215 protein-coding genes, 2 tRNA genes and 2 pseudogenes (1 of these 219 cut by a window edge) are annotated in these 222,970 nt (G+C 71.8%); 75 read left to right on the top strand and 144 right to left on the bottom strand.

Annotation, left to right across the window (positions count from 1 at the left end):
- Nucleotides 1–384: the 5' portion of a gamma carbonic anhydrase family protein gene (locus ACYVJ0_RS01095; RefSeq protein WP_460815427.1), read on the bottom strand. 156 nt of this gene lie to the left of the window's left edge; the window shows 384 of its 540 coding nt (coding positions 1–384); the start codon lies at nt 382–384; its stop codon lies beyond the left edge, outside the window.
- Nucleotides 385–547: 163 nt separating this feature from the next.
- Here ACYVJ0_RS01095 and ACYVJ0_RS01090 point away from each other — a divergent pair, with 163 nt between their 5' ends.
- Nucleotides 548–1,030: a Dps family protein gene (locus ACYVJ0_RS01090; protein WP_460815426.1), complete on the top strand. Its 483-nt coding sequence runs from the start codon at nt 548–550 to the stop codon at nt 1,028–1,030.
- A 49-nt stretch (nt 1,031–1,079) separates the two neighbouring features.
- Here ACYVJ0_RS01090 and ACYVJ0_RS01085 read toward each other — a convergent pair whose 3' ends face one another.
- Genes ACYVJ0_RS01085 through ACYVJ0_RS01070 form a run of 4 tightly spaced genes read right to left on the bottom strand, consistent with a single transcriptional unit; the run spans nt 1,080 to nt 5,330 of the window.
- The gene (locus ACYVJ0_RS01085) at nt 1,080–2,588 is read right to left on the bottom strand and encodes an amidohydrolase family protein (protein ID WP_460815424.1); all 1,509 of its coding nucleotides are present in this window, start codon (nt 2,586–2,588) and stop codon (nt 1,080–1,082) included.
- A gap of 8 nt (nt 2,589–2,596) precedes the next feature.
- Complete coding sequence (locus tag ACYVJ0_RS01080; RefSeq protein ID WP_460815423.1) at nt 2,597–3,616, bottom strand: Fpg/Nei family DNA glycosylase; 1,020 nt, start codon at nt 3,614–3,616, stop codon at nt 2,597–2,599.
- Nucleotides 3,617–3,618: 2 nt separating this feature from the next.
- The gene (locus tag ACYVJ0_RS01075) at nt 3,619–4,110 is read right to left on the bottom strand and encodes a ribose-5-phosphate isomerase (RefSeq protein WP_449853212.1); all 492 of its coding nucleotides are present in this window, start codon (nt 4,108–4,110) and stop codon (nt 3,619–3,621) included.
- A gap of 23 nt (nt 4,111–4,133) precedes the next feature.
- Nucleotides 4,134–5,330: a ferrochelatase gene (locus ACYVJ0_RS01070; RefSeq protein ID WP_460815421.1), complete on the bottom strand. Its 1,197-nt coding sequence runs from the start codon at nt 5,328–5,330 to the stop codon at nt 4,134–4,136.
- A gap of 176 nt (nt 5,331–5,506) precedes the next feature.
- Between ACYVJ0_RS01070 and pepN the strand changes: the two genes are divergently transcribed.
- The 3 genes from pepN to ACYVJ0_RS01055 are packed head-to-tail and all read left to right on the top strand — an operon-like array spanning nt 5,507 to nt 9,606.
- Nucleotides 5,507–8,056, top strand: a complete 2,550-nt coding sequence (gene pepN / locus ACYVJ0_RS01065) for an aminopeptidase N (protein WP_460815419.1) — start codon at nt 5,507–5,509, stop codon at nt 8,054–8,056.
- A gap of 30 nt (nt 8,057–8,086) precedes the next feature.
- Nucleotides 8,087–9,202 carry a mechanosensitive ion channel family protein gene (locus ACYVJ0_RS01060; protein ID WP_460815417.1) on the top strand — a complete coding sequence of 372 codons (1,116 nt, stop codon included), beginning with the start codon at nt 8,087–8,089 and terminating at the stop codon, nt 9,200–9,202.
- A complete protein-coding gene (locus ACYVJ0_RS01055; RefSeq protein ID WP_460815415.1) occupies nt 9,199–9,606 on the top strand; it encodes a globin in 408 nt (135 codons plus the stop codon). Before ACYVJ0_RS01060 ends, ACYVJ0_RS01055 begins: the two co-directional genes overlap by 4 nt.
- Nucleotides 9,607–9,609: 3 nt before the next feature.
- Here the strand turns inward: ACYVJ0_RS01055 and ACYVJ0_RS01050 are convergent, their stop codons facing one another.
- On the bottom strand, nt 9,610–10,269 hold the full coding sequence (locus ACYVJ0_RS01050; RefSeq protein WP_449853217.1) for a hypothetical protein: 660 nt from the start codon (nt 10,267–10,269) through the stop codon (nt 9,610–9,612).
- Nucleotides 10,270–10,322: 53 nt separating this feature from the next.
- Between ACYVJ0_RS01050 and ACYVJ0_RS01045 the strand changes: the two genes are divergently transcribed.
- Entirely contained in the window at nt 10,323–11,165 is an 843-nt protein-coding gene (locus tag ACYVJ0_RS01045; RefSeq protein WP_449853304.1) for an acyl-CoA thioesterase, read from the top strand.
- A 21-nt stretch (nt 11,166–11,186) separates the two neighbouring features.
- Here ACYVJ0_RS01045 and sufU read toward each other — a convergent pair whose 3' ends face one another.
- From sufU to ACYVJ0_RS01030, 3 genes are read right to left on the bottom strand one after another with little or no spacing between them, the layout of a single operon-like run.
- Nucleotides 11,187–11,630 carry a Fe-S cluster assembly sulfur transfer protein SufU gene (sufU, locus tag ACYVJ0_RS01040; protein ID WP_460815413.1) on the bottom strand — a complete coding sequence of 148 codons (444 nt, stop codon included), beginning with the start codon at nt 11,628–11,630 and terminating at the stop codon, nt 11,187–11,189.
- Nucleotides 11,627–12,901 (bottom strand): aminotransferase class V-fold PLP-dependent enzyme, encoded by a 1,275-nt coding sequence (locus ACYVJ0_RS01035; protein ID WP_460815411.1) that lies wholly within the window; start codon nt 12,899–12,901, stop codon nt 11,627–11,629. The genes sufU and ACYVJ0_RS01035 overlap by 4 nt, the downstream gene beginning before the upstream one ends.
- Nucleotides 12,902–12,938: 37 nt before the next feature.
- Nucleotides 12,939–13,406 carry an acyl-CoA thioesterase gene (locus ACYVJ0_RS01030; protein WP_460815410.1) on the bottom strand — a complete coding sequence of 156 codons (468 nt, stop codon included), beginning with the start codon at nt 13,404–13,406 and terminating at the stop codon, nt 12,939–12,941.
- Between the two features lie 365 nt (nt 13,407–13,771).
- On the opposite strand from ACYVJ0_RS01030, the gene ACYVJ0_RS01025 reads away from it, so the two are divergent.
- The 3 genes from ACYVJ0_RS01025 to ACYVJ0_RS01015 all read left to right on the top strand — a co-directional run bounded on the left by ACYVJ0_RS01025 (nt 13,772) and on the right by ACYVJ0_RS01015 (nt 17,073).
- Nucleotides 13,772–15,067: a quaternary amine ABC transporter ATP-binding protein gene (locus ACYVJ0_RS01025; RefSeq protein WP_449853221.1), complete on the top strand. Its 1,296-nt coding sequence runs from the start codon at nt 13,772–13,774 to the stop codon at nt 15,065–15,067.
- Nucleotides 15,067–16,023: an ABC transporter permease gene (locus ACYVJ0_RS01020; RefSeq protein WP_460815408.1), complete on the top strand. Its 957-nt coding sequence runs from the start codon at nt 15,067–15,069 to the stop codon at nt 16,021–16,023. The genes ACYVJ0_RS01025 and ACYVJ0_RS01020 overlap by 1 nt, the downstream gene beginning before the upstream one ends.
- A 129-nt stretch (nt 16,024–16,152) precedes the next feature.
- A complete protein-coding gene (locus ACYVJ0_RS01015; RefSeq protein WP_460815407.1) occupies nt 16,153–17,073 on the top strand; it encodes a glycine betaine ABC transporter substrate-binding protein in 921 nt (306 codons plus the stop codon).
- Nucleotides 17,074–17,139: 66 nt separating this feature from the next.
- On the opposite strand, the gene ettA is transcribed toward ACYVJ0_RS01015, so the two are convergent.
- The 4 genes from ettA to msrA form a co-directional block, all read right to left on the bottom strand.
- The gene (gene ettA, locus ACYVJ0_RS01010) at nt 17,140–18,822 is read right to left on the bottom strand and encodes an energy-dependent translational throttle protein EttA (protein WP_460815406.1); all 1,683 of its coding nucleotides are present in this window, start codon (nt 18,820–18,822) and stop codon (nt 17,140–17,142) included.
- 84 nt (nt 18,823–18,906) lie between these two features.
- Complete coding sequence (locus ACYVJ0_RS01005; RefSeq protein ID WP_460815404.1) at nt 18,907–19,404, bottom strand: DUF6993 domain-containing protein; 498 nt, start codon at nt 19,402–19,404, stop codon at nt 18,907–18,909.
- 31 nt (nt 19,405–19,435) lie between these two features.
- Complete coding sequence (locus tag ACYVJ0_RS01000; RefSeq protein WP_449853226.1) at nt 19,436–19,951, bottom strand: single-stranded DNA-binding protein; 516 nt, start codon at nt 19,949–19,951, stop codon at nt 19,436–19,438.
- A gap of 131 nt (nt 19,952–20,082) precedes the next feature.
- On the bottom strand, nt 20,083–20,625 hold the full coding sequence (msrA, locus tag ACYVJ0_RS00995; RefSeq protein ID WP_460815402.1) for a peptide-methionine (S)-S-oxide reductase MsrA: 543 nt from the start codon (nt 20,623–20,625) through the stop codon (nt 20,083–20,085).
- A 108-nt stretch (nt 20,626–20,733) separates the two neighbouring features.
- On the opposite strand from msrA, the gene ACYVJ0_RS00990 reads away from it, so the two are divergent.
- The 7 genes from ACYVJ0_RS00990 to ACYVJ0_RS00960 all read left to right on the top strand — a co-directional run bounded on the left by ACYVJ0_RS00990 (nt 20,734) and on the right by ACYVJ0_RS00960 (nt 23,201).
- A complete protein-coding gene (locus ACYVJ0_RS00990; protein WP_449853228.1) occupies nt 20,734–21,000 on the top strand; it encodes a hypothetical protein in 267 nt (88 codons plus the stop codon).
- A gap of 74 nt (nt 21,001–21,074) precedes the next feature.
- Nucleotides 21,075–21,146: transfer RNA gene (locus ACYVJ0_RS00985), tRNA-Arg, on the top strand.
- 71 nt (nt 21,147–21,217) lie between these two features.
- The gene (gene orn / locus ACYVJ0_RS00980; protein WP_460815400.1) at nt 21,218–21,844 is read left to right on the top strand and encodes an oligoribonuclease; all 627 of its coding nucleotides are present in this window, start codon (nt 21,218–21,220) and stop codon (nt 21,842–21,844) included.
- Nucleotides 21,845–21,890: 46 nt separating this feature from the next.
- Nucleotides 21,891–21,963: transfer RNA gene (locus tag ACYVJ0_RS00975), tRNA-His, on the top strand.
- 91 nt (nt 21,964–22,054) lie between these two features.
- Nucleotides 22,055–22,432: a metallopeptidase family protein gene (locus ACYVJ0_RS00970; protein ID WP_460815398.1), complete on the top strand. Its 378-nt coding sequence runs from the start codon at nt 22,055–22,057 to the stop codon at nt 22,430–22,432.
- Entirely contained in the window at nt 22,429–22,722 is a 294-nt protein-coding gene (gene clpS, locus ACYVJ0_RS00965) for an ATP-dependent Clp protease adapter ClpS (protein WP_460815396.1), read from the top strand. The genes ACYVJ0_RS00970 and clpS overlap by 4 nt, the downstream gene beginning before the upstream one ends.
- A complete protein-coding gene (locus ACYVJ0_RS00960) occupies nt 22,719–23,201 on the top strand; it encodes a DUF2017 family protein (RefSeq protein ID WP_460815394.1) in 483 nt (160 codons plus the stop codon). Before clpS ends, ACYVJ0_RS00960 begins: the two co-directional genes overlap by 4 nt.
- Before the next feature lies 1 nt (nt 23,202).
- On the opposite strand, the gene ACYVJ0_RS00955 is transcribed toward ACYVJ0_RS00960, so the two are convergent.
- From ACYVJ0_RS00955 to ACYVJ0_RS00910, 10 genes are all read right to left on the bottom strand, one after another.
- Nucleotides 23,203–23,793: a nucleoside/nucleotide kinase family protein gene (locus tag ACYVJ0_RS00955; protein ID WP_460815392.1), complete on the bottom strand. Its 591-nt coding sequence runs from the start codon at nt 23,791–23,793 to the stop codon at nt 23,203–23,205.
- Nucleotides 23,777–24,097: a hypothetical protein gene (locus tag ACYVJ0_RS00950; RefSeq protein ID WP_449853234.1), complete on the bottom strand. Its 321-nt coding sequence runs from the start codon at nt 24,095–24,097 to the stop codon at nt 23,777–23,779. Before ACYVJ0_RS00950 ends, ACYVJ0_RS00955 begins: the two co-directional genes overlap by 17 nt.
- Nucleotides 24,098–24,158: 61 nt before the next feature.
- Nucleotides 24,159–25,418, bottom strand: a complete 1,260-nt coding sequence (locus ACYVJ0_RS00945) for a DNA polymerase IV (RefSeq protein ID WP_460815390.1) — start codon at nt 25,416–25,418, stop codon at nt 24,159–24,161.
- Nucleotides 25,419–25,473: 55 nt separating this feature from the next.
- Complete coding sequence (gene gatB / locus ACYVJ0_RS00940) at nt 25,474–26,988, bottom strand: Asp-tRNA(Asn)/Glu-tRNA(Gln) amidotransferase subunit GatB (protein WP_460815389.1); 1,515 nt, start codon at nt 26,986–26,988, stop codon at nt 25,474–25,476.
- 10 nt (nt 26,989–26,998) lie between these two features.
- The gene (locus tag ACYVJ0_RS00935) at nt 26,999–27,736 is read right to left on the bottom strand and encodes a tyrosine-protein phosphatase (RefSeq protein WP_460815388.1); all 738 of its coding nucleotides are present in this window, start codon (nt 27,734–27,736) and stop codon (nt 26,999–27,001) included.
- Nucleotides 27,733–28,527 carry an ABC transporter ATP-binding protein gene (locus tag ACYVJ0_RS00930; protein ID WP_449853238.1) on the bottom strand — a complete coding sequence of 265 codons (795 nt, stop codon included), beginning with the start codon at nt 28,525–28,527 and terminating at the stop codon, nt 27,733–27,735. Before ACYVJ0_RS00930 ends, ACYVJ0_RS00935 begins: the two co-directional genes overlap by 4 nt.
- Nucleotides 28,524–29,333: an ABC transporter ATP-binding protein gene (locus ACYVJ0_RS00925; protein WP_449853239.1), complete on the bottom strand. Its 810-nt coding sequence runs from the start codon at nt 29,331–29,333 to the stop codon at nt 28,524–28,526. The genes ACYVJ0_RS00930 and ACYVJ0_RS00925 overlap by 4 nt, the downstream gene beginning before the upstream one ends.
- Nucleotides 29,330–30,205 (bottom strand): ABC transporter permease, encoded by an 876-nt coding sequence (locus ACYVJ0_RS00920; RefSeq protein ID WP_460815385.1) that lies wholly within the window; start codon nt 30,203–30,205, stop codon nt 29,330–29,332. Before ACYVJ0_RS00920 ends, ACYVJ0_RS00925 begins: the two co-directional genes overlap by 4 nt.
- Complete coding sequence (locus ACYVJ0_RS00915) at nt 30,202–31,239, bottom strand: ABC transporter permease (protein WP_449853241.1); 1,038 nt, start codon at nt 31,237–31,239, stop codon at nt 30,202–30,204. The genes ACYVJ0_RS00920 and ACYVJ0_RS00915 overlap by 4 nt, the downstream gene beginning before the upstream one ends.
- Nucleotides 31,236–32,756, bottom strand: a complete 1,521-nt coding sequence (locus tag ACYVJ0_RS00910; RefSeq protein ID WP_460815383.1) for an ABC transporter substrate-binding protein — start codon at nt 32,754–32,756, stop codon at nt 31,236–31,238. The genes ACYVJ0_RS00915 and ACYVJ0_RS00910 overlap by 4 nt, the downstream gene beginning before the upstream one ends.
- Nucleotides 32,757–32,874: 118 nt before the next feature.
- On the opposite strand from ACYVJ0_RS00910, the gene ACYVJ0_RS00905 reads away from it, so the two are divergent.
- Complete coding sequence (locus tag ACYVJ0_RS00905) at nt 32,875–33,675, top strand: GntR family transcriptional regulator (protein ID WP_449853243.1); 801 nt, start codon at nt 32,875–32,877, stop codon at nt 33,673–33,675.
- Nucleotides 33,676–33,716: 41 nt separating this feature from the next.
- Here the strand turns inward: ACYVJ0_RS00905 and gatA are convergent, their stop codons facing one another.
- The 15 genes from gatA to ACYVJ0_RS00830 form a co-directional block, all read right to left on the bottom strand.
- Nucleotides 33,717–35,219: an Asp-tRNA(Asn)/Glu-tRNA(Gln) amidotransferase subunit GatA gene (gene gatA / locus ACYVJ0_RS00900; RefSeq protein WP_460815380.1), complete on the bottom strand. Its 1,503-nt coding sequence runs from the start codon at nt 35,217–35,219 to the stop codon at nt 33,717–33,719.
- Nucleotides 35,219–35,518, bottom strand: a complete 300-nt coding sequence (gatC, locus tag ACYVJ0_RS00895) for an Asp-tRNA(Asn)/Glu-tRNA(Gln) amidotransferase subunit GatC (protein WP_460815379.1) — start codon at nt 35,516–35,518, stop codon at nt 35,219–35,221. The genes gatA and gatC overlap by 1 nt, the downstream gene beginning before the upstream one ends.
- A 19-nt stretch (nt 35,519–35,537) precedes the next feature.
- A complete protein-coding gene (locus ACYVJ0_RS00890) occupies nt 35,538–35,933 on the bottom strand; it encodes a hypothetical protein (RefSeq protein ID WP_460815377.1) in 396 nt (131 codons plus the stop codon).
- Nucleotides 35,930–36,310, bottom strand: coding sequence for a YbaB/EbfC family nucleoid-associated protein (locus tag ACYVJ0_RS00885; RefSeq protein WP_460815375.1), 381 nt, complete (start codon nt 36,308–36,310; stop codon nt 35,930–35,932). Before ACYVJ0_RS00885 ends, ACYVJ0_RS00890 begins: the two co-directional genes overlap by 4 nt.
- Nucleotides 36,311–36,374: 64 nt before the next feature.
- Nucleotides 36,375–36,998, bottom strand: coding sequence for a hypothetical protein (locus ACYVJ0_RS00880; protein ID WP_460815374.1), 624 nt, complete (start codon nt 36,996–36,998; stop codon nt 36,375–36,377).
- A 22-nt stretch (nt 36,999–37,020) separates the two neighbouring features.
- The gene (locus ACYVJ0_RS00875) at nt 37,021–37,827 is read right to left on the bottom strand and encodes a hypothetical protein (RefSeq protein ID WP_460815372.1); all 807 of its coding nucleotides are present in this window, start codon (nt 37,825–37,827) and stop codon (nt 37,021–37,023) included.
- Nucleotides 37,828–37,869: 42 nt separating this feature from the next.
- The gene (locus ACYVJ0_RS00870; RefSeq protein ID WP_449853250.1) at nt 37,870–38,355 is read right to left on the bottom strand and encodes a hypothetical protein; all 486 of its coding nucleotides are present in this window, start codon (nt 38,353–38,355) and stop codon (nt 37,870–37,872) included.
- 109 nt (nt 38,356–38,464) lie between these two features.
- Nucleotides 38,465–40,159 carry a long-chain-fatty-acid--CoA ligase gene (locus ACYVJ0_RS00865; protein WP_460815371.1) on the bottom strand — a complete coding sequence of 565 codons (1,695 nt, stop codon included), beginning with the start codon at nt 40,157–40,159 and terminating at the stop codon, nt 38,465–38,467.
- Between the two features lie 91 nt (nt 40,160–40,250).
- Nucleotides 40,251–41,792: a sodium/proline symporter PutP gene (gene putP, locus ACYVJ0_RS00860; protein ID WP_460815369.1), complete on the bottom strand. Its 1,542-nt coding sequence runs from the start codon at nt 41,790–41,792 to the stop codon at nt 40,251–40,253.
- Between the two features lie 172 nt (nt 41,793–41,964).
- Nucleotides 41,965–42,954: an aldo/keto reductase gene (locus tag ACYVJ0_RS00855; protein ID WP_460815368.1), complete on the bottom strand. Its 990-nt coding sequence runs from the start codon at nt 42,952–42,954 to the stop codon at nt 41,965–41,967.
- Between the two features lie 9 nt (nt 42,955–42,963).
- The gene (gene ligA / locus ACYVJ0_RS00850) at nt 42,964–45,339 is read right to left on the bottom strand and encodes an NAD-dependent DNA ligase LigA (RefSeq protein ID WP_460815366.1); all 2,376 of its coding nucleotides are present in this window, start codon (nt 45,337–45,339) and stop codon (nt 42,964–42,966) included.
- 62 nt (nt 45,340–45,401) lie between these two features.
- Complete coding sequence (mnmA, locus tag ACYVJ0_RS00845; protein ID WP_460815365.1) at nt 45,402–46,505, bottom strand: tRNA 2-thiouridine(34) synthase MnmA; 1,104 nt, start codon at nt 46,503–46,505, stop codon at nt 45,402–45,404.
- Nucleotides 46,506–46,574: 69 nt separating this feature from the next.
- The gene (locus tag ACYVJ0_RS00840; protein WP_460815363.1) at nt 46,575–47,738 is read right to left on the bottom strand and encodes a cysteine desulfurase family protein; all 1,164 of its coding nucleotides are present in this window, start codon (nt 47,736–47,738) and stop codon (nt 46,575–46,577) included.
- A gap of 4 nt (nt 47,739–47,742) precedes the next feature.
- On the bottom strand, nt 47,743–48,708 hold the full coding sequence (locus ACYVJ0_RS00835) for a tetratricopeptide repeat protein (RefSeq protein WP_460815361.1): 966 nt from the start codon (nt 48,706–48,708) through the stop codon (nt 47,743–47,745).
- Between the two features lie 31 nt (nt 48,709–48,739).
- Entirely contained in the window at nt 48,740–50,554 is a 1,815-nt protein-coding gene (locus ACYVJ0_RS00830) for a glycosyl transferase (RefSeq protein WP_460815359.1), read from the bottom strand.
- 191 nt (nt 50,555–50,745) lie between these two features.
- Between ACYVJ0_RS00830 and ACYVJ0_RS00825 the strand changes: the two genes are divergently transcribed.
- Nucleotides 50,746–51,795, top strand: coding sequence for an AI-2E family transporter (locus ACYVJ0_RS00825; protein WP_449853260.1), 1,050 nt, complete (start codon nt 50,746–50,748; stop codon nt 51,793–51,795).
- A 9-nt stretch (nt 51,796–51,804) separates the two neighbouring features.
- Here ACYVJ0_RS00825 and ACYVJ0_RS00820 read toward each other — a convergent pair whose 3' ends face one another.
- The 9 genes from ACYVJ0_RS00820 to rpsB form a co-directional block, all read right to left on the bottom strand.
- Nucleotides 51,805–52,548, bottom strand: coding sequence for an alpha/beta hydrolase (locus ACYVJ0_RS00820; protein WP_460815357.1), 744 nt, complete (start codon nt 52,546–52,548; stop codon nt 51,805–51,807).
- Entirely contained in the window at nt 52,545–52,850 is a 306-nt protein-coding gene (locus tag ACYVJ0_RS00815) for a hypothetical protein (protein WP_460815356.1), read from the bottom strand. The genes ACYVJ0_RS00820 and ACYVJ0_RS00815 overlap by 4 nt, the downstream gene beginning before the upstream one ends.
- Nucleotides 52,851–52,853: 3 nt before the next feature.
- Nucleotides 52,854–53,543, bottom strand: coding sequence for an aggregation-promoting factor C-terminal-like domain-containing protein (locus ACYVJ0_RS00810; RefSeq protein WP_460815355.1), 690 nt, complete (start codon nt 53,541–53,543; stop codon nt 52,854–52,856).
- A gap of 52 nt (nt 53,544–53,595) precedes the next feature.
- Nucleotides 53,596–54,474 carry a DivIVA domain-containing protein gene (locus tag ACYVJ0_RS00805; protein WP_460815353.1) on the bottom strand — a complete coding sequence of 293 codons (879 nt, stop codon included), beginning with the start codon at nt 54,472–54,474 and terminating at the stop codon, nt 53,596–53,598.
- A gap of 57 nt (nt 54,475–54,531) precedes the next feature.
- Nucleotides 54,532–55,581, bottom strand: a complete 1,050-nt coding sequence (locus tag ACYVJ0_RS00800; RefSeq protein ID WP_460815351.1) for a phosphatidate cytidylyltransferase — start codon at nt 55,579–55,581, stop codon at nt 54,532–54,534.
- 9 nt (nt 55,582–55,590) lie between these two features.
- Nucleotides 55,591–56,145: a ribosome recycling factor gene (gene frr, locus ACYVJ0_RS00795; RefSeq protein WP_449853265.1), complete on the bottom strand. Its 555-nt coding sequence runs from the start codon at nt 56,143–56,145 to the stop codon at nt 55,591–55,593.
- Between the two features lie 93 nt (nt 56,146–56,238).
- The gene (gene pyrH / locus ACYVJ0_RS00790) at nt 56,239–56,955 is read right to left on the bottom strand and encodes a UMP kinase (protein ID WP_460815350.1); all 717 of its coding nucleotides are present in this window, start codon (nt 56,953–56,955) and stop codon (nt 56,239–56,241) included.
- 144 nt (nt 56,956–57,099) lie between these two features.
- Nucleotides 57,100–57,927: a translation elongation factor Ts gene (tsf, locus tag ACYVJ0_RS00785; RefSeq protein ID WP_460815348.1), complete on the bottom strand. Its 828-nt coding sequence runs from the start codon at nt 57,925–57,927 to the stop codon at nt 57,100–57,102.
- A 70-nt stretch (nt 57,928–57,997) separates the two neighbouring features.
- The gene (gene rpsB / locus ACYVJ0_RS00780) at nt 57,998–58,828 is read right to left on the bottom strand and encodes a 30S ribosomal protein S2 (RefSeq protein ID WP_460815346.1); all 831 of its coding nucleotides are present in this window, start codon (nt 58,826–58,828) and stop codon (nt 57,998–58,000) included.
- A gap of 293 nt (nt 58,829–59,121) precedes the next feature.
- Here rpsB and ACYVJ0_RS00775 point away from each other — a divergent pair, with 293 nt between their 5' ends.
- Nucleotides 59,122–59,712: a murein hydrolase activator EnvC family protein gene (locus ACYVJ0_RS00775; RefSeq protein WP_460815344.1), complete on the top strand. Its 591-nt coding sequence runs from the start codon at nt 59,122–59,124 to the stop codon at nt 59,710–59,712.
- A gap of 33 nt (nt 59,713–59,745) precedes the next feature.
- Here ACYVJ0_RS00775 and ACYVJ0_RS00770 read toward each other — a convergent pair whose 3' ends face one another.
- The 10 genes from ACYVJ0_RS00770 to rplS form a co-directional block, all read right to left on the bottom strand.
- Nucleotides 59,746–60,648 (bottom strand): tyrosine recombinase XerC, encoded by a 903-nt coding sequence (locus tag ACYVJ0_RS00770; protein ID WP_449853270.1) that lies wholly within the window; start codon nt 60,646–60,648, stop codon nt 59,746–59,748.
- Nucleotides 60,649–60,717: 69 nt separating this feature from the next.
- Complete coding sequence (locus ACYVJ0_RS00765) at nt 60,718–61,011, bottom strand: hypothetical protein (protein WP_460815343.1); 294 nt, start codon at nt 61,009–61,011, stop codon at nt 60,718–60,720.
- Entirely contained in the window at nt 61,008–61,304 is a 297-nt protein-coding gene (locus ACYVJ0_RS00760) for a hypothetical protein (RefSeq protein WP_460815341.1), read from the bottom strand. The genes ACYVJ0_RS00765 and ACYVJ0_RS00760 overlap by 4 nt, the downstream gene beginning before the upstream one ends.
- Before the next feature lie 155 nt (nt 61,305–61,459).
- Nucleotides 61,460–62,647: a DNA-processing protein DprA gene (gene dprA / locus ACYVJ0_RS00755; RefSeq protein ID WP_460815340.1), complete on the bottom strand. Its 1,188-nt coding sequence runs from the start codon at nt 62,645–62,647 to the stop codon at nt 61,460–61,462.
- On the bottom strand, nt 62,644–64,161 hold the full coding sequence (locus ACYVJ0_RS00750; RefSeq protein WP_460815338.1) for a YifB family Mg chelatase-like AAA ATPase: 1,518 nt from the start codon (nt 64,159–64,161) through the stop codon (nt 62,644–62,646). Before ACYVJ0_RS00750 ends, dprA begins: the two co-directional genes overlap by 4 nt.
- A complete protein-coding gene (locus ACYVJ0_RS00745; RefSeq protein ID WP_449853275.1) occupies nt 64,158–64,520 on the bottom strand; it encodes a YraN family protein in 363 nt (120 codons plus the stop codon). Before ACYVJ0_RS00745 ends, ACYVJ0_RS00750 begins: the two co-directional genes overlap by 4 nt.
- A gap of 122 nt (nt 64,521–64,642) precedes the next feature.
- Complete coding sequence (locus ACYVJ0_RS00740) at nt 64,643–64,969, bottom strand: DUF2469 domain-containing protein (protein ID WP_449853276.1); 327 nt, start codon at nt 64,967–64,969, stop codon at nt 64,643–64,645.
- A gap of 87 nt (nt 64,970–65,056) precedes the next feature.
- Nucleotides 65,057–65,716: a ribonuclease HII gene (locus ACYVJ0_RS00735; protein ID WP_449853277.1), complete on the bottom strand. Its 660-nt coding sequence runs from the start codon at nt 65,714–65,716 to the stop codon at nt 65,057–65,059.
- Nucleotides 65,713–66,447: a signal peptidase I gene (gene lepB, locus ACYVJ0_RS00730; RefSeq protein WP_460815336.1), complete on the bottom strand. Its 735-nt coding sequence runs from the start codon at nt 66,445–66,447 to the stop codon at nt 65,713–65,715. Before lepB ends, ACYVJ0_RS00735 begins: the two co-directional genes overlap by 4 nt.
- A gap of 196 nt (nt 66,448–66,643) precedes the next feature.
- Nucleotides 66,644–66,994 (bottom strand): 50S ribosomal protein L19, encoded by a 351-nt coding sequence (rplS, locus tag ACYVJ0_RS00725; protein ID WP_449853279.1) that lies wholly within the window; start codon nt 66,992–66,994, stop codon nt 66,644–66,646.
- A 228-nt stretch (nt 66,995–67,222) separates the two neighbouring features.
- Between rplS and map the strand changes: the two genes are divergently transcribed.
- Together map and nirB are read left to right on the top strand one after the other, a co-directional pair.
- Nucleotides 67,223–67,996, top strand: a complete 774-nt coding sequence (gene map / locus ACYVJ0_RS00720) for a type I methionyl aminopeptidase (RefSeq protein ID WP_460815334.1) — start codon at nt 67,223–67,225, stop codon at nt 67,994–67,996.
- Between the two features lie 104 nt (nt 67,997–68,100).
- Nucleotides 68,101–70,502, top strand: a pseudogene (gene nirB / locus ACYVJ0_RS00715) (nitrite reductase large subunit NirB); the annotation flags it as partial.
- A gap of 91 nt (nt 70,503–70,593) precedes the next feature.
- On the opposite strand, the gene trmD reads toward nirB, so the two are convergent.
- The 4 genes from trmD to rpsP are packed head-to-tail and all read right to left on the bottom strand — an operon-like array spanning nt 70,594 to nt 72,520.
- Entirely contained in the window at nt 70,594–71,283 is a 690-nt protein-coding gene (gene trmD / locus ACYVJ0_RS00710; protein ID WP_449853281.1) for a tRNA (guanosine(37)-N1)-methyltransferase TrmD, read from the bottom strand.
- Between the two features lies 1 nt (nt 71,284).
- On the bottom strand, nt 71,285–71,866 hold the full coding sequence (gene rimM / locus ACYVJ0_RS00705) for a ribosome maturation factor RimM (RefSeq protein WP_460815332.1): 582 nt from the start codon (nt 71,864–71,866) through the stop codon (nt 71,285–71,287).
- A 1-nt stretch (nt 71,867) separates the two neighbouring features.
- The gene (locus tag ACYVJ0_RS00700; protein ID WP_449853283.1) at nt 71,868–72,098 is read right to left on the bottom strand and encodes an RNA-binding protein; all 231 of its coding nucleotides are present in this window, start codon (nt 72,096–72,098) and stop codon (nt 71,868–71,870) included.
- 5 nt (nt 72,099–72,103) lie between these two features.
- Nucleotides 72,104–72,520 (bottom strand): 30S ribosomal protein S16, encoded by a 417-nt coding sequence (rpsP, locus tag ACYVJ0_RS00695; protein WP_460815330.1) that lies wholly within the window; start codon nt 72,518–72,520, stop codon nt 72,104–72,106.
- A gap of 303 nt (nt 72,521–72,823) precedes the next feature.
- Here rpsP and ACYVJ0_RS00690 point away from each other — a divergent pair, with 303 nt between their 5' ends.
- Genes ACYVJ0_RS00690 through ACYVJ0_RS00670 form a run of 5 tightly spaced genes read left to right on the top strand, consistent with a single transcriptional unit; the run spans nt 72,824 to nt 77,723 of the window.
- Nucleotides 72,824–73,837 (top strand): iron-siderophore ABC transporter substrate-binding protein, encoded by a 1,014-nt coding sequence (locus ACYVJ0_RS00690; RefSeq protein ID WP_460815328.1) that lies wholly within the window; start codon nt 72,824–72,826, stop codon nt 73,835–73,837.
- A 10-nt stretch (nt 73,838–73,847) separates the two neighbouring features.
- The gene (locus ACYVJ0_RS00685) at nt 73,848–74,903 is read left to right on the top strand and encodes a FecCD family ABC transporter permease (RefSeq protein ID WP_460815326.1); all 1,056 of its coding nucleotides are present in this window, start codon (nt 73,848–73,850) and stop codon (nt 74,901–74,903) included.
- Entirely contained in the window at nt 74,903–75,955 is a 1,053-nt protein-coding gene (locus ACYVJ0_RS00680; protein WP_460815325.1) for a FecCD family ABC transporter permease, read from the top strand. The genes ACYVJ0_RS00685 and ACYVJ0_RS00680 overlap by 1 nt, the downstream gene beginning before the upstream one ends.
- Nucleotides 75,952–76,806 carry an ABC transporter ATP-binding protein gene (locus ACYVJ0_RS00675; protein ID WP_460815323.1) on the top strand — a complete coding sequence of 285 codons (855 nt, stop codon included), beginning with the start codon at nt 75,952–75,954 and terminating at the stop codon, nt 76,804–76,806. Before ACYVJ0_RS00680 ends, ACYVJ0_RS00675 begins: the two co-directional genes overlap by 4 nt.
- Nucleotides 76,803–77,723, top strand: coding sequence for a siderophore-interacting protein (locus ACYVJ0_RS00670; RefSeq protein WP_460815322.1), 921 nt, complete (start codon nt 76,803–76,805; stop codon nt 77,721–77,723). Before ACYVJ0_RS00675 ends, ACYVJ0_RS00670 begins: the two co-directional genes overlap by 4 nt.
- Before the next feature lie 25 nt (nt 77,724–77,748).
- Here the strand turns inward: ACYVJ0_RS00670 and ACYVJ0_RS00665 are convergent, their stop codons facing one another.
- Nucleotides 77,749–78,744, bottom strand: a complete 996-nt coding sequence (locus ACYVJ0_RS00665) for a sugar-binding transcriptional regulator (RefSeq protein ID WP_460815320.1) — start codon at nt 78,742–78,744, stop codon at nt 77,749–77,751.
- Between the two features lie 108 nt (nt 78,745–78,852).
- Between ACYVJ0_RS00665 and ACYVJ0_RS00660 the strand changes: the two genes are divergently transcribed.
- The 3 genes from ACYVJ0_RS00660 (at nt 78,853) to glpK (ending at nt 82,904) form a co-directional block, all read left to right on the top strand.
- On the top strand, nt 78,853–80,535 hold the full coding sequence (locus tag ACYVJ0_RS00660; RefSeq protein ID WP_460815618.1) for a glycerol-3-phosphate dehydrogenase/oxidase: 1,683 nt from the start codon (nt 78,853–78,855) through the stop codon (nt 80,533–80,535).
- A 78-nt stretch (nt 80,536–80,613) separates the two neighbouring features.
- Entirely contained in the window at nt 80,614–81,363 is a 750-nt protein-coding gene (locus tag ACYVJ0_RS00655) for an MIP/aquaporin family protein (RefSeq protein ID WP_460815319.1), read from the top strand.
- 26 nt (nt 81,364–81,389) lie between these two features.
- Entirely contained in the window at nt 81,390–82,904 is a 1,515-nt protein-coding gene (gene glpK, locus ACYVJ0_RS00650; protein ID WP_460815318.1) for a glycerol kinase GlpK, read from the top strand.
- A gap of 54 nt (nt 82,905–82,958) precedes the next feature.
- Here glpK and ACYVJ0_RS00645 read toward each other — a convergent pair whose 3' ends face one another.
- The 11 genes from ACYVJ0_RS00645 to ACYVJ0_RS00595 all read right to left on the bottom strand — a co-directional run bounded on the left by ACYVJ0_RS00645 (nt 82,959) and on the right by ACYVJ0_RS00595 (nt 95,180).
- Nucleotides 82,959–83,177: a hypothetical protein gene (locus ACYVJ0_RS00645; protein WP_460815316.1), complete on the bottom strand. Its 219-nt coding sequence runs from the start codon at nt 83,175–83,177 to the stop codon at nt 82,959–82,961.
- A gap of 76 nt (nt 83,178–83,253) precedes the next feature.
- Nucleotides 83,254–84,828 (bottom strand): alpha/beta hydrolase, encoded by a 1,575-nt coding sequence (locus tag ACYVJ0_RS00640; protein WP_460815315.1) that lies wholly within the window; start codon nt 84,826–84,828, stop codon nt 83,254–83,256.
- A gap of 166 nt (nt 84,829–84,994) precedes the next feature.
- A complete protein-coding gene (locus ACYVJ0_RS00635; protein ID WP_344000239.1) occupies nt 84,995–85,636 on the bottom strand; it encodes a bifunctional 4-hydroxy-2-oxoglutarate aldolase/2-dehydro-3-deoxy-phosphogluconate aldolase in 642 nt (213 codons plus the stop codon).
- Nucleotides 85,637–85,644: 8 nt separating this feature from the next.
- The gene (locus ACYVJ0_RS00630) at nt 85,645–86,520 is read right to left on the bottom strand and encodes a sugar kinase (protein ID WP_460815313.1); all 876 of its coding nucleotides are present in this window, start codon (nt 86,518–86,520) and stop codon (nt 85,645–85,647) included.
- Nucleotides 86,510–87,289, bottom strand: coding sequence for an IclR family transcriptional regulator (locus tag ACYVJ0_RS00625; protein WP_460815311.1), 780 nt, complete (start codon nt 87,287–87,289; stop codon nt 86,510–86,512). The genes ACYVJ0_RS00630 and ACYVJ0_RS00625 overlap by 11 nt, the downstream gene beginning before the upstream one ends.
- A gap of 68 nt (nt 87,290–87,357) precedes the next feature.
- Nucleotides 87,358–88,194 (bottom strand): 5-dehydro-4-deoxy-D-glucuronate isomerase, encoded by an 837-nt coding sequence (gene kduI, locus ACYVJ0_RS00620; RefSeq protein ID WP_460815309.1) that lies wholly within the window; start codon nt 88,192–88,194, stop codon nt 87,358–87,360.
- Complete coding sequence (locus tag ACYVJ0_RS00615) at nt 88,194–89,279, bottom strand: glycoside hydrolase family 88 protein (protein WP_460815308.1); 1,086 nt, start codon at nt 89,277–89,279, stop codon at nt 88,194–88,196. Before ACYVJ0_RS00615 ends, kduI (ACYVJ0_RS00620) begins: the two co-directional genes overlap by 1 nt.
- On the bottom strand, nt 89,269–92,037 hold the full coding sequence (locus ACYVJ0_RS00610) for a hypothetical protein (protein WP_460815306.1): 2,769 nt from the start codon (nt 92,035–92,037) through the stop codon (nt 89,269–89,271). Before ACYVJ0_RS00610 ends, ACYVJ0_RS00615 begins: the two co-directional genes overlap by 11 nt.
- Before the next feature lie 31 nt (nt 92,038–92,068).
- The gene (locus ACYVJ0_RS00605) at nt 92,069–92,953 is read right to left on the bottom strand and encodes a carbohydrate ABC transporter permease (protein WP_344000228.1); all 885 of its coding nucleotides are present in this window, start codon (nt 92,951–92,953) and stop codon (nt 92,069–92,071) included.
- Entirely contained in the window at nt 92,950–93,870 is a 921-nt protein-coding gene (locus ACYVJ0_RS00600; RefSeq protein WP_344000226.1) for a carbohydrate ABC transporter permease, read from the bottom strand. The genes ACYVJ0_RS00605 and ACYVJ0_RS00600 overlap by 4 nt, the downstream gene beginning before the upstream one ends.
- Nucleotides 93,867–95,180 carry an ABC transporter substrate-binding protein gene (locus ACYVJ0_RS00595; protein WP_460815304.1) on the bottom strand — a complete coding sequence of 438 codons (1,314 nt, stop codon included), beginning with the start codon at nt 95,178–95,180 and terminating at the stop codon, nt 93,867–93,869. The genes ACYVJ0_RS00600 and ACYVJ0_RS00595 overlap by 4 nt, the downstream gene beginning before the upstream one ends.
- A 131-nt stretch (nt 95,181–95,311) precedes the next feature.
- On the opposite strand from ACYVJ0_RS00595, the gene kduI (ACYVJ0_RS00590) reads away from it, so the two are divergent.
- Together kduI (ACYVJ0_RS00590) and fabG are read left to right on the top strand one after the other, a co-directional pair.
- On the top strand, nt 95,312–96,130 hold the full coding sequence (gene kduI, locus ACYVJ0_RS00590; protein WP_460815302.1) for a 5-dehydro-4-deoxy-D-glucuronate isomerase: 819 nt from the start codon (nt 95,312–95,314) through the stop codon (nt 96,128–96,130).
- Nucleotides 96,127–96,888: a 3-oxoacyl-ACP reductase FabG gene (gene fabG / locus ACYVJ0_RS00585; protein WP_449855249.1), complete on the top strand. Its 762-nt coding sequence runs from the start codon at nt 96,127–96,129 to the stop codon at nt 96,886–96,888. Before kduI (ACYVJ0_RS00590) ends, fabG begins: the two co-directional genes overlap by 4 nt.
- A 44-nt stretch (nt 96,889–96,932) precedes the next feature.
- On the opposite strand, the gene ACYVJ0_RS00580 is transcribed toward fabG, so the two are convergent.
- Together ACYVJ0_RS00580 and ACYVJ0_RS00575 are read right to left on the bottom strand one after the other, a co-directional pair.
- Complete coding sequence (locus ACYVJ0_RS00580; RefSeq protein ID WP_449855250.1) at nt 96,933–97,208, bottom strand: hypothetical protein; 276 nt, start codon at nt 97,206–97,208, stop codon at nt 96,933–96,935.
- A gap of 1 nt (nt 97,209) precedes the next feature.
- Nucleotides 97,210–98,619: a PspC domain-containing protein gene (locus ACYVJ0_RS00575; RefSeq protein ID WP_460815300.1), complete on the bottom strand. Its 1,410-nt coding sequence runs from the start codon at nt 98,617–98,619 to the stop codon at nt 97,210–97,212.
- Between the two features lie 136 nt (nt 98,620–98,755).
- On the opposite strand from ACYVJ0_RS00575, the gene ACYVJ0_RS00570 reads away from it, so the two are divergent.
- The 5 genes from ACYVJ0_RS00570 (at nt 98,756) to ACYVJ0_RS00550 (ending at nt 102,641) form a co-directional block, all read left to right on the top strand.
- Nucleotides 98,756–99,946 carry an ATP-binding protein gene (locus ACYVJ0_RS00570; RefSeq protein WP_449855252.1) on the top strand — a complete coding sequence of 397 codons (1,191 nt, stop codon included), beginning with the start codon at nt 98,756–98,758 and terminating at the stop codon, nt 99,944–99,946.
- Nucleotides 99,939–100,613, top strand: coding sequence for a LuxR C-terminal-related transcriptional regulator (locus tag ACYVJ0_RS00565; RefSeq protein WP_449855253.1), 675 nt, complete (start codon nt 99,939–99,941; stop codon nt 100,611–100,613). Before ACYVJ0_RS00570 ends, ACYVJ0_RS00565 begins: the two co-directional genes overlap by 8 nt.
- Before the next feature lie 46 nt (nt 100,614–100,659).
- Nucleotides 100,660–101,106 carry a hypothetical protein gene (locus ACYVJ0_RS00560; protein WP_449855254.1) on the top strand — a complete coding sequence of 149 codons (447 nt, stop codon included), beginning with the start codon at nt 100,660–100,662 and terminating at the stop codon, nt 101,104–101,106.
- A gap of 57 nt (nt 101,107–101,163) precedes the next feature.
- On the top strand, nt 101,164–101,364 hold the full coding sequence (locus tag ACYVJ0_RS00555; protein WP_449855255.1) for a hypothetical protein: 201 nt from the start codon (nt 101,164–101,166) through the stop codon (nt 101,362–101,364).
- A 227-nt stretch (nt 101,365–101,591) separates the two neighbouring features.
- Complete coding sequence (locus ACYVJ0_RS00550; RefSeq protein WP_449854270.1) at nt 101,592–102,641, top strand: hypothetical protein; 1,050 nt, start codon at nt 101,592–101,594, stop codon at nt 102,639–102,641.
- 92 nt (nt 102,642–102,733) lie between these two features.
- Here ACYVJ0_RS00550 and ffh read toward each other — a convergent pair whose 3' ends face one another.
- Entirely contained in the window at nt 102,734–104,287 is a 1,554-nt protein-coding gene (gene ffh / locus ACYVJ0_RS00545) for a signal recognition particle protein (RefSeq protein WP_460815297.1), read from the bottom strand.
- 48 nt (nt 104,288–104,335) lie between these two features.
- Nucleotides 104,336–104,773: an ATP-binding cassette domain-containing protein gene (locus ACYVJ0_RS00540; protein WP_460815295.1), complete on the bottom strand. Its 438-nt coding sequence runs from the start codon at nt 104,771–104,773 to the stop codon at nt 104,336–104,338.
- A 37-nt stretch (nt 104,774–104,810) separates the two neighbouring features.
- Here ACYVJ0_RS00540 and ACYVJ0_RS00535 point away from each other — a divergent pair, with 37 nt between their 5' ends.
- The 5 genes from ACYVJ0_RS00535 to aztD all read left to right on the top strand — a co-directional run bounded on the left by ACYVJ0_RS00535 (nt 104,811) and on the right by aztD (nt 108,660).
- On the top strand, nt 104,811–105,278 hold the full coding sequence (locus ACYVJ0_RS00535) for a metal ABC transporter permease (RefSeq protein ID WP_460815294.1): 468 nt from the start codon (nt 104,811–104,813) through the stop codon (nt 105,276–105,278).
- 23 nt (nt 105,279–105,301) lie between these two features.
- Nucleotides 105,302–106,537, top strand: coding sequence for an ABC transporter (locus ACYVJ0_RS00530; protein ID WP_460815292.1), 1,236 nt, complete (start codon nt 105,302–105,304; stop codon nt 106,535–106,537).
- 94 nt (nt 106,538–106,631) lie between these two features.
- Nucleotides 106,632–106,955 (top strand): metal ABC transporter solute-binding protein, Zn/Mn family, encoded by a 324-nt coding sequence (locus tag ACYVJ0_RS00525; protein WP_460815290.1) that lies wholly within the window; start codon nt 106,632–106,634, stop codon nt 106,953–106,955.
- The gene (locus ACYVJ0_RS00520; protein ID WP_460815289.1) at nt 106,952–107,452 is read left to right on the top strand and encodes a metal ABC transporter solute-binding protein, Zn/Mn family; all 501 of its coding nucleotides are present in this window, start codon (nt 106,952–106,954) and stop codon (nt 107,450–107,452) included. Before ACYVJ0_RS00525 ends, ACYVJ0_RS00520 begins: the two co-directional genes overlap by 4 nt.
- Before the next feature lie 23 nt (nt 107,453–107,475).
- Nucleotides 107,476–108,660: a zinc metallochaperone AztD gene (aztD, locus tag ACYVJ0_RS00515; RefSeq protein WP_460815287.1), complete on the top strand. Its 1,185-nt coding sequence runs from the start codon at nt 107,476–107,478 to the stop codon at nt 108,658–108,660.
- Between the two features lie 427 nt (nt 108,661–109,087).
- Here aztD and ACYVJ0_RS00510 read toward each other — a convergent pair whose 3' ends face one another.
- Nucleotides 109,088–109,453: a hypothetical protein gene (locus ACYVJ0_RS00510; protein WP_449854274.1), complete on the bottom strand. Its 366-nt coding sequence runs from the start codon at nt 109,451–109,453 to the stop codon at nt 109,088–109,090.
- Between the two features lie 209 nt (nt 109,454–109,662).
- Here ACYVJ0_RS00510 and ACYVJ0_RS00505 point away from each other — a divergent pair, with 209 nt between their 5' ends.
- Both ACYVJ0_RS00505 and ACYVJ0_RS00500 read left to right on the top strand, forming a co-directional pair.
- Nucleotides 109,663–110,214, top strand: coding sequence for a hypothetical protein (locus ACYVJ0_RS00505; RefSeq protein WP_449854275.1), 552 nt, complete (start codon nt 109,663–109,665; stop codon nt 110,212–110,214).
- Nucleotides 110,215–110,246: 32 nt separating this feature from the next.
- The gene (locus ACYVJ0_RS00500; RefSeq protein ID WP_449854276.1) at nt 110,247–110,381 is read left to right on the top strand and encodes a hypothetical protein; all 135 of its coding nucleotides are present in this window, start codon (nt 110,247–110,249) and stop codon (nt 110,379–110,381) included.
- Nucleotides 110,382–110,468: 87 nt separating this feature from the next.
- Here the strand turns inward: ACYVJ0_RS00500 and ACYVJ0_RS00495 are convergent, their stop codons facing one another.
- Entirely contained in the window at nt 110,469–111,026 is a 558-nt protein-coding gene (locus tag ACYVJ0_RS00495; protein WP_449854277.1) for a TetR/AcrR family transcriptional regulator, read from the bottom strand.
- A gap of 83 nt (nt 111,027–111,109) precedes the next feature.
- On the opposite strand from ACYVJ0_RS00495, the gene lipB reads away from it, so the two are divergent.
- From lipB to ACYVJ0_RS00465, 6 genes are all read left to right on the top strand, one after another.
- Complete coding sequence (lipB, locus tag ACYVJ0_RS00490; RefSeq protein WP_449854278.1) at nt 111,110–111,754, top strand: lipoyl(octanoyl) transferase LipB; 645 nt, start codon at nt 111,110–111,112, stop codon at nt 111,752–111,754.
- Nucleotides 111,751–112,767: a lipoyl synthase gene (gene lipA / locus ACYVJ0_RS00485; RefSeq protein ID WP_449854279.1), complete on the top strand. Its 1,017-nt coding sequence runs from the start codon at nt 111,751–111,753 to the stop codon at nt 112,765–112,767. Before lipB ends, lipA begins: the two co-directional genes overlap by 4 nt.
- A 99-nt stretch (nt 112,768–112,866) precedes the next feature.
- Nucleotides 112,867–114,492, top strand: a complete 1,626-nt coding sequence (locus ACYVJ0_RS00480) for an ABC transporter substrate-binding protein (RefSeq protein ID WP_460815284.1) — start codon at nt 112,867–112,869, stop codon at nt 114,490–114,492.
- Nucleotides 114,489–115,493, top strand: a complete 1,005-nt coding sequence (locus tag ACYVJ0_RS00475; protein ID WP_449854281.1) for an ABC transporter permease — start codon at nt 114,489–114,491, stop codon at nt 115,491–115,493. The genes ACYVJ0_RS00480 and ACYVJ0_RS00475 overlap by 4 nt, the downstream gene beginning before the upstream one ends.
- A complete protein-coding gene (locus tag ACYVJ0_RS00470; protein ID WP_460815282.1) occupies nt 115,490–116,317 on the top strand; it encodes an ABC transporter permease in 828 nt (275 codons plus the stop codon). Before ACYVJ0_RS00475 ends, ACYVJ0_RS00470 begins: the two co-directional genes overlap by 4 nt.
- Nucleotides 116,314–117,840, top strand: coding sequence for an ABC transporter ATP-binding protein (locus ACYVJ0_RS00465; RefSeq protein WP_460815280.1), 1,527 nt, complete (start codon nt 116,314–116,316; stop codon nt 117,838–117,840). The genes ACYVJ0_RS00470 and ACYVJ0_RS00465 overlap by 4 nt, the downstream gene beginning before the upstream one ends.
- Nucleotides 117,841–117,859: 19 nt before the next feature.
- Here ACYVJ0_RS00465 and ACYVJ0_RS00460 read toward each other — a convergent pair whose 3' ends face one another.
- The 3 genes from ACYVJ0_RS00460 to glgC all read right to left on the bottom strand — a co-directional run bounded on the left by ACYVJ0_RS00460 (nt 117,860) and on the right by glgC (nt 120,563).
- Nucleotides 117,860–118,360: a DUF2004 domain-containing protein gene (locus ACYVJ0_RS00460; protein ID WP_449854284.1), complete on the bottom strand. Its 501-nt coding sequence runs from the start codon at nt 118,358–118,360 to the stop codon at nt 117,860–117,862.
- Nucleotides 118,361–118,423: 63 nt separating this feature from the next.
- A complete protein-coding gene (gene ftsY / locus ACYVJ0_RS00455; RefSeq protein ID WP_449854285.1) occupies nt 118,424–119,293 on the bottom strand; it encodes a signal recognition particle-docking protein FtsY in 870 nt (289 codons plus the stop codon).
- A 22-nt stretch (nt 119,294–119,315) separates the two neighbouring features.
- Nucleotides 119,316–120,563, bottom strand: coding sequence for a glucose-1-phosphate adenylyltransferase (gene glgC / locus ACYVJ0_RS00450; RefSeq protein ID WP_460815278.1), 1,248 nt, complete (start codon nt 120,561–120,563; stop codon nt 119,316–119,318).
- A gap of 130 nt (nt 120,564–120,693) precedes the next feature.
- On the opposite strand from glgC, the gene glgA reads away from it, so the two are divergent.
- On the top strand, nt 120,694–121,902 hold the full coding sequence (glgA, locus tag ACYVJ0_RS00445) for a glycogen synthase (RefSeq protein ID WP_460815277.1): 1,209 nt from the start codon (nt 120,694–120,696) through the stop codon (nt 121,900–121,902).
- 1 nt (nt 121,903) lies between these two features.
- Here the strand turns inward: glgA and ACYVJ0_RS00440 are convergent, their stop codons facing one another.
- Genes ACYVJ0_RS00440 through smc form a run of 3 tightly spaced genes read right to left on the bottom strand, consistent with a single transcriptional unit; the run spans nt 121,904 to nt 127,716 of the window.
- Nucleotides 121,904–122,848, bottom strand: a complete 945-nt coding sequence (locus tag ACYVJ0_RS00440; RefSeq protein ID WP_460815275.1) for a diacylglycerol/lipid kinase family protein — start codon at nt 122,846–122,848, stop codon at nt 121,904–121,906.
- 49 nt (nt 122,849–122,897) lie between these two features.
- On the bottom strand, nt 122,898–124,049 hold the full coding sequence (locus tag ACYVJ0_RS00435) for a class I SAM-dependent methyltransferase (protein WP_460815273.1): 1,152 nt from the start codon (nt 124,047–124,049) through the stop codon (nt 122,898–122,900).
- 10 nt (nt 124,050–124,059) lie between these two features.
- The gene (smc, locus tag ACYVJ0_RS00430; protein ID WP_460815272.1) at nt 124,060–127,716 is read right to left on the bottom strand and encodes a chromosome segregation protein SMC; all 3,657 of its coding nucleotides are present in this window, start codon (nt 127,714–127,716) and stop codon (nt 124,060–124,062) included.
- Nucleotides 127,717–128,320: 604 nt separating this feature from the next.
- Here smc and ACYVJ0_RS00425 point away from each other — a divergent pair.
- The 3 genes from ACYVJ0_RS00425 to cofD are packed head-to-tail and all read left to right on the top strand — an operon-like array spanning nt 128,321 to nt 130,720.
- The gene (locus ACYVJ0_RS00425) at nt 128,321–128,614 is read left to right on the top strand and encodes a hypothetical protein (RefSeq protein ID WP_460815270.1); all 294 of its coding nucleotides are present in this window, start codon (nt 128,321–128,323) and stop codon (nt 128,612–128,614) included.
- 29 nt (nt 128,615–128,643) lie between these two features.
- On the top strand, nt 128,644–129,723 hold the full coding sequence (locus ACYVJ0_RS00420) for a GNAT family N-acetyltransferase (RefSeq protein WP_449854292.1): 1,080 nt from the start codon (nt 128,644–128,646) through the stop codon (nt 129,721–129,723).
- 22 nt (nt 129,724–129,745) lie between these two features.
- Nucleotides 129,746–130,720 carry a 2-phospho-L-lactate transferase gene (gene cofD / locus ACYVJ0_RS00415; RefSeq protein ID WP_460815269.1) on the top strand — a complete coding sequence of 325 codons (975 nt, stop codon included), beginning with the start codon at nt 129,746–129,748 and terminating at the stop codon, nt 130,718–130,720.
- Nucleotide 130,721: 1 nt separating this feature from the next.
- Here cofD and mutM read toward each other — a convergent pair whose 3' ends face one another.
- Genes mutM through ACYVJ0_RS00385 form a run of 6 tightly spaced genes read right to left on the bottom strand, consistent with a single transcriptional unit; the run spans nt 130,722 to nt 135,870 of the window.
- Complete coding sequence (gene mutM / locus ACYVJ0_RS00410; protein WP_460815267.1) at nt 130,722–131,627, bottom strand: bifunctional DNA-formamidopyrimidine glycosylase/DNA-(apurinic or apyrimidinic site) lyase; 906 nt, start codon at nt 131,625–131,627, stop codon at nt 130,722–130,724.
- The gene (gene rnc / locus ACYVJ0_RS00405; protein ID WP_449854295.1) at nt 131,620–132,318 is read right to left on the bottom strand and encodes a ribonuclease III; all 699 of its coding nucleotides are present in this window, start codon (nt 132,316–132,318) and stop codon (nt 131,620–131,622) included. Before rnc ends, mutM begins: the two co-directional genes overlap by 8 nt.
- A 10-nt stretch (nt 132,319–132,328) precedes the next feature.
- Nucleotides 132,329–132,538 (bottom strand): 50S ribosomal protein L32, encoded by a 210-nt coding sequence (rpmF, locus tag ACYVJ0_RS00400; protein ID WP_248149085.1) that lies wholly within the window; start codon nt 132,536–132,538, stop codon nt 132,329–132,331.
- 32 nt (nt 132,539–132,570) lie between these two features.
- Nucleotides 132,571–133,092 (bottom strand): YceD family protein, encoded by a 522-nt coding sequence (locus ACYVJ0_RS00395; RefSeq protein WP_460815616.1) that lies wholly within the window; start codon nt 133,090–133,092, stop codon nt 132,571–132,573.
- Nucleotides 133,093–133,142: 50 nt separating this feature from the next.
- Nucleotides 133,143–133,643 carry a pantetheine-phosphate adenylyltransferase gene (gene coaD / locus ACYVJ0_RS00390; protein ID WP_460815265.1) on the bottom strand — a complete coding sequence of 167 codons (501 nt, stop codon included), beginning with the start codon at nt 133,641–133,643 and terminating at the stop codon, nt 133,143–133,145.
- A gap of 55 nt (nt 133,644–133,698) precedes the next feature.
- Nucleotides 133,699–135,870 carry an ATP-dependent DNA helicase RecG gene (locus ACYVJ0_RS00385; RefSeq protein ID WP_460815264.1) on the bottom strand — a complete coding sequence of 724 codons (2,172 nt, stop codon included), beginning with the start codon at nt 135,868–135,870 and terminating at the stop codon, nt 133,699–133,701.
- Between the two features lie 80 nt (nt 135,871–135,950).
- Here ACYVJ0_RS00385 and rsmD point away from each other — a divergent pair, with 80 nt between their 5' ends.
- The gene (rsmD, locus tag ACYVJ0_RS00380) at nt 135,951–136,514 is read left to right on the top strand and encodes a 16S rRNA (guanine(966)-N(2))-methyltransferase RsmD (protein WP_449854298.1); all 564 of its coding nucleotides are present in this window, start codon (nt 135,951–135,953) and stop codon (nt 136,512–136,514) included.
- Nucleotides 136,515–136,524: 10 nt separating this feature from the next.
- On the opposite strand, the gene ACYVJ0_RS00375 is transcribed toward rsmD, so the two are convergent.
- The 5 genes from ACYVJ0_RS00375 to ACYVJ0_RS00355 form a co-directional block, all read right to left on the bottom strand.
- The gene (locus tag ACYVJ0_RS00375; RefSeq protein WP_460815262.1) at nt 136,525–137,499 is read right to left on the bottom strand and encodes an NAD(P)-dependent alcohol dehydrogenase; all 975 of its coding nucleotides are present in this window, start codon (nt 137,497–137,499) and stop codon (nt 136,525–136,527) included.
- Between the two features lie 19 nt (nt 137,500–137,518).
- A complete protein-coding gene (locus ACYVJ0_RS00370; protein ID WP_449854300.1) occupies nt 137,519–137,740 on the bottom strand; it encodes a helix-turn-helix transcriptional regulator in 222 nt (73 codons plus the stop codon).
- Nucleotides 137,734–138,174 carry a hypothetical protein gene (locus ACYVJ0_RS00365; protein WP_460815260.1) on the bottom strand — a complete coding sequence of 147 codons (441 nt, stop codon included), beginning with the start codon at nt 138,172–138,174 and terminating at the stop codon, nt 137,734–137,736. Before ACYVJ0_RS00365 ends, ACYVJ0_RS00370 begins: the two co-directional genes overlap by 7 nt.
- An 86-nt stretch (nt 138,175–138,260) precedes the next feature.
- Nucleotides 138,261–139,736 carry an MFS transporter gene (locus tag ACYVJ0_RS00360; RefSeq protein ID WP_449854302.1) on the bottom strand — a complete coding sequence of 492 codons (1,476 nt, stop codon included), beginning with the start codon at nt 139,734–139,736 and terminating at the stop codon, nt 138,261–138,263.
- Entirely contained in the window at nt 139,733–140,665 is a 933-nt protein-coding gene (locus ACYVJ0_RS00355; RefSeq protein WP_460815258.1) for a heme o synthase, read from the bottom strand. The genes ACYVJ0_RS00360 and ACYVJ0_RS00355 overlap by 4 nt, the downstream gene beginning before the upstream one ends.
- Nucleotides 140,666–140,940: 275 nt before the next feature.
- Here ACYVJ0_RS00355 and tkt point away from each other — a divergent pair, with 275 nt between their 5' ends.
- The 6 genes from tkt to pgl are packed head-to-tail and all read left to right on the top strand — an operon-like array spanning nt 140,941 to nt 149,003.
- Nucleotides 140,941–143,016, top strand: coding sequence for a transketolase (tkt, locus tag ACYVJ0_RS00350; RefSeq protein ID WP_460815257.1), 2,076 nt, complete (start codon nt 140,941–140,943; stop codon nt 143,014–143,016).
- Entirely contained in the window at nt 143,013–144,125 is a 1,113-nt protein-coding gene (gene tal / locus ACYVJ0_RS00345; protein WP_460815256.1) for a transaldolase, read from the top strand. Before tkt ends, tal begins: the two co-directional genes overlap by 4 nt.
- A complete protein-coding gene (locus tag ACYVJ0_RS00340) occupies nt 144,122–145,720 on the top strand; it encodes a glucose-6-phosphate isomerase (RefSeq protein ID WP_449854306.1) in 1,599 nt (532 codons plus the stop codon). Before tal ends, ACYVJ0_RS00340 begins: the two co-directional genes overlap by 4 nt.
- A 12-nt stretch (nt 145,721–145,732) precedes the next feature.
- A complete protein-coding gene (zwf, locus tag ACYVJ0_RS00335; protein ID WP_460815254.1) occupies nt 145,733–147,280 on the top strand; it encodes a glucose-6-phosphate dehydrogenase in 1,548 nt (515 codons plus the stop codon).
- The gene (locus ACYVJ0_RS00330; RefSeq protein WP_460815252.1) at nt 147,277–148,227 is read left to right on the top strand and encodes a glucose-6-phosphate dehydrogenase assembly protein OpcA; all 951 of its coding nucleotides are present in this window, start codon (nt 147,277–147,279) and stop codon (nt 148,225–148,227) included. The genes zwf and ACYVJ0_RS00330 overlap by 4 nt, the downstream gene beginning before the upstream one ends.
- Nucleotides 148,224–149,003, top strand: coding sequence for a 6-phosphogluconolactonase (gene pgl / locus ACYVJ0_RS00325; protein WP_460815250.1), 780 nt, complete (start codon nt 148,224–148,226; stop codon nt 149,001–149,003). The genes ACYVJ0_RS00330 and pgl overlap by 4 nt, the downstream gene beginning before the upstream one ends.
- Nucleotides 149,004–149,181: 178 nt before the next feature.
- Here pgl and ACYVJ0_RS00320 read toward each other — a convergent pair whose 3' ends face one another.
- The 11 genes from ACYVJ0_RS00320 to ACYVJ0_RS00270 all read right to left on the bottom strand — a co-directional run bounded on the left by ACYVJ0_RS00320 (nt 149,182) and on the right by ACYVJ0_RS00270 (nt 161,262).
- Nucleotides 149,182–149,535, bottom strand: coding sequence for an RNA polymerase-binding protein RbpA (locus ACYVJ0_RS00320; RefSeq protein ID WP_460815248.1), 354 nt, complete (start codon nt 149,533–149,535; stop codon nt 149,182–149,184).
- 1 nt (nt 149,536) lies between these two features.
- A complete protein-coding gene (gene secG / locus ACYVJ0_RS00315; protein WP_449854311.1) occupies nt 149,537–149,785 on the bottom strand; it encodes a preprotein translocase subunit SecG in 249 nt (82 codons plus the stop codon).
- A 9-nt stretch (nt 149,786–149,794) separates the two neighbouring features.
- A complete protein-coding gene (gene tpiA, locus ACYVJ0_RS00310; RefSeq protein WP_460815246.1) occupies nt 149,795–150,583 on the bottom strand; it encodes a triose-phosphate isomerase in 789 nt (262 codons plus the stop codon).
- A complete protein-coding gene (locus ACYVJ0_RS00305) occupies nt 150,574–151,788 on the bottom strand; it encodes a phosphoglycerate kinase (RefSeq protein ID WP_460815244.1) in 1,215 nt (404 codons plus the stop codon). Before ACYVJ0_RS00305 ends, tpiA begins: the two co-directional genes overlap by 10 nt.
- A gap of 87 nt (nt 151,789–151,875) precedes the next feature.
- Complete coding sequence (gene gap, locus ACYVJ0_RS00300) at nt 151,876–152,883, bottom strand: type I glyceraldehyde-3-phosphate dehydrogenase (RefSeq protein WP_449854314.1); 1,008 nt, start codon at nt 152,881–152,883, stop codon at nt 151,876–151,878.
- A gap of 98 nt (nt 152,884–152,981) precedes the next feature.
- Nucleotides 152,982–153,608, bottom strand: coding sequence for a superoxide dismutase (locus ACYVJ0_RS00295; RefSeq protein WP_449854315.1), 627 nt, complete (start codon nt 153,606–153,608; stop codon nt 152,982–152,984).
- A 153-nt stretch (nt 153,609–153,761) separates the two neighbouring features.
- Nucleotides 153,762–154,757, bottom strand: coding sequence for a DNA-binding protein WhiA (whiA, locus tag ACYVJ0_RS00290; RefSeq protein ID WP_460815241.1), 996 nt, complete (start codon nt 154,755–154,757; stop codon nt 153,762–153,764).
- A 187-nt stretch (nt 154,758–154,944) separates the two neighbouring features.
- Nucleotides 154,945–155,829 carry an RNase adapter RapZ gene (gene rapZ / locus ACYVJ0_RS00285; protein ID WP_449854317.1) on the bottom strand — a complete coding sequence of 295 codons (885 nt, stop codon included), beginning with the start codon at nt 155,827–155,829 and terminating at the stop codon, nt 154,945–154,947.
- A gap of 9 nt (nt 155,830–155,838) precedes the next feature.
- Entirely contained in the window at nt 155,839–157,842 is a 2,004-nt protein-coding gene (gene uvrC, locus ACYVJ0_RS00280) for an excinuclease ABC subunit UvrC (RefSeq protein WP_460815238.1), read from the bottom strand.
- Nucleotides 157,843–157,845: 3 nt separating this feature from the next.
- Nucleotides 157,846–160,740, bottom strand: coding sequence for an excinuclease ABC subunit UvrA (gene uvrA, locus ACYVJ0_RS00275; protein WP_460815236.1), 2,895 nt, complete (start codon nt 160,738–160,740; stop codon nt 157,846–157,848).
- A 66-nt stretch (nt 160,741–160,806) separates the two neighbouring features.
- Complete coding sequence (locus ACYVJ0_RS00270; protein ID WP_460815234.1) at nt 160,807–161,262, bottom strand: MarR family winged helix-turn-helix transcriptional regulator; 456 nt, start codon at nt 161,260–161,262, stop codon at nt 160,807–160,809.
- A gap of 39 nt (nt 161,263–161,301) precedes the next feature.
- Here ACYVJ0_RS00270 and ACYVJ0_RS00265 point away from each other — a divergent pair, with 39 nt between their 5' ends.
- Together ACYVJ0_RS00265 and ACYVJ0_RS00260 are read left to right on the top strand one after the other, a co-directional pair.
- Entirely contained in the window at nt 161,302–161,496 is a 195-nt protein-coding gene (locus ACYVJ0_RS00265) for a hypothetical protein (RefSeq protein WP_449854322.1), read from the top strand.
- A gap of 121 nt (nt 161,497–161,617) precedes the next feature.
- Nucleotides 161,618–163,783 carry a catalase gene (locus ACYVJ0_RS00260; RefSeq protein ID WP_460815232.1) on the top strand — a complete coding sequence of 722 codons (2,166 nt, stop codon included), beginning with the start codon at nt 161,618–161,620 and terminating at the stop codon, nt 163,781–163,783.
- A 27-nt stretch (nt 163,784–163,810) separates the two neighbouring features.
- Here the strand turns inward: ACYVJ0_RS00260 and uvrB are convergent, their stop codons facing one another.
- Nucleotides 163,811–165,892, bottom strand: a complete 2,082-nt coding sequence (gene uvrB / locus ACYVJ0_RS00255; protein ID WP_460815230.1) for an excinuclease ABC subunit UvrB — start codon at nt 165,890–165,892, stop codon at nt 163,811–163,813.
- A gap of 166 nt (nt 165,893–166,058) precedes the next feature.
- Nucleotides 166,059–166,655 carry a dephospho-CoA kinase gene (gene coaE / locus ACYVJ0_RS00250; RefSeq protein ID WP_460815228.1) on the bottom strand — a complete coding sequence of 199 codons (597 nt, stop codon included), beginning with the start codon at nt 166,653–166,655 and terminating at the stop codon, nt 166,059–166,061.
- 110 nt (nt 166,656–166,765) lie between these two features.
- On the opposite strand from coaE, the gene ACYVJ0_RS00245 reads away from it, so the two are divergent.
- Nucleotides 166,766–167,122: a VOC family protein gene (locus tag ACYVJ0_RS00245; RefSeq protein WP_460815226.1), complete on the top strand. Its 357-nt coding sequence runs from the start codon at nt 166,766–166,768 to the stop codon at nt 167,120–167,122.
- A gap of 25 nt (nt 167,123–167,147) precedes the next feature.
- Here ACYVJ0_RS00245 and ACYVJ0_RS00240 read toward each other — a convergent pair whose 3' ends face one another.
- The 16 genes from ACYVJ0_RS00240 to ACYVJ0_RS00165 all read right to left on the bottom strand — a co-directional run bounded on the left by ACYVJ0_RS00240 (nt 167,148) and on the right by ACYVJ0_RS00165 (nt 190,650).
- Entirely contained in the window at nt 167,148–167,729 is a 582-nt protein-coding gene (locus ACYVJ0_RS00240; RefSeq protein ID WP_460815224.1) for a CoA-binding protein, read from the bottom strand.
- Nucleotides 167,726–169,060: an O-acetylhomoserine aminocarboxypropyltransferase/cysteine synthase family protein gene (locus ACYVJ0_RS00235; RefSeq protein ID WP_460815222.1), complete on the bottom strand. Its 1,335-nt coding sequence runs from the start codon at nt 169,058–169,060 to the stop codon at nt 167,726–167,728. The genes ACYVJ0_RS00240 and ACYVJ0_RS00235 overlap by 4 nt, the downstream gene beginning before the upstream one ends.
- Nucleotides 169,053–171,065 carry an acetate--CoA ligase gene (acs, locus tag ACYVJ0_RS00230; RefSeq protein WP_460815220.1) on the bottom strand — a complete coding sequence of 671 codons (2,013 nt, stop codon included), beginning with the start codon at nt 171,063–171,065 and terminating at the stop codon, nt 169,053–169,055. The genes ACYVJ0_RS00235 and acs overlap by 8 nt, the downstream gene beginning before the upstream one ends.
- Nucleotides 171,062–171,916, bottom strand: coding sequence for an ABC transporter permease (locus ACYVJ0_RS00225; protein WP_460815218.1), 855 nt, complete (start codon nt 171,914–171,916; stop codon nt 171,062–171,064). The genes acs and ACYVJ0_RS00225 overlap by 4 nt, the downstream gene beginning before the upstream one ends.
- Nucleotides 171,913–172,947, bottom strand: a complete 1,035-nt coding sequence (locus ACYVJ0_RS00220; protein WP_460815217.1) for an aliphatic sulfonate ABC transporter substrate-binding protein — start codon at nt 172,945–172,947, stop codon at nt 171,913–171,915. Before ACYVJ0_RS00220 ends, ACYVJ0_RS00225 begins: the two co-directional genes overlap by 4 nt.
- Nucleotides 172,944–173,969, bottom strand: coding sequence for an ABC transporter ATP-binding protein (locus ACYVJ0_RS00215; RefSeq protein ID WP_460815215.1), 1,026 nt, complete (start codon nt 173,967–173,969; stop codon nt 172,944–172,946). Before ACYVJ0_RS00215 ends, ACYVJ0_RS00220 begins: the two co-directional genes overlap by 4 nt.
- A 137-nt stretch (nt 173,970–174,106) precedes the next feature.
- Nucleotides 174,107–174,631: a putative glycolipid-binding domain-containing protein gene (locus ACYVJ0_RS00210; RefSeq protein ID WP_460815214.1), complete on the bottom strand. Its 525-nt coding sequence runs from the start codon at nt 174,629–174,631 to the stop codon at nt 174,107–174,109.
- A 56-nt stretch (nt 174,632–174,687) separates the two neighbouring features.
- Nucleotides 174,688–176,232: an HNH endonuclease signature motif containing protein gene (locus tag ACYVJ0_RS00205; protein ID WP_460815212.1), complete on the bottom strand. Its 1,545-nt coding sequence runs from the start codon at nt 176,230–176,232 to the stop codon at nt 174,688–174,690.
- A 222-nt stretch (nt 176,233–176,454) separates the two neighbouring features.
- Entirely contained in the window at nt 176,455–177,918 is a 1,464-nt protein-coding gene (rpsA, locus tag ACYVJ0_RS00200; RefSeq protein ID WP_460815211.1) for a 30S ribosomal protein S1, read from the bottom strand.
- A 298-nt stretch (nt 177,919–178,216) separates the two neighbouring features.
- Entirely contained in the window at nt 178,217–180,172 is a 1,956-nt protein-coding gene (locus tag ACYVJ0_RS00195; protein WP_460815209.1) for an ATP-binding protein, read from the bottom strand.
- 126 nt (nt 180,173–180,298) lie between these two features.
- Nucleotides 180,299–182,254: an ATP-binding protein gene (locus ACYVJ0_RS00190; RefSeq protein ID WP_460815208.1), complete on the bottom strand. Its 1,956-nt coding sequence runs from the start codon at nt 182,252–182,254 to the stop codon at nt 180,299–180,301.
- Nucleotides 182,244–183,494, bottom strand: coding sequence for a hypothetical protein (locus ACYVJ0_RS00185; protein ID WP_460815206.1), 1,251 nt, complete (start codon nt 183,492–183,494; stop codon nt 182,244–182,246). The genes ACYVJ0_RS00190 and ACYVJ0_RS00185 overlap by 11 nt, the downstream gene beginning before the upstream one ends.
- Nucleotides 183,487–186,684 carry a type I restriction endonuclease subunit R gene (locus ACYVJ0_RS00180; RefSeq protein WP_460815204.1) on the bottom strand — a complete coding sequence of 1,066 codons (3,198 nt, stop codon included), beginning with the start codon at nt 186,682–186,684 and terminating at the stop codon, nt 183,487–183,489. Before ACYVJ0_RS00180 ends, ACYVJ0_RS00185 begins: the two co-directional genes overlap by 8 nt.
- Nucleotides 186,681–187,922, bottom strand: a complete 1,242-nt coding sequence (locus ACYVJ0_RS00175; RefSeq protein ID WP_460815202.1) for a restriction endonuclease subunit S — start codon at nt 187,920–187,922, stop codon at nt 186,681–186,683. Before ACYVJ0_RS00175 ends, ACYVJ0_RS00180 begins: the two co-directional genes overlap by 4 nt.
- Nucleotides 187,919–189,487, bottom strand: coding sequence for a type I restriction-modification system subunit M (locus ACYVJ0_RS00170; protein WP_460815200.1), 1,569 nt, complete (start codon nt 189,485–189,487; stop codon nt 187,919–187,921). The genes ACYVJ0_RS00175 and ACYVJ0_RS00170 overlap by 4 nt, the downstream gene beginning before the upstream one ends.
- Nucleotides 189,488–189,606: 119 nt before the next feature.
- Nucleotides 189,607–190,650 carry a restriction endonuclease gene (locus tag ACYVJ0_RS00165; RefSeq protein WP_460815198.1) on the bottom strand — a complete coding sequence of 348 codons (1,044 nt, stop codon included), beginning with the start codon at nt 190,648–190,650 and terminating at the stop codon, nt 189,607–189,609.
- A gap of 199 nt (nt 190,651–190,849) precedes the next feature.
- Here ACYVJ0_RS00165 and ACYVJ0_RS00160 point away from each other — a divergent pair, with 199 nt between their 5' ends.
- Complete coding sequence (locus ACYVJ0_RS00160) at nt 190,850–192,706, top strand: hypothetical protein (RefSeq protein WP_460815196.1); 1,857 nt, start codon at nt 190,850–190,852, stop codon at nt 192,704–192,706.
- Between the two features lie 39 nt (nt 192,707–192,745).
- Nucleotides 192,746–193,144: a DoxX family protein gene (locus tag ACYVJ0_RS00155; protein ID WP_460815195.1), complete on the top strand. Its 399-nt coding sequence runs from the start codon at nt 192,746–192,748 to the stop codon at nt 193,142–193,144.
- Nucleotides 193,145–193,150: 6 nt separating this feature from the next.
- Here the strand turns inward: ACYVJ0_RS00155 and ACYVJ0_RS00150 are convergent, their stop codons facing one another.
- The 7 genes from ACYVJ0_RS00150 to ACYVJ0_RS00120 form a co-directional block, all read right to left on the bottom strand.
- On the bottom strand, nt 193,151–194,848 hold the full coding sequence (locus tag ACYVJ0_RS00150; protein ID WP_460815193.1) for an alpha-amylase family glycosyl hydrolase: 1,698 nt from the start codon (nt 194,846–194,848) through the stop codon (nt 193,151–193,153).
- Entirely contained in the window at nt 194,845–196,125 is a 1,281-nt protein-coding gene (locus tag ACYVJ0_RS00145) for a glycoside hydrolase family 36 protein (RefSeq protein ID WP_460815191.1), read from the bottom strand. The genes ACYVJ0_RS00150 and ACYVJ0_RS00145 overlap by 4 nt, the downstream gene beginning before the upstream one ends.
- Nucleotides 196,122–197,219, bottom strand: a complete 1,098-nt coding sequence (locus ACYVJ0_RS00140) for a Gfo/Idh/MocA family protein (RefSeq protein WP_460815190.1) — start codon at nt 197,217–197,219, stop codon at nt 196,122–196,124. Before ACYVJ0_RS00140 ends, ACYVJ0_RS00145 begins: the two co-directional genes overlap by 4 nt.
- Complete coding sequence (locus ACYVJ0_RS00135; protein ID WP_460815188.1) at nt 197,216–198,274, bottom strand: zinc-dependent alcohol dehydrogenase; 1,059 nt, start codon at nt 198,272–198,274, stop codon at nt 197,216–197,218. The genes ACYVJ0_RS00140 and ACYVJ0_RS00135 overlap by 4 nt, the downstream gene beginning before the upstream one ends.
- Nucleotides 198,275–198,353: 79 nt before the next feature.
- Nucleotides 198,354–199,271 carry a carbohydrate ABC transporter permease gene (locus ACYVJ0_RS00130; RefSeq protein ID WP_460815186.1) on the bottom strand — a complete coding sequence of 306 codons (918 nt, stop codon included), beginning with the start codon at nt 199,269–199,271 and terminating at the stop codon, nt 198,354–198,356.
- Complete coding sequence (locus ACYVJ0_RS00125; protein WP_460815185.1) at nt 199,268–200,290, bottom strand: carbohydrate ABC transporter permease; 1,023 nt, start codon at nt 200,288–200,290, stop codon at nt 199,268–199,270. The genes ACYVJ0_RS00130 and ACYVJ0_RS00125 overlap by 4 nt, the downstream gene beginning before the upstream one ends.
- The gene (locus tag ACYVJ0_RS00120; RefSeq protein WP_460815183.1) at nt 200,287–201,639 is read right to left on the bottom strand and encodes an ABC transporter substrate-binding protein; all 1,353 of its coding nucleotides are present in this window, start codon (nt 201,637–201,639) and stop codon (nt 200,287–200,289) included. Before ACYVJ0_RS00120 ends, ACYVJ0_RS00125 begins: the two co-directional genes overlap by 4 nt.
- A 244-nt stretch (nt 201,640–201,883) precedes the next feature.
- Here ACYVJ0_RS00120 and ACYVJ0_RS00115 point away from each other — a divergent pair, with 244 nt between their 5' ends.
- From ACYVJ0_RS00115 to ACYVJ0_RS00085, 7 genes are all read left to right on the top strand, one after another.
- Entirely contained in the window at nt 201,884–203,032 is a 1,149-nt protein-coding gene (locus ACYVJ0_RS00115; RefSeq protein ID WP_460815182.1) for an ROK family transcriptional regulator, read from the top strand.
- A gap of 210 nt (nt 203,033–203,242) precedes the next feature.
- Complete coding sequence (locus tag ACYVJ0_RS00110; protein ID WP_460815180.1) at nt 203,243–203,446, top strand: hypothetical protein; 204 nt, start codon at nt 203,243–203,245, stop codon at nt 203,444–203,446.
- A gap of 192 nt (nt 203,447–203,638) precedes the next feature.
- Nucleotides 203,639–204,838 carry a hypothetical protein gene (locus tag ACYVJ0_RS00105; protein ID WP_460815179.1) on the top strand — a complete coding sequence of 400 codons (1,200 nt, stop codon included), beginning with the start codon at nt 203,639–203,641 and terminating at the stop codon, nt 204,836–204,838.
- 23 nt (nt 204,839–204,861) lie between these two features.
- Nucleotides 204,862–205,125, top strand: coding sequence for a type II toxin-antitoxin system Phd/YefM family antitoxin (locus tag ACYVJ0_RS00100; RefSeq protein ID WP_460815177.1), 264 nt, complete (start codon nt 204,862–204,864; stop codon nt 205,123–205,125).
- A gap of 9 nt (nt 205,126–205,134) precedes the next feature.
- Nucleotides 205,135–205,524, top strand: a complete 390-nt coding sequence (locus ACYVJ0_RS00095; RefSeq protein ID WP_460815175.1) for a type II toxin-antitoxin system VapC family toxin — start codon at nt 205,135–205,137, stop codon at nt 205,522–205,524.
- Nucleotides 205,525–205,581: 57 nt separating this feature from the next.
- A complete protein-coding gene (locus ACYVJ0_RS00090; protein ID WP_460815174.1) occupies nt 205,582–206,055 on the top strand; it encodes a nucleotidyltransferase domain-containing protein in 474 nt (157 codons plus the stop codon).
- Nucleotides 206,055–206,411, top strand: coding sequence for a HepT-like ribonuclease domain-containing protein (locus tag ACYVJ0_RS00085; RefSeq protein ID WP_460815614.1), 357 nt, complete (start codon nt 206,055–206,057; stop codon nt 206,409–206,411). The genes ACYVJ0_RS00090 and ACYVJ0_RS00085 overlap by 1 nt, the downstream gene beginning before the upstream one ends.
- A 43-nt stretch (nt 206,412–206,454) precedes the next feature.
- On the opposite strand, the gene ACYVJ0_RS00080 is transcribed toward ACYVJ0_RS00085, so the two are convergent.
- Nucleotides 206,455–208,392 carry a glycogen debranching N-terminal domain-containing protein gene (locus ACYVJ0_RS00080; protein WP_460815172.1) on the bottom strand — a complete coding sequence of 646 codons (1,938 nt, stop codon included), beginning with the start codon at nt 208,390–208,392 and terminating at the stop codon, nt 206,455–206,457.
- A 185-nt stretch (nt 208,393–208,577) separates the two neighbouring features.
- On the opposite strand from ACYVJ0_RS00080, the gene ACYVJ0_RS00075 reads away from it, so the two are divergent.
- Nucleotides 208,578–209,483 carry a DUF72 domain-containing protein gene (locus tag ACYVJ0_RS00075; protein WP_460815170.1) on the top strand — a complete coding sequence of 302 codons (906 nt, stop codon included), beginning with the start codon at nt 208,578–208,580 and terminating at the stop codon, nt 209,481–209,483.
- On the opposite strand, the gene ACYVJ0_RS00070 is transcribed toward ACYVJ0_RS00075, so the two are convergent.
- From ACYVJ0_RS00070 to ACYVJ0_RS00020, 11 genes are all read right to left on the bottom strand, one after another.
- Nucleotides 209,468–209,920, bottom strand: coding sequence for a hypothetical protein (locus ACYVJ0_RS00070; RefSeq protein ID WP_460815168.1), 453 nt, complete (start codon nt 209,918–209,920; stop codon nt 209,468–209,470). The genes ACYVJ0_RS00075 and ACYVJ0_RS00070 overlap by 16 nt on opposite strands.
- Nucleotides 209,921–210,082: 162 nt before the next feature.
- Complete coding sequence (locus ACYVJ0_RS00065; RefSeq protein ID WP_460815166.1) at nt 210,083–211,186, bottom strand: NAD(P)-dependent alcohol dehydrogenase; 1,104 nt, start codon at nt 211,184–211,186, stop codon at nt 210,083–210,085.
- A 118-nt stretch (nt 211,187–211,304) separates the two neighbouring features.
- Nucleotides 211,305–212,069, bottom strand: a complete 765-nt coding sequence (locus ACYVJ0_RS00060) for an amino acid ABC transporter ATP-binding protein (protein ID WP_460815164.1) — start codon at nt 212,067–212,069, stop codon at nt 211,305–211,307.
- The gene (locus ACYVJ0_RS00055; RefSeq protein ID WP_449853338.1) at nt 212,066–212,920 is read right to left on the bottom strand and encodes an amino acid ABC transporter permease; all 855 of its coding nucleotides are present in this window, start codon (nt 212,918–212,920) and stop codon (nt 212,066–212,068) included. Before ACYVJ0_RS00055 ends, ACYVJ0_RS00060 begins: the two co-directional genes overlap by 4 nt.
- Before the next feature lie 16 nt (nt 212,921–212,936).
- A complete protein-coding gene (locus ACYVJ0_RS00050; RefSeq protein WP_460815162.1) occupies nt 212,937–213,827 on the bottom strand; it encodes an ABC transporter substrate-binding protein in 891 nt (296 codons plus the stop codon).
- A gap of 126 nt (nt 213,828–213,953) precedes the next feature.
- Entirely contained in the window at nt 213,954–214,979 is a 1,026-nt protein-coding gene (gene ilvC, locus ACYVJ0_RS00045; RefSeq protein WP_449853340.1) for a ketol-acid reductoisomerase, read from the bottom strand.
- A gap of 39 nt (nt 214,980–215,018) precedes the next feature.
- Complete coding sequence (gene ilvN / locus ACYVJ0_RS00040) at nt 215,019–215,528, bottom strand: acetolactate synthase small subunit (protein WP_449853341.1); 510 nt, start codon at nt 215,526–215,528, stop codon at nt 215,019–215,021.
- Between the two features lies 1 nt (nt 215,529).
- Complete coding sequence (locus tag ACYVJ0_RS00035) at nt 215,530–217,323, bottom strand: acetolactate synthase large subunit (RefSeq protein WP_460815160.1); 1,794 nt, start codon at nt 217,321–217,323, stop codon at nt 215,530–215,532.
- Between the two features lie 47 nt (nt 217,324–217,370).
- Nucleotides 217,371–219,083 (bottom strand): dihydroxy-acid dehydratase, encoded by a 1,713-nt coding sequence (gene ilvD, locus ACYVJ0_RS00030; RefSeq protein WP_460815158.1) that lies wholly within the window; start codon nt 219,081–219,083, stop codon nt 217,371–217,373.
- Nucleotides 219,084–219,160: 77 nt separating this feature from the next.
- Entirely contained in the window at nt 219,161–219,952 is a 792-nt protein-coding gene (otsB, locus tag ACYVJ0_RS00025; protein ID WP_460815156.1) for a trehalose-phosphatase, read from the bottom strand.
- Nucleotides 219,949–221,427, bottom strand: coding sequence for an alpha,alpha-trehalose-phosphate synthase (UDP-forming) (locus tag ACYVJ0_RS00020; RefSeq protein WP_460815155.1), 1,479 nt, complete (start codon nt 221,425–221,427; stop codon nt 219,949–219,951). Before ACYVJ0_RS00020 ends, otsB begins: the two co-directional genes overlap by 4 nt.
- Before the next feature lie 131 nt (nt 221,428–221,558).
- Between ACYVJ0_RS00020 and ACYVJ0_RS00015 the strand changes: the two genes are divergently transcribed.
- From ACYVJ0_RS00015 to ACYVJ0_RS00005, 3 genes and pseudogenes are all read left to right on the top strand, one after another.
- Nucleotides 221,559–221,816 carry a hypothetical protein gene (locus tag ACYVJ0_RS00015; RefSeq protein ID WP_460815154.1) on the top strand — a complete coding sequence of 86 codons (258 nt, stop codon included), beginning with the start codon at nt 221,559–221,561 and terminating at the stop codon, nt 221,814–221,816.
- Nucleotides 221,817–221,888: 72 nt separating this feature from the next.
- A complete protein-coding gene (locus tag ACYVJ0_RS00010) occupies nt 221,889–222,416 on the top strand; it encodes a hypothetical protein (protein ID WP_460815152.1) in 528 nt (175 codons plus the stop codon).
- 155 nt (nt 222,417–222,571) lie between these two features.
- Nucleotides 222,572–222,970, top strand: a pseudogene (locus tag ACYVJ0_RS00005) (hypothetical protein); the annotation flags it as partial.

Below are 222,970 nucleotides of genomic sequence, written 5' to 3'. Positions count from 1 at the left end.
GAGCACGACGGCGCCGGCCGCGATGAGACACTGCGGGCCGACGACCGCTCCCGACAGCACGACCGATCCCATCCCGACGAGCGAGCCGTCGCCGATCTCGCACCCGTGCACGACGGCGTTGTGGCCGATCGAGACATCCTCTCCGATCCGCGCGGGATGATCCCGATCCACGTGGATCGCGACGCTGTCCTGCACGTTGCTGCGGGCACCGATCCGGATCTCGTTGACGTCGCCCCGCAACACGGCGTTGTACCAGACGCTCGTCGACTCCCCCAGCCCCACGTCGCCGATCACCCTCGCGCCGTCCGCGACGAAGGCCGACGGATCGACGGCCGGCTCGGCACCAGGCAGGGACAGGACGGACGCGGTCGCGGCGATGCTCATGCGCCCATCGTGCCACGGCCGGCGGGCCGCGTTTCGGCCAGGTCAGCGACCCGTTAGCCCAGCCTCAGCTTGCTTGCGGAATGCCTGCGGGTGGGGCACCGTTGAGGTCATCGGATGGCGCATTCACGCCACTTCCGCGAGGTGACCAACGGGAGGAACCACCATGAGCAAGCAGACCATCGCGGCCACCGCCGCCGACCCCACCGTCGCCGCCGCCGCCTCGCAGTTCCTGTCGCCCGTCGTGCTGGGCCTGCAGGCCCTCGTGGTGAACGGCAAGCAGGCGCACTGGCACGTGCGCGGCGCCAACTTCGTGGGCGTGCACGAGTTCCTCGACACGCTCGTCACCCACGCGGGTGGCTGGGCCGACGAGGCCGCCGAGCGCATCATCGCCCTGGGCCTGCCGATCGACGCGCGCCTCGACACGATCGCCGAGAAGGCGCCGGCCACGCACGTGGGCGCCGGCTTCGAGCAGTCCGACCAGCTCATCGCGAAGGTCGTGGCCGATATCGACGCCGTCATCGCCGACCTCGACGCCGCGATCGACGGCCTCGACGAGATCGACCTCACGAGCCAGGACGTCGCGATCGGCATCAAGGCCGGTCTCGAGAAGGACCGCTGGTTCCTCGTCGCGCACGTCGCGGAGTAAGCCGCCGCCTCCGATGCCCCGGGCCGATCGGCCCGGGGCATCGTCGCGTTCAGGCCAGGTGCGTGAGGCGCCCGCCGAGCAGCGTCGCGTGGACGGGCATGGCGCGCAGCGCGACGCGGTCCGCGGCGACGGGATCGTGCGCGACGATCGCGAGATCGGCCGGCGATCCGGGCTCGATCGTCTGCGGGTCGATCGATCCGCCCGCCGTCGAGGCCGCGAGCGCCGTGCGCGCGTCGATCCCCTGCTCCGGCCGCCAGGGCTCCCGGTCGTCGTCGGTGCGGAACACCGCGGCCGACATCGCGACCCAGGGGTCCAGCGGCGCCACGGGCGCGTCGGAGCCGAACAGCAGCCGCACCCCCGCGTCGCGGAACGCCCGCAGCGGGTAGGGGCTCGCCGCATGGGCGCCCCAGTAGCGCTCGGTGAGGTCCCTGTCGTCCATCGCGTGCTGCGGCTGTACGCTGGCCGCCACCCCCAGGTGCGCGAAGCGCTGCACGTCGGCGGCCGACACGAGCTGCGCGTGCTCGATGCGCCCCGGCACGCCGGCGCGCGCGAACGCGTCGAGGGCCGCGGCGTTGGTGCGGTCGCCGATGGCGTGGATCGTCGTCGCGATGCCCGCGGCGGCGGCGCGGATCACGAGCCGCGCCATCTCCTCCGGCGATGCGTTGGGGCCGCCGTGGTTGTGCGGATCGTCGGCGTACGCGTCGGTCGTCCATGCCGTGCGCGTGCCGAGCGAGCCGTCGGCGAGCACCTTGAGCATGCCCATCCGCACGAGGCCCGCCTCGTCCAGCGCGTCCCCCGAGCGCAGCCCCGCCGCGATCGCCTCGGCCAGGTGATCGGGGTACACGGCGGCGTGCACGCGCAGCCCGTCCCAGCCCGCCGCGGCCCGCCGCCGCCAGGCCGTCAGCTCGTCGCCGAACTCGAGGTCCCACACGCCGACCACGCCGCGCGCCGCGGCGTCGCGCGCGGCCCGCCGGATGAGCCGGTCGCCCGCGTGGTCGGAGAGCTCGTTGACCGCGACGATCGTGGCGAACGCCGGCCCCTCGCGCAGCACACCGGACGGGTCCGGCGCGATCCCCTCCCGGCGGAACGCGGCGGTGTTCATCCACACCGAGTGCGAGTCGGCGCCGAGCAGGTACGTCGGCACGTCGCCCGTGGCCCCGTCGAGCACGTCGAGACTCGCCGGCTCCGGCCACAGCCCCTCGCGCCAGTGCTGCAGCACGCGGCGCCCGTCATCTCCCGGCTCCTGCCGCGCCGCGAAGTCGGCGGCCTCCGCCGCCGTGCGCGCGTGCGCGACCGAGGGGCGCGAACGCGACAGCGCCCACTGGCGCAGGTGCACGTGGTGGTCCCACAGGCCGGGCACGAGCCACGCGCCGCCCGCGTCGAGCACGACGCCGTCGCGCCGCGCGTTGCCGGCGGGGGCGATGTCGAGGATGCGCCCGTCGCGCAGGAAGACGTCGTACGGCGCGTCGGGCTCCACGAGCGCGAGCGGCATGAGCTCGCGCCCCTCCCCCGCGATCCGCGCGTTCGCGATCACGTCGACGGTGGATCCGACGTCCATCCCGCTCCTCACCTCTGGCAGTTCGGGCACCAGTACAGCTTGCGCGCCTGCATCTCCTCGAGCGCGATCTCCGTGCCGCACACGCGGCACGGCAGCCCGGCGCGGTGGTAGACCCAATGGCGGTCGTCGCGGCTGGCCATGGCCTTGCGCCACGCCTCGCCCTCGAGCCCGTCCATCGTCATCATCTGCCCGGTCTCCACGCCGATGCGCAGCAGCGCGTCCCAGTCGCGCCACAGCCCGCGCACGATCTCCTCGGGGATCGCGCGGCCCGGCGTATGCGGATCGAGGCGCGCGCGGAAGAGCATCTCGGCGCGGTAGACGTTGCCGATCCCGCTCACCACCGCCTGATCCATGAGCAGCTGACCGATCGCCACGTTGCGCGCCCGCACGGCGCGGACGAAGCGCTCCTCGTTCTCGGTGGGGTCGCCCACGAGCGGATCCGGTCCCAGACGCGCGATCACGGCCTCCACCTGCTCGGCCGTCTCGACCGCGCACGCCGTGGGGCCGCGGAGGTCGGCGCACGTGCTCTCGGTCAGCAGCCGCAGGCGCACCTGCCCGACGATCGGCGGCGGCCACTCGGCGTCCGGCGCCTCGAGCCCGTCGGGCTCGTCGAGGCCCTTCGTCTGCTCGGACATGCGCACGTGCACGCGCGTGCGCCGGGGCGCCCCGATCGACGTGAGCGAGTTCTCGCCGGCGTCGTCGAAGACCGGCTCGTCGCCGAGCACCGTGCCGCGCTGGTTGGTCTGCCCCATCCGGCCGTTGGCGGAGGCGATGGTGGGGTCGACGAGGATCTCGCCCGCGAAGTCCCACGCCCCGTACAGGCCGAGGTGCACGCGCAGCCAGGCGCCCGAGTCGAACTCGAGGAACATCTGCTTGCCCACCGCCTGCGCGCGCGTGGGCGTGCGGCCCGAGAGCATCGCCGCGCCCTCGGCGAAGCGGCCCTGCGGGCTCGTGGCCTGCACGGGGCGGCCCACGAAGTTGCGCGCGAACTGGCGGGCGATGCGGTGGACGGAGTGGCCCTCTGGCATGCCTACGCGCCCGCGCGCGGATCGGGCTCGAGCGTGCCGTCGGTCTCGAACGCCGCGATCTGGCCGATCCGGCGCGCGTGCCGCTCCTCGCCCGAGAACGGCGTCTCGACGAAGCGGTCGATGAAGCGCGCGACCTCCTCGAACGTGTGCTGGCGCGCGCCGATCGCGATGACGTTGGCGTCGTTGTGCTCGCGCGCGAGCTCGGCGGTCGCGATGCTCCACACGAGCGCGGCGCGCACGCCCCTCACCTTGTTCGCGGCGATCTGCTCGCCGTTGCCCGATCCGCCGAACACGACGCCGAGCGCCTCGACGCCGGCCTCCTGGTCGGCGACGACGGCCTGCGCCGCGCGGATGCAGAACGACGGGTAGTCGTCGAGCGGGTCGTAGGAGACGGGCCCGTGGTCGATCACCTCGTGGCCCGCACCCGCCAGGTGGTGCTGCAGCTGCGTGGAGAACTCGAGGCCGGCGTGGTCGGTCGCGATGTGGATCCGCATGCTGACGATTCTCCCCTATCCGCTCAGGGCGCGAGACCCGCGGCGGCCGGGCGCACGCCGAGCCGGGCGTTGATGCCGTCGCCCGGGCGGGCCACGTCGTACCAGGGGCCGAGATCCGTCACGTGCGGGCGCTCGGCGGCCGGCGTGCCGTGCAGCCGCTCCTCGATGAGGTCGACCAGGCCCGCGACGAACGCCGGATGCGTGCCGGGCGTGCGCGTGCGCACGGCCTTCAGCCCCGCGGCCTCGGCCGACGCGATCGCCTCGTTGTCGAGGTCCCACATGACCTCCATGTGGTCGCTCACGAAGCCCAGCGGCACGATCGCGATCGCCCGCACGCCCTCGGCCGGCAGCTCGGCGATGCGGTCGTTCACGTCCGGCTCGAGCCACGGCTGCGACGGCGGGCCCGAGCGCGACTGGTAGACGAGGTCCCAGCCGATCGTGCCGGCGGCGGGCACCTCCTCCGCCAGGCGCGACATGAGGTGCGCGGCCACGGCGCGGTGCTGCGCCGCGTACGCGCCGCCCTCGGGCCACTCCACGTCACGCGGGCCGGACCGGTCCGCGTCGGCGGTCGGGATCGAGTGGGTCGAGAAGAGCACGCGCACGGCCTCGGGCGCCACGCCGTCGGCGAGGAAGCCCTCCACGGCCGCGCGCACGCCCTCGAAGAAGGGCTCCACGAAGCCGGGGTGGTCGAAGAAGAGGCGCACCTTGTCGATCGTGACGGGGTCGTCGCCCTCGCCCAGGTCCGTGTCGATGAGCACGCGCGCGAAGTCCTCGCGGTACTGGCGGTCGCTGGAGTACGAGCTGTACGCGCTCGTTGCGACCGCGAGCAGCGTGCGGTGCCCGTCGGCGGCCGCCGCGCGCACGGCGTCGTCGAGGTACGGCTCCCAGTTGCGGTTGCCCCAGTACACGGGCAGGCCGAGGCCCCGGCGGTCGATCTCCGCCTCGAGCGCCGCCTTGAGCTCGCGGTTCTGCGCGTTGATGGGGCTCACGCCGCCGAAGTGGCGGTAGTGCGTCGCCACCTCCTCGAGCCGCTCGTCCGGGATGCCGCGCCCGCGCGTCACGTTGCGCAGGAACGGGATCACGTCGTCCTGCCCCTCGGGGCCGCCGAAGCTCGCCAGCAGCACCGCGTCGTACGCCACCGGCTCCTCGATGTGCGGCGCGCCGCTCGACGCGGCGGCGGATGCGAACGGAACGGTGACCTCGGTCTCGGCGGTGCTCACCCCTTCATTTTCGCACCCGCGTAGAAGAGCGGTCCCCAGCCGGCATGCAGGATCGGCATATCGGATCCTCGTTCGCGGTTTCCCGCGCCCGCCGGGCGCGAGCACGTAGGCTTGACCAGTCGCCGCGCCCGCCGGCGCGGCTCCCCCGATCGTTTCCACCACCAGGGAGTTGCGCAGTGCCTGGAGAGAACCTCACCCGCATTGAGGCGCAGGAGCGTCGCGCCGTCGTCGACACGCAGTCCTACGCGGTCACGCTCGACCTCACCAAGGGCGACGAGGTGTTCGGCTCGCGCAGCGTCGTGCGCTTCGCCGCGACGCCCGGGGCCTCCACCTTCATCGACCTCATCGCGCGCGAGGTGCGCGAGGTCACGCTCAACGGCGTGCAGCTCGAACCGTCCGAGGTCTTCGCGGACGCGCGGATCCGGCTCGACGGCCTGGAGGCCGAGAACGAGCTCGTCGTCGACGCCGACTGCGAGTACACGCACACGGGAGAGGGCCTGCACCGCTTCGTCGACCCCGTCGACGGCGAGGTCTACCTCTACACCCAGTTCGAGGTGCCCGACTCGCGGCGCGTCTTCGCCGTGTTCGAGCAGCCCGACCTGAAGGCCACGTTCCAGTTCACCGTCACGGCGCCGGCCACGTGGCAGGTCGTGTCGAACCAGCCGACGCCCGAGCCGATCCTGCACGACGACAACGAGACCGCCACGTGGGGCTTCGAGCCCACGCCGCGGATCTCGTCGTACATCACCGCGCTGATCGCCGGCCCGTACGAGGTCGTGCGCTCGGAGCTGACGAACGCCGAGGGCCGCGTCGTCCCGCTCGGCGTGTTCGCGCGCAAGAGCCTGTGGCAGCACGTCGACGCCGACTACATCTTCGAGAAGACGCGGCAGGGCTTCGCGTACTACGAGGAGAAGTTCGGCTTCCCCTACCCGTTCGCGAAGTACGACCAGCTCTTCGTGCCGGAGTTCAACGCCGGGGCGATGGAGAACGCGGGCGCGGTCACCTTCACCGAGACGTACGTCTTCCGCAGCAAGGTCACCGACGCCGTCAAGGAGCGCCGCGTCGTGACGATCCTGCACGAGCTGGCGCACATGTGGTTCGGCGACCTCGTGACCATGAAGTGGTGGAACGACCTGTGGCTGAACGAGTCGTTCGCCGAGTGGGCGTCGACGATCGCCACGGCCGAGGCCACCGAGTGGACCGAGGCGTGGACCACGTTCAACGCCATGGAGAAGACCTGGGCCTACCGGCAGGACCAGCTGCCGTCGACGCACCCGATCGTCGCGGAGATCAACGACCTCGAGGACGTGCAGGTCAACTTCGACGGCATCACGTACGCTAAGGGCGGCTCGGTGCTCAAGCAGCTGGCCGCCTGGGTGGGCATCGACGCGTTCTTCGCCGGGGTGGGTGCCTACTTCCGCAAGCACGCATACTCGAACACCGAGCTGTCGGATCTGCTCGTGGAGCTGGAGCGCACGAGCGGCCGCGACCTGTCGACGTGGTCGAAGAAGTGGCTCGAGACCGCCGGCGTCAACACGCTCTCCCCCGCGATCGACGAGGACGTGGACGGCCGGGTCACGCGGTTCCGCGTGCTGCAGACGGCGCCCGCCGACTACGCGACGATCCGTCCGCACCGCCTGGGGATCGGCTTCTACGACCTGCAGGACGGCGCGCTCGTGCGCACGCACCGCGTCGAGGTCGACGTGGACGGCGACGTCACGGAGATCGCGGAGCTCAAGGGCCGCGCCCGCCCGGACCTCGTGCTGCTGAACGACGACGACCTCGCGTACGCGAAGATCCGCCTCGACGAGCGCAGCCTCGCCACGGCGATCGACCACCTCTCCGACATCGCCGACCCGCTCGCGCGCTCGCTCGTGTGGGGTGCCGCGTGGGATCAGACCCGCGACGCCGAGACGGCCGCGAGCGACTACGTCGACCTCGTGCTGCGCAACATCGGCGCCGAGACCGAGTCGACCACCATCCGCACCACGCTCGCGCAGCTGCAGCTGGCCGCTAACTCGTACGTCGCGCCCGACCGCCGCGACGAGACCCGCGCCAAGGTGGCCGACGGCCTCTGGCGGCTGCTGCAGGAGGCGGCGCCCGGCAGCGACCTGCAGCTGCAGCTCGCGACCGCCTTCGCCTCGGCCGCGTCGACCCCCGCGCAGTGGGACAACGTGCGCCGGCTGCGCGAGGGCGAGGTCGCGCTCGAGGGCCTGCAGATCGACGAGGACCTCGCGTGGCAGCTGCTCATCTCGCTGGCCGCCGGCGGCGTGGCCGACGAGGACGCGATCGCCGCGGCGCTCGAGGCCGACAACACGGCCAAGGGCGGCGAGTTCGCCGCGCAGGCGCGTGCGGCGCTGCCGACGCCCGAGGCGAAGCAGGCGGCCTGGGCCGCGCTCGTGGAGGACGACTCGCTGCCGAACACCGTGGTGCGGTCGGCGGCCACCGGATTCGTCCACCCCGCCACCCGCGACCGGCTCGAGGCGTTCGTGCCCCGGTACTTCGACATGCTGCTGCCCGTCTGGGAGGGCCGCACGTACCAGATCGCGTCGTACCTCATCGAGCTGCTGTACCCGGCGCCGCTGGCGAACGTCGAGCTGCGCGACGCGACGAGGGCCTGGCTCGCGGCCCACACCGACGCGCCTGCCGCCCTTCGTCGCCTCGTGCACGAGTGCCTCGCCGGCGTGGAGCGGGCGCTCACGGCGCAGTCGCGCGACGCGGAGTGACGCGAGCGGGTCAGGGAGGGAGCGCGAGGGATGCGTGTCTTCGACACCGGCGATGAGCCGCAGATCACCCCGGAGTTCTGGAGCGGCGTGCTCGAGACGCTGCGGGCCGTCGGCCTCGACGCGCTGTGGGTGGCCGTCACCCTCATCGTGTGCGTCGCCATCGCGTGGGCGCTGCGGCTGATCATCCGGCGCGTCGTGCACCGGATCGTGGAGGGCGCCAAGTCCAAGGCGGACGTCGCCGACACCCGCGCGATCGAGCGCTCCCCGCTCGCGTCGGTGCGGATCGTGCAGCGCTCGCGCACCCTCGGGTCGATCCTCACGAACATCGTGAACGTCGCGATGGTCGTCATCGCGGCGCTGCTCGTCATCGCGATCGTCGCCCCCGACCTGCTCGGCTCGCTCACGCTGCTGAGCGCCGCCGTCGGCGCGGGTCTCGGCTTCGGGGCGCAGAACATCGTCAAGGACGTGCTCAACGGGATCTTCGTCGTCGCCGAGGATCAGATCGGGATCGGCGACGTCGTGGACGTGGGGCTCGCCTCCGGCGTCGTCGAGTACGTGAGCGTGCGCGTCACGCACGTGCGCGACGTCAACGGCACCCTCTGGTACGTGCGCAACGGCGAGATCCTGCGCATCGGCAACATGTCGCAGGGGTGGTCGCGCGTCGTGCTCGACGTCAGCCTGCCCGCCGACGTGGACGTCGACGACATCGAGCACACGCTCGGCGGCGTCGCCTCCGCGCTCGCGCACGACCCCGCCTGGCGCACGCGCGTCATCGGCGATCCGGAGGTCTGGGGCCTGGAGTCCGTCGACGGCGAGACGCTCGTGATGCGGCTGGTCGTGAAGGCCAAGCCGAGCACGAAGGAGGACGTCGCCGCCGAGCTGCGCAAGCGACTGCACGCCGAGCTGCGGGCGCACGGCGTCGAGCTGCCCGGCGTGGCGAGCGTCGCGCTCACCGGCGCCGAGGGAGCCATGCGGGTGCGCGGCCTGAGCCCGCCGACACGTCCGCAGCACCTCCCCGCGCGCCCCACGTGGCACCCGCGGGGCGCGACCTCGACGTCGGCGCCGCAGGAGCGCCGCCCCGCCGCCAAGGCACCGGACGAGTCCGCCGACGGATCCGCCGACGGATCCGCTGAGGAGGAGAAGTGACCGACGAGCTCAGCTTCTACGAGCAGGTGGGCGGGCGCGAGACCTTCGCCCGGCTGGCCGACGCGTTCTATCGCGGCGTCGCGGACGACCCCGTGCTGCGTCCCATGTACCCCGAGGAGGACCTCGGTCCCGCCCGGGAGCGCCTGCTGCTGTTCCTCGAGCAGTACTGGGGCGGGCCCACCACGTACAGCGAGCAGCGCGGGCACCCGCGCCTGCGCATGCGCCACGCGGCGTTCCACGTCAACCCGGACGCGCGCGACCGCTGGCTCGCGCACATGCGCGCCGCCGTCGACGAACTCGAGCTCCCACCGCTGCACGAGGCCACGCTGTGGGACTACCTGCAGCGCGCCGCGCACGCCATGGTGAACACGTTCGAGCCAACGCCGGGCGCCGCCGGGGCCTGAGTGTCAGCGCCCGGTCGGGCGCACCTGCGTCATGCCCGAGACGGCGGGTCCCCTGCTGAGCACGTGACCGCGGCGCAGGGTGACGCGGGTCCACCGGCCCGCGGCCATCACGCGCGCCCGCTCCTCGCCACCCACGAACCCGAACGCGAACGCCGCGAAGGCGACGCCCAGCGGCAGGCCCCCGAGCTCCTCGTCCGGCGCGCCCCAGACGGCGCCGCGCACGGCGCGCACCGCGTCCTCGCCCGGGTTCTGCGGCAGCCGCTCGGCGACCGCGGCGATGCCCCACTGCGCGCGGCTCGCGAGCGTGGCCGCCGCGATCTCGCCGCGCGCCTCCCAGCCGGCGCGGGGTGGCGCGATGCCGGCCCAGGCCGGGGCGATGGCGGTCTCCGGCAGCGCGAGCGCCGTGGGGTCGTCCGTGGCCGCGAGCTCGGCGACGACGAGATCGCACTCGAGCTCGGGATCGGCGGCGAGCACGCGCATCGCGAGCACGGTCGGCGTGCGGTCCAGCAGCCCGTGCGGCGCGAGCGCGGCGCTCGTCATCGCCAGCACGCCCCCGGCGCCCTGCAGCCGTACGCCCTCGGCGCCGGCCTGCGCCGCGCGGCCCGCGAAGGTCAGGGCGTCGCGCGCGGAGTCGGCATCGGCCAGCAGGAGTCGGGGGGCCATCCGACCTAGACTACTTTCTCGTGACCCTCGAGCTCCCCACCGATCCTGTCGAGATGCTGCGGGGGGTGCTGGCGCTCGACGACACCGGGGCGCGCACCTCGAACGACATCTTCGTCGGCGCCTCCCACCCGATGCCGAGCGGCCGCGTATTCGGGGGGCAGGTGCTCGCGCAGGCCGTCATGGCCGCGACGCGCACGCTGCCGCCGGAGCGGCACCCGCACTCGCTGCACGGGTACTTCCTGCGCCCCGGCGACGTGCGCGGTCCCATCACCTTCGCGGTCGATCGGGTGCACGACGGCCGATCCTTCTCGCGGCGCCGCATCCAGGCCTACCAGGAGGGCGTGCCGATCTTCTCAGGCATCGCCTCGTTCCAGGACGACGACCCGGGCTTCGAGCACCATCTGCCCATGCCCGACGTGCCCGCGCCCGAGGACCTGCCCGATCCCACCCAGCTGCACGTCGATCACCCGCAGTCGGGGCTGCTGCTGCGCGCCAACCCGATCGAGGTGCGCCACACCACCGGCGACATCTGGCTGCACGTGGACGAGCCCTCGCCGTACCAGGCCGTGTGGACGCGCGTGCGCGGACCGCTCGGCGACGACCCCGCCCTGCACCGCGCCGCGCTGGCGTACCTGAGCGACTTCACGATCCAGGAGCCCGTGATGCGCGCCGGCGGCGTGGCATGGAGCGACCCGGGGGTGAAGACCGCCAGCCTCGATCACGCCATCTGGTGGCATCGCTTCGCCCGCGTCGACGAGTGGCTGCTGTACGTGCAGGAGTCGCCGAGCTCGCAGGGCGGCCGTGGACTGTCGCTCGGGCGCCTCTACACGCGCGACGGCGTGCTCGTGGCCACGGTGGCGCAGGAGATCATGCTGCGCGTGCCCGACAGGGCCTGAGCCGCCCCTCGCGCGTGTGCGTCAGGCGGCGCGCGACTCGGTGAGGCACGCCTCGAGCGCGACCCAGCCGAGCATGGCGCACTTCACGCGCATGACGTACTTGGCCACGCCCTGGAAGGCGGCGGCGTCGCCGAGCGCCTCGGTCGGCTCGACCGCGCCGCGCGAGCGCAGCATCTCGCGGAACTCGCCGATGCGGGCGAACGCCTCGTCGCGGTCGGCGTGCTCGAGCAGCTCCGACATGATCGAGGCCGACGCCATCGAGATGCTGCAGCCCTGGCCCTCCCAGGCCAGCCGGTCGATCCGTCCCTCGTCGTCGAGCGTGATGCCGAGGGTGATCTCGTCGCCGCACGACGGGTTCAGCTCGTGGTGCGTGTGCGCCAGCCCGCTCGGGTCGCCCTTGCCGTACGGGTCGCGCGAGTGATCCATGATCAGCTCGCGGTACAGGCCCTCCAGCTCGCCGCTCATCGGTCCGCTCCGAAAAAGGCGCGGACCTCGCCGAGGGCGACCCGGAAGCGCTCGACGTCGTCCGCCGTGGTGTAGACCGAGGCGCTCGCGCGCGTCGTCGCCGCCACGCCGAGCCGGCGGTGCAGCGGCTGCGCGCAGTGGTGGCCCGTGCGCACCGTGACGCCGCGGTCGTCGAGGAACTGCCCGACGTCGTGCGCGTGAACGCCGTCGACGATCACGCTCACGAGCGCGGCGCGGGGCGCACCCGCCGCCGGGCCCACGAGCCGCACGCCGGGCACGGACTCCGCCGCCTCGACGAGCAGGCCCGCCATCTCGGCCTCGTGCGCCGCCACGGCGTCCATGCCGATCCCGGCCAGGTAGTCCACCGCGGCGCGCAGGCCCACGGCCTGCGAGACCGGCTGCGTGCCGGCCTCCAGCCGGTGCGGTGCCGGCAGGAACTGCGCCTCGTCCATCGTCACCGTCGTGATCATCGAGCCGCCCGTGCGGGCGGGCGGCAGGGCGTCGAGCAGCTCGGCGCGGCCGTACAGCACGCCGATGCCGGTGGGGCCGAGCATCTTGTGGGACGAGAACGCGGCGAAGTCGACGCCGAGGGCACCGAGATCGGCCGGCAGGTGCGGCACCGACTGGCACGCGTCGAGCACGGTGTAGGCGCCGACCGCGCGCGCGGCCTCGACGACGTCGGCGACGGGGGCGATCTGACCCGTCACGTTCGACACGTGCGCGAAGGCGACGACGCGGGTGCGCGCGGTCAGCTGCGCCCGGAGCGCGTCGATCGTCCACAGCCCGGCGTCGTCGACCGGCACGTGACGCAGCGTGGCGCCCGTGCGGGCCGCCAGCCGCTGCCACGGGATGAGGTTGGCGTGGTGCTCCGCCTCGGTGACGAGGATCTCGTCGCCGGCGCGCAGCGCGAAGCGCTCGTCGCCGAGCCCGAGGGACGCATCGGACATGCCGAGCGCGATCGTGTTCAGGGCGTCGGTGGCCCCCGCCTGCCACGCGATCTCGCGCTCGCCGGCCCGGACGAACGCGGCGACGCGCTCGCGCGCATCCTCGAACGCGGCCGTGGCCTCGCCGGTGGCCATGCTCGATCCGCGGTGCACGGCCGCGTAGTCCGCGCGCACGAACACCGCCTCGGCGTCGATGACCGACGCGGGGCGCTGCGACGTCGCGCCGGAGTCCAGGTACGCGGTGTCCGGATGCGCGGCGAAATAGGGGAAGTCCGCGCGCGCGGAGGCGCCGACGCGGGCGAGGGAACGAGCAGACTGCAGAGTCACCCCTCCAGTCTCTCGCAGTTCGCCTCAACGGGCGCCGTCAGCCCTCGTCCGGCGCCTCGAGGTAGGGCTCCCACGCCGCGCGCATGGCGTCGGGCATGCGCACGGGCCGGCCCGTGTCGGGCGAGACGAGCACGACCGTGACGCTCGCCCGGCCGAACAGCGTCTCCCCCGCCGGGCCGCCCCACACCTCGTACCTCAGCTCGGCCGAGGCCCCGCCCAGCCGGCCGAACCAGATCCGCACGTCGAGCGGTTCCTGCTGGTACGGGATCGGCGCGAGGTACTCGGCCTGCTGCGTCGCGATGAGCGGGTAGAACGGGCCCTCGTCGCCCACGCGCAGCTCGGCGTCGAACACCGCCAGCGGCGTCGCCTTGGCGGGATCCTCGTGGATCCAGAACGCGCGGAAGCGCGCCTCCTCGAGCAGCTTGACGAAGCTGGCGTTGTTGACGTGCTGGAAGGCGTCGAGGTCGCCCCAGCGCAGATGCACGGGCACATGCAGGCGGGTCATCCGGCCATTCTCGCAGGCGGCGGCGGTCACGGTCGGGTAACGATGACGATCGGCTGAGAACCGCGGAATGACGGGCATCTAGGGACGACCGCAAGCGTCATAGGTACACCGGCGCGTCGCGACTGAGTAGACAATTCCCGGCGGATCGATAGACTCTTCGGCGCGCCGGTCGGGCATGCGTACCGCATCCCGACCCTCTGGGAACCGCCCGTCGGTTCCCGCTCGAACCAGGCCCGCGAACGCCGCGCTGCGGCGGGCGTATGGCCGGCGATCCACCACCGTCACACCCGAGACGACCGTGGAACCCGTCTGCCCGGACCGTTACCGATCACCGGCCACCCGCGCACGGCCGGCAGAGGAGAACGTTGACCGACAGCGACATCGCACTGCGCGCCGAGGGCCTCTACAAGGTCTTCGGCCGTCGTCCCCAGGAAGCCGTGGAGCGCCTGCGCTCCGGCACCCCGCGCGAGCAGCTCGGCGGCGGCACGACCGCCGCCGTCATCGACGCCTCGTTCGAGGTGCGCCGCGGCGAGATCTTCGTCGTCATGGGGCTGTCCGGATCGGGCAAGTCCACGCTGATCCGCATGCTCAACGGCCTGCACGACGCGACCGCCGGCACCATCCGGATCGGCGACGACGAGCTCACGGGCGTCTCGCCCTCGCGGTTGCGGCAGATCCGCCGCGAGCGGGTGTCGATGGTCTTCCAGCACTTCGCCCTGCTCCCCCACCGCACGGTCGCCGACAACGTCGCCTACCCCCTCGAGCTGCGCGGCGTCGCCCGCGACGAGCGCCTCGCGAAAGCGCGCGAGATCCTCGGCCTCGTCGGCCTCGCCGGCTGGGGCGACAAGCTCCCCTCCGAGCTGTCGGGCGGCATGAAGCAGCGCGTCGGCATCGCTCGCGCCCTCGCTGCCGACAGCGACATCCTGCTCATGGACGAGGCGTTCAGCGCGCTCGACCCGCTCATCCGCCGCGAGATGCAGGATCAGCTGCTCGAGCTGCAGGCGAGCCTCGGCAAGACGATCATCTTCATCACGCACGACCTCAACGAGGCGATGTACCTGGGCGACCGGATCGCGGTCATGCGCGACGGACGGATCGTGCAGATCGGCACGCCCGAGGACATCCTCACCGACCCGGCGAACGACTACGTCGAGCAGTTCGTGCAGGACGTCGACCGCGCCCGCGTGCTCACGGCCTCGGCCGTGATGGAGCGCCCGCGCCCCGTCGTGGCCGAGTCCGCCGGCCCCCGCACCGCGCTGCGCACGATGCGCGACGCCCAGGCGGCCGCGGCCTACGTCGTCGATCGCGACCGTCGCCTCGTCGGCACGGTCGAGGACCGCGACGCCATCAAGCTGCTCCGCCGGGGCGAGAGCTCGCTGGCCGGCATCATCAAGCACGACGCCGTGACCGTCGACGAGGACGCCGTGCTCATGGACCTGTTCGTCCCGGCCGTCGAGTCCAAGCTGCCCGTCGCCGTGACGAACGCGGCGGGCCGCCTGCTCGGCGTCATCCCGCGCGTCACGCTGCTGGCCGCGCTCGGCCCCGGCCCCGGCGCGACCGAGGAGATCACCCTGCCGCACCCGCCCGTGCCCACCACCGTCATCGACGAGCTGCTCGCCGAGACCGCGGCGCAGGCCGACAAGATCGAGGAGGTGCGCTGATGGACGGCTTCCGCATTCCCGTCGGCCAGTGGATCGCGACCGGCGTCGACTGGATCAAGGACAACCTCGAGTGGCTGCTCGACCTGATCTCGCTCGTCGTGCGCTGGCTCGTCGAGAACCTGACCGACGCGCTCGTCGCGACGCCGTTCGTCGTCACCGTTCTCGTCGCGGCGCTGCTGAGCTGGCTCGTCCGCTCGTGGCAGATGGGCGTCGGCACGCTCGTCACCTTCACCCTCATCGCCGCGATGGACGTGTGGGAACCGGCGATGCAGACGCTCGCGCTCGTGCTGATCGCGGCCCTCGTGGCCGTGCTCATCTCGATCCCCGTCGGCATCTGGTCCGCGCGGAACGCCACGGTGCGCGCCGTCGTGAAGCCGGTCCTCGACTTCATGCAGACGATGCCGGCGTACGTCTACCTGATCCCGGCGATCGTGTTCTTCAGCATCGGCGTCGTCCCCGGCGTCATCGCGACCATGATCTTCGCGCTGCCCCCGGGGGTGCGCATGACCGAGCTCGGCATCCGCGGCGTCGACGCCGAGACCGTCGAGGCCGGCCAGGCCTTCGGCGCCACGCCCGGCCAGATCCTGCGCGGCGTGCAGCTGCCGCTCGCGGTGCCCACCATCATGGCGGGCGTGAACCAGGTCATCATGCTGGCCCTCTCGATGGCCGTCATCGCGGGCATCGCCGGAGCCGACGGCCTCGGGAAGAACGTCGTCGAGGCCATCTCGACGATCAACATCGCCAAGGGCGTCGAGAACGGCCTGGGCGTCGTGTTCCTCGCGGTGTTCCTCGACCGCGTCACCGCTGCGCTCGGCAACCCGGCCGACTACCGCGGCTCGCTCCTGGGCATGCTGCGCCGCCGGCGCGCCACGCGGCGCGCCACCACGACGACCGCCGACGAGATCGCGCGCGAGAAGGCCTCGCCCAGCCGCACGCCGATTCCGACCGGCGCCTGACGGGCCCGACGGCCGCGTCCGAGCGGCGCGTCTGCGCATCGCTCCCCTTCCGCACCGACGCGTGCGGTCCCTCCGACCGACTGATCCCCTCCCCAGTCCGCGCCGACCGGCGCGGCACGAAAGGACACCATGAAGAAGCGACACCTGACCGGCATTCTCGCGATGGGCGCCGTGGGCGCGCTCGCCCTCACCTCGTGCGCCAGCGGCGGCGGCAACGCCGGCGGCGACGGCGGCGACGCCGAGGGCGGCGACCTCGGCACGATCACGCTCGGCTACATCCCCTCGTGGACCGACGGCCTGAGCACCGCGTACCTGCTCGAGGACCAGCTGACCAAGCTCGGCTACACCGTCGAGATGCAGACGCTGACCGAGGCCGGCCCGCTGTACGCCGGCCTGGCCCAGGGCGACGTGGACATCTACCCGTCGGCGTGGCCCGAGCTCACGCACGCCTCCTACATGGAGGAGTACGGCGACGACATCGAGGACCTCGGTGCCTACTACGAGGGCGCGCAGCTCACGATCGCGGTGCCGTCGTACATGGACGACATCAACTCGATCGAGGACCTCCAGGGCAACGCCGACCGCTTCGACGGCAAGATCATCGGCATCGAGCCGGGCGCGGGCCTCACGAAGCAGACGCAGGAGGTCATGATGCCCGAGTACGGGCTCGACGAGGAGTACGAGCTCGTCACCTCGTCGACCGCGGCCATGCTCACGGAGCTCGGCAACGCGATGGACAACGAAGAGGACATCGTCGTCACGCTGTGGCGCCCGTTCTGGGCGTACGGCTCATACGACGTGAAGGACCTCGAGGACCCCAAGGACGGCATGGGCGGCAACGAGGCCCTGCACTTCCTCGGCACCTCCGGCTTCGCCGAGGAGTTCCCCGAGGCGGCCGAGCTCATCGCGGGCATCCAGCTCGACGACGAGCAGTACGCGTCGCTCGAGGACCTCGTCGTCAACGAGTACGGCGAGGGCCAGGAGGCCGAGGCCATCGACGCGTGGCTCGAGGAGAACCCCGACGCGTTCGAGACGATCGTCACCGAGTGATCGGCTGACGCCGCGCGCGAAAGGCGCCCCCTGGATCGGATGCAGGGGGCGCCTCTGCGTACCGGCTCAGTCGCGCGTGAGCTTGCGGTAGGTCGTGCGGTGCGGGCGTGCCGCGTCCGGGCCGAGGCGCGCGACCTTGTTCTCCTCGTACGCCTCGAAGTTGCCCTCGAACCAGTGCCAGTTCGCCGGGTTCTCCTCGGTGCCCTCGTAGGCGAGGATGTGCGTGGCCACGCGGTCGAGGAACCACCGGTCGTGGGTGATGACCACGGCGCAGCCGGGGAACTCGAGCAGCGCGTTCTCAAGCGACTGCAGGGTCTCGACATCGAGGTCGTTGGTCGGCTCGTCGAGCAGCAGCAGGTTGCCGCCCTCCTTGAGCGTGAGCGCGAGGTTCAGGCGGTTGCGCTCGCCACCGGAGAGCACGCCGGCCTTCTTCTGCTGGTCGGGGCCCTTGAAGCCGAACTTCGACACGTAGGCGCGCGACGGGATCTCGGTCTTGCCGACCGTGATGATATCGAGCCCGTCCGAGACGACCTCCCAGAGGCTCTTCTCGGGATCGATGTTCGAGCGCGTCTGGTCGACGTAGCTGATCTTGACCGTCTCGCCGATCTTCAGGTCGCCGCCGTCGAGCGGCTCGAGGCCGACGATCGTCTTGAACAGCGTCGTCTTGCCGACGCCGTTCGGGCCGATGACGCCGACGATGCCGTTCGGCGGCAGGCTGAAGCTCAGCCCGTCGATGAGCGTGCGGTCGCCGAAGCCCTTCTGCAGGTTCTTCGCCTCGATCACGATCGAGCCCAGGCGCGGACCCGCGGGGATCTGGATCTCCTCGAAGTCGAGCTTGCGCGTGCGCTCGGCCTCGGCAGCCATCTCCTCGTAGCGGGCCAGACGCGCCTTCGACTTGGCCTGGCGCCCCTTCGTGTTGGAGCGCACCCACTCGAGCTCCTCCTTGAGGCGCTTCTGGAGCTTGGCGTCCTTCTTGCCCTGGACGTCGAGCCGCTCGGCCTTCTTCTCGAGGTACGTCGAGTAGTTGCCCTCGTACGGGTACAGGCGCCCGCGGTCGACCTCGGCGATCCACTCGGCGACGTGGTCGAGGAAGTACCGGTCGTGGGTGACGGCGATGACGGCGCCGGCGTACTTCTGGAGGTGCTGCTCGAGCCACAGCACGCTCTCGGCGTCGAGGTGGTTGGTGGGCTCGTCGAGCAGCAGCAGGTCGGGCTTCTCGAGCAGCAGCTTGCACAGCGCCACCCGGCGCTTCTCGCCACCGGAGAGGTTCGAGATCTCGGCGTCGCCCGGGGGTGTGCGCAGGGCGTCCATGGCCTGCTCGAGCTGGGCGTCGAGGTCCCAGGCGTCGGCGGCGTCGATGGCCTCCTGCAGCTTGCCCATCTCCTCGAGCAGCGCGTCGAAGTCGGCGTCCGGATCGGCCATCAGGGCCGAGATCTCGTTGAAGCGGTCGACCTTGTCCTTGATCTCGCGCACGCCGTCCTGGACGTTCTCGAGCACGGTCTTCGACTCGTCGAGCTCGGGCTCCTGCATGAGGATGCCCACCGAGAAGCCCGGGGAGAGCGTGGCCTCGCCGTTCGACGGGGTGTCGAGGCCCGCCATGATCTTCAGGATCGTCGACTTTCCGGCCCCGTTCGGGCCGACCATGCCGATCTTCGCCCCCGGGAGGAACGACATCGTCACGTCGTCGAGGATCAGCTTGTCGCCCACCTTCTTGCGGGCCCGGACCATCTGGTAGATATATTCCGCCATAGCGTGACCCAGTCTAGGGGTCGCCGCCCGCGCGCACACCGCATCCGGTTGCACCACCGGTGGGCCGGCGCTTCGGCGAGGGCGCTACCAGTCGATCGGCCGCGTCTCGCCGAGCAGGCAGACGCGATCCGCACCGAGCGTCTCCTGCACGCTCGTCACCGGCTCCCCCGTCTCCGGGCCGACCTGGCCGATGAGGCACTCGTCTGCCCACCGCACGGAGAACAGGATCGACTCGGCCGGATTTCCGACGGTCGACTCGTCGCGCGTCACCTGCATCGCCGAGGTGTCGAAACCGGCCGCCGCGAGCGCGTCGATGTACGCGCGCCCCTCGGCGCGCCGCTCGGACTGCCACACCTCGTCGACGATCCGGGCGAACAGCGGCAGGTTGTCCTCGGCCGAGCCGTCCGGGACGAGCACGGGATCGGCCTCGGGCGGGGCCGTCGGCGCGGCGGTGCCGGGCGCCGGGCTCGTGGTCGCGGTGGGCGCCGGCTCGGGCTCGGGCGCGCAGGCCGCCAGCGTCAGGGCGCCGCTCACGAGCACGACCGCGGCGAGGCCGCGCAGGACGACGCTCGGGGTGCTCACCCTGCCGAGTGTAGGCCGGGACCGACGCGCGTCAGAACGGCACGGTCTCCTCCTCGCGCGCCGCCTCGACCGCATCGCCCGCGGTGCCCGCGGCCGGAACCGCCCACTCGTCCGCGGAGGCGCCCCGGCTCTCACCGGAGCCGTCCGCGGCGCGGCCGGCGGCGTCGGCCGTCGCGGTCTCGGCCTGCGGCCTCGACACCCGCGAGAACGCGCTCGTCCCGAACAGCAGGTCGTGGCCCAGCGAGTCCGCGTCGATCTCGGCCTCCATGCCGTGGCGCTCCTCGCTCTCCCACCGGCGCAGCCGCAGCCGGCCGGAGACCACGATCCGCTCGCCCTTGCGCAGCGACGCGTACGCGTTCGCGCCGAGGTGGCGGTAGGCGCACACCGTGTACCAGTTGGTGTGACCATCCACCCATTCCCCCGTGCTCGCGTCGCGACGCCGGTGGCTGCTCGCCACGCGGAAGCGGGTGATCACCGCGCCGTTCGGCGTGGTCACCTGGGTGGGATCGGTCGCGATGTTGCCCGTGATCGTGATGATGTCGCTCATGTCTGTGTCCTCTCGCTGATGGGATCCCGGCGGATCCGTCTTCAGCGTGACGACACGAGCGCGGCGGCGGGGGACGAAAGGCGCGAATGTGGATGGCGGCCCTCATCCGGCCGCCTGTGAGCGAACCGCGCTCAGCGGATGTACTGCGAGAACGACGCGCGCACCTTGTTGACCTTCGGCACGGCCACGGCCAGGCAGTAGCCCTGCGTGGGGTTCTTCGCGAAGAAGTCCTGGTGGTAGTCCTCGGCCTCGTAGAACGCGCCCAGCGGCTCGATCGTCGTCACGACGGTGCCCTCCGTGGTGCCGAGCGGGGCGTCCCACAGCTGCGTCGCGCGCTCGCGCGCCGTCTCGAACAGCGCGCGCTGCGCGTCGTCGGCGGAGAACATCGCCGAGCGGTACTGCGTGCCCTGATCCGCGCCCTGGTGGTTGAGCTGGCGCGGGTCGTGCATCGTGAAGAACGCGTCGAGGATCACCTCTGCAGGGATCCGCTCGGGGTCGAACGTGACCGCGACGGCCTCCGCGTGGCCGGTGGCGCCCGTGCACACGAGCTCGTACGACGGGTTCGCCACCGTGCCGCCCGTGTACCCCGAGACGACGCTCTCCACCCCGTCGAGGGCGCGGTAGGCCGCGTCGAGGCACCAGAAACATCCACCGGCGAGCACGAAGGTCTGCATCCCTCCAGCGTAGTCAGTGCGCGGCACGACGGCGCCGGAGCGGATGTCACAGCGCCGGCACGGATGTCGCAGCCCCCTCGTATCGTGGCGCGCGGAGAGGAGATGACCATGACCGACCTGCAGACCGCACCGCGCGTGCCCTACGCGACTCCCCCGCTCCGCGACCCGCGCGAGCGCCTCGTGCGCGCCGCCGCCGACCTGTGGCGCGTGGTGGAGCGCGGCGACCGCGTGATCGGCCACGTGCGCGTCGTCGACGATCCGCTGGGCCTGCGCTTCCGCGCCGAGCGCCTGCACCGCGCCACGGCCGTCTTCATCGACTTCGGCACGTTCTGGACCGCCGACGAGGCCGTCGCCGCGCTCCGCCACTCCCGCTGATCCGCTCCCCCTGAGCGGCACCGCATGCCGGCAGCGGGCGCGCGAACAGGAAGGCTCGCTACTCTGGATGGCGACCCCCAGTAGCTCAGCGGAAGAGCATCGACCTTCTAAGTCGCCGGTCGCACGTTCGAATCGTGCCTGGGGGACCCCGATCCCTCCTCCCCCGGTTCCACGGCTCCCGGCGGCCGCGTCGGTGCCCGCGGATAGGGTGGAACCCATGGTGGGAGCTTCCGAGAACGACCGGCTCGTCTGGATCGACTGCGAGATGACCGGCCTCGACCTCGCGGTCGACGAGCTGGTGGAGATCGCGATCGTCGTGACCGACTTCAATCTGCGGATCCTCGATCCGGGGTTCCAGGTGGTGATCCGCCCGAGCGAGGCCGCGTTCAAGAACATGGGCGACTTCGTCACGCGCATGCACAAGTCCAGCGGGCTGTACGAGGAGCTCGACGGCGGCGTCTCCCTCGAGGAGGCGCAGCGCCTGTCGCTCGAGTACATCAAGCGCTTCGTGCCTCAGGAGCGCAAGGCCCCGCTCGCGGGCAACACCATCGGCACCGACCGCATGTTCCTCGCGAAGTACATGCCCCAGGTGGACGGGTACCTGCACTACCGCAACGTCGACGTGTCGAGCGTCAAGGAGCTCTCGCGCCGCTGGTACCCGCGCGCCTACATCCACGCCCCGGCGAAGGACGGCGGGCACCGCGCCCTCGCCGACATCCTCGAGTCGATCCGCGAGCTCGAGTACTACCGCCGCGCGGTGTTCGTGCCCGAGCCCGGACCCACGAGCGACGGCGCGCGCGCGATCGCCTCGGCCGTCGTTTCGTCATTCGGCGGGGATGTGTGAGAGAATGGAGCGGTTGTCCCCGCGCCGTCCGCGGAGGGGGACCACGGTGGCTATAGCTCAGTTGGTAGAGCGCCTGGTTGTGGTCCAGGAGGTCGCCGGTTCAAGCCCGGTTAGCCACCCGATTGAGCGAGGAGCAGGACCGAACCGAAGGTTCGTGTCATGCGACGAGCGATTGAGGGTCGTACGTCGCCTCGCGACGGAGGACCCCACATGATCGATCCCGCGTCGACGCCCTCGCCACTCGCGCTCGGCGCCGAGGAGTTCGAGGCGCTCGTCGTCGAGGAGCTCGACCTGCTCCCCGACGACATGGTCGACGGCCTCGACAACGTCGTGTTCGTCGTCGAGGACCGCCCGGAGGACGGCGGGCTCGACCTGCTCGGCCTGTACGACGGCCTGGCGCTCACCGAGCGCGACCGCTACGGCATGGGCGAGCTGCCCGATCGGATCACCGTCTACCGCGAGCCGCATCTCGCCCGATGCGAGACGATGGAGGAGCTGCGCGACGAGATCCACACGACCCTCGTGCACGAGATCGCGCACTTCTACGGCATCGACGACGACCGACTTCACGAACTGGGCTGGGCATGAGCACCGCACTCCCCGAGCTGGACGAGCAGGTCGACCTGCACGCGGCCACGAGCGGCCCCTGGCAGACCGTCGTGTGGGACGACCCTGTCAACCTCATGAGCTACGTCGTGCGGGTGTTCCGCGAGTACTTCGGCTACAGCACGGAGCACGCCACGCGCCTCATGCTCGCGGTGCATCACGAGGGCCACGCCGTCGTCGCCGAGGGCGCCAGGGAGCAGATGGAGCTGCACGCGCGCGCGATGCACGACTACGGCCTGTGGGCCACCGTGCGGGAAGGGGGTCGCTCATGAGCGACCGGATGATCATGCTCACGCTCACGCGGATCGAGGCCGCGCACCTCGCCGATCTCGTGGGGCAGTTCACGGACCTCGTGAACGCCACCCCGACCGCGCCCGACGCCGCCCTGGACCGGCTCACGCCCGACGCGTATCCCGAGAACCCCGAGGCCTCGCGGGAGTTCCGCAGCCTGACGCGCGGCGACCTGCTGCACCGGCGCGCGCACGACGCGGCGATCGTGCGCCGCGCGCTCGAGGCCATCGAGCCGACCGACGGCACCGACGCCGACTTCTCCCCCGCCGACATCGCGATCCCGGGCGAGGACGTCGACGCGTGGCTGCGCACCCTCACCGCCGTGCGGCTCGTGATCGCGAACCGGCTGGGCATCGTCTCCGACGACGACCGTGATCCCGCCGATCCGCGCTTCGCCGTGTACGACTGGCTCGGCTACCGTCTCGACGGCCTCGTGCAGGCCGCCGACGGCCTCGACTGACTCAGGGCAGGTCGAACGCCAGGTCGGCGAGCTCGTGCGGCCGATGCGCGGCGATGTGCTCCTCCTCCTGACGCGCCCAGCGCTCCCAGTGCGGTGCGTAGCCGTCGCCGTCGCGCTCGAGCGCCCGCGCGCGCCGCGAGGGCTCGGGCGCGTCGACCCAGACCGCGAGGTCGACCAGGACGAGACTCAGGGGCGTGAGGGCGCCGCAGCCTTCGACGATGAGCGGGCGATCCGGTGGCACGAGCCCGGCGTCGCGCATGCTCCGCGGGCGGTCCTGCGCCCAGTCCCACCGGCGGTACAGACCGAGAAGGCCGCGGGTGTGCGGCTCGAGGACGCCCGTCACGAGCATGCGCGACGCGGCCGCGAGGCCGTCCCATCCCGGGTAGAAGTCGTCCATCGCCACGACGCGCGGCGCGCGCTCAAGCGGCCAGCGCCCCGCGAGCAGCGCCGCCATGGTGGTCTTGCCCGAGCCGCTGCGGCCGTCGATCAGCACGCGCGGCCGCTCAGAGTCCAGAGCGGCGACCGCGGCGAGGACCTCGCCGAGCGCCGCCTCGAGCGCCGCGCCGAACGGGTCGCTACTTCTTGAGGGCACGGATGATCTTGCGCAGCGCCCCGCCCGCCACCCAGACGAACGGGATGCCGACCGCGAGCAGCGCGATGAGATTCGGCTCGAAGCGCAGCTCGCCGTCGCGGCGCACGTACGCGCCGACGGGCGCCGTGAAGCCGCCGCCCCCTCCGCCGCCGTTGCCCGCCTCGTCCGAGCCGCCGCCGAAGCCCGACCACGTGGCGGCGACCGGGATGATCTTCTCGCCGTCGACGTCCTGCTGCTCTCCGTACGACGCGTTCACGCCGAGCTGAGACGAGATCCTGCCGAGTTCGATCGCGATGTTGGGCATGAGGCCACGTTACCCGCCTTCGCCCCGCGCGACGAGACCCGATCGCGATGCGTCCGCCCCGTCAGTCCGAGTCCTCCGGCGGCCGCGGATGGGCGGGCAGCCGCGGGTTCCGCTCGCGCCCGAGGAACGCCGCACGCGTGAGCGCGCCCGATCCGAACCGGGCCACAGCCTCGTCCAGCGCGCCCTCCGCGCGGCGCCAGTCCTCGTCGTCGTCCCACAGCGCCGGCGTCGAGCCTCCTGCGGGCTGCAGCCGCTCCGCCCGCACCCCGATCAGGCGGACCGGTGCGCGCAGCTCGACGGCCGCGAACAGGTCGCGCGCGGCCGTGCCGATGCGCTGCCCCAGGTCGGTCGGCTCGGGGAGCGTGAGCGATCGCGTGAGGGTCGAGAAGTCCGAGAACCGCACCTTGATGGCCACGCCCGCGGCCTCCCATCCGGCGCGGCGCAGGCGCACGGCCACGCGATCCGCCAGCCGCAGCAGCTCGGCGCGCAGGAAGTCCGGATCGGCCACGTCCTCCATGAACGTCTCCTCGTGGCCGACGCTCTTCTCCGCCCGCTCGGTCTCCACCTCGCGCACGTCGATGCCGCGGGACAGCTCCGAGATCCGCTGCGCGGCCGCCTGGCCCACCGCCCTCGCCAGCACCGCCACGGGCGTGCGCCGGATGTCGCCGATCGTGCGGATGCCGCGGCCCTCCAGCGTCTCGGCCATCTTCGGTCCCACGCCCCACATCGCGCGCACCGACCGCGGCTCGAGGAAGTCGAGCGTGTCGGACGCTGCGACGACGAGCAGCCCGTCGGGCTTGGACAGCGTCGACGCCATCTTGGCCACGTGCTTGCTGGCCGCCACGCCGATGCTGCACGTGATGCCGACCTCGTCCTGCACGCGCGCGCGGATCATCCGGGCGATCTGCGCGGGGCTCCCCCACAGCCGACGGGCGCCGCGCACGTCGAGGAACGCCTCGTCGATCGACAGCGGCTCGACCAGCGGCGTGATGCTGCGGAAGATCTCCATGACCTGCGCGGAGATCGCGCGGTAGCGCTCGAAGTGCGGCAGCACGATCGTCGCCTGCGGGCACAGCCGCAGCGCCTGGCTCACGGGCATGGCCGAGCGCACGCCGTAGCGGCGCGCCTCGTACGACGCGCTCGAGACGACGGAGCGGCCCTCCGGCGCCCCGATGATGATCGGCTTGCCCCGCAGCGACGGATCGTCGAGCACTTCGACGGCCGCGTAGAACGCGTCCATGTCGACGTGCAGGATGCCGGTGCCGGAGTCGTCGGCACCGGGAGGCGAGACCAGCCGCCCCGATCCGTCCGCACGCCCCATGCGTCCATTCTCCCGCGGGCCGCCGACAGTGCGCGCCGGCCCGCGGGAGATCGGGCTACTGCGCGGCGCGCTCCAGGATCAGCTCGCGCACGCGGGCGGCATCGGCCTGGCCCTTCATCGCCTTCATGACGGCCCCGATGATGGCGCCGGCGGCCTGCACCTTGCCGCCCTTGATCTTCTCGAGCACGTCGGGCTGGGCGGCGAGGGCCTCGTCGATCGCCGCGATGAGCGCGCCGTCGTCCGAGACCACCGCGAGGCCACGGGCATCCACCACCTCCTGCGGCGTGCCCTCCCCCGCGATGACGCCCTCGAGCACCTGACGAGCGAGCTTGTCGGTGAGGGTGCCGGCGTCGATCAGCCGCTGCAGCGCCGCCACGTCGGCGGGCGAGACGAGCTCGGCGGGCTCGCGTCCCTCGGCGTTCGCGATGCGCGTGATCTCGCCCGTCCACCACTTGCGCGCCGCCTGCGGGGCGGCGCCGGCCGCGACCGTCGCCTCGACCTCGGCCAGGAGCCCGCCGTTGGCGACGTCCTGGAACTCCAGGTCGGTGAAGCCCCATTCGGCCTTCAGTCGGCGGCGCCGGGCCGCCGGGGGCTCGGGCAGTGCGGCGCGCAGCTCCTCGATCAGCTCGGCCGTCGGCTCGACGGGCAGCAGATCGGGCTCCGGGAAGTAGCGGTAGTCGTCGGCGTCCGACTTGGGGCGTCCGGGCGAGGTGACGCCCGTGTCCTCGTGCCAGTGCCGCGTCTCCTGCACGATGCGGCCGCCGTCCGCGAGGATCGCGGCCTGGCGCTGGATCTCGTAGCGCACGGCGCGCTCGACCGAGCGCATCGAGTTGACGTTCTTCGTCTCGGTGCGCGTACCGAGCTTCTCGGCGCCGCGGGCGCGCAGCGACACGTTGGCGTCGCAGCGGATGTTGCCGCGCTCCATGCGCGCCTCGCTGATGCCGAGCCCTATCGCGATGTCGCGGATGGTCGCGAGGTACGCCTTCGCCAGCTCGGGTGCGCGGTGCTCGGCGTCGAGGATCGGCTTCGTGACGATCTCGACGAGCGGCACGCCAGCGCGGTTGTAGTCGACGAGCGAGTGCTCGGCGCCCTGGATGCGGCCGGTCGATCCGCCGACGTGCGTGAGCTTGCCGGCGTCCTCCTCCATGTGCGCGCGCTCGATCGGGATCGTGTACGTCGTGCCGTCCGACAGCTCGACCTCCACCGAGCCCTCGAAGGCGATCGGCTCGTCGTACTGGCTGATCTGGTAGTTCTTGCCGAGGTCGGGGTAGAAGTAGTTCTTCCGCGCGAAGCGGCTCGACGGCGCGATCGAGCAGCCCAGCGCCAGCCCGAGGCTGATCGACTTGCGCACCGCCTCGCCGTTGACGACGGGCAGCGAGCCGGGCAGCCCCATGTCGACAGGCGCGACGAGCGTGTTCGGGCCCGCGTCGTGGTTCTCGGTGTGGGCGGGGTTGCCCGCCGACGAGAACATCTTGGTCCGCGTGTTGAGCTCGACGTGCACCTCGAGACCGATCACCGGCTCGTACAGCTCGAGCGCCTTGTCGAAGTCCATGAGTTCCGCGTGGGCCATGGGTTCAATCCTAGGTCGTCGCCGCGGTGTCCCCGATCCGCGGAACCGCCCCGGCCGGCGCGAGGAACGCGGCGGTGAGCGCCGCGACGGCATCCGACGCCGCGTGCTCGCGCAGCAGCGCCTCGGCCCCGCCGTGGCGCGCGTCGATCCGCTCGAGGGCGCCCCGCAGCAGCTCGGGCGGCGACGACACCGCCCGGTGCGCCGCGCCGCCAGGCAGCCGCGACAGGTCGGTGCCCGCGAAGAGGTCGCGGAGGTATGCCGCCCCCAGCACCTGCTCCGAGCGGGCGAAGTCGGCCAGCACGTCGGTGCGCGCGACACCGAGCGCCTCGAGGATGAGCGCCGTGACGACGCCGGTTCGGTCCTTCCCGGCCGTGCAGTGCACGAGCACCGGCCCGGGCGCGCTCGCGACCGTCTCGACCGCCGCCACGACGTCGGCGAGATGGCGGTCGATCATCACGTCGTACAGCTCCGCGAGGGTCTGGAAGCGGATGCTCGCCAGGCGGCCGCCGAAGACCGGCGCCTCCCGCACGTCGATCCCCGCCCGCTCCCAGACCGCGGGACTCAGCTCGCGCTCCCGGGGATCGCGCAGGTCGATCACGGTGGCGACGCCGAGGGAGCGCACGAGCTCGGCGATGCGGGTATCATCGCGCAGGGGCGCGGCCGAGCGATACAGGCGCCCCGGCGCGACGACGCCCTCCCGCGCCGGCAGCCCCCCGACGTCGCGGAGGTTGTGCAGCACGGCGCTCATGCCATGCCCCGGGTTCCGAGCACGGGCCGCCGCGGCAGGCGGGGAATGCTGTCGATCAGGCCGCGCGTGTACGGATGCTGCGGGCGCTCGAGGATCGCCTCGGTGTCGCCCTGCTCGACCACGCGCCCGCGGTGCATCACTGCGGTGTCCGCGCACAGCCGGTGCACGATGCCGAAGTCGTGCGACACGACGACGAGCGTGACGCCCTCGTGCTCCGCGAGCCGCCGCAGCAGCCGGATGACGTTGCGCCGCACCGAGACGTCCAGCGCCGACACCGGCTCGTCGGCGACGATCACCTCGGGGCGCGGCCCGATCGCCCGCGCGATCGCCACGCGCTGGCGCTGACCGCCCGAGAGCTCGTGGGGCCAGCGCCGCGCGAGCTCCGGTTCGAGCTCCACGGCCGCGAGCACCTCCGCCACCCGCGGCCGGGAGTCGACGCGCGGCTCGAGGATGCGCAGCGGCTCGGCGACGATGTCGCCCACCCGCATCCGGGGGTTGAGCGAGGCGAAGGGGTCCTGGAGCACGAGCTGCACGCGGCGGCGGAACCGCCGGGCGCCCGCCCCGCCGCGGGGCCCGGACGGTACCGGCTCGCCGCGGTACGCGACGGTGCCGGCGGTCGGCGTGAGCAGGCCGAGCAGCACGCGCGTGAGCGTGGTCTTGCCGGAGCCCGACTCGCCCACGATGCCGAGGCTGCGCCCCTGCTCGACGGCGAGCGAGACGCCCTCGAGCGCCGCGGCCGACCGGCGGGCGTAGCGATGGCTCACCTCGTGCAGGCGGAACAGCTCGGTCATGCGGCCACCTCCGCCTTCTCCTCGTGCGCGGGCTGCCAGCTCGTCTCGTACGCCGCGTCGACGAGCATCGCGGTATACGCGTCGGCCGGCGCGTCGATGAGCTGCCGCGGCGTGCCCTCCTCGACGATCCGTCCGCGCCGCATCACGACGATCCGATCGCACGTCTGCATGGCGACCGCCATGTCGTGCGTCACGAGGAGCAGGCCGCTTCCCGCCGCCGCGCACCGCTCCTCGAGCAGCCGGAGCACGCGGGCCTGCACCGTGACGTCGAGGGCCGTCGTTGGCTCATCGGCCACCACGAGCGACGGCCCCGCCGCCATGGCGCCCGCGATCACCACGCGCTGCCGCTGGCCGCCCGAGAGCTCGTGCGGGTAGCGGTGCACGATCGCCTCGGGCTCGGGAAGGCCCACCTCCGCCGCCAGGCGGTGCGACTCGCGCAGCCGCTCGGCGCGCGAGAGGCGTCGCCGCGCCATCAGTCCGCTGACGAGCTGGCGCCCCACCGTCTGCAGCGGATCGAGGGCCGTCGCCGGTTCCTGGAACACCATGCCGATGCGCGCGCCACGGAGGGCGGACAGCCGCCGCTCGTCCGCGCCGACGATCTCCTCGCCCTCGAACACGATGCTGCCGGCCACGGTGGCCGCGGACGGCAGGAGCCCGCTGAGGGCGAAGCACGTGAGTGACTTGCCGCTGCCGGATTCCCCGATGAGCCCCACGCGCTCCCCGGGTGCGACGGCGAACGAGACACCGTCGACGAGGCGCCGCCCGCCGATCTCGATCGTGAGGCCGGTGATGTCGAGAAGGCTCACAGCGTGGCTCCCTTGGGTTCGGGGCGCGCCGCCGCCGCGTCCTCGGCCGGCGTCGCGCGCGATCGCGGGTCGAGGACGTCGCGCAGGGCGTCGCCGAGCAGGTTGAATCCGAGCACCACGATCACGATCACCACCGCCGGGGCGATGAGGTACTCGGGGCGGACGACGATCTGCGACTGCAGATCGGCAAGCGAGCGCCCCCAGCTGGGCGTGGGCGGCGGCGTGCCGAAGCCGAGGTAGCTCAGCCCGGCCTCCGCCAGCGCGGCCGCCGCCATGATCTGCGTTGTGCGCACGATGAGGGTCGGCCCTACCGCCGGCAGCGCGTGCCGGGTCACGATGCGCCAGGTGCCGGCGCCGGCGGCGGTGGCGAGCAGCACGTGGTCGCTCAGCAGCGCACGGCGCAGCTCGGGCAGCACGGTCCGCGCGACGACGACCGACGCCGCCAGGCCGATCGAGATCGCGGCGACCCACGTCGACGCCCCGAATCCGGTGACGAGGATGATCGCGACGATCAGCGTCGGGAACGCGATCGCGATGTCGACGGCGCGCTCCAGCAACGACGACAGCGGTCGCGGCGTGAGCGCGAGGGCGAAGGCGATCGCGACGCCGAGAGCGGTCGCGATCCCGGTGGCCACGACCGTGGCGAGGAGGGTCACGCGCGCGCCCACGAGGAGCATGCTCACCTGATCCCGACCGAGCGAGTCGGTGCCCAGAGGGTGCGCGGGCGAGAACGGCTCCCAGCCGGCGGCGGGGTCGACGGCGAGCGGGTCGTACGGCGTCCACACGAGCGAGAGCACCGCGCTGCCGAGGAGCAGGACGACCGCGATGAGCCCGAAGACGCCACCGGGGCGGGACAGCAGCCGGCGGATCATGCGCGGGCCGCCCGGAGCCGGGGATCGACGATCCGGTACACGAGGTCGAGGAGGAGGGTCATGATCATGATGGTCGCCGTCAGCACGAGCAGCGTGCCCTGCACCTTTCCGAGGTCGCGCGTGTCGACATCCGCCAGGATCATCGATCCGATGCCCGGCAGGGCGAACACCCGCTCGACGATCACCGCGCCGGTGATGAGTCCCGCGGCCTCCAGCCCGACGACGGCGATGAGCGGCAGTGCCGTGTTCCGCAGGCCCTGGCGCAGCACGATCGCCGGCAGCCGCCACCCGCGCGAGCGCGAGGTGCGCACCCAGTCCTGCGCAAGCGCGTCCGCCGTGGCGGAGCGCACGAACCGCGCCAGCACGGCCGCCTGGGGCACGGCAAGCGTGACGGCGGGCAGCAGCAGCGATGCGAGGGCGCCGGCCGGGTCGCCCCACCGCTCCCGCGGGAATCCCTGCACGGGCAGGAGGTCGAGCTGCACAGCGAAGACGGTCACGAGCAGCAGGCCCAGCACGAAGGCGGGCACGGCGAGCCCGAGCTGCGTGAATGCGCCGATGAGCTGTCCGTACCAGCGCTCGCGGCCGACGGCGGCGAGGATGCCGAGCGGCAGCGCCACGAGCACGCTCATCGTCAGCGCCAGCAGGCACAGCGGCAGGGTGACCTGCATCTTCTCCCCGATCGCGGCGGCGACGGGACGGTTGTCGAGCAGCGAGACGCCGAGGTCGCCGCGGAGCGCGCCACCGAGCCACTCGAGGTAGCGCACGATCGCGGGACGATCGAGCCCCAGCTCGGCGCGGATGAGCGCCACCTGCTCGGCCGACGCGTCGATCCCCGCCCTGGTGAGCGCGAGATCGCCGGGCAGCAGGTCGATCGCGAAGAAGATCACGGCACTCGCGACGAGCAGCGACACCGCGAGCACGGCGAGCTGACCGAGGACCAGCCGCAGCGTGGCATGGTCGCGCGTCGATCGCGGCGACGGCGGTGCCGTGGAGACGTCCCGCTCCACGGCACCGCGCTCGGTCGTGATGGTCACCGCGCGGCGACCTGGATCCCGGACACGGGCAGGCGGTTCGCGATGCCGTCGACCGGGAAGCCGGTGACGTCGGCGCTCGCCACGATCGTGGCCGTCGGCGAGAAGAGCCAGTCGCTCACGGCCTGCTCGCTGATGTGGCGCGCGAGCTCGCGCAGCTTCTCGTTGCGCTCCTCGAGCTCAAGCGCCTCGCGGGCGTCCGCCACGAGCTGCTGCGCCGTCGCGTCGTCGTAGTTCCAGTAGTAGTCCGGGTTGCTGTAGTTCTTCGCGAGCGCCGGCGCGACGTGGAGCACCATCGTCATCTCGTAGTCGCCGCCCGTGAACACCTGCTCCAGCCAGCTCGAGAACTCCATCTGCTCGATCGTCACGTCGATGCCCACCTCGGCCAGCTGGGCGGCGACGTACTCGCTGATGCGGGTGTCGTACGTGTTCGAGACGCGGAAGGTGAGCTCGAGGTCCTCCTGGCCCGCCTCGGCCAGCAGCTCGCGCGCCGACTCGGGGTCGTACGCGTCGATGTCGGTCAGGTCCTCGTACCAGGGGTCGGCCGGGCTGGCCATGCTGCCCACGCGGGTGGCCTGGCCGCCGAGCACCTCGATGAGACCGTCCTTGTCGATCGCGCGGCGGATGGCGTGCCGCACGCGCTCGTCGTTCAGCGGCTCCACCGCGTTGTTGAAGCCGAGCGTCATCCAGCTGCGCGAGTCGCCCTCGGTGAGGGTGAACGCGTCGTCGCCCTCGAACATCGACAGCGTGTCGGCCGTCGTGGTCGTGAGCACGTCGATCTCCCCGGCCAGGAGCGCGTTCGCCGCGGTGGTGGCGTCGGTCATGTAGTGGAACACCACCTCCCGGTTCAGCGGCGCCTCGCCCCAGTAGTCGTCGTTGCGCTCGAGCGTGATCGTGCTGCCCTGGTTCCACTGGGTCACGGTGTAGGGCCCCGTGCCGTTGGTCTCGTTGGCGAGGTCGACGTCCGCCCCCTCCTCGAGAATGACGCCGGCGTTCGACGTCAGGGACTCGAGGAAGTCCGAGTCGCGGGAGGCGAGGGTGATCTCCAGCGTCGAGTCGTCGACGGGGGTGATCTCGTCGATGCCGGCGAAGAGGCCCGCGTCGGGGTTGAGCGAGTCGTCGGCGGCGGCCGCCTCGAGCGACCACACCACGTCGTCCATCGTGAGCGGCGAGCCGCTGTGGAACGCGACGTCGTCGCGGATCGTGAAGGTGTACGTGAGGCCGTCGTCGCTCACCGTCCAGTCCGTCGCGAGCGCCGGCTCGAAGCCGCCCTCGCCGTCCGCGTCGACGAGGCCCTCGTAGACGTTGGGGATGAGCAGCTGCTCGAGCGAGGCGCCGGACTGCGCGCTCACGTCGAGGCTCGTCGGCTCGAGGCCGACCTGGAGGTGGACGGTCGCGTCGGTGTCGGCGGCCGATTCCATTCCGGCCCCCGTGGCGCTCGTGCCGGTCGCCGAGGCGCAACCGGCGAGGACGAGCCCCGACACCGCGAGCAGCGGCAGGACGAGGAGCTTGCGTGACATGGGCTACCTTTCTGAAGAGCGCCGTGAGGGATCGGCGACCGTTGCGAAGCAGGACATCTAGATGTCTAAACGGGCAACGTGAACGATCGATGACGCGACGGCGACGACGAGGAGAAGGATGGGCCACACACCGCGCACCCGGCAGGGCGGCGTCCCCCTCTACCGGCGCATCGCGACGGAGCTCTGGGATCGGATCCAGAACGGCGCGCTCCAGCCGGGCGATCGCATGCCGAGCGAGGCCGAGCTCGCGGCCGAGTTCGACGTGAACCGGCTCACGGTGCGCCAGGCGGTCGTCGAGCTGCAGCGCCTCGGCGCCGTCGAGATCCGCCGCGGCACGGGCACGTTCGTGGCGACCCCGCCCGATCTCGTCGAGATCATCGCGCGCATCCCGGAGCGCGCGTCGGACGAGGATGCGACGCACGCCGCGCTCGCCGAGCACTCGGACGCCGGCGTGGACGAGCTGCGGCCGACGCGGCCGCTGCGACGCGTCGAGGAGCGGATCGTCGCCGTCACGGACGCGGCAGGGCGGCACGCCGACCTGGCCGCACAGGAGCTCGAGCTCGCCGCCGCCGACCTGTTCCGCCTCGACACCGTCATGGTCCGTGCCGGCCAGGCGTGGATCGTGAACAGCTACTGGTTCCCCCGGCGCCTCGAGGCGGTCGTCGACGCGCTGGCGGACCACGGCATGGTCATCGCCACGCTCCGCGACGGACTCGGGCTGGATCTGTCGTACCGGTGGCGCGCGTTCTCGGCCGTCGCGGCCGACTACGAAGAGGCGCGCCTGCTCGACGTGCCCACCGGCACGGCCCTGCTCGTGCGCGACGGCGTCACGGCGGATGCCACGGGTGATCCCGTGTTCTACGTGCGCCGGCGCCTGCGCGGCGACAACGCGAAGTTCGTGCTGCGGTACGGGTCCTGACCGCCGGCCACGGGCGGTCGCCGGTCAGGACCCGTGCGCGATCAGCCCAGCGCCGGGGCGCGGTCCAGCAGCGGGCCGCCCCACTCGTCGAGCAGCAGCGCCTCGAGCGCCGCACCCACCCGGTACAGTCGTGCGTCCTCTCGCGCGGGGGCGAGGAACTGGATGCCCACGGGGAGCCCGTCCTCGGCCGCGAGGCCCGACGGCACCGAGATGCCGGGGACGCCGGCGAGGTTCGCGGGAATCGTCGTGAGGTCGTTGAGGTACATCGCGAGCGGGTCGTCGATCTTCTCGCCGAGCTTGAACGCCGTGGTCGGCGCCGACGGCGTCGCGATGACGTCGACCTGTGCGAACGCCTCGGCGAAGTCGCGCTGGATGAGCGTGCGCACCTTCTGGGCGCTGCCGTAGTAGGCGTCGTAGTAGCCGGCCGACAGCGCGTAGGTGCCGAGGATGATGCGGCGCTTGACCTCGGGGCCGAAGCCCGCGTCGCGCGTGGCCGACATGACGTCCTCCACGGTGCCGCCGGGCACGTCGAGGCGCATGCCGAAGCGCACGGAGTCGAACTTGGCGAGGTTGCTCGACGCCTCGGCGGGCAGGATCAGGTAGTACGCCGCCACGGCGTACTCGAAGTGCGGGGCGCTGATCTCGACGATCTCGGCGCCCTGCGCCTCGAGCCGCGCGAGCGCCTCGCGGAACGATGCCGCCACGCCCGGCTGGAAGCCGACGTCGGGCAGCTCCTTCACCACACCGATCCGCAGGCCCTTGAGCACCTCGCCCGAGGCGCCCTCCGCCGCGGCGAGGGCCATGGATGGCCATTCGCCGGGGATCGAGGTGGAGTCGTTCGGATCGTGCCCCGCGATGATGTCCTGCAGCAGGCCCGCGTCGGCGACCGTGCGGGTGACGGGGCCGACCTGGTCGAGGCTGGAGGCCAGCGCGATCGCACCGTAGCGGCTCACGGCGCCGTACGTCGGCTTCACGCCGACCGTGCCGGTGACGTGCGCGGGCTGGCGGATCGATCCGCCCGTGTCCGAGCCGAGCGCCAGCGGAGCCTCGAACGCCGCGACGGCCGCGGCCGAGCCACCGCCCGATCCGCCGGGGATCCGGTCGAGGTCCCACGGGTTGCGCGTCGGGCCGTATGCCGAGTGCTCCGTCGACGAGCCCATCGCGAACTCGTCCATGTTCGTCTTGCCCAGCGGCACGAGCCCGGCGGCGCGGGCGCGGGCGACGACCGTGGCGTCGTAGGGCGACATGTACCCCTCGAGGATCCGCGATCCCGAGGTGGACGGCATGTCCGTGGTGACGAGCACGTCCTTGATCGCCAGCGGCACGCCCGCGAGCGGCGGCAGCTCCTCCCCCGCGGCACGGCGCTCGTCGATCGAGCGGGCCACATCGAGAGCGTGGTCGCTCACGTGCAGGAACGCGCCCACGCTGCCGTCCACCGCGGCGATACGGTCGAGGTGCGCCTGCGTGGCGTCGACGCTCGAGATCTCGCCGTCGGCGAGGTGCGCGGCCAGCTCGGCCGCCGACATCCGGATGACGTCGTCCATCACTGCTCCTCGCCCAGGATCGCGGTCACGCGGAACCGGTCGCCGTCCCGGTCGGGCGCGTTCTGCAGCGCCTCGTCGACCGTGAGCATGTTGCCGGGCTCATCGGGCCGGTACACGTTCTGCATCGGGATCGGGTGGCTCGTCGCGGGGACGTCGGCGGACGCGACCTCGCTGACCTTGGCGATGTTCTCGACGATCACGTCGAGCTCGCGGGTGAGGCGCGTCACCTCCTCGTCGCTCAGCTGGATCCGGGCGAGCACACCGAGATGGCGCACGAGATCGGGAGTGATTTCAGACACCCCACGAGTCTAGTCGGGCTCAGTCCTCGTCCTGCTCGGCCAGCACCCGGGCGGGCATGCCGTCGCGCGCCGCCTTCTTCGTCGCCGCGAGGATCTCCGGCTGATCGGCGTACTCCTCGTCGGCGATCTCGTCCATCTGCCGCTGCCACTCGCGCAGCGCGAGATCATGCGCCTTCAGCAGCGCCCTGCCGAGGCTCGCCGGCGGCTCCTGCGGCGCCCACTCGGCGAACTCGACGGCCTGGAGCAGACCGGATGCGTCCAGCTCCACCCGCACCTCGCGGCGCGGCGACCATGCCGAGGGACGCAGCGCCGTCATGCGCGCGGCCGCGCCCTGGGCGGCCGCGAGCCGCGCCCCCGCCTGCTCGCGCATCTTGGCGATCTGCTCTCGTGCCTCGTCGGCGTCGCGGAAGATCATGCGCGCTCCTCCCCCGTGGTCGCGGCGTCCTGCCGCGACGGCAGCATCGCCAGCAGACGCCTGCGCAGCGTGTCGTCGTGCAGCGCGGCCGCGCCCCCCGCGCTCACCATCGCGGGACGCCGCCGCTCGCGAGCCTCGCGCACCGTCGCCATGACGATCTCCTCGAGCTCTCCGGCCTCCAGCTCGGCGATCGACGGCGCGAAGCGCACGTCCGCCAGCAGCCCACGCTCGTCCAGTGTCACCGCCACCTCGCGGTCGGCCGATTCCACCGTCGTCGGCGTCACCTCGGCGATCTCCTGCTGCATGCGCATCGCGCGCTCCAGCTGCGCCGCGATCTGCTGCTGGACCTGTGCGTACTCGCGTCCGGCGTCCGTCATGTCGTCTCGCTCTCGATCCGTGTTCCTGCGAAGTCGGGTGCCCGGTGGTCGCGCGCGCCGCCGGTCACCGGAGGGTGCCCTGCATCAGCTGCGCGTACCGCACGCCCAGGCCGTGGGCGAGCTCCAGCCGCTGGATATCGCTCTCGACGTTGAACGAGAGCTGGTCGCAGACGTACACCGTCTGGCCAGCCGAGGCGATGAGCATGCGCGTGCGGCGCGCACCGGCGGGCGCCGCCGGCGCGCCGGCCTCGAGTAGGGGCCCCAGCACGCTCTGCAGCGCCGCGACGCCGGCCGGCTCGCACCAGATGTGCGTGCCCCCCGCGCGCGCGAGGTGCGTCATGCCCTGCACGTGGGGAGTGAAATAGGCGCGGCGCTTCAGGTCGTAGACCGCGTCGAACCAGCGGCCGCTCCCCACCATCACGTAGGCGCGCGGCACCGCGACGCCGGCGTCGACCGCGCTCACGCTGCGGAAGAACTGCGAGGGATGCACCCCGCCCACGAACGGGGCACGATCGTGCACGTACGCGTTCCTGCCGCCGAACGGTCCCCTGATCTCGTCCTCGACCGTGACGTCGACGCGCGCCAGCACGCCGGAGAGGATGTCCGGGCGCATCGACGCCGTCGGGGCGTACGACCAGCCGTGAGCGGCCGCCCACTCCCGCCGGCCCTCGCGAAGCGCTTCCCTCATGACAGGCGCCGTACCGCGGACGTCATCCGACGTTCCCGAGCGCGACGAGCGTCGCGAGCGCCTTCTGGATGGCGCCGATCGCCTCGACGAGCTCGTCGGCCAGCATCGCGCCCTTGCTGATGACGGTGACCAGCTCGTCCATCACGGTCGCGACATCGCCCGCCGTCTTCGCGATCGCGGTGCACGCCTGCGTGATGACGGCCGGCAGCGCGATGCCGCCGCTCGCCACCGTCTCGATGACGTAGATGATGAGCTTGCCGACGAGGTCGGCGATGATCGCCTTGGCGAGGTCGCGGATGGCGGCGACGACCTCCGACGCGATGATCATCCCGGATCCGATCCCGGCCGCACCGACGGCGAGACCCGCGGCTGCCTCGTGAAGCCGGCTCAGCGCCTCGCGGTACGCATCTCCCGCGGCACCGACCCAGACGGACACGGACTCGGTGATCAGCTGCTGGATCTCGGTGGCCTTCAGCTCCAGGGCGCCGGACACGTTCGTCCAGGTCTGGCCGAGGCTCTCGACCAGCGCCGGATTGCCGGCGAGCAGGTCGAGCTGCATCGGCAGCGGCGGCACATAGTCGAGCAGGAACGAGGCGACGGACGACGCGAGCGTGCCGAACGGGTCGATGACGGCGGCCGCGGTCGACGCGACCCCGGCGCCGACGGCGATGAGTCCGCTGGCCCAGTCGCCCTCGCCGAACTCGCGCGCCGCCGACACGATCTCGGCGGCGATCGGGATGTTCGACGCGATCGAGCCCAGCGGGTCCTGGATGAGCGACTCGTACGTGTGCAGGAAGTCGCCGGCGTCGGTGGCGATCAGATCGTTCACGCGGTGTCTCCGTTCCGCATCGATGAGCGCGCGGCGCCGGGATCACGCAGGGATGACATCGGGACCTCCATCGGTGCGGGGCGGGAAGTACGGCGCCGGCCGCACATCGGGCTGGATCGGGTCGTAGCGCGGAATGTGCGGCTGCGACGGCCCGGGCGGCAGGTGCGGCATGGGCGGACGCGATCCGTCCGGATCGAGTGGGCGATACGGCGAGCTCGGGTCGAAGCCGCGCCACCGCTCGGCGCTGTCCTCGTCGGCGCGGCGATACTCGTCGCATGCCTCACGGGCGCGGGACGCGAGGCGCTCGAGCGCCTCGATGAGCGCGTTGATGCCGGCGCCCTCGCGCGTGCCGAGATACGTGGCGGCCGGAGTGAAGAACGAGCACAGCAGCCCGAACGCCGCCGGCGTCAGCGCGAGGTTGAACGTCGCCGCTCCCCGGATGTCGCCGAAGCCGTCCGACACCGACTGCACGGCGCCGCCCGCGCGGCACATGCCCTCCAGCTCGACCTCGAAGCCCTGTGCCTGCATCGAAGACTCCCCCCGTCTGTCGTCACCCCGTGCGGGTGTCCTCCCGTCACGATACGGCGACCGCGCGAATCCCGCGATGAGTACAACTCCCCATGCCGGCCTCGTGCCGTCAGCCGCCGAGCTTCTCCTGGAGCTGCTGCTTCACCTGGCGGCGCAGGACCTTGCCGATCATGGACTTCGGCAGCTCATCGACCACGACGAGTCGCCGCGGCGCCTTGTAGGGCGTGAGCACCTTCTTCACGAACGACCGCACCTCCTCCGGGTCGAACTCGGGGGTGCCGTCGAGCACGACCGCCGCGACGACCTCCTCGCCGTTCGCGCCCGGCATGCCGACGACGGCGGCGTCCGCGATGGCCGGGTGCTGGCGCAGCGCGCTCTCCACCTCGGTGGGCGCCACGTTGAAGCCGCCCGTGATGATGAGCTCCTTGAGGCGGTCGACCACGCGGAAGAAGCCGTCCTCGTCCATCTCGACGATGTCGCCCGTGCGGAACCAGCCGTCGAGGAAGACGCGCTCGGTCTCCTCGGGCTTGCCGTAGTACCCGCCGAAGACCTGCGGTCCGCGCACGACGAGCTCGCCCGCCTGCCCCTGCGGCACGTCCTCGCCCGTGTCGGGATCCACGACGCGGCATTCGGTGCCCGGCAGCGGCAGGCCGATGGAGCCGGCCTTGCGGTGCGGCGCCACGGGGTTCACGATCAGCACCGGCGAGCACTCCGACAGGCCGTACCCCTCGACGAGGTAGCCCTTCGTCTCGGCCTCCCACGGCTCGACGAGCGCCGGGTCGAGCGCCATGGCGCCGGACACGCCGATCCGCGTGCCCTCGAGCGAGACGCCCTTCTCCTGCGCGCGGGCGAGCAGGCGCTGCGCGATCGGGGGCACCGCAGGCAGCACGGTCGCGGGGTGCTTCTTCGTGACGGCGAGCACCATGTCCGGGTCGAACTTCGGGAACAGCACGAGCCGCGCGGCCTGCGACATCGCGAACGTGAGGCACAGCGTGAGCCCGTATGCGTGGAACATCGGCAGCACGGCGTAGACGACGGTGCCGAGCCCGCGCTTCACCTCGGGGATCCACGCGCGCGCCTGCGCCGCGTTCGCGAGCAGGTTGCGGTGCGTCAGCGCGGCCCCCTTGGGGTCGCCGGTCGTGCCGCTCGTGTACTGGATGATCGCGACGTCGTCCGTTTCCGGGCCGGGCAGGTCGGGGTCGAGCGGCGCGTGCCCGACGATCCGCTCCCACTCGACGGCACCGCGCACCGGCTCCGTGAGCTGCCGACGCGACTCCCGCAGCTTCGGGATCGGCAGCCGCAGCGCGAACTGCATGACGGCGGGCATGCCCTTGGTCACGTCCACCGAGATGAGCGTCTCCACCGCCAGATCCGCCGGGAACTCCTGGACGGTCTTGGCGACCTTGCTCCACACGATCGCGTGCTTGGCGCCGTGGTCCTCGAACTGCTTGCGCAGCTCGCGCGGCGTGTAGAGCGGGTTGTGCTCGACGACGATCGCGCCCAGGCGCAGCACGGCGTAGAACGCGATGATGTGCTGCGAGCAGTTCGGCAGGATGATCGCGACCGGGTCGCCCTTGCGCACGCCCTGCGCGCGCAGCCCGGCGGCGGCGCGCTCGATGGCGGCGGCCAGCGCCGCGTAGGTCGTCTCACGGCCGAAGAACTGCAGCGCGGGCGCGGCGGGGAAGTCGCGCGCCGAGTCGGCGACGAGATCCATCAGCGAGCCGGAGATCGGCGCCAAGTCCTCGGGCACGCCCTCGGCGTACGAGGCGGTCCACGGGCGGGGCGGATCGAACACGGTGGTCACCCTGCCATTGTACGGGGCGGTCCCGCCGACGGCCGGACTGCGCCCTGCCCGCGCGGAACGCGTGCGAGCATGGCGCCGTCGGGCCCGTACGTCAGGACTCGCGGCTCGGGCGCACGCCCTCGAGCACGATGGCGCCGGTGCGCGTGAACTCGTCCTGGATGTCGTCCTGGCCCGCCCTCTCCGCGCGGAAGGTGGCCAGGCTCACGACGACGGCCGCGAGCAGCGCGAGGACGAAGCCGGGCAGCAGCTCGTAGAGGTCCGAGACGGGCGCGGGCAGGTACTGCCACGTGAAGACGACCACCGAGCCCACGACCATTCCGGCCAGCGCACCCCAGGTCGTCAGCCGGCGCCAGAACAGCGACAGCAGGATGAGCGGACCGAACGCCGCGCCGAAGCCCGCCCACGCGAAGCCCACGAGAGCCAGGATCGAGCTGTTGGGATCGAGTGCCAGCACCATCGCCACGATCGAGACGACGAGCACACCGGCGCGCCCGAGCCAGAGGCCGCCCTGCGCGGAGGGCTTGCGGCGGAAGAAGGCCTGGGCGATGTCGTCGACGAGCGCCGAGGAGGAGACGATCAGCTGGCTCGAGATCGTCGACATGATGGCGGCGACGACGGCGGCGAGCACGAGACCCGCGATGAACGGGTGGAACAGCGTCTGCGCCATCACGAGCACGACCGTCTCGGCCGTCACCTCGTCGAGCACGACCCCCTGCTGGCGCAGATACGCGATGCCGATGAATCCGGCGAGCACCGTGCCCAGCAGCGACACGACCATCCAGCCCATGCCGATGCGCCGGGCGATCTTCGCCTCCTTCGCGCTGCGCAGCGCCATGAAGCGCACGATGATGTGCGGCTGACCGAAGTAGCCGAGGCCCCAGGCCGCGGCCGAGACGACGGCGAGCACGCTCGCGCCCGTCACCTCGCCGCCGAACCACGACGCCTGCTCGGCGGTGAGCTGCCCCGTGACCTCGTCGAGGCTGCCGACGGCGATGAAGGCGAGGATCGGGACCGCGATGAGGGCGAGCATCATCATGATGCCCTGCACGAAGTCGGTGAACGAGGCACCGAGGAAGCCGCCGAACAGCGAGTACAGCACGGTGATGCCGCCCACGAGGAGCATGCCGATGAGGTAGACGTTCGCCCCGTCGTCGAAGAGCGCGCCGAACGAGCTCTCGAAGAACTTGCCGCCCGCGACCATGCCGCTGGACACGTACAGCGTGAAGAAGACGAGGATGACGATGCCGGCGACGATCCGCAGCACGCGCGAGCGGTCGTGCAGCCGGTTCTCGAAGAAGGTGGGGACGGTGAGCGCGTTGCCCGCCACCTCGGTGTAGGCGCGCAGGCGCGGCGCGACGAGCTTCCAGTTCAGATACGCGCCGATGGTGAGGCCGATGGCCATCCACGCCTCCATGAGGCCGGAGAGGTAGATCGCGCCGGGCAGGCCCATCATGAGCCAGCCCGACATGTCGGAGGCGCCGGCGCTGAGCGCGGCCACCGGTGCGGGCAGGTTGCGCCCGCCGAGGACGTAGTCCTCGTCGCTCTTGGTCTGCGTGAACCCGTAGAAGCCGATCGCGATCATCGCCGCGAAGTACACGGCGAGGGCGATGAGGTAGACGACGGTGTCGGACATGACAGGAGATCCTCCCTGATCGGTGCAGCCGCCACGATACGGGCAGACGCTGACGGGGTCTCGGATCTCGGCTTGCTAGACACGCGCGCGTCGCGCGCACGCGTAGGGAGGAGGAGCGGTCGATGCAAGTCGGCCGCCCCGGCGCCGCGCCCGCCGGCGCGCCGCGCCGGTCTCACCAGCGGTCGTGCACGAGCGGCCGGATCGCCTCGTCGTAGAGGTCGCGCACGCCGTCGAGGAACTCCTGCGGCAGCGGGCCGACCTCACCGGCGGCGGCGTTCGCCCTCGCCTGCTCCGGGTTGCGGGCACCGGGGATGACGGTGGTCACCCCGGGCTGCTGCGCCACCCACGCCAGGGCGGCGGTGGCGGGCTCGAGGCCCGCGGCGCGCGCGAGCTCGGCGAAGCGGCCGGCCGCGTCGACGCCGACCTCGTAGTCGACGCCCGAGAACGTCTCTCCCACGTCGAACGCCTCGCCGCGCCGGTTGTAGCTGCGGTGGTCGTTCTGCGCGAACGTCGTCTCGCGCGTGTACCGTCCGCTCAGGAGCCCGCTCGCCAGCGGCACGCGCGCGATGATGCCCACGCCGGCGTCGACGGCGGCGGGCAGCACCTCGTCGAGTGGCTTGCGCCGGAAGGCGTTGAGGATGATCTGGACGCTCGCCACCGAGGGCCGCGCGATCGCGCGGCGCGCCTCGGCGGCCGTCTCGACGCTCACGCCGTAGCTCGCGATCGCACCCTCGGAGACGAGGGTGTCGAGGTCGTCGAAGACCCGGTCGGCCTCGTACACGTCGCTCGTCGGGCAGTGCAGCTGCACGAGGTCGAGGGTGTCTACGCCCAGGTTGCGGCGCGAGCGGTCGGTCCACGCGCGGAAGTTGTCGAGGGTGGCGTGTGCGAGGTCGGGCGCCTCCGCCCGCCGGATCATCTTCGTCGCCACCGTGACGCCCGCGTCGGGGTGCGCGCGCAGCCAGCCGCCGATGAGCTGCTCGCTGCGGCCGTCGCCGTAGACGTCGGCGGTGTCGAAGAAGGTCACGCCGGCCTCGTGCGCGGCATCGAGCACGGCGAGGGCGTCGCTCTCGGCGACGTCGCCCCAGTCCGCGCCCAGCTGCCACGTGCCGAGGCCGATGATCGAGCTGTCGCGTCCGGTGCGTCCGAGGGTGCGCTGCTCCATGGCTCCAGCCTAGGGCGTCACGCCGTCGTCCTGCGCGGCGGGCGGGAGCGCGTCCGGACCCTCAGTCACGAGCAGGTGGAACGCGGCCGCGTCGATGATCCGCACGCCCAGCGCCTCGGCCTTGGCCAGCTTCGAGCCCGCGCCGGGGCCGGCGGCGACGAAGTCGGTCTTCTTGCTCACGCTCGAGGCCGCCTTGCCGCCGGCGCGGATGATCGCCTCCTGCGCGCCCTCGCGCGTGTAGCCCTCGAGCGACCCGGTCGCGACGACCGTGATGCCATCGAGCACGCCGCCGGCGGATGCCGCGCCGGGGCCGGGGTGGCCCGGCGTCTCGAACCGGACGCCCGCGGCGGTCCACCGCTCGACGATCTCGCGGTGCCAGTCGACCTCGAACCACTCCAGGAGCGAGTCGGCGATGATCGGGCCGACCCCCTCGACCGCCGCGAGCTCGTCGCGCGAGGCGGCGCGGATCGCCTCGAGCGACCCGAACCAGCCGGCCAGGGCGCGCGCCGCCACCGGCCCGACGTGGCGGATGTTGAGCGCCACGAGCAGGCGCCACAGGTCCTTCGTCTTCGCCTTCTCGAGCTCGTCGAGCAGCTTGAGCGCCTGCGACGAGACGATGTGCGTCTCGTTCCCGTCGAACGGTCCGTTCGGATCGAACGGCGGATCGGCGTCCTTGCCCGACGGCTTCCGCTTGCGCCGGAACGGGCTGCGGGGCTTGGCGCGCCCGGAGGCGTCCTCGCGCGGCAGGCCGGTCTCGGGGTCGCGCACGACCACGTCGATCGGGAACAGGTCCTCGAGCCGGAGGTCGAACAGTCCGGCCTCCGTGCGCAGCGGCGGATCGGCGGGCACGTCGGGCTGGGTGAGCGCGGCGGCGGTGACCTCGCCGAGCGCCTCGATGTCGAGCGCGCCGCGGGATCCGATGTGCTCCACGCGGCCGCGCACCTGCGCGGGGCAGTCCTTGCCGTTGGGGCAGCGGAGGTCGATGTCGCCCTCCTTCATGGGCCGCAGCGGTGTGCCGCACTCGGGGCACGCGCTCGGCATGACGAACGCCCTCTCGGATCCGTCGCGCTTCTCGACGACGGGGCCGAGCACCTCGGGGATGACGTCGCCCGCCTTGCGCAGCACGACGGTGTCTCCGATGAGCACGCCCTTGGCCTTGACGACGTCCTGGTTGTGCAGCGTCGCCTGGCGCACGACCGATCCGGCCACGTGCGCGGGCTCCATGACGGCGTACGGTGTGGCGCGGCCGGTGCGCCCGACCGACACGACGATGTCGAGCAGGCGCGTGTGGACCTCCTCCGGCGGGTACTTGTACGCGATCGCCCAGCGCGGGGCGCGGCTGGTCATGCCGAGCTCGTCGTGCAGCGCGAGCTCGTCCACCTTGACGACGATGCCGTCCAGCTCGTGGTCGACGGCGTGCCGGTTCTCGCCGAAGTGCGCGACGAACGACACGACCTCGTCCACGCCCTGGCACACGCGCGCGTGCGGGCTGGTCGGCAGTCCCCACGCGGCGAGCAGCTCGTACACCTCGCTCTGGGCCGCGACGGGCGGATCGGGCCACGCGCCGATGCCGTGCACGTACAGCCGCAGCGAGCCGACCCGCTCGAGCGCCGCCTCGAGCTCGAGGCCCTGCTTCTTCTCGATCTGCTGACGCAGGCCGCCGCTGGCGGCGTTGCGCGGGTTCGCGAAGGCCGGGAAGCGCCGCGCGGCCGCGGCGGTCGCCTGCGCCTCGTCGAACGCGCGCCCGCGCTCGCGGGCGCGCTCGCGCGCCTCGCGCACCGCGCGCTCCCGGAACTGTGCCTGCAGCGCGTTGAGCCGCTCGAAGGCGGCGACGGGGATGAACACCTCGCCGCGCACCTCGACGATCGCGGGATGCCCCTCCCCCGAGAGCCGCTCGGGGATGTCGGCCAGGCGGAGGGCGTTCTCCGTCACGATCTCGCCCACGCGGCCGTCGCCGCGCGTGGCGGCCGAGGTGAGCACGCCGTCCTCGTAGCGCAGCGAGATGGCCAGACCGTCGATCTTCAGCTCCGTCAGCCACGCCACCTCGCGGCCGGCCGCCGCCTGCGTCTTGGCGCACCAGTCGCGCAGCTCGTCGACGGAGAACACGTTGTCGAGGCTGAGCATGCGCTCGGCGTGCTCGATCGTCGCCAGCTCCGTGCCGTCCGCGGCGCCCACGGCCTGCGTCGGCGAGTCCTGGCCCTGCAGCTCGGGATAGCGGCGCTCGAGCGCCTCGAGCCGGCGCATCCACCCGTCGTAGGTCGCGTCGTCCACGAGCGAGGCGTCGCGCCCGTAGTACGCCTCCTTCGCCTCGAGGATCCGCTCCGTGAGCGCGCGTGCCTCGGCGCGCGCCTCGTCGAGGGTCAGCTGCTCGATCTCATCCGCCACACCCCGAGTCTAGATTCGGCCTGCGACATCCCCCGGGGGCTTGCGCCGCGCGGGCGCGCCGATCAGGCCTCGGCGGGGACGGCCGACACCGTGCGGTCGATCGTGCACTGCCCGAGCACGCGCGTGCCCACGTAGACGACGGCCGTCTGCCCCGGCGCCACGCCGTGCAGCGGCTCGTCGGGGCGCACGACGAGCTCGCCGTCGCGCAGCACCGCCGTCGCGGGCACGGGATCGGCGTGCGCGCGCACCTGCACATGGCACGCGAACTCCTCGTGCGGGTCCGCCGCCGCGGCCCCCGCCCACGACCATCGCGATCCCGCCAGCTCGCCGATCGCGAGCGCCTCCTTCGGGCCGACGACGACGGTGTTCGAGACGGGCCGCACCTCGAGCACGAAACGCGGCTTGCCGTCGGGCGCCGGCACGCCCAGGCGCAGGCCCTTGCGCTGGCCCACCGTGAACGCGTGCGCGCCGTCGTGGCTGCCCACGACCGCACCGCTGCGATCGACGATCTCGCCCGGCGCCGTGCCGACTTTCTCGGCCAGCCAGCCGCGCGTGTCGCCGTCCGGGATGAAGCAGATGTCGTAGCTGTCGGGCTTGGACGCCACGGCCAGGCCCCGCGCCTCGGCCTCGGCCCTCACGAGCGCCTTCGACGGCGTCTCGCCCAGCGGGAACAGACAGTGCGCGAGCTGCTCGGCCGTGAGCACCCCCAGCACGTACGACTGGTCCTTCGCCTCCTCGCTGGAGCGGTGCAGCTCGAGCCCGCCCTCCCCCTCGCGAAGGATCGCATAGTGGCCGGTGCACACGGCGTCGAACCCGAGTTCGAGGGCGCGCTCCAGCAGCGCCGCGAACTTGATCCGCTCGTTGCACCGCATGCACGGGTTCGGGGTGCGCCCGGCGCGGTACTCGCTGACGAAGTCCTCGATGACGTCGTCGCGGAAGCGCTCGGAGAAGTCCCAGACGTAGAACGGGATGCCCAGGCGATCGGCGACGCGCCGGGCGTCCATGGCGTCCTCGATCGTGCAGCAGCCGCGGCTGCCGGTGCGCAGCGTGCCGCCCGCGCGCGAGAGCGCGAGGTGCACGCCGACGACCTCGTGGCCGGCCTCGACGGCGCGCGCGGCGGCGACGGCGGAGTCCACCCCGCCGCTCATGGCCGCCAGCACGCGCATGCCTCCAGCGTACGCGCGCCGACTGGGCGGCGGCCCCGTCGGCGACCCGCCCCGAGCAGCGAGCGGGCGTCAGCGCACGAGGCGGCGGTACGCGCGCGGCAGGGCGTGCAGGAGGGCGTCGAGGTCGGCGGCGGTCGTCGTGCGGCCGAGCGTGATGCGCAGCACCTGGCGGGCCTCGGCCTCCGAGCGCCCCATCGCGAGCACGACGTGCGACGGCTCGGCCACGCCCGCCTGGCAGGCCGATCCGGTCGACACGGCGATGCCCTCCTGATCGAGCAGGAACAGCAGCGACTCCCCCGCCGCGCCCGGCAGCAGCAGCTGGATCGTGCCCGGCAGCCGGTCCACGGGGTCGCCCAGCAGCTCGGCCTCCGGCAGCGCCTCGCGCAGCCGGGCGAGGAACCCGTCGCGGAGCGCCGCGAGCCGCGCGGCCTCGGCCTCGCGCTCGGCCGCGGCCAGCTCCGCGGCGGTGGCCAGGGCCGTCGCGCCCGCGACGTCCTGCGTGCCGGCGCGCAGGCCGCGCTGCTGGCCGCCGCCGTGCAGCATCGGTTCGAGCGCCACCGTGCGCGACACGACGAGCGCGCCGGTGCCCACCGGCGCGCCGAGCTTGTGCCCCGACACACTGAGCGCCACGAGGCCCGCGCCCGCCGGCGCGTCCCCGCGCCAGCCCGCGAACGACACCGGCACGCGCCCGAACGCCGAGACCGCGTCGATGTGCAGCGGCACGCCCGCGGCGGCTGCCGCCGCGGCGATCCCGCGCGCGTCGTTGATCGTGCCCGACTCGTTGCCCGCCGCGATCGCCGTCGCCAGCGCGACGCGCCCGGAGCCCACCGCCGCCGCGAAGGAGGCCACCGGCACGCGCCCCACGGCGTCGAGCGCGACGGGCACGACCCGCGCGCCCTCGTGGGACGCCAGCCAGCCCGTGGTGTCGAGCACGGCGTGGTGCTCGCCGTCGGGCAGGACGATCCCGTCGGCGTCCGCGGCGCGGCGGCGCCACAGCCCCTGCAGTGCCAGCCCGACGGACTCCGTGCCGCCCGAGGTGAAGACGACCTCGATCGGCTCGGCCCCGAGCACGCCCGCGAGCCGCTCGCGCGCGTCCTCCAGCAGCCGGCGCGCGTCCTGCCCCGCGCCGTGGATGGACGAGGCGTTGCCGATCGTCTCGTGCGCGGCCAGCCACGCGTCGCGCACCTCGGGCCGCAGCGGCGTCGTGGCCGCGTGGTCGAGGTAGACCCTCATCCGCTCAGAACAGCAGGCTCGTGAGGCGCCCGCGGGCCCGCACGACGCGCGGGTCGGTCGTGCCCACCACGCCGAACAGCTCGACGAGGCGCTCCTGCACGGGCTTGCGCTGATCGGAGGGCAGCGCGGCGAAGAGGTCGAGCAGCCGCTCGAACGCGTCGTCGACGTGGCCTCCGGCGAGATCCAGATCGGCCACGGCCAGCTGCGCGTCGATGTCGTGCGGACCGTCGGCCGCGGCGGCGCGCACGGCCGCCGGATCCAGGTCCTGCACGCGCGCGAGCAGCCGCACCTGGCCGAGGCCCGCCTGCGCGTCCTCGTCGCGCGGGTTCTGCTTCAGCGCCTCCTCGTACGCCGCGATCGCCCGCGGGAAATCGCCCGCCTCGATCGCCGCGTACGCCTCGGCGTGCAGCGGCGGAAGCTCCGGCTCCTGCGGCGGCGCCTGGTCATCCGACGCCTCGCCGTCCGCCACGGGCACCGTGCCGGTCACGCCGTTCTGCGCCGCCAGCTGCAGCAGCTGCGCGAACACCTGGCGCACCTGCTCCTCCGGCACCGCCCCGGTGAACAGGGGCACCGGCTGGCCGGCGACGAGCGCCACGACCAGCGGGATCGACTGCGCGCGGAAGGCCTGCATCAGCTGAGGGTTGGCATCGACGTCGACCTTGGCCAGCACGAGCCGGCCGGCCAGCTCCCTGACGACCTTCTCGAGCACGGGGCTGAGCTGCTTGCACGGCCCGCACCACTCGGCCCACAGGTCCACGACGACGGGAACGGTGCGCGAGAGCTCGAGCGCCTCGCCGAACGTCGCGTCCGTGACGTCGAAGACGAGACGCGTGGCGCCGGCCGCGCCGTCTCCGGTCGGCGATGCCGCGGCCGACGATGCGCCCTCGGGCGGTCCGCCCGCCGGCCTGTTGCGCAGCGCGGACAGATCGACGGCGCCGCGCAGCGCGGCGTGGGGTGCGTAGTCGCTCATCGGCTCTCCTCGGGATGGATCATCGGGTGGCTCATTCGACGGTGCCCGCCGTCACGCTGGATGCCCAGCCGAGCAGGCGGATCTTCTCGTCGGTGCCCTGCGCCGGCACGTAGAAGAACAGCGGGCTGCTGTCGGTGCGCTCGAAGCTGCCCGCGGTCTCCGTCTCACCCGTGAGCGCCTCCAGCGCGGGGTCGCCGTGGCGCACGACACCGAGCTCGTCGGTCGCCGTGACGCGCTCGGTGCGGTTCACGGCGACGGCGACGATCGCGCCGTTGTGCACCGTGGCCAGCGACACGGGCGGGGTGTCGGCCGCCGACTGGCCGAAGGAGATCTCGCCGGCGACGTCGGCCTGGTTGAACTCGGCGGCCGTCGCCTCGCGGACTCGGGCGACCTCGGGCCGGAACGTGTCGCCCTCCTCGGCGAAGAGCTCGGCGAACTCGCTGTTCTCGCCGTTGCCGATCACGTCGGCGTAGGCCGCCGCGACGTCCTCGGGTGCGATCGTGAGGAACGACGAGGTCGGCGGCACGAGGGCCGCGCCCTGGTAGGACGGCGCGAGGCTCGGGATCTCCGCGTTCGGCTCGAGGCTCGCGATGTACGATGCGCGGTAGTGCGACCACGGGTCCTGCTGGGTCATCGTGAGGATCGTGGGCGCGATCGACGGATCCTCGGCGTCCGACACGACGACCAGGGCGGTGCGCGGCCATTCGTCGAACGCCTGCGGCAGCAGGATCTGGATCGGCGACGCGGGGATCGCGGGCAGCGTGGCGTAGTCGCCGAACTGCGCGCGGATCTCGTAGTTCACGCGGCGCATCGTCAGCGCCATGCCCTCGAGGCGCTGCTCCGCCACGGCGACGTCGGCGGCCTCGTCCGCCGCGGCCACGGTCGCGGACATGTCCGCGAGGATCCGCGCGGCCTGCGCATCGGTGAGCGCGGGCGCCTGCTGGTTCTCCGGCGCCACGACCGTCGGCGTCGGCGTCGGCGTCGGCGCGGGCAGCGCGTCCGGCGTGCAGCCGGACATGAGCGCGAGCGCGAGTCCCGTCGCGGGCACGGCGATGAGGCCGCGGCCCTTGCGTCCCCGCGAGCGGCGGGTGGGCGTCGCGGTGATGACGCCCTTCTCTTCGCCGCCCTCGATCCGGTCGGTGGAGAGGTCGATGGGCTCGGTCTTCGGCACCGGCAGCCCCTTGCGGCGCGGACCCCGCGAGCGACGGGAGTGCAGGATGCCCGAGACGTAGAGGAACAGGCCGAGCACCAGCAGGGCGGCGCCGCCGACGATCAGCCAGGGCGCCGCGGGGGTGCTGTTGTCGATCGGCCACGTCACCGAAATGTCGGCGGGCGCGGGTTCAGTGCCGTCGGACGCCACCAGCACGCTCATCTCGCCGCCCTCGGGGAAGGCGAAGCTTTGCTCGAGGGAACCCGTGCCCGCGAACTCCTCGAACCACAGGTCCGAGCCGGCCGGGTCGCGGGGCTCCGGCTCCTCGCCGTCCTCCGGCTCGATCGACGGCTCGACGGTGTCGACCGCGACGACGCCCGCCGCCTGGTCCCCCTCGGCGACCGACACGTGCGCGTACGTCTGGTCGGCCAGCCACGCCCGCATGTCGTGCTCGCGGCCGTACGCGGAGAAGACCTCGCCGTCGCCCGCGATGTCGAGCACGCCGGCCCTGCCCTCGAGCGACTCGGGCAGCGCCGTGAACACGTCGTCGTCGATGAGCACGTAGCGCGCCTCGTCGTCGATCTCGATCGCGACCGACCGCTCGGACGGCCCGAGCCAGACGGTGCGCTGGGCGATGCCCGCGCCGATCAGCCCCGCGGCGAGCACGAACGACACCACAGCCCAGACGAAACGCACGGCACCACTCCCTCGGCGATCCGCCCGACCGGCCCTCCGGCTGTGCCGTCGGACCGCGGATCGCACAGAACTCGACGTCCCAGACTAGCGAACGCGCCGCTGGGTGTCCCCCGGGAGCGCGCGGCCCGTCCTGCCGGGCCGCGGGTCCCCGTGACCCTATCCTGTGACGAGGGCACCCGAGAAGGAGACACATGAAGATCCACAACCCGTTCCGCGTGGCGCTCGTGGCGACCCTCGGCGTGGGACTGGGCGTGCTCCTGATCCAGAGCGTGCAGTCGCTGTCGACGATCCTGCTCTACGTCGGCACGGCGCTGTTCATCTCCCTCGGGCTCGATCCCCTCGTGTCGTGGCTCGAGCGGCGTCGGCTGCCGCGCTGGGCGGCGGTGCTCATCACCCTCATCCTCGTGCTGGGCCTGTTCGCGGGGATCGTGTGGATCATCCTGCCCACGCTCATCCAGCAGATCTCGCAGCTCGTGACGCAGATCACCCGGCTGGTGAACCGGGGCACGTGGCAGACCGACATCCGCGCGTCGCTCGACCAGATGTTCCCGGGCCTGGCGATCGACGACATCTTCGCGAACATCAACCAGTGGCTGCTCGACAACATCACGACCATCAGCGAGGGCGTCCTCGGGGCCACTGTGGGCGTGGTGAGCGGGCTCTTCGGCGCGTTCATCGTCATCATCCTGACGATCTACCTCACCGCCTCGACGCCCTCGCTCAAGAGCGCCGTCTACCAGCTCGTCCCCGCCTCGAAGCGGGAGTCGTTCATCGTCCTCGCCGACCAGATCACCGACTCCGTCGGCTACTACGTCATGGGCCAGGTGACGCTGGGCATCATCAACGGCGTGCTGAGCGCGATCTTCCTGTCGATCATCGACGCGCCGTTCCCCGCCGTGCTCGCCGTCGTCGCGTTCCTCGGCTCGCTGATCCCGCTCGTCGGCACCATCTCGGCCTCGACGATCATCGTGCTGACGTGCCTCGTCCCGGGGCTGGGATCGCCCACCACGGCGCTGATCGCCGCCATCTACTACCTCATCTACATGCAGATCGAGGCGTACGTCGTCTCGCCGCGCGTCATGAGCCGGGCCGTGTCGGTGCCCGGCGGCGTGGTCGTCGTCGCGGCCCTCGCCGGCGGCGCGCTGCTGGGCCTGCTCGGCGCGCTCATCGCGATCCCCGTGGCGGCGAGTGTGCTGATCATCTACCGCCAGGTCGTCATCCCGCGCATGAACGAGCGCTGACGCCTCGCCTCAGTCGGTGGGCCAGGTGGTCGGCAGCGGCAGCGCGCCCGGGTTCACGACGTTCACGATCTCGGTGAGCACGCGGTAGGTCTGCTTCTCGCCCACCCACAGGTGCTTGCCGTCCTCGACGTCGATGAGTCGGATTCCCGGCGCCACGGCGAAGCGCCGCGCGGCCTCCGCGGGCCGCAGGAAGTCGTCGTGCTCCGGGATGAGCGCCACGATCGGGCGCGGATCGCCGTTCCACGCGCGCAGGTCGTCGTCCGTCGCGCGGTGCAGCGGCGGCGAGAGCAGCACCATGCCCCGGATGTCGTGCTCGCGGCCGTACTTGAGCGCCAGCTCGGTGCCGAACGACCAGCCGACGATCCACGGATCCGGCAGCCCGCGCTCAGCGACGAAGGCCATCGCGGCCGCCACGTCGAGGCGCTCGTCGACGCCCTCGGCGAAGGCCCCCTCGCTCGTGCCGCGCGGCGAGGTCGTGCCGCGCGTGTTGAAGCGCAGCACGGCGAGGTCGGCGAGGGCGGGCAGGCGCGCGGCGGCCTTGCGGATGATGTGCGAGTCCATGAAGCCGCCCGCGGTGGGCAGCGGGTGCAGCGTCACGAGGGTCGCGACGGGCTCGCGCTCGGCCGGCAGCGACAGCTCGCCCACGAGGGTGAGCCCGTCCTCGGTGCGCAGCTCGATGTCCTCGCGGCGCGCGGGCAGCAGCGTGGCTCCGCGGATCTCGGTCGGCTCGGTCTCGGCGGTCGCGTCGGTCATCCGTGGATCCTCCAGCAGTGGTTGTGCCAATGACGCCGTGCGGCCAGATCCGCCTGCGGCCCGAGGATCCCGTCCTCGCGCCACACGACGACGTGGGGCGTGCCGACCTCGATGGTCTGGGCGCAGCCGGGGCACGTGTACGTCTTCTCGGTGCGCGCGCCGGTCACCGGCTGCACGGTGTAATCGCGACCGCGGCGCGTCTCGGTCCGCTTCCAGCCGGCGAGCAGGCGCGCGAACGAGGCGTCGCCCGGCTCGTCGTCATCGCCGGGCCGACGCCCTCGCGGGCGATTCGACCTCGGCACGACTCACCACCAGTGGTTTGACTGCCAGAAGGCGTAGGCGCCGGCCCATCCGCCGTACTTGTTGGCATAGCCATTTGCCCACGTGAGGTTGACCACCGGATCGTAGGCGTTTGCTAGCTTGCCGCACGGGTACACCTGAACCAGGCCACACGCTCCAGACGAAGAATTAGTCGCGTTCGGGTTCCAGCCACTCTCGCGCGACACGATCGAGTCAACGTACGGCCAATCAGCCTGCGGGATCCCCGCAGCTGCCATCCACTCCTCCTTGCTGCCACCGCCTGTGTACGGCGGCGGGCCAAGAATGCTCGCGACGTCGGGAAGAGCCGCACTCGCTGCAGTCGGCGTTGGTGTGGGCGTGGGCGTCGGTGTGACGTAGATCTCGTAGTCAACCGATCCGAGCGCGTTCGCCTCGAGCTTGGCAGGAGAGTTGAAGATCTGCGCGTCCGCCACCGTCTCGGCGTAGGCCGTCGTGACGTCGTCCTCCCCCGGCTCCGCCATGGCGGCGACCGTGGGCGCCAGGTATGACGCCAGGAATCCGACGGCGGCGGCGCCGGCGATCACGCTCGCGACGGCGCGCTTGGCGGTCCACGCCGCGGCCGGGCGCGACGGCTCGGCGACGGCGCGCGCGACGAGGGCTCGCGTCTCGCGCCGCGACAGCGTCTTTCGGGTGGGAGGTTCGGGTGTGGAAGTCACAGTGGGGCCTACTGTACCAGGGTCGTTACGGTTCCGTGATCTGATCCGCGTATCAGCGCACGGCGAGGATGACGTCGACCACGGCATCGAGCAGGGCGTCGACCTGCTCCTCGCGGTAGCCGCCGCGCGACATGCGGAAGGCTGCCGAGCGCACCTGCTCCGCCGTGAGAGGGTCGCCGTCCTGCAGGAACGCGCTGATCCGGTCGGCGACGATGTCGACCTCCTTGGGCGCGTAGCCGAACGAGAGCGGGCCGACGCGATCGAAGCGGCGGCCGGCGGGTCGGGCCAGCCGCTCGAGGATCACCTGCGCCTCGGCACGCGCGCGCTCGACCCAGGCCTCGGGTCCCTCCGCCGCGATCGCCGCCTGTCGCTCGCGTGCCGCGAACGCGTCCTCGATCCGCCCCAGCGCCGCATCGACCGCGGCGATCTGGTAGCCGCCGCGCACGAGCGGGAAGCCCGCCTGACGCACGGCGCGCGCGTCGACGGTGTCGTCGCCGCGCTCGAACGCCTCGCGCGCCCGCGCCATGAACGCCTCGACGGCGTCGCGGCGGTAGCCGCGCTCGCGACCGTGCATCACGGGGAAGGGCAGGGGCTTGCCACCCCCGGTGGGAGATGCCGCATCGTCGGGATCGGCCGAGACGGACGCCGCGGCATCCGCGGGCGCGTCCCGCGGGTCCGGCGCGGCCGGTGCCGCCACCGGGTCGTGTCCCGCCAGCCGCGCCGTGGGCGCCTGATCGTGTGCCGCCGCGGGCGCCGGTTCCCCGAAGGTCTCGTCGAACGCCTCCGGCGCGGTGGGCGCGTGCGACCCGGACGTGCCCGGCTCATCACCGGGCGTCGCCCGCTCGTCGCCCATCACGTGGAGCAGCGCCGTCACGCCGCCGATGACGGGCTGCGCACCCGTCGTGTCGGCCGCCTCGGTCTCGTGCGTCACATCCGCCTCCGTGTCATCCCGTCCGTCCGCCGGCCCGTCGCTCCTGCGCATGCGGACTCACATCCCGCCCAGCGGCGAGAGCAGCGCGTGCAGCGCGTACGCCGCCGCGGCCGAGAGCAGGATGCTGTCGAGCCGGTCGAGCACGCCGCCGTGGCCCGGCAGCCACGAGCTCATGTCCTTGATGCCCAGGTCGCGCTTGAGCATCGACTCGCCCAGGTCGCCCACCGTGGCCGTGCCGAGGATGACGGCGCCGAAGACGAGCCCCGTCCACCACGGCATCCCCAGCATGAACTGCGCGAGCAGCGCACCGGCGGTCAGCGCGGCGAGGGCCGCGCCGGCGAAGCCCTCCCAGGTCTTCTTGGGGCTGATGCGCGGGGCCATCGGATGGCGTCCGAACGCGAGGCCGGCCGCGTAGGCGCCCGTGTCGGCGGCGATCACCGCGATGAGGAACGCCAGCACCCACCACTCGCCGTCCGGCTGGCGCAGCAGCGCCAGCGCGAGGCTCGCGAGCAGCGACACGTACACGGGAACGAGGCCCGATGCGAGGACGTCGCCCAGCACGTCGCCGTAGGTCCGGCCATCGCGCGCCGCCATCTGCCCGAGCAGCCGCCACACGACGATGAGGAACACCGCGGCGAACAGGGCCGTCCAGTGCAGCCAGTGCTCCGACGCGTACGCGGGAAGCAGGATGAGCGGGACCGCGATCAGCTGCGGTGCGACGTCGACGCGACGGCCGCCCGCCTGCATGGCGCGCACCAGCTCGAAGGTGCCGAGTCCGGCGCCCGCGACGGCGACGAGGACGAAGGTCCACTTCACGAACAGCAGCGAGGCGAGCACGAGCGCCCCGAGCACCAGGCCCGTGAGGATCGCGAGGAGCAGATCGCGGCCCGTGCGCGCCTTGATGCGCTCGTTCGTCGCCTCGAACTGCTCGCGGGCGTGCCCCAGCTGGTCGCGCGCGTGCTCCAGGTGCGCCCGCGCGTGCTCGTGCGGATCGCGCCCCTCGACGCGTCCGGGGACGACGGTCGGCGGCACCGCGTCGTCACGGCGCGCCGCGGCCTCGCGGCGGGTGCGCGGCGTGACGGCGGCGTCGTCGGGAGAGTCGGTCATCTGCCGGCCTCAGACCTCGAGGAGCTCGGCCTCTTTGTGCTTCAGCGCCTCGTCGACCTGGTCGACGTGGGCCTTGGTCAGCGCGTCGAGCTCCTTCTCGGCGCGGGCGATGTCGTCCTCGCCGATCTCGTCCTTCAGCGCGTCGAGGTCGTCCTTGATCTGCCGGCGGATGCCGCGGATGCGCACCTTGGCGTCTTCGGCCTTCGCCTTGACGAGCTTGACGTACTCCTTGCGGCGCTCGGCGGTCAGTTCGGGCATCGTGATGCGCACGATGTTGCCGTCGTTGGTCGGGTTCGCCCCGAGGTTCGGCATGTCGCGGATCGCGTCCTCGATCGCCTTCAGCGCCGACTTGTCGTACGGCGTGACGATGAGCGTGCGCGCCTCGGGGTTCTGCAGCGAGGCCAGCTGCTGCAGCGGCGTGGGCGTGCCGTAGTAGTCGACCATCAGCCGCTGGAACAGCTGCGGATTGGCGCGTCCGGTGCGGACGGTGGCGAAGTCCTCCTTCGCGGCATCGACGGCGCGGTCCATGCGCTCGGTCGCCTCGGTCATGACATCCGCGATCACGGGTCACTCCATTCGTCGTGGGAACTGGGGTCGAGTCTAGTCGCGGGGCGCCCTCGCCCCCGCGAATGCGCCCTCGGCGCGGATCCGTGCGGATCAGGCGGTGACGATCGTGCCGATCTCCTCGCCGAGCAGCGCCTTGGTGACGTTGCCGGTCGGCTCCATGCCGAACACCCGCATGTCCATGCCGTTGTCCATGCACAGGCTGAACGCCGTGGAGTCGACCACCTTGAGTCCGCGCTGCAGCGCGTCGCCGTACGTGACGCGATCCAGTCGCGTGGCGGTGGGGTCGGTGCGCGGATCGGCGGTGTAGACGCCGTCCACGCCGTTCTTGGCCACGAGCACCTCGCTCGCGCGGATCTCGAGCGCACGCTGGGCGGCCACGGTGTCGGTGGAGAAGTACGGCAGGCCGGCGCCCGCGCCGAAGATCACGACGCGGCCCTTCTCGAGGTGGCGCTCGGCGCGGCGCGGGATGTACGGCTCGGCGACCTGCGTCATCTCGATCGCCGACTGCACGCGCGTGGCGGCGCCGGCCTGCTCGAGGAAGTCCTGCAGGGCGAGCGCGTTCATGACCGTGCCGAGCATGCCCATGTAGTCGGCGCGCCCGCGGTCCATGCCGCGCTGGCTGAGCTCCGCGCCGCGGAAGAAGTTGCCACCGCCGACGACGATCGCGATCTCGACCGACTCGGTGGCGGCGGCGATCTCGCGCGCGATCTGGCTGACGACATCCGGGTTCACACCCAGCTGACCCCCGCCGAACGCCTCTCCCGACAGCTTCAGAAGGACGCGGCGGCGCCCGGTGCTCTCTCGCATGTTGTCTCTCCTGTACCGGCTGTCGCTGTGCCGTCTCTCACCGTATCGCGATGCGATCGGCTGACCCTGTGCCGAGCCCGTGAGCGGCGCCCCGGGCATGGGAAGGGGGCCCGGATCCCGCGGATCCGAGCCCCCTCGTGGTGCTTACGCGCCGACCTTGAAGCGGGCGAAGCCGGTGATCGTGATCCCGGCGTCCTTCGCGACCTGCTCGATCGACAGCTTGTTGTCCTTCGCGTACGGCTGGTCGAGCAGCACGACCTGCTTGAAGAACGCGTTCACGCGGCCCTCGACGATCTTCGGCAAGGCGGCCTCGGGCTTGCCCTCGTTGCGCGAGATCTCGGTGACGATGTCGCGCTCCTTCTCGACGACCTCGGCCGGAACCTCGTCGCGCGTCAGGTACGCCGGGTCGGCGAACGAGATGTGCTGCGCGATGCTGCGCGCCGTCTCGGCGTCGTCGCCCGAGTAGGCCACGACGACGCCGACCTGCGGCGGCAGGTCCTTGCTCGTCTTGTGCAGGTACACCTGGAACGCGTCGCCGCTGAGCGTGGCGACACGGCGCAGCTCCACCTTCTCGCCGATGATGGCGGCCTCGTCGGCGATCAGCTGGTCGACGGTCTGCTCGCCGGCCGACGCGGCCAGCGCCGCCTCGACGTTCTCGGCGGCCGCGGCGGCGACCGCGTCGGCCACCTTCTCGGCCAGCGCGATGAAGCGGTCGTTCTTCGCGACGAAGTCGGTCTCGCACGCGAGCTCGATGAGCGTCGCCTTGCCGTCCTGCTCGCGAGCGACCACGAGGCCCTCGCTGGTGGCGCGGTCGGCGCGCTTGGCGTTGCCCTTCGCACCCTTCAGGCGGAGGATCTCGATGGCCTTCTCGACGTTGCCGTCGGCCTCCTCGAGCGCCTTCTTGGTGTCGACCATGCCCGTGCCGAGCTGCTCGCGCAGGGCCTTGATGTCGGCGATGCTGAAGTTGGCCATGTGTCCTGGCTCTCCTTGGTTCGTTTCGGGTGATCCGCCGGCCCCGTGCGGGACCGGCGGATCGGGAGAATTACTCGGCGGGGGCTGCCTCGGCGGCGGCGTCGGCAGGAGCCTCGGTGGCCGCGGCCGCGGCCGCGGGGGCCTCGGTCTCGCCCGAGAGGAGCTCCTGCTCCCACTCGGCGAGCGGCTCGGCGTCGCCCGCCTCGGGGTTGTGCTTCTGCTGCAGGCCCTCGGCCGCGGCGTCGGCGATGATGCGCGTCAGCAGCGACACCGAGCGGATCGCGTCGTCGTTGCCCGGGATCGGGAACTGCAGGTCGTCGGGGTCGACGTTCGTGTCGAGGATGCCGATCACCGGGATGCCCAGCTTCTTGGCCTCGTCGATCGCGAGGTGCTCGCGCTTGGCGTCGACGACCCACAGGGCCGACGGCGTCTTGGTGAGGTTGCGGATGCCGCCGAGCGACTTGTGCAGCTTGTCGAGCTCGCGCTTCTTGAGAAGGAGCTCCTTCTTCGTGAAGCCCGACTCGGCGGGGTTGTCGTAGTCGAGCTCCTCGAGCTCCTTCATGCGGGCGAGGCGCTTCGAGACGGTCTGGAAGTTGGTCAGCAGACCACCGAGCCAGCGCTCGTTGACGTAGGGCTGGCCGACGCGGGTGGCCTGCTCGGCGAGCACCTCCTGCGCCTGCTTCTTCGTGCCGACGAAGAGCACGGTGCCGCCGCGGGCGACCGTCTCCTTGACGAAGTCGTACGCCTTGTCGATGTAGGCGAGCGACTGCTGCAGGTCGATGATGTGGATGCCCGAGCGCTCCGTGAGGATGAAGCGCTTGACCTTCGGGTTCCACCGGCGGGTCTGGTGTCCGAAGTGGACGCCGCTGTCGAGCAGCTGGCGAATGGTGACGACGGCCATGGCCGTTCTCCTTCTGTTGCGGTTGTTCTGCCGGACCGGTCGGCCGGCGAGCCTGGTGCCCGACGCGCTCCCGCCCTCTTCCGAGGGACCGTGGGGAGCGATGCGCCGCGATCGAGATCGCTGTGGACACGCGAAGTCACCCCGACTCAGCGAGGTGCCCTGCCAGCATACCAGCAGCGGGGCCGGCGCCGCGCGGCGTTCCGCCCCGTCCACAGGCGGCGAAACCGCGCGATTCGTCCACAATCCGGGCTCCCGCGCCCCGCGCCTCCCCGTCCCCGCGGATCGTGGGATCCATGTCCCGAATCGCCGCCGCACTCGTCCTCTCCGCCCTCATCGTGCTCGTCTCGGCGACCCCCGCCGGGGCGATGCCGCCGGCCGCCCTCGACCGGGCCTCCACGGTCGCCGCGGCGCGCGGTCCGGAGCCGAGCACACCGGCCCGCATCGTCGTGTCCGCCGAGACGGGCGCCTCCGAGATCCCCACGCGCGAGCGCTGGGAGTGGCCCGTCGCCCCCGTGCGCATCGTCGCACCCTATGTCGCGCCCCCGCACGCCTACGGCCCCGGCCACCGCGGCATCGACCTCGCCGCCGGCGGAGAGGTGAGATCGCCCGCGTCGGGCACCGTCGCCTTCGTGGGCGTCGTGGTCGACCGGCCGGTGATCACGATCGACCACGGCGACGGGCTCGTCACCACGTTCGAGCCGGTCGTCACCGACCTCTCCGCCGGCGACGCCGTGACGCGCGGGGACGTCGTGGGCACGGTGGCCACGGGCGGGCACGCTCCGGCGGGGTCGGTGCACTTCGGGGTGCGGCTGCAGGGGGCGTACGTCAATCCGCTGCTGCTGCTGGGCGGCGTGCCCCGGGCGGTGCTGCTGCCCTGCTGCTGAGGCGACGGCTCGGGCCCGCCCCCTGGCGGCGTCTCAGGCCCGCGGATGGGCGAGCGCGTAGGCGGCACGCAGCCGCTCGGACGAGACGTGCGTGTAGATCTGCGTCGTGCCGAGGCTCGCGTGACCGAGGATCTCCTGCACGGCCCGCAGGTCGGCGCCCCCGTCGAGCAGGTGCGTGGCCGCGGAGTGCCGCAGGGCGTGCGGCCCGACGGCCGAGGAGCCGACGGCCGGCCCGACGTGGCGGGTCACGACGTCGTAGACCGCGCGGGGGCCCACGCGGCGGCCGCGCGCCCCGAGGAACAGGGCGGGCGTCGCATCGTCCGCCCGTGCCGCGAGCACGGGCCGCCCGCGCGTGAGGTAGGCGGACAGGGCGCGGCCCGCCGGCGCGCCGAACGGGACGACGCGTTCCTTGGCCCCTTTGCCCAGCACGCGCACGGTCGCGCGTTCGCCGTCGAGATCGTCGACATCGAGGCCGCACAGCTCCGACACGCGGATGCCCGCCCCGTACAGCAGCTCGAGAGCCGCGTGATCGCGCAGGGCCAGGGGGTCGCCGTCGGCGGCGGCCGCGGCCGCGCGCTCGAGCACCTCACCGAGCGCGTCGGCCGCCGCGACCTGGGGCAGCGTGCGGCCGCGCTTGGGCGAGACGAGGCGCAGGCTGGGATCGACCTCCACGAGCCCCTCCTCGCGCGCCCACCCGAAGAACGCGCGCGCCGACGACGTGCGCCGCGCGAGCGTCGAGCGTGCGTCGCCGCGCCGGGTGGCAGCCCACTGCCACTCGCGCAGGTGCTCGAGGTCGATCTCGCCGATCTCGAGGTCGCCGAGCGTGGCGCGCAGGTCGCGCAGGTCGTTCCGGTATGCGCGCACGGTCGCGGGCGACAGGCGACGCACCCGCTCGAGGTGCGCCGCGAACGCCTCGACGGCCCGCTCCAGCTGCATGCCTCCAGCATGCCGCGCCCGTCCGACGTGCGCGGCGCGACCCGCGGCTCAGCCGCGCGAGCCGATCCGCTACTGGGGCGGGCCGAGCTCCTCGACGGCGTCGTCCGCGCGGTCGTCGGGCGCCAGCGGGTCCTCGTCGTCGGCTGCCGACTCGAGCGACGATTCGACCGCGTCCGGACGATCCGGCACGTCGTTCACGTCCGCGCCTCCGGACTCCGGCGCCGGGAAGCCGCCGGGGTCGGCCACCCCCTGCTCCGTCGCGATCCGGTTGTACTCCGCGGCGTCGCGCAGCGCCGCCTCGTCGGTCGTGGCCTCGCCGTCGCGCTCCTCGGGCAGGGGCTCGCCCATGGTGTCGTCGGTCACAGCTGGCCCTCCTCCTCGTCCGGGGCTTCGGGGCCCAGACCGTCGTCGTACAGACCGTCGTCGCCGTACACGTCGCTCGGACTGTCGGCCCCTCCGGGCATCGCGCCCTCGCCCACCTCATGGGCACCGGCAAGTCCCGCGTCGCCGCTCGGCGCGTCGGCGCCGAGCTGCCCGTCGCTGCCCGTCGGCCCTTCCGCGCCGCCCCGTGCCTCCTCGGGCCCCGGCGCACCCCGCGGGTCCAGAGACCGAGGTTCGAGGGTCTGTGGGTCGAAGGTCTGGCCGTCGTCGCTCATGCGCGTTCCTCCCCGTATCGGTCCGCGGGCGCGGACCGCGCCCCGCGTCCCCACTTCACGACGCGGACCCCCCATCGGCAACGGGGTTGCACCGGGCGCGCGACCCGCGTAGAAGGACGCGCGCCGATCCGGCCGACCCCACGCGCACCCGGACCTCACCGCGCCGCCAAACGCCAGGCCGAGCCGTCGCGCTCGGCGCGACCCTCCAGCGCGAGCACGCCCAGCGCCGCCTCCACCTCGGCGACCGCGACGCCGCTGCCGAGCGCGACCTCGTCGGCCGTGCGCCAGGAGCGTGTGCCGAGGGCGTCGGCGACGCGCGTGACGGTCGGGTCCTCGCGCGCGCCGCCGGCGCCCCCTTCCGCGGCCGGGCCGACGCCCAGCAGCTCCTTGACGTCGGCCGCACCGGTGATGCAGACGGCGTCGAACTCCCGCAGCAGGCGATGGCACCCCGCCGAGGTCGCCGACACGATCGACCCCGGCACGGCTCCCAGCGGGCGGCCCAGGCTCGCGGCGTGCGACGCCGTGTTGAGCGATCCGCTGAACCAGCCGGCCTCGACCACGACGGTCGCCCCCGTCAGGCACGCGATGAGCCGGTTCCGCATGAGGAAGCGGAACTTCGTGGGCGGCGTGCCGGGCGCCACCTCGCTCACGACCGCGCCCGACTCGGCGATGCTGCCGAGCAGATGCGCGTGGCCCGCGGGGTACACGCGGTCCACGCCGCCCGCGAGCACCGCCACGGTGGCGCCCCGCTCGCGGAGGGCGGCACGGTGCGCGGCCCCGTCGATGCCGTACGCGGCACCCGAGACGACGGGGATGCCGTCGAGGGCGAGGTCGCCGGCGAGCTCCGTCGCGACGTGCTCACCGTACCCGCTCGCGGCGCGGGCGCCCACGATCGCCGCGGCGCGCTCGAGGCTCCTGAGCACCCCGGGATCGCCGCGCACCCACAGCGCCGCGGGCGCGTGGTCGCCGAGATCCGCCAGCTGCGTCGGCCACGCGTCGTCGTCCTCGGGGGTGAGCAGCGTGAGGCCGCGCTGCGCGGCCGTGCCGAGCGCCGCCGCGACGAGCCGCGCGCCCTCGGCCAGCCGCGGCCGCCAGCGCATCACCGCCGCGCGCCACGCCTCGCTGTCGAAGCCGGAGGGCGGCCCCTCGGATCGGCCGATCGCGCACAGGGCGCGCACCGGCCCCAGGGCGGCGACGAGCCGACCGGCCGGTCCGTCGCCGGGCTCGGCGAGGACGGACCACGCCGCGCGCGCGATGCGCGTCCGGCGCGCGTCGTCGCCTGCGTGCGGCCACATCCGCTCGGCCGCCTCGCGCACGGAGCGCTCCTGCAGGATGCCGCTCATGACTCTCCCCCTCGTTTCAGGTACAGCGCGCGCCCCACGTCGGCCGCCGTGGGCACCTCCCGCTCGGCGAGATCGGCGATCGTCCACGCGACGCGCAGGATCCGGTCGTAGGCCCGCAGGGTGATGGCGCCGCGGCGCAGCGCGGCATCGAGCGATCCCCGCGCCGACGGCGGGATCGGCGGGCCGTCGCCGCGCAGCCACGCGCCCGGCACGTCGGCGTTGACGCGCCACGGCGTGCCGCGCAGCCGCTGCGCCGCGCGCTCGCGGGCCGCCACGACCCGCTCCCGCGCGGCGGCCGACGACACGTCTCCGCGCCCCGATGCGGCGGTGACCCGCGTGAGGTGCAGCTCGATGTCGATGCGGTCCAGCAGCGGTCCCGACAGCTTGCGCTGATAGGTGCGCACCACGCTCGGCGCGCACACGCACGTGCCGCCGCGCACCCCGAACTCGCCGCACGGGCAGGGGTTCGTCGCGAGCACCGGCTGGAAGCGGGCGGGATAGCTGGCCGTGAACCCCGCGCGGTGGATGTCGATCCGTCCGCGCTCCAGCGGCTGACGCAGCGCGTCGAGCAGCCCCGCGCGCGACTCGTTCGCCTCGTCGATGAACAGCACGCCCCGGCTCGCGCGCGAGATCGCCCCCGGTCGCGCCGTGCGCGATCCCCCGCCGACGAGTGCCGCGGGCGTGGCGCTGTGATGCGGAGCCTCGAACGGAGGCCGCCGGGACAGACCCTCGACCTCCTCCCCCGCCAGCGAGCGCAGCGCCGCCACCTCGAGGGCCGCCTCGTCGTCGAGCGGCGGCAGGATGCCGGGCAGGCGGCTGGCGAGCATCGTCTTGCCGGCGCCCGGCGGGCCGGTCATCAGCAGGTGATGGCCCCCGGCCGCCGCGACGATGAGCGACTCGACGGCCTCCCGCTGCCCCACCACCTCGCTGAGGTCCCCCGTCTCGTCGCGGCCCGCCGGCCGGCGGTCGGGGCGCACGGGCACGACGTCGGGCACCTCGATCTCGGCGCCGTGCCGGGCGGCCACTTCGGCGAGCGAGGCGGCGGCCACCACCTCGACGCCCGGCACCAGCTCCGCCTCGGCGCGGTTGGCGTGCGGCACGACCACGCGCTCGAAGCCGCGCGAGGCGGCCGCGCGGACGGCCGGCAGCACGCCGGGCACCGGGCGCAGCCGCCCGTCGAGCCCGAGCTCGCCCAGGTGCACCGTGCGGGCGATCGACGCCGCCTCGACGACGCCCTCGATCGCGAGCGCGGCGACCGCGACGCCCAGGTCGAAGGCCGAGCCGTGCTTCGGCAGCGCCGCCGGCGACAGGTTCACCGTGATGCGCTGGCGCGGCAGCGGCAGGGCGCTGTTCTCGCACGCGCTCACCACCCGACGCGCCGCCTCGCCGAGCGTCTTGTCCGGCAGGCCGATGATCCGGAACTCCGGCGTGTGCGAGGTGACGTCGGCCTCGACCTCCACCAGCGCGCCGCGCAGGCCGTTCAGCGCCACGGCCCACGTGCGTGCGACGCTCACCACAGCCCCTCGGCGTGCTCGATCCGCGCCGCCGCGGGGTCGGGCCCGATCAACGCGATGACGTCCACCCGCAGGCGGCGCCCCCGCGCGAGCGCCGGGTGCGCGCGGCGCCACGCGTAGGCGAGGCGCCACAGCCGCTGCAGCTTGCGCTCGTCCACGGCCTCGAAGGGGTGCCCGAACCGGGTGCCGGTGCGCGTCTTCACCTCCACCGCGACGACTCCGTCGTCGTGCAGCGCGACGATGTCGAGCTCGCCCTGGTCGCAGCGCCAGTTGCGGTCGAGGATCTCGTAGCCGCGCGCCCTCAGGTGCGCCGCCGCGCGCTCCTCACCCGCCCGTCCCAGTTCGTCCTTGCGTGCCATGCGCCCAGCGTCGTGGAGCGCAGGGGCCCGCCGGGGCGGAACGACGCAGGATGTGGATGGATCGGGCCGGTGCGGCCGGATCCGTCAGCTGTGAGCGAGGCGAGCGCGCCGGAGCGGCAGGCTCACTTGCCGTCGAGCGAGAGGTCCTCCGGCAGCTGGAAGTCGCGCCGGGTCAGCTCCTCGATGTTGACGTCCTTGAACGTCAGCACGCGCACCGACTTCACGAAGCGGTCGGCGCGGTAGATGTCCCACACCCACACGTCGCTCATCGTGAGCTCGAAGTAGAAGTCGTTCTCGGTGTCGTGGCGGACGACGGAGACCTCGTTCGCGAGGTAGAAGCGGCGCTCGGTCTCGATCACGTACTGGAACTGACCGACGACGTCGCGATACTCGCGGTACAGCGCCAGCTCGAGTTCGCGGTCATAGTCCTCGAAGACATCGTCATCCATGGTGCGTCCATCCTATGTGCCGGTGGGGTCGGCGGATCCACGCCGCCGCGCGCCGCCGACGGCACCGGGCGCCGCCGATCGGGCGCGTCAGAACAGCGTCGGGGCGTCGGCGATCGCCCACGAGCGGCGGTGGTGCGGGCTGAGGCCGTGCTCTCGGATCGCGTCGCGGTGCACGGCGCTCGCGTAGCCCTTGTTGCGGCCCCACTCGTACGGCGGGTGGTCGTCGTGCAGCAGCGTCATGTGCGCATCCCGCGCGACCTTCGCGATCACCGACGCGGCCGAGATCGACGCACAGTCGCGGTCGCCCTTCACGACGGGGCGCACGTCGAGCCCCCGGCCGCCGGCCGGTGTGATGTAGTCGTGGTTGCCGTCCAGCAGCACGACGCCCGCGGCGGCGGCGAAGCCCTGCTCCTCGACGGCGGCGAGGGCGCGCAGCGCCGCCAGCCCGAGCGCCCGGATGATCCCGATCTCGTCGATCTCGGCGGCCGACGCCCAGCCCACGGCGCTCGCGCGCACCCACGAGGCGGCGCGTGCGGCCACCTCGGGGCGGCGCGGCTCCGAGACGAGCTTGGAGTCGCGCAATCCCTCCGGCACGCGCCGGCGCGCGTCGGCGGCGTCGATCACCGAGGCCCCCACCGCGACGGGCCCCGCCAGCGCGCCGCGGCCGACCTCGTCGCACGCGAACACGAGCGGGGTCTCGCGCAGCAGCCGCCGCTCGAGCGTCAGGCGCGGCGCGACGACGGTCACTGCGCGCTCTCCGGATCCGGCACGCTCTGGAACGCCTTCGTCCCCTCGATCGGCCCGAAGCGATCCAGAGGCCACGTGCGCAGGAACACCCGCCCCACGACGTTGTCGATCGGCACGAAGCCGTCGCCCGGCTGTTCCCTGTTGTAGCGGGAATCCTTCGAGCGGTCGCGGTTGTCGCCCATGACCCACAGCGAGCCCTCGGGCACCACGACGTCGAACGGATCGTTCGAGGCCTGCGTGTCGCCGGCGGGCAGTTTGAGGTAGCCCAGCTCGTCGACGGCCTGACCGTTCACGGTGATCTGCCCGAGACCGTTGCAGCACACCACGTGATCGCCGGGAAGCCCCACGACGCGCTTGACGAGGTGATCCTCGGAGTCCGAGGCGGAGATGCCGATGAGCGTGAGGAACCAGTCGATGCCCTCCTCGATGGGCGTGCGCTCCGCCGGGGGAGGCGTGTCGAGCCATCCGCCCGGATCCGCGAACACGACGATCTCGCCGCGCTCGTACTCGTTCCAGTTGGGCGTCAGCTCGTCCACGAGGATCCGGTCGTCGATGAGAAGCGTGTCCTCCATCGACGGGGATGGGATGTAGAACGAGCGGACGACGAACGTCTTCACGAGGAACGACACCACGACGGCGATCACGACGATCACGAGGATGTCCCGCGCGAAGAGGGCGATCCCGCGGCGGCGGGTACGGGGCGCGGCGTCGGCGGTGTCTGAACTGCTCATGTGATCCTTCGTCAGGCCCCGGAGCGGGCGCTGCTTCAAGCGTCGCACATCCCGCCGTGCACTCCCCTCGGCGAAACAGCATTTGCGCGCCGAGACAGCGGCGCGTGCACACTGTCTCGGCGCACAGTTGCTGTCTCGCTGAGGCCGGGAACGCGAAAGCGCCCCGGTCCGACAGACCGGGGCGCTTCGGAAGGGGTCACGCGTTGGTGCGCTTCTCCTTGATCTTCGCCTTCTTGCCGCGCAGCTCGCGCAGGTAGTACAGCTTCGCGCGACGCACGTCACCGCGGGTGACGACCTCGATCTTGTCGATGACCGGCGAGTGCACCGGGAACGTGCGCTCCACGCCCACCTGGAAGCTGATCTTGCGGACCGTGAAGGTCTCGCGCACGCCGCCGCCCTGGCGGGCGATCACGACGCCCTGGAAGACCTGGACACGCGAGCGCGAGCCCTCGACGATGTTCACGTGCACCTTGACGGTGTCGCCGGGGCCGAACGCGGGGATGTCGGTACGCAGCGATGCCGCGTCGACGGCGTCAATGAGGTTCATGGCGCAATCTTTCTGCGGCCGCCACAGGTCGACCGCCATCGAAGGAAGTAGATTCTCGTGCGGTGAGGCCGGATCCCGGCCCTCGGCTCCCCTGAGGCAGAACCGAAGCGGCGGCGCGCAACGGCGCACCGTGCCACGGCACAGCTGTCCATTCTGCCACGGATCGGCGAGCGGCCCAAATGGGAGCGCACGGCGTCCGCTCCCGGATCATCCGGGAGAATGGATCGCATGATCGAACTGCGCACGCCCGCCGAGATCGAGCAGATGCGGCCCGCCGGCCGCTTCGTCGCCGAGACGCTCGCCACCCTGAAGGACGAGACGAAGGTCGGCACCAACCTGCTCGACATCGATCGGCGCGCGCACGACATGATCCGCGCCGCCGGCGCCGAGTCCTGCTACATCGACTACCACCCGTCGTTCGGCGCCATGCCCTTCGGCAAGGTCATCTGCACGTCGATCAACGACGCCGTGCTGCACGGGCTGCCGTTCGACTACAACCTGCGCGACGGCGATCTCGTCACCCTCGACTTCGCCGTCTCCGTCGACGGCTGGGTGGCGGACTCCGCCGTGTCGTTCATCGTCGGCGCGCCGCGCGACGAGGACCTGCGCCTCATCGAGACCACCGAGCGCGCGCTCGACGCCGCCATCGCCGCCGCCGTCGTCGGCAACCGGATCGGCGACATCTCGGCGGCCATCGCGGCGGTCGCGCACGGCGACGGCTACTCCATCAACACCGACTTCGGCGGCCACGGCGTGGGCCGGACGATGCACGGCGACCCGCACGTGCCGAACGACGGGCGCGCGGGCCGCGGCTACCCGCTCAAGCCCGGCCTCGTCCTCGCCCTCGAGCCCTGGCTGCTGCAGACCACCGACGAGCTGTTCACCGACCCGGACGGCTGGACGCTGCGCGCCGTGGACGGATCGCGCGGGGCGCACTCCGAGCACACCGTCGCGATCACCGAGGACGGCCCGATCATCCTCACCGACCGCTCGCACCTCTGATCGGGCGCGGCTCACGCCGCCGCACGGCGGGATGTGAGGGTTTCGTTCGCGCGAGGTAATTCCCGGGCGCGGGGCCGGAAACACGCGGTTCCTAGCCTGGCCGCATGAGCGCTCCCTCCCCCGCAGTCCCGCAGCAGGTCGTCGTGGTCGGCGCCGGCATGGTCGCGCATCGCCTCGTCGAGAGCCTGCTGGCCCGCGACGACGCTCCGCGGCGGATCACGGTGATCGGCGACGAGGGCCGGCTCCCCTATGACCGCGTCGGCCTCACGGCGTACTTCGAGGGCCGCGCCCCCGACGATCTCACGCTCGAGCGCGCGCCCCTCGACGACGAGCGCGTGTGCTTCGTGCCGCGTGACCGCGATCGATCGGGCGCGGCGCACCGTGCGCACCGCGTCGCGGGCCGAGCACCCCTACGACGCCCTCGTGCTGGCGACGGGCTTTCGCACCGCGCCCCGCCGTGGACGGCGCGGACCTGCCCGGCTGCTTCGTGTACCGCACGCTCGACGATCTGCGCGCGCTGGAGTCCTTCGTGCGCCGCCGCGCCGCCGAGCTCGGCCGCCCGCTCGTGGGCCGCGTCGTGGGCGGCGGGCTGCTGGGGCTCGAGGCGGCCGGTGCGCTGCAGGGGCTCGGCGTCGCGGCCACGGTGCTCCAGTCGGGCACGCACCTGATGTCGGCGCAGCTGGACCGGCCGGCCGGCGAGGTGCTCGGCCGCCTCATCGAGCGGCGGGGGATCGGCGTGCGCACCGGCGCGCGGACGACCCGGCTGGATCCGGATCGCACGGGCCAGGTGGCCGGGCTCGAGCTGCAGGACGGCAGCTACGACGCCGCGGACGTCGTCGTGTTCACCGTCGGCGTGCGGGCGAACGACGCCGTCGCGCGCGAGGCCGAGCTGCCGTGCGCCCCGTACGGCGGGGTCGTCATCGACGACGCGTGCCGCACCGCCGACCCCGCCGTCTACGCGATCGGCGAGGTGGCGAGCTACGACGGCCGCTGCGTCGGCCTCGTCGCGCCCGGCTACGCCATGGCCGAGGTCGTGGCCGATCGGCTCGCGGGCGGCGACGCGCGCTTCCCCGGCTACGACGAGTCCACCAAGCTCAAGCTCTCGGGCGTCGACGTGGCCAGCTTCGGCGACGCGACGGCGGCCGCACCGGGCGCGCTCGACGTCGTCTACACCGATCCGGTCGCCGGCATCTACAAGAAGCTCGTGCTGTCCGATGACGCCCAGACGCTGCTGGGCGGCATCCTCGTGGGCGACGCGTCGGCCTACGGGTCGCTCCGCCCGCTCGTCGGCCGCCCGCTCGGGGCCGATCCGGCGGCCTACCTGCTGCCGTCGGACGGCGTCGAGGCGCCCTCGGCGGAGCTGCCGGACGACGCCGTCGTGTGCTCGTGCTCGGGCGTGACCGCCGGGCGCATCCGCGGCGCCGTGCACGACGACGGCTGCGCCGACGCCGCGGCGGTGAAGGCGTGCACCAAGGCCGGCGCGACGTGCGGATCGTGCGTCGTCGCCGTGAAGAAGATCGTCGGCACCGAGCTGGCGGCGCTCGGGCAGACCGTGAGCAGCGCGATGTGCGAGCACTTCGACCTCTCGCGCCGGCAGCTCTTCGACGCGATCCTCGTGTCGGAGCTGACGACCTTCAGCGCGATCATCGCCCGCTTCGGCCGCGGGCGCGGCTGCGATGTGTGCAAGCCCGCAATCGCGAGCATCCTCGCCGGCCTCGTGGGCCGGCACGTTCTCGACGGCGAGAACGCCGCGCTGCAGGACACGAACGATCACGTGATGGCCAACATGCAGCGCGACGGCTCGTACTCGGTCGTGCCGCGCATGCCGGGCGGCGAGGTCACGCCCGAGGGGCTCATCGCGGTCGGGCAGGTGGCGAAGGACTTCGGCCTGTACACGAAGATCACCGGCGGGCAGCGGATCGACATGTTCGGCGCGCGGCTCGAGCAGCTGCCGCTCATCTGGCAGCGCCTCGTCGACGCGGGCTTCGAGTCGGGCCACGCGTACGGCAAGTCGCTGCGCACGGTGAAGTCGTGCGTGGGGTCGACCTGGTGCCGCTACGGCGTGCTCGACGCCGTCGGCATGGCCGTGCGCCTCGAGCTGCGCTATCGGGGCCTGCGCGCCCCGCACAAGCTCAAGCTGGGCGTCTCCGGCTGCGCCAGGGAGTGCGCCGAGGCGCGGGGCAAGGACGTCGGCGTCATCGCGACCGAGAAGGGCTGGAACATGTACGTGGGCGGCAACGGCGGCTTCACGCCGCGGCACGCCCAGCTGCTCGCCGAGGGCCTGAGCGACGCCGAGCTGATCACCGCCATCGACCGGTTCTTCCTCTACTACATCCGCACTGCCGACCGGCTGCAGCGCACGGCCCCGTGGGTCGCGGAGCTCGAGGGCGGCATCGACGAGCTGCGGCGGGTGATCTTCGAGGATTCCCTCGGCATCTGCGCCGACCTCGATGCGGCCATGGCCAGGCACGTCGCCGGCTACGAGGACGAGTGCGTCGACACGGTGATGGCGAATGCGGCAGCGAGGGCGAGGATCGCGCCGCCCATGAACGCGCGAATGAGCCTGTCGCGCGCGGTGCGCGGGTGTGAGAACGCGCTCAGTCGCCGTCCGGAAGCAGGTCGGGCCGCACGCGTCGCGTGCGCTCCAGGCTCTGCTCGCGCCGCCACGCCGCCACCCGCGCATGGTTGCCGCTGAGCAGCACGTCGGGCACCTCCCGCCCGCGCCAGACGGCGGGCTTGGTGTAGATCGGGTACTCCAGCAGCCCCGCGTCCTCGTGCGACTCCTCCACGAGGCTCTCGGGGTTGCCGACCATGCCGGGAATGAGCCGCGCGACGGCCTCGATCATCGCCATCGCGGCGACCTCGCCGCCGTTGAGCACGTAGTCGCCGAGGCTCACGAGGCGCACGCGGCCCCGCTCGGCGTACTCGTCGATGACGCGCTGGTCGATGCCCTCGTACCGCCCGCACGCGAACGCGAGCTGCGACTCCTCGGCCAGCTCGCGTGCCATGCGCTGTGTGAAGCGCTCCCCCGCGGGCGACGGCACGATGAGCACGGCGTCGTCGCCCAGGATCTCGTCGAGCGCCTCGCCCCAGGGCTCCGGCTTCATGACCATGCCGGCGCCGCCGCCGTACGGGGTGTCGTCGACCGTGCGGTGCCGGTCGTGCGTCCAGTCGCGCAGGTCGTGCACGCGCACGTCCAGCAGGCCGCGCTCGCGCGCCTTGCCGACGAGCGAGACGCCGAGCACATCGAAGAACGCCGGGAAGATCGTGACGATGTCGATGCGCATGTCAGCTCTCGGCGGCGTCCTCGTCCGCCGGCGGCTCGTCCGGCAGCTCCTCGAACAGGCCGGCGGGCGGCGTCACGACGATGCGGCCGCCCTCCACGTCGACCTCGGGCACGATCGCCGCGACGAACGGGACCATGACCTCCCGGTCGCCGGACTTGACGATGAGCAGATCCTGCGCCGGGAAGTGATCGACGCGGGCCACCTTGCCCACCACGGATCCCTCGCGGATCACGTCCAGCCCGACCAGCTGGTGGTCGTACCAGGCGTCGGGTTCGGCCGGCTCGTCCTGATCCTGGTCGACCCACAGGATCGCCCGGACGAGCGTCTCGGCCTCGTTGCGGTCCTCGACTCCCTCGAGGAAGACCACGGGGTGCCCGTTCATCCACTTGAACTCACGGACGGTCACGCTCCTGCCGTGCCACTTGGAGCCCTCGGGCACCTGCAGCGTGAACGACGCCCCCGGCACGAAGCGCCGGTCGGGGTCGTCGGTGTACAGCTCCACCTTGAGGGCGCCCTTGAGGCCGTGAGCCTTCAGCAGGCGACCGACGCGGAGCTGCGTCCTCCCTGCGCGCGGTGTCGCCACGTCAGCCGTCCGCGACGTCGACGCGCACGCGCTTGCCGTCCGCGAGCGCCGCCACGACGGTGCGCAGCGCCTTCGCGGTCCGACCGCCGCGCCCGATCACGCGCCCCCGGTCCTCGGCGGCGACGTGCACTTCGAGCACGTCGCCCCGCGGGGACGAGGAGGACACGATGCGCACGTCGTCCGGGCGATCCACGATCCCCTTGACGACGTGCTCGAGCGCGGCGGCCAGCACGGCGATTACTCGGCGGTCTCGGCCGGAGCCTCGGCCTCGGCGGGAGCCTCGGTGGGCTCCTCCGCCTTCTTCTCGACCTTGGGCTTGACGACCGACTTCTTGCTGGCGTCGATCTCGAACGCCGGCTTCTCGCCCTTGACCTGGACGGTGGACTTCGCGTCCTTCTCGCCCTTGAAGGTGCCCCAGTCGCCCGTGAGCTTGAGGATGGCGCGGACCTGCTCGGTCGGCTGGGCGCCGACCGACAGCCAGTACTGCGCGCGCTCCGAGTCGACCTCGATGAACGAGGGCTCCTCGGTGGGGTGGTACTTGCCGATCTCCTCGATCACGCGACCGTCGCGCTTGGTGCGCGAGTCGGCGACGACGATGCGGTAGTACGGTGCGCGGATCTTGCCCAGGCGCTTCAGACGGATCTTGACAGCCACGATTCTCCTGTGGTGTGTGAAAGTGAACGAACCATTCGCCGGTGCGTGGGGTCATGCACGCCGGCGGGAAGCTCAAAAGGGTGGATCGCTGCGCTGGATAGAGGGTCGAGCGCGCGCTCCAAACCTCTATTCTGCCAGATCCGTCGGCCCGCGACGAATCCCGGACCGCACCGTGTCGCCTTCTCGCGAATGATTCGGAACTTGCACATCGCGTCGAGTTAGGTGAACCTTGCTTGAGGCTCCCGAAGTTAGGTGAGCCTCACCTCTACCCGCTGATGTGCCACCTCCGAAAGTGAGGCCCCCGTGGTCCGCAGGCCCCTCATCGCTCTCGTCACCGGCGCCGCGTCCCTCGCACTGCTCGCCTCGTGCGCCGCCGACACCACCGCGGACGCCGGCGGCGGCTCCGACGACACCACCACGGTCGAGCACGCGCTCGGCACCACCGAGGTGCCGGCGCACCCGGAGCGGGTGGCGGCGGTCGGCTGGGGCAACCACGACACCGCGCTCGCGCTCGGGATCGCGCCGGTGGGCGTCGACGACCAGACCTGGTCGATGGACGGCAGCGACGGCCTCGGCATCTACGAGTGGTCGCTCGACGCGTACGCCGAGCTCGGCGCCGAGGATCCCGTGATCTTCGACACGACCGACGGCGTGGACTTCGAGGCCATCGCCGACGCCGCGCCCGACGTCATCATCGCCGCGCAGTCGGGCCTGAGCGAGGAGGACTACGCGACCCTCAGCGAGATCGCCCCCGTCGTCGCGCACCCCGGCGTGCCCTGGCTCACCGGCTGGCGCGAGTCGATCGCACTCAACTCCGAGGCGCTCGGCATGAAGGCCGAGGGCGAGGAGCTCATCGCCGACCTCGAGCAGCAGATCGCCGATGCCACGGCCGAAGCCGGCTTCGAGGGCAAGACCGCGGCGTTCTTCTCCTTCAACGAGGCCGACCTGTCGACCACCTCCGTCTACACCGACGGCGACGTGCGCTCGGCGTTCCTCGGCGACCTCGGCTTCGACATGCCGCAGGTCGCCATCGATGCGGCCGAGAGCGGCACCTTCTACGCCGACATCGCCGCCGACAACGCCGACCAGCTGGCCGATGTCGACGTCATCGTGACCTACGGCCACGAGTCGCTGCTGGCGGCCCTGCAGGCCGATCCGCTGTGGAGCACGGTGCCCGCGGTGCGCAACGGCGCGGTCGTCACGGTCGGCGCGGGCGAGCCGCTCAGCGGCGCCGTGAGCGCGACCGCGCTGTCGATCCCGTGGATGCTCGACGAGTACGTCGGGCTGCTCTCTGACGCCGTCGCCACGGCGGAGTGAGACGGCACCTGTGACGATCGGCCTGGCCGCACGCCGGGGCGCCCCCACCACCACGGTGCGGGCGCCCCGGCGCGGCGTCGTCCTCGCGGCAGGCATCGCCGCGGTCGGGCTCTCGATCGTCCTCTCCCTCGCCTTCGGCTCGCGCTTCGTCAGCCTCGCCGAGGTCGTCGAGGGGCTGTGGGCGTGGACCCGCGGCGAGGTCGCGGCCGACATCGGGGCGATCGCCGTGCAGGAGCGCATCCCGCGCACGGTGCTCGCGCTCCTGGCCGGAGCCGCGCTCGCGATGTCGGGCGCCGTCATGCAGGCGATCACCCGCAACCCGATCGCCGATCCGGGGATCCTGGGCGTCAACACCGGCGCCGCGCTGTTCGTCGTGTGCGGCATGGCGCTGTTCGGCATGACCACGGCGTTCCAGTTCCTCGGCCTGGCGCTGACCGGCAGCCTGCTCGCCGCCGCCTTCGTCTACCTCGTGGGGTCGGTCGGGCCGGGCGGCGCCACGCCCATCAAGCTCGCCCTCGCGGGCGCGGCGACGACCGCGGCGCTGTCGTCGCTCGTGAGCGCCGTGCTGCTGCCGCGCGCGCAGGCCATGACCGAGTTCCGCTTCTGGCAGGTCGGCGGCGTGGGCGGGGCCTCGTGGGAGAACATCGGCATCGTCGCGCCGCTGCTCGCCGTCGCCGCCGCCGCGGCCTTCGCCCTCGCGCCGGCGCTGAACGCCCTCGCCCTCGGCGACGACGTCGCCGTGGGGCTGGGCGTCAAGGTCGGCCGCACCCGCGCGGTCGCCGCGATCGCCGGCGTGGTGCTGTGCGCCGGGGTGACCGCCGTCGCCGGGCCGATCGCGTTCGTCGGCCTCATGATCCCGCACGTCGTGCGGCTCGTCTCGGGCCCGGACCAGCGCTGGCTGCTGCCGCTGTCCGCCCTCGGCGGCGCCGTGCTGCTCACGCTCGCCGACACGGCGGGGCGCGTGCTCGGCTCGCCCGGCGAGGTCGAGGCCGGCATCCTCACGGCCTTCCTCGGCGCGCCCGTGCTCGTCGTCATCGCCCGCCGCACCCGGATGAGGGCGCTCTGATGGCCGTCGCCCTCGCCCCCGCCGCCGCGACCGACATCGCGGCGCTGCGCCGCGGCCGCTTCCGGCGCGCGCGGCGCCGCGTCGTCGGCATCTCGATCCTGTCCGTCCTGCTCGTCGCGCTCGTCGTCGCGATGGTGATGCTCGGAACGACGATCTACCCCGTCTCCGATGTGCTCGCCGTCATGGCGGGCCAGGACGTGCCGGGCGCGTCGTTCACCGTCGGGCGGCTGCGGATCCCGCGCGCCGTCACGGGCGTGCTCGCGGGCATCGCGCTCGGCATCGCGGGCTCGACGTTCCAGACGCTGCTGCGCAATCCGCTGGCGAGCCCGGACGTCATCGGCATCACGTCTGGCGCGAGCGCCGCCGCCGTGCTCGCGCTCGTCGTCCTGCACCTGTCGGGCGGCGTGACGATGGTGTTCGCGCTGGCCGTGGGCATCGCCACCGCGGTCGTCATCTATCTGGCCGCGCGCGGCGGCGACTCCACGGGCGGCCGCCTGATCCTCATCGGCATCGGCGTGGGCGCCATGCTCGACGCCGTCGTGTCGTACCTCATCCAGCGCGCCGCCGAGTGGGACGTCGCCACCGCGATGCGCTGGCTCACCGGCAGCCTCAACGGCTCGCGGATGGAGGACGTGCCCCCGCTGCTCGTCGCCGTCGTCGTGCTCGTGCCGCTCGTGCTGCTGCTCTCGCGCGACCTCGACGCCCTGGCGCTGGGCGACGCGTCGGCCACCGCGCTCGGCGTGCGCGTGGACCGCGCGCGCGTGCTCCTCATCGTGTGCGCCGTCGCCCTGGCGTGCTTCGCCACCGCCACCACCGGGCCGATCGCCTTCGTCGCGTTCCTGGCGGGGCCGATCGCCGCGCGCATCATGGGCGCGGGCTCGTCGCTCGTCGTGCCGTCGGCGCTCGTGGGCGCCTGCCTCGTGCTGGCGGCCGACCTGCTCGGGCAGTTCGCCTTCGGCACCCGGTTCCCCGTCGGCGTCATCACCGGCGTCCTCGGCGCTCCGTACCTCCTGTATCTGCTCATCCGATCCGCCAAGCGAGGTCGCTCATGACCGCACACGTCCTCGAGGCCCACGGCCTCCGCGCCGGCTACGGCGCCGTCACGATCGTCGACGGCGTCGACCTCGCGCTGCCGCCGGGCAAGATCAGCGTCATCGTGGGCGCCAACGCCTCCGGCAAGTCCACGCTGCTGAAGACGCTCGCGCGCCTGATCACGCCGCAGGCCGGCTCGGTCGTGCTCGACGGCGCGGCCATCGGCGAGGTCCCGACCAAGCAGCTCGCGCGCACGCTCGGCCTGCTGCCGCAGATGCCCGTCGCGCCCGAGGGGATCGCCGTCGCCGACCTCGTCTCGCGCGGTCGGCACCCGCACCAGAAGCTGTTCCGCTCGTGGACGGCCGAGGACGAGCAGGCCGTGGCCCGCGCCCTCGCCGAGACGGGCACGACCGAGCTGGCCGACGCCCCCGTCGACGAGCTCTCGGGCGGGCAGCGCCAGCGCGTGTGGATCGCGATGGCGCTGGCGCAGGAGACCGAGGTGCTCCTGCTCGACGAGCCCACCACGTACCTCGACCTGGCGCACCAGGTCGAGGTGCTCGATCTGCTCACCGACCTCAACCGCGAGCGGGGCACCACCATCGCGATGGTGCTGCACGACATCAACCTGGCCGCCCGCTACGCCGACCACCTGTTCGCGATGCGGGACGGCCGGCTGCTCGCCTCCGGCGCCCCGGGCGAGGTCGTCACCGCCGAGCTGATCCGAGACGTCTTCGGGCTCGACGCCCTCGTCATCCCCGATCCCGTCTCCGCCACCCCGCTCATCCTGCCCCGCGGCCGTCACCACGTCGTCGAGGGCGACGCCGCCGCGACCGGACCAGCCACCGCGACCCCGCAGGGAGCCACCGCATGACCATGACCGCCGTCGACACCCGGCCCCACCGCTTCTTCCGCGGCCGCGTGGCGCGCATCCAGGACCTCACGCCCAGCTTCCGCCGGTTCACCTTCACCGGCGACGACATGCACGAGTACGCCGACACCGGCTTCGACCAGCGCGTGAAGATCGTCTTCCCCACCGAAACCGCGACGCTCGACGCGATGCCCGACGGCGAGGACTGGTACCTGCGCTGGCGCGAGCTGCCCGCCGAGAGCCGCTCGCCGTTCCGCACCTACACGACGCGCGCCGTGCGCCCCGAGGCGGCCGAGGTCGACATCGACATGGTGGCCCACGGCGTGCAGGGGCCGGCCTCGGCCTGGATCGAGAGCGCCCGCGTCGGCGACGAGGTGATGATCTTCGCCCCGACCGTGCACCACGAGGGCGTGAGCCTGGGCATCGACTTCGTGCCGCCCGCCCGCACCGAGCAGTACCTGCTCGTCGGCGACGAGACGGCCGCCCCGGCGATCGCCGTCATGCTCGAGCAGCTGCCGCGCGAGGCCACCGGCGTCGTCGTGCTGGAGGTGCCGGACGAGCGCGACTGCGCCTACCTCCCCTCCCACCCGGGCTTCCGCGTCTACGCCGCGGGGCGCGGCGCGGGCGAGCGCCACGACCACCTGCTGCGCGCCGTCGAGGCGCACGCGGGCGTGCTGTGCCCCGAGGGCCGCGGCGCCGAGGTGGAGGAGATCGACATCGACGCGGGCCTGCTGTGGGAGGTCCCGCGCACGGCGAAGGGCGGCGCCGCGCTGAAGTCGGCGCCGCTGTACGCGTGGATCGCGGGCGAGGCGAGCGCCGTCAAGCAGCTGCGCCGCCACCTCGTGCAGCAGGTGGGCGTCGACCGCCGCGCGGTGGCCTTCATGGGCTACTGGCGACTGGGACGCGCCGAGAACGAGTGAGGCCGGTGCACGAACGTGCGCGGGGTCACACGCCGACGAGCTGGTTCGCCAGCTCCTCGTCCAGCACGAGGTCGGTGATCAGCTGCGCCGCGAGCGCGCCGCGCACCGCCGGAAGCTTCGGCGCGCCCGAGACGACGCACACGCGCCGCGGCACACGGCGGAGCCGATCGATGCCCGGCCCCGTCGCCCGCGCATTGAGCGCGATGTCCTGCCACGTGCCGTCCGCGCGGAAGAACACGGTCGCCACGTCGCCGACCGCGCCGTCCTCCCGCAGCCCGCGGTAGTCGGCCGGCTCCAGGTAGCCGCCCACGTACACGCGGCTGGGCACCTCGGCCAGCGGCGAGCCGAGACCGAAGATGGCGATGTCGATGCGGTCCTGGATCCCGAGCACGCGGCGCGTGCTGCGCTCGCGCCACATGGCCTGCTTCGTCGCGGGATCGTCGAAGAAGGCGGGCACCGGGAACTGCTGCACCTGCGCGCCGAACGCCTGACCGAAGCGGTCGAGGATCTCGCTGGCGTACTCGATGCCGGAGGTCTGGGTGTTGCCGGCGCCGTTGAGCTGCACGACGGTCGTGCCGTGCGTGTCGCGCGCCGGCAGGTGACGGCTGATCGCCCCGATCGTCGATCCCCACGCGACGCCGATCGCCATGTTGGAGTCGACGAACTGCGAGATGAGCCGCGCCGCCGTCATCGCGACGCGCTCCAGGCGGTCCACCTCGCTCACGCCCCGTCCCACGGGGACCACGTGCGCGGCGATGCCGAACCGGTCGCGGATCTGCTGCTCGAGCGCCGCCCCCTTCTCGAGCGGCGAGTGGATGCGGATGTCGACGAGGCCGGTCTCGCGCGCGTGGCTGATGAGGCGCGACACGGAGGAGCGCGACGTGTGCAGCTCGCGCGCGATGGCGTCCATGGTGAGGTCCTGCAGGTAGTACAGCTGGGCCGCCGTAAGCGCGCGCGCGAGCTTCGGATCGTTCGCGTGCGACGCCGCGCCGACGGCCGCGCCCTCCGTCACGTCCGACATGCCGCCCCATCCTGCACGTTCGTGCAATCGCCTTGCGCATTCTCTCCGATCCGCCCAGCCTAGTCGTGAGTTCCCCCACAGGCCCGACGAGCAGAGGAGCCGATGAGCATGCCTGCAGCCACGCACCGCCGCGAGGAGACGATCGCCACGATCCGCGAGGCGGGCCGAGCGCAGGTGCTCGTCATCGGCGGCGGCATCAACGGCATCGCGACCTTCCGCGACCTGGCGCTGCAGGGCATCGACGTGCTCCTCGTGGAGCGCGGCGACTTCGCCTCCGGGGCCTCCGCCGCCTCGAGTCACATGATCCACGGCGGCATCCGCTACCTCGAGAACGGCGAGTTCCGCCTCGTGCAGGAGTCGGTGCGCGAGCGCAACGGCCTGCTCGCGACGGCGCCGCACTACGTCAAGCCGCTCAAGACGACGATCCCGATCTACTCGCTGTTCTCCGGGCTGCTGAACGCCCCGATGAGGTTCCTCTTCCAGCGCTCGGGCAAGCCCGCCGAGCGCGGCGCGCTCATCATCAAGGCCGGCCTCGTGATGTACGACCTGTTCGCCAACAGCGGTCGCGCCACCCCCTGGCACACCTTCCGCGGACGCTCGCGCTCGCTGCGCGAGCTGCCGCGCCTCAACCCCGGCGTGAAGTACACGGCCACGTACTACGACGCCTCCATGCACGACCCCGAGCGGCTCGCGCTCGACGTGCTCGGCGACGGGGAGCGCGCCGGCGGCCGCGCCCTCAACTACGTCGAGGCGGTGGGCCGCGACGGCTCGTCGATCGTGCTGCGCGACCACGTCACGGGCGAGGAGTTCACCGTCTCCCCCGACGTCGTCGTCAACGCCTCGGGCCCCTGGACCGACCTCACCAACGAGGCGCTCGGCCACGAGACGACGTACATGGGCGGCACCAAGGGATCGCACATCGTGCTCGACAACCCCGAGCTGGTGAAGGCCACGGGCGGGCGCGAGATCTTCTTCGAGCACGAGGACGGCCGCATCGTGCTCATCTACCCGATCAAGGGCATGGCGATGGTCGGCACCACCGACATCCCCGCCGACCCGCGCGAGCCCGCCCGCTGCACGGACGAGGAGGTGTCGTACTTCCTCGACCTCATCCACGGCGTCTTCCCCGGCGTGCCGGTCTCGCGCGACGAGATCGTCTACAAGTTCAGCGGCATCCGCCCCCTCCCCCACAGCGACGCGACGGTCGCGGGACAGATCTCGCGCGACTACCGCATCGAGGCGACCGAGCTCGGCGGCCTGCCCGTGCTCAGCCTCGTCGGAGGCAAGTGGACGACGTTCCGCGCGCTGGGCGAGACGCTCTCGACCCGCGTGCTCGAGCGCCTCGGCGCGCCGCGCCGCGTGAGCACCCGCGGCCTCGCCATCGGCGGCGGCCGCGACTACCCCCGCACGCTCGGCGACCGCGCCGTGTGGCTGCGCCGCCACCTCGGCGGCGAGGACGACCGCACGCGCCTGCTGCTCGAGCGCTACGGCACGCGCGCGGCGGACGTGTGGGCGCACCTGTCCGCCGGCGACGACGAGCCGCTCCTGAACGGCGAGCTGTCGACGCGCGAGCTGGACTGGATGGTGCGCGAGGAGCACGTCGTCCACCTCGCCGACGTCGTGCTGCGGCGCACGTCGCTCGCCTTCACCGGCCGGAGCGACGCCGAGGCGCTGCGCACCATCGCGGCGGCGCTCGCGCCGATCCTCGGCTGGGACGAGGAGCAGCGCGAGCAGGAGCTCGCCGACACGATCGGGCTGCTGCGCGAGGAGCACGGCGTCACGATCCCCTGAACCCGCCCGGGGTGCTCCCCTGGCGTCCCCTCACGCGGCAGTGGCGCCGCGTGACGAACCCGAAAGGTCGAAGAAGACATGGATGAAGTGAATCTCGGGCTGTACTTCCTGTCCGAGCTCGTCGGCACGGGAATGCTGGTCCTGCTCGGCGCCGGCGTCGTCGCCAACGTGATCCTCGCGAAGTCGAAGGGTCTCGGCGGCGGCACCCTCATGATCAACTGGGGATGGGGCCTCGCGGTCTTCGCGGGTGTGCTCGTCTCGCTGTACTCCGGCTCGATCCTCAACCCCGCCGTCGGCATCGGCCTGCTGATCGCCGGCGACATCTCGTTCCCGATGTTCCTCGTGGCCACCGCCGCCGAGGTGATCGGTGCGATCATCGGCGCCGTGCTCGCCTGGGCGGCGTACCGCCAGCACCTCGACGCCGAGGAGGACCCCGGCGCCAAGCTCGGCGTCTTCGCCACGGGCCCGGCCATCCGCTCGTACGGCCACAACCTCGTCACCGAGATCATCGGCACGTTCGTGCTCGTGTTCGTCATCTTCGCGTTCGCGCAGTGGGGCGACATCGAGGTCGGCACCCCCGGCGGCCTCGGCCCCCTCACGGCGCTGCCGGTCGCGCTCCTCGTGGTCAGCATCGGCGCCTCGCTCGGCGGCCCCACGGGCTACGCCATCAACCCGGCCCGTGACCTCGGTCCGCGCATCGCGCACGCGATCCTGCCCATCAAGGGCAAGGGCTCGAGCGATTGGGCCTACTCGTGGGTGCCCGTCGTCGGCCCGCTCATCGGCGGCGTGCTCGCCGCCCTCGCCCGTCCCCTGCTCAGCCTCGGCTGAACGCCGCCCATTCGAAGGAGAATCCCATGGCTGACTACATCATCGCGATCGACCAGGGCACGACGTCGAGTCGCGCCATCGTCTTCGACAAGAAGGGCTCGATCATCTCGGTCGGGCAGAAGGAGCACGAGCAGATCTTCCCGAAGGCGGGATGGGTCGAGCACGATCCGCTCGAGATCTGGCGCAACGTGCAGGAGGTGATCGGCATCGCGCTGGCCAAGGCCGATCTCACCAGGCACGACATCGCCGCGGCCGGCATCACGAACCAGCGTGAGACCGCCGTGGTGTGGGACCGGACGACCGGCAAGCCCGTGTACAACGCCATCGTGTGGCAGGACACCCGCACGCAGGCGATCGTCGATCGTCTCGCGGCGGATGGCGGGGTCGACCGCTTCAAGCCGATCGTCGGCCTGCCGCTGGCCACGTACTTCTCTGGCACGAAGATCGCGTGGATCCTCGAGAACGTCGAGGGCGCGCGCGCCAAGGCCGAGGCGGGCGACCTGCTCTTCGGCACGACGGACTCGTGGGTGCTGTGGAACCTCACGGGCGGCACGGACGGCGGCGTGCACGCGACCGACGTCACGAACGCCTCGCGCACGCTCTTCATGGATCTGGAGACGCTCGAGTGGCGCGACGACATCCTCGAGGCGTTCGGCGTGCCGCGGTCGATGATGCCGGAGATCCGCTCGTCGTCCGAGGTCTACGGCGCCGCGGAGAGCTCGTCGCTGCTGCGCGAGACGCCCATCGCGGGCATCCTCGGCGACCAGCAGGCCGCCACCTTCGGGCAGGCGGCGTTCCAGACCGGCGAGAGCAAGAACACCTACGGCACGGGCAACTTCCTCATCTTCAACACGGGCGAGGAGATCGTCCACTCGAAGAACGGGCTGCTCACGACCGTCGGGTACAAGCTCGGGGACCAGCCGACGCACTACGCGCTCGAGGGATCGATCGCCGTCACCGGCTCGCTCATCCAGTGGCTGCGCGATCAGCTCGGGCTGATCTCGTCGGCGCCGGAGGTCGAGCGGCTGGCGAAGACGGTCGACGACAACGGCGGCGTGTACTTCGTGCCGGCGTTCTCGGGCCTGTTCGCGCCCTACTGGCACCCCGAGGCGCGCGGCGCGCTCGTCGGCCTCACCCGCTACGCGAACAAGGGCCACATCGCCCGTGCCGCGCTCGAGGCCGTGGCGTTCCAGACGCGCGACGTGATCGACGCGGTCAACGCCGACGCGGGCGTGGATCTGTCGGAACTCAAGGTCGACGGCGGCATGGTCGCCAACGACGCGCTCATGCAGTTCCAGGCCGACATCCTCGGCGTTCCCGTCGTGCGGCCGGTCGTCGCGGAGACGACCGCGCTCGGCGCGGCGTACGCGGCGGGTCTCGCGGTCGGCTTCTGGTCGAGCCTCGACGAGCTGTCGGCCAACTGGCAGGAGGATCGCCGCTGGGAGCCCGCGATGGAGGCCGACGAGCGCGACCGCCAGCTGCGCCTGTGGCGCAAGGCCGTGACGAAGTCGATGGACTGGGTCGACGAGGACGTGCGCTGACGCAGGAGTGACGGAGCGGCCCCGGGAGCGATCCCGGGGCCGTTCCGCGTGCGGTCACTCGGCGGCCCGTGCCCGGCCGGAACGCCGGAGGGCGAGGACAAGGCCGCCGATCGCGATCGCGATGCCGAGCGCCATGAGGGCGAGCGCGACGATCCAGCCGGGTTCGGCCTCCAGGAGCAGCGCGCTGACCGATTCGACGAACAACCCGTACATCGCCGGCATCCTCAACGCCGTCGTCGTGTCGATCGTCTCCGTGTCGAACTCGCTCGTCATGACCTACTGATCCGCCCCGGCGAACGGCCCCGGAGTCTCACGACTCCGGGGCCGTTCGCGTTCCCCCGCTTCGCGGTCAACCGGCCGGGAGCGCCGCGTAGCGCGCGGTCGTGACCCAGGAGACCGGCTCTCCGTCGCGCACGCCGGTGGCGGTCACGGTGACCGCGCCGGCCGGCGCCTCGAGCGCCCCCACGCGGAACGGGTGCGTCACCGTTCTGCCCGGCTTGACGTTGACGAACGTCTTGTCGCCGTGGGGCGTGCGGATGACGAGGTCCACGGCGACGGAGTCCTCGTTCGTGACGGACACCGGCAGGAAGACCGCGCCGCCGCGCCGCTCGAGCGCAGCGGTGACGGGGGTGTCGATGATCGGCTCCCACAGGTGGTTCTCCGCGAAGTCGGCGAGCATCAGCTGCCACAGCTCCCAGTCGTGACCGCCGGGGATCTCGGTGAAGGCGTGCGGGATTCCGTGGGCGGTGAGCGCGGCGCTCATGTCGCGCCCCGCCGTGACGAAGTCCCACGCCCCGAGCCCGATGTGCACCCTCGTGGAGTCGGCGTACTCGGCGATCTCGGCGATCTGCGCCTCGGTCGGCTGCACGCCGTTGCTCCAGATCCCGTACTGCGAGAAGACGTCGGGATGGTTCAGGTAGAACCTCGCCGTCGTCGCGGCGCCCATGCTCAGCCCGGCGTACCCGCGCCCCTCGCGCTCGGCGGAGACGTTGTAGCTCTCCTCGACGAACGGCAGCACGTGCTCGAGCACGTCCGGTTCGATCCGCGCGGAGTCGTGCGACCAGTCCTGGTAGTTCATCGACACCGCGACGAAGGGCTCCTTGCCCTGCGCCACGAGGTTGTCGACGATGTGCGGCAGTGCCCCCTCGTTCATCCAGCGGAGCTCGTTCCCGAACCGGTCGCCGGAGTTGCCCATGTTGATGTACAGCACCGGGTAGGGCTCGGCCCTGTCGGCGTCGTACCCGTGGGGCAGGTACACGCTCATCCCCCGTTGTTGCGTGCCGTCGAGCGCGGGGTACGTGATGGTCTCGACCCTCCCGGTGCGCCCGTCCGTCCGCGGCAGCTCGAGGCTGCGGTCCCGATGCGGCTCGGTTCCCTGCCGCTCGTCATAGGGCACGTAGACCAAGCTCGAGAGGCTGCGCACGCCGGTGGCGGTGTTGACGAGCGCGGGGTTCGCGGGATCGTCCAGGCGGGAGGTCGTGACCCCGTTCGCGGTGACCTCGTAGTTGTACACGAACGCACCGCTCATGAGCGGCAGCTCCGTGACCCAGACGCCCTCGTCGGCCACGTGATCCAGCTCCACCGCGAGGCGCGAGCTCGCCGACCCGCCGCCCGGCCAGCGCGTGCTGGCGTAGTCCTGCGGAAGGTGGCCGTACCGCTCCCGGTCCGCGGCGGAGACGCTGTTGAGGTTGAGCCCCGTGCCGTTCTCGTACCGCGGTGCGTCCTCGTCCCACAACAGGAACGTGTCGCTGTACAGCACGACCTTCGACACGCCGGGATCGGCCGGCTCGTACACGAAGGTCGCCGTGTACCTGGTCGGCGACTCCTCGTCGGCCTCGACGGTGACGCCGGGAACATATTCCTTGGTCGTCGCGTCCGGCGATGCATCGGCGCCCGCCATGGCGAGCAGCGCGGCGAGAGCCACCCCCGCCGAGATTCTTCTGATTGTCACGGATCCTCCTCGATTCGTGCCCGGCTGCTCCGCGCCCGGATCGGGTGCGGATGCTCTCAGACTGGCGAGCACTCCGCAGGATGGAAGTTCTTTCCGCGTCGCGAAACCCGCACGACGGAAAAGCGCGTCGCGCACCGGTTCAGGGGCGGGCGCGCTCCAGCGCGTCGCGGAAGAGGCGCGCGCGGCGGGTGACCTCGTGGGTATCGCCGGCGGCCAGCGCCGAGGCGGGGACGAGGTCGCCTCCCGCGCCGACGGCCACGGCGCCCGCCGCGAACCACTCCGCCAGGTTCTCGGGCGTCACGCCGCCCGTGGGCATGAGCGGCACGTCGGGGAACGGCCCTCGCAGCGCCCGGAGGAACGACGGGCCCACCGCCGAGGCCGGGAAGATCTTCACGACGTCGACGCCCGCCGCCGTGGCCGTCATCACCTCCGTGGGCGTGAGCGCGCCGGTCATGGCGACGGCGCCCGTGGCGCGCATCTGCGCGGCGAGCGCCGGGACGGTGCCGGGGCTGACGAGGAACGCCGCGCCGGCGTCCGCCGCCTCGCGCGCCTGCGCCGCCGTCGTCACGGTCCCCGCGCCCACGTACGCGACGTCGCCGTGGCGCCGGATCGCCTCCGCGATCACGGCCGCGGCGTCGGGCGTGGAGTACGTCACCTCGATCCCGATGATGCCGCCGCGCACGAGCGCGTCGATCGCGTCGAGGGCCGCGGCGGCGGCGGGCGCGCGCAGCACCGCGAACACCCCGGCGTCGCGTGCCCGGATCAGTCGGTCCTCTGCCATGGTCTCCCCTACATGTCCCGTGTGCTCGACAGCGCGATGGCGGCGCACTCGTGCCCTCGTCGCAGGCTCTCTCCCGTCGGCGCGTCGTCCAGCACGCCGGAGAGGAAGCCCGCCGCGAACGCGTCGCCGGCCCCCACCGGCTCGACGACGTCGACGCGCGGCGCGGCCTCGAAGATGCGCGCGCCGCGCGCGTAGGCCGTGGCACCCACTGCGCCGTCCTTCACGACGAGCGTCGCCGGGGTGTCGAGCAGCGCGCGCACGTCGTCGGCGTCCCGCGTGCCCCACAGCCCCTCGGCCTCGTCGAGCCCGACGAACGCGATGTCGGCGCGGCGGGCCAGGTCGCGCAGCACGGGGGCCGCGTGCGCAGCGTCCCACAGCGGCGCGCGGTGGTTGACGTCGAAGCTCACGGGAACGCCCGCATCGCGCGCGGCGTCGAACGCGGCCGACAGCAGCGCGCGGCAGCCGGGCGAGAGCGCGGCGGTGATGCCGGTCACGTGCAGCAGCGCGACCTCGCCCCAGTCCACGCCGGCGAGCAGGCGCGCGTCGGCGTGCGACGCGGCCGACCCGGCACGGTAGTAGTGCACCCCGCCGCCGGGGTCCTTCACGTACAGGCCCGTCGGGTGGGCGTCGTCCCAATCGATGCGCGTCGTCACGCCGACGGCGCGCAGCGATCGCGCGATGCGCTCCCCTATCGGGTCCCGGCCAAGCCGACCGAGCCAGACGGCGTCGTGCCCGAGCGCCGCCAGCCGCGCCGCGACGTTCGACTCCGCGCCGCCGGGCTCCATCCGGAACAGGTCGGCGTCGACGACGGGCTCGCTGGCGACCGGCGCGATCACGGCCATCGTCTCGCCGATGCACAGCACGGGCCGGCGGTCAGCGGGCATCGTCCCGCGCCTCGCCCGTGTAGCCCAGGCTCGCGCTGATGCCGCGCGCGGCGCGCATCACCTGCTCCGACACCTTGCGCAGCCGGGAGATGGGCAGCTCGAACTCGAGCGCCGAGATGCTCACGCCGCCGATCGCCCTGCCGGACGAGTCGAGCACCGCCGCGCCGATGCAGCGCAGGTTCGCCTCGTTCTCGCCGTTGTCGATCGCCCAGCCCCGCTGCCGCGTGGCCCGCAGATCGTCGAGCAGCGACGCGACCGTCGTGTGGGTGGCCTCCGTCACGCCGCGCATGCCCGTGCGGTGCATGATGTCGGCGACCTCCTGATCCGACCGCGCCGCCAGCACGGACTTCCCGATCGAGGTCGAGTGCAGCGGCACGAGGCCTCCCACGCGCGAGACCATGCGGTACGAGCCGCGGCCGTCGAGCTTGGCGGCGTACATGACGGCGTCGTGCTTGACGAGCCCGAAGTGCACGGTCGCCCCGGTCGCCTCGCGCAGCGCCTCCAGGTGCGGCCTGGCCTGCCTGTTGATCTCGGCGTCGTCGCTCAGCAGTCCCGCCAGCGCCAGCATGCGGCGCCCCGGGCGGTAGCGCTTCGCGTCGTCCTGGTACACCCAGCCGTTCGCCACGAGCTCCGAGAGGATGCGGTGGACGGTGCTGTTGGACAGGCCCGTCGCCTTCGCGAGGTCGGACAGCCGGTCGTTCGACAGCACGGCCTCGAGCACCGCCAGCCCCTTCGCGAGGGCGGACGCCTGCCCCGTCTGATCGCTCATCCCCACCATTCTCGTGCCGGGCTCCCTCTCCGCGGCGCCGCGTGCGGCGACGCCGTCGCGCGCGGCCATCAGCGGATGCCGGCGACGGGGATGCCCTCCGCGTCGTCGTACGTCGCGTTCTCACCGGACGTCGCCCACACGAAGCTGTAGGAGCCCGTCCCGGCGCCGAAGTGCATCGACCAGCTGGGCGAGACGACGAGCTCGCGATCCGCGACGACGAGATGGCGGCTCTCGTCCGGCTCGCCCATCACGTGGAACACGCGGTCATCGGGCTCCAGGTCGAAGTAGAGATAGCACTCCGTGCGGCGGTCGTGCGTGTGCGGCGGCATCGTGTTCCAGACGCTCCCGGCATGCACCGTGGTGAACCCGAAGGCGATGTTCGCGCTCGCGGTGCGCCCCTCGATGACGCACTGGTGCAGCGTGCGGCGATTGCCCGAGGCCGCGTCGCCGAGCTCGACGATGTTCATGCGATCCCGCGTGATGAGGGTGTTCGGGTGCACGGCGTGCGCGGCGGCCGTGAACACGTAGAACGCGGCGGGATCGGACGGATCGTCCGACGCGAACGTCACGTCGCGCGTGCCGCGCCCCAGGTACAGCGCCGTCGTGTGGGCCAGCGCGTACGTCTCGCCGTCGGCGGTGACGGTGCCGGCACCGCCCACGTTGAGGATGCCCGCCTCGCGGCGCTGCAGCAGGTGCTCGGCGCGCACCTGGTCGGGCAGCGGCAGGGCGATCGGCTCGCGCCCGGGCACGATGCCGAAGGCGGCGATGCGGTCGTGGTGCGTGTAGACGCCGTGGGCCTCGCCGGGGACGAACAGCCCCTCGGCGAGGAACGCGCGCCGCAGCTGCGCCGTGTTCATCGCGGCGGTCGCCTCGGGGCTGTGCGCGTAGAGCGTGCGGATGTCCATCAGTTCCCTCCCTCGTGGGTCTCGCGCCAGGCGGCCAGCGCCTCCATGGCGAGTCCCTGGCCCCATGGCTGCGGCCGATCGTCGCGGATGACCGAGTAGCCGAACGGGATCAGCTGCAGGATCGTGCCGGCGCTCACGCGCGTCAGCACGCCGTCGTCGACGTACGCGACGGCGCCGAGCACGGCGCGCTCGCCCGCCGCGCGCAGCCGGGCGTGACGCCCGGCCGCCAGCCGCTCGGGCCCGAGCGCCGCCGCGGCGCGCAGCAGCGCGGCGCCGCGCCCGTCGGCGGCGGACGTCTCGAGGATGCCGCGCACCTCGACGGGCGAGTCGACGAGCACATCCCACACCCCGTGATCCGGCTGCAGGGCGGCGACCGCCTCGAGCAGCGGCACGAGGCGCTCGGCCACGGCGGCGCTGCCCGTCGCGGCGAGCAGGTCGGCGCCCGCCAGCGCGAACCACGCGTTGGCGCGGCCCCAGTGGCAGTCGATCCGCACGCCCTGATTCGTGCCGTGCACGAGCAGGGCGCTGTCCGGGTGCTGCAGCAGGTCGGCGTGACGCAGCCACTGCTCCTCGGCCTCGCTCACGAGCTCGGGCCGCGCCAGCGCGCGGCCGGCGCGCAGCAGGAACTGGCCCGCCATGTACACCGTGTCGGCCCACACCCCGCCCGGCCAGTGCTCGAGTGCGCCGTTGGGGGCGCGGGTGGCCTCGGGCGCCCGCTCGTACCAGGTCAGGCAGGCCTCCAGCAGCGCCGCCGTCTCGGGCCGCGGATCGCGCGCGTGCAGCTCCGCGAGCGCCGCGCCGGGCGCGAGGTTGTTGACGTGCTCGAGGACGGGAGGCGCGGCGAGGTACGGATCCATGAAGGAGCGCACCCACTCCGGCGCCCGCTCCCCGCGGGCGTCGGCGAGCCGGAGCGCGGCGAGCAGGCACACGCCCTCGCCCCAGAACCAGCGGGTCATGCCCCACGCCGCGGTCTCGCGCTGGAGGGCGTCCTCGATGCCCTCCCGCGAGGCGAGGAACGCGGCCGGGGTCAGCGGCGTCCGCGGCGCGGCCGCGAGCTCGGCGGAGGAGAGGTCTTCACCGGCCATCGCGCGCGATCACCTCCCGCGTGGCGGCGAGGGCGCCGGCGATGTCGAGCTCCAGCTCGGCGCCGCCCCACGACACCGTCGCCCTGTCCTGCCCGAAGCCGAGGGTCACGGCCGGATTGTCGAGGTGCGGCTCGGTCTCCGGCACGCCGCCGGCGAAGCCGGCGGGCGCGTCGTCGACGAGGAAGGGGCCGTCGAAGGTCAGCTCGAGCGCCGGCGCGTCGACGCGGCGCCAGCTGACGCCCGGGTCGTGGTCGCCCTCGGGGTTCCACACGAGCTCGCCGTCCTCCAGGCGCGACGCCCACTCCTCGAACGGCCCGTCCTTCGCGGCGCGCCCGACCGCGGCGACCCACGCCGAGCCGCCCGCCATCGGCAGCCACTCCTGCTCCGCCGTGTCGCCGTGCGACATCACCCGCACGCCGCCCTCGGTCGCGACCGCGACGTACCCGTCGCCGCGCCGGCCGAAGAGCCACTCGTCGCCCACGAGCACCTCGTCGAACTGCGCGACGGGGAACCACAGGTGGGTCTGCGGGCGCGGATCGGTGGTCGTGAAGCGCTGCACGTGCACGAGCGCCTCGCGGTGCTGGTGCACGCGGCCGAGCACCCGGTGCCCCGCCCACCCGTTCGGACGCGCCGCCGAGCCGGTGTCGGCGTTGGCGGGATGCGTGACGAAGACCTGCAGCTCGCGGCCGAGCGTCGCGCCCCACAGGTGCTCCTGCAGGCCCGGCAGCCCCGAGCGGTAGTCCTGCACGCTCGCGAGCATGACGTCCGGGGTGCGGAAGACGCGCAGGTCCGAGCGGTACGGGCGATCCAGCAGGTCGCGCTCGAACGCCAGCGCACCGCGGTACACCTGCCGCCCGTCCCATTCCTCCGGCTCGCGGGCGGCGAGCTCCCGCACGACGGCGGGCACCTCGTAGCGGCGCGCGAGCGCGAGCGCCGTGACGGGCAGCACGGCGTCGTTGAGCGTGCCGACGCCGCCGATCAGCCGCAGCAGCGGCGAGGTCTCCTCGTACCGGCTGCTGCGCAGCGTGTGCACGTACGAGCGGCCGTGCGCCGCGCCGTGCACCCCGCGCCACGAGTTGCTCGTGAGCGTGACGAGCACCTTGTCGAGCAGCGTGCGCGCCGCCGAGGCCAGCGCGGCATCCGCGCCGAGCTCGATGAGCGCGGCCAGCGCGTACGAGTCGATCGCGAGATACGCGTTCGAGTCGAACTCGCTGAAGCCGCCCTCGAGCTTGCGCGCGATCCACGCCGCCGCGCGCGCCCTGCCCTCGCGGGCGTGCTCGGCGCCGGTCCGGCCGTCGACCGGGAAGACGTCGTCCGGGAACGCCTCGCCCGCGAGCGTCTGCGCCGTGTGCCAGACGAACTGGTGGTTCTCGGTGAAGTAGCACATGGCGTCGAGGCCGGGCTGGGTGATCCAGTACTTCATGCCCGTCAGCTCGGCCCGCACCTGCGCGCGCAGGTCGCCGTCCCACGCCTCGGCGGGGATCCAGTGCCACGCGAACAGCATCGCGATGACCTCGAAGTCGGCGCAGTCCCCGCGCGTGACGACGCGGTGGCGCGCGGAGGCGAGGTCGGCCGCCGTCACGCGCGTGCCCGGGTCGAGCGCGTGGCGCGCGAGCACGCCCGCCACGCCCGCCTCGCGGACGTCGTCGCCGCCGCCGCTCACGTGCGTGAGCACCTCGCGGCGCCACTGCTCGGGCGTGCCCGTGCTGGCCTCGCGGCTGTCGCGCGGCAGGTGCGCCACGCGCAGCCGCACCGTCTGCGGGCAGCGGTCGTCGTCCAGCCCCACCTCGACGATGGACTCGCCCGTGCTGAGCATCGAGGCGCCGGCCGAGCGCGCGACGTCCGCGCCCTCGTCCTCCTCCTCCTCGGCGCCCACCAGCGAGTACCGCGCGTGCCCGTCGGCGTCGGTCGTCACCCGCTGCCAGGCGCCGTCGCCCACGCGCACCCGCAGGGCCACCCCCGGGGGCGCGCTCAGCACGCCCGCGTCGCCCTCCTGCGCCCAGCTCGTCGACGCGACGCGCGAGAGCACCGTCTCGGCCAGCCGCGCCGCCGTCTCGTCGGCGCCCTCGGAGGGGATCACGACGCGCACCGGGAGCCCGACCACGCGCAGGCGCGCCACGTGCCTCACCTCGCGGAACGCGACCTGCCAGGTGGCCAGGTGCACGGTCGTGGCGCGCGAGTGCAGGCGCACGCGCACGCTGTGCACCTCGGGCTCCATGTACGACACCGTGCCGCCCCGCAACACGACCTCGCCGTCGACCCACAGCACGAACGGCCCCGTCGTGTGCAGCTCGAGCGTGCGCCACTCCGCCTGGTCGACCTCGAGCACCGTCGCGGCGATCGCGGCGCGGTACTCGGGCGTGAAGCAGAACGCCGACCAGTCGAGCAGCCCGTCCCATCCGGTCCGCACGCGGCGCCACGCGCCCTCGTGCGTGGCACCGAACGACCGCCAGGCGATGGGCCGGCCCTCGCCGATCGCGGGCAGCGGCTGATCGGTGTCGATCGCGTGCGCCGCCAGGATGCGCTCCTTCAGCGGCCCCACGTCGGGGCCCTGCGTGAGCACCCAGCGCCCCTCGTCCGCGGACGGCAGGCCGTCCGAGAAGCGCTCGTCGCGCCACGGCGAGCCGTCGGAGGGGAGGAAGTCGGCGAGGTCGTCGCACGGCAGCGCCCAGGCGGGCGACACGAGCCAGTCGCGGACGGTGCCGTCGGCGTCGGTGACGTGCACCGTGCGGCCGGTGCGGGCGGGAAGGGATGTCATAGGTCCTCGAGGGTGGAGCGGTGGGAGGGGATCACTTGATGCCGGTGTTGGCGATGCCGGTGGCGATCTGCCTCTGGAAGATGAGGAAGATGATCAGCACCGGGATGGTGGAGACGACGCCCATCGCGAGGATGAGGTTGAAGGGCACCGTCAGCTCGGCGTTGAAGCGGGCCAGCGCGACCGGGAGGGTGTACACGGCCTCGCTCTGCGCCACGACGAGGGGCCACAGGAAGTCGCTCCAGCGCCACATGACGGAGAAGATCGCCACGACGGCCAGCGCGGGCGTGCACAGGGGCAGCACGATCTGCACGAAGGTGCGGAACTCCCCCGATCCGTCCACACGGGCGGCCTCGATCAGCTCGTCCGGGATGGAGAGCATGTACTGGCGCAGCAGGAACACGCCCGTCGGCGTGGCGGCCGCCGGGATGATCATGCCCCACAGGGTGTTCACGAGGCCCAGCGAGGCCACCACCTGGTAGACGGGGATGAGGATCACCTGCAGCGGGATCATGATCGTCGCGAGCGTGAGCAGGAACAGCAGGTTCTTGCCGCGGAAGTTGTACTTCGCCAGCGCGTAGGCCGCCATCGAGTTGATGGCGAGCGTCAGCACGGTGGCCGCGATCGTGACGATCACGCTGTTGCCGAGGTACTGCACGAAGTTGAAGCGGCTGAGCGCCTCGGTGTAGTTGCCGAGCCCCCACGACTCCGGCAGCAGCGCCGGCGGCCGCTGCGCGAGCTCCGTGGGCGTCTTGAACGAGCCGAGGAACATCCACAGCAGCGGGATGAGGCAGGCCAGCGCGCCCGCGGTGAGCACGACCACCCGCAGGGCGTCCGAGAGCCTCACCGGCTTGCGGCTGATCGATGTCCAGGTGCGCTTGGGCGCCGTGCCGGTGGTGATGAGACGCGTCTCGCTCATACCGCTTCCCTCCTGCGGCTCACGATCCAGTTGACGATCGTCAGCGCGAACACGACGAGGAACAGCAGCACGCCGCCCGCGGTCGCGATGCCGAACCGGATCGGCGACTGGAAGCCGTTCTCGTAGATGTACTGGACCATGAGCATGGTCGCGCCGACCGGCCCGCCGCCCGTGAGGGTCCAGATGAAGTCGAAGGACTGGAAGCCGTGGATCGTGGCGAGCACGACCACGACGACAATGCTCGGCTGCAGCAGCGGCAGCGTGATCACGCGGAACTGGTCCCAGCTGGTGGCGCCGTCCATCTTCGCCGCCTCGTACAGGGCGGGATCGATGGACTGCAGGCCGGCGAGCAGGATCAGCATGTAGAAGCCGACCTGCATCCACACGCCCACGAGCACGACGGCGACCATGGCCCAGAACCCGTCGACGAGCCACGGCACTCCTGGCACGCCGATCGCGCCGAGCGCGGTGTTCACGAGGCCGTTCTCGCGCTCGAGCATCCAGTTCCAGATGAGGCCGACGACCACGGGCGAGACGAGCACGGGGATGAAGAAGACGGCGCGGAAGAACGTCTTGCCGCGCCCCTGCGCGTTGACGAGCACGGCGATCGCGATCGCGGCGGCGGTCGCCAGCAGCACGTAGGCCACCGCGAACACCGCCGTGTTGCGCGCCACGGTCCAGAACTCGGCCGAGGTGAGGATCTGCTCGTAGTTGCCGAGGCCCTCCCAGCGGAACGTGCGCCCGTTGCTCGACGAGTACAGCGACATGTTGAAGCCGTTGAGCGCCGGGTAGATCGTGAAGATGGCGAAGATCGCCATGTTCGGGATGAGGAACAGGTACGGGGCGATGCGGATGCCCCACCCTCCCGGCCGCCGCGTGCGCGGCGGCCGGGAGGTGACCAGTGCGGCAGTGGTCACGACGTGGTTTCCTCCACGAGCGCGTCGATCTCGGCGCTCAGGTCGGTCAGCGCGGTGCGCAGGTCCTTCTGGCCGGCCACGACGGTCGAGAGCTCGTCGACGAGCGCGGTCGCCGACGCGCTGAACGCCGGGTGCCCGTTGGACTCGAAGCCCTCCTCGGGCGTGTCGACGAGGTCGGCCAGGAAGACGTCCATCGCCTCCTGGGCGGCCTCGTCCGGGTAGGTGACGCCGCTCTCGGAGAGGTCGACGCGGGTCGGCAGCTGCCCACCCACCGTCACGAACGTCTCCTGCTGCTCGGCGTCGTTCATGAAGCGGATGAACTCGGCCGCGAGGGCGGGGTTCTCCGACTGCTCGAACGCCGCCATGAACTTGCCGCCGGGGAACCCGCCGCACTCGGTCTCGCACGGGTTGGGCACGACGGTCCAGTCGAACTGGGCGTTCTCGACGAACTGGGCGACCTGCCAGTTGCCGGAGAGGTAGATCGGCGTCTCGCCCGCGAGGAAGATCTCGTTGGCGCCCTGGTAGCGCGATCCCGATCCCAGCCAGAAGTCTGCCGGCATGTCGCCGCTCGCCATCATCTCGACGATCGGCTGCAGCGCGGCCTCCGCCCTGTCGATGTCGAGGGCGTTACCGTCGTCGTCCAGCAGGTAGGTGCCGTACTCGCTCAGGATGGTGGAGAGGCGGTGGCCCGACTTGTCCATCGCGAAGGCGTAGGGCACGCCCGTGGCCTCCTTGACCTCCTGGGCCGCCGAGAGCATCTCGTCCCACGTCCACTCGGTCGGGACCTCCACGCCGGCCTGCTCGAACAGGTCGACGTTGATGAACGGGCCGTTCATCGTCAGGTCGCTCGGCACGGCGATCATCTCGTCGTCGTCGTTGAGGACGGCGCTCGTCGGGCCCGGCAGGAACTGCTCGCGGTAGTCCTCGCCCAGGTACGGGTCGAGCACGAGCAGGTCGTCGCGGAAGTCGGTCAGGCCCGTGAGGCGCACCACGTCGGGCGGGTTGCCGCCCGAGAGGCGGTTCAGGGTCGAGGTGACGAGGTCCGCGTACGGCAGGATCTCGAGCTCGACGGTGACGTCGTACTCCTCCTCGAACTCGGCGATGAGCTGGCGGGTGCCCTCCTCGTCCGGCCCGTCGGTGAAGTACATGTACTCGAGCGTGAGGCCGGCGAAGTCCTCGGGCGCGAGCGTCTGCACGTCCTGCGGCTCGTCCCCCTCGCCCTCGAGCTGCCCCGGCGCGCAGCCGACCGCAATGGCGGCGACCGACGCCAGCGCGAGCGCCGGCAGCGCCCGCATTCGTTTCCGTGCCACGGATCCTCCTTGATCGGGTTCTCGGTCTTCGAGAACTGGTCGATGACATGTCCCACCATAATCAATAGAATTCCCGTAGATAGGAAACGTTTTCCGCGTGGCGGAATTACTGGCAGGGAGAGACGCCTGATATGACCTTCACAGAGCTGTGGAGCACGCATCCGAACGACCTCGGATTCCTGGACGAGCAGGACCTGCGCGACCGCTTCGTCGTGCGCGACCTCTTCCGCCCCGGAGAGCTGTCCTTCGCGTACGCGCACGACGATCGCCTGCTCATCGGCGGCGTGCGCGTGCAGGGCGAGGAGGTGCCGCTCGAGGCGCCGGACGCGCTGCGCGCGGAGCACTTCCTCGAGCGGCGCGAGCTGGGCGTCGTGTGCCTGGACGGATCCGTGGAGGTGACGGCCGACGACGAGAGCTTCTCGATGGGCGGGCACGACGTGCTCTACCTGCCGATGGGTACGCGCCGGGTCGCGTTCCGCGGCGACGGCACCCTGTACCTCGTCTCGGCGCCCGCCCACCGCGCCGGCACCGCGGCCCTCGCGGCGCGCGACGACGTCGAGGCGCTGCACCTCGGATCGGCGGAGCAGGCGAACGAGCGCACCATCCGCAAGTACATCCACGCGGACGGCATCGCCTCGAACCAGCTCGTGCTCGGCATCACGACGCTGGCCGCCGGATCGGTGTGGAACACGATGCCGTCCCACCTGCACGCGCGGCGCACGGAGATCTACCTGTACGACGGGCTCGGCGACAACGTGCTCGTGCATCTGATGGGCGAGCCGGGCGCGACGCGCCACCTCATGCTCCACGACCGCGATGCCGTGGTGTCGCCGCCGTGGTCGATCCACACGGGCGTCGCCACCGGCGCGTACTCGTTCGTGTGGGCGATGGCGGGCGAGAACGTCGACTACAGCGACGTCGAGGCCGTCGAGCCGAAGGATCTCCGGTGAGCGCCGTCGACGCGGCCCGCCCGCTGGCCGGCCGCCGCGCCGTCGTGACGGGCGGCGGCGCCGGCATCGGCTTCGCGTGCGCGCGGCTGCTCGCCGAGCGCGGGGCCGAGGTGGTGCTCCTGGGGCGGGCCTCGGTCGAGGCCGGCGCGGAGTCGCTGCGGGCCGAGGGCCACGCCGTCGGCACGGTCCGCTGCGACCTGTCGGACCCCGACGAGACGCGCCGGGTCGCCGACGAGCTCGCCGCGGGCGAACGCGTGGACATCCTCGTGAACAACGCGGGGATCATCCACCGCGAGCCCGCCGTCGACCACTCCCGAGAGGGCTGGCGGCGGGTGCTCGACGTCAACCTCGACGCGGTGTGGACCCTCACGCAGGCGCTCGGCCGCGGCATGGTCGAGCGCGGCGACGGCCGCATCGTGACGATCGCGTCGCTGCTGTCGTTCCAGGGCGGCATCAACGTCGTCTCGTACGCGGCGAGCAAGCACGCCGTCGTCGGCATGACGAAGACGCTCGCGAACGAGTGGTCGGCCGCGGGGGTGACCGTCAACTGCGTCGCGCCTGGCTACATCGCCACCGACAACACCGCCGCGCTGCGGGCCGACGGCAAGCGGGAGCGCGAGATCCGGGAGCGCATCCCCGCGGGGCGCTGGGGCGAGCCGAGCGACATCGCCGGCGCGGTCGCCTTCCTCGCCGGGCCGGACGCCGCCTACGTCAACGGCCACGTGCTCGTCGTGGACGGCGGCTGGCTCGCCCGCTGACGACGGTCGTCGCGCCGCCGCCGGCCTCCCCCGGTGGCGGCGCCTCAGGTCGCGGAGGGAACCTTCGCGGAGCGGCGCAGGGCGAGGACGAGGCCGCCGATCGCGATCGCGATGCCCAGCGCCATGAGGACGAGCGCGAGGATCCAGCCGACCTCGGCCTGCAGGAGCAGCGCGCTGACCGATTCGTTGAGCGCCAGCGCCAGCTCGGGCGCCGCGAGGATCGCGATGCCGGCGACCGCGACGGCGGCGAGGAGGGCGCCCCACACGATCGCCGCCCACCGGATGGCGGGAGTCGTGCGCGTGTCGATGTTCTCGGTCATGTCAGTCCTCGTAGGTGCGGTAGATGTCGATGATGCCGTCCTGCTGGTCCAGGCGCAGCACGCGCTCGGGGGCGCCGGGGCCGCCGTCGTAGGCGAACAGCCACGTGCCGTTCGTGCGCGGCGCGACCTCGCGCCCGCTCGGCTGCGCGCGGTCGGTGAGCCGCACGGTGCCCTCGAACCCGGGCGCGATCTCGATGCGTGTGTCGGCGTCGTGGCCGACGCTGATCATCGTCACGCCATCGCGCTTGCGGACCTCCATCACACCGTCCGCGCGGCCCGCATTTGCCCACATACTGACGCTCAGGTACCCGAACGGCTGCACGAACTCGTGCGTGCCCGGCACCACGTAGACGTCCGCGGAGGACGGCAGCACGTTGCCGAAGGTGCGCGCCGCCGTGGCGGTGCCCCCGACGGCGAGCAGCACCACCGCCGCGAGGGCGAGAAGGCCGCTGCGCCGGCGCAGTGCGCCCGCCACGATCATCGCCAGCGCGAGCACGGCAGCCGCCGCAAGGACGGCCGCCGGGACCGCCGCGTCGGGAGCGAGAGTCTGGAAGCCGATCCAGGCGCCGACGGCCGCGACGAGCACCAGGCCCGCCGCGACGGCGACGAACGCCGCCGATACGCGCGGCTTGGCGGCTCGGCGCTCGGCGCGCGCGCGGGCGGCCTCGGCGCGGAAGGCGCGCGCCTGCTCGCGGCGGCGCGCCCGCTCCTCCGCGCGCTCGGCGCGCTCGGCGTCGTCCTGACCGCGGCGCCACGCCTCGTGCTGCGCGCGCCACGCGTCGTACTGCGCGCGCCAGGCCGCCATGTCGCCCGAGGGCTCCGGCGCGATCGGCTCGGCGAGTGGAGGCGACGGGGCGGCGCCCGAAGCCGCCCCGTCGCGCTCGGCGGGGTCCGACGGCCCGCCGGCATCCCCGGATGCGGGGACGATCGTGTGCGGCGCGGCCCGCCGCGCCAGCCAGACGATGACCGCCAGCCCGATGACGAGGGCGGCCAGGCCGAGGAACAGGGCAGCGGGGCCGGGGCCCCACCCGAGCGCCAGCGTGGTGAGCACCACGCCGGCGGCCGATCCGAGCAGCGCGAGGGCGGCCGTCGCGAGGGCGCCCAGCAGCGCCGGAGCGGATCCGGCCCGCAGCTGCAGCGCGATCCGCCCCTGCGCGTCGGGCAGGAGCGCCCAGCACGCGGCGTACACCCATAGGCCGGGCAGCCCCAGCGCGGTGGCGACGGCGAAGACGCCGCGAACGATGATCGGGTCGACGCCGATGCGCTGCGCGATCGCCGCGCACACGCCGCCTGCCCAGCCGTCGGTGCGCACGAGTCCGAGGTCGCGGATCCAGCTCCACGGCGCCGCCTCGGGGCGCGGGGCGGGATCCGGCACGTCGGCGACGGGCGGCGAGGGCGTTGCGGAGGTCATGAGTCGATCCTCCCCGCCGGTCGCGCCGAGCGGCTATGAGGGACACCCCTGATCCGTCCCTGAACCGCCCGCCGCCGCGCCGATCCGTGTGGTTCGCTAGGGGCATGCCACCGATCCCGCGCACCGAGGAGTCGGCGTGACCGCGCTCGCCGCCCCGCTGCCCGCCGTCGCCGTGCCGCCCCTCGTGCGGCGCAACGACGCCGTCGTCTCCGGCGTGGCCGGCGGCCTGGCCGACCACCTCGGCTGGCGCGTCGGCCCCACGCGCGCCGTGTTCGTCCTGCTGACCGTGGCCTTCGGCGCCGGGGTGCTGCTGTACGCGTGGCTGTGGGCGTTCACGCCCGTCGCTCGGCCCGCCGAGCGCGTGCGGCGCGAGGCACCGGTGGCATGGATCGCACTCGGGCTGGCGATGGTGCTGACGCTGCCGGTCGTGCGCGCCATGTCGGCGCTGACGACCTGGGGATACGTCGACGGGACGACTCCGTTCGCCCTCGTGCCCGCCGCGGCCGCCGCGACCTTCGCGGGGCTCTGGTCGGCGTGGATCGATCGCGACGACCCGGCGCGGGGCATGCGGCACGACCTTCTCGTCCGCTCCCTCGCCACCGCCGTGCTCGCACTGCTGCTGCTCGCGACGCTCACCTTCGCGCAGCTGCTCACGACCGGGGCGCTGCTGGGTTCGCTCGCACTCCTCGCGGCGATCGCCGCCGTGTGGGCCTCGACGTTCATCGCCCGCCTGCGCGAGCTGCAGGCGGCGCGCGTGGCGAGCATCCGCGCCGAGCACCGCGCCGAGATGGCCGCGCACCTGCACGACTCGGTGCTGCAGACGCTCGCGCTCATCCAGAACCGCGCGGGCGCCTCGAGCGAGGCCGGCCGCCTCGCCCGCGCCCAGGAGCGCGAGCTGCGGGCCTGGCTGTACGACGGCGATCTGCCCGCCGACAGCGACCTCGCCACCGACCTGCGCGACTACGGCTCGGCCCTCGAGCTCGACTACGAGGTCGTCATGACGGTCGTCTCGGCCGGCGCCTCCACGGAGCGGGCCAGCGGCGAGGTCGCCGCCGCGGCGCGCGAGGCCATGCTGAACGCCGCCCGCCACGCCGGCGGCGAGGTGTCGGTGTACATCGAGGGATCGGACGGCGCGGTCGACGTGTACGTGCGCGACCGCGGTCCGGGGTTCTCGCTCGACGACGTGCCGCCCGACCGGCTGGGCGTGCGCGAGTCGATCCTCGGCCGCATGCGCCGGATCGGCGGCTCGGCGACGGTCGGCCCGGGCGCCGGCGGCGCGGGCACGCAGGTGCACATCCGCTACCCCGCGGGCGGCGGGCGTGGCTGAGTTGCGCGTGGTCATCGTCGACGACCACTCGATCTTCCGCTCCGGCCTGCGCCACGATCTCGCCGCCGACCTGCGCGTCGTGGGCGAGGCGGCCGATGCCGCCGCGGCGGTGGCGGTGATCGCCGAGACCCGCCCCGACGTGGTGCTGCTGGACGTGCACCTGCCACTTACGGCCGAGTCGCGCGACGAGGGCGAGCGCACCGGCGGCGAGGAGGTGCTGCGCCGCGCGGCGCCGCTCTCGCCCGCCACGCGCTTCCTCGCGCTGTCGGTCTCGGACGCCGCCGAGGACGTCGTGCGGGTCATCCGCGCGGGCGCCCGCGGCTATATCACGAAGGGCGCGTCCGGCCAGGAGGTGTCGCGCGCGGCGCGCACGGTCGCCGAGGGCGATGCGGTCTTCTCGCCGCGCCTGGCGGGCTTCGTCATCGACGCGTTCGGCGCCGCGGCGGGCGAGACCGCGCAGGCCGACGACGAGCTCGACCGGCTCTCGGCCCGCGAGCAGGAGGTCATGCGCCTCATCGCCCGCGGCTACGCGTACAAGGAGGTCGCCGGCGAGCTGTTCATCTCCATCAAGACGGTGGAGTCGCACGTCTCGGCCGTGCTCCGCAAGCTGCAGCTGTCGTCCCGCCACGAGCTCACCGCGTGGGCCTCCGCCCGCCGCCTGCTCTGACCGGGCCGGTTTGCCGCCAAGCGGCAGCGCCTGCCAGAGTACGGGGGTGAGCGAGACCCGCGAGGCCCCGGCGCCGCACGATGCGCGCCTGGAGCAGGCGCGCCCGGTGCTGCTGATGTTCCGCTCGTTCCTCATCCGCGCGCTCGCCGCGGCGCTGCTGTACTCGTTCCTGGCGGTCGGCAGCAAGGGCGAGTGCTTCACGGAACCCGAGGAGACGTGCATCCAGATCGAGATCGGGCCGAGCCCGTTCGTGTATCTGGCCATCGCCTTGATCGCCATCGGCGCGTTCCGCGCGGTGGACCGCCGCGCCGTCGATGCGCACGACGCGGCCCGCATGCTCACGCGGCGCCTGCGGCTCATCCTCGCGATCGTCGTCGTGTCGTTCGTCGCGATCGGGCTGTGGATCGCCTTCTATCCGATCGAGGGATGGCCCCGCCCGGGCACGTGGTTCTACCCGTTCCCGTTCGGCGCCGCCGAGCTCACGCACTCCTGACGCCCTGGGCGGGACCGGGCGTTCCCGATCCGCCGCCGTGTGGCTAGGATCGGCCCCATGATGCAAATGCTCGGCGGCCTCGCCCTGCTGGCCCTGTTCGGCTGGGCGATCGCCTGGCGGATCGTGCAGGGCCGCCGCGCGAAGGACGCACCCCGAGACGACACCCGACGGGCCGGCGAGCACGCCGACCCCACCTCGACCGAGGCGACCCACCGCGCCCTCGGCCGCACGGCCTGGACCCGCATCTCCGGCCCCTGAGCCCGATCCGGCGGCTTGCGGTGGTCGCTTCATCTCCGGCGCTGCGCGCCTCCGTTCAGCAACCGATGAGTTCAACCGAACGGTGAAACCCCACGGTTGCTGAACGAAGTGAGCGACAGCGAACGAAGATGAAGCGACCACAGCAACTCCCTGATGGGTGCGGTTTCGCTTCAGCCCCGCGGCTTGCGGCCGCTGGCGTTCACCCACCCGCCCGGTACGCTCGTCGCATGCGGGCGGAGGCGATCATGGCGGGACCGCGCGGCCGGCGCCTCTGCTTTGAGCTGCTCCGCACCGGCGAGCCGGACGCGGTCTCGATCGGGCTGTTCCACCTCGCGCGGGAGCACAGCGGAGCGACGCTCTCGTGGGGGTTCTTCCGCCCGGGCGCGGCCGACCCGCCGCCGCCGGAACCGGCCGAGCTCGCGCGGCTCGTGCTCGCCCGCGATCCGCGCGGCATCGCCGACGCCGCCGTCACGGCGGCCCTCGTTCGCGCGGTCGACGCCGCGCGCTACTGGCAGGAGCCCGACGGCGAGGACGCCGTCGCGACCCTCCCCGAGCTGCGCGACGCGCTGACGGCCGTGGCGCGACGGGTGGCGGACCTGCCCGCGACCGGCTGGTGGTCGGCCGGGCTGCGTCCGCAGCAGTGGGCGATCGATCGCGGCGATGCCGCGGTGCCCGATCCGCGCGACGCGCGCGCCGCTCTGGAGGCGTGGCGGGCGGCGGTGGCAAAGGGCGAGGCATGGGCGGAACGCGAGTCCCCGCGGGATGTCTCCGCGCCGTGGAGTAACACGTGGTGGTCGACGCCCTCCGGCGTTCTCGCCACGACGGGCGAGATGCGCGACGGCACGCCCGCCGGGGTGCGGCTCGTCGAGGACAGCCTGGGCTGGCGCGAGGTGCGCGCGATCCCCGTGCGAGGCGCCGGCCGCGTGCTCGAGATCCGGGGCATCGACGACTGGGCCGAGCTGTGCCGGCGCCACCCGCTGGAGGTCACCGCCTCGCGGCGCCACGACTGGTACCAGGCGACCGGGCGCGACGGGCGGTGGGTCATCCCCGACTGGTCGCTCGTCGCCCGCGACTGGGACGCCGTGCATCTGCCCGTCGAGGGCTACCTCGCCTGCGCGGGCCGCGCGATCCGGGTGGACGACGAGCACTCGAGCGTGATCGCGGGGTGGTCGCCCGACACGACGTACTGGCTGACCGACGCGGCGCGCGTCACGGGCGATCCGGTCACGTGGCGGGAGGATCGCCGCGACGGCACCTGGCGGCGAGCCGGGGCCTGAGCGCGGCCAGGCCGGTTGCGGTGGTCGCTTCATCTCCGCGGCCTGCGGCCGCTCCGTTCAGCAACCGATGAGGTTCACCCGGCCTGCGGAAGTCAGCGGCCGCCGAGGAGCTTCTGGATCTCCGCGAGGTCGGCCTCGGTCGGCTGCGCGCCCGCGGCGCCCAGGCCGAAGCCCGAGCCCGTGGGCTGCTGCGCCGGCAGCCCGGCGTTCTCGGCGGCGCGCTTGGCCGGGTTGCCCGAACGCGAGCCGCCCTTCTTCTTCGCCTGCTTGCCGCGCTTGGCCGAGGCGCCCGGCCGCCCCATGCCGGGCATGGCACCCATGCCGGGGATGCTCGGCGTGCCGCCGCGCGCGACGGTCTTCATCATCTTGGCGGCCTGCTCGAAGCGGTTCACGAGCTGGTTCACGTCGGTCACCGTCACGCCCGATCCGCGCGCGATGCGGGAGCGGCGCGATCCGTTCAGGATCTTCGTGTTCCGGCGCTCGGCGGGCGTCATCGAGCGGATGATCGCCTCGGTGCGGTCGATCTCGCTCTCGTCGAAGTCCTCGAGCTGCTGCTTCATCTGGCCCATGCCCGGGAGCATCCCGAGCATCTTCTTCATGGAGCCCATCTTCTTGAGCTGCTGCATCTGCTCGAGGAAATCCTCGAGCGTGAAGGCCTCCTTCGCGAGCTTCTCGGCGACCTTCTGCGCCTCCTCCTCGTCGAAGGCCTGCTGGGCCTGCTCGATGAGGGTGAGGATGTCGCCGAGGTCGAGGATGCGGCTCGCCATGCGGTCGGGGTGGAACGCCTCGACGTCGTCGAGGCCCTCGCCCGTGGACGCGAAGATGATGGGCCGGCCCGTGACGGAGGCGACCGACAGCGCGGCGCCGCCTCGCGCGTCGCCGTCGAGCTTCGACAGCACGACGCCGGTGAAGTCCACGCCCTCCTGGAAGGCGCGCGCCGTGTTCACGGCGTCCTGTCCGATCATCGCGTCGATGACGAACAGCACCTCGTCCGGATCGGTGGCCTTGCGGATGTCCGCGGCCTGCTTCATGAGCTCGGCGTCGACGCCCAGGCGGCCGGCGGTGTCGATGATGACGGTGTCGTGCAGCTTCTGCCTGGCGAACTCCACGCCGTCGCGCGAGACCTTCACCGGGTCGCCCACGCCGTTGCCCGGCTCGGGCGCGTAGATCGCCGCACCGGCGCGCTCGGCGACCACCTGCAGCTGGTTCACGGCGTTGGGGCGCTGCAGGTCGGCCGCGACGAGCAGCGGCGTGTGGCCGTCCTTCTCGAGCATCTTCGCGAGCTTGCCCGCGAAGGTCGTCTTGCCGGAACCCTGCAGGCCCGCGAGCATGATGACCGTCGGCGGCGTCTTGGCGAACTCGAGCCGGCGCTGCTGGCCGCCGAGGATCGCCACGAGCTCCTCGTTGACGATCTGCACGACCTGCTGCGCGGGGTTCAGCGCGCGGTTCACCTCGTCGCTGAGGGCACGCTCGCGCACCTTCGCCGTGAAGGCCTTGACGACCTCGAGGGCGACGTCGGCATCGAGCAGCGCGCGCCGGATCTCGCGGACGGTGCCGTCGACGTCCGCCGCCGACAGCTTGCCCTTCGTGCGGAGATTGCGGAACGTCTCGGTCAGACGCGAGGAGAGATCGCCGAATGCAGCCATGGTGCGTACGAGTTTACGCGAGGGCCGCCGGCACGCTCTCCCGCACGATCATCCCGCCGTCGAGCCGGATGACGCGGTCGGCCGCGGCGATCGCGTCGTCGTCATGCGTGACGCACAGCACCGCCGCTCCCCTGGCCGCCTCCTCGGCCAGCGCGGCCCGCACGCGGTCGCGGCTGGCGGCGTCGAGGCCCGCGGCGGGCTCGTCGAGGATGAGGATGTCGGCGGTCGCTGCACGACGAGCGCGAGCGTTCCGCCCCGCTCGATCGCGCCCGCGCGCGGCCGCTTCACCCCCGCCAGCAGCTCCACGAGCGTCGACTTGCCCGACCCGTTCGCCCCGCACAGCGCCGTGACCGCGCCGCGCGGCAGCTCGAGCGAGACGGCGTGGACCACGTCGGCGCCGTCGTAGGCGAAGCAGACATCGCGCGCCCACAGCAGCGGGGCGGAGGTGCGGCGGATCGGATCGGGGTGCGTTGCGTTGTCGGACACGCCCATCACTCTACTCGTGTGTGATAAGCGTTCTCATTTGGGTACGGTCGGGAACGTCATCACGCTCGTCGTGGCGGCGGCGTGCCACCGCGCGTTCGTCGCGGCCGCCTTCGATCGCCGGGTCGCGCACGTGCTGGGGCTGCGGCCGGCGCTCGCGCAGGTCGCCCTCGTGGGCCTCGTCACGCTCGCCGTCGTCGCCTCCTACCAGGCCGTCGGATCGCTCCTCGTCGTGGGCCTGCTGCTCGCACCGGCGATCGCGGCGGCGCCGTGGACGCGCCGGATCCCCGTGCGGATGGCGCTGGCCGCGGTCCTCGCGGTGCTCGCCGTGACCGCCGGGCTGCTCGTCTCCTGGCACGCGGGCACCGCCGCCGGCGCGACGGTCGCCGCCGCCGCCATCGCCGTGGCCGCCCTGAGCGGCGCGCTCCGCGTCGCCCTCGACGCCGTCGTGACGCGCGGCGCCTCCCACCCGCGCCGGCCCGAGCCGGCCTCCCTCGTCACCCCCTGACCACCCGCAACCGGAAGAGCTCCATGCCCCCTCGCCCCCTGCTGCGCGCCGCCGCCGCGCACGTCCTCGCCACCGGCCTGCTGGCCGGGTGCGCCGCCCCCTCCGAGCCCGCCGCGTCGCCCACGCCGTCCGATGCGGCCACCGGCGACGGCCACGGCGCCGTCGAGGGCGCCGCCGAGGTCGCCGAGCCGCAGCTGCAGCTCGTCACCCTCGCGCCCGTCGGCACCGTCGCGTCGATCGACCTTCTCACCGAGGAGCGCGCCGACATCGGCTCGATCGGCGCCCCGAGCGCGGTGTCCACGGACGGCCGGTACGCGTTCGCGACCACGGATGAGGGCGTCGAGATCGTCGACAGCGGCATGTGGGCGTGGGACCACGTCGACCACTTCCACTACTACCGCGGCACGCCGTCGATCCTCGGCCCGGTGCCCGGATCGGGCCGCGCCGTCGTGTCGACGAGCAACTCGTCGACGACCGGATCGGCGGGCGTCTTCTTCCCCGAGACCGGCGAGGCCGTGCTGCTCGACGTCGAGGCGCTGTCGCAGGGCGAGGTGCGCGAGTCGTTCCGCCTCGACCTCGCGCCGCACGCCGGGCTCGTGGCACCCCTCGGCGAGGGCGGCGTCGTCACCGTGCCCGACGTGTCGGGACGCGTGACGGCCGTGCAGCACCGCACCTCGGACGGCACGGCGGGCGAGACGGCCGATTGCCTCGACGCCGCCGGGGCGATCACGACCCGCGTGGGGCTCGTGATCGGCTGCGCCGACGGCGCCCTCCTCGTCACCGCCGAGGGCGGCTCCCCCGCGTTCGAGCGGATCCCGTACCCCGACGGCGCCGCCGCGCCCGCCGCCACCTCGTTCGCGAACCGCGAGGGCCGCCCCACCGTCGCGGGCGTCGCCGGCGAGGCGGGCATCTGGCTGCTCGACACGCGCGAGCGCTCCTTCACGCTCGTGCCCACCGCCGTTCCGGTGATCGCCGCCTCGGCGGCCGACGACGAGGCGGGGCACGTCCTCGCCCTCGACGCCGAGGGTTGCCTGCGCGTGCTCGACGAGACCGGCGTCGAGCTGGCCGTCACCGATCCCCTCGTCGCCGACGTGCCGGCCGACGCGAGCGCCGTGCAGCTCACGGTCGACACGCAGCGGGCCTACCTCTCCTCCCCCGCCGAGGGCGTCGTGCACGAGGTCGACTACGCCGACGGCGCGCGCGTGGCCCGCTCGTTCGACACCCCGGTCGGCGCGTTCACGGTGGAGGTCGGGCAATGATCCGCCCACCCGCCTCGCTCTCGTCGCCGCCGCCACGCTCGCGCTCGCGGGCTGCGCCGCCGGGCCCGCCGGCGACGACCGCCCCGACATCGTCGTGACGACGAACATCCTCGGCGACGTCGTCCGCACCCTCGCCGGCGCGCAGGCCGATGTGACGGCGCTCATGCGTCCCAACGCCGATCCGCACTCCTTCGAGATCTCGGCCCAGGAGGCCGCCGCGATGAGCGAGGCCGACCTGCTCGTCTCCAACGGGCTCGGCCTCGAGGAGGGCCTGCAGCAGCACCTCGATCGCGCGGCGGGCGAGGGCGCGACGACCTTCGTGGCCGGCGATCACGTGGACGTGCTCGCGTATGCGATGCGAGCGCCGACGCGGGCGGCGCGGACGATCCGCACTTCTGGACGGATCCGGCCCAGATGATCGCGGTCGTCGACGCGCTCGCGCCCGAGCTCGCGGCCCTCGACGGCGTCGACGACGCCGCGCTCGAGGCCGACGTCGCCGCCTACCGCGCGGAGCTCGTCGCGCTCGACGACGAGATGACGGCGGCCTTCGCCGCGATCCCGGCCGAGCGCCGGCAGCTCGTCACGAACCACCACGTCTTCGGCTACCTCGCCGAGCGCTTCGGCTTCGAGATCGTCGGCGCCGTGATCCCGGGCGGCAGCACCCTCGCCGCGCCCAGCGCGAGCGATCTGCTCGGCCTCACCGACGCGATCCGCGCCGCGGGCGTCTCGACGATCTTCGCGGAGTCGTCGCAGCCGGATCGGCTCATGCAGGTGCTCGCCGAGGAGGCCGGCATCGACGTGCAGGTGACCGAGCTGTTCACCGAGTCGCTCACCGCCGAGGGCGAGGGCGCCGACACCTACCTGTCCATGATGCGCACCAACAGCGAACGCATCGCAGAGGGCCTCTCCCGATGAGGGGCCGAACGAAGGGAAACACGATGAGACGACGACACCAGAGGATGCTCGCCACGGCGACCGCCCTGAGCGCCGCCGGCCTGCTGCTGGCCGGCTGCGCGACCTCCCCGGGATCCGACGCCGAGGCGCCGGAGGGCCCCGCCGCCGAGGGCCGCCTGGCGGTGGCCTACGAGAACGGTCTCGCGGTGCTCGACCCCGAGACGCTCGAGATCGTGGACGAGTTCGAGACCGAGGAGTTCACGCGCCTGAACGCCGCCGGCGACGCGCGCCACGTGCTCGTGACGACCTCGGCGGGCTTCCAGGTGCTCGACACCGCGGCGCCGGAGCTCACCGACCTCGTCTTCGAGGCCGACACGGCCGGGCACGTGGTGCGCCACGGCGGCAAGACGGTGCTCTACGCCGACGGCACGAGCGAGACGACGATCTTCGAGACCGACGCCCTCGCGGCCGCGGACGGCGAGCTGCCCGAGACGCAGACGCACCGGGCCGACGCGGCGCACCACGGCGTGTCGATCGTGCTCGAGGACGGCACGCTGCTCACGACCGTCGGTAACGCCGACGGCCGCACGGGTGCCATGGCGCTCGAGCCGCACGAGGACCACTGGCACGAGCTGACCGTCTCGGACCAGTGCCCCGGCATCCACGGCGAGGGCACGGCCCAGGACGAGGCGGTCGTGTTCGGCTGCGAGAACGGCGCGCTGCTGTTCAAGGACGGCGAGTTCATCAAGCTGCAGGCGCCCGCCGAGTACGGCCGCATGGGCAACGCGTACGTCTCCGAGACGAGCCCGATCGTCGTCGGCGACTACAAGGACGACCCCGACGCCGAGGGCTACCTGCTGCACGCCGTGACGCTCATCGACACGGCCGCCGAGACCTACGAGGTCGTCGAGCTGCCGGTCGAGTTCACGTACCGCGATGTCGCGCGCGGCCCCGAGGACCTGGCGTACATCATCGCCACCGACGGATCGATCCACGTGCTCGACCCGGCCTCGGGCGAGCTGGTGGACGAGTTCCCCGTGATCGAGGCCTGGGAGGGCCCCGCCGAGTGGCAGGATCCGCACCCTGCGATCGTCGTGAACGGCGACATCGCCTACGTGAGCGAGCCGGCGGCGAACACGCTGCACGCCGTCGACCTCACAACGGGCGAGGTCGTCGCCTCGGTCGAGCTCGACGAGGCTCCGAACGAGATGGCGGTCGCCCTGGGCTGATCGCTCACCGCTGTGCCGTGCCCCGGGTGGAAAACCGCCCGGCGCACGGACGTACCGCCCCGGGCACGGTCATGTCCGCAGGCGCACCACCGCCGACAGCGGCCGGGCGCCGGGGCCGATGCGGGCCCAGTGCCGGATCGCCGCCACGACGGCCGCGCCGACGCGAAACGGGTCGAGGATGACGGCGTTGACGACGCACCTCTCTACCTCGTCGTGACGCCAGCGACCCTCGCTGGCCTCCGGGGCGAGCCCTCCTCGACACCACCGACAGCGTGCGCGGCTACGACAAACCCACGCAACGCGTCGCCGGCGTCGCCGACAACGAACCAATCACCAACCGCGTCGTTATCAGGGGTGCCGCCGAGGCCGCACGCGGCTTGACGAACGGGACCGCTGGGCCGAGGCTCGAGCCGTCAAGGTCGGAGCCCTACTGCTTCGGCTCCGCGAGGCCCGCGTTGCGAAAAGCAACCGCACGCCTCGCCCCTCGTGACCGGTCCGGCAACGAACCGGTGATGGCGCTCCGAAGGAGAAAGTCGGAGAACGTCGTCGTTCCGGCGGCAAGCTCGTGCGCCACCGATGTAGTCACTCCGAGCGTCGCCGCTAGCTCGTCAGTGGTCGCTCCCCGCGCACAGGCATCCGCAATGCGCTCATCCACATCCTCCGCGGACGCCAGGGCGACTTCGAGCGCATCAAATGCTTGGTTGCGCCCGCTCAGGAGCCCGTCGAGCGGGCTATCGGGAGAAACGTTCACTTGCACCTCCGAACTGGACGCCTCGATGATAAAGCGGCTCATCGCAGCTGTTCGCGCCACTGACGCGCGATTCCCACATGAGAAGGGCAGGTCCCGCAGTGCGCAAGCTTAGAAGGATCACGACGGCTGTTTTCGCCGCGGTTCTACTCATCGGAAGTCCAGCGGTGGCGAACGCGGCGGACGGGAAGGAACCCGCGGACCCGGCACCTACGGTTCATTCGTCGTCGGAACCCCGAGTCCTCGGCGGAAACGTGATCGAGGACGGCCCTACCGCAAGTGCACCGCCGATCGATGCCGAAGAGCTGGCCCGGCAGGGAATCACGGGCGAGGTCGTATCGGTGGAGCAAGACGTCAAGGGCGCGACGTTCTACTTCTACGAGGACGGAGACTACGTCTTCATGCTTCCGGATGAGTTGCCGAACGAAGACGGCGACCTGGTCCGCACAGCCTGGTCTGCAGGAACATACTGCACCGGCCACTTCGTTCAAATCGCGAAGCTGAACGGCCAGCTCTACTGGGGCGGTCAGAACTACTGCAGCGGCACGAACAACGTCTACCAGCATGATCTTCGCATCGTGCTGCGCGACGGATGCACCGGTCCGTTCTGCTTCCAGGAGGAGACTGGCTCGGCTCGGGCGCCCGGGGCGGCGTATGAGATGGTCAAGACGGTCTCTCAGTTCCACACGTGTGTGAATTCGAATCAGCGTCGGTACGACATGATCGCTTACCCGATGGTCCGAAGCGTGCAATTTGGTCCGATCGTTGACTCCGAGAACTTCATCGTGGCCTGCGACTGGATCTAAGGCACTGGCAGGATCCGCACCCCGCGATCGTCGTGAACGGCGACATCGCCTACATCAGCGAGCCGGCGGCGAACACGCTGCACGCCGTCGACCTCACCACGGGCGAGATCGTCGCCTCGGTCGAGCTCGACGAGGCGCCCAACGAGATGGCGGTCGCCCTGGGCTGATCGCTCACCGCTGTGCCGTGCCCCGGGTGGAAAACCGCCCGGGGCACGGTCGTGTCCCGGGGCAGGGTCGTGTCCGGGCGCGGCGCGTCAGCCGCGCACGGCCTCCAGCGCCTCCCGCACCACCGCCGACAGCGGGCGGGCGCCGGGGCCGATGCGCGCCCAGTGCCGGATCGCCGCCACGACGGCCGCGCCGTGGGCCGCGCCCGCGACCTCTGCGGCGAGCTCGCCCGTGCCGCGGCGTCGCAGCGCCTCGGCCACGAGACCGCCGATCCGAACGAGCCGCAGCGCCGACTCGCGCTCCAGCTCGGCCTCGATCCCCATGGCGGCGGCGTTCGCGTGCGCGAGCGCGAGCGCGTCGGGCGCGAAGCCGTCGGCCATGGTGGCCACCGCCGCGGCCGGGTCCTCGCCGGCCCCGAGCGCCGCGGCGAGCGCGTCGATCCGCTCGTCCAGCCCCGCCCACAGCAGCGAGGACTTCGACGGGGCGTAGTTGAAGAAGCTCGAGCGGGCGATGCCGGCCCGGCGCGCGATGTCGGCCACGGAGGTGTCGTCGAAGCCCTGCTCGAGGAACAGCTCGCACGCGGCCTCGGCGAGCATCTCGCGCGAGATCGCCTTCGGCCTGCCTGGCCTGCCCGCCGCGCTCTGCATCGCACCAGTGTAGGCTCGTGCGTATTATTGGACGCGGTCTAGGAATAGGACCGGGACGACGTCCGACCGAACGGGGAGGCTCGATGTTCGACGTGCTCGAACCGGGGTTCGCGCCGGACGTCGTCCCCTATCTCGACGGCTGGGAGCTGCAGCGCCGCATCCACGCCGAGGTGCGGGACGGCCGCCGCCCCGAGACGCTCATCCTCCTCGAGCACGGGGCGGTCTACACCGCCGGCTCGCGCACGCAGCCCGAGGACCGGCCGCGCGACGCCGACACCCCGGTGATCGACGTGGATCGCGGCGGCCGGATCACGTGGCACGGCCCCGGCCAGCTCGTCGGCTACCCGATCATGCGAGTGGCGGATCGCGGCGATGCCGTCGCGTGCGTCCGCGCGATCGAGGACATGCTCATCGAGGTGCTGCGCGACTACGGCGTCGAGGGCACCCGGATCGACGGGCGAAGCGGCGTGTGGATCGAGCGCGGGTCGGGGCCGGCCGCGAAGATCGCCGCCATCGGCATGCGCGTGCAGCAGGGCGTGACCATGCACGGCTTCGCCCTCAACTGCGACAACCCGCTCGCGCCGTTCGAGCGCATCGTGCCGTGCGGGCTGAGCGACGCCCACACGACCACCATGGCGCTCGAGACCGGGCGCGACCTGTCTCCCCGCGGCGTCAAGGACGCCGTCGCGGGGGCCTTCCGCCGCACCTTCGAGAGGATCCCCGCGTGACCGCCTGCTCCCCCGCCGCCCCCGCCCAGACCGCGCCGAACGGGCGCAAGCTGCTGCGCCTGGAGGTGCGCAACGCGGCCACCCCCATCGAGAAGAAGCCGGAGTGGATCAAGACCCGCGTGCGCCAGGGGCCGGAGTACCGGCAGCTGCACGAGCTCGTGAAGGGCGAGGACCTGCACACCGTGTGCCAGGAGGCCGGGTGCCCCAACATCTACGAGTGCTGGGAGGACCGCGAGGCCACCTTCCTCATCGGCGGCTCGCAGTGCACGCGCCGCTGCGACTTCTGCCAGATCGACACCGGCAAGCCCGCCGACTACGACACGGACGAGCCGCGGCGCGTGGCCGAGTCGGTGCGCCGCATGGGCCTGCGCTACGCCACCGTCACGAGCGTGGCCCGCGACGACCTGCCCGATGAGGGCGCCTGGCTCAACGCCGAGACGGTGCGACGCATCCACGCGCTCAACCCGAACACGGGCGTGGAGCTGCTCGCCAACGACATGTCGGGCAAGCCGGAGCACCTCGGCCAGGTCTTCGACGCGCGCCCCGAGGTGTTCGCGCACAACGTCGAGACGGTGCCGCGCGTGTTCAAGCGCATCCGCCCCGCCTTCACGTACGAGCGCTCGCTCGGCGTGCTCACGCAGGCGCACGAGGCCGGGCTCATCACGAAGTCGAACCTCATCCTCGGCATGGGCGAGGAGCCGGAGGAGGTCGTGCAGGCGCTCCACGACCTGCACGACGCGGGCTGCGACATCATCACCCTCACGCAGTACCTGCGCCCCTCGCCCCGCCACCTGCCGGTGCAGCGCTGGGTCAAGCCCGACGAGTTCGTCGAGCTCAAGGCGGTTGCGGAGCAGATCGGCTTCCTCGGCGTGCTCGCCGGCCCGCTCGTGCGCTCCTCGTACCGCGCGGGGCGCCTGTGGGCGCAGTCCATGCGCGAGAAGGGGCGCGAGATCCCCGCGCACCTGCGCCACCTCGTCGACGGGGCGCCCGCGGAGTTCGCGCAGGCCGTCTGATCCGGGCCGCACCGGCGGAGCCCGCGCGTCCGCCGCGCGCTACGCTGGATCCTTGCGATCCATTGTTGGACGCGATCCATCTTTCACCCGAAGGACGTCATGAATCGTCGTGCCCTGCCCGCGCTCGCCGCGGGAATGCTCGCCCTCCTGCTGGCCGGCTGCACCGGGGGCGCGTCCCCCGACGACGGCGCCGAGCCGATCGAGGGTGGCACGCTCGTCTACGCGACGGGCGACGCGGAGCCCACCTGCCTCGACCCGCATGTCGGCGGCAACTACCCGCAGGCGCTGCTCGCGACCCAGTTCCTCGAGCCCCTCGTGGGCCGCGACGCCGACGGCGAGATCGTGCCGTGGCTCGCCACCGACTGGACCACGTCCGAGGACGGCCTGACGTGGGATCTCACGCTGCGCGACGACGTGACCTTCACCGACGGCACGCCGTTCGACGCCGAGGCCGTGAAGGCCAACATCGAGCACCTGCAGGACCCGGACACGGGATCGTCCACGGGCTGGCTGGCGGTGCAGCAGATCGACGCCGTCGAGGTCGTCGACCCCACGCACGTGCGCTTCCGCCTCTCGACGCCCAAGTCGGCGCTGCTCGAGGTGCTGAGCCAGCACTGGGCGGCCATGCAGTCGCCCGCCGGCATCGCGCGCGGGCAGGAGGAGAACTGCCTCGCCCCCGTCGGCACCGGTCCGTTCGTCGTCGAGAGCTGGACGCCCCAGGACCGCGTCGTGCTCACCCGCAACGAGGACTACGTGCCGACGAACCCCCAGGGCCACGACGGCCCGGCGTACGTGGAGCGCGTCGAGTGGCGCTTCATCCCCGACGCCGCCACGCGTCAGGCCGCGCTCGCCTCGGGCGAGGTGCAGGTGATCGACAACCCGCTGCCCAGCGACATCGCGGCGGCCGAGGGCCAGGGCATCGCGCACATCGACGCGCCGCGCCCCGCGGCGTCCAACCGCATCGAGCTGAACTCCAGCCAGCCGCCGTTCGACGACCCGCTGGTGCGCGAGGCGTTCGTGCGCGCCGCCGACCCGAACCCGGGCATCGAGTCGCTGTTCCACGGCACCGCCGCGCGCTCGTACTCGGTGCTCTCGAGCGTCGAGCCGATGGGCGTGTCGGATGAGGAGACGTTCGCGACCGACGCCGACCGCGCCGCGGAGCTGCTGGACGAGGCGGGCTGGACCGACGCGGACGGCGACGGCGTGCGCGAGAAGGACGGCACGCCGCTGACCGTGCGCTTCCCCGTCTCGACGAACCAGTCCACGGCCGCCGAGCAGTCGCTGTTCGAGCAGATCCAGGCGAACACCGCCGCCGTCGGCTTCGACGTGCAGCTGGAGCCCGTCGACCTGTCCAGCTGGTACGGCGCGCTCGCCGCGCACGAGTACGAGGCCGTCTCGGCGCCGTACACCACGGTGGGTCCCGACGTGCTGCGCATCCTGTACCACTCCGAGGGCACGGTGCCGGCGCCGTCCGGGTACTTCGCGAACCACGCGATGCTGCAGGATCCCGAGCTCGACGCGCTGCTCGAGGCCGCCCTGGCGACCACGGACGACGCCGAGCGCGCCGAGCTGTACGCCGACGCGCAGCGGATCATCCTCGACAGCCACACGGTGCTGCCGCTGTACGACCAGCAGAACCACTTCCTCACGAAGGGCGTCGAGGGCGTCGAGCCGCTGCACACCATCTCGACGCCGCTGCTGCTGAACGCCCAGCTGCTCGGATGAGCCGGGCGCGGGCGCTCCCCGCGCTGCGGTGGATCGCGGGGCGGATCGGCGGCGCACTGCTGGTCGTCTGGCTCGTCGCGACCATCGTGTTCTTCGCGCTGCGCTCGTCGGGCGATCCGCTCGAGGCGATCCTCGGCGGACCCGGCTCACAGGCCGGCCCGGACGCGGTGGCCGCCGCGCGTGAGCAGTACGGCCTCGACCAGCCGCTCGTCGTGCAGTACCTCGTGCAGCTGTGGCGGATCGCCACCCTGCAGCTGGGCGACTCGTACGCGCGGCGGCAGCCGGTGGGCGAGCTGATCGGCGAGCAGCTGCCCGGCACGCTGCTGCTCGCCGCGCTCGCGCTCGTGCTGGCGTGGGCGCTCGCCGTCGCCGGCGCGATCCTCACCACCGCGGTGCGCGGGCGCCTCGCGCGCGTCACCGACGCGGTGCTGCGGGGCGTCGAGATCGTCGCGACCGTGATGCCCGGGTTCTGGCTCGGCGCCGTGCTCATCCTCGTGTTCGCGTCGTCGCTCGGCCTGCTGCCGGCCACGAGCCAGGGCGCGGATCCGGCGGGCCTCGTGCTGCCGGTCGTCACGCTGGCCGTGCCGATCGCCGGCTTCCTCGCGCAGGTCTCGCGCGACGCCCTGCTCGAGGCCGACGCCGCGCCCTTCGCCGTCACGGCCCGGGCGCGCGGCGCGGGCGAGCCGCGCGTGCTGCTGCGCCACACCTTGCGGCACGCGTCCCTTCCCGCCCTCGCGCTGTCGGGCTGGGCGTTCGGCAACCTGCTCTCGGGCGCCGTGGTCGTCGAGGTGCTCTTCGCCCGCCCCGGGCTGGGGCGCCTGCTGCAGGACGCGGCGCTCGCCCGCGACGTGCCCCTCGTCATCGGCGCCGTCACGGTCGTCGCGCTGCTGTACGTGGCGGTCGTCGTCGTCACCGACGTCGTGGAGCTCTTCGTCGATCCGCGGCTGCGCGGGCCGCGGCCCGCCGCGCTGCGCGCCCCGGATGTGGCGGTGGGATCGTGACGGCGATCGTGAGCCGCCTGCCCGGGCTGCGGCGGCTGGGCGCGCCCGGCGCGATCGCGCTCGCGTGCCTCGTCCTCCTCCTCGTCGCCGTCGCCTGGCCGGCGCTGGTGGCTCCGGGCGACCCGCTCGCCATCGCGCCGGCCGAGGCCTTCCAGGCGCCCTCGGCGGCGCATCCGTTCGGCACCGACGAGTCGGGGCGCGACATCCTCACCCGCATCGTGCACGGCACGGCCGCGTCGGCGGGCATCGGCCTGGCCGCGACCGCCCTCGGCATCGGTCTGGGGCTCGTCATCGGCTTCGCGGCGGGGCTCGGCCCCGCCTGGCTCGACGCCGCGCTCGGCCGCGCCGTCGAGGTGCTCTTCGCCCTGCCGACCCTCGTCATGGCGCTGCTGCTCGTCGCGATCCTCGGGCCGGGCACCGGCAGCTCGATCCTCGCGATCGGGCTCGCGACGGCGCCCGGCTACGCGCGCATCCTGCGCTCGCGCGTGCGCGGCGTGGCGCGCAGCGACTACGTCGGCTACGCCCGTCTCGAGGGCACGGGCCCGCTCACCCTGTTCGCCCGGCACATCGCGCCCAACACGCTGTGGCCGCTCGTGTCCACCGCGACGCTCGGCATCGGGCAGGCCATCGTCTGGGTCTCGGCGCTGAGCTTCCTCGGGCTCGGCTCGCCGCCGCCCTCGCCCGAGTGGGGCGCCATGCTCAACGCCGGGCGCGTGTACATCTCGACGGGATGGTGGATGACCGTGTTCCCCGGCCTCGCGATCGTCGCGACCGCGACGGTGCTCACCGTGCTGGGCCGCCGGCTGGGAGCGTCCGACTCATGAGCGCCGTCGACGTCCGCTTCCTCTCCGTCGACCTGCCCGGCGCGGGCCGGGTGCTGCACGACGTGTCGCTGGCGGTCGCGCCCGGCGAGTGCCTCGCGATCGTCGGAGAGTCCGGCGCCGGCAAGTCGGTGCTCGCGCGCACCCTGCTGGGCCTCACCCACGACGACGCGGGCGTCCATGTGCGTGCCGACGTGCTCGAGCTCGCCGGCCGCGACCTGACGCGCCTCGGCCGCCGCGGGCGGCGCGCGATGCGCGGCCGCGACGTGGCGCTCGTGCTGCAGGACGCGCTGCAGTCCCTCGATCCGCTGCGCACGATCGAGGCCGAGATCGGCGAGGCGCTCGCGGGGCGGCGCGTGCGCCGCGCCGAGCGGCGCCGGCGCGTGGTCGCGGCGATGGCGGCCGCGGGCCTGCCCGACGCCGAGGCGCTCCTGCGCCGGCGCTCCGGGGAGCTGTCGGGCGGCATGCGCCAGCGCGCCCTCATCGCCTCGGCCGTCGTCGGCGGGGCGCGGGTGCTCGTGGCCGACGAGCCCACCACGGCGCTCGATGCCACCACCGCCGTGCGCGTGCTCGAGCTGCTCGGGCGGCTGCGCGACGAGGGCGCGGCGCTCGTGCTCGTCAGTCACGATCTGCGCGCCGTCGCGCGCGTCGCCGACCGGATCTCGGTGCTCGATGCGGGGCGCGTCGTCGAGGACGGCGCCGCGTCGGCGGTGCTCGAGGATCCGCGCCACGAGGTCACGCGCGCCCTCCTGGCCGCCGTCCCCACCGGCCCCAAGCCGACCGTCACCCCCCGGTTGCTGAACGGAGGTCGCGAGGCGACCGGAGATGAAGCGACCACCGCCACCCCGCGCCGCCCACTCCTCGCGGCAACCGGCGTCACCAAGCGCTATCGCGACGTCGTCGCCGTCGACGGCGTCGACCTCGAGCTGCGCGCGGGCGAGGTGGTCGGCGTCGTCGGCGAGTCGGGCTCGGGCAAGTCCACGCTCGCGCGGCTGCTCATCGGGGCCGAGCGCCCCGACTCCGGGGACGTCGAGCGCACCGCGCGGTGCATCCGGCTCGTGCCGCAGGATCCGCTGGGCTCCTTCGATCCCCGCCACACGGTGGAGCGGATCCTGCGCCACGCGCGGCGCGGCGACGCGCCCGAGCCGCGCGAGCTGCTGAACCGCGTCGGCCTGCCGGCCGCGGTGCTGCGCCGGCGGCCCGCGACGCTCTCGGGCGGGCAGCGGCAGCGGGTCGCGATCGCCCGGGCGCTGGCCGCGCGGCCCGACGTGCTCGTGTGCGACGAGCCGGTGTCGGCCCTCGACGTGACGACGCAGGCGGGCATCCTCGATCTGCTGCTGCGCCTGCAGCGCGACGAGGGCCTCGCGATGGTGTTCATCTCGCACGATCTCGCCGTCGTGCGGCGCGTGAGCGACCGCGTCGCCGTGATGCGCGACGGGCGCGTCGTCGAGTCGGGCCCGACCGAGGCGGTCTACGCCGCGCCGTCCGATCCGTTCACGGCCGAGCTCATCGCCGCGGGGTCGTGATGGGCTGACACTCGCGCGCTCAGTCGGCGCTCGTGACCGACTGGATCTCGCCGTCGCCCGACAGGTTCACCAGCAGCACGTCGTCGGCGGCGTCGGGGTCGAGGGCGTACTCCATGACGGCGAACGGGTCGTCGCCGCCGTGCTCGTCGGCGAGGATCGTCACGCTCGTCAGGTTCATCGACCGGATGATGTCGACGGCCGCGTCGCCGGAGACGTCGACGAGGAAGTCCTCGAGCTCGTCGCCGAGCTGCTCCTGCTGCATCAGGATGTACTCGGTCACCTCGCTGGCGCGGTTGTCGACCTCGCCGAGCATCGCGATCCGCGCCCTGCGGTCCATCTCCTCGAGGCTCGAGACGATCGCCGCGGCCGCGTCCAGCGCGTCCTGCGTCACCTCGTCCTGATCCGGGGCGGTCAGATCCACCGTCACCCGCATGTCCCCCAGGTCGACGCTCTCGGACCAGAAGATCGAGCCGTCGGGGCCCGTCTCCAGCAGTCCGAAGAAGTCGTGTTCGATCGCCATGGCGCTATACAACCAGCATCGCCGCGGCGGGGCCAGACGCCGAGCCGCCCGGGCGCGCCGCGCTCAGGAGACCAGCTGCTCGACGAACACGTGCGGCGTGAATCCGGTGAGGTCGCCGATCCCCTCGCCCTGGCCCAGCAGCTTCACGGGGATGCCCGTGCGCTCCTGCACCGACAGCACGAAACCGCCCTTCGCGGAGCCGTCGAGCTTGGTGATCACCAGTCCCGTCACGCCGGCGTGCTCGAGGAACGCCTCGGCCTGCTTCACGCCGTTCTGACCCGTGGTGGCGTCGAGCACGAGCAGCACCTCACTGATGGGCGCCTGCTTCTCGATGACGCGGCGGATCTTCGTCAGCTCGTCCATGAGGCCGCCCTTGGTGTGCAGGCGCCCCGCCGTGTCGACGAGCACGATCTCGGTGCCGGTCTCCTTGGCGTACGTGATCGTCTGGAACGCCACCGACGCGGGATCCTGGCCCTCCTGTTGGGGACGCACGATCGCCGCTCCCCCGCGCTCGGCCCACGTGGCCAGCTGGTCGACGGCCGCGGCCCGGAACGTGTCGGCCGCGCCCACGACGATCGAGCGGCCGTACCGCCGCAGGAAGTTCGCGAACTTGCCGATCGTCGTCGTCTTGCCCACCCCGTTCACGCCGACCACGAGCACGACGGCGGGGCGCTCGGTGAGCTTGAGCGTCGTGTCGAAGCGCGCGAAGCGCTCCTCGAGCGACTCCCGCAGCATGCGCTGCAGGTCGGCGGGGTCGGTCGTGCCGTAGCGCGCGACCTTCTCGCGCAGGTCGTCGATCACCTGCTCGGCGATGTCCGGCCCGAAGTCGGCCGTGATCAGCGCGGTCTCCAGGTCGTCCCACGTGTCGTCGTCGATCCTCGGCTTGACGAACATGCCGCGCAGGGCACGCCCCAGAGACCACCGTTCTGCCATGGGTCCCAGCCTAGTTCGGCCGTCACTCGCGCGTGACGTGCGCGTCCTTGCCCACCACCGTGATGCCCGTCCCCGTCACGGTGAAGCCGCGTGCGAGGTCCGCCGCCGGGTCGACCCCGATCGTCGCGCCCGCGTCGACGACGACGTTCTTGTCGAGGATCGCGCGGCGCACGGTGGCGCCGGCGGCCACGCGGGCGTGGTCGAACACGATGGAGTCGGTCAGCAGTGCCCCGGACTCGACCATCGTGTGCGTGCCCACCACGCTGCGCTCGATGTGGGCGCCGGAGATCACCGATCCGAGCGAGACGATCGAGTCGATCACGGTGCTGAGCGTGCCGCGGGCGTCGCGCGTGAACTTGGCGGGCGGCATGTTGTCCTGGCGGCTGAAGATGGGCCACTCGTCGTTGTAGAGGTTGAAGATCGGCAGCACCGAGATGAGGTCCTGGTGGGCCTCGAAGTACGACTCGATCGTGCCGACGTCGCGCCAGTAGTAGCGATCGCGTGGCGTGCTGCCCGGCACCTCGTTGTCCTTCATGTCGTACACGGCGGCGGTGCCGCGCTCCACGAAGTACGGCACGATGTCGCCGCCCATGTCGTGCTTCGAGCTCTCGTTCTCGCCATCGGCGAGCACGGCGTCGACGAGCGCGTCGACCGTGAACACGTAGTTCCCCATCGAGGCGAGCACCTCGTTCGGCGAGTCGGCCAGCCCCTGCGGCTGCTGGGGCTTCTCGAGGAACTCGCGGATCATGCCCGGCCGGTCCGCCTCGGTCTCGATCACGCCGAACTGGTTGGCGAGCGAGATCGGCTGGCGGATCGCCGCCACGGTGCACTCCGCACCCGAGGCGATGTGCGCCTCGATCATCTGCTCGAAGTCCATGCGGTAGACGTGGTCGGCGCCGACCACCGCGATGTAGTCGGGCCGCTCGTCGCGCACGAGGTTGAGGTTCTGCAGGATCGCGTCGGCCGACCCCAGGTACCAGCGCTTGCCGAGGCGCTGCTGCGCCGGGATCGACGTGACGTAGGAGTTCAGCAGCCCGCTCAGCCGCCACAGCTTGGAGATGTGGCGGTCGAGGCTGTGCGATTTGTACTGCGTGAGCACGACGATCTGGCGCAGCCCCGAGTTGATGAGGTTCGACAGCGCGAAGTCGATGAGCCGGTAGTGGCCTCCGAAGGGCACGGCGGGCTTGGCCCGATCGAGCGTGAGCGGCATGAGCCGCTTCCCCTCGCCGCCCGCGAGGACGATCCCGAGCACCTTCTTCGTCGCCGCCATGGGTGTGCCGCCCCTTCGTCGCGCTCCTGCCCCGACCCTAGTGGCGCGCCGCCCGGAACGGGAGGGGTTGATATTCCGTTTCCGTCCCGCACTCCTCCCGCCGCCGCGCCCGCCGCAGTACGTTGTTCGCATGCGCGTCGATCTGCTCAGCCGGGAGTATCCGCCCGAGGTCTACGGCGGCGCCGGCGTGCACGTTGCGGAACTGGCGAGGGCCCTGCGCGCCCGCGAAGGGGTCGGGGGCGCTCCGCTCGACGTCGTCGTGCGCTGCTTCGGCGCGCCGCGCGACGAGCCAGGCACCTTCTCGTACGCCGTGCCCGAGGGCCTCGCCGGGGCGAACGGCGCGCTGCAGGCCATGGGCACCGACCTCGAGATCGCACGCGACGCGGCGGGCGCCGACCTCGTGCACTCGCACACCTGGTACGCGAACTTCGCCGGGCACGTCGCGAAGATGCTCCACGGCATCCCGCACATCGCCACGGCCCACAGCCTCGAGCCGCTGCGCCCGTGGAAGGCCGAGCAGCTCGGCGGCGGCTACCGCCTGTCGAGCTGGATCGAGCGCGACGCGCTGACGGCGGCCGATGCGGTGGTCGCAGTGAGCGAGGGCATGCGACGCGACCTGCTGCGCGTCTATCCGCAGCTCGACCCGGAGCGCGTGCGCGTGATCCACAACGGCATCGACCTGGACGGCTGGCGCCGCGTGGACGACGCCGACACGGTGCGCGCGCTGGGCGCCGATCCGGATCGTCCTTCGATCGTCTTCGTGGGGCGCATCACGCGCCAGAAGGGCCTGCCGTACCTGCTGCGCGCGGCCCGCCTGCTGCCTCCCGAGGTGCAGCTCGTGCTGTGCGCGGGCGCGCCGGACACCGCCGAGATCATGGCGGAGGTCGAGGGGCTCGTGGCCGAGCTGCGGGCGGAGCGCGACGGCATCGTGTGGATCGACCGGCATCTGCCGCGGCACGAGCTGTGCGCGCTGCTCTCGGCCGCGACGACCTTCGTGTGCCCCTCGGTGTACGAGCCCCTCGGCATCGTCAACCTGGAGGCCATGGCGTGCGGCGCCCCCGTCGTCGGCACGGGCACCGGGGGCATCCCCGAGGTCGTCGCCGACGGCGTCACGGGGGCGATCGTCCCGATCGATCAGCTCGACGACGGCACGGGCACGCCGACCGATCCGGATCGCTTCGTGGCGGATCTCGCCGCCGCGCTGACCGAGATGGTGTCGGATCCGGATCGCGCTCGCGAGCTCGGCGCGGCGGGGCGCCGGCGGGCCGAGCGGGAGTTCTCGTGGTCGTCGATCGCCGACCGCACGGCCGCGCTCTACGCCGAGGTCCGGCGGGGCTGATTCAGCGCACGCGCAGGGCCGCGGGCTGCACCTCGAACTCGAGCCGCGTGACCGACCCGACGATGTCGCCGTCGATCTCGAACTCGCGGGGCTCGTCCAGCTCCACGGTCAGCGCGCGCACGCGGTGGTGGGAGGTCGAGGCGCTGCTCTGTGCGGCGGCGTCGTCGCCGGGCAGCAGGCGCTTGAGCCCGTTGTCCCACAGCATGTTGCGCATGGTGTCGAGCCAGCCGCCGACGCCGTCCGCGTCGAGCACGAGCACGTCGAGCTCTCCGTCGCGCGGGTCGGCGTCGGGCAGCAGCGTGATGCCGCCCTGCACCGTGCCGCAGTTGCCGACGAGCAGCGTGTGCGCGGTCGCGTCGACCGGGTCGGCGCCGTTCTCCGAGACCCGGACGCCGATCACCTCGCTGGCCGAGACGGCACGGCCGAGCGACTCGACGTAGGCGAGCCAGCCCACGCGGTCCTTCAGGTCGTCGTCGGTCTCGGTGATCATGTGCGCGTCCACGCCGAAGCCGGCCATGACGGCGAACGCGTGCCGCTGCCGCTCGCCGTCGGCGTCGAAGCTCACCCAGCCCAGGTCGATCGGGGCGGCCTCGCCGTCCAGCGCCCGCGCGAACGCGGCGGGCAGGTCGTTGATGGGCACGTCGAGGTTGCGCGCCAGGAGGTTCCCGGTGCCCAGCGGCGCGATCGCGAGCTCCACGCCCTCCGCGGCCGCCACGGCCTCCGCGACCACGCGCACCGTGCCGTCGCCGCCCGCCGCCACGACGAGATCCGCGCCGGCCGCGATCACCGCATCCGCCGCGCCGCGGCCCGGGTCGTTCTCGGAGGTCTCCACCCACGTCACGCGGGGCTCGTCGGAGGCGCCGGAGAGCGCCTCCTCGAGTGCCGTCGTGAGCTCGTCCTTCGTGGTCTTGCTGGGGTTCCACACGATCCCGATGTGCTGGGCCATGAGCGGCTCCTCCCGTCTCGCACGTGGCACGAAGCCTACCGATCCGCCCTCAGGGGCGCACCGACGCCGTCACGGTGAACTTGGCGTTGCGCCCGGCCTGCCGTGTCGGCCCGACGATCCGCTCGAGCTGCGGCCGGTAGCCCAGGTGCGAGTTCCACACGCACCACAGCTGCCCGCCGGGGCGCAGCACGCGCGCCGCCTCGGCGAACAGGCGGGGCGCGAGCTGCGCCGTCACCGCGGCGTCGGAGTGGAACGGCGGGTTCAGCAGCACGAGGTCGGCGCTCGCGTCGGGGCAAGAGGCGAGGCCGTCGTCGCGGCGCACCGCCACCCGGTCGCCGACACCGTTCGCGTCGGCCGTGGCGCGGGCCGACGCGACCGCCGCGGCCGATCGATCGGTCGCCAGCACGCGGGCGCCCGGGCGCGCCAGGGCGTACGAGGCGGCGAGCACGCCCGTGCCGCACCCCAGATCGATCGCGTCCCGCGCGTCGGGCATATCGGGCAGGAAGCCGAGCAGGAAGCGCGTGCCGATGTCGATCGACGTGCCCGCGAACGCGGCGCCGTGCGCGCACACGACAAGCGGCGGATCGTCGTGTCGCTCGGCGCGGGGCCACGCCGGCCCGGCCGCGCCGCGCGGACCCGATGCCCGCAGCACGCGCGACTTCCCGACCCCGCGGTCCGCGGCGACCGAGCCGAAGTGCCGCGCGAGCACGTCGTTCATGGCGTGGCTCATGTGCTTCACCCGCCCGACGGCGACGAGCCGGACCTCCGCGTCGGCATGCGCCGCGACGAGACCGGCGATCTCGTCGAGCGCGTCGAGGGAGCGCGGCAGCTGCAGCAGCACGGTGCGGGCGCCGCGCACGAGCTCCGGGCCGAGGTCGTGCCATGTCACACCGGGCACCGCGATGTCCTCCGGGTCGTCGGCGGGCGAGGCCAGGCCGGCGTCGACGGCGTTCAGGCGCGCGGCCCGCTCGCCCGTGAGCGCGTCCTGATGCGCGCGTACCGTCGTCCCCGTGGCGGCCAGCGACAGGGCGATCGCCCCGTGGCGGTCGCCGATCACCACGGCGTCGCTTCCGCGCAGGTCCCCCGCCGCCGCGAGGAGGAGCCGATCGCTCGCGTCGGCGGCGACGAGATCGTGCGCCTCGAGATCGGGCCGGCGGCGCAGCCGCGCGGCGTGCGCGTCGAGCCACTCGACGGCGTTCACGACCGCCCGCTCATGCCGTGGCGCGCTCGTTGATCCGCTGCCCCACGACCGCCGAGACGCCGTCCTGTCGCATCGAGACGCCGTAGAGCGCGTCGGCGATCTCCATCGTGCGCTTCTGGTGCGTGATGACGATGAGCTGGCTGTTCTCGCGCAGCGCCTCGAACACGCCCAGCAGGCGGCCGAGGTTGGCGTCGTCGAGCGCCGCCTCCACCTCGTCGAGGATGTAGAACGGGCTCGGTCGCGCCTTGAAGATGGCGGTGAGCAGCGCGACCGCGGCCAGCGAGCGCTCGCCGCCCGAGAGCAGCGAGAGCCGCTCGATCTTCTTGCCCACCGGCCGCACCGAGACCTCGATGCCCGTCGTGAGCAGGTCGTCCGGGTTCGTCAGCGAGATCGATCCCGTGCCGCCCGGGAACAGGATCGGGAACACCTCGGCGAACGCCGCCTTCGTGTCCTCGAACGCCTCGGCGAAGATCGCCTGCATCCGCTCGTCGAGGTCGGCGATGATCGTCATGAGGTCCTTGCGGGTCTGCACGAGGTCGTCCAGCTGCTCGGTGAGGAACTTGTGCCGCTGCTCCAGCGCGGCGAACTCCTCGAGCGCCAGCGGGTTCACGCGGCCCAGCTGCGCGAGCTTGCGCTCCGCGTCGCGCAGGCGACGCTCCTGCATGCGCCGGTCGTACGCGATCGTCGCCGGCGCTTCGCCGTCCGCGGCGTCGTCGGAGGCGGCCGCGTCGGGCGCCGGCGCGGCGTCCTCCGCGAGCGGCAGCGCCTCGTCGCCCGTGCCGCGCTCGAGCGCCTCGTCGGCCCCCTGCAGCAGCTCGCCCGTCTCGCGCGCGGGCGTGATGTCGGCGACGTCGCGCGGCACGGGCTGGTCCGGGCCGTATTCGGCGACGAGCACCTCCTCGCCCAGCCCGAGCTCGCTCGAGACCCGCTCGAGCAGGCTGTTCAGCTGCACCTTCTTCTCGTGGATCTGCAGCTCGAGGCCGTGCGCGCTCTCTGTGAGCCCGCTCAGGCGCTCGCGCAGCTGCGCCTCCTGGCGGCGCAGGTCGCGCAGCTCCTCGGACATCGCCGAGCGGGCGCTCTCGGCCTCGGCCAGGGCGAGCCGCGCCTCGGCGACCGAGCGGTCGACGGAGTCCATGAGGTGCGGCAGCTCGGCGGCCACGCCGGCGGCGACCTCGCGCTGCCGGCGGCGGATGACGGCGCGGCGTGCGGCCTGCGCGGCCGCCTCGCGCTCGCGCTCGCGCTGCCGCTCCAGGCCCACGGCGCGCGCCTCGGCGGCGCGCACGCGCTCGCGCAGCGTCTCGACCTCCAGCCGCGCGGCCATCTCGCCCTCGCGCGCCTTCTCGAGCGCCGCGAGCAGCCCGTCGCGCGAGGAGGCGTCGAGGATCGGGCGCGGCTGCTGCAGCGCGCGATCGAGCTCCTCGGCGGCCGCGCGTGCCTTCGCCTCGGCCTCGGTCACGGCGGCCTGCGCCTGCGCGAGGCCCGCCTCGAGGCGCTCGCACTCCGCCACCGCCGCCTCATGCCGCACCGTGACCTTGTTCACGTGCTCGGCGTGCTGCGCCAGCTGGGCGTCGTGCTGGCGCAGCTCCTGCAGCGCCTCCTTCGCCCTGGCGCGCGCGGACTGCAGCCGCTCGGTCGCCTCGCGGCGCTGCACGCCGAGGTCCTCGACGAGCACGCGCACCTCCGCGAGCCGATCCGCCGCCGCGTCGTGCTCCGCCTGCAGCTCGAGGCGCGAGCGGCCCTCGCCGGATCCGGCGCGCAGCGTGTGCGCCGTGAGCACCTCGCCGGCGCGCGTGACGACGGTGATCGGGCCCCCGAGCTCGGCCGCCTCCAGGGCCGGCGCCGCCTCGAGCGCCGCCGCGAGGTCGTCGGCGATCGCGACGTACGCGAGCACGCCCAGCACGCCCTCGGGCGCCGTCACGACGTCGCGCGCGGCGACGATGCCCGGAAGCGACGGGAACGCCGGGGCGGCCGCCGGGGAGTCGGCGATCACGATGTCGACGACGCCGACGTCGCCCGCCCGCTCCGCGACGGCGCGCGCGTCGTCGCGCGTGCCGACGAGCACGCCCTCCGCCAGCGGCCCGAGCACGGCCGCGACGGCGGCCTCGCAGCCCGCTTCGACCTGCACGGCGTCGCCCACGAGGCCGCGGATGCCGTCGCCCCCGCGGGCGATCAGCTCGGCGGCGCCGTTCTTCACGTCGAGCGCGCTGCGCAGCGCGGCCGTCTTCGCCGTGAGGGCGTCGCCCTCGCGCTCGGCGGCGCGGTGCTGCTCGCGGATCCGCTCGAGCTCCGCCTCGGCCTCGGTCGCCGCCTGCTGCGCGTCCTCGTACGCGGCCTGGAACTGCGCGGCCGTGCCGGTGGTCTCCTCGACGCTCTCGAGCGCCTCGTACGCGGCCGCGGCCTCCACGCGCCGCGCGTGGGCGGCATCCAGCGCCCGCTGCTGCCGCTCGACGGCCGCGCGCACCGCGACGAGCGCCGATTCGGCCGCCTCCGCCGATCCGCGCAGCGCCGCGATGCGCATGTCGTGCTCCGAGACGAGCGCGCTCTGCTCGGCGATGTCCTGGTCGAGCGCGTCCAGCTCGGCGCGCGCCGTGAGCAGCTCGCGCGAGGCCTCCCGCACGGCGTCCTGCGCCGCCCCGAGGCCGTCCGCGATGCGATCGATCTCGGCCCGTGCCTCGTCGATCGCCGCCTGCGTCACGGTGACGGCAGCGCCGGCGTCCTCGTCGTCCTGGCCGAGCAGCGCGAGCCGCTGGTTCGCGAGCGTGTACAGCCCGCGCAGCCGCTCCTGCACCTGCTCGAGCGCGAACGCCACGCGGCGGGCCTCGTCCACGGCCTCGGCGTTCTGCTGCGCCTCGAGCGACGCGATCCGCGCGCGCACGCCGTCGGCCTGCTCCTGCAGCACGAGCCGCTCGGAGTGGCGCTCCTGCTCGCTGCGGTGGTGGTCGGCGAGGACCGCCCGCAGCTGCACGACGTCGTCGGCCAGCAGGCGCGCCTTCGCATCGCGCACGACGGCGGCGATCGTCTGCGCCTCGCGCGCGATCTCGGCCTGCCGGCCCAGCGGCTTGAGCTGGCGGCGGATCTCCCCCGCCAGGTCGCTCAGGCGCGTGAGGTTCTGCTCCATCGCCTCGAGCTTGCGGAGCGTCTTCTCCTTGCGGCGGCGGTGCTTCAGGATGCCCGCCGCCTCCTCGATGAACCCGCGGCGGTCCTCGGGCGTGGCCTGCAGCACGGTGTCGAGCCGGCCCTGGCCCACGATCACGTGCATCTCGCGGCCCAGACCCGAGTCGCTCAGCAGCTCCTGCACGTCGAGCAGGCGGCACGACTCGCCGTTAATGGCGTACTCGCTCTGCCCGTTGCGGAACAGCGTGCGGCTGATCGTCACCTCGCTGTACTCGATGGGCAGCGCCCCGTCGGAGTTGTCGATCGTCAGCTGCACCTCGGCGCGGCCGAGCGGCCCGCGGGTGGCGGTGCCGGCGAAGATGACGTCCTCCATCTTGCCGCCGCGCAGGCTCTTGGCGCCCTGCTCGCCCATCACCCAGGCGAGGGCGTCGACGACGTTGGACTTGCCCGATCCGTTGGGCCCGACGATCGCCGTGACGCCCGGCTCGAGCACGAACGTGGTCGGCTGCGCGAACGACTTGAACCCCTTGAGCGTCAAGCTCTTCAGGTGCATCCGCGTTCCTCCTCCGGCCGTAGTCGATCCACGCTACCCGACACGCCGCGCGACGCCCGGCGTTCCGCGCCGCACGCGGCGTCATCGGCGGCGGACGGCGACCACGACACGCCCGGCGGGCGCCCGAATCTGAACGAAACCTTGACGCCCGTTGCACCGGTGCCCTAACGTGATCTGCGGTTGCGCGCATCGGCGCGCGACGGCACGAGAGGAGATCGCGATGATGATCACGACAAAGCACACCCGCACGGGTGCCGTCGTCGACGCCGCTCTCCTCGGCGCCGGGAATCCGGATCTGGCATTCGGACTCCTTCGCGGTCGACGCGGCTGACGCCCTCCCGCACCCCTCGCATCGCTCCGGCCCTCGGGTCGCGGGGCATCTGATGCGCCGCCGCGCCGCCTGATCGGCGCGCCTCACCCGGGATCCCGGCCGCGATCCGTCGCGCCGCCATCCTCCCGGCGTCCCTCATGGATCCCGGATCCGCCCCTCCGCGGGGCTCCGTGAGCCGTCGTCTCCACGTCCCACCGGGATGTCGGAGGCCCTCCCCAGCGTGCGGATCGCACATCCCGCGATCCGCCCCTCCCCCTCACAAAGGACAGAGCCATGTCGCAGACCGTGCAGCACCCCACCCGTGACCGGGCGTTCGCCGAGCAGCAGCCCCGGCCGCCCCAACCTCCCCGGCCCCCGTCCGAGGCGATCGCCGCGCTGGAGTCCCGCGCTCCCCGCACCGCGCTCGCCGACCGCATCGCGATGCGGATCGGACTGTGGCTGACGCTGTGGGGCACCCGCCCCCAGTACATCCGCCGCGACGAGGCCGAGGCGCTCCTGGAGCGCCGCCGCCTCCTGCAGGCCCACCTGACGCTGGGGCAGACCGGCCCCCGCCATCCGCACGCGTGACCCGCGTCGACGAACGAAAGAGAACCATCATGATCAGCGACACGCTGACCATCGCCCCGCTGCACGTGCCGGAGTCCCTCGACGCCCCGGACGCCGCCGACTTCCGCACCATGGTGCGCATCGGCAACGAGGAGTGGGCGCGCAACGCCCGCACCGACCTGATCGACGAGGACGAGCTGGACGTGCTCACGCGGTGGCAGAACACCACCGACTACACGCACCACGGCCTCGTCGCGCGCGTCGGCGACCGCATCGCGGCCATAGCGGTGTGCACCTACGAGAACACGACCGCGCAGGCGGCCGAGGTGTGGGTGAACCTGGCCGAGGAGTTCGACGACGACGAGCTCCACGACCGCATGCTCGCGGAGGCGGAGCACCTCGCGGCCGATGCGGGGCGCACCGCCCTGCAGGTCTACTCCATCCACCCGGCGGGCGAGTCGGGCGACATGCTCGACTCGCCCACCGGCTTCGGGCGCATCCCGCACGATGTGCCGGCGCGTCGGCTCGTGCGCAACGGGTACGCGCTGCAGCAGGTGGAGCGCACGAGCATCTTCGACCTGCGCGGCTCGTTCGACGAGGTCGACCGGCTGCTCGAGGAGTCACTCGCGGCCGCCGGGCCGGACTACCGCGTCGTGACCTGGACAGGTCGCACGCCCGAGGAGTACATCGACGGCTACGCCGCCATCCTCGGGCGCCTGGCCACCGACGCGCCCACGGGCGAGATGGTGTCGGAGGCGAGCGAGTGGAACGCTGAGCGCGTGCGCCGCCGCGACGAGCGCCAGGAGCGCGCCGGCCGCCGCCTCAGCGTGGTCCTCGTGATCCACGAGCCCACGGGCCAGGTCGCCGCGCACAACGACCTCGGCATCGGACCGGACCGCACGAAGCCGACGGAGCAGTACGGCACGCTCGTCGCGCCGGAGCACCGCGGCCACCGCCTCGGATCGGTCGTGAAGTGCGTCGGCCTCGAGCGCTGGCGCGAGGCCGTTCCCGAGTCGCCGTGCGTCATCACGTGGAACGCCGAGGAGAACCGCTTCATGCTCGACGTCAACGAGCGCGTCGGCTTCCGCCCGCTCGCCTACGCGGGCGCGTGGGAGAAGCGGATCGGCTGACGAGTGCCCCTACCGTAGAGGCATGACACAGCGGATCGTCGTGATCGGGGGCGGGGTGGGCGGCGCCCGCTTCGTGAAGGGGGTGCGCGAGCACGTGCGGCGCGAGGGTCTCGACGCCCGCATCGACGTGGTGGTCAACACGGCGGACGACTGGTGGGTGTCGGGCCTGCGCATCGCCCCCGATCACGACAGCATCCTCTACGCCCTCGCGGGTGTGAACGACGCCGAGCGCGGCTGGGGTCGCGCGGGCGAGACCGAGCGCGTCTCGGCCGAGCTGGCGGCGTGGGGCACGGCGCCCGAGTGGTTCACGCTCGGCGACTTCGACCTCGGCACGCACATCGCGCGCACGGCATGGCTGCGCGGCGGCGCGACGGTGTCGGAGGTGTACCGGCGCCTCGGCGCGCGGTGGGAGCTGGGCGCCACGCTCCACCCCGCCACCGACGACGAGATCGACACGCACGTGCTCCTCGAGGGCGGCGGATCGATCCACTTCCAGGAGTGGTGGGTGCGCCACCGCGCCCAGCTGCCCGCGACCGGCTTCGTGCAGCACGGCATCGAACTCGCCCAGCCGGCGGCGGGCGCGCTCGGCGCGATCGAGCTGGCCGACGTCATCCTCTTCGCCCCGTCCAACCCGGTCGTCTCGATCGGTCCGATCGTCGCGGTGCGGGGCCTGCGCGAGGCGCTGCGCGGGGCCGCCGCCCCGATCGTCGGGGTGTCGGGCATCATCGGCGGATCGGTCGTGCGCGGCATGGCGGACGCGTGCCTGGCGGCCATCGGCGTCGAGACCTCGGCCGCCGCGGTCGCGCGCCACTACGGCGCGCGCGGCGCGGGCGGACTGCTCGACGGCTGGCTCGTGGCCGAGGAGGACGCCGCCGCCGTGCCGTCGATCCGCGACGTCGGCATCGAGACCCGCGCGGTCCCCCTCTGGATGCGCGACGCCGACACCTCGGCCCGCCTCGCCGACGACGCTCTGTCCCTCGCCGCCGAGCTGGTCTGACTCAGCGCCGCCGCTGGCACCCCGGGCAGTAGTGGCTCGAGCGATTGGCGAACGCGACGCGCACGATCGCCCTACCGCAGCGCGGGCACGGCTGGCCCGTGCGGCCGTAGGCGTTGAGGCTGTGGGCGAAATAGCCGGCCTCGCCGTTGACGTTGACGTACTGCGCGTCGAAGCTCGTGCCGCCCTCGGCCAGCGCCTTGCGCAGCACGGCCCGCACCTCGGCCAGCAGCCGGTTCGCCGCGCGGGTCGACAGCGCCGACGCGGGCGTCTCGGGGTGCAGGCGCGCCGCCCACAGCGCCTCGTCGGCGTAGATGTTGCCGATGCCGCTCACCACGGCCTGATCCAGCAGCACGCGCTTGATCGCCGACGCCTTGCGCGCCAGCGTCCGGCGGAACCCGGCGTCGTCGAAGGCCGGATCGAGGGGATCGCGCGCGATGTGCGCGGCCTGCGCGGGCACGAGCGGCGCGGCGTCGCCGAAGCCGCCCGGCGCGCCGTCGGGCGTGGGGACGAGCGGATCGATCGCGAGGGATCCGAAGGTGCGCTGATCCGCGAAGACGATCGCGAGCTCGCCGTGCTCGGGGTGCGCGATCGCGAAGCGCACGCGCTCGTGGCGCTCGGCCGGCGCGCCGGGCGCGCGCAGCAGCATCTGCCCGCTCATGCCGAGGTGCACCATGAGTGCCTCGGGACCGGCAGCGGCCGCGTCGGCGAGCGGCAGCCACAGGAACTTGCCGCGGCGGGCGGCGCCGAGGATGCCGCGCCCGGCCAGGCGCGCCTCGAAGTCCGCCGCCGTGCCGGCGTGGCGGGTCAGCGCGCGGGGGTCGAAGACCTCGACGCCGAGGATCGTCGCCGCGGTGACGGCGGGCGCGAGGCCGGATCGGACGACCTCGACCTCGGGCAGCTCAGGCACGGGCCGGGGCGTCCTGCGCGTCCTGCCACAGCCGCAGCGCGGCGGCCATCTCGGCCTGCTTCTTGCTGACGCCCTGCCCGCTCGCCTCGCGGTCGCCCACGCGCACGATGGCGGTGAAGCGGCGGTCGTGGGCCGGGCCCTCGGCGGTGACCTCGTAGGCGGGCGGCGCCACGCCGAGCCGAGCGGCGAGCTCCTGCACGGCCGTCTTCGGGTCGCCGACGGCGCCGTAGCGGTCGGGGTCGTCCACGAGCGGCGTGATCAGCCGCTGCACGAGCGCGAGCGCGGCCGTGCGGCCGGCCGAGAGGTACGCGGCGCCGAAGATCGCCTCGGTGGCGTCGGCCAGGATCGAGTCCTTGTCGCGCCCGCCCGTGCGCTCCTCGCCGCGCCCCAGCTTGATGTGCGCGCCGAGTCCGAGCTCGCGCGCGACGGCCGCCAGCGCGACCATCGACACGACGCCCGCGCGGCGACGCGACAGCGTGCCCTCGGCGTCGTTCGGGAAGCGCTCGTAGAGCATCGACGTCACGGCGAGGCTCAGCACCGAGTCGCCGAGGAACTCGAGGCGCTCGTTGTGCGGGATGCCGCCGTGCTCGAACGCGTACGAGCGGTGCGTCAGGGCCAAATCGAGAAGCTCGGCGTCGATGTCGACGCCGAGCTTCTCGATCAGAGACCTGTGAGTCTGGATCTCCGTCACGTGACGGGGATCAGACGTCGGCGACCTTGCGGCCCTTGTACTCCAGGAACAGCTCGGTGCCCTGCGAGTCCGTCACGACCTTGGCCTGGTGGGGACGGCTGTAGACGACCTTGCCGTTCTCGACGGTCTTGACGAGGGGGGTCGCCTCGGCCTTCCACTGCGCGCGACGCGAGCGCGTGTTGGAACGGGAGACCTTCCGCTTCGGGGGGTTACCTGCCATGACTGACTCTCTTCTGTGCTCGGGGCGGCGCCTTAACGCGCCGAACCATTCGGGTCGGTGAATTCCTGGAGCGCAGCCCACCGGGGATCGACCGGTTCCTGCTGTGCTGCACCGGAGCTCTCCGCCAGACGCTCACCCGTGATCGGGTCGAGCCCGGGGCAATCCGGCTGGCACACCGGCTGGAATGGAAGCGCGAGGACAATGGCGTCTCTGACCAGATTTTCAAGATCCACGTGGTCGTCTTGAACTTCGAAGTCAGCCGCTTCCTGACCAGGGTACTCGAAAAGCTCCTGGAATTCGACTTCGACGCGCTCCGCGAGGTCGCGCAGGCAGCGCCCGCACACGCCCTCATAGACGGTCTCGACGTCGCCCGTGACGAGGATCCCCTCGTGCACCGACTCGAGACGCACGTCGAGATCGAGCTCGCGCCCCTTCTCCACCGTGACGATCCCCTCACCCCAGCGCGCGGGCGCGGGCACGACGAGGTGATGCTCCCGCATCTCGCCGGGCTTGCGGACGATGTCGCGCGCGGGCAGCACGAAGGGTCCGGACAGTCGCGTCTTCACCCATCCATCCTACCGGCGACGGGCGGACCCAGGGCCGGTCAGAACTCGCTCGACGTCGCCTGCACGAGGTAGCGGGCCACCGGGCCGGGCACATACGGCGACACGTCGCCGCCGAGGCCGGCCACCTGCCGCACGAGCGAGCTGGAGACGACCGAGTTGGCCGGATCGGCGAGCAGGAAGACCGTCTCGACGGCGGCGAGGTGGTTGTTCACGACCGCCATCGGCGTCTCGTAGATGACATCGGCCTGCGTGCGGATGCCCTTCACGAGCACGCCCGCACCCACCTCCTGCGCGTAGTCGACGAGCAGGCCCACGCTCCACGAGCCGATCACGATGTCGCCGGCGATGCCCGCGTCCTGGATCGACTCCTCCAGCAGGGCAAGGCGCTGCGCGATCGGCAGCATCGCCTCCTTGTCGGGGTTGTGCACCACGAGCACGTGCAGCTGGTCGTAGAGGTGCGCCGCCCGGCGGATCACGTCGAGATGTCCGAGGGTCGGCGGATCGAACGATCCGGGCACGACGGCGATCCGGCTGCTCATGACCCTCAGCCTACTGGCACGCGCCGGGTTCCCGGCGGCGAGGCACCGGCAGGCGTCACGCCTTGGACAGGGCCGCGCGCTCCTGCTGCGTCACCCGACGGCGCAGCGCGTCGGCGAGCCCCGGGTGGGCATCCAGCAGCGGATCCGCCTCGAGGATCGCCTCGGCGGCCCCGCGCGCCCGCGCGATGAGCCCGGCGTCCTTGATCACGCGCAGCAGCCGCAGCGACGAGCGGACGCCGGACTGCGCGTCGCCGAGCACGTCGCCCTCGCCGCGCAGCTCGAGGTCGACCTCGGCCAGCTCGAAGCCGTCGAGCGTAGCGGCGACCGCCTCGACCCGGGCGCGGGCGGGCGTCTCGGGCGGGGCCTCGGTGACGAGCAGGCACAGGCCCGGCACTCCCCCGCGGCCCACGCGACCGCGCAGCTGGTGCAGCTGCGAGACGCCGAAGCGGTCGGCGTCGAGGATGATCATGGTCGACGCGTTCGGCACGTCCACCCCCACCTCGATCACGGTGGTGGCCACGAGCACGTCGATGTCGCCCGCGGCGAAGGACTGCATGATGCGATCCTTCTCCTCGCCGGGCATCTTGCCGTGCAGCGTCGCGATGCGCAGGCGCCCCACGCGCGGGTGCGTCGCAAGCAGCTCCGCCAGCTGCACGACGCCCCAGCGCGGCCCGGTCTGCTCGCCCTCCACGGGCGGCGCGAGCGCGTCCGGATCGTCCTCGACGGCGGCGGCGCCCTTCGCCTCGAGGTCGATGGCGGGGCACACGACGAACACCTGGTGGCCCTTGTCGACCTCCTCGGCCGCCCGCTCCCACACGCGCCCGAACCACGCCGGCTTCTCGCCGACGGGCGCGACGAAGGTCTCGATGCCCGCGCGCCCGGCCGGCATGGTCCGGATCGTCGACACGTCGAGATCGCCGAACACCGTCATCGCCACAGTGCGCGGGATCGGCGTGGCGGTGAGCACGAGGGCGTGCGGCGTCGTGCCCTTCGCCCGCAGCGTCTCGCGCTGCTCCACGCCGAAGCGGTGCTGCTCGTCCACCACGACGAGGCCCAGGTCGGCGAAGGTCGTGTTCTCGCTCAGCAGGGCGTGCGTGCCGACGACGATGAGCGCCTGCCCCGACGCGACCCGCAAGGCGGCCTTGCGGCGCTCGGCCGCGCCCATCTGGCCCGTCAGCAGCGTGGGCATGAGGTGCGGCGCGAGCTCGGGACCGAGCATGCGCGTGATGGAGCGCAGGTGCTGCGCCGCGAGCACCTCGGTGGGCGCGATGAGCGCCGACTGACCGCCCGATTCGGCCACCTGCAGCATGGCCCGCAGCGCGACGAGCGTCTTGCCCGAGCCGACCTCGCCCTGCACGAGCCGGTTCATCGGCCAGTCCGCCACGAGATCGGCCGCGATGCTCTGCCCCACCGAGACCTGATCGGGCGTCCGCTCGAACGGCAGGGCCGCGTCGAAGCGCTCGAGCAGCCCGCCGGGGGTCGCCGGGCGGCGCGTGGCCGACATCATCCGCACGAACTGCCGCTGCTGGGCCAGCGCCGTCTGCAGCACGAGCGCCTCGTGCATGCGCAGCGTGTGCCGCGCCACGTGCGCCTGCTCCTCGGTGGCGGGGCGGTGCACGAACTCCAGCGCCTCGCGCGCCGTGAGCAGCGACTCGCGGAAGCGCAGCTCGTCGGGGATCGGATCGGGGATCTCGCCGAGCCCGTCCAGGACGATCGCCATCGCCTTCTGGATGTCCCAGCTCGGCATGGCGGCGGTGGCCGGGTACAGCGGCACGGGCTGCTTGGCCCACTCCTCGGCCCGGAGGGCGTCGTCGCCCTCCTCGAACAGCTGGAAGTTGGGGTGCGAGAACTGCAGCCGCCCCTGGTACCAGCCGACCTTGCCCGAGAAGACGCCGCGGCTGCCGACGGCGAGCTGGTTCTCGCGCCAGGGCTGGTTGAAGAACGTCAGGCTCGCCTGCCCGCGGCCGTCGCTGATGACGACCTCGAGGATGCTGCCGCGGCGGTTGCGCATGGGCCGCTTGTTCACGGCGACGACCTCGGCGACGATCGTGACGGTCTCGCCCTCGACAAGCCCGCTGATGGGCGTCAGCTCGCCACGCAGCGCGTAGCGGCGCGGGTAGTGCGCCACGAGGTCGCCGACGTTCTCCATGCCGAACGCCTTCTTCAGCCCGCCCGCTTCCTTCGCCGGCAGGGCGCCCGCGAGCGGCGTGTCGAGCGTGAAGGGCATGCGCCGAGTCTAAGACGGGTCCCCGACAGCGGCCCCTCGCCCGAGGCGAGGCTCCGCGGCGCGTCAACTATCGTGATCGGGTGACGAGGATCATCGCCGGGGCGGCCGGGGGCGTGCGGCTGGACGTGCCCGACGCGGGCACGCGGCCCACGAGCGACCGGGTGCGGGAATCGCTCTTCGGCGCGCTCGAGACGACGGGCCTGCTCGAGGGCACCTCGGTCGTCGACCTGTACGCGGGATCGGGGGCACTCGGTCTCGAGGCGCTCAGCCGGGGCGCCGCCGCCGTCGACCTCGTCGAGCGGGCACCGCGCGCGGCGCAGGTCGTGCGCGCCAACGCGGCCCGCGTCGCGAAGGCCGCCGGCCGCGAGGCCGCGGTGCATCAGTCGGCCGTGCAGGCGTTCCTGCGCGGCGCGCGCCGCACCTACGACCTCGCCTTCCTCGACCCGCCCTACGACCTCGCGGACGAGACGGTGGCGGAGGATCTGCGCCTGCTCGCTCCCCTGCTCGCGCCCGACGCGATCGTCGTCGTCGAGCGCGCCTCCCGATCCGCGCCGCCCGATTGGGCCGCCGCCGGGCTCGCGCCGCTGCGCGATCGTGCCTACGGCGACACGGCCCTGTGGTGGGGCGAGCCGCCGCAGGCCTGAGCGCCCGCGATCACTCCGGCCGCACGCGCACGACGACCTTGCCGCGGCCCTTGCCACGGCCGATCCGCGCGACGGCCTCGGCGGCCCGCTCGAGCGGGAGCTCGGCGTCGATCGCGGGCCGCACCTCGCCCGCGTCGGCGTGGGCGGCGAGGGTCTCGAGGCCCGCCGACGTCTCGGACGACGTGAGCATGACGAGGCGCTGCCGCGTGAACGGGTCGAGCATCGCGGCGCGGATCGCGCGGCCGAGCCCGCCCATCGGCGCGCCCTCGGGCTCGGCGCCGACGATCACGAGCGCCCCGCGCGGCGCGAGGGCGCGGCGCAGCGCGCGCAGGGGCCGGTGCCCGCCGGTGTCGATGATCGCGTCGAACGGACCGCGCGCGAGCGGATCCTCCGCGGTGTAGTCGACCACCTCGTCCGCCCCGACCGCCGCGACGAGGTCGGTCTTCGCCGCGCTGCACGCCCCGACGACCGCGGCCCCTGCGGCCTTCGCCAGCTGCACGGCCAGGTGCCCCACGCCGCCCGCCGCGCCGAGCACGAGCACCCGGTGGCCGGGCGCGACGCGCGCCGACCGCAGCGCCGAGAGCGCCGTGCTGCCCGAGACGACGAGCGCCGCCGCCTCGGCGAACGTCAGGCTGTCGGGCTTGCGTGCGAGCCGGTCGCGGCGCACGACCGCGTACTCGGCGAGGCCGCCGTCGCCCACGCGCGCGCTGCCGAAGACCGCGTCGCCCACGGCCAGGTCGGTCACGCCCGCGCCCACGGCGTGCACGCGGCCGGCCACCTCCATGCCGAGCACCCGCTCGCCCTTCAGCGGCATCGCCAGGCGCACCGGCGCGGGCCGGCCCTCCAGCAGGTGCACCGTGCCCGCCTCGATCCCGGTCGCGACGACCGCGACCGCCACCTCGCCCTCGCCCGCGGCGGGCTCGGCCCGCTCCGCGAGCCTCAGCACCTCCGGACCGCCGTAGCCGCCCTGCACCATCGCCCTCATGCCGCTTCCCTTCGGCCGGTCACTGCTGCTCGGGGTACGAGAACACCTCGTCGAGCCGCGCGCCGAGGGCGCGGGCGATGAGGAACGCGACCTCGAGCGAGGGCGAGTAGCGCCCCTGCTCGATCGCGATGAGGGTCTGGCGGGTCACGCCGACGCGCTGCGCCAGCTCGGCCTGCGTCATCTCGCCGGCCTCGAACCGCAGGCGGCGGATGCTGTTGGTCACCTTCGTGGGCTTCACCATCGCGGATCGAACTCCCCGCGGTAGCAGATCACGCGCGCGGCGCCGCCGACGATGGCGGACGGGAAGAAGCCGAGGAAGATCGCATTGGCGATCCAGAACGCGTGCTGCTCGAGCATCGCGAGCGCCAGCGCGCCGAGCGCAACCGCGACGACGAGTGCCGACCCCACCCGCTCCCCCAGCCGGGCGATCGCGATGTCGCGCTCGTCCGGCTTCGGGCTCTCGGGGTCGGTGAAGACGCGGAACACGGCGTTCAGCACGATCGCGGCCACCACCGAGCCGGCGATCGTCCAGATCATCGGCCACGCGAACGGCCGCTCGACGAGCGGCGCCTCCGGCCCGGCGAACAGCAGCACGAGATAGACCGGATAGCCAACGAGCGCGAGCGCGAGGCCGATCCACGCGCTGCGCTCCTCCGGTGCCGTCGACGAGGCCATGGGGCCACCTCCGTGATGTAAAGAATTCCTGACACGCTCAACGTAAAGCGCTGCCGACATGGTGTCAAGGATTATTTACACGCGGATCAGCGGGCCCCGGACTCCTCCCGCGCGCCGATGCGGCGCGAGCGCAGGTCGACGAGCCCGACGACGAGGGCGAGGACCATGCAGGCCGCGACGATGATGAGGCCGTGCATGTAGGCGTCGCGGTACACCGTGCCGCGGGGCTCGCTGTCGGTCTCGCCGAACACGGTCGCATAGAACAGCGACAGCGCCACGGCCATGCCGATCGCCGAGCCCACGCGCTGCACCAGCTGGCCGACGGATCCCGCCAGCCCGCCCTGGACGGGCGGCACCTCGGCCAGGGTGAGCGTCTGGTTCGGCGAGATCACGAAGCCGCCGCCGATGCCGCCCAGCAGCAGCGCGGCCGCCGAGAGCCACGGCACGGCCGCCGCGGGCGCGAACGCCGCCACGAGCGCGAGCCCGCCCACGCCGAGCAGCACGAGCGTGAGGCCGATCACGACGAGCGGGCGCCCGAGGCGGCCCACGAGGCGGCCGCCGATCACGGAGGTCGCGGCGCTCGCGAGCGCGAAGCCGATCGTCGTCAGGCCCGCCGCCATCGCGCCGACGCCGAGCCCCGTCTGCAGGTAGAGCGTCGTGATGATGAACATCGACGGCATGCCGGCGAAGTACGCCGTCATCAGCAGCGTGCCGTTGCGGTAGGACGGGATGCGCAGCAGCCCGAGCGGCACGAGGGGCGCGCCGCCGCCGCGCTCGTAGCGCCGCTCCCACCACACGAACGCCACGATGGCGGGCGCGAAGATCGCCAGTGCCCACCAGCGAGCCGGATCGTCGGTCGGCTCGCCCGTCGTGAACAGGAACGGCAGCATCAGCGCGATCACGGCGACGCCGAACAGCACGATGCCGACGGGGTCGAGCGAGATCCGGCCCCGGCGCTCCGGCTTGAGGTCGGGCAGCGCCCACAGCGCGAGGACCACGGCGGCAAGGCCCAGGGGCACGTTCATCCAGAAGATGCCGCGCCAGCCGTCGTCGCCGCCGCCCAGCTCGACGAACACGCCGCCGATGACGGGGCCGAGCGCGGTGCCCAGGCCGATGGTCGCGCCGAGCAGGCCGAACGCCATGCCGCGCTCGCGCCCCGTGAACACGCGCTGCAGCACGCCCATCACCTGCGGCATCTGGATGCCCGCGGCCACGCCCTGCGCGATGCGCGCGGCGATGAGCAGCTCGGCCGTCGGCGCGAGCGCGCACGCGGCGCTCGTGATCGCGTACAGCACGAGCCCGATGACGAACAGGCGGCGCGGCGACAGCTGGTCGCCCAGGCGCCCCATCGGCACGAGCAGCAGGCCGAAGGCCAGCACGAAGCCCGACACGATGAGCTGCAGCTCGGTGGAGCCGGCTCCCAGAACCTCGCGGATCGCGGGCAGCGCCACGTTGACCTTCGACATGTCGAGGATCGTGAGGGCGGCGACCGCCGCGCACACCACGAACGCGCGCCAGCGGTGCGGCACCGCCCCGGGGGCGTGCCCGCTCTGCGCGCTCACCACGGCAGCAGCGGATCCACGGCGACGGCGATGAAAACCAGCGTGAGGTACGTGATCGAGGCGTGGAACACCCGCATCGGGCCCACGTTCTCGCCCTTCACGGTGAGGTTGTAGAGGCGGTGCGACTCGTACACGAACCAGCCGCCGAACACGAGCGCCGACACCGTGTAGACGATCCCCATGCCACCGACGGGGATGAGCAGCAGCGAGCAGGCCAGCGTCGCCCACGCGTAGAGGATGATCTGCAGGCCCACCTGCGTGCCCGAGCGCGTGGCGCCGAGCATCGGCACGTCGGTCTCCTCGTAGTCGGCCGCGTACTTGATCGACAGCGGCCAGTAGTGCGCCGGCGTCCACAGGAACACGAGCGCGAAGAGCACCAGCGGCGGCCAGTCGAGCGAGCCCGTCACGGCCGCCCACCCGATGAGCACGGGGAAGCAGCCGGCGATCCCGCCCCACACGATGTTCTGCTCGGTGCGGCGCTTGAGGATCATCGTGTAGATGACGACGTAGAAGAAGATCGCGAACGCCGACAGCGCGGCCGTCAGCGGGTTCGTGAACGCGAGGAACCACACGGTGGACCCGATCGCGAGCGTCCACGCGAAGATCAGCGCGGCGCGCGGGGTCACCTCACCCGTGACGATCGGCCGGTTCTTCGTGCGCCGCATGTGCGCATCGATGTCGCGGTCGATGTACATGTTGAACGCCGCCGCCGACCCGGCGCTCGCCGACCCGCCGATGACGGTCGCGAGCACGAGCCACAGGTTGGGCACGCCGTCGGCGGCGAGGAACATCACGGGGATCGTCGAGACGAGCAGCAGCTCCAGCACGCGCGGCTTGGTCAGCGCGACGTACGCGCGGATCTTCCGCCCCAGGCTCGAGCGCGCGGTGCCCCCGTCGGTGGTGCGCGGATCGGGAACGGTCGTGGTCATCGCCCCTCGTCCCCTCGCTTCACACCGGCACAGACCGCCTCAGTCTACGGCATGAGGATGCTGTGAGCCCGCTCCACGGCCCCTTCGGCAGGCGCGGCGGGCGGCCCCGCGCCGGCGTGGACCATACCCTCCGAGCGCGGCCCGGTCGAGGGCGGATCCGCGGGGTCTCCCGCTCGCTATGCTGGCCTTGAAACGCGCGCCCGTGCGCCGCCGCCGTGGGTACACGACGGCCCCGGATCATGCGCGGGCGCTCCACCCAGACGAAAGGCGGTCCCGTGTCGGAACTGCGTTGGGACGAGATCGATCGACGGGCCGTTGACACGGCGCGCGTGCTGGCCGCGGACGCGGTGGAGAAGGTCGGCAACGGCCATCCCGGCACCGCGATGAGCCTGGCCCCCGCCGCGTACCTGCTCTACCAGCGGGTGATGCGCCACGATCCGAGCGAGACGCGCTGGCCCGGGCGCGACCGGTTCATCCTGTCGGCCGGCCACTCCTCGCTGACGCAGTACGTGCAGCTGTACCTCGGCGGCTTCGGGCTCGAGCTCGACGACCTCAAGGCGCTGCGCACGTGGGGCTCGAAGACCCCGGGGCACCCGGAGCTCGGGCACACGGACGGCGTCGAGATCACGACCGGCCCGCTCGGGCAGGGCCTGGCCTCGTCGGTCGGCTTCGCCTACGCGGCGCGCTACGAGCGCGGCCTGTTCGACCCCGAGGCGCCGGCCGGCGAGAGCCCGTTCGACCACTTCGTGTACGTGATCGCCTCGGACGGCGACATGCAGGAGGGCGTGACGAACGAGGCCTCCTCGCTCGCGGGCCACCAGCAGCTCGGCAACCTCGTCGTGCTCTACGACGCGAACCAGATCTCGATCGAGGACGACACGGACGTCGCCTTCACCGAGGACGTCGCGGCGCGCTACGAGGCGCTCGGCTGGCACGTGCAGACGGTGGACTGGAAGAAGACCGGCGAGTACTCCGAGGACGTCCACGAGCTGCACCGCGCGATCGAGGCGGCGAAGGCCGAGACGTCCAAGCCGTCGCTCATCGTGCTCAAGACGATCATCGGCTGGCCCTCCCCCGGCAAGCAGAACACCGGCAAGATCCACGGCTCGGCGCTCGGCGCCGACGAGCTGCGCGCCACGAAGGAGGTGCTCGGCTTCGATCCCGAGCAGCACTTCGTCGTCGCCGACGACGTGCTCGCCCACACCCGCGCCCTGAAGGAGCGCGGCCGGGCCGAGCGCGAGGCGTGGCAGGAGCGCTTCGACGCGTGGGCCGAGGCCAACCCCGAGCGCAAGGCGCTGTGGGACCGGCTGGCGACCGGCGAGCTGCCCGACGGCCTCGAGGACGCCCTGCCGGTGTTCGAGGCCGGCAAGGCCGTGGCCACCCGCGCCGCGTCCGGCCAGGTCATCAACGCCATCGCCGACGTCATGCCCGAGCTGTGGGGCGGATCGGCCGACCTCGCCGAGTCGAACCTCACCACCATCAAGAGTGCGGCATCGTTCATCCCCGAGGAGTGGTCGACGCACGAGTGGTCGGGCAACCCCTACGGCCGCGTGATGCACTTCGGCATCCGCGAGCACGCCATGGCCGCGATCGTAAACGGCATCGTGCTGCACGGACCCACCCGCGCATTCGGCGGCACGTTCCTGCAGTTCGCCGACTACATGCGCCCGGCCGTGCGACTGGCCTCGCTCATGGGCATCCCCAGCGTGTACGTGTGGACGCACGACTCGATCGCGCTCGGCGAGGACGGCCCCACGCACCAGCCGATCGAGCACCTCGCGGCGCTGCGCGCGATCCCCGGCCTCGCCGTCGTGCGCCCCGCCGACGCCAACGAGACGTCGTACGCCTGGTACGAGATCCTGAAGCGCCGCGGCGGCCCCGCCGGCATCGCGCTCACCCGCCAGGGCGTGCCGACGTTCGACCGCTCCGAGTTCGCCCCCGCCTCGCTCGTGTCCAAGGGCGCGTACGTGCTCGCCGACGCGCCGGACGGCGAGCCCGACGTCATCCTCATCGGCACCGGATCCGAGGTGCAGGTGGCCGTGGCCGCCCGCGAGCAGCTGGCTGCCGAAGGCGTGAACGCCCGCGTCGTATCGGCCCCGTGCCTCGAGTGGTTCGCCGAGCAGGACGAGGAGTACCGCGAGAGCGTGCTGCCGTCGTCGGTGAGGGCGCGCGTGTCGGTCGAGGCCGGCATCGCGATGCCGTGGCACGCCATCGTCGGCGACGCCGGGCGCTCGGTCTCGATCGAGCACTATGGCGCCTCGGCCGACTACCAGACCCTGTACGAGAAGTTCGGCATCACCGCCGAGGCCGTCGCCCAGGCGGCACGCGAGTCCATCGAGGAGTCGAAGTGAGCACCACACCCACCGCACAGCTCGCCGCCGCCGGCGTCAGCATCTGGCTCGACGACCTCTCGCGCCAGCGCATCCAGAGCGGCAACCTGCAGCAGCTGATCGAGACGCGCAACGTGACGGGCGTCACGACGAACCCGACGATCTTCGCCGGCGCGCTCGCGAACGGCGAGGCCTACGACGCGCAGGTCACGCAGCTGGCCGCCGCCGGCGCCAGCGTGGACGAGGCGATCTTCACGATCACCACCGACGACGTGCGCTCGGCGTGCGACGTGTTCGCCCCCGTCTTCCAGGAGACCGGCGGCGTCGACGGCCGCGTGTCGATCGAGGTCTCCCCCGAGCTCGCGAACGACACCGAGGGCACCATCGCGCAGGCGCGCGACCTCGCCGACCGCGTGGGTCGCCCGAACGCGCTCATCAAGATCCCCGCGACGAAGGCGGGCCTGCCCGCCATCACCGAGGTGATCGGATCGGGCATCAGCGTGAACGTGACGCTGATCTTCTCGCTCGAGCGCTACGGCGAGGTCATCGACGCCTACCTCGCCGGCCTCGAGAAGGCCCGCGACGCCGGCATCGACCTCTCGACGATCCAGTCGGTGGCGTCGTTCTTCGTCTCGCGCGTGGACACCGAGGTCGACAAGCGCCTCGCCGCGCTCGAGTCGCCCGACGCCGCCGCGCTCAAGTCGAAGGCCGGCGTGGCGAACGCCCGCCTGGCGTTCGAGCTCTACGAGCAGCGCTTCGCCGAGGAGCGCGCGACGAGCCTCGTCGCGGCCGGCGCCAACGTGCAGCGCCCGCTGTGGGCCTCCACCGGCGTGAAGGACCCGGCGCTGCCCGACACCCTGTACGTCACGGAGCTCGTGGCGCCCGGCACCGTCAACACCATGCCGGAGAAGACGCTCGAGGCGACCTTCGACCACGCCGTGATCGCGGGCGACACCGTCACGGGCGCCTACTCGGACGCGCACGCCGTCATGGACGCGCTCGCCTCGGTGGGCATCGACTTCGACGACGTCACCCAGGTGCTCGAGGACGAGGGCGTGCAGAAGTTCGTCGCCTCCTGGCAGGAGCTGCAGGCCACCGTCGACGCGGCCCTGAAGGGGGCCTCCGCGTGACCTTCTCGATCCACGTCTCCGGCGCCGCCGAGGCGGCGGTGGAGCGCACGCTCCCCACGCTCGTCGCGGATCTCGTGGCCTCCGGCATCACCGGCGGCGACCCGACCCTGTGGGGCCCCGAGGCCGAGTCCGAGTCCGCCAAGCGGCTCGGCTGGGTGAACGCCGTGTCGGTGTCGCGCCCGCTCGTCCCCGAGATCCTCGCCCTGCGCGAGGAGCTGAACGCGAAGGGCGTCGACCGCATCGTGCTGGCCGGCATGGGCGGCTCGTCGCTCGCGCCCGAGGTGATCGCCCAGACCGCGGGCGTCGAGCTGACGATCCTCGACTCGACGGCCCCCGGCCAGGTGCTCGCCGCCCTCGACGGCGGCCTCGAGCGCACGGCGCTCGTGGTGTCGTCGAAGTCGGGCTCCACGGTCGAGACCGACTCGCAGCGCCGCGCCTTCGAGGCGGGGTTCCGCGACCTCGGCATCGACCCCGCCGAGCGGATCGTCGTCGTCACCGATCCGGGATCGCCGCTGGACGAGTCGGCGCGCGCCGCCGGCTACCGCGTCTTCAACGCCGACCCCACCGTGGGCGGCCGCTACTCCGCCCTCACCGCCTTCGGCCTCGTGCCGTCAGGCCTCGCGGGCGCCGACATCGCCGAGCTGCTCGACGAGGCCGAGGCCATCTCGCTGCAGGTGGCGATCGACTCCCCCGACAACCCGGCGCTCGTGCTGGGCGCCGCGATCGCGGCGACCGAGCCGCGGCGCGACAAGATGGCGCTCGTCACCGACGGCACGCACATCGTGGGCCTGCCGGACTGGATCGAGCAGCTCGTCGCCGAGTCGACCGGAAAGCAGGGCACGGGCATCCTGCCCGTCGTGCTGCTGCCCGTCTCCCCCGAGCTCGAGTCGCGCCCCGCCGACCTGCAGGTCGTGCGGATCGTCGACGACGCGCGCGAGTCGGCTCACCGATTCCCCGACGAGATCCTCGTGAGCGGCACCCTCGGCGCGCAGTTCGTCGTGTGGGAGTACGCCACGGCGATCGCCGGCCGCCTGCTCGGCATCAACCCGTTCGACCAGCCCGACGTCGAGTCGGCCAAGGTCGCCGCGCGCGGCCTGCTGGACGCCCGACCCGAGCGCGCCGCCCCGGCCTTCACCGAGCAGGGCATCGAGGTGCGCGTGACCGACCCGGCCCTGGCCGCGTCCGGCACGATCGCGGGCGTGCTCGACGCGCTGTGGGCCGCGCTGCCCGAGGACGGCTACGTGGCGATCCAGGCCTACGTGAACCGCCTGGAGCTGCCGCAGCTGCAGGGCCTGCGCGAGATGGTCGCGGCCGACTCGGGCCGCCCCACCACCTTCGGATGGGGACCGCGCTTCCTGCACTCGACCGGCCAGTACCACAAGGGCGGACCCGCGCAGGGCGTGTTCCTGCAGATCACGGAGCGCACCGAGACCGACGTCGAGATCCCCGGGCGGCCGTTCACATTCGGCCAGCTCATCGAGGCCCAGGCCAGCGGCGACGCCGCGGTGCTCGCCGAGCACGGCCGGCCCGTCGTCACGCTGACCCTCGTGGATCCGCAGGCCGACGTGCTCTCGCTCTACGAAGCAGCCCAGTAGGACCGGAGGCACATGACCGTGCAGATCTCGCGCGGCGTCAACCCGCTGCGCGACCCCGATGACCTCCGTCTGAACCGGATCGCGGGCCCCAGCGCGCTCGTCATCTTCGGCGTCACAGGCGACCTGTCGCGCAAGAAGCTGATGCCCGCCGTGTACGACCTCGCCAACCGCGGCCTGCTGCCCCCGGGTTTCGCGCTCGTGGGCTTCGCGCGCCGCGACTGGGCCGACGAGGACTTCGCCGAGGTCGTGCACGACGCCGTCAAGCAGCACGCGCGCACGGAGTTCCGCGAGGAGACGTGGCAGCAGCTGGCCGCGGGCATCCGCTTCGTGCAGGGCGAGTTCGACGACGACGAGGCGTTCGAGCGCCTGCGCGAGACCGTCGATCGGCTCGACGCCGAGCGCGGCAGCATGGGCAACCACGCGTTCTACCTGTCGATCCCGCCGAGGGCCTTCCCCACCGTGGCGCAGCAGCTGCTGCGCTCGGGCCTGGTCGACGACGAGCCCGACCCCACGCGCTGGCGTCGGGTCGTCATCGAGAAGCCGTTCGGGCACGACCTCGCCTCGGCGCGGGCGCTGAACGACGCGCTCGAGGCGGCGTTCCCCGCCGACTCGATCTTCCGGATCGACCACTACCTCGGCAAGGAGACGGTCCAGAACATCCTGGCCCTGCGCTTCGCCAACGAGCTGTTCGAGCCGATCTGGAACCGCAACCACATCGACCACGTGCAGATCACGATGGCCGAGGACATCGGCGTGGGCGGCCGTGCCGGCTACTATGACGGCGTCGGCGCGGCGCGCGACGTCATCCAGAACCACCTGCTGCAGCTGCTCGCGCTCACGGCGATGGAGGAGCCCATCAGCCTCTCGGCCGAGCATCTGCGGGCCGAGAAGGAGAAGGTGCTGGCGGCCGTGCGGCTGCCGGAGGACCTCTCGCTCGCCACGGCGCGCGGCCAGTACGCGGGCGGATGGCAGGGCGGCGAGCAGGTGCGCGGCTTCCTCGACGAGGAGGGGATGAACCCCGACTCGCGCTCGGAGACGTACGCGGCCATCAAGCTCGAGATCGGCACCCGCCGCTGGGCCGACGTGCCGTTCTACCTGCGCACGGGCAAGCGCCTGGGCCGCCGGGTGACCGAGATCGCCGTCGTGTTCAAGCGCGCCCCCGAGCACCTGTTCGCGCGCGCGCAGGCGGCCGAGCTCGGCCAGAACGCGCTCGTCATCCGCGTGCAGCCGGACGAGGGCGTGACGATCCGCTTCGGATCGAAGGTGCCGGGCACGGGCACGCACGTGCGCGACGTGACGATGGACTTCGGCTACGGCCACGCGTTCACCGAGGCGAGCCCCGAGGCGTACGAGCGCCTCATCCTCGACGTGCTGCTCGGCGACCCGCCCCTGTTCCCGCGGCACGAGGAGGTCGAGCTCTCGTGGCGCATCCTCGATCCCGTCGAGCAGTACTGGGCGAGCCTCGACGAGCCGCTCGAGCAGTACCAGCCCGGTTCGTGGGGACCGGCCTCGGCCGATGAGATGATGGCCCGCGATGGCCGGGTCTGGAGGCGCCCGTGATCTACGACCTGCCCGACACCACGGTGAGCACGGTCGCCAAGCGGCTGGTCACCGTCCGCGAGGAGGGCGGCGCCGTCGCCCTGGGCCGCGTGCTGACGCTCGTGATCGAGTGCCGCACGCGACCGCGCGAGGCGGCGATCGACGCGGCCAACGACGCGTCGCGCGAGCACCCGATGCGCGTCATCGTGCTCGTGCGCACGCCCGACGGACCGACGCGCCTCGACGCCCAGATCCGCGTGGGCGGCGACGCCGGCGCGAGCGAGGTGGTCATCCTGCACGCGTCCGGCGACACCGCGCGCGACACCGACGGTCTCGTCACGGGCCTGCTGCTGCCCGACGCGCCCGTCGTGGCCTGGTGGCCCGACGAGCCGCCCGCGTCGCCCGGCACCGATCCGCTGGGGCGGATCGCGCAGCGCCGCATCACCGACACGTCCACGGCGCCGTACACGACCGAGCGCCTCACGACGCTCGAGCGCACGTACACCCCCGGCGACACCGATCTCGCCTGGACGCGGCTGACCCGCTGGCGCGAGCAGCTCGCGGCCGTGCTGGATCAGCCGCCGTACGAGCCCGTCACGGCGGTCGAGGTGCGCGGCGCGTCGACGTCGCCGTCCACGGCGCTGCTGGCGGCGTGGCTCGGCATGGCGCTCGACCTGCCGGTGACGTGGGCGTACGAGGACCCCGCCGAGTGGGACCACGGCATCCACTCCGTGCGGCTCACGCGCGCGAGCGGCGACATCCTGCTCGAGCGCAAGGACCAGGCGGTCGCGCTGCTCACGCAGCCCGGCCAGCCCGACCACGAGCTGCTGCTGCCGCGCCGCTCGCTGCGGGAGTGCCTGGCCGAGGAGCTGCGCCGCCTCGACGCCGATGTGCTCTACGGCCGCGTGCTCACGGAAGGCTGGGAGCGCCTCGCTCCCCCGCTCTCGTCCGAGGAGGTGGCCCGATGAGCCCCGATCCCAGCGCCATCCGCGTCGTGGTGGAGCCCGACAAGCAGACCCTCGCCGACAGCGTGGCCACGCGCTTCGTCGGCAAGATGGTGCAGCTGACGCAGTCGCAGGGCGTCGTGCACATCTCGCTGACGGGCGGATCGATGGGCTCGGCCGTGCTGGAGCGCGTCGCCGCGCACGCCGGCGCCGGCATGATCGACTGGACGCGCGTGCACTTCTGGTGGAGCGACGAGCGGTTCCTGCCGCGCGACGACGACGAGCGCAACGCGCTGCAGGCGCGGCGCGCGCTGCTGGATGTGCTCGACATCCCGCGCGAGAACATCCACGAGGCCGCCGCCGCGGGCGAGGGCGTGGGGCTCGACGAGGCCGCCGAGGCGTACGCCGCCGAGCTCGCGCGCTTCGGCGACGAGCAGCGCCCGTGGCCCATGTTCGACGTGTGCTTCCTGGGTGTCGGCCCCGACGGCCACATCGCGTCGCTGTTCCCCGACCGCGGCGAGGTGCGCGTGACCGACCGCTCGGTGCTGCCGGTGCGCGACTCGCCGAAGCCCCCGCCGGAGCGCATCACCTTCACGCGGCCCGTGATCAACTCGTCGGTGCGCGTGTGGATGGTCGTCTCGGGCCCCGACAAGGCCCCCGCGCTCGGCCTGGTGCTGGCGGGAGCGAGCTACCTCAGCGTGCCGGCCGCCGGTGCGTACGGCACGGCGCGCACGGCGATCTTCGTCGACCAGGACGCCGCCGCCGAGGTGCCTGAGGACCTCATCGATCCTGACTATTGAGACGCGCCCGCTCGGTTCGGCGACCCCGTCGGTTGCTGAACGGAGCGAGCGAAGCGAGCGCAGATGAAGCGACCACAGCAACTCCCGCTCGTTGGCTGGTGAGAGTTGCGGTGGTCGCTTCATCTTCGCGGCCTGCGGCCGCTTCGTTCAGCAACCGGGGTGTTTCACCCCGCTTCTGTTACTCGCCGCGGCGCTCGCGGAGCTTCTGGAGCGCCTCGGCCAGCAGTTCGTCCGCCTCGGCGTCGGTGCGGCGCTCCTTCACGTACGCGAGGTGCGTCTTGTAGGGCTCGTTCTTCGCCACCTGCGGCGGGTTGTCCTTGTCGCGCCCGGCGGGCAGACCCGAGTTCGGGTGGTCGATGATCTCGGGGATCTCGGCCTCGGGGAGCCCGGCCGCGAAGTAGCGGACGGTCTCGTTGCCCAGCGCGTCCCAGTAGCTGACGGCGATCCGGTCGGCCTGGTGCCCGTGGTCCTGCTCGCCCATCGGGCCGGATCCCACGCGCGTGCCGCGGATCGCGTTCCCCCCGACCGCCACGTCAGATCACCTGGAACTTCGTGATCAGACCGAGGCCGACGATGGCGAGGAACCAGACCAGCGCCACCACGACGGTGATGATGTTGAGGTTCCGCTCGGCGACGCCCGACGAGCCCACGGCCTGGCCCATGCCGCCGCCGAACATGTCGGACAGCCCTCCGCCGCGGCCGCGGTGGAGCAGGATGAAGAACGTCAGGATGAGGCTGGTGAGGCCCAGCAGGACCTGCAGAATGAACTCGAGTACGACCACAGCGAAAGCCTACACTCCGAGGTGCTTCTGGAACCGGATGATCGAGGCGAACTCCTCGACCTTCAGGCTCGCGCCGCCCACGAGGGCGCCGTCCACGTCGGGCTCGCGCAGGAAGCCCGCGATGTTGGCGGCCTTCACGGATCCGCCGTACAGCACGCGGGTCTTGGCCGCCGCGTCCTCGCCCATGCGCTCGGCGATGACGCCGCGCAGCTTCTGGCAGACCTCCTGGGCCTGCTGCGGCGTGGCCGCCTGGCCCGATCCGATCGCCCAGACGGGCTCGTAGGCCACCACGATCTCGGCGTCGGCGGCGACGCCCTCGAGCGCCTTCTCGAGCTGGCCGACGGGCACCGCGCTCGCGCCGTGCTTCTCGAGGTCCTCGCTCGTCTCGCCCACGCAGATGACGGGGACGAGGCCGTGCCGCAGCGCGGCCTGCACCTTCGCGGCCACGACGTCGTCGCCCTCCGCGTGGTACTCGCGGCGCTCCGAGTGGCCGATGATGACCGAGCCGACGTCGAGCTTCTTGAGGAAGGCGCCCGAGATCTCGCCCGTGTACGCGCCCTCGTCGTGCACCGAGAGGTCCTGCGCGCCGAGGCCGAAGGGGATCTTGTCGGCGTCGAGCAGCGTCTGCACGCTGCGAAGGTCGGTGAACGGCGGGAACACCGTGACGTCGACGCTGTCGAAGTCGTGCTTGACGTCCTTCAGCGCCCAGTGCAGCTTCTGCACGAACGCGACCGCCTGCAGGTGGTCGAGGTTCATCTTCCAGTTGCCCGCGATCAGCGGGGTGCGCTTCAGGACCATCCGAGTGCCTCCAGACCGGGGAGCTTCTTGCCTTCCAGGAACTCGAGGCTCGCGCCCCCGCCCGTCGAGATGTGACCGAACCGGTCGTCCGCGAAGCCGAGCGCGCGCACGGCCGCCGCCGAGTCGCCGCCGCCCACCACGCTGAGTCCGTCGACCTCGGTGAGGGCCTGCGCCACCGCACGCGTGCCGGCGGCGAAGGCCGGGAACTCGAACACGCCCATCGGGCCGTTCCAGAAGACCGTCTTGGAGCCGGCGATCGCGGCGGCGAAGGCCGCCGCGGTGTCGGGACCGATGTCGAGGCCGACGCCCGCGGCGCCGAACTCCGTCTCCTCGATCGCGTCGGCCGGGGCGACCTCGTGGTCGGCGTCGGCACCGAACGACGCGGCGACGACGACGTCGGTCGGCAGCACCAGCTCGACGCCCTTCTCCTGCGCCGCGGCGATGTAGCCCTTCACCGTCTCGATCTGGTCGGCCTCCAGCAGCGAGGAGCCGACCTTGTGGCCCTGCGCGGCGAGGAACGTGAAGAGCATGCCGCCGCCGATGAGCAGGCGGTCCACGCGCGGCAGCAGGTGGTCGATGACGCCGAGCTTGTCGGAGACCTTCGAGCCGCCGAGCACCACCGTGTAGGGACGCTCGGGCTTCTCGGTGAGGCGGTCGAGCACCTCGAGTTCGGCCGCGATGAGCAGGCCGGCGGCGCTCGGCAGCAGGCCCTCGAGGTCGTAGACGCTCGCGTGCTTGCGGTGGACGGCGCCGAAGCCGTCCGAGACGACCGCGTCACCCAGCGCCGCGAGGTCGCGGGCGAAGGCGAGGCGCTCGGCGTCGTCCTTCGACGTCTCGCCCGCGTTGAAGCGCAGGTTCTCGAGCAGCGCGACGCCGCCGTCGTGCAGGCCCGCGACGGTCTCCTGCGCGGAGGCGCCGACCGTGTCGCTCGCGAAGGCGACGGGGCGCTCCAGCAGCTGCGCGAGGCGCTCGGCGACGGGGCCGAGGCTGTACTGGGGGTCGGGCTCGCCCTTGGGGCGGCCGAGGTGCGAGACCACGATGACGCGGGCGCCCTGGTCGAGCAGCGTCTGGATCGTGGGGAGCGAGGCGCGGATGCGACCGTCATCGCCGATCACGCCGTCCTTCAGGGGGACGTTGAGGTCGCAGCGGACGATCACGCGCTTGCCGGCGAGGGAGCCCAGTGAGTCGAGAGTTCGCAGAGTCATCACCTCGACTCTACATCCGCGCGGGCCCCCGCACAGCACAGCGCCGGCCGCCTCGGAGCGAGGCGGCCGGCGCTGGGGAGAGTGTGCTCAGAGACGCTCGCCGACGTACTCGGCGAGGTCGACGAGGCGGTTCGAGTAGCCCCACTCGTTGTCGTACCAGGCCGACACCTTCGCGAGGTTGCCCGCGACGCTCGTCAGGCCCGAGTCGAAGATCGACGAGAACTGGTTGAGCTGGATGTCGCTCGAGACCAGCGGGTCGTCCGAGTACTGCAGGATGCCGTTCAGGCGCCCCTCGGCGGCGGCCGCACGGTAGGCCTCGTTGATCTCTTCCTTGGTCAGGCCGTCGCGCGTCACGAGCGTGAGGTCGACGATCGAGCCCGAGGGCACCGGCACGCGGTAGCTCGTGCCGTCGAGCTTGCCGTTCAGCTCGGGCAGCACGAGGCCGATGGCCTTGGCGGCACCGGTCGACGTCGGCACGATGTTGATGGCGGCGGCGCGGGCGCGACGCAGGTCCTTGTGGGGGCCGTCCTGGAGGTTCTGGTCGGCCGTGTAGGCGTGCGCCGTCATCATGAAGCCGCGCTCGATGCCGAAGGCGTCGTTGAACACCTTCGCGAGCGGTGCCAGCGCGTTCGTGGTGCACGAGGCGTTGGAGATGACGTGGTCGTTCTCGGGGTCGTACGCGTCCTCGTTCACGCCCATGACGAACGTGGGAGCGGGGCCGCTGGCCGGGGCCGAGATGATGACCTTCTTGGCACCGCCCTGCAGGTGCTTGCCGGCGTCCTCGGGCTTGGTGAAGCGACCGGTGGACTCGATGACGATGTCGGCGCCGATCTCGCCCCACGGCAGGGCCGCGGGGTCGCGCTCGGCGAACGCGCGGATGACCTTGCCGTCGACCGTGATCGACTGCTCGTCGAAGGTGACATCCTTGCCCAGCGGGCCGCCGACCGAGTCGAACTTCAGCAGCTGCGCGAGCGAGTTGTTGTCGGTGAGATCGTTGACTCCCACGATCTCGAAGTCGGCACCCTGCGCGAGCGCGGCGCGGACGAAGTTGCGGCCGATGCGGCCGAAGCCGTTGATTCCGATCCTGACGGACACTGAGGTCTCCTGATTGCTATTCGTGCGTCGAATGACGTCTTCGGGCGGGAGGTGTGGTGGCCCGGCCGGCACGCACCCTGCCGGGCCACCCCCGTTGTTCAGGAGGCTACCAGCAGCCCCGCGGTCTTCTCGCGGGCCGTCTGGAAACGCTCCTGCACGTTCTCCCAGTTGACGATGTTCCAGAACGCCTTGACGTAGTCGGCCTTGACGTTCTTGTAGTCCAGGTAGAAGGCGTGCTCCCACATGTCGAGCAGCAGCACCGGCACGGTGCCGGCGGCGAACTGCGACTGCTGGTCGAAGAACTGCTGGATGATCAGGCGCTGCCCGATCGAGTCCCAGAACACGCCGGCCCAGCCGGAGCCCTGGATGCCCAGCGCGGCGGCGGCGAAGTGGCCCTGGAAGCCCTCGAACGAGCCGAAGTACTCCTCGATCGCGGCGGCGATCTCGCCCTCGGGGCGCTCCTGACCCTCGGGGCTCAGGTTGGTCCAGAAGATCGAGTGGTTGGTGTGGCCGCCGAGGTTGAACGCGAGGTCCTTCTCGAGCTTGTTGACGTTCGCGAAGTCGCCCTTGTCGCGGGCCTCGGCGAGCTGCTCGAGCGCGGTGTTCGCGCCGGCCACGTACGTGGCGTGGTGCTTGGAGTGGTGCAGCTCCATGATCTGGCCGCTGATGTGCGGCTCGAGCGCACCGTAGTCGTAGGTCAGCTCGGGGAGCGTGTAGGTCGCCATCGATTCTTCCCATCCGCGCCGCGCCGGCGGCGCTCGTCGATCGTCCATCCCGGAAGGGATCGGCCGGTCCAGAGGGGCCGGTGAGTCTCAGCCTAATGGCGGTCGGGGACGCCGGGGGCGGCCTTGCGCTTCGGGTCGGATCGTGACAGCGGGTTACGCGGTGCGCGCGGCCTCGGCGGCCTCGGCCGCGGCCACGGCGGCCTCGGTGCCGGGCACGCCGTCCTGCTCGGCGCGCTTGTCGGCCATGGCCAGCAGGCGGCGGATGCGGCCGGCGACGGCGTCCTTCGTGAGGGGCGGGTCGGCGTGCTGGCCGAGCTCGTCCAGGCTCGCGTCGCGGTGCGTGAGGCGCAGGTGCCCCGCCTGGCGCAGGTGCTCGGGAACATCGTCGCCGAGGATCTCGAGCGCGCGCTCCACGCGGGCGCACGCGGCGACGGCGGCCTGGGCCGAGCGGCGTAGGTTGGCGTCGTCGAAGTTGACCAGGCGGTTGACCCCGGCGCGCACCTCGCGGCGCTGGCGCAGCTGGTCCCACTCCGACGCCGTGTTGACGGCGCCCATGGCCACGAGCATGCCCTTGATGGCGTCGGGCTCGCGCACGACCACGCGCGGCACGCCGCGCACCTCGCGGGCCTTCGCCGCCACGCCGATGCGGTGGGCGGCGCCCACGAGCGCCATGGCGGCCTCGCCCGACGGGCAGGTCACCTCGAGGGCGGCGGAGCGCCCGGGCTCCGAGAGCGTGCCGGTCGCGAGGAACGCACCGCGCCATACCGACGCGAGGTCGTGCGGGGCGCCCGTGGTGAGGCGGTTGGGCAGGCCGCGCACCGGGCGGCGGCGCGCGTCGAGCAGGCCGGTCTGGCGGGCGAGCGTCTCGCCGCCGTCGATCACGCGCACGGCGAAGAAGTCGCCGTCACGGGTGCCCGACGACTGCACGTGGGCGATCTCGGGGCGCACGCCGTAGATCTCGGCGATGTCGCGAGCGAGGCGCTTGGCGATGATCGGCGAGTCGACCTCGGCCTCCACCGCCACGCGACCGGCGATCGAGTGCAGCCCGCCCGCGAAGCGCAGCAGGGCCGTCGACTCGGCCACCCTCACCGTGGGACGCGGGTCCCGGACGGCGATCAGCTCGGCCTTGACATCGGCGGTCAGTGTCACGGATCTCCCTCACATCTCGAGCCGCGCGGTCACTCCGGCGCCGGCCTCCGCGCGCTCGCACTCGGCGCGGCGGGATGTTCCAGCCTACCCGCCCGCGGGCCGCAGAACCGAGGGAGTTGCTCAGGCGGATGGGGTATCTGTGGAGGGTCGTCCAGGGCTGCCCAGGTGCTTCCGAGGACCCGGGCCCTCACTCCCGCCCGAGGTCGCGGTGACGCACCCGGACCGCCACCCCCGGCTCGCCGACGAGACGCTCGGCGAGGGCGCGTGCCATGGCGACCGACCGATGCCGTCCGCCCGTGCAGCCGACCCCGACGGTGGAGTGCCGCTTGTTCTCGCGCTGGTAGCCCTGCAGCACGGGCCGCAGCACCGCCGTGTACGCGTCGAGGAACTCCGCCGCGCCCTCCTGGGCCATGACGTAGTCGCGCACGGCGTCGTCCTCGCCCGTGAGGCCGCGCAGGCTGTCGTCCCAGTACGGGTTCGGCAGGAAGCGCATGTCGGCCACGAGGTCGACGTCGGGCGGCAGGCCGTACTTGAAGCCGAAGCTCATCACCGTCACGGTGTGCCGCGCCGAGCCCTCCTCGGCGAAGAGGTCGGCCACGCGCGTGGCGAGCTGGTGGATGTTGCTCGCCGACGTGTCGAGCACGACGTCGGCGTTCTCGCGCATCGGGGTGAGCATCTGGCGCTCGCGCCGGATGCCGTCGACGAGCGTGCCGTCGCCCTGCAGCGGATGCGGGCGGCGGACGGCCTCGAAGCGGCGCACGAGCACCTCGTCAGACGCGTCGAGGAACACGAGGCGCAGGTTGCTGCGCGAGCGGAGCTCGAGCAGCCGCTCGGGCAGCTCGCTGAACAGGTCGCGCCCGCGCACGTCGACGACGGCGGCCACGCGCGGCAGCTCGCTGCCGAGCCGCCCGCTCAGGTCGAGCAGCGGCCGCAGCATCTGCGGGGGCAGGTTGTCGACCACGTACCAGCCGAGGTCCTCGAGCGCGTTGGCGACCGTCGAGCGCCCCGCACCCGACATCCCCGTGACGATCAGCACCTCGCTCGTCGGTGTCGTCGCTTCCGCCTCGCTCACGTCTCCACCCTATTGGCTCGGCTCGGCGGCCCGCACGCCGGCCTCGTGCGCCGGCATGCCCTCGCCCTGCCCCGCCGTCGACGCATCCTCCCCCGGCGCCGGTGCCGCGCCGGCGCTCAGCGCGGCGTGGACGGTCTCGGCGAGCTTCGGTCCGATGCCGGGAAGCTCGCGGATCTGCTCGACCGTGGCGCCGCGCAGCGCGGTGACCGAGCCGAAGTGCCGCAGCAGCGCCTTGATGCGCGCCTCGCCCAGGCCGGGGATCTCGCTCAGCACGGTGCGGATGTCGCGCCGGCGGCGCTTGCGCTGGTGCGTGATGGCGAAGCGGTGCGCCTCGTCGCGCAGTCGCTGCACGAGGTACAGCGCCTCGCTCGTGCGCGGCAGGATGACGGGGAAGTCGTCGTCGGGCAGCCAGATCTCCTCGAGCCGCTTGGCGATGCCGACGAGCGGGATGTCGTCGTGCCCCGTCTCCCGCAGCGCGCGGGCGGCCGCGTCGACCTGGGGCTTGCCGCCGTCGACGATGAGCAGCTGCGGCGGGTAGGCGAAGCGGCGCCGCCGCGCCGGCTCGGTCTGCACCACGACGCCGTCGGCCGTGGGGTCGACCTCGGGCGCCTCCACCTCTTCCTCGGGGCGGTCGAGGTGCGCGAGGCGGCGCGTGAGCACCTGGTGGATCGAGTCGGTGTCGTCGGTCGTCTCGGCGATCGAGAACGAACGGTACTGATCCTTGCGGGGCAGGCCGTCCTCGAACACGACCATGGAGCCGACGACGTTCGTGCCCTGCAGGTGCGAGATGTCGAAGCACTCGATGCGCAGCGGCGCCTCGTCCAGCCCGAGCGCCTCCTGCAGATCGGTGAGCGCCTGCGTGCGGGCGACGTAGTCGCTCGTGCGCCGGGTCTTGTGCCGCATCAGCGCCTGCTGCGCGTTGAGCGTGGCGGTGCGCATCAGCTCGGCCCGCTGGCCGCGGTGCGCCACCGCGAGTTCGACCGCCCTGCCTCGCTTCTCGTGCAGCCACTGCTGCAGCTCCTCGGCGTCGGGCGGCAACGCGGGCACGAGCACGCGGCGCGGGATGTCGCCGGCGCCGGCGTCGCCGTACGCGCGCTCGACGATCTGGCCCACGAGGTCGCCGCCCGAGATGTCGAGCTCCTTGTCGATCGTCGTCGACGTCACGCCGCGCACGCGGCCGCCGCGGATCACGAAGTGCTGCACGGCGGCGCTGAGCTCGTCCTCGGCGATGCCGAACAGGTCGACGTCGGCCTTCTCGGGCAGCACGAGGGCGCTCTTGTTCAGCACCGCCTCGATCGACTGTAGCCTGTCGCGGTAGACCGCTGCCGCCTCGTAGTCCATGGCCGCCGCGGCGGCCTTCATCCTGGTGGTGAGCTCCTTCGTGAAGCGCTCGTCGCCGCCCTGCATGAACGCGATGAAGTCGTCGACGATCGCGCGGTGCTCCTCGATCGTCACCCGGCCCGAGCACGGCCCGCCGCACTTGCCGATCTGGCCGGGGAAGCACGGCCGTCCCGTCTGCATGGCCCGCTTGTACGACGAGTCGCTGCACGTGCGGATCGGGAAGACCCGGATCATGAGGTCGATCGTGTCGTGCACGGCCCACACCTTCGGGTACGGCCCGAAGTACCGCGCCCCGCGGATGCGACGGTTGCGCGTGACCATGACGCGCGGCGCCTCGTCGGCGAGCGTGATGGCCATGAAGGGGTACGACTTGTCGTCCTTGTAGCGGACGTTGAAGGGCGGGTCGTACTCCTTGATCCACTGGTACTCGAGCTGCAGCGAGTCGACGTCGGTGGGCACGACGGTCCACTCCACCGAGGACGCGGTCGTGACCATGCGCCGCGTGCGCTCGTGCAGCGTGTGCAGGGGCGCGAAGTAGTTCGACAGCCGCTGGCGCAGGTTCTTGGCCTTGCCCACGTAGAGCACGCGCCCGTGCGCGTCGCGGAACCGGTAGACGCCCGGGTCGGTCGGGATCTCCCCCTGCTTCGGCTTGTACGGAAGCTGCGAGGCCATCCGCTATGCGACCTTCTTGCCTCGCGCGCGCTCCGCGATCCCGAGCGTCTCCGCGAGGAACGCGCCGGTGTGGCTGCCCTCGACCCTGGCCACCTGCTCGGGCGTGCCCGTCGCGACGATCTGGCCGCCGCCGGAGCCCCCCTCGGGACCGAGGTCGATGATCCAGTCGGCCGACTTGATGACGTCGAGGTTGTGCTCGATGACGATGACCGTGTTGCCCTTCTCGACGAGCCCGTTCAGCACCTCGAGCAGCTTGCGCACGTCCTCGAAGTGCAGGCCCGTGGTCGGCTCGTCGAGCACGTAGATGCTGCGGCCGTTCGAGCGCTTCTGCAGCTCGGTGGCGAGCTTGACGCGCTGCGCCTCGCCGCCGGAGAGGGTCGTGGCCGCCTGGCCGAGGCGCACGTAGCCGAGGCCCACGTCGACGAGCGTCTTCATGTAGCGGTGGATCGACTGGATCGGCTCGAAGAATTCCGCCGCCTCCGAGATCGACATCTCGAGCACCTCGGCGATGTTCTTGCCCTTGTAGTGCACCTGCAGGGTGTCGCGGTTGTACCGCTTGCCGTGGCACACCTCGCAGTCGACGTAGACGTCGGGCAGGAAGTTCATCTCGATCTTGAGCGTGCCGTCGCCCGAGCACGCCTCGCAGCGGCCGCCCTTGACGTTGAAGCTGAAGCGCCCGGCCTGGTAGCCGCGCACCTTGGCCTCGGGCGTCTCGGCGAAGAGGTTGCGGATCTTGTCGAACACGCCCGTGTAGGTGGCCGGGTTGGACCGCGGCGTGCGGCCGATGGGCGCCTGGTCGACGTGCACGACCTTGTCGAGGTGCTCGAGGCCCGTCACGCGCGTGTGCTTGCCCGGCACCGTGCGGGCGCCGTTGAGCTTGGAGGCGAGCACCTGGTACAGGATGTCGTTCACGAGCGTCGACTTGCCCGATCCGCTCACGCCCGTGACGGCGGTGAAGACCCCGAGCGGGAAGTCGGCCGTGACGCCGCGCAGGTTGTTCTCGCGCGCGCCGACGACCGACACCATGCGCTTCTTGTCGATCTTGCGGCGCTTCTTGGGCGTGTCGATCTGACGGCGCCCCGAGAGGTAGTCGGAGGTGAGCGAGCGCTGCTCGTTCAGCAGCTCGTCGTAGGGGCCGGAGTGGATGACCTCTCCCCCACCCTCGCCGGCGCGCGGCCCGATGTCGACGATCCAGTCGGCCGCCTCGATCGTCTCCTCGTCGTGCTCGACGACGACGAGGGTGTTGCCGAGGTCGCGCAGCGTCTCGAGCGTCTCGATGAGGCGGCGGTTGTCGCGCTGGTGCAGGCCGATCGACGGCTCGTCGAGCACGTACAGGACACCCGTGAGGCCCGTGCCGATCTGGGTGGCCAGGCGGATGCGCTGCGCCTCGCCGCCCGAGAGCGAGCCGGCCGAGCGGCTGAGGGTGAGGTAGTTCAGGCCCACGCGGATGAGGAACTCGAGTCGCACGCGGATCTCGCGCAGCACCTGCGCAGCGATCATGGCCTCGCGGTCGGTGAGCGTGATGCGGTTGACCACGTCGAGCACGTTCTCGAGGCTGAGGTCGGCGGCCTCGGCGATGGAGCGGCCGTCGACCTTGACCGCGAGCACCTCGGGCTTGAGGCGCGCGCCCTCGCACACCGGGCAGGGCACCTCGCGCAGGTACTCGCCCCAGCGGGCGCGCTGGGTGTCGCTCTCGGCCTGGTTGTACTGGCGCTCGATGTAGGGCACGACGCCCTCGAAGCCGCTCGCGTAGCGCACCTCGCGGCCCCAGCGGTTCTTGAACTTGACGTCGACCTTGTAGTCCTCGCCGTACAGCACGGCGTCCTTGACCGCCTGCGGCAGGGCGCGCCATGGCGTGCTGAGAGAGAACGACAGGTCGCGCGCGAGGCCCTCAAGCAGGCGCTCGTAGTACTGGAACAGGCCCTTGCCCTGCGTGGTCCACGGCACGATGACGCCCTCGCGGATCGAGAGGTCCTCGTCGCCGAGCATGAGCTCGACGTCGACCGACATGCGCGTGCCGAGGCCCGAGCAGGCGGGGCACGCGCCGAAGGGCGCGTTGAACGAGAAGGTGCGCGGCTCGATCTCGGTCAGCTGCAGCGCGTGGCCGTTGGGACACGCGAGCCGCTCCGAGTACGACTGCCAGGCGTCGTCGCCCTCCTCGTCGACGAAGTTGACCTGCAGCACCCCGCCCGCCAGCCCGAGCGCCGTCTCGACGGAGTCGGTGACGCGCTGCAGGATGTCGCCGCGGGCGACGAGGCGGTCGACGACGACCGCGATGTCGTGCTTGTACGACTTCTTCAGCACGGGCGGCTCGGCCAGCTGCACGGGCTGGCCGTCGACGACGGCGCGGGCGTAGCCCTTGGCGGCCAGCTCCTTGAAGAGGTCGACGAACTCGCCCTTCTTCTGCGTGACCACCGGGGCGACGATCTGGTAGCGCGTGCCCTCCGGCAGCGCGACGAGCTGGTCGGCGATCTGCTGCACCGTCTGGCGCTGGATCTTCTCGCCGCACTCGGGGCAGTGCGGCACGCCGATGCGCGCCCACAGCAGGCGCATGTAGTCGTAGATCTCGGTGATCGTGCCGACCGTCGAGCGCGGGTTGCGGTTGGTCGACTTCTGGTCGATCGACACGGCGGGGCTGAGGCCCTCGATCACGTCGACGTCGGGCCGGTCGACCTGGCCGAGGAACTGGCGGGCGTACGCGCTCAGCGACTCGACGTAGCGGCGCTGCCCCTCGGCGAAGATCGTGTCGAACGCGAGGCTCGACTTGCCGGATCCGGACAGCCCGGTGAAGACGACCATCGAGTCACGGGGGATGTCGAGGTCGACGTTCTTCAGATTGTGCACGCGGGCGCCGCGCACACTGATCTTTCCGGCGTTCTTCACGGGGACGATAGGCACCGTTCAAGTCTAGGCGGGGCCTCCGACATCGGATCCGGAGCCGCCTGGGGATGCGCCCGACGTCCCTCAGTCCGCGGGGCGACCGCCCGCGAACTGCCGCAGCGCATCGCGCAGCGACGCGATCTGCTCCGCGCTCAGCCCGGTGGCGGCCATCACCTGGCCCGGCACCTCCAGCGCACGCTCCCGCAGGGCGGCACCGGCCTCCGTGAGGCCGATGTCGAGGCGGCGCTCGTCGGCCACGCGCCGCTCGCGCCGCACGAGACCCTGCGCCTCGAGGCGCTTGACGAGCGGCGAGGCCGTGGCCGGCTCGAGCGCGAGGGCGTCGGCCAGCTCTCGCAGCGAGCGCGGCGAGCGCTCCCACAGCGCGAGCATCACGAGGTACTGCGGGTGCGTGAGGCCGAGCGGCTCGAGGATCGGCCGGTACACCGACACGACGTTGCGGGCCGCCGTGACGAGGGCGAAGCACAGCTGGTTGTCGAGCTTCAGCAGCTGCTCGCGCGGATCGGCGGGCGGTTCGGTCACGAGACGATCCTACGCGAATTCGTTAGTACACTAATGATCATGCCGAGGAAGATCCCCGTTCGCGAGCAGATCCGCGCCGCGGGCGGCTTCTACAACTGGTTCAACGCCACCCTGATCCGGCTCGCCGGTCCGCCGCAGCTGGGCGAGGGCCGGGGCACGCCGTGCTCTCGCTGCGGCGAGTACAAGGACGATCACGTCCAGCGCGACGACGGGCTGCACTGCCCCGTCGCCTGAGCGCCCCACCGGAGTCTCGGTTCTACGCGTCCGCGCGGCCGCGGTCAAGCCTCTCGCTCGCGCGCGCGTGGTCTGCATACGGTCGCCGCACACGATGCCGTCGACATGCAGGAGGCCGCCCATGGACGCCGCCCAGGACCCCGACCGCCCCGACTCCGCCGCCGATCCGATCGCGATCCCCGGCGCCCCCGCGCCGGTGCCGCCGGACCTCGCCGAGCCCACCGAGCCGCGCAAGCCGCTGCCGCCCAAGCCCGATCAGGGAGCGCCCGAGGCGCGCACGCCCACTGGCATGCCGACCGACTACCCGCCCGAGGCCATGGCGCAGCAGGGCGCGTACCTCACGACCGCGCAGGGCGCGCGGCTGACCGACACGGACCACTCGCTCAAGGCGGGCCCGCGCGGGCCGGTGCTGCTGCAGGACCATCACCTGCGCGAGAAGATCACGCACTTCGACCACGAGCGCATCCCCGAGCGCGTCGTGCACGCGCGCGGCGCCGCCGCGCACGGCGTCTTCGTCGCCAACGGGGCCGCCGAGTCGGTCACGAAGGCCGGCTTCCTCAGGCGCGGCGTCACCACCCCGGTGTTCGTGCGCTTCTCGACGGTGCTCGGATCGCGCGGGTCGGCCGACACCGTGCGCGACACCCGCGGCTTCGCGACGAAGTTCTACACCGAAGAGGGCGTGTACGACCTGGTCGGGAACAACATCCCCGTGTTCTTCATCCAGGACGCGATCAAGTTCCCCGACATCATCCACGCCGGCAAGCCGCACCCGGATCGGGAGATCCCGCAGGCGCAGTCGGCGCACGACACGTTCTGGGACTTCGTGTCGCTGCACACCGAGGGCCAGGCGCACGCGATGTGGAACATGTCCGACCGCGGCATCCCGCGCTCCTACCGGATGATGCAGGGCTTCGGCGTGCACACGTTCCGGATGATCAACGAGGCGGGCGACACCGTGCTCGTGAAGTTCCACTGGCGGCCGAAGCTCGGCACGCACTCGCTCACGTGGGAGGAGGCGCAGCTGGCCGCGGGCAAGGACCCCGACTTCCACCGGCGCGACCTCGCCGACGCGATCGAGGCGGGCGCCTTCCCGCAGTGGGATCTCGCGCTGCAGGTGATGCCCGACACCCCGGACGAGACCTTCGAGGGGATCGATCTGCTCGATCCGACGAAGATCGTGCCGGAGGAGTTGGCGCCGCTGCAGGTGATCGGCACCATGACCCTCAACGCCAACCCGACGAACTTCTTCGCCGAGACCGAGCAGGTCGCGTTCCACCCCGGCCACCTCGTGCCCGGCATCGACGTGACGAACGACGCCCTGCTGCAGGGGCGGCTGTTCTCGTACATCGACACGCAGATCTCGCGGCTGGGCGGGCCGAACTTCGCCCAGATCCCCATCAATCGCCCGCACGCCCCGATCAACGACATGCTGCGCGACGGCATGCACCAGACCGCCGTGCACGGCGGGGTCGCGCCGTACAAGCCGAACTCGCTCGACGGCGGCTGCCCGTTCTTCGCGGGCGCCGACGAGGGCGCGTTCGTCGACATCCCCGTGACGGTGTCGGAGTCGGTGAAGGAGCGCACGGTCCCCGCCAGCTTCGACGACCACTTCACGCAGGTGCGGCTGTTCTACCGGTCGCTCTCCCCCATCGAGCAGCGGCACGTGGCCGACGCCTACTCGTTCGAGCTCGGCAAGTGCTACGAGCAGGCGATCAAGGAGCGGCAGCTGCAGGCGCTGGCGAACATCGACGCCGAGCTGTGCGCGACGGTCGCCGACGCGCTCGGCCTGCCGGCGCCCGCGCCGACCGTCGAGCTGGCCGACGTCGAGCCGAGCCCCGCGCTGCGGCAGGTCGGCGAGGAGTGGCCGGCGGAGGGGCGGATGGTCGCGGTGCTCGCGGACGAGTCGACCGATCCGGGTGATCTGGCGTCGGTGTGCGAGGCGCTCCACGCGGAGGGCGTCGTGCCCCTCGTCGTGGCCCCGCGCGGGGGCATGCTGCATGGCGTGCCCGTGCAGCGGACGGCGCAGACCGCGGCGAGCATCGAGTTCGATGCCGCGATCCTGCTCGCCCCGTCGAACGATCCGCGGGCGCTGCGGCTGCTCGGCGAGATGTTCCGGCACGGCAAGGCGGTCGCGGCCGCGCCGGCGGCCGCCGAGACGCTCGAGAGCGTGCGGATCGCGGACGCGCCCGGCGTGATCACGGGCGACGCCGCCGAGCTCGTGCCCGGTGTGCTCGCGGCGCTCGCGACGCACCGTGCCTGGGACCGCCTGGAGGCCCTGCCCGTCTGACGGCGGCGGGGCACGAGGTGCGGGACCTCAGGCGTGGCCGGCGCGCTCCATGGCGCGCAGCTCCTTCTTGAGGTCCTGCACCTCGTCGCGCAGGCGGGCGGCGAGCTCGAACTTCAGCTCGTCGGCCGCCGTGAGCATCTGCGCCGTGAGGTCGGCGATCGTCTGCTCCAGCTGCTCGGCGCCCTCGGCCGCGATGCCCTCGCGCTCGCGGATGGGCGTGGGCGTCTTGCCCTTGCCCGACTTCGTGCGGGCCGCGTCGCGCTTGGAGAGCATCTCGGCCGTGTCGGCCCCCTCGCGCGCGAGCGCGTCGGTGATGTCGGCGATCTTCTTGCGCAGCGGGGTCGGGTCGATCCCGTGCTCCTTGTTGTACGCGATCTGGATCTCGCGCCGGCGCTCGGTCTCGTCGATCGCGCCACGCATCGAGTCGGTGATCCGATCCGCGTACATGTGCACCTGGCCCGAGACGTTTCGGGCCGCGCGGCCGATGGTCTGGATGAGCGAGGTGCCCGAGCGCAGGAAGCCCTCCTTGTCGGCGTCGAGGATCGCCACGAGCGACACCTCGGGCAGGTCGAGGCCCTCGCGCAGCAGGTTGATGCCGACGAGCACGTCGTACAGGCCCTGGCGCAGCTCGGTGAGCAGCTCGACGCGGCGCAGGGTGTCGACGTCGGAGTGCAGGTAGCGCACGCGCACACCGTGCTCGCCGAGGAAGTCGGTGAGCTCCTCGGCCATCTTCTTCGTGAGCGTCGTCACGAGCACGCGCTCGTCGCGGTCGACGCGCAGCCGGATCTCCTCGAGCAGGTCGTCGATCTGCCCCTTCGACGGCTTCACGACGATCTCCGGATCGACGAGGCCCGTGGGACGGATGATCTGCTCGACCACCCCGTCGGCGATGCCCATCTCGTACTTGCCGGGGGTGGCCGAGAGGTACACCGTCTGCCCGATGCGCTCCTTGAACTCGTCCCAGCGCAGCGGCCGGTTGTCCATCGCGCTGGGCAGGCGGAAGCCGTGCTCGACGAGCGTGCGCTTGCGCGACGCGTCGCCCTCGTACATCGCGCCGATCTGCGGCACCGTCACGTGCGACTCGTCGATGACCATGAGGAAGTCGTCGGGGAAGAAGTCGAGCAGCGTGTGCGGCGGCTCGCCCGCCTGGCGGCCGTCGAGGTGGCGCGAGTAGTTCTCGATGCCCGAGCAGAAGCCCAGCTGCTGCAGCATCTCGAGGTCGAACGACGTGCGCATCTGCAGGCGCTGTGCCTCGAGCAGCTTGCCCTGGCGATTCAGCTCGTCGAGGCGCTGCTTCAGCTCCTCCTCGATCGTCTTGATCGCGCGCTGCACGGTGTCGGTGCCGGCGGCGTAGTGCGTGGCGGGGAAGATCGCCACGGCGTCGAGCCGCTCGATCACGTCGCCCGTGAGGGGGTGCAGCTTGTAGAGCGCCTCGATCTCGTCGCCGAACATCTCGATCCGGATCGCGAACTCCTCGTACACGGGGATGATCTCGATCGTGTCGCCGCGCACCCGGAAGTTGCCGCGCGAGAAGTCGACGTCGTTGCGGTTGTACTGCATCGCGATGAACTGGCGGATGATCGCGTCGCGGTCGTACCGCTCCCCCACCTGCAGCGCGACCAGGGCCCGCAGGTACTCCTCGGGCGAGCCGAGGCCGTAGATGCACGAGACGGTGCTGACCACGACGACGTCGCGCCGGCTCAGCAGCGAGTTGGTCGTGGAGTGGCGCAGCCGCTCGACCTCGGCGTTGATGGACGAGTCCTTCTCGATGAAGGTGTCCGTCTGCGGCACGTAGGCCTCGGGCTGGTAGTAGTCGTAGTACGAGACGAAGTACTCGACGGCGTTGTGCGGCATGAGCTCACGGAACTCGTTCGCGAGCTGCGCCGCGAGCGTCTTGTTGTGCGCGAGCACGAGCGTGGGCCTCTGCACCTGCTCGATGAGCCACGCCGTGGTGGCCGACTTTCCCGTACCGGTGGCGCCGAGCAGCACGACGTCGGTCTCGCCGGCGTTGATGCGCGCGGCGAGCTCGGCGATGGCCTTGGGCTGATCGCCGGAGGGCTCGTACTCGCTGACGACCTCGAACGGCCGCACGCTGCGCGTGGTCTCCATGCTTCCAGCCTAGGCGGGGCCTCCGACATCGGGCTCGGTCACCGGAGTTGCGGGGCCTTCAGCCGCCGGCGGCGCGAGCGTAACTCAACAGATCTCGCGATCTCGCACACGCTTTCGGGCTGACACTGTGCGGGACGGCGCGATCTGTGGCTGAAGGCGCGGGAGGTCATCGCGTCCGTAGCCGCTCCCAGAGTTCGTCGGCCTGGCGGAGGGTCTCGTCGAGGGTGCCGGAGGTGTCGATCACGACGTCGGCCAGCGCGAGGCGCTCGGCGTCGTTGGCCTGGTTCGCGATCCGCGCCCGCGCGTCCGCCCGCGTCATGCCGCGCTCGGTGGCGAGCCGCTCCTCGCGCACGCCCGCCGGCGCGTGCGCCACGACGACGAGGTCCCACTCGCCCGTGCCGCGCGCCTCGGCCAGCAACGGCACGTCGTACACGACGACCGCGCGCGGATCGGCCGCGAACGCGTCGGCGAAGCGCCGCTGCGACTCGGCCCGCACGGCGGGATGCACGATCGCGTTGAGCCGGGCGAGGGCATCCGCGTCGCCGAAGACGACGGATCCGAGCGCGGCGCGATCCAGCGATCCGTCGTCGCGGACGACGCCCGGGAACGCGTCGCCGATCGCCCGCGTCACCTCGGTACCGGGCCGCTGCAGCTCGCGGACGAGCGCGTCGGCGTCGATCACGACGGCGCCGCGCTCGGCGAGCCGGCGGGCGATCGTGGACTTGCCGGAGGCGATCCCTCCGGTGAGCGCGACGAGAGGCATGCCCCCAGTCTGGCATCCCCGCGCGACCCCCTTGCCGGTGTCGGCGGCCGGGCATACCGTGAGCGCCACGAGCCCTTCCGAGCACGAGCAGACCCGACGAGGAGATGGCCATGGCGCACGGAGACATCACCCACCTCGAGATCCCGGTCACCGACTTCGAGCGCGCGCGGTCGTTCTACACCGCGCTGTTCGGCTGGCAGATCGAGGCGCCTCCCGGCTACGAGGAGTACCCGATGTGGCACGCGCCGAACCAGATCAGCGGCGGGGCGCTCACGCCGCGCAAGGACGACTTCACGCAGCCGCGCTCGGTCGTCGAGGTCGACTCGGTCGCCGACGCGCTGGCGACGGCCGCCGAGCAGGGCGGCACGGTGCTCGTGGAGCGCTCGCCCATCGGCGAGACCATGTGGTGGGGCCTGTTCGCCGATCCGGACGGCAACGTGATGGGGGTGTTCGAGGGCACCATGTAGGGCGCTGGCCCCGCCTTCGTCCGTCCTATCGGGAGATCACCTGCCGCCTCGAGCTGATGACGCCCGTGTCGAAGCCGGCCAGGTGCAGGCCGCCGTGGAAGCGCGCGTGCTCGATCTTCACGCAGCGGTCCATGACCACCGTCAACCCGCCGCCCTCGGCGATCCGCGCCGCCTCCTCGTTCCACGAGCCCAGCTGCAGCCACAGCGTCTTCGCGCCCACCGCGACGGCCTCGCGGGCGACGCCCGGCAGGTCCTTCTCGGCGCGGAACACGTCGACGAGATCGGGAACGACGGGCAGGTCGGCCAGCGACGGGTAGGCGGGGCGGCCGAGGATCGTCTCGGCGCGCGGGTTCACGAAGTACACCTCGTAGGGCGAGCTCGACGTGAGGTACGTGCCGACGAAGTAGCTGGCGCGCGCGGGGTTGTCGCTCGCGCCGACGATCGCGATCGTCTTCGTGCGCCGCAGGATCGCCAGGCGCTCGGCGGCCGACGGCCCCTCCCACGTGCGCCCGGCGGGCGCCGCGCCCGGCAGCTCGCACGCCTCGCCCTGCGCAGGCGCCGCCGCCGGCGCTGCCGCTGCCGCCGGCAGCTCGCACGAATCGCTCATCGCTCCGCTCCCGTCGCCTTCGTGAGGGCCTGATCCAGGTCCCAGATGATGTCGTCGGGGTCCTCGAGGCCCACCGAGATGCGGATGAGGTCGGCCGGCACGCCCGCCGCCTCCAGCTGCGCGGCGCTCAGCTGCTGGTGCGTCGTCGAGGCGGGGTGGATGACGAGGGTGCGGGCGTCGCCGATGTTGGCCAGGTGCGAGGCGAGCTGCACCGATTCGATGAACCGCTCCCCCGCCCCGCGGGCGGCCGCCGCGCGCTCGTCGTCCGAGCCGAACGATCCCTGCGGGCGCACGCCGAACGCGAAGACCGATCCGGGGCCGAGGGGCAGGTACCGCTGGGCGCGCTCGAAGTGCGGGTGCTCGGGCAGCCCCGCCCACGTGACGAACGACACGCGCGGGTCGGAGTACAGCCACTCCGCGACGATCCGCGCATTGGCGAGGTGCGCGTCGATCCGCTGCGGCAGGGTCTCGATGCCCTGCAGCAGGTTGAACGCCGACTGCGGGCTGAGCGCGGGGCCGATGTCGCGCAGCTGCTCGCTGCGCAGCTTGGTGAGGAAGCCGTACTCGCCGAAGTTGTCCCACCACCTGATGCCGCCGTATGACGGCACCGGCTCGGTCATCGTCGGGAACCTGCCGTTGCCCCAGTCGAACCGGCCCGCCTCGACGACGATGCCGCCCAGGGTCGTGCCGTGCCCGCCGAGGAACTTCGTGACCGAGTGGATGACGATGTCGGCGCCGTGCTCGATGGGCCGCACGAGGTACGGGGTGGCGAGGGTCGCGTCGACGACGAGCGGCACCCCGGCGGCATGCGCCACGTCGGCGAGCCCCGCGAGGTCGGCGATCTCGCCGCCCGGGTTGCCGATCACCTCGGTGTAGACGACCTTCGTGTTCTCGCGGATCGCGGCGGCGAAGTCGCCCGGATCGTCGGACGCGACGAACGTCGTCTCCACGCCGAAGCGGCGCAGCGTCACGTCGAGCTGCGTCACCGTGCCGCCGTACAGCTGCGCCGAGGCGACGACGTGATCGCCCGCGCCCACGAGGGCCGCGAAGGTGATGAACTCCGCGCTCATGCCGCTCGCCGTGGCCACGGCGCCGATCCCGCCCTCCAGCGACGCGAGGCGCTCCTCGAGCGCGGCGACGGTGGGGTTGCCGATGCGCGAGTAGATGCTGCCGTACTTCTGCAGCGCGAAGAGGTTCGCCGCATCCTGCGCGTCGTCGAACACGAACGACGTGGTCTGGTAGATCGGCACGGCCCGCGCGCCCGTGGCGGCGTCGGGCGTGCCGCCGGCGTGCAGGGCCCGCGTGCGGAACCCGAACCTTCGTTCAGACATGCTGCTCCTTCTTGACTCGCGCGACGGCCTCGCGCACGCCGTCGACGGCCCACGGGTTCTGCAGGCTCGTGGTGTCGCCCAGCTCATCGCCGTGCCACAGCTGCGCCAGCAGGCGCCGCAGGATCTTGCCCGAGCGCGTCTTGGGCAGCTCGGGCACGGTCACGATGTGGCTGGGCTTGGCGACGGGGCCGATCTCGCGCGCCACCTGCGCGCGCAGCTCGTCGTCGCTCGCGGCCCCGGATCGCACGACGAACGCGGCGACGGCGTGGCCCGTGACGGGGTCGGCCACGCCGGTCACGCCGGCCTCGCCCACGCCCGGGTGGGCGACGAGCGCCGACTCGATCTCAATGGTCGAGAGCCGGTGGCCCGAGACGTTCACGACGTCGTCGAGCCGGCCGAGGATCCACACGTGACCGTCCTCGTCCACCGTGGCGCCGTCGCCGGCCACGTAGTACGCGCCGTGCGCGCCGTGCCCCGCGTAGGGCGCCCAGTACGAGTCGCGGTAGCGCTTCGGGTCGCCCCACACGGTGCGGGCCATGCCCGGCCAGGGGCGGCGCACGACGAGCGTGCCCGAGCGGCCGGGCGCCACGGGCTCGCCGCGCTCGTCCACGACCGCCGCGTCGATCCCCGGCAGTGCCACGGTCGCCGATCCGGGCTTGAGCGTGGTGACGCCCGGCAGCGGCGCGATCATCGCCGCGCCGGTCTCGGACTGCCACCATGTGTCGACCACGGGCGTCTCGTCGCGGCCGTGGTTGCGGCGGAACCACACCCACGCCTCGGGGTTGATCGCCTCGCCGACGGTGCCGAGCAGCCGGATCGACGACAGGTCGTGGCCGTCGGGGACGCGATCCCCCCACCACGTCATGAACGTGCGGATGAGCGTGGGCGCCGTGTAGTAGACGGTGACGCCGTAGCGCTCGATGATCTCGAGGTGCCGCTCGCGGTGCGGGGTGTCGGGCGTGCCCTCGTAGATCACCTGCGTGAGGCCGTTGGACAGCGGCCCGTACAGCTCGTAGGTGTGCGCCGTGACCCACGCGAGGTCGGCCGTGCACCAGTGCACGTCGTCGGGCTTGGCGTCGAAGTGCGCCCAGTGCGCCCAGCTGGCGTGCGCGAGGTAGCCGCCCGAGGTGTGCACGAGGCCCTTCGGCCGCCCGGTGGTGCCGGAGGTGTAGATGATGAACAGCGGGTGCTCGGCGGGGAACGGGCGGGCCTCGTGCACATCGGGCGCGGTGTCGAAGACGTCGTGCCACCACACGTCGCGGCCCTCGGTCCACGCCACGTCCTGGCCGGTACGGCGCACGACGAGCACGTGCTCGAGGTGCTCCAGGCCCTCGGCGGCGCGGTCGGCGGCGCTCTTGACCTCCACCGCCTGGCCGCGGCGCCACTGGCCGTCACTCGTGACGAGCAGCTTGGCGCCCGTGTCCTGCAGCCGGAAGCGCACGGCCTCGGCGCTGAAGCCGCCGAAGACGAGCGAGTGCACGGCCCCGATCCGCGCGCACGCGAGCGCGATCACGACGGTCTCGACGAGCACGGGCAGGTACACGACCACGCGGTCCCCCGGCACGATCCCGAGCGCGGTTAGGGCGTTCGCCGCGCGCGAGACCCGGCGCTGCAGATCCGCATAGGTGACGGTGGTGCGATCGCCCGGCTCGCCCTCGAAGTGGATCGCGACCTTGTCGCCGCGGCCGGCGGCCACGTGCCGGTCGACGCAGTTGTGCGCGACGTTGAGGGTGCCGCCGTCGAACCAGCGCGCCTCGGGCACGGTGAGCTCGCCGTCGGGCCCGGGCACGGGCGGGTTCCAGGTGTGGGCGGTGTGCCACGGCTCGGCCCAGTCGAGGCGGCGCGCGGCCTCCTCCCAGAACGCCACGGGGTCGGCCGCGGCCCGATCGTACGCCTCGGCGCCGACGTTCGCCTGGGCCGCGAAGTCCGCCGGCGGCGGGTACACGCGCGTCTCGACGAGCCGCGCCTCGCCGGTCGCGGTCGCCTGATCCGGGGCGATCGTCATGCCCACCTCCGCAGCAGTCGGCGCTCGGCCAGCTGCAGCAGCGCGTTGGTGGCGGTGCCGAGCAGGGCGAGCAGGATGATGGCGAGCAGGATCTGGTCGACCCGACCCGTGGTCTGGGCGGTGCTGAGCAGCCAGCCGAGGCCCATCGACGCGCCCAGCAGCTCGGCGGCCACGAGGAACAGCCACGCCTGCGCGAGGCCGAGCCGCAGCCCCGAGATGAGCGACGGCACGGCGGCGGGCAGCTGCACGGTGCGGAACAGGTCCCAGCCGCGGTACCCGAACGAGCGGCCGGCCTCGACGAGCAGCGGATCGACGTGCTTGAGCCCCAGCGCCACCGTGGTGAACACGGGGAAGAACGCGCCGATCGCGACGAGGGTGACCTTCGACTCCTCGCCGATCTGCATCCACAGGATGAGCAGCGGCACCCACGCGAGCGAGGGCACGGCGCGCAGCGCCGCGAGCAGCGGGCCGAAGAGCACGTCACCGGCCCGCGAGAGCCCCACGACCGCGGCGACGGCCAGGCCGGCGACCGAGCCGAACAGGAAGCCCAGCAGCACGCGCTGCAGCGAGATGGCGATGTGCAGCCAGAGCTGGCCGCTCTCGCCCAGCTGGATCGCCGCCGTCACGACCGACGCCGGCGTGGGCAGCCGGTACGTCGGCACGATGCCCGTCGCCGTGACGAGCCACCAGGCCGCGAGGATGACGGCCGGCACCGCCAGGCCGCCGATCACGCGCAGGGCGGGGCGGGACCAGAACGGCTGCGCCTGTGCCGATCCCGCCGCCGGTGCGCCTGCGGTGCCCGCGGGTGCGATGCCCGCGCCGGTGTCGGTGTCCGTGTCGCCGAGGGTCACTGGCCGGTGGCCTTCTTCGCGAACTCGTCGTTGATGATCGTCTCGAGCGCCTCGCTCACGGCCTGCTCGCCGCCGGTCACGTCGCCGGACTCGGCGAGCAAGGGCGCGATCGTCTCGAGCACGGCGAGCTGGTCGTCGCCCGGCACGCCCGACACGTCGAGGTTGGAGCGCTCCTGGATCACCGTGGTCGCGACCTCGAGGTCGATCTGCGCGGCCTCTGCCAGCAGCTCGGCGGTCTCGTCGGGGTGCTCGAGGGCCCACGCGCGGGCCTCCTCGTAGGCGTCGACGACGGCCTGCGCCACGTCGGGGTGGTCGGTGAGGAACTCCTCGGTGGCGTTGAGGAAGCCGTAGGTGTTGAAGTCGACGTTGCGGTAGACGAGCTCGTCGCCCGACTCGACCTCGGCGGCGGCCATGATCGGGTCGAGCCCGGCCCACGCGTCCACGGATCCGCCGTCGAGGGCGGCGCGGCCGTCGGCGTGCTGCAGGTTCTGCAGCTCGATGTCGTCGAGCGTCAGGCCGCCCTCCTCGAGCGCCTGCAGCAGGAAGAAGTACGGGTCGGTGCCCACGGTGGCGGCGACCCTCTTGCCGGCGAGGTCCTCGACGCCCTGGATGTCGCTGTCGGGGCCGACGACGATGGCCGACCATTCGGGCTGCGAGTAGATGTCGATCACCTGGATGGGCGATCCGTTGGCGCGCGCGAGCAGCGCGGCCGATCCGGCCGTGGACGCGACGTCCGCCGATCCGGAGCGCAGCAGCTCGTTGGCCTTGTTGGATCCGGCCGACTGCACCCACTCGACGTTCACGCCCTCGAGCTTGTCTTCGAGGATGCCCTGCTCGCGGATGACGATGCTGAGCGGGTTGTAGGTGGCCCAGTCGATCGTGAGGGTGTCGGTCGACCACTCGGTGGCGCCGTCGCCGGACGCGCCGGCCGTGTCGGTGCCGCCCTCGCCGGCGAGGCAGCCGGTCAGCATCATCGCCAGCGCCCCCGCGGCGGCGATCGCGGGCACGGTGCGGCGGATGGTGGTGCTCATCGGTTCTCCTCGGTAGAGCGGACGGTGTGCTCGGGTGAGCGGGTGTGGTGGTGGGTGGGCACGCCGAGCCCCTCGAGCAGGGTGGCGCGCAGGTCGGCGAGGGCCCGGTCGGCGCGGTCGCGCGGGCGGCGGCCCGGCACCGTGACGACGCGGGCGATGGATCCGGCCCGGCGCGTGTCGGCGAGGGTGGATCCGCGCACGCTCGCGGTGGCGGCGGCGTTGATGGCGCCGATGCCGGCGTAGGACCCGAGGGCGACGGCCTTCGCGGTGGGGCGCGGGGCGGCGGGCTCGGTGTTGGTGCCGGCGGCGCCTGTGCCGGTGCCGGTGTCGTGGAGCGAGCGGAGCAGCAGGACGCGGTCGGCGAGGTAGAGCGCCTCCTCGACGTCGTGCGTGACGAGGAGGATGGTCGTGGGCTGGGCGGCGTGGATGTCGAGCAGCAGGTCGTGCATGCGCAGGCGCGTGAGGGCGTCGAGGGCGCCGAAGGGCTCGTCGAGCAGCAGCACGCCCGGATTGCGCGCGAGGGCGCGGGCGAGCGAGGCGCGTTGCGCCATGCCGCCGGAGACCTCGCTGGGCCGCTGGTCCGCGGCGTGCTCAAGGCCGACGAGGCGCAGCAGCTCGGCGACCCGCTTCGCTCCCGCCCCGCCGCGGCCGCGGCCGCGCGGCAGCCCGAGCGCGACGTTCTGCGCGATGGTGCGCCAGGGCAGCAGCCGGGACTCCTGGAAGGCGACGGCGGTGCGCTCGTCGGTGGCGCTCACCTCGGCGCCGTCGATGGCGATCCGCCCGCCCGTGGGCCGATCCAGCCCGCCGACCAGGCGCAGCAGCGTGGACTTGCCGCAGCCGGAGGGCCCGACGACGGCGACGATCTCGCCGGCGCGGACGTCGAGGTCGATCCCGTCGAGCACCGCCCGGGTGCCGGCCTTCGTCGCGAAGGCTCGCGAGACCCCGTCGAGCCGCACGGCGCCGGCCGCGCGGCTCGGCGCGCGCGTCTCGGTGGCGCGCGGGGCGTCGACGGTGGCGGTCATGGGTCCATGCTGGCGGCGTGGTCATGCGGGCGGCGAATCCGCCGTAATGCTCAGAAACAAAGCGGATCGCGGCGGGTGGCGTGGCGATGTGCGCAGGTTGCGCTCCCGGTCCGCGAGCTTCGCTCAGGCGGCTTGCGTCAGTCTGGCGCGCGCTCGAAGAGCCCGGGGTAGGTGACGACGAAGCCGTCGTCGTCGACCGTGAGGGTGCGGCGGAAGTCGGAGTCGCGCGATTCGTAGAGGTACTCGTGCCGCGACAGCCGCGTGTACCGCTGCGGATCGGGCAACACCGTCAGCTCGGGGACCGACACGTACGCCGTGACGATGTCGGCGCTCTGCCCTTCGGCGAGGCGGAGGCGGCGGATCGGGAGGGTGTTGCTGACGGGGCTCGCGGAGATGTCGGGTTCGTGCGCGTCCGCGAGGTCGGGGCGTGCTTCCCCGTCGACGGTCCATTCGTCGTCCACGCGTTCCAGCCGGCACGACCGCTCGCCGACGGCGAGCACCAGGGCGCGGAACCGCCAGTGCGGATCGGCCGCGATCGCGTACGAGAGCTCGCCGTGCTCGCCCGAGACGGTGCCCGTGATACGCACGCCCCGCCCTGAGATCTCGACGTGGCACGTCTCGGTGCTCGGCGATTCGATGCCCTTCCATCGGATGCTCCGCATGCCCCCATGGTCCCCGCCCCGCCGCGTCTCCGCCACGGGGTTGCGCCCGCAGTGGTTCAGAACGGGGCGGGATCGGGCGCGTGGACGGGGGCCGCGGAGCCGCCGCCCGAGGGGGTGGAGCCGTGGCCAGGGGGTGCGGTTTCGCCGCCGGGGTGCGCGGAACCGTCACCGGGCAGGGTGGTCTCGGTGAACCGCACGCCGGATGTGGGTCGGCCGGTGTAGTGGTGGCCGAGGGGGCTGGTCCATTCGAGCTCTCCCCCGCCGAGATGTCGCACCTGCCAGGGTGAGTGGTGTTTCAGCATGTGATGTCGCTTGCACAGGCTCTCGAGGTTGGTCACGTCGGTGGGGCCGCCCCTCGAGTGCGGGTGGATGTGGTCGGCGTCGCATCGTCGGGCGGCTTGTCGGCATCCGGGGAAGCGGCAGTGCTCGTCGCGGGCGCGGAGGAACCTGCGCTGCGCCGCGGTGGGCGTGTAGTGGTCGACGGTCAGCAGCGCCCCCGTGTCGGGGGCGAGGAACAGCCGCTCCCACCCGGTGGCCTCGGCCGCGAGACGGCGGGCTGTGGCCGGATCGATCGGCTCGCCGCCCGCCGTCGGGACGCCGCTGGGGCGACGACCGGTGCCGTGGGCCCCGGATGTCCCGCGCCGCCCGCGCCGCTGCTCGTGCATGGCGTCGCCCGCAGTCATGCCGGGGGCTCGGTGGGCGTGGATGCGGCCGTCGGTGAGGACGTGGGCGGGGATGGTGACGTGGACCACCCCGCGCACCTGGTCAAGCAGGTTCCGCCCGGCCCCATCCTCGACCATGTGCCCGGTCGGTGCGCCGGCGAGCAGCAGGGCACAGGCCAGGTCGGCGCGCAGCTCATCGATGCGGCGCTTGTCGGGCCCGGACGCCGCACCGACACCCTCCCCCGCCCCGGCGTCCGTATCGACAGCCCGCCCGAACGCGTCCCGCTCGGCGATCACGGTCCGCGCCATCGTGGTCAGCCGGTCGTGGATGCCCTGCACCAGCGGCACCGGTGCGGTCAGGCGCAGCTCGGCCATCCCGTCCTCCAGTGCCGTCACCCGCACACCCCGCCGCGCGCGGGCCGCCTCATGGCGTTGCGCGAGAGACTCCTCCAGGAACGCGTCGGCGATCGCCCGGCACATCGGCTTGAGCCCCGCCACCGTCGCGTCCTCCGCGACGCCGAGTGCCCGGGCCTCGTACTCCCGCCGATCCCCCGCATCCCCGATCCGTGACCCCTCCGCCACGATCACCGCGGCGTGACGCCCGGGCAGCCGGCCCTCCTCCACCTGCGTCAGCGTTGCTGGGAAGTCCCGCACCAGCAGGGCGGCGTCGACCATCCGGTTCTCGACCGTCCGCGGTCCCTCCCGCAGGACGGCGGCGACCTCCGCGGCCATCGACCGCACGGGCATGTCCCACTCCGGCGGGGCACCCGCACGCTCCACCTGCCCGACCGCGATATCCAACGCCCGGCCCAGCAGCCGCGCCTCCTCCGCCTCCAACCGTGCCCGCTCCGCCCGCACCACCTGCAGGCGCGACACGATCCGGCCCGCCTCGGCGCGCTCCGACGCCGTGGGCTCCCAGAAGACCGTGTCTCGTTCCATACCCCGATTCTCCCAGCCACCACCGACAACCATCGAAGAAATGTACGAGCTGGGGATAAGTCACGAGCGCTTTCCACAGGGCGAAAACGCGGTGGGCTTGATCGCCACATCCGCCCCGCGATCCTCACCCCACGATCCGCACACCGCGCCCCGCGATCCGCCCGGATACGCCAAAAGGCCGGACCCCCGAAGGGATCCGGCCTCTTGAACTAGAGCGGCTGCTTACGCGCCGGCGAGCTTCTCGCGCAGAGCGGCGAGGGCCTCGTCGTCGGCGAGCGTGCCGGCACCGGCCGACTCAGAGCTGAAGCTCTGGCCCGCGGCGGCGGCGCCACCGAAGTCGTCGCCCGCAGCGGCCTCGGCCTCGAGGGCCTTGGCGACGAGCGTCTTGTGCTGCTCCCAGCGAGCCTGCGCGGCGGCGTACTCGTCCTCCCACTTCTGGCGGGCCTCGTCGAAGCCCTCCAGCCACTGGTTGGTCTCGGGGTCGAAGCCCTCGGGGTACTTGTACTCGCCGTTCTCGTCGTACTCGGTGGTCATGCCGTACAGCGCCGGGTCGAACTCGGTGCCGTTGGGGTCGACCATCTCGTTCGCCTGCTTGAGCGAGAGCGAGATGCGGCGGCGGTCGAGGTCGATGTCGATGACGCGAACGAAGACCTCCTCGCCGACCGAGACGACCTGCTCAGCGAGCTCGACGTGCTTGTTCGACAGCTCCGAGATGTGCACGAGGCCCTCGATGCCGTCGGCGACGCGAACGAACGCACCGAACGGAACGAGCTTGGTGACCTTGCCCGGCGTGATCTGGCCGATCGCGTGGGTGCGGGCGAAGACCTGCCACGGGTCCTCCTGCGTCGCCTTGAGCGACAGCGAGACGCGCTCGCGGTCGAGGTCGACCTCGAGGATCTCGACGGTGACCTCCTGGCCCACCTCGACGACCTCGCTGGCGTGCTCGATGTGCTTCCACGACAGCTCCGAGACGTGCACGAGGCCGTCCACGCCGCCGAGGTCGACGAACGCACCGAAGTTGACGATCGACGAGACGACGCCCTTGCGGACCTGACCCTTGTGCAGGTTGTTCAGGAACTGCGTGCGCGTGGCCGACTGCGTCTCCTCGAGGAGGGCGCGGCGCGAGAGCACGACGTTGTTGCGGTTCTTGTCGAGCTCGAGGATCTTCGCCTCGATCTCCTGGCCGAGGTACGGCGTGAGGTCGCGGACGCGGCGCAGCTCGATGAGCGAGGCCGGCAGGAAGCCGCGCAGGCCGATGTCGACGATGAGGCCGCCCTTGACGACCTCGATGACGGTGCCGGTGACGACGCCGTCGTTCTCCTTGATCTTCTCCACGTCGCCCCAGGCGCGCTCGTACTGCGCGCGCTTCTTCGACAGGATCAGACGGCCTTCCTTGTCCTCCTTCTGGAGAACCAGGGCCTCGACGACGTCGCCGACGCTGACGACCTCGTTGGGGTCGACGTCGTGCTTGATGGAGAGCTCGCGCGAGGGGATGACGCCCTCGGTCTTGAAGCTGACGTCGAGCAGAACCTCGTCGCGGTCGATCTTGACGATCGTGCCCTCGATGATGTCGCCGTCGTTGAAGGACTTGAGAGTCTTCTCGACCGCGGCCAGGAAGTCCTCAGCAGAGCCGATGTCGTTGATCGCGACCTGCTTGGTGGCCGGGGCGGTCGTTGCGTTAGTCATGTAGTTGGTTTGCCTTATGGGGTTGGAGTCGGGCCTCGGATCGGGATCCCTCACGGACGTGCGGAACCGTGGATGAACCGAAGCGGTCTGGTTGGTTGTCGTACGTCACGCGGTGGGCCTGCCCGGCGAGCACGCCAGACCCCACGCACACGCGTGACACTTCAGGTTACCAGAGGGAACGCGGGCGGTGCGGGGGGGATTCCCGGGGTACAGATCCTTGCTTGGCAGCGCTCAAGGCTTTGTAACAGGCGCTCGCTGCAAACGAACTCGATCACATCTCGACCCGTCCAGGGGCGGGCTATGCGGCTTCCTCCGCGGACGGTAAGAGGTCGCCGTAGTGCTCGCGCAGGTATGCGAGCCCGTCGGAGACCGAAGGGTCGTGCTCGAGAGCCGACGTCACGAACTCGAGGCGCCGCTTGTTCTCGTCGATCACGTCCCGCCAGCGGCGGACATAGGCACGCACCTGCGGATGGCCTGCTTGCTTCTCCGGTTCAAACAGCAGGCCCATCTCGCGGTCGTCGCTCTTGATGCTGTTCTTCACGAGGTCATCGAAGTCCGTGACAAGCAGGATGAAGTCCCAAACGGCACGGTCGCTTGCGAACGCCGCGTTGCTGTTGACCGCGTTGATATAGTCCTCGAGCTGGTCGCGCTCCTTGCGAGAAGCCGTGATCCCCGGAGCCTTGAGTTCTACGACGAGGTGCCGGACCCGGTCGTGTTCCTGGAACTTCGCCGCGAAATGGAGGTCCGTTCGGCCGGACTTGCCATCCCACCGCTTCACGGGCTCCACTCCCGCCGAGGGCAATCCCTCGAGCCTGAGGTGCGTGCGCAGGAGCTCGGTGAGGCTGCGCTCACTACTCATCAGGTGGTACTCCTCGCCGAAGAGCCAGAGCTCTCGCTCAAGAATCTTGTGAAGGTGATCTCGTTCACCGACCTTGTCTGAGTCAACGGGATCGAACAGCAGATGCTCGAGACCCGCAAGGAACTTGTTCCGACTCGTGACAAGGTTCGTCGATCGAATCACGTTGGCGAGCGTCGACTCGGTCAGCAGCCGCGTCAGCGCCGATCGGTCTTCTTCGGAGAGGGCCGTGTACTCCGACAGGAGCACGCCGAGGTTCTCGGGGTCCGTCCGCAGCGCGTCCCGAACGAGGTTAAGCACTACCTTCTCGTTGGCCCTGCCTTTTGAGACACGAGGGACGACGGCGCTTGAGACCACGTCGAACAGCGCTCGCTCCGCCTTCTCGGGCTCGCTCTCGGCTTCCTCTTTGTATGGATAGATGCCCGTCTCTTTCCACTTCGAGACTTGCTTGCGCCGCTGATCTCGGCGTTGGGCGGCAAAGTGCTCGCGGATCGCCCTCTGCGCCGCCTTCCACACCGCGCCAGAGACGTCGTCAACGAGCTCTCCGAGACCCAGAACAGCGAGCGAATCCTCGGAGAAGTGGGGCCACGTGACATAGGCAGAAAACGGCAAGACGCCTTCGACGTCACCTCCTGGCGCTTCATGGACGAAGTGGCGGTCGTCCTTCCCGAAGTACAGGGCACGGTGGGTTCCGTTGCGCCACTCAATTATTCGGACGGTGACCGGCTTGTCCGGGTGGCCCGGGATGGGAGCCTCCAACGACTCATCCGCGACGATCTCGTCCTTCGGGTCGAGTGTCGACTCATCGAAGGTGACCGTCAGGCCAGGCTCGTTGAGCAGCACGGGCGCGAAGTGCGCGCGGAGCGCCGGCAGGGTCTTCTCGCTCTGCAGCGCGGTCAGACTTCGTACGCCGTCGTTCCAGGCGGTGACCATGGTCCCGGTCCTAGTGGCGGCTGAAGGAGTCGCCTCCCAGCGGAAGACGTGGCCGCTATCGCGAGAGCCCTCGATAATGACAGTTTCGTGAGTTCCCGCAGCGTTCACACTCTCGCTGCGCCACGCGACACGACCGCCGAGGGCGAATGCCCGCAGCCGCCCCTCGCCGCGCTTGCCATGAAGACCACGTTTACCGTTCTTTGAAGTCGTGGCTAGCGCCTTCCACGATCCGCCGATGCGGCCGTAGGCAGCTTCGACCTCGTCCGAGGTGATGCCGTGACCGTCATCTTCGACGACCACCGACTCGATGGCGTCCATGGCCGTCCGGTTGAGCACTACGCGCACGTTGTCAGCCTCGGCGTCGATGGCGTTCCAGATCAGTTCGGCTACGGCCCTCACCGGGTCGTGCTCGCGTGCCAGGCGGGTTACGAAGTCGGGGCTGGCTTGGAGGACGAGATCTCTCACGTGCCCACTCTAGGTATAACCGGGGACTTCGGTGGCAAGCGATCAGATCCCACGGCTCACAACGTAGGGCGACTGCAGAAGTAACGCGCCCGACTTCGCCTTCGCCGTAGATCCGACTGCGCCGTATCAGAACCGGAGGTCCTCGTCCGCCAACTCATCAGAATCTTCAGCGCTTGCGGCTGGAACCGGAACTGACCACGTGTGAGTCACCGACATCGTGCGGCTGTTTGGCTCGTACTGAGGGGGCATCTCGTTAACCTTCATCATTACGGGAACCCGGGCCGATACGCCCGCCATAATGCACACGCCGGTTGGGAGGATCGGCAAGGACTCGAAGGACACACGGTCCAGATAGGCCACCGCCTTCTCGACCGCTCGGATGTCCAAGTCGTTCACAAGACGGTGCAGGAAGTAATTGTGTAGCTGGGAGATGATCGTCGGCGAAATGTCGTGGGGACGCTGACTCGCGATCGTCAGGAAGACGCCGAACTTGCGGCCCTCCTTGACTACCGCCTCGAATGTTTCGAGGCGGTAGTCGCGCCACGCCTCGCTCTCGCGCGCCGATTCGAACGAGAGGATGTTGTGCGCTTCGTCGATGATCAGGTTGAGGTAACCATCGTCTGCCCGAGGAGCGGCCTTCTTCGTCTCGTACAAGTGCTTGCACAAGATCATCGGCAGCACCTTCCGCATGTCCAGATTGACGTCGCGGAGAGAAACCACAGTCAGAGGCTTTGACGCCACCATGTCGTCCGACACGACGATGAGTCTCTTGATGCCATCGATCCGTTCGTCCAGCCGTTTGATCAGCGGCCCGATGTGCTCACGGTTTGCGAATCCGTGGATGATATCGCGGTAGAACTGCATGACCAACTTGAACCGGACAAGATCCACGTCGGTGATCGACCTGAAGTCCTGTGCGACGCGCCCAAACCGGGCTCGAATGTTCGCATCCCACGTCGGGTTCGCGGCGTTGGCATACTCCGCGGTGGCTTTCCAGTAGAACGAGTTAGACTGTCCGCTCCGGAAGTCGAGGTTGTTGTTTACATCCTCGATCAGTCGACCGAAGTCATCGGAGGCCGCGGCGCCGAGGCAGGCGATCTGCTCCAGGAAGTTCACCGGCAGTCGCCGGTCCACGGACGGGTCCGTGTTGTGTGTCGCGCTGATGAAGAGGTTCGTGATCGCCGCCATCAGGTCGTCGCCGCTCTCGATCAGCTCCTCCCAATACTCGCTCTTGAGCACCCGGTTGACGAACGGCGCCTGTGTCTTTTCGGTGGCATCCAGAAGGATGTTCCAGAACGTCGGGTCATGAACCGCTGACTTGGGCAGCGGGAGCCTGTCGCCATCTGTCCGGCGCGTGGACAGCTTGTACTCCGCTTTCAGGCTCTCGCCCGCAATCACTGACGAAGACGGCACGTCTCCGTCGTCGCTGTTGACGTATTCGCCGTTGAAGTCGATAAGGACGAACTGGGACCGCTCGGCGAAGGCTGGCTGGTCGCCGAATCTCGCGAAGAGCTCGTGATAGAGCTTCGCCAAAGTGTAGGACTTGCCGCTACCAGTGTTCCCGAAGATGCCGACGTGGCTCGCAAATATCCCGTCAACGGCGATTTTGATGTTCTGCGTAGGCTCCATCGCCAGCACACCGACGGCGAGAGACATGTCGCCATCTCCCGTGAACGTGTGGATGGCCTCAAACTCTTCCTCAGTGAGGATGAAGCACTCGTTGTCCAGCAGGGGCATCTCGCGAACGCCACGGTAGAATTCATCGTTCTCCAGGTAGCCGATCAGACTGACGTCAAGTGCTCTGCTGAAAGTATCGGCCGAGCGCCGGTAGTCCTTCGATGCCGACCGGTCTTCGTCAACCCTCTCACCATCGACGACTGCGACAAGCTCGTTGAACCCCTTCGTGATCTTGACGTAGCTGCCCACCGCGACGTTCCGTACGATATCGCCCTTGTAGATCAGGTGAGAGCTGTTCTTGAGCTTGTCAACGGCAACGCGAACACGCCGCCCCTCTACCGATACGACCTTGCCGACGCTGAAAACGGCATCGCGTTGGAGGTGCGCCTCGTCATCAGGCGTCACTGCCAGCTCCCGAGGAGTTATTCAGTTTCAGCTCGATCACGTGGTCGGCCGTGAAGGGCTTCTCAGACAACAACGGCGTCAGGTAGTCGTCGACGAGTACGTCGAGGTCGATCTTCCGTTCGTCGCCCCCGTCCCTCGGCTCATGCGGCGCCACGAGCAGGATGTTGTTGTTCTTGACTTGCTCGTCGGGGAAGAGAACACGCATGCCGTCTCGCGCGCCGCGCGAGTAGCAGAAGACGATGACCTGCAGCGTCGGGTTGGCGCGAGCCGCACGCAACACCAGATCGAGTAGATGCTCGTCGCGGAAGGAGAAGCCATGGACGAGTAGAGCGCTGTTCTCTTTCTCAAGCTCATTCGCGAGTCGACGGATCAGTTCGTAGTAGGTCTTGTTCAGGACGGTAGTCGCGAACTTCGTTTTCTCCGGATTGACGATGCTCAGTTCGTGGTACGCATCCGTGAATGCCTGCCCATCTGCGTCAAGTCTCTTACCCGAAGCAGCTGCCATCAGCTTCGTTTCATCAACGTCGTCGGGTACAACGATCGGCAAGAGGCTTCCGGCGCGGACGGCTACGTCGAACGCTTCCTGAACCTTCTTTACGACCGACAGCTCGTGGTCGAAGTAGATCTCGTCGCCCTCCTGACGCCAGGCTGCTGAACCGTGGATCCGGAACAGGTTCACGACCGGGATCTCTGATCGGTATTCATAGTGCGTTCCCTGGCGCACTCGAAGCGTGCCGTACTCGCCAAGATCCAGGCGCGGGCGAAGCTTGCCCGAGAAGCCATCGTTCGTGTCGATCTCGAGTAGCTCAAGGGCCACTTCGAACGCCAGATCAACGTTAGTGGTGAAGATGTTCGCCTGTTTGCCGAGCAACGTACTGCGTCGCTTCAGCAGGATGCGGTTGATAGTGCTGACGAATCGGGAGTAGGACTTGATGAGGGAGCGCGCCGCGGGGTCGCGAGCAAGGAGCGGCAGGTTCGGCAACAAGACCTTGTCAAAGAAGTAGCCCTGTAGTGACGCTCGCACGAGGTTCGCCTCGGGATAGCCAGTGACGTAGTCGCCAACTCTGGTGAGCACGTTCTCGATGTCCCCGAGCTGCTCGAAAAAGGGGCTAGAGGTACCAGCGCCGATCAAGAAGCTCAAGTGCGAATCCTGCACGATCGTGCGCAAGCGCTCGACAGTGAGCCCGGCGGCCGGCTCCGCGCCGGTAGACGGGCCCGTAACACGCAGTTCGCTACTCATTGCTCGCACCCCCGCTGCCAAGCCCGAAGAACCGCTCGAAGAACCGGGTCAGTGCCTCGACCACGCGCTTCTTCTTCTCGCCGTGACCAGCCTCGCGGTTGAAACGCGAGACGGGCGGCAGGATGCGAGTGATCTCGGTGCCTGTCGTCCGCAGCTGGCCGTCACGGAAGGCACTATCGACGAACTCGCGCGTCTGGTCAGGTTTAAGGTTCTCCTGCTCGATGATTGCGTTGAGTTCCGCCTCACGCTTCGCCGCGATGAACGCGCTCCACTGCTCATCCACGGCGCCGCCTACGGAGATGGAGTCGACGAAGTTCTCCACGAGGTCGCGCTTGCTGCGCAGGCTCGGGCTGGCGTTGACGGCGCGGGAGATCTGGGCGCGGATCTCCTTGTCCTCGCCGTCGCCGAAGGATTCACGGTACTTCTCGACGAGCATGAGGATGTAGTCGACGTTGACCTCGACCTGCTTCACCAGCTCGATCTCGAAGACGACGTCGTCGTTGATGAGTTCCTTGTCTCCGTCGATCTTCGGGCGCCACTCGGCGTGAAGGTCGAGGTAGACGCTGCGATAGTCCTGGTACTGCCGATCCGTGAGCGGGTCCTGGCCGGCGAACTCGTCGAACGCGGTGAGGATGTTCCGTAGTCGGAGGATGGCGCTGAACAGCTGGATGAACTGCTTCTGCGCGGCCTCGCCGATGATCGGCTGCCCGAGCGGGAAGCTCGCCAGCATCTCGGTCACCTTGTCGGCGTACTCGCTGTAGTAGTCGTCGAACGGCTTGAGCAGCACGACCCCTCGAGCGCCCTTGTTGCCGAACAGCTCGAGCGCGGCGTTGGTCTCGTCCTCGAGGTCTCGGAACGCGACGATGTGGCCGTAGGTCTTGACGGAGTTGAGGATGCGGTTGGTGCGCGAGTAGGCCTGGATGAGGCCGTGGGCGCGGAGGTTCTTGTCGACGAACAGGGAGTTCATCGTCGTCGCGTCGAAGCCAGTCAGGAACATGTTGACCACGATGACAAGGTCGATCTCGCGGTTCTTCATCCGCTGCGACAGGTCCTTGTAATAGTTCTGGAACTTGTCGGCGCTGGTGTCGTAGCTGGTGCCGAAGAGGAAGTTGTAGTCCTTGATCGCGTACTCGAGGAAGTCCCGAGAGCTCCCGTCCATGCCCTCGGTGTCGAACGCCTCGTCGTCGAGGATCCCGTCCGCCTGCTCCTCATTCGCGCCGTAGCTGAAGATCACGCCCACCTTGAGTCGGCGATCGGGAGGCAGGCTCAGCATCTGCGCCTGGAACTCGTTGTAGTAGCGCTTGGCGGCCTCGATGGAGGCGGTCGCGAAAAGTGCGTTGAAGCCGCGGATGCGCTTCTTCTCGCGGATCGCTTCGAGTGCCTTCCGCGTGCGGACCGACTCGGCGACGTTGGTGACGATGGAGTGCTCGTAGCCGGCGACGTCTCGCTTGGTCTTCTGATCGAAGTGCTCGAGCGTGTACTTCACGATCTCGCTGATGCGGCGGGGGTCGAGCAGCGCCTTCTCGGCATCGATTGCCGGTACCTGCTTGTCGATGACGGTGCCGACCTTGACGGTGTTGACGTAGTCGATCTTGAACGGCAGGACGTTCTTGTCGGTGATGGCGTCGACGATCGTGTAGGTGTGGATCGCCATCTGGTGCGGCTCGGGTGGGCACGTGGCCGGGTCGCCGTGCTGGAAGCAGCCGAAGGCCTGTGCCGTGGTGCGAAGCGTCGGGTTGCCGCCCGTGCCGGCGTTGGCGGCGAAGATCGGGGTGCCGGTGAAGCCGAACAGGTTGTAGCGCTTGAACGCCCTCGTGATGGCCTCGTGCATGTCGCCGAACTGCGATCGGTGGCACTCGTCGAACACGATCACGACGTGGCCCGAGTAGATCTCGTGCCCCTTGTTCGCCTTGATGAACGTGGCGAGCTTCTGGATCGTCGTGATGATGATCGGCTGGTTGGTCTTGCCGTTCTTGAGCGTTGCGCCATTGGGCTTCGTGAGCTGCTCCGCCAGCACGCTCGTGCTCGTGTTGCTGTTCGCGGAACCCGGCGCAAAGCGGTCGTACTCGCGCATCGTCTGGTAGTCGAGGTCCTTACGGTCCACGACGAACAGCACCTTGTCGACGCTCGGCAGCTTCGACGCCAGCTGCGCCGTCTTGAACGACGTCAACGTCTTGCCGGAGCCGGTGGTGTGCCAGACGTAACCGCCGGCGTCGATCGTGCCGAGTCGCTTGTAGTTGGTCGAGATCTCGATCCTCTGCAGGATCCGCTCCGTCGCGACAATCTGATACGGCCGCATGACCAGCAGGTCGCGGTCGGCGGTCAGCACGCAGTAGCGGGTGAGGATGTTGAGCAGCGTGTGCTTGGCGAAGAAGGTCTTCACGAACGCCGTCAGATCCTGAATCGGCTTGTTCTGTGCGTCGGCCCACCACGATGTGAACTCGAAGGAGTTGCTCGTCTTCTTCCCCTTGCCGCCGCTGGCTGCCTTCTTCTGCTCGTCTAGGTGCTTCGAACGCGTCGAGTTCGAGTAGTACTTGGTGAGAGTGCCGTTGCTGATCACGAACAACTGGACGTACTCGAACAGGCCAGAACCGGCCCAGAAGCTGTCGCGCTGGTAACGGTTGATCTGGTTGAACGCCTCGCGGATGTCGACCCCGCGGCGCTTCAGCTCGATGTGCACCATCGGGAGGCCGTTGACCAGCACCGTCACGTCGTAGCGATTGGCGTACTTCGCGCCGCCCTCACCCTGTCCGATCTCGTACTGGTTGATGACCTGCAGATGGTTGTTGTGGATGTTCGTCTTGTCCAGCAGCGTGATGTTCTTCGTCGAACCGTCCTCACGCTTCAGGATCTGGACATGGTCCTCCTGGACGCGCACTGTCTTCTCGATGATGCCGTCGTTCTGACCCGCGATCTTCGTTGTGAAGAACGTCTCCCACTCGGTATCCGAGAAAGTGATGCCGTTGAGCCGTTCCAGCTGCACACGCAAGTTCGCCACCAGCTGTGCCTCGGAGATCACCGGCAGATACTCATACGCCTGTGCCTCGAGCAGACGAATCATCTCGCGCTCGAGGTCCGCCTCTGACTGGTAGGCAGACTCGGCGTGAGCATCCGGAACATACTCCGCGACGACCGTGCTCTCGGCGGAGACAGCGATCGGGTCGTACTTGCGAGCAGGCGCGTCACTCATGCCAGGAGCTCCTTGAAGGTCAGAAGCCGATCACGGTAGAACTCGTACTGCTTGCGACGAGCCGTGAGCTCCGCGGGGAGACCACTGGTTAAGTCGTTAGTGAGGCTCTCGAAGTTATCGAGTAGCGATATGAGCCGATCTTGCTCTTCGAGGGTCGGTACCGGCACGAGTACCCGGCGAAGCGAAGCCATAGAGACGCTCGCAACCGTCGATCCATCTGCAACCCCCAAGATACGCGTACGAATGCCTCCGGAGCGCAAGAGATGAATCAGGAACCGCGAACGGATCATGTCCTTCTTCGGAGTCAATGCGTAGACGCCTTCCTTAATGTTCCAATCGCGGGGCTCCTCAGCGACCAGCGCCGTCCGGCCGATCGTTCCAGTGCCTGAAAACAAGACATCGCCGGCTCGCAAACGGGAGCGCGCCTGAATGCGAGCCAACCCAGCATCATCCACTCGGTCAGTCTTCTCTGTTGGGCGTACCGTAAATCCGGCGAGCTCGCGAACTGTGATGTAATGGTTCGTTGCGCCGGGCGGGTTCAGCTTGAAGTTCTGGCGGGGATTAAGACCGGTTCGCAATTCCTCGATAACATCACCGAGCGCAATTTTGGTGACCGAATCACCAAAGGCGAGCAGGTCCTCCCGATAGTGCTCATACTGCGCGCGACGGGCTTCCAGCTCCGCTTCGAGCTCCGCTTCCAGCTGAGTGAACTTATCCAATACTCCCACAATCTCACGCTGGATCTCGAGAGGCGGGACGGGGATTTGAATCTTCGCTAGGGAATCACCGGAGACGCGGCGGACCTTCGTGCCCGAGATAAATCGGCGCTTCTGATCCTGAAAAGAGGTCGACTGGAAGAAGTACGACACATATTTCGGGTCGAGCTCGTGACGGTAGATGTACGCGTCACCGCTCACGACAACATCGGTGGCTCCGAGCCAGGCAGTAGCCTTCGCCACGGCGGCGTCGTCTTCACTGGTCGTCGCGATCAGCAGGTCGCCAGGGTGTGCATGACGAAGCTTCGCAGCGATCACCTCTTCGGTGAACGACTTAGCCTCGGTAGCCCACACACCGTAATGGGTGTGGATCTGGCCGTAATGAATTGCCGGAACCCCCTCCTCGCGAAGGTCCGATTTCTGAAGCCCGTTTCCTCGAACGAAAACGCCAACCTGGCCAAGCGCCGTCAGCGCGACCCCGTGGGGGCAGAGGTCTGCGACGAGGTCATCGATCCGGCTCACTTCGAGCCCTCCAGGTCAGCCACGATCTCGTCGATCGCCGTGCGGAGCTCGGCCTGGCGGGCGACGATGCGTGCGATCTCGGCGTTCAGCTCGGTGATGTCGACCTCTTCGCGGGTGTCCTCGGCTTCGATGTAACTGGACACCGCGATGTTGTAGCCGTTGTCCGCGATGTCCTCGTTGCTCACCAGCTTCGCGAAGTGGTCTTCGTCCTCGCGACGCTCGTAGGCGCCGAGGATGTTCTGCTGGTTGTCCGACAGCAGCTTGTTCTTGTTGCCGACGCGCTGGAACTCGGCCGAGGCGTTGATGAACAGGACGTCGTTGGTCTTCTTCGACTTCTTGAGCACCAAGATGCAGGTCGCGATGGTGGTACCGAAGAAGAGGTCCGGCGGCAGCTGGATGACGGCGTCGACGTAGTTGTTGTCGATCAGGTACTTGCGGATCTTCTGCTCCGCTCCCCCGCGGTACAGCACCCCAGGAAACTCAACGATGGCTGCAGTGCCGTTGACCGCCAGCCAGCTGAGCATGTGCATCGTGAAAGCGAGGTCGGCCTTCGACTTCGGCGCCAGCACACCGGCCGGCGCGAACCGCTCGTCGTTGATGAGCAGCGGATTGGCATCGCCCTCCCACCTGATCGAGTACGGCGGGTTGGAAACGATCGCCTCGAACGGCTCATCGTCCCAGTGCTGCGGGTCGATCAGGGTGTCGCCGTGGGCGAGGTTGAAGTCGGCGTAGTTGATGTCGTGCAGGAACATGTTGATCCGCGCCAGGTTGTACGTGGTCAGGTTGATCTCCTGCCCGTAGAACCCCTGGCGGACGTTGTTCTTGCCGAGCACCTTGGCGAACTTCAGCAGCAGCGAGCCCGAGCCGACGGCCGGGTCGTAGACCTTGTTGACCGACTTCTTACCCGAGACCGCAATGCGCGCCAGCAGCTCCGACACCTCCTGCGGCGTGTAGTACTCACCACCGGACTTGCCCGCGTTCGCCGCGTACATCTGCATCAGGTACTCGTAGGCGTCGCCGAACAGGTCGATCGAGTTGTCCTCGAAGCGCCCCAGGGGCAGGTCGCCGATGGCGTCCAGCAGCTTCACGAGCTTCTCGTTGCGACGGGCGACGGTGGAGCCGAGCTTGTTGCTGTTGACGTCGAGATCGTCGAACAGCCCCTTCAGATCATCCTCGGAGTCGGTGCCAAGCGCGGAGCCCTCGATGTTCTTGAACACGCGCTCGAGCGTCTCGTTGAGGTTCTCGTCCTCAGCGGCGCGACGGCGCACATTGACGAACAGCTCGCTCGGGAGGATGAAGAAGCCCTTCTCCGCCACGACGTCCCGGCGAGCGAACTCCGCCTGATCGTCAGGCAGCTTCGCGTAGTCGAAGGACTCGTCGCCGGCTTCGCGCTCGCCCTTGTTGATGTACGCAGTCAGGTTCTCGGAGATGAATCGGTAGAACAGCATCCCGAGCACGTAGCTCTTGAAGTCCCACCCATCGACGGAGCCTCGGAGATCGTTCGCGATGCGCCAGATCGTCTTGTGCAGCTCAGCGCGCTGGGCTTCCTTCGTGGTGGGTGCCATGCGGGTCTACTCCTGTGAGGTGAGCGCGGGCGAACTCGCGGCCTCGCCGCGTTGCCGTGTCCGGGTACAGATGGATACTTTCACGCGGCTCCGACATCGCGCGCGAGGCGCGCACCCCGCTAGTCCGCGAGCACCCACACACGCTTGAGCGGGAGGCGCGACTGGATGTCGTCGGGCAGGCGGTCGTACGTGCGCAGCACGGCGTCGACGACGTCTTCCGCGGTCCAGGCGCGAAGACGGAACTGCTGCTTGTAGACGTTGTCCTTTGCCGGCTTGGTCAGGCCGCCCCATGCCACCAGGAGACCGTGGTCGGCGCCCTGCTCGTGCACCACGCCGCTGAGGTCGCGAACCACGCCGTCCGACACCTGGCCGCCGGACTTCACCTGGACCACCACGCGAGGCGAGTCCATGCCGAGCACCCCGCGGCCGGCGATCACGTCGATCCCACGGTCGGCGCCCACCGGCGACTTGCGGCACACGAATCCCTCCGCCTCAAGGATGGCGGCGACCAGGACCTCGAGCCCGTCGCCGACGAACTCCTCGGAGATGCGCGCCATGATGCGGTCTCGCGCCACCTCGAGCAGATCGGTCTGCGACTCCGGCTCGTCGACATCGTCGTCGTTTGTCACCGCGCCGGCGCCCTTGGTAGACGTGCCGACGCCCAGCTGCCCGGGGTCCACCCCTGTCTCCATCAGCGCCTCGAGACGCTGCTCGGCGGCGCCTCGAGAGGGCGCGAAAATGGTGAGCGCGCTTCCCAGGGTGTAGAGCAGGTCCTGCTTGACCGCCGTCCGGGGCAGGTCCGTGACCTTCCATTCGACCTCGACCACGTGCCGACGATCTGCCGGCATGTCGTCGCCGAGGTAGCGGTACCCGCCGATCACCCGGCCGAGCGCGATCGTGCCGCCGCCGTTCTTCAGGGGAAGCGCGAGCAGGTCGCCCGGCTGAACGCGCGAACGAAGGGCGTAGAGCTGGCCGGTGTAGTTCGGGTGCACCTTTGGGCTGTCGGGGTACATCCGCGCCACCAGCTCGGCGATCTCCTCGCGAGTCTCGTACGGCGTGAGGTCGGGCACTTCCTGCCAGCCGCCGCCCGAAAATCCGTTCTCAAGCGCCCAGTCCTCGCGCTCGCCGTACCGACCTGCCCTGATCACCCATGCCCGCGCCATCGCACGCTCCCTTCTCGCAGCCGCATTGACACTATCGGCTCGCGTCCGGCGGGCGTCAGCGTACGGCGGGAGGAGCGCACCGGCCGCGCCGCCGCCCACAATCCACCGGCTGGCGCCAGTATCCACGTTCAGCGGGCGCGATGTCGGAGGTCCGCGCTACATTGCCCCTGTCGACCCCGCGTAAGGAAGGGCATTTGTCATGGCTGTTGGGTATCGCGCCGTGTTTCGAGTCGATCCAGCCAACGACGCCATCCAGCTCGCCGACGACGTCCTCCACGATTGGCTCAAGTCAAAGAGGCCGCGTCGTCAGCGCCGCGATGATGTCAGTTGGACAGTGCAGGGGATCCACAAGGTCTCAGGCTCCGTAGAGCTTCACGTCACACATAGCGACCACGAGCAGGACGGCAGTCGCCGGCGCCTCTACCGCCTTATCGAAAGCAACCCGGCGGGTCGCTTCACGGTTTCGATCTTCGCTGCCTCACTACCCTCGGCGCGACCGCACCCGCAAACGCTCGTCGTCGAGGTTCAGAAGGACGAAGTCGACAGGGACAGCGCGATCGACGCGATCTCACCGCCACGCCTTGTGCGCTCTTTGCTCGATACCGCACTGATCAGGAACGGTACTACTCTCCTCAGCGGCACGCCCATCGTCATCCGCCCGGGCGACGAGCGGCTCGTGCTTGACGCAATCACCGACCCCGAACGCACGGTTTCCGTATACGTCGCCGCGTCACCGTCGCGAGACCGTGACGCGAACTGGCGCAATATTGTCGAGCGACTCACGAAGGAGAGCGCTGGCGTAGCAGTGGCGTTCTCGGTGTGTGCAGACGCCGTGGAGTCGCTCAACTCATTGCTACCGGAGTCTCATCGCGTTCAAGTAGGGAACGTGCGGACCTTCATGCCTAGAGTCAATCTCGAGAGTCCCGCAGACGCTCTACGCCACAAGTGGATCGGCCCCGCGACGATGGCGCGGTCCATTCGGAACGGCAGGGTGTCCGACGGAATGCAACGCCGTCACGCCCGCGTGGCGCGCCGAAGATTTGTGGAGATGGACCTGCCTGCCGACGTGCGCAGGACGATCGATCTTCTTCGGCGAGCTGAGACATCTGTTGAGCGAGCCGAACGCGTCGCCACGATCCTCCGCGATAAACCGGTTCCCCTCACCGCCCCGCTACCCACCGTCGAGGTTGCCAAGAACCGAGCGGTTGAAAGCGCACCGCTCACCCCGTGGTACGAGCGCGGCAGAAGCTTGATCAAGCGCTGGCTCGGTATCGACGACGCGACACCCGGCCATTTCGTTGGTCTCAATGACTTCATCGTCACAAAGACGACCGAACTCACGGTTGCCGAACAGCAGCTCGACGAAGCCGCCAACACCGAGCAGGAGCTGCGCGTCGAACTCGGCGAGTTGCACAAGCGGTTCGAGGACAATGCGCTGGATCTCGCGCAGGCGGAAGAGGAGTTGCAGGAGGCGCGTCGGGAGGCATCGATTCTCCGCAGGCGCCTCGCTCAGAGCGAGCAGCCCGAAGCGGCCCACGTCGAGCCAGACGATGAGGCATGGGAAGCACCGAACACGCTCGAGGAACTGATCGGACGGCTGAAGTCACAAGATTGTCCGGCGACACGGGTGGAGTTCACCGGTTCGGAGAGCGCCGCCCTCGAGATCGACAAGCGGGATGCTCTCGGCATGTACGCCAAGATGTTCTGGCGATACATCCGCGTCCTTCATGAGTACGCCGAAGCATGCGCTGACGGAACCTTCTCGGGTTCCGTCCACACGTACCTCGCAGACGGCCGTGGCCAGGGCGTCACCCCAACCCGCCACGCAGCGAGAGAGAGCGACTCTGTCCTCAACAACGCGAAATGGCGAGCCGAACGAGTGTTTCCGGTGCCGACAGATGTTCACGAGTCCGGAAGGATCCTCATGGACGCTCATTTCAAGCCGACCCATCGAGACACGTTTGCTCCGCGCATGCACTACTACGACGACACTGCGGGCACGGGCAAGATCTATGTCGGTTACATCGGCCGCCACCTAACCAACACGTTGACCTGAGAGTGGTGGTCGGAAGCTTCGCGCCGTACCCTTCCCCTCATGACCGTCCCACGCCGCATCGCCCGCGTCCTGCTCGGCACCGCCCTCGTCGGGGCCGGGGTGTCGCACCTCACCGTGGCGCGGAAGGAGTTCCGGGCGCAGGTGCCCGAGTTCGTGCCGCTCGATCCCGACGCCACCGTCGTGATCTCGGGCGTCAAGGAGATCCTGCTCGGAATGCTGCTGGTGTTCGCGCGCAAGCGGCGGCGGCTGGTCGGGTGGATCGCCGCCGCATTCTTCGTCGCGATCTTCCCCGGGAACATCGCGCAGTGGATGCACGAGCGCGACGGGTTCGGGCTTGACACCGAGGAGAAGCGGTTCGCGCGGCTGTTCTTCCAGCCCGTGCTCGTCGCGTGGGCACTGTGGTCCACGCGATCCGGCGAGCGCCGGCTCAAGGGCTGAGCGCCGCTACCCCGTCACGAGCCACGCGTAGCCGTGCGGCTCCAGCGTGAGGCCGTCCGTGTGTCGCTCTCCCGTGAGCACGTCGGTGCCGGCGAGCGGCAGCGACACCGGCTCGTCGCTCACGTTGACCGCCGCCACCACCTCGTCGGGCGTGCCCGCGGCGCGGCGCACGACGAGCACGCGTGGGTCGAGCTGCTCCACGCGCTGCGCCGCGAAGGGCGAGAAGCCCGGCAGCGAGCGCCGTATCTGCAGCAGGTGACGCAGCCCCTCGAGCATGCCCGAGCGGCGGGGCGAGGTCGCCAGCTCCGCCGCGAGACGGTCGGCGTCGAGCGTCTCGCGGTTGATGCGCCGCGGGATGCCGCTCGCCTCCATGCCCGCGCGGTCCTGACTCGATCCGAACAGCGAGTGGTAGTAGATCGCCGGCACGCCCACGAGCGAGAGCAGGATCGCGTGCGCGGCGAGCCCGCGGCGCACGGCGGACGCGTCGGGATCCGGATCGGCGGGGTCCACGAGCGCGTCGAGGTAGTTGGTGTTGAGCTCGTAGACGCTCTCTGATCCGTCCGGCCGTGCCGCCATCGACACCGTGCCGCCGCGCGCGAGCGTGCGCTCGACGAGCAGCGCGCGGTCCGCGTCGCTCAGCAGGCCCTCGGTGGGGCGGATGCCGATGCCGTCGTGGCTGGCCAGGAAGTTGAACCACGTGGCCGTCTCGCTCACCGGGCCGATGCCCGCGGCCCACTCGGCGAGCGCAGTCGCCCGGCCCGTCACGAACGCGTGCAGCACGAGCGGCGGCAGCGCGAACTGGTAGACCATGTTCGCCTCGTCCGATCCGTCGCCGAAGTAGGTGACGTTGTCGGCGTGCGGCACGTTCGTCTCGGTCAGCAGCAGCGTGCCCGGCGCGAGGGCGTCGACGAGCACGCGCCACACCCGGATGACCGTGTGCGTCTGCGGCAGGTGGATGCACGTCGTGCCCGACTGCTTCCACAGGAACCCGATCGCATCGAGCCGCACCGTGGTGGCACCGCGCGCCACGTAGCCGAGCAGGATGTCGGTGAGCTCGAGCAGCACGGCGGGGGTGCTCGGATCGACGTCCACCTGATCGGGACCGAACGTCGTCCACGCGCGCGCCGTCGTCCCGTCGGGACGCTCGTAGGCGTGCACGAGCGGGCTCACCCGGGGGCGCACGACGCGCGACGTGTCGAAGTCGGGCCCTGGTTCGAGGAAGAAGCCGGCGTAGCGGGAGTCGCGCGCCAGCCACGAGCGGAACCATTCGCTCGAGCTCGACACGTGATTGGCGACGAAGTCGAGCGCGAGCCGGTGGTCGGCGCGCAGCTCGGCCACGTCGTCCCACGAGCCGAGCGCCGGGTTGACCCGACGGTGGTCGGTCACGCCGAAGCCGTCGTCGGAGGTCCACGGGTAGATCGGCAGCAGGTGCACGTCGGTCACGGCGTCGCGCACGTGCGCGCGCAGCACCGAGGCCAGCGTGTGCAACGGCGCCTCGCCCTCGCGGCGGAACGCGTCGCCGTACGTGATGAGGTAGGCCGTGCCCTCGTCCGGCCGCGCGCGCTCCTGCGAGCGCAGCTGCGGCGCCCACCGCTCCGCGAGCGCCAGCAGCTCCGTCAGCACCCGCTCGGCCCCGTCGCCGTACAGCTCCGCCAGCAGGGGCGCGAGCCGCTCCCGCATCCCGTCCACGTCGATCCGCGTCATCCGTTCGTCCCTTCCAGCAGCCGGCGCACATACTCCAGCCCGCGCTCATCCAGCTCGGCGATGCGATCCGAGAACCCCCGCAGCCCTGGCGCGGCCAGCACGACCTCGGCCCACTCGTCGCGCAGCGCGAACTGCGGCCGCGCGACGAGGCAGTCCGGATCGGTGGTCCACAGCCGCCCGTGCTGCCACGCGCGCGCCTCGAGCGACATGCGCCCGCGCAGCCCCTGCGAGCCGTCCTCGCCGCCCTCGTGGAACGTGTCGGGCGAGACGCGCATCGCGTCGAAGAAGCCCACGCTCGGCAGGATCGGCGCCCCGCACCCGAGCAGGTACGCGCGCTCGCCCATCACCTCGCGGATGAGGGCGAGGCCCGAGCGGTACGCCGCCACCGGCGTCGCGTCCGGATCGTGCCGGCGACCCGGTACGGCGCCGGCGTAGAGGAAGTCGAGCTTGAGGTAGTCCACGCCGAGCTCGCGCAGGCCCGCGAAGACCTCGGCGAGGTGCGCGCGCACGCCCGGGTGGGTCAGGTCGAGCCCCACGAGGTCGTCGCCCCAGTTGTGCCCGGCGGGGCCGACGAGCCACTCGGGGTGGCGCCGGGCGAGCGCGGAGCGCGCGCCGACCGAGAAGGGCGCGAGCCACACCCCGGCCCGCAGCCCCTCGTCGTGGATCGCCGCCACCGTGTCGGGCAGCGACCCGAAGCGCGGGTGGGGCCGCGTGCCCTCCCCCGTGCCCAGGCTCCAGCCGTCGTCGACCTGCACGACGTCCACCGGCAGCGCGAGCCGCCGGATCTCGCGCAGGTTCTCGAGCACGTCCGCGGCCGTCACCTGCTCGAAGTAGCGGTACCATGTGCACCACACACGCGGCACGGGCGCCGGCACGCGCGCGCCCGCCGCGGCGCCCAGGCGATCGCCGAACGCCGCGAGCGCCGCGTCACCGCCCGATCCGTCCCGCCACGTGTGCACCGGTCCGTCGGCGCTGACGACGACGCGATCACCCCGCCACTCGGCGCGGATCGAGGGGACCTCGCGCGAGGCGTCGAGCGTGCCGTACGTGCGCGCGGGCGCGCCGCCGCCGGGGTCGACCACGAGCAGCCCCTCGCCCTGCACGCCGCGCTCGGGCAGGGCTCTGCCGGGGCGGAACCGCATGAGGTGCTGCCACTCGTGCTCAGGCCGGTGCGCCGGGTCGCGCCGGCCGTACCAGGTGGTGGGGCTCCAGCTCTGCCAGCCCTCGGCGTAGACGCGGGCGTCGGGGCCGGCGGGGACCTCATCGATCTCGATCATGCCGGCACCTCCACGCGCTCGCCGGGGCGCGTGACCACGAGCCGCTCGGGCCGCACCGGCGCGCCACCCGCCGCGGCCGAGGCGACGGCGGCCAGGCCGATCCGCACCGTGGCGACGACGTGCTCGGCGGCGTTCTCGGGCTCCCGGTCCTCGGCGATCGCCGTGAGCAGCTCGCCCATCGCGCCGGCAAAGCCGTCGGTGAACCACTCGCCCTCCAGCGGGAAGGGCGTCCGCTCGCCGTCGCGCTCCAGCACGAGCGCGTCGGAGCCGAGCAGCACGCTGCCGCGCAGGGTGCCGCGCGTGCCGTGGATCCAGAACGGGCAGCCACCGGCGCCGGCGACGGCGTCGCCCACCACGCGCAGCGTCGCGCTCGCGCCCGAGTCGAGCCCGAGCTGCAGCGTCGCGTGCCACGGGTTGCGCGCGGCGGCGGGCTGGCCCGGCACCCGCGAGTCGGCGGCCTGCACGCTCGTGACCGCGGCGCCCTCGAGCCAGCAGCGGGTGATGTCGATCCAGTGCACGAGGTAGTCGCTCAGCAGCATGTGCGGCACCTCGTCGAAGGGCGTGCCGGCCAGGGGCGGCAGCGGCTTGTCGTGCAGGTGCGTGACGCCCACGACCTCGCCGATCGCGCCCTCGCGCACGAGCAGCGTGGCCAGCCGCCACGCGGGCGCCCACCGCCCGTTCTGGTTCACGGCCACGCGCACGCCGCGCTCCCGCGCCGCCGTGAGCACCCGGGCCAGGCGCGGCAGCTCCGCGGCATCGGCGATGAGCGGCTTCTGCGCGAGCACGTGGCGGCCGGCGTCCACGGCGGCCTCGATGAGGTCGAGGCGACCCGCGGGGCCGGTGGCGATGTCGACCACGCCGACGTGGGGGTCCCGCAGCAGCTCGGCGACCGTCTCGTGCACCGTGCCGATGCCGGCATCCGCGGCGAGCGCGTGCGCGTGCGCCGGCGTGCGCGAGGCGACCGCGACGACGGGCACGCCCCACGCGGCGTAGGCGGGCAGGTGCGCGCTGCGCGCGATGGCCCCCGCGCCGATCAGCCCGACGCCCGGCGGGTCGGCGGGCACGCGCGGGCGGATGTCGGGCACGGGGATCATCGCGCCTCCCCGGGCGCCGCGTCGAACCGCAGGATCGCCTGCAGCATGGCCGGGTCGCCGCCGTCCAGCCGCGCGAACACCGCCGCGACGTCGTCGGCGTCCACGATGTCGGTGACGAGCGCCGCCGCGTCAACGCGCCCCGCCGCGAGCTGCCCCATGACCGTGCGGACGAGGCGCGCCTGATCCCAGCGCCGGCCGAGCTCCACGGGCACGCCGGAGATCTGGCTCGCGACGATCCGCACGCGGTTGTGATGGAACTCCTCGCCCAGGCGCAGGTGCGGCGCGCCGCCCTGGTAGAAGCCCGACGCGGCGACGAGGCCCTCCACGACCACGCTGCGCACGGCCTCGTGCAGCGCCGCGTCCACGCCGGAGAGCTCAATCGCGCTGTCGGCCCCGCCGCCCGTGAGCTCGCGGATCCGCTCCCCCGCGCCGCCGGGTCGCCGCGCGTCGACCGTCTCGGCGGCGCCGAACGCGTGAGCCGTCTCCAGCCGCGATGGCTGCGCGTCGACCGCGATGACGCGCGCACCCGAGAGCACGGCCAGCCGGGTGGCGAGCAGCCCGATCACGCCCTGCCCGAAGACGGCCACCTGCTCCCCCAGCCGCACGTCGGCGGCGAGCACGGCGTTGAGGGCGATCGAGCCCACGCGTGCGAACGTGCCGAGGAGCGGATCCACGCCAGCGGGCAGCACGCGCCACGCCAGCGCGGCGGCCGGCAGCACGGCGTCGCTGCGGTGGCCCCAGATGCCGTGCACGACGTCGCCCACGCGCGGCGCGGCGACATCGTCGGCCACCTCCACCACCTGCCCCACCTCCGAGTAGCCCCACCCCTGCACGGGATAGGCGAAGCTCGGCTCGCCCGGCACGAACAGGCGCCGCTCGGCGTCCCACGTCGACGTGAGGTAGGGGTTCGTGCCGCGGTACGCCGTCAGCTCGGTGCCGGCCGAGATGCCCGAGTACCAGGTCGCGACGCGCACGGTGCCCGGCAGCAGGGGCATGGGCTCGGTCTCGACGAGCTCGACGTGGCGCGGGGCGGTGAACTGCACGATGCGGGGCACGAGGATGCGCCCTCCTTCCGGGTGGGGGTGCGGGGAGGTGTCGGTCGGCGGGATCGAGCGCGCTCAGCCGGTCACGCGATCAGCCCTTCTCGGCGCCGGCGGTGAGGCCGCCCGTGAGCAGCTTCTCGGAGGCGAAGAACAGCACGATGATCGGCAGGGTGAGGATCACGGATCCCGCCATCAGCACGGTCGTCGGCACCTCGATGCTCCCCGAGAGCTGCGACAGGCCGAGCGACACCGTCCACGCGTCGCGCCGCTCCACGAGGAACAGCAGCGCGAAGAGGAACTCGTTCCACGCGATCATGAAGATGAACAGTCCGTTCGACACGATCGCCGGCATCGCCAGCGGCAGGCTGATCTTGCGCATGGTCTGCAGCCGCGTGGCGCCGTCGATCGCGGCGGCCTCCTCGAGCGAGACGGGGATCGTCGCGAAGTAGTTGCGCAGCGTGTAGATCGACACCGCCACCACCTGCGACACGTACACGATCAGCAGCCCGACGAGCGAGCCGCGCAGGCCGATCTGCGTGAAGAACACGAACAGCGGCACGGCCAGCAGGATGCTCGGGAAGAAGTACACCGCCAGGAACAGCGCCGAGATCTGGCGGCGCCCGAGGAACGCCAGCCGGCTCACGGCGTACGAGCCGGGGATGGCGACGAGCAGCGACAGCGCGACGGTGCCGAGCGCCACGAGCAGCGAGTTGCGCATGAACGACGCGAAGCCCTGCCCGCCCTCCGAGACCGGCAGCAGCACGTCGATGTACGTGCTGGGGTCGAACTCCTCGATCGTGATCCACAGCGCGCCGGGGTTCTGCAGCAGCGAGTCGAGCGAGCGGAAGCTCAGCAGCACCATGTAGAAGAACGGGAACACCGCCACGAGAAGCAGCAGCACGATCACGATCGGCCGCAGCACCCCGAACAGGGCGTTCTCGAAGCGATCCCGGTTGACGCCGCGGCTCCGTGGCGCGGCGACCGGCGCGCGGTCAAGCGTGGCGGTCATGCCTGCTCCTCCTCTCGGCCGAACAGCTTGAGGTACACGACGACGAGCACGGCCAGGATGACGGCGAGCACGAGCGCCTGCGCGGCCGCGGCGCCGATGTCGCCGCGCGCCGTGAGGTAGTCGAACACGCGCACCGAGACGACCTCGGTGCCGGCGCCGCCGCCGGTGAGCAGGTAGATGTCGTCGAAGTTGTTGAAGGTCCAGATGAACCGCAGCACGCTCAGCACGGCGATCGTCGGCAGCAGCTGCGGCAACAGGATGTGGCGGAACCGCTGCGTGGGCGTCGCGCCGTCGATCCGCGCGGCCTCGTCGAGCACGCCGGGCACGGCGCTCAGGCGCGCGGTGAGGAACAGGAAGGCGAACGGGAACGAGCGCCACCCCTCGAACAGGATGACCGTGATCAGCGCGATCGGCAGCTCGATCGTCGCGCCGAAGACCGTGACGGGGAGCGAGCGGTCCGAGAGGAACGCGACCGGATCGTCCCATCCCAGCACGTTCGTGCCGAACCAGTTCACGATCCCGAACTGCGGGTTGAGCATGGTCGTCCACACGAACGCCGCGGCCACGACCGGGGCGACGTACGGCAGCAGCAGCGAGGCCCGGATGAGGCTGCGGCCGCGGAACGAGCGGTTCAGTGCGAGCGCCGCGATGAGCCCCACGCCGATGGCCAGCGCCGTGCCGCACACCGAGTAGACGACCGTCGTCAGCAGCGCTTGGAAGAAGCCGGGCGAGGTGAGCACGCTCACGAAGTTGTCGAGCGTGTACTGGCCGAAGAAGCCCGTGCCGCGGATGTTGATGAGGCGCACGTTCTGGAACGCCAGCGCGATCGCCCACAGGATCGGCAGCACGACCGCGACGGCGACGATGATCACCGTGGGCGAGATGAGCACGAGGCCCGCGCGGTTCTCCTCGCGGCGGCGGAAGTTCGCACCCGTGCGCCCCCGCCGCGACCGGTCGCCGCGCTCGGGGAGGTCGGGGGCCGGGCCGGTGAGGCCCGACCCCCCTGCGAGTTGCGTCATCGCACCGACTCGGCGATCGACCTCGCCGCCTCGGCGGCGGCCTCGGCCGCGGTCTGCGGGTCGTCGCCCTGGGCGACCTCGCTCACGGCCTGTGCCACGGGCAGCTCGCCCTGCAGCGCGCCGAGCAGGTTGCCCTGGCCCTGCGCGATGCCCCAGCGGGCGATGTTCTCGGGCCCCTCGGCCACGGCCTCGAGCACCTCGGGCGCGTAGAAGTCCGACAGGGGCGCCTGCGTGTCGACGCCGGCGGGCAGCGTGGCCCAGGCGTCCGAGTAGCGCGTCGGCTCGTCGGGCGTGCCCGCGCGCACGGGCACGCGCCCCTCGGGCGCGATGTCGATCCAGTCCTCGTATCCGTCGCTCATCATGTACTCGATGAGCGACTGCGCGTCCTCGGCGTTGCCGCCCGCCGTGATCGTCCACGAGGTGATCTCGCCGAACTGCGCCGGCTCGCTGCCGTCGGGGCCCGCGATGGCCGTCACGACGCCCGTGTTCTGGGCGAGGAAGGCCGGATCGTCCTGGCACTCGGCGCAGGACGGCATCGCGTCGTCGCGCAGGCCCGCCAGCTCGTCGAGCACGAAGCTCGACCAGATGAACATCGCCGCGTCGCCCGCGAAGTAGCTCGCGCGCGTCGTGTCGACATCCTGCGCGCCGGGCACGGAGTAGTTCGTCACGAGGTCGCCGTAGAACTCGAACGCCGAAACGCACGGGTCGGAGTCGAGCTGGATCTCGCCGGCGTCGTCCACGAGCTCGCATCCATTGCCGAGCGCGATGTGCTCGAACGTCTGCTCGGTGAACGCGTCGCCCGGGGCGGTCGCGCCGACGAAACCGGCCACGTCGCCCGAGTTGAGCGTCTCGGCCGCCTCGAGGATCAGGTCGTACGAGTCGGGCGTCTCCAGTTCCGCGGCCTCGAACAGGTCCGTGCGATAGAAGAGCATCTGCGTCCACGACTCGCTCGGCACCGCGAGCTGCGTGTCGCCATCGGCGGTGAGCTCGATCGCCTGCTCGGAGAACGTCGACGGGTCGAGCGCGTCGAGCGTGGCGCCCACGGCGTCGGTGTCGATGAGTTCGTTGACCGAGAGCGTGCGCACCTGCGGCAGCGAGATGCCGCCGATCACGTCGGGCAGGTCGCCGGCCGCGGCCGCCGAGGTGATGAGCTGGGCGAACTGATCCTCGGCGACCGAGACGACCTCCACGTCGATGCCGGTCTCCTCGGTGAACGCGGCGACGATGTCCTCCGTCGCGGCGACGCGATCGGGCAGGTCCTCCTGCACCCAGAAGGTGAGCCCGTCCTCACCCCCGCCGCCGTCGCCCGAGCTCGTGCAGCCGGTGAGCGCGAGTGCCACCGCACTCATGGCTGCCAACGTCGTCATTGCTGTGGCACGAGTCTTCACCGTGCGCCTCCTTGCGCTGTGGGACTTCGGATCGAACACCGGCCGCGCCAGGCGATCCGGAGTTATGCCTAGAAGTTATGCACGTAATCGCTAGGTGTCAAGCATAATTGCGGTGACGGGCCGCGCGAACGTCGCCGATGATGGATCGCGACGGTCCCGCCGCGCGCACCACGGCGGTCGCGCGGACCTGAATTTGGAGGAAGCGATGCCCGGTCCGGGAGACGTTCTCGAGCTCATCCGTTCGGGGCGGGCCACGACCCGCGGCGAGGTGCTCGACGTCACCGGACTGTCCCGCATGACGGTGGCGGCCCGCATCGACGCCCTGCTGCGCGAGGGATACATCGTCGAGAACGGCGCCGACCGCGTCACGGGCGGGCGGCCGTCGCGCCGGCTGGCGTTCCACACCTCCCGCGCGAGCGTGCTCGCCGCGACCGTCGACACCACGCACACGACGGTCGCGATCACCGACCTGGCGGGGCGCATCACCGAGACCGAGCGCATCGCCGTGCGCGTGGCCGATGGCCCCGACGCCACCCTGCGGGCGATCGTCGAGAGCGCGCGAGGCCTGCTGGAGCGCGCGGGCGTGCCGATCGATCGGGTGAGCGGCATGGGGATCAGCGTGCCCGGCCCGATCGATCCCGACACGGGCCGCCCGAGCCAGCCGCCGATCATGCCGGGGTGGGACGCCTACCCGCTGACCGACCACCTGCGCGACGCCCTGGGCGTGCCGGTGCTCGCCTCGAACGACGCCGACGCCGCCGCGCTCGGCGAGCAGCGCGCGGCGCATCCGGATGCGCGGGCGCTGTGCTTCATCAAAGTGTCGACGGGCATCGGCACCGGGATCGTCATCGGCGGGCAGGTGTACCGGGGCACGGACGGCGGGGCCGGCGACGTCGGCCACGTGAAGCTGGCCGGTCACGGCGACCGGCAGTGCCAGTGCGGCGCCTTCGGATGCCTCGCCGCCGTCGCCTCGGGCCGCGCCGTCGCCCAGTCGCTCGCCGAGCTGGGCAAGCCGGCCTCGTCCGGCTCGGACGTGGGCTCGTACCTCGCCGCCGGCGACGCGGATGCGGCGCGGCTCACGCAGGAGGCCGGGCGCGTGCTCGGCGAGGTGGTCGCGATGATCGTCTCGGTGCTCAACCCCTCGAACGTCGTCGTGGGCGGGATGCTCGCCTCCCCGCCGCTACTCGCCGGCATCCGCGAGACGCTCTACCCCCGGTCGCTGCCCCGAGCCACCCGTCACCTCACGATCAGCGAGTCGACGCTCGGGGAGCACGCGGGCATCGTCGGCCTGGCCGCGATGGTCGTCGAGCACGAGTACTCGGCGGCGGCGGTCAACGCCGCGCTCTCCGCCTGACCGGGCGGATCAGCGGCGCGCGAGCGCGAACGCCGCGGCACACAAGGCGGCGGTGACGGCCGCGAAGCACCACAGCCCCGTGGGCAGGGGCAGCACGCGCAGCGCGGCGCCGAGGCCGAGCACGGGCATGGCCAGCCCCGCATAACCACAGGCGAAGACGACCGAGGTCTGGCGGAAGGCGGCCCCGGGCGCGGCGGGAAGGAAGCACGCATGGCAGAGAACACCTGGCCGCTGAAGAACAGGCTGCCCGAGGGACATCTGTTCCTCACGAAGGCCGAGTTGCTGGAGATCCGCGACGAGGTCGACGACGAGACGCCGCTCTGGATCAACAACTACTGGCAGCCGATCCGCCAGATCACGCAGCGCCCGGTCGATCTGATCGCGATCCGGCCCGACGGGGTGCATCTGGGCTGAGCGACGGTACGGGCGGGCCCTGACCATCGCGGGGCCCGCCCGTGCCGTCCCGCGATGAACCGCACCGCGGTCGGTGCCGTCGCCGCCGACGCGATATCGCGCATCCGCTCACAGCCAGGGCTTCGCCACGCACTCTCCACATCCGGCCGCTGAACCGCGTCGGCGCGCCCTCGCGGCCCGTACGGTGACGACATGTTCGCCGAGCCCTCGCCCCGCTTCGTTCGCGTCGATGTCGGTCACATCGGCGACCGCGGCGAGCCGCGCTGGTCGTTCGAGATGCTGAAGGACGCGCCACTGCGCTCGCTGGGATTCGCCCTCACCATCGCCACGGGCGACGACGAGGAATGGCGCGCGCTCGAGGACGAGCGCCGGCGGATCGGCGATCTCGCGGCAGTGTGGGGCGGTATGCGGGCCACGACGCACACGCCGATCGGGGCGAGCCGGCAGCACTGGGTCGCGGTGTCCGACGAGCGCGAAGCGCTCGTGGGTGAGCCGCTCGTCGCGCTGCGCCAGGCTGCCCCTCCCCCGCATGCTCCGCACCTCGCGTGGTGGAGCGATGCGACGCCCATCCATCCCGCGCACCTTCAGCACGAGCTCGACGACGTCTTCGGCTTCGTCCCCCGCACCCCCGAGCCCTGGGACTATGGCGGGCACGGCTCCCCGCTCGCCTCGCTGCTCTCGCGTCTGCCAGCCTTCGAGAGGCTGAGCCTTCTCACCCGGATCGACCAGCGCGGCCTGCTCAAGGCCGATCCGCTCCGCTCGGAGGAGCTCATGGCGCTGACGACGGGGCTCGCCACGTTCGTCGGCGCCATCGGCGACGGCATCGAGCAGGAGGACGCCCCGGGCGCACTCGCCGAGATCGGCGAACGGGTCGCGAGCGAGCTGGGGTGGCCGCCGGACGCTCCCGGGAGACACGGCCGGCCGCCGGGCGAGGATCTCGTGCGCGCGTCGTGGGACCTGCGACTCCTGCGGCGCCTGCGCGGCCGGATCGTGCCGACGAGGAAGGGCCGCCTCGCGGACGCGCGCGCGATGACGGATGTCGCCCTCGAGGTGCTCACTCACCGCCACCACCGTCGCCACAGCTGGGCGGCGTCGTTCTCTCCCGCGTCGACGCTCGCGCTGCTCGCCATCGCCGACGGCGTCGGCGATCACCTCGCTCGCCTTCCCGCTCACTTGGCAACACAGCTCGAAACCGCTCGCACCATCCCTCCCGATGGCATGAGCGACGTTTACCCGATACACAGCGCGAACCCCGCGGAGATCGCGCTCCCGGATGTCCTCGACGCCCTCGCGCTGCTGAGCGCGCCGGGCGCCTTCGGCCGCATCACACTCGAGATGCGGCGGCTCGCGCACGTCGCGATCACCCGCACGCGGTTCCCCGGTTGGTTCTGACGCCATGTTCTACAATGAAGCACATGGATCGGATCGGCATCCGCGAGCTGAAGCAGAACGCGTCGGCCGTCGTCGCACGCGTGGCGGCGGGTGAGACCGTGACGATCACCGACCGGCGCCGCGCCGTCGCGCAGCTCGCCCCACTGAGCGAGGGCCGCGTCGCGCAGCTCGTCGCGACCGGGCGGGCGCGCGCGCCCAAGCACTCGCTCGCCGCCCTCGACGCGCCGAGCGTCGAGGGCGAGCTCGCGTCGACCCTGCGGCAGATGCGCGACGACGAGCGGTACTGAGGCGCCGTGGTGCATTACCTCGACACGTCCGCCCTGGCCAAGCTCGTCGTCCGCGAGGCCGAGACCGACGCCCTCATGGCCTGGGCCCGCGAGCATGCCGCGCACGCCGTCAGCTCCGACCTCGCGCGCACCGAGCTGCTCCGGGCCGTGCGCCGCGCGCACCCCGACCAGGCGGAGCGCGCACGCGACGTGCTCGACCGCATCACGCTGCTCGCGCTGACGCCCGACGTGCTCGAGGCGGCCGGCCGCGTCGACCCCGTCGCGTTGCGCAGCCTCGACGCGATCCACCTCGCCGCCGCCCTGTCGCTGGGAGACGAGCTCGACGCGATCGTCACCTACGACGACCGGCTCGCCGAAGCGGCCCGCCGCAACGGCGTGCACGTGGCCGCACCCGCCTGAGCCTGCGCCACGGGGCAAGGAGCAGCCGGTTTCCCCCTGGCCATATAAGCTGTCCTTATGGATGCCGTCGAACTTCTCCGCGCAGCCCAGCGCGACGAGACCGTCGCACGGGTGCGGCGCGGTATGGCGCTGCGGGAACTCGTGACCCAGTGCGGCTCGCAGAGTGCCGCATCGCGGGTTCTCGGCATCACACAGCCGGCTGTGAGCCAGCAGCTGCGCGCCCTCGGCCCGATCGACATGATCGCGACCGACATCGTCGTGGATGCCGCGGCGCCGCTCCTCAAGCAGGCGGCCGCGGAGCACGGTTTCCACGACCTTGCGGTGTTCGGATCGACCGCACGCGGCGACGCCGATTCGACTTCCGACGTGGATCTCCTCGTCACAGAACCCGACGGCGCGACCCTGTTCGATGTCGCTCGGCTACGACGGCGCTTCGAAGAGATCCTGGCCCGACCAGTCGATCTCGTCCTGTGGGGCGCGCTCGACGAGCGCGACGATGCGGACATCATCCGAGAAGCGGTCCGCCTGTGATGGATCTCAGGAGCGCGAAGGACCTCCTCCATATCGACGAGTGGCTTCGGCTCGCCGCGCAGATCGTGGAGCACGGCGAGCTCGCATACCTGAGCGACCCTCTCCTGCAGGAGGCGGGAGACGCGCTCATGATGAAGCTCGGAGAGGCGGCGAGGCGGCTCCAGGAACGCGGTGTGACCGCGCCGCCCGGTATCGCGTGGCGCGATGCGTCGGACAACCGCAATCTCCTCATCCACGAGTACGACAGGATCAAGCGAACGGTCGCGTGGCGCACGCTCGCCGACGCACTCCCGCGGTGGCGGATTGCTCTTGCTCCGATGATTCGGGAGGCGCGTCACACCGTCGATCCGAGGTGAGCGCTGCGGCCCCGTGCCGAAGCGCCCCGCCTGAGCCTGCGCCCTACCGCGCCCGCACCGCCGTGAGCGCCGTCACCGCCGCCGCGGCCGACCACGCCTGCGGGCGGCACGCCGCCGGATACGGCGTGGGCACGTCGGTCTCAGAGCGGGGGTCGCCGCTGTGCAGTTCGGGCACGCGGTAGACGAAGCCCTCCGCGGCGTCGAGCATGCCGTCGACCACCCGGTTCGCCTCGTCCACGAGGCCGGCGCGCACCATGCCGTGCACCGCGATCGCGGTGTCGTGGGTCCACACGCTTCCGCCGTGGTACGACAGCGGCCAGTAGCCCGCCGCTCCCGTCGACATCGTGCGGATGCCGAAGCCCGAGGCCATCGACTCCCCCAGCAGCAGCTCGGCGACGTGGCGCTCCTCGTCGCGCTCCAGGATCCCCGTGCCGATGAGGTGGCCGACGTTGCTCGTGAGCGTGTCGACCGGGCGCTTGTCGCGATCCAGCGCCACCGCCGGGTAGCGGCCCTCCGGCGTCTCCACCCAGAACGACTCCGCGAAGCGCCGGCGCAGATCCGCCGCCCACGCGCGCAGCTGCGCCGGCCCGTGCGGCTCGTCGCCCTCGCCGAAGCGCTCGAGCAGCTCGGCCCCGGCGAGCGCCGCCTCGTACGCGTAGGCCTGCACCTCGCACAGCGCAATCGGCCCCTCGGCCAGGCGCCCGTCGCGCCACTGGATCGAGTCGCCCGAGTCCTTCCAGCCCTGGTTCGCCAGACCCTTGCCCGTGCGGTCGATGTAGTCGATGAAGCCGTCGCCGTCGCTGTCGCCGTACTCGATGAGCCACGCCAGCGCGCGGCGCAGCGCCGGGATGAGCGGGCGCACCTCGTCCTCGGGCATGCCCGCCCGCCACGCGTCGTGCAGCAGGCACACCCACAGCGGCGTGGAGTCGACGCTGCCGTAGTACAGCGGCGGCAGCGACACGTTCTCGCCCGGGATCTCGAGCGTCGACGAGCGCAGCTCGTGCAGGATCTTGCCCGGCTCCTGGGCCGTCGCCGCGTCGTCCGCGTCGCCCTGCAGGCGCGCCAGCACCCGCAGCGTCGACGCCGCGATCGCCGCGTCGAGCGGCAGCATGAGGCGCGCGGCCCAGATGGAGTCGCGGCCGAACAGCGTGAAGAACCACGGCGCCCCGGCCGCGTAGAACTCGTCCTCCGGGTGGCCCGGCAGCGCCAGGCGCAGCGCGTCGAGGTCGCCCAGCGCCGTCTCGAGCCAGCGCGCCAGGCGCGGGTGGCGCTGCGTCACCTCGCCGATCACCTCGCGCGCATCCCACGGCGCCGGGCGGCGCGCCGGCTCCACCACGAGCGTGTCGTCGTGCAGCTCCAGCCACCACGACGCGCGTGCCTCGCCCCGCGCGGGCGCCTCGAGGCGCCACGTCGCGACGATCGCGCCGCCGTCCTCGCGCAGCTCGGCGCCCGGCGCCGACAGCACGAAGCTCTGCGCACCCGCGACCACCTCCGCTTCGCCATCCCGGATCGTCGTCTCGAACGCGCCCGGCACCGATCCGCCCGCCTTCACGGCGTGCAGCGACGCGAACTCCGGCACGAACCGGATCGACAGGGTCGTTCCCACCGGCACGCTGCGCCCGTTGCGCAGCACCCACGACTCGCTCACCCGCCGGCCGTCCACGGTGCGGTCGCGCACGATCCGCACCTTCGGATCGGCGACCCACTCCTCGTCCAGGCCGCGCAGCAGCCCCGCGAAGACGACGCGCGAGGGCCCGTGCGTCGACAGCGAGATCCATTCGATGCGCGAGTCGGCGCACGTCGTGGCGATCTCGCGCACGTGCCGCACATCGCCGTGGAAGATGCCGTCGATCGCCGCGGCGCCGAGGTCGCCGTCGCGCCCCGACCACACCTGGGTGGGCGCCCGCAGCGCGATGACGGCGTCGTCGAGCAGGGGCTGCAGCGGCGGCTGCGGCTCGGCAACGGTGGGGGCAGAGGTCATGGTGTCTGCTGGCTCCTTCCCTTGGCGTTCTGGGTCCGATGTGGGATGTCCCGGGATGAATCAGAACATCGGCGGGGCCTCGTTCCTTCCGAGCGATCCGATGGTGGCACATCGCCACGCCTGCCCTCATCCGGCGGACCGCAAGAGGCTTGCCCCGCCGGCCGGACCGGTGGTTGCCTGCCGTCATGGCGGAGGGCGAGCACGGACCGGGCGCGGGGGCCGAAGGACGGATCCGGGTCGGGATCTCCGGGTGGCGCTACGCCGGGTGGCGCGGCGACTTCTACCCGCGCGGGCTGCCGCAGCGGCTCGAGCTGGCATACGTCGGCGAGCGGATGGACACGCTCGAGCTGAACGGCTCGTTCTACTCCCTGCAGCGGCCCGAGAGCTACGCGCGCTGGCGCGACGCCGTGCCCGACCACTTCGCGTTCGCGGTGAAGGGCTCGCGGTACATCACGCACATGCTGCGGCTGCGCGACGCGGGCACCGCCATGGCGAACTTCTTCGCCTCGGGCGTGCTCGCGCTCGGCCCGAAGCTCGGCCCGTTCCTGTGGCAGCTGCCCGAGCGGCAGGAGTTCGACCCCGAGGGCCTCGACGCCTTCCTCGCCGCGCTGCCGCGCACCACCGGCGAGGCCCTCGCGCTCGCCCGGCGCCACGACGAGCGGCTCGAGGGCCGGGCGTGGCTGCAGATCGAGGCCGACGTGCCGCTGCGGCACGCACTCGAGCCGCGCGCGGCAAGCTTCGAGGACCCGGCCGTGCCCGAGCTGCTGCGCCGGCACCGCGTGGCCCTCACCGTGGCCGACACCGCCGGGCGGTGGCCGCGCTTCGGCGAGGTGACGGCCGACTTCGCCTACGTGCGGCTGCACGGCGCGCACGACCTCTACGCGAGCGGCTACTCCCCCGCCGAGCTCGACGAGTGGTCCGGGCGGATCCGCGCGTGGGCCGACGGATCCGGCACGCCCGACGGCCGCCCGCGCGACGTGTACGTCTACTTCGACAACGACGCCCGCGGTCACGCGCCGCACGACGCCGTCGCGCTCGCGGCACGGCTGGGCCGGGTGGCCGCCGAGGCGCCCGGTCACGATCCGGCCTGATCCGCGCGCACCACGCGCGCCCCCGAGGACGAGAGCACCACCTGCCGGCGCAGCGCCAGCCCGGCGCCGTCGGCCGCCGCCGCGATGCCGCCGATCCACTCCCGCAGCCCACCCGCCACGCGATGCCGTCCGGGCCGCTCCCACACGAGCACCACGGCGTCGGCACGCACGAGGCCCGCGAAGTCCGCCGCCCGCCGCGCCAGCAGCTCCGCGTGCGTGACCTCACCGAGCTCCGGGTCGCGCACGCGGGATCGGGGGTCACGCGGCAGCCCGTCGATCGGGAGGATCGGGTCGGTCAGCCGCCCGCGCGCGTCGAGGAACAGCAGCCACACCCGCGGCGCGTAGGCGCCGCCGAGCAGCGCCCGCACGAGCATCTCGAGGCCTGCGTCGTCGCGCACCTCGAAGGCGCGCAGGTCGTCGCCGGGAGCATCCGTCATACCTCCCACGCTCGCGCCCGGCGATCGCCCGTGGGCCGCACCAGCGCGATCTGTGGACGGATCCGCCGCTCCGCGCGGCTGTGGACGCCCCGCACCGCACCCGAACAGCGAAACGGCCCCGTCCCGAGAACCGGGACGAGGCCGCCGCAGCGAACCTGCGCGTCAGGGCATGACGAGCACGGCCTTGACCGTGGCACCCGACTGGGTGTCGGCGATGGCCTGTTCCATCTGCTCGAACGGGTAGGTGGTGATCAGCTCGTCGAACGGGAAGCGGCCGGCCTGGTGCAGCGCGACGAGCTCCGGGATGAAGTTCTGCGGGATCGCATCGCCCTCGATCGCGCCGACGAGCGTCTTGCCCGAGGCGGCGACCAGGCCGAGGTCGATCGTGCTGCCCGGCTTCGGCACACCCACCAGCGCGATCCGGGCGCCGAAGGCCGTCGCCTGGATGAGCTGCTCGATGACGGGCGCGACACCCGTCGTGTCGACGGCGTAGGAGGCACCGCCGCCCGTGATCTCGAGGATGCGGGCCGTCGTGTCCTCCTCCTTGCCGTTGATGAGGTGCGTCGCGCCGAGTCGCTGGGCGAACTCGAGGCGCTCGGGGATCACGTCGACCGCGATGATCGTCGTGGCGCCGGCCACCTTCGCGCCCATGATGGCCGACAGTCCCACCGCGCCCGTGCCGGCGACGACGATCGACGCTCCCGCGGGCACGTCGAGCGAGTTCAGCACGGTGCCCGCACCGGTCTGGATGCCGCAGCCGAGCGGGCCCGCGAGCTCGAGCGGGGTGCCCTCGGGCAGCTTGACGACGTTCTTCGCCGAGGCGATCGCGTGCGTCGCGAACGACGACTGTCCGAAGAAGCTGCCGTGCACGGGGCTGCCGTCGGCGGCGCTCAGCGTGGTGGTGCCGTCCTCGCGCACGCCGCCGAAGTTCAGCGGCATGAAGTTCAGGCAGTAGGCCTCGCGCCCGGCCAGGCAGTTGCTGCAGCGGCCGCACGCCGCGTACGACAGGCTCACGGCGTCGCCCACGGCGAGGCCGTGCACCGCCGAGCCGACCTGCTCGACGACGCCCGCGCCCTCGTGACCGAGGACGAACGGGAAGGCGCCGGGGATGTGGCCGTGCTGCACGGCGAGGTCGGTGTGGCACAGGCCGGTGGCGACGATCTTGACGAGCACCTCATCGGGCTGCAGATCGCCGAGCGTGAGGTCTTCGAAGCGGAACGGCTCGTCGACGCCGTGGAGCACGGCCGCGCGAACGGATGTGGTCATCTCGAGTCCTTTCAGAGTGCATTCAGGTGGACGCACCATCCACGCTACGCCTGCCGGAGAGGACGGGATCAGATATCGCCGGAATCTGCCGGGAATCCGGCGCAACCTGCGCGTACGCTCAGCGCACCTTGCCGAGGAACTCCCGCGTGCGCGCGTGCTGGGGGCGCTCGATGACCTCGGCCGCCGGGCCCTCCTCGACGACGACGCCGCCGTCCATGAAGACCACGCGGTCGGCCACGTCGCGCGCGAAGCCCATCTCGTGCGTGACGACGATCATCGTCATGCCCTCGTCCGCCAGCTCGCGCATGACGTCGAGCACCTCGCCGACGAGCTCGGGGTCGAGCGCCGACGTCGGCTCGTCGAAGAGCATGAGCTCGGGCTTCATCGCGAGCGAGCGCGCGATCGCCACGCGCTGCTGCTGACCGCCCGAGAGCTCGTGCGGGTACGCGTCCATCCGGTGCGCCAGGCCCACGCGCGTCAGCAGCGCCCGCGCCTCCGCCTGCGCCTGCGCGCGCGGCACGCCGCGCACCCCGATCGGCCCCTCCGAGACGTTCTCGAGCGCCGTCATGTGGCCGAACAGGTTGAAGCGCTGGAAGACCATGCCGATCCTCTCGCGCCGCGCCGCGACCTCGCGCTCGCGCAGCTCGTAGAGCCGGCCGTTGCTCTCGCGGTAGCCCACGTGCTCGCCGGCCACGCGCAGCTCTCCCCCGTCGATCCGCTCGAGGTGGTTGATGCAGCGCAGGAACGTCGACTTGCCCGATCCGCTCGGGCCGATGAGGCACACGACCTCGCCGGGCGCGACCGCGAGGTCGATGCCCTTCAGCACCTCGTTGTCGCCGAAGCGCTTGCGCACGCCGACGGCCTGGACGAGCGGAGCGTTCATCGGGTCCTCCCCGGCAGGATGCGGCGCAGCACGTCGCCGACGCTCGACGCGTCGCTCACCGACGAGTACTCGAAGCGCCGCTCGATGAAGTACTGGCCGATGCTGAACACGGTCGTGAGGATCAGGTACCAGATCGACACCGTGAGCAGCAGCTCGACCACGAGCAGGTTGTTGGAGTAGATGCCCACCGCCGACAGCAGCAGCTCGCCGTACTGGATCGTGTAGGCCAGCGACGACGTCTTGAGCATGTTGATGAACTCGTTGCCTGTGGGCGGCACGATCACCCGCATCGCCTGCGGCAGCACGATCCGCCGCATGGTGCGCCCCGGCCGCATGCCGATCGACTTCGCGGCCTCCACCTGGCCCTTGTCGACCGAAGCGATGCCCGCGCGCACGATCTCGGCCATGTACGCGCCCTCGTTGATGCCGAGCCCCAGCAGGGCCGCGAGGAACGGCGTCATGATCGTGTTCGTGTCGACGGATCCGGCGAACGGGATCCACACCTCGGGGAACACGAGTGACAGGTTGTACCAGAGCAGCAGCTGCACGAGCACGGGCGTGCCGCGGAACAGCCACACGTACCCACCCGCGACGGCGCGCGCCACGGGATTCGCCGACAGGCGCATGATCGCCGCCACGACGCCCAGCACGATGCCGAGCGCCTGCGCGGCGATGCTGATGAGCAGCGTGCCCGCCATGCCCTGCAGGATCGTCGGCACGGTGAGGAACCGCAGGGTCGCGTCGTACTGGATGTCGGCCTGCGAGAAGGCGTAGACGAGCGCGGCGAGCAGGACGAGCACCACGGCGCCCGTGATCCAGCGCCCCCAGTGCCGCACCGGGACCGTGGTCATCGTCCGCTCGTCCATGTCAGCCGCCGTTGATCGTGGCTTCGTCGACCGCGCCGAGCGGGGTCTCGTACTTCTCGATCAGCTCGCCGTACTCGCCGCCGTCGATCGCGGCCTGCACGGCCTGCTGGATCGCGTCGCGCAGCTCGGGGTCGTCCTTGCTCACGCCGATGCCCATCGGGCCGGCCTGCACCTGGTCGCCCACGACCTCGAAGTCCTCGCCGCCGCCCGACACCCGCGCGTTGTACGCGGCGACCGGGTAGTCCTGCATGCCCGCGACGGCGCGGCCGTTCTTCACCTGCAGCATCGCCTCGGTCTCGCGGTCGAACGAGAGGATCTCGATCGGCTCCTGGCCGTCGGCCTCGCACGTAGCCGACTGGTCCTGCGCGTAGCCCTCCTGCACCGTGCCGCGCTGCACGGCGATCGTCCGCCCGCACAGGTCCTCGATGCCCGTGAGGCCCTCGGGGTTGCCCTTCGGGACGAGCAGCACGGCGCCGGCCATGTAGTAGTCGACGAAGTCGATCTCCTGCTGGCGCTCCTCGTTGTCGCTCATGCCCGAGACGATGATGTCGATGCGGCCCGAGTTCAGCTGCGTGATGAGGCTGTCGAAGACGACGTTGTTCCACTCGAACGGCACGCCCAGCTGCTCGCCCAGGATGTCGGTGAGCTCCTTGTCGAAGCCGAGGATCGTCGTGCCGTCCTCGTCGTAGTACTCCATCGGCGCGTACGCGATGTCGCCGCCGACCACGATCTTGCCGGCGTCCTTGATGTCCTGCGGCAGCGCGTCGTAAAGGGGCGCCTCGGTGTCGACGGCCTGCTCGGGCGCGGCGCCCGCGCAGCCGGCGAGGACGAGGGCGGCGGTCGCGCCCGCGGCGGTCAGCGCCAGCGCGCGGCGAAGGGTGGGGATTCGCATGGACTTCCTCGTGGATCGATGACGCAAACCGCATCATTCTACGCGGCCGGCGCTGGACCCCCGTGCGGACGCAGCACGGCCCCCGCGCCTCGTGAGCGCGGGGGCCGTGGGGCTGCGGTGAAACGATCAGCGCGCAGCGCTGCCCTCGACGTAATCGTCGTCGCTGTTCTTCCACGAGAACAGGGCGCGCAGCTCCTTGCCGGTGGCCTCAATGGGGTGCGACTCCTCCTTCTCGCGGAGGGCCTTGAACTCCGGCGCGCCGGCGTCCTGGTCGTCGATGAAGCGCTTCGCGAAGGCGCCCGACTGGATGTCGGCGAGCACGTCCTTCATGCGCTGCTTCGTGTCGGCGTCGATGACGCGCGGGCCCGAGACGTAGTCGCCGAACTCGGCCGTGTCCGAGATGGACCAGCGCTGCTTGGCGATGCCGCCCTCCCACATGAGGTCGACGATGAGCTTGAGCTCGTGCAGCACCTCGAAGTAGGCGATCTGCGGCTGGTAGCCCGCCTCGGTCAGCACCTCGAAGCCCGCCTGCACGAGGTGGCTCATGCCGCCGCACAGCACCGCCTGCTCGCCGAACAGATCCGTCTCGGTCTCCTCCGTGAAGGTCGTCTTGATGACGCCGGCGCGCGTGCCGCCGATCGCCTTCGCGTACGAGAGGGCGACGTCCCAGGCCTGGCCAGACGCGTCGTTCTCGACGGCGATGATGTCGGGGATGCCGCGGCCGGCCACGAACTCGCGGCGCACCGTGTGGCCCGGGGCCTTCGGCGCGACGAGGATGACGTCGACGTCGCTGGGCGCCTGGATGTAGCCGAAGCGGATGTTGAAGCCGTGCGCGAAGGCCAGCGTCTTGCCCGCGGTCAGCTTGGGGGCGATGCCCTCGGCGTAGATCGAGCGCTGGTGCTGGTCGGGCGCGAGGATCATGATGAGGTCGGCCCACTCGGTCGCGTCGGCGACCGACTTGACCTCGAAGCCGTCCTCCTGCGCCTTGGCCGTGGACTTCGAGCCGTCCTTGAGGGCGATGACGACCTCGACGCCCGAGTCGCGCAGGTTCTGGGCGTGGGCGTGGCCCTGCGAGCCGTACCCGACCACCGCGACCTTCTTGCCCTGGATGAGCGACAGGTCGGCGTCGGCGTCGTAGAGGATCTCGGTCACTGGTTCTCTCCTTGGGTGTTGCTGGTCTGGTGGGCTGGGTCAGCCGCGGAGGACGCGCTCGGTGATGGACTTGCCGCCGCGGCCCAGGGCGAGCAGGCCCGACTGGGCGAGCTCCTTGATGCCGAACGGCTCGACGGCCTTGAGGAACGCGTCGACCTTGCCCTTGTCGCCGGTCACCTCGATCACGAGCGCGTCGGGCGCGTAGTCGACCACGCGGGCGCGGAAGAGGTTCACGACCTCGAGCACGTTGGAGCGGCTCGTGTTGTCGGCCTTCACCTTGACGAGCATGTGCTCGCGCTGCACCGACGAGGCCGGGTCGAGCTCGACGATCTTGATGACGTTGACGAGCTTGTTCAGCTGCTTGGTCACCTGCTCGAGCGGCAGGTCGTCGACGTCCACGACCACCGTGATCCGCGACAGGCCGGGGATCTCCGTCACGCCCACGGCGAGGGAGTTGATGTTGAAGCCGCGGCGGGCGAACAGCCCGGCCACGCGGGTGAGCAGACCGGGGCGGTCCTCGACGAGCAGGCTCAGCACGTGCGTCGACATCTCAGGCCTCCTCGTCGAACGTCGGCGCGTTGTCCCGCGCGTACTGGATGTAGCTGTTGCTGACGCCCTGCGGCACCATCGGCCACACCATCGCGTCGGCGCTCACGACGAAGTCGATGACGACGGGCCGGTCGTTGATCGACAGCGCCTCCTGGATCGCCGCGTCCACCTGATCCTCGGTCTCCACGCGGATCGCGTGGCAGCCGTACGCCTCGGCGAGCTTGACGAAGTCGGGCACGCGGATCGATCCGGCGCCCGTGTTCAGGTCGGTGTTCGAGTAGCGGCCGTCGTAGAACAGCGTCTGCCACTGGCGCACCATGCCGAGCGAGGAGTTGTTGATGATGGCGACCTTGATAGGGATCTTGTTGATCGCGCAGGTGGCCAGCTCCTGATTCGTCATCTGGAAGCAGCCGTCGCCGTCGATCGCCCACACCACGCGATCCGGCTGGGCGACCTTCGCGCCCATGGCCGCCGGCACGGCGTAGCCCATCGTGCCGGCGCCGCCGGAGTTGAGCCACGCGTTGGGTCGCTCGTACTTGATGAACTGCGCCGCCCACATCTGGTGCTGGCCCACGCCGGCCGCGTACACGCCCTCGGGACCGGTCAGCTCGCCGATCCGCTGGATCACGTGCTGCGGCGCGAGCAGGCCGTCGCTCGTGGGCGTGTAGCCGAGCGGGTACTGGTCCTGCAGCCCGTGCAGGTAGGCCCACCACTCCTCGGTGTCGGCGCGCTCGGTGCCGCGCAGGGCGGCGTCGAGGTCGACGAGCACGTCCTTGAGGTCGCCCACGATGGGCACGTCGACGGCCTTGATCTTGCCGATCTCGGCGGGATCGATGTCGACGTGCACGATCTTGGCGTGCGGCGCGAACAGGCTCGCCTTGCCCGTGACGCGGTCGTCGAAGCGCGCGCCGAGGGCGACGACGAGGTCGGCCTCCTGCAGCGCGAGCACCGCGGGAACGGATCCGTGCATGCCGGGCATGCCGAGGTGCTGCGGGTGCGAGTCGGGGAACGCGCCGCGCGCCATGAGCGTGGTCACCACGGGCGCGCCGCTCGTCTCGGCGAGGGTGCGCAGCCCGGCCGAGGCACGAGCGCGGATGACGCCGCCGCCCACGTACAGCACGGGCTTGCGCGCCTCGGCGATGAGCGACGCGGCGGCCTGGATCTGCTTGCCGTGCGCCTTCGTGACGGGCCGGTAGCCGGGCAGGTCGTACTTGGGCGGCCACGAGAACGTCATCTCGTTCTGCTGCGCGTCCTTCGTGATGTCGACGAGGACGGGGCCGGGGCGCCCGGTCGTCGCGATCTCGTACGCCGCCGCGAGCGCGCCCGGGATGTCCTCCGCCGTGCGCACGAGGAAGGAGTGCTTCGTGATCGGCATCGTGATGCCCACGATGTCGGCCTCCTGGAACGCGTCGGTGCCCATCAGCGTCGAGAACACCTGGCCGGTGATCGCGAGCATCGGCACCGAGTCCATGTAGGCGTCGGCGATGGCGGTGACGAGGTTGGTCGCGCCGGGGCCCGACGTCGCGATCGCGACGCCGAGCTTGCCGCTCGACGAGGCGTAGCCCTCGGCGGCGTGGCCGGCGCCCTGCTCGTGGCGCACGAGGATGTGACGCAGCTTCTCGGCCGACATGAGCGGGTCGTAGACGGGCAGGATCGCGCCGCCCGGCAGACCGAACACATCGGTCACACCGAGCATCTCGAGCGAGCGGACGACCGCCTCGGCGCCCGTGAGCACGGACGCGTTCGCGGTGCGGGCGGGCGGCCGGGGCACGGCCGGAGCGGTGTCGGATGACATGTGCATGCTTCCTGGATCTGATTGCGTGGGCTGCTCGCAGAGGCGCGTCAGCCCGTGACGGCGCCCTCCGCCGCGGAGCGGACGAGCTTCGAGTACTTCGCCAGAACGCCGCGGGTGTAGCGCGGGGGCAGGGGCTCCCAGCCGGAACGGCGGGATTCGAGCTCCGCGTCATCGACGAGTAGGTCGAGAGTGCGGGCCGCGATATCGACCCTGATCAGATCACCATCGCGCACGAAGGCGATGGGACCAGCGTCCACCGCCTCGGGTGCAATATGGCCGATGCACAGGCCGGTTGTGCCGCCGGAGAATCGACCGTCCGTCAAGAGTAGTACATCCTTGCCGAGCCCAGCGCCCTTGATGGCGGCGGTGATCGCGAGCATCTCGCGCATGCCGGGACCGCCCTTGGGGCCCTCGTAGCGGATGATCACGACGTCGCCCTTGTCGATCTCGCCGTTCGTGAGCGCGTCCATCGCCGCGCGCTCGCGCTCGAACACGCGGGCGGGGCCCTCGAACACCTCGGCGTCGAAGCCGGCGGTCTTCACGACGGCGCCCTCGGGGGCCAGCGAGCCGTTCAGGATCGTCAGGCCGCCGGTGGCGTGGATCGGGTTGTCGAGCGTGCGCACGACCTCGCCGTCGAGCGGGGCGACGTCGAGGGCCGCGAGGTTCTCGGCCACGGTCTTGCCGGTGACGGTGAGCGCGTCGCCGTGCAGCAGGCCGGCGTCGAGCAGCGCCTTCATGACGACGGGCATGCCGCCCACGCGGTCGAAGTCCTGGGCCACGAAGCGGCCGAACGGCTTGACGTCGGCCAGGTGGGGCGAGCGCTGGCCGATGCGGGTGAAGTCGTCGAGGGTGAGCTCGACGCCCGCCTCCTTCGCGATCGCGAGCAGGTGCAGCACCGCGTTGGTCGATCCGCCCAGCACCATCGCCACGGTGACGGCGTTCTCGAACGCCTTCTTCGTGAGGATGTCCTTCGTCGTGATGCCCTTGCGCAGCATCTCGACGACGGCCTCGCCTGAGCGGTGCGCATACATGTCGCGGCGGCGGTCGGCGCTCAGCGGCGTGGACGAGCCGGGCAGGCTCATGCCGAGCGCCTCGGCGATGCACGCCATCGTGTTGGCCGTGTACATGCCGCCGCAGGCGCCCTCGCCCGGCGCGAAGCCGCACTCGATCTTCTTGAGGTCGGCCTCGCTCATCTGGCCCGCCTTGCAGGCGCCGACGGCCTCGAACGAGTCGATGATCGTGATGGTCTTCTCGGTGCCGTCCTCGAGCTTCACCCAGCCGGGGGCGATCGAGCCGGCGTAGAGGAAGACGCTCGCGAGCTCGAGGCGGGCCGCGGCCATGAGCATGCCGGGCAGCGACTTGTCGCAGCCGGCCAGCAGCACGGTGCCGTCGAGGCGCTCGCCCATCACGACGGTCTCGACGCTGTCGGCGATGACCTCGCGGCTCACGAGCGAGAAGTGCATGCCCTCGTGGCCCATCGAGATGCCGTCCGAGACGCTGATCGTGCCGAACTGCAGCGGGTAGCCGCCGCCGGCGTGCACGCCCTCCTTCGAGGCCTGCGCGAGGCGGTCGAGGCTCAGGTTGCAGGGCGTGATCTCGTTCCAGCTCGACGCGATGCCGATCTGCGGCTTCTCCCAGTCGTCGTCGCCCATGCCGACCGCGCGGAGCATGCCCCGGGAGGTGGTGGCCTCGATGCCGTCGGTGACGGCGCGGCTGCGAGGCTTGATGTCGATGGATGCGCTGGGGACTGCTTCGGCCATGATCCCGAGTCTAGAGCCGCCCGAACCGCGCCCCGTGCCGGGTGTGCGATCCGCTCTGGCGCGCCCGGGACGGGCGGTCAGGATGCCCGCAGATCCGCGAGTTCGGCGAGCAGGTCGGCGAACTCGCGGGCATCCTGCACGCGCACGGAGGCCGACGTCTCCCCCGGGCCCACGCGCACCCCGAGGTCGGCGGGCTCGAGGCTCGCGAGCGCGTCCTCGTCGGTCACGTCGTCGCCCGCGAACAGCACGGCGGTCGCCCTGGTCTGCTCGCGCAGCCGCGCGACGGCGGCGTCCTTGCCCTCGTGCCGCCACGTGTACTCCACGAGGTCGTGCCCGGCCCGGCGCCGCCAGCCCGGCGCCTCGCGCGCCACGAGCGCGTCGATGACGCCCTGCACGCCGTCGGCCATGTCGCGGGGCGTGAGGCGCGTGTGCACCGCGAAGCCCACCGACTTGTCCTCGATCCACGCGCCCTCGATGCCGTCGATCAGCTCCTTCGCCTCGGCCGCCAGCCGATCCCGCAGCTCGCGCTCGGTCGTGTCGTCGGGCTCGTCGTCCGCGGTCGCCTCCGCGTCGGCGGGCCGCCAGTACTCGACGCCGTGCGATCCGGCCAGCCACACGCGCGAGGTGTCCTCGTGCTCGGCGATGATCCGCAGATGCGGCAGGCTGCGCCCCGAGACGTAGGCGACGATCGTGTCGGGCAGATCCGCCAGCCGCCGCACGGCCTCGGCCGCCTCGGGCAGCGCCCGCGAGGTCATCGGGTCGTCCTGCAGCGGCGCGAGCGTGCCGTCGAAGTCGAGCGCGACGAGGAGTCGCTCGGTGTGGGCGATGCGCGGCAGCGCCGATCGCCAGTCCGTCTGCGGTTGCGTCATTCGCGGGGCTTCTTCCTCAGGGTCGGCTTCACTTTCACTTCCGGCGGGATCGGGGCGCCGGTGGCCCGCGCGTGCCGGACGGCGTCGACCGCCTTGAGGAAGCTCTGCCCCCAGGCCTCGACGTCGTTCTCGAGCACGTTGCGCCGCAGCGCGCGCATGCGGCGCGACTGCTCGGCCGGCGGCATGTTGATGGCGCGCAGGATCGCCTCCTTCATGCCGTCGATATCGTGCGGGTTCACGAGCAGCGCGCTGCTGAGCTCGTCGGCGGCGCCGGCGAACTCGCTCAGCAGCAGCACGCCCCGGTTGTCGGTGCGAACCGCCACGTACTCCTTGGCGACGAGGTTCATGCCGTCGCGCAGCGCCGTGATGAGCATCACGTCGGCGGCCAGGTACAGCGCGACCATCTCCTCGCGCGGGAAGCCCTGGTGCAGGTACCGGATGGCGGTGTGGTGCATCGTGTCGTAGTCGCCGTTGATGCGGCCGACCGTCAGCTCGATCTCGTCGCGCAGATCCTGGTAGGCCTCGACGCCCGGGCGGCTGGGGCTCGCGATCTGCACGAGCGTCACCTCGCCGACCGTGACCTTGCCGTCGTCCAGCAGCTCGCCGAAGGCCTTGAGGCGGTGGCGGATGCCCTTGGTGTAGTCGAGCCGGTCGACGCCGAGCAGGATCTTGTCGGGGTTGCCCAGCTGCTCGCGGATCTCGGCCGCGCGCTCCCGCACCTCGGGGCGCTGCGAGAGCTCGATGAACGCCTGGGCGTCGATCGAGATGGGGAACGGCGCGGCGATCACGTTGCGCGAGCCGCCGTCCGGCGTGGGCACCGAGATCTCGCTCGCCCGCGTCGGGTAGCGGAAGATCCGCCGCACCGAGCGCTGGAAGTTGCCCGCGTCGGCCACGCGCTGGAAGCCGAGCACATCGGCGCCGAGCAGGCCCTCGAGCACCTGCCGACGCCACGGCAGCTGCGAGTACAGGCCGTATGCCGGGAAGGGAATGTGGTGGAAGTAGCCGATCGTCAGATCCGGGCGCAGCTCGCGGAGCATCTGCGGCACGAGCTGCAGCTGGTAGTCCTGCACCCACACGAAGCCCTCGTGCTCGGCCACCTCGGCGGCGGCCTCGGCGAACCGGCGGTTCACCCGCACATACGCGTCCCACCACGAGCGGCGGTACACCGGGGCGGCGATGACGTCGTGATACAGCGGCCAGATGGTGCCGTTCGAGAAGCCCTCGTAGTAGTCCTTGAGCTCCTGGGCCGACAGCCGCACGGGCACGAGCACCGTGCCCTCGAACTCGAACGGGTCCATCTCGAGGTCGGCCCTGCCGCCCCAGCCCACCCACGCGCCGTCGGTCTTGGCCATCACCTGCTCGAGAGCCGTGACGAGCCCCCCGGGAGATCGCCGCCAGGTCTCGGTTCCGTCGGGCTCCGTCACCCGGTCCACCGGCAGGCGATTGGCGACCACCACGAGATCGGCCTTCTGCATGACTCTGTCTCCTCGTACCGGGATTCGTCCTTCGTACCGGGTCGGCATTCGCCCCGGGACGGTCGTTGTGCCGGTATCGCCAGGCTAACAGCGGGGGCGTGTCGGGCATGTTGCGCGCTAGCGTGGTTGACATGGGGATGCGGAAGTATGTAGCAGGGACCGGGATCGTCGGTGCGGTGCTCAGCGGTGTCTCGCTGCTCCGCGGTGCCGGCGAGCAGCCGTTCACGTGGCGCGTGGCGCTGCAGTGGGTGAGCTGGGGCATCACGCTCGCGCTGGCCGTGGGCACGATCCTCGACATCCGCAAGGCGTCGCGCGGGCGCATGGTGCCGGACGACTCGCCCATCCACGGCAAGGAGTCGCGGTACTACCGGGCGGGCGCCGCGAAGTAGCTCGCGCGTCCGGCGCCGCGGGGCTGTGGAGAGCCTCTGCGGGGATCGCGCGCGCTCGCTACCGTGTGTGGCATGTCGCGCCCGTCGTTCGCCGTCCTGATCCTGGGTCTCGCCCTTGCGGTGGCCGGGTGCGCCGCCGCGCCTGAGCCGGAGCCGACGCCGAGCGGGTTCGCGCGCGAGGAGGAGGCCTTCGCCGCGGCCGAGGAGACGTATCGGGCGTATGTGGAGGCGGAGAACGCCGTCGATCTGAGCGATCCCGGGACCTTCGAGCCGGTCTATGCGCTCACGACGGGCGATTCGCTCGCCTCGGTCAAGGAGGAACTCACGACGCTTCACGCCGAGGAGATGCGCCGGGAAGGCGAGACATCACTGGCATCGATCAGCCCCCACGACGCGGATCTTGAATCTGGCCTCGTGCGCATGGACGTGTGTTTGGACGTGTCGTCGATCGACGTGTTCGATGCCGAGGGGCGATCCGTTGTCAGTCCTGATCGTCCCGACGTGCAGCGACTCCGCGTGAGCTTCCACCTGCCGCCGGCCACGACGTCGGTACTCATCGCATCGACGGACGGCAGAGCGGATGGCCCCGAATGCCAGTAGCCAGTCGTCCCCTGCGATCGCGATCGGGATTGCTAGCCGCACTCGTTGCTCTCGCGGTCGTTCTCCTCGCGCCCGCGTCGCCTGCTGCGGCCGAGAGCGGATGCAGCCAAGTGTCTTGGTTCCACGCGTGCAACCCAGTCAACGATGGTGCCAGCGTGGACATCGGAGGGTCAGGCACTCGGCCCGGCGGCGGCGGTGGTTCGTCGGAGTCCGGCGGTGGGACGCAGCCGATCGCCGGCGACGGAGACGAGGTCGGTGAGGCGGCGCCGCCGCAACGCGACCCGCGGTGGGGACGATGCCGAGACGACCAGACCTCCCCACGCGCCGACGGACTCTGCTGGCAGGACTACGCCCCCGAACCACCCGCCGAGCAGACCGAGGACGCACCGGTCATCCCCGCCGTGCAGGCCACCGACGTGGCCCGCTTCGCACCCGCCACCCCCGCCATCGGCACCGAACCCGACGGCGTCGCCGTCGTCGGCATGCCCATGAACGTCCTCGTCACCGCCACCGCCCACACCGCCACCGGCACCCTGTTCGACCTGCCCGTGTCC

It is taken from the genome of Microbacterium petrolearium, from assembly GCF_054782875.1.
The sequence above is the reverse complement of the archived record's forward strand: the minus strand, read 5'-3'. Positions and strand labels throughout refer to the sequence as shown.

What these genes read in the sequence shown, in the direction of transcription:
- pgl (WP_460815250.1), top strand. Translation starts at nt 148,224, where the DNA reads ATGAGCCCCGATCCCAGCGCCATCCGCGTCGTGGTGGAGCCCGACAAG.
- cofD (WP_460815269.1), top strand. Translation starts at nt 129,746, where the DNA reads ATGACACAGCGGATCGTCGTGATCGGGGGCGGGGTGGGCGGCGCCCGC.
- ACYVJ0_RS00120 (WP_460815183.1), bottom strand. Translation starts at nt 201,639, where the DNA reads ATGAGTGCGGTGGCACTCGCGCTCACCGGCTGCACGAGCTCGGGCGAC.
- ACYVJ0_RS00520 (WP_460815289.1), top strand. Translation starts at nt 106,952, where the DNA reads ATGATCGCGGTCGTCGACGCGCTCGCGCCCGAGCTCGCGGCCCTCGAC.
- gatB (WP_460815389.1), bottom strand. Translation starts at nt 26,988, where the DNA reads ATGGCCCACGCGGAACTCATGGACTTCGACAAGGCGCTCGAGCTGTAC.
- ACYVJ0_RS00100 (WP_460815177.1), top strand. Translation starts at nt 204,862, where the DNA reads ATGGATCGGATCGGCATCCGCGAGCTGAAGCAGAACGCGTCGGCCGTC.
- ACYVJ0_RS00655 (WP_460815319.1), top strand. Translation starts at nt 80,614, where the DNA reads ATGGATGAAGTGAATCTCGGGCTGTACTTCCTGTCCGAGCTCGTCGGC.
- ACYVJ0_RS00375 (WP_460815262.1), bottom strand. Translation starts at nt 137,499, where the DNA reads ATGAGGGCGATGGTGCAGGGCGGCTACGGCGGTCCGGAGGTGCTGAGG.
- ACYVJ0_RS00215 (WP_460815215.1), bottom strand. Translation starts at nt 173,969, where the DNA reads ATGACCGCCACCGTCGACGCCCCGCGCGCCACCGAGACGCGCGCGCCG.
- dprA (WP_460815340.1), bottom strand. Translation starts at nt 62,647, where the DNA reads ATGAGCGGCATCCTGCAGGAGCGCTCCGTGCGCGAGGCGGCCGAGCGG.
- ACYVJ0_RS00905 (WP_449853243.1), top strand. Translation starts at nt 32,875, where the DNA reads ATGGGCCACACACCGCGCACCCGGCAGGGCGGCGTCCCCCTCTACCGG.
- ACYVJ0_RS00355 (WP_460815258.1), bottom strand. Translation starts at nt 140,665, where the DNA reads ATGACCACGACCGTTCCCGATCCGCGCACCACCGACGGGGGCACCGCG.
- ACYVJ0_RS01045 (WP_449853304.1), top strand. Translation starts at nt 10,323, where the DNA reads ATGCTGCGGGGGGTGCTGGCGCTCGACGACACCGGGGCGCGCACCTCG.
- ACYVJ0_RS00635 (WP_344000239.1), bottom strand. Translation starts at nt 85,636, where the DNA reads ATGGCAGAGGACCGACTGATCCGGGCACGCGACGCCGGGGTGTTCGCG.
- ACYVJ0_RS00080 (WP_460815172.1), bottom strand. Translation starts at nt 208,392, where the DNA reads ATGACCTCTGCCCCCACCGTTGCCGAGCCGCAGCCGCCGCTGCAGCCC.
- ACYVJ0_RS00155 (WP_460815195.1), top strand. Translation starts at nt 192,746, where the DNA reads ATGACCGTCCCACGCCGCATCGCCCGCGTCCTGCTCGGCACCGCCCTC.
- otsB (WP_460815156.1), bottom strand. Translation starts at nt 219,952, where the DNA reads ATGACGCAACCGCAGACGGACTGGCGATCGGCGCTGCCGCGCATCGCC.
- ACYVJ0_RS01085 (WP_460815424.1), bottom strand. Translation starts at nt 2,588, where the DNA reads ATGGACGTCGGATCCACCGTCGACGTGATCGCGAACGCGCGGATCGCG.
- ACYVJ0_RS00305 (WP_460815244.1), bottom strand. Translation starts at nt 151,788, where the DNA reads ATGACTCTGCGAACTCTCGACTCACTGGGCTCCCTCGCCGGCAAGCGC.
- ilvN (WP_449853341.1), bottom strand. Translation starts at nt 215,528, where the DNA reads ATGTCGACGCACGTGCTGAGCCTGCTCGTCGAGGACCGCCCCGGTCTG.
- tsf (WP_460815348.1), bottom strand. Translation starts at nt 57,927, where the DNA reads ATGGCCAACTTCAGCATCGCCGACATCAAGGCCCTGCGCGAGCAGCTC.
- glgC (WP_460815278.1), bottom strand. Translation starts at nt 120,563, where the DNA reads ATGGCGGCGACGAAGAAGGTGCTCGGGATCGTCCTCGCGGGCGGCGAG.
- ACYVJ0_RS00675 (WP_460815323.1), top strand. Translation starts at nt 75,952, where the DNA reads ATGACCGCACACGTCCTCGAGGCCCACGGCCTCCGCGCCGGCTACGGC.
- lipB (WP_449854278.1), top strand. Translation starts at nt 111,110, where the DNA reads ATGTTCGACGTGCTCGAACCGGGGTTCGCGCCGGACGTCGTCCCCTAT.
- ACYVJ0_RS00870 (WP_449853250.1), bottom strand. Translation starts at nt 38,355, where the DNA reads ATGCAGGCACAGGGCTTCGAGGTCGAGCTGGAGGGCATGTGCCGCGCG.
- ACYVJ0_RS00910 (WP_460815383.1), bottom strand. Translation starts at nt 32,756, where the DNA reads ATGTCACGCAAGCTCCTCGTCCTGCCGCTGCTCGCGGTGTCGGGGCTC.
- rpsA (WP_460815211.1), bottom strand. Translation starts at nt 177,918, where the DNA reads ATGACTAACGCAACGACCGCCCCGGCCACCAAGCAGGTCGCGATCAAC.
- rpsB (WP_460815346.1), bottom strand. Translation starts at nt 58,828, where the DNA reads ATGGCCGTCGTCACCATTCGCCAGCTGCTCGACAGCGGCGTCCACTTC.
- ACYVJ0_RS00575 (WP_460815300.1), bottom strand. Translation starts at nt 98,619, where the DNA reads ATGACCTCCGCAACGCCCTCGCCGCCCGTCGCCGACGTGCCGGATCCC.
- ACYVJ0_RS01060 (WP_460815417.1), top strand. Translation starts at nt 8,087, where the DNA reads ATGCGTGTCTTCGACACCGGCGATGAGCCGCAGATCACCCCGGAGTTC.
- ACYVJ0_RS00615 (WP_460815308.1), bottom strand. Translation starts at nt 89,279, where the DNA reads ATGGCCGGTGAAGACCTCTCCTCCGCCGAGCTCGCGGCCGCGCCGCGG.
- ACYVJ0_RS00630 (WP_460815313.1), bottom strand. Translation starts at nt 86,520, where the DNA reads ATGCCCGCTGACCGCCGGCCCGTGCTGTGCATCGGCGAGACGATGGCC.
- ACYVJ0_RS00110 (WP_460815180.1), top strand. Translation starts at nt 203,243, where the DNA reads ATGGCAGAGAACACCTGGCCGCTGAAGAACAGGCTGCCCGAGGGACAT.
- sufU (WP_460815413.1), bottom strand. Translation starts at nt 11,630, where the DNA reads ATGAGCGGCGAGCTGGAGGGCCTGTACCGCGAGCTGATCATGGATCAC.
- ACYVJ0_RS00935 (WP_460815388.1), bottom strand. Translation starts at nt 27,736, where the DNA reads ATGAGCGCCGTGCTGCACAACCTCCGCGACGTCGGGGGGCTGCCGGCG.
- zwf (WP_460815254.1), top strand. Translation starts at nt 145,733, where the DNA reads ATGACCGTGCAGATCTCGCGCGGCGTCAACCCGCTGCGCGACCCCGAT.
- ACYVJ0_RS00510 (WP_449854274.1), bottom strand. Translation starts at nt 109,453, where the DNA reads ATGAGCCGCTTTATCATCGAGGCGTCCAGTTCGGAGGTGCAAGTGAAC.
- ACYVJ0_RS00495 (WP_449854277.1), bottom strand. Translation starts at nt 111,026, where the DNA reads ATGCAGAGCGCGGCGGGCAGGCCAGGCAGGCCGAAGGCGATCTCGCGC.
- ACYVJ0_RS00060 (WP_460815164.1), bottom strand. Translation starts at nt 212,069, where the DNA reads ATGAACGCTCCGCTCGTCCAGGCCGTCGGCGTGCGCAAGCGCTTCGGC.
- ACYVJ0_RS00070 (WP_460815168.1), bottom strand. Translation starts at nt 209,920, where the DNA reads ATGACGGATGCTCCCGGCGACGACCTGCGCGCCTTCGAGGTGCGCGAC.
- ACYVJ0_RS00605 (WP_344000228.1), bottom strand. Translation starts at nt 92,953, where the DNA reads ATGAGCGAGACGCGTCTCATCACCACCGGCACGGCGCCCAAGCGCACC.
- ACYVJ0_RS00085 (WP_460815614.1), top strand. Translation starts at nt 206,055, where the DNA reads ATGGATCTCAGGAGCGCGAAGGACCTCCTCCATATCGACGAGTGGCTT.
- lepB (WP_460815336.1), bottom strand. Translation starts at nt 66,447, where the DNA reads ATGAGCAGTTCAGACACCGCCGACGCCGCGCCCCGTACCCGCCGCCGC.
- uvrC (WP_460815238.1), bottom strand. Translation starts at nt 157,842, where the DNA reads ATGGCCTCGCAGCTTCCGTACAAGCCGAAGCAGGGGGAGATCCCGACC.
- glpK (WP_460815318.1), top strand. Translation starts at nt 81,390, where the DNA reads ATGGCTGACTACATCATCGCGATCGACCAGGGCACGACGTCGAGTCGC.
- rplS (WP_449853279.1), bottom strand. Translation starts at nt 66,994, where the DNA reads ATGAACCTCATTGACGCCGTCGACGCGGCATCGCTGCGTACCGACATC.
- ACYVJ0_RS00890 (WP_460815377.1), bottom strand. Translation starts at nt 35,933, where the DNA reads ATGATCTTCCGCGACGCCGACGAGGCACGAGAGCAGATCGCCAAGATG.
- ACYVJ0_RS00550 (WP_449854270.1), top strand. Translation starts at nt 101,592, where the DNA reads ATGCGGGCGGAGGCGATCATGGCGGGACCGCGCGGCCGGCGCCTCTGC.
- trmD (WP_449853281.1), bottom strand. Translation starts at nt 71,283, where the DNA reads ATGCGCATCGACATCGTCACGATCTTCCCGGCGTTCTTCGATGTGCTC.
- ACYVJ0_RS00855 (WP_460815368.1), bottom strand. Translation starts at nt 42,954, where the DNA reads ATGGAGCAGCGCACCCTCGGACGCACCGGACGCGACAGCTCGATCATC.
- ACYVJ0_RS01015 (WP_460815407.1), top strand. Translation starts at nt 16,153, where the DNA reads ATGAAGAAGCGACACCTGACCGGCATTCTCGCGATGGGCGCCGTGGGC.
- ACYVJ0_RS00670 (WP_460815322.1), top strand. Translation starts at nt 76,803, where the DNA reads ATGACCATGACCGCCGTCGACACCCGGCCCCACCGCTTCTTCCGCGGC.
- ACYVJ0_RS01000 (WP_449853226.1), bottom strand. Translation starts at nt 19,951, where the DNA reads ATGAGCGACATCATCACGATCACGGGCAACATCGCGACCGATCCCACC.
- ACYVJ0_RS00105 (WP_460815179.1), top strand. Translation starts at nt 203,639, where the DNA reads ATGTTCGCCGAGCCCTCGCCCCGCTTCGTTCGCGTCGATGTCGGTCAC.
- rpmF (WP_248149085.1), bottom strand. Translation starts at nt 132,538, where the DNA reads ATGGCAGGTAACCCCCCGAAGCGGAAGGTCTCCCGTTCCAACACGCGC.
- ACYVJ0_RS00930 (WP_449853238.1), bottom strand. Translation starts at nt 28,527, where the DNA reads ATGACCGAGCTGTTCCGCCTGCACGAGGTGAGCCATCGCTACGCCCGC.
- ACYVJ0_RS00160 (WP_460815196.1), top strand. Translation starts at nt 190,850, where the DNA reads ATGGCTGTTGGGTATCGCGCCGTGTTTCGAGTCGATCCAGCCAACGAC.
- ACYVJ0_RS00015 (WP_460815154.1), top strand. Translation starts at nt 221,559, where the DNA reads ATGGGGATGCGGAAGTATGTAGCAGGGACCGGGATCGTCGGTGCGGTG.
- ACYVJ0_RS00165 (WP_460815198.1), bottom strand. Translation starts at nt 190,650, where the DNA reads ATGGCGCGGGCATGGGTGATCAGGGCAGGTCGGTACGGCGAGCGCGAG.
- ACYVJ0_RS00775 (WP_460815344.1), top strand. Translation starts at nt 59,122, where the DNA reads ATGTCCCGAATCGCCGCCGCACTCGTCCTCTCCGCCCTCATCGTGCTC.
- ACYVJ0_RS00240 (WP_460815224.1), bottom strand. Translation starts at nt 167,729, where the DNA reads ATGAGCGATTCGTGCGAGCTGCCGGCGGCAGCGGCAGCGCCGGCGGCG.
- ACYVJ0_RS00140 (WP_460815190.1), bottom strand. Translation starts at nt 197,219, where the DNA reads ATGATCCCCGTGCCCGACATCCGCCCGCGCGTGCCCGCCGACCCGCCG.
- ACYVJ0_RS00740 (WP_449853276.1), bottom strand. Translation starts at nt 64,969, where the DNA reads ATGGATGACGATGTCTTCGAGGACTATGACCGCGAACTCGAGCTGGCG.
- ACYVJ0_RS00145 (WP_460815191.1), bottom strand. Translation starts at nt 196,125, where the DNA reads ATGATCGAGATCGATGAGGTCCCCGCCGGCCCCGACGCCCGCGTCTAC.
- ACYVJ0_RS00035 (WP_460815160.1), bottom strand. Translation starts at nt 217,323, where the DNA reads ATGTCATCCGACACCGCTCCGGCCGTGCCCCGGCCGCCCGCCCGCACC.
- ACYVJ0_RS00840 (WP_460815363.1), bottom strand. Translation starts at nt 47,738, where the DNA reads ATGAGGGTCTACCTCGACCACGCGGCCACGACGCCGCTGCGGCCCGAG.
- ACYVJ0_RS00680 (WP_460815325.1), top strand. Translation starts at nt 74,903, where the DNA reads ATGGCCGTCGCCCTCGCCCCCGCCGCCGCGACCGACATCGCGGCGCTG.
- ACYVJ0_RS00610 (WP_460815306.1), bottom strand. Translation starts at nt 92,037, where the DNA reads ATGACATCCCTTCCCGCCCGCACCGGCCGCACGGTGCACGTCACCGAC.
- ACYVJ0_RS00065 (WP_460815166.1), bottom strand. Translation starts at nt 211,186, where the DNA reads ATGACCACATCCGTTCGCGCGGCCGTGCTCCACGGCGTCGACGAGCCG.
- glgA (WP_460815277.1), top strand. Translation starts at nt 120,694, where the DNA reads ATGCGCGTCGATCTGCTCAGCCGGGAGTATCCGCCCGAGGTCTACGGC.
- ACYVJ0_RS00260 (WP_460815232.1), top strand. Translation starts at nt 161,618, where the DNA reads ATGGACGCCGCCCAGGACCCCGACCGCCCCGACTCCGCCGCCGATCCG.
- ACYVJ0_RS00440 (WP_460815275.1), bottom strand. Translation starts at nt 122,848, where the DNA reads ATGGCCCAGCACATCGGGATCGTGTGGAACCCCAGCAAGACCACGAAG.
- ACYVJ0_RS00050 (WP_460815162.1), bottom strand. Translation starts at nt 213,827, where the DNA reads ATGCGAATCCCCACCCTTCGCCGCGCGCTGGCGCTGACCGCCGCGGGC.
- ACYVJ0_RS00745 (WP_449853275.1), bottom strand. Translation starts at nt 64,520, where the DNA reads ATGGCACGCAAGGACGAACTGGGACGGGCGGGTGAGGAGCGCGCGGCG.
- ACYVJ0_RS00660 (WP_460815618.1), top strand. Translation starts at nt 78,853, where the DNA reads ATGCCTGCAGCCACGCACCGCCGCGAGGAGACGATCGCCACGATCCGC.
- smc (WP_460815272.1), bottom strand. Translation starts at nt 127,716, where the DNA reads ATGCACCTGAAGAGCTTGACGCTCAAGGGGTTCAAGTCGTTCGCGCAG.
- ACYVJ0_RS00265 (WP_449854322.1), top strand. Translation starts at nt 161,302, where the DNA reads ATGCCGAGGAAGATCCCCGTTCGCGAGCAGATCCGCGCCGCGGGCGGC.
- ACYVJ0_RS00760 (WP_460815341.1), bottom strand. Translation starts at nt 61,304, where the DNA reads ATGAGCGACGACGGCCAGACCTTCGACCCACAGACCCTCGAACCTCGG.
- ACYVJ0_RS00645 (WP_460815316.1), bottom strand. Translation starts at nt 83,177, where the DNA reads ATGACGAGCGAGTTCGACACGGAGACGATCGACACGACGACGGCGTTG.
- coaD (WP_460815265.1), bottom strand. Translation starts at nt 133,643, where the DNA reads ATGAGCAGCCGGATCGCCGTCGTGCCCGGATCGTTCGATCCGCCGACC.
- ilvD (WP_460815158.1), bottom strand. Translation starts at nt 219,083, where the DNA reads ATGGCCGAAGCAGTCCCCAGCGCATCCATCGACATCAAGCCTCGCAGC.
- ACYVJ0_RS00205 (WP_460815212.1), bottom strand. Translation starts at nt 176,232, where the DNA reads ATGGAACGAGACACGGTCTTCTGGGAGCCCACGGCGTCGGAGCGCGCC.
- ACYVJ0_RS00220 (WP_460815217.1), bottom strand. Translation starts at nt 172,947, where the DNA reads ATGAGCACCACCATCCGCCGCACCGTGCCCGCGATCGCCGCCGCGGGG.
- ACYVJ0_RS00990 (WP_449853228.1), top strand. Translation starts at nt 20,734, where the DNA reads ATGACCGACCTGCAGACCGCACCGCGCGTGCCCTACGCGACTCCCCCG.
- ACYVJ0_RS00950 (WP_449853234.1), bottom strand. Translation starts at nt 24,097, where the DNA reads ATGCCCAACATCGCGATCGAACTCGGCAGGATCTCGTCTCAGCTCGGC.
- ACYVJ0_RS00235 (WP_460815222.1), bottom strand. Translation starts at nt 169,060, where the DNA reads ATGTCTGAACGAAGGTTCGGGTTCCGCACGCGGGCCCTGCACGCCGGC.
- ACYVJ0_RS00625 (WP_460815311.1), bottom strand. Translation starts at nt 87,289, where the DNA reads ATGAGCGATCAGACGGGGCAGGCGTCCGCCCTCGCGAAGGGGCTGGCG.
- ftsY (WP_449854285.1), bottom strand. Translation starts at nt 119,293, where the DNA reads ATGGCAGAACGGTGGTCTCTGGGGCGTGCCCTGCGCGGCATGTTCGTC.
- pyrH (WP_460815350.1), bottom strand. Translation starts at nt 56,955, where the DNA reads ATGCGAGAGAGCACCGGGCGCCGCCGCGTCCTTCTGAAGCTGTCGGGA.
- ACYVJ0_RS00185 (WP_460815206.1), bottom strand. Translation starts at nt 183,494, where the DNA reads ATGAGTAGCGAACTGCGTGTTACGGGCCCGTCTACCGGCGCGGAGCCG.
- ACYVJ0_RS00210 (WP_460815214.1), bottom strand. Translation starts at nt 174,631, where the DNA reads ATGCGGAGCATCCGATGGAAGGGCATCGAATCGCCGAGCACCGAGACG.
- ACYVJ0_RS00530 (WP_460815292.1), top strand. Translation starts at nt 105,302, where the DNA reads ATGCCCCCTCGCCCCCTGCTGCGCGCCGCCGCCGCGCACGTCCTCGCC.
- aztD (WP_460815287.1), top strand. Translation starts at nt 107,476, where the DNA reads ATGAGACGACGACACCAGAGGATGCTCGCCACGGCGACCGCCCTGAGC.
- ACYVJ0_RS00055 (WP_449853338.1), bottom strand. Translation starts at nt 212,920, where the DNA reads ATGACCACGGTCCCGGTGCGGCACTGGGGGCGCTGGATCACGGGCGCC.
- ACYVJ0_RS00920 (WP_460815385.1), bottom strand. Translation starts at nt 30,205, where the DNA reads ATGATCCGCCGGCTGCTGTCCCGCCCCGGTGGCGTCTTCGGGCTCATC.
- ACYVJ0_RS01090 (WP_460815426.1), top strand. Translation starts at nt 548, where the DNA reads ATGAGCAAGCAGACCATCGCGGCCACCGCCGCCGACCCCACCGTCGCC.
- ACYVJ0_RS00010 (WP_460815152.1), top strand. Translation starts at nt 221,889, where the DNA reads ATGTCGCGCCCGTCGTTCGCCGTCCTGATCCTGGGTCTCGCCCTTGCG.
- ACYVJ0_RS00295 (WP_449854315.1), bottom strand. Translation starts at nt 153,608, where the DNA reads ATGGCGACCTACACGCTCCCCGAGCTGACCTACGACTACGGTGCGCTC.
- ACYVJ0_RS00150 (WP_460815193.1), bottom strand. Translation starts at nt 194,848, where the DNA reads ATGACGCGGATCGACGTGGACGGGATGCGGGAGCGGCTCGCGCCCCTG.
- ACYVJ0_RS00365 (WP_460815260.1), bottom strand. Translation starts at nt 138,174, where the DNA reads ATGGCCTCGTCGACGGCACCGGAGGAGCGCAGCGCGTGGATCGGCCTC.
- ACYVJ0_RS00835 (WP_460815361.1), bottom strand. Translation starts at nt 48,708, where the DNA reads ATGAGCGACTACGCACCCCACGCCGCGCTGCGCGGCGCCGTCGATCTG.
- coaE (WP_460815228.1), bottom strand. Translation starts at nt 166,655, where the DNA reads ATGCCTCTCGTCGCGCTCACCGGAGGGATCGCCTCCGGCAAGTCCACG.
- putP (WP_460815369.1), bottom strand. Translation starts at nt 41,792, where the DNA reads ATGTCCGACACCGTCGTCTACCTCATCGCCCTCGCCGTGTACTTCGCG.
- mnmA (WP_460815365.1), bottom strand. Translation starts at nt 46,505, where the DNA reads ATGCGCGTGCTGGCGGCCATGAGCGGCGGGGTGGACTCCGCCGTCGCC.
- ACYVJ0_RS00770 (WP_449853270.1), bottom strand. Translation starts at nt 60,648, where the DNA reads ATGCAGCTGGAGCGGGCCGTCGAGGCGTTCGCGGCGCACCTCGAGCGG.
- map (WP_460815334.1), top strand. Translation starts at nt 67,223, where the DNA reads ATGATCGAACTGCGCACGCCCGCCGAGATCGAGCAGATGCGGCCCGCC.
- ettA (WP_460815406.1), bottom strand. Translation starts at nt 18,822, where the DNA reads ATGGCGGAATATATCTACCAGATGGTCCGGGCCCGCAAGAAGGTGGGC.
- ACYVJ0_RS00420 (WP_449854292.1), top strand. Translation starts at nt 128,644, where the DNA reads ATGATCAGCGACACGCTGACCATCGCCCCGCTGCACGTGCCGGAGTCC.
- ACYVJ0_RS00475 (WP_449854281.1), top strand. Translation starts at nt 114,489, where the DNA reads ATGAGCCGGGCGCGGGCGCTCCCCGCGCTGCGGTGGATCGCGGGGCGG.
- orn (WP_460815400.1), top strand. Translation starts at nt 21,218, where the DNA reads ATGGTGGGAGCTTCCGAGAACGACCGGCTCGTCTGGATCGACTGCGAG.
- ACYVJ0_RS00075 (WP_460815170.1), top strand. Translation starts at nt 208,578, where the DNA reads ATGGCGGAGGGCGAGCACGGACCGGGCGCGGGGGCCGAAGGACGGATC.
- ACYVJ0_RS00880 (WP_460815374.1), bottom strand. Translation starts at nt 36,998, where the DNA reads ATGAGGGAAGCGCTTCGCGAGGGCCGGCGGGAGTGGGCGGCCGCTCAC.
- ACYVJ0_RS00460 (WP_449854284.1), bottom strand. Translation starts at nt 118,360, where the DNA reads ATGGCGATCGAACACGACTTCTTCGGACTGCTGGAGACGGGCCCCGAC.
- ACYVJ0_RS00125 (WP_460815185.1), bottom strand. Translation starts at nt 200,290, where the DNA reads ATGACGCAACTCGCAGGGGGGTCGGGCCTCACCGGCCCGGCCCCCGAC.
- ACYVJ0_RS00555 (WP_449855255.1), top strand. Translation starts at nt 101,164, where the DNA reads ATGATGCAAATGCTCGGCGGCCTCGCCCTGCTGGCCCTGTTCGGCTGG.
- ACYVJ0_RS01075 (WP_449853212.1), bottom strand. Translation starts at nt 4,110, where the DNA reads ATGCGGATCCACATCGCGACCGACCACGCCGGCCTCGAGTTCTCCACG.
- ACYVJ0_RS00480 (WP_460815284.1), top strand. Translation starts at nt 112,867, where the DNA reads ATGAATCGTCGTGCCCTGCCCGCGCTCGCCGCGGGAATGCTCGCCCTC.
- ACYVJ0_RS00665 (WP_460815320.1), bottom strand. Translation starts at nt 78,744, where the DNA reads ATGTCGGACGTGACGGAGGGCGCGGCCGTCGGCGCGGCGTCGCACGCG.
- ACYVJ0_RS00180 (WP_460815204.1), bottom strand. Translation starts at nt 186,684, where the DNA reads ATGAGTGACGCGCCTGCTCGCAAGTACGACCCGATCGCTGTCTCCGCC.
- uvrB (WP_460815230.1), bottom strand. Translation starts at nt 165,892, where the DNA reads ATGGAGACCACGCGCAGCGTGCGGCCGTTCGAGGTCGTCAGCGAGTAC.
- ACYVJ0_RS00245 (WP_460815226.1), top strand. Translation starts at nt 166,766, where the DNA reads ATGGCGCACGGAGACATCACCCACCTCGAGATCCCGGTCACCGACTTC.
- ACYVJ0_RS00885 (WP_460815375.1), bottom strand. Translation starts at nt 36,310, where the DNA reads ATGACGGACGCCGGACGCGAGTACGCACAGGTCCAGCAGCAGATCGCG.
- ACYVJ0_RS00465 (WP_460815280.1), top strand. Translation starts at nt 116,314, where the DNA reads ATGAGCGCCGTCGACGTCCGCTTCCTCTCCGTCGACCTGCCCGGCGCG.
- ACYVJ0_RS00370 (WP_449854300.1), bottom strand. Translation starts at nt 137,740, where the DNA reads ATGGTGAAGCCCACGAAGGTGACCAACAGCATCCGCCGCCTGCGGTTC.
- ACYVJ0_RS00115 (WP_460815182.1), top strand. Translation starts at nt 201,884, where the DNA reads ATGCCCGGTCCGGGAGACGTTCTCGAGCTCATCCGTTCGGGGCGGGCC.
- ACYVJ0_RS00800 (WP_460815351.1), bottom strand. Translation starts at nt 55,581, where the DNA reads ATGACCGACTCTCCCGACGACGCCGCCGTCACGCCGCGCACCCGCCGC.
- kduI (WP_460815309.1), bottom strand. Translation starts at nt 88,194, where the DNA reads ATGGACATCCGCACGCTCTACGCGCACAGCCCCGAGGCGACCGCCGCG.
- tpiA (WP_460815246.1), bottom strand. Translation starts at nt 150,583, where the DNA reads ATGGTCCTGAAGCGCACCCCGCTGATCGCGGGCAACTGGAAGATGAAC.
- ACYVJ0_RS00020 (WP_460815155.1), bottom strand. Translation starts at nt 221,427, where the DNA reads ATGCAGAAGGCCGATCTCGTGGTGGTCGCCAATCGCCTGCCGGTGGAC.
- ACYVJ0_RS00820 (WP_460815357.1), bottom strand. Translation starts at nt 52,548, where the DNA reads ATGACCGACGCGACCGCCGAGACCGAGCCGACCGAGATCCGCGGAGCC.
- ACYVJ0_RS00425 (WP_460815270.1), top strand. Translation starts at nt 128,321, where the DNA reads ATGTCGCAGACCGTGCAGCACCCCACCCGTGACCGGGCGTTCGCCGAG.
- clpS (WP_460815396.1), top strand. Translation starts at nt 22,429, where the DNA reads ATGAGCACCGCACTCCCCGAGCTGGACGAGCAGGTCGACCTGCACGCG.
- ACYVJ0_RS00825 (WP_449853260.1), top strand. Translation starts at nt 50,746, where the DNA reads ATGAAGATCCACAACCCGTTCCGCGTGGCGCTCGTGGCGACCCTCGGC.
- ACYVJ0_RS01020 (WP_460815408.1), top strand. Translation starts at nt 15,067, where the DNA reads ATGGACGGCTTCCGCATTCCCGTCGGCCAGTGGATCGCGACCGGCGTC.
- msrA (WP_460815402.1), bottom strand. Translation starts at nt 20,625, where the DNA reads ATGCAGACCTTCGTGCTCGCCGGTGGATGTTTCTGGTGCCTCGACGCG.
- ACYVJ0_RS00385 (WP_460815264.1), bottom strand. Translation starts at nt 135,870, where the DNA reads ATGCCCTTCACGCTCGACACGCCGCTCGCGGGCGCCCTGCCGGCGAAG.
- ACYVJ0_RS01080 (WP_460815423.1), bottom strand. Translation starts at nt 3,616, where the DNA reads ATGCCAGAGGGCCACTCCGTCCACCGCATCGCCCGCCAGTTCGCGCGC.
- ACYVJ0_RS00130 (WP_460815186.1), bottom strand. Translation starts at nt 199,271, where the DNA reads ATGACCGCCACGCTTGACCGCGCGCCGGTCGCCGCGCCACGGAGCCGC.
- ffh (WP_460815297.1), bottom strand. Translation starts at nt 104,287, where the DNA reads ATGGCTGCATTCGGCGATCTCTCCTCGCGTCTGACCGAGACGTTCCGC.
- ACYVJ0_RS00970 (WP_460815398.1), top strand. Translation starts at nt 22,055, where the DNA reads ATGATCGATCCCGCGTCGACGCCCTCGCCACTCGCGCTCGGCGCCGAG.
- ACYVJ0_RS00960 (WP_460815394.1), top strand. Translation starts at nt 22,719, where the DNA reads ATGAGCGACCGGATGATCATGCTCACGCTCACGCGGATCGAGGCCGCG.
- ACYVJ0_RS00945 (WP_460815390.1), bottom strand. Translation starts at nt 25,418, where the DNA reads ATGGGGCGTGCGGACGGATCGGGGCGGCTGGTCTCGCCTCCCGGTGCC.
- kduI (WP_460815302.1), top strand. Translation starts at nt 95,312, where the DNA reads ATGACCTTCACAGAGCTGTGGAGCACGCATCCGAACGACCTCGGATTC.
- ACYVJ0_RS00580 (WP_449855250.1), bottom strand. Translation starts at nt 97,208, where the DNA reads ATGACCGAGAACATCGACACGCGCACGACTCCCGCCATCCGGTGGGCG.
- ACYVJ0_RS00090 (WP_460815174.1), top strand. Translation starts at nt 205,582, where the DNA reads ATGGATGCCGTCGAACTTCTCCGCGCAGCCCAGCGCGACGAGACCGTC.
- ACYVJ0_RS01030 (WP_460815410.1), bottom strand. Translation starts at nt 13,406, where the DNA reads ATGACCCGCCTGCATGTGCCCGTGCATCTGCGCTGGGGCGACCTCGAC.
- gatA (WP_460815380.1), bottom strand. Translation starts at nt 35,219, where the DNA reads ATGGACGACGTCATCCGGATGTCGGCGGCCGAGCTGGCCGCGCACCTC.
- acs (WP_460815220.1), bottom strand. Translation starts at nt 171,065, where the DNA reads ATGACGATCGCCCCGGATCAGGCGACCGCGACCGGCGAGGCGCGGCTC.
- ACYVJ0_RS01050 (WP_449853217.1), bottom strand. Translation starts at nt 10,269, where the DNA reads ATGGCCCCCCGACTCCTGCTGGCCGATGCCGACTCCGCGCGCGACGCC.
- ACYVJ0_RS00170 (WP_460815200.1), bottom strand. Translation starts at nt 189,487, where the DNA reads ATGGCACCCACCACGAAGGAAGCCCAGCGCGCTGAGCTGCACAAGACG.